The organism is Enterobacter sp. ECC_219_Taxon_10, from assembly GCF_058354905.1.
Genome location: NZ_CM178005.1, coordinates 1,652,075 through 1,881,452, shown reverse-complemented (window position 1 = coordinate 1,881,452; position 229,378 = coordinate 1,652,075). Strand labels below are relative to the sequence as shown.

The window sequence follows — 229,378 nt, the reverse complement described above, 5'->3', positions numbered from 1 at the left end:
TAAATAAAATAAAAATCAATAGTCAATTATTTTAGTTGCAATATCGCGCCTTCCCGTTCATTTTTATCTTTCGGTTAATTTGAAAATGGACATTCTGATGCAATTGCGTAACTCCTCCCGGCGCTACGGAATAATATCCATAAGCTTGCACTGGATATTTGCCATTGCCGTCTATGGTATGTTCGGACTTGGACTCTGGATGGTCACGCTCAGCTATTACGATGGCTGGTATCATCAGGCACCCGAGCTGCATAAAAGCATTGGCGTCCTCCTGATGCTGGGGCTGGTATTTCGCGTAATCTGGCGACATGTTTCTCCACCGCCCGCGCCACTAAAGACATACGGTAAAATAACCCGCGTTAGCGCTGTCGCCGCGCATATTGTGCTGTATGCACTGCTCTTCGCCATTCTGATCAGCGGCTATCTCATTTCAACGGCAGACGGTAAGCCGATTAGCGTTTTTGGCCTGTTCGAGGTTCCGGCAACGCTCAGCGATGCCGGGGCTCAGGCCGACACGGCGGGCGTCGTTCACCTCTGGCTTGCCTGGAGCGTGGTGATCCTGTCCGTACTGCACGGGCTCGCCGCCCTTAAACACCATTTTATTGATAAAGACGATACGCTTAAGCGCATGCTTGGCCGCTCGTCAGTTGACTCTGGAGCATAAAATGAAAAAACACCTGCTGGGTATCGCCCTGGGCTCTCTGTTATTCACCGCCGGTTCTGCCGTGGCGGCTGACTATAAAATTGATAAAGAGGGCCAGCACGCTTTCGTCAATTTCCGCATTCAGCATCTGGGATACAGCTGGCTGTACGGTACCTTTAAAGATTTCGACGGCACATTCACTTTTGATGAGAAAAACCCTGCGGCAGATAAAGTCAATGTGACCATTAATACGAACAGCGTCGACACAAACCATGCTGAGCGCGATAAACACCTGCGCAGCGCAGAGTTCCTGAACGTCACAAAATTCCCGCAGGCCACCTTCACCTCAACGGAAGTGAAGAAAGAGGGTGATAAATTGGCTATTACCGGTAATCTGACGCTGAATGGCGTAACCAAACCCGTCACTCTGGACGCAAAATTGATCGGTCAGGGTGACGATCCGTGGGGCGGTAAACGCGCAGGTTTTGAAGCGGCGGGTAAAATTCACCTGAAAGATTTTAATATCACAACGGATTTAGGCCCGGCGTCTCAGGACGTTGAGCTGGTTATTTCCGTTGAAGGTGTGCAACAGAAGTCGTAATAGATTCGCCCGGCAGGCTCTCGCCGCGCCGGGCGTTATTATTATTCCGGGTCAGGAATGCCCAGTTTAGTATTCAGACGGCCGCGTGATTTATTAAAAATCTTATTGCCGTTTTCACGTCCTGCGCGACGACGACGCTGCTCTTCTTCCGGCAGGATACTCTCCTCGCTGCAAAGCTCGCTACAGCAGCCGTTAAACTTCTCGGCACAGGCCGGACACTGGATAAACAGCAGGTGGCAACCGTCGTTTTTGCAGTTGGTGTGGGTATCGCACGGCGCGCCGCACTGGTGGCACTGGGCAATCACGTCTTCAGAAATACGCTCGCCCATGCGCTCGTCAAAGACGAAGTTTTTACCGATAAAGCGTACCGGTAAGCCCTGCTCGCGGGCGCGGCGGGCGTACTCGATAATACCGCCTTCAATGTGCCAGACCTTGTTGAACCCATTGTGCTTCATCCACGCGCTGGCCTTCTCGCAGCGGATACCGCCGGTGCAGTACATAACGATTTTTTTATCCTTATGCTCCTGCATCATCTCCACCGCTTTCGGCAGCTGCTCGCGGAAGGTATCGGCCGGAATTTCCATCGCGTTTTCAAAATGCCCCACTTCGTACTCATAGTGGTTACGCATATCAATGAACACCGCATCCGGATCGTCCAGCATCGCATTCACTTCCGCGGCCTTCAGATATTCACCGACATCCGCCGGATTAAACTCAGGATCGTCGATACCGTCCGCCACGATGCGTTCACGCACCTTCATGCGCAGCACCCAGAACGATTTCCCGTCGTCATCCAGGGCAATGTTCAGGCGCAGGCCGTCGAGGGCCGGATCGAAGCTGTAAAGTACGTCGCGGAATGCGTTCACCTTGCTTTCCGGTACGCTAATCTGTGCGTTAATGCCTTCGCGGGCAAGATAGACGCGCCCGAAGACGTTCAGCGCCGTGAAGGCCTGATAAAGCGCATCGCGGGTCGCCTGCGGATCGTCGATCGTGAAATATTTGTAGAAAGAGATGGTTGTGCGCGGTTCGGTTTCAGCCAACATACGCGCCTTTAACATCTCATTCGAAACGCGGTTGTGTAACACTGGCATGGTGTACAAGTCCTGCAATCGTCAGAGAGAATGAAAAATCGGTCGGCATCATATAGCAAACAAAACCAATTTACATCCACACAATTTACGCTACATTTCACACACCCTGATGAATCAGGCTTAACAATTGCCGTCGTCGCGCAGGTTTCGGCGGCAGATATTTTGGCTACGTCTCAAAAAATGCGACAATAGCGAAACAGGACGTTTGAACACAGGAAAGACATGACCCAGTTACCAAAATTTACCGTCGCCCTTTTGCACCCCCGCTATTGGATGACCTGGCTTGGCATTGGCTTTTTATGGCTACTGGTACAGCTTCCCTACCCTGTTATCTTCCGGTTAGGTAAATCATTAGGCCGACTCGCGCAAATCTTTATGAAGCGCCGCGCCCGCATCGCGTATCGTAACCTTGAGCTGTGCTTTCCGCAGATGAGCGAGGCAGAACGTCATGATTTGGTCTCGAAGAATTTCGAATCCGTCGGCATGGGGCTCATGGAAACTGGCATGGCGTGGTTCTGGCCGGACAAACGCATGGCGCGCTGGAGCAAGGTGACCGGAACCGGCATGGAGCCGGTGCATACCCTTCAGGCCAATCAGACCGGCGTGCTGCTGATCGGCGTCCATTTCCTGACGCTGGAAATCGGGGCGCGCATGTTCGGCATGCAGGCGCCCGGCATCGGGGTTTATCGTCCTAACGACAACCCGGTTATCGATCTCATTCAGACCAACGGCCGCATGCGCTCCAACAAAAGCATGATCGACCGTAAGGATCTGAAGGGCATGATCCGCGCGCTAAAGTCCGGTGAAGTAGTCTGGTATGCCCCCGATCACGACTATGGCCCACAGGCCAGCGTCTTTGTTCCCTTCTTCGCTGTCGACGAGGCCGCCACCACGACCGGCACCTGGATGCTGGCGCGGATGTCCAAAGCCGCTATTGTTCCCTTTGTTCCCCGCCGTATGCCGGATGGCTCAGGCTACGAGCTGATGATGCTTGAGCCGGAACTCGCGCCGCCGCTGGAAGATGCGGAAACCACCGCGCGCTGGATGAACGGCGTTGTGGAGAAGTGCATTATGCTGGCGCCAGAGCAATACATGTGGCTGCACCGCCGTTTTAAAACGCGGCCAGAAGGCATGCCGTCCCGCTATTAATCCTCATGCGGCCTCCAGGGCCGCATGCTGTTTTAGCTTTAAAAGCTCCCCCTCATTGCGGCAATCATAACCCAGGCGCATAATTAGCAGGCTTATTACTTCATGCTTCAGGTGCTCTGCACCTCACTATGCGGATTGTTATGTCACCCTCAGATGCCCCCATAAACTGGAAGCGTAACCTCACGGTTGCGTGGCTTGGCTGTTTTCTTACCGGCGCGGCGTTTAGCCTGGTCATGCCTTTCCTGCCGCTCTACGTCGAGCAGTTGGGCGTGACGGGCCACGGCGCGCTCAACATGTGGTCTGGCCTGGTATTCAGCATCACGTTTCTCTTTTCCGCCATTGCCTCGCCCTTCTGGGGCGGCCTTGCTGACCGCAAGGGACGTAAAATCATGCTGCTGCGTTCGGCACTGGGGATGGCCATTATCATGGCGCTGATGGGCGTGGCGCAGAACGTCTGGCAGTTTCTGATATTGCGCGCATTGCTGGGCTTATTGGGCGGATTTATTCCCAACGCGAACGCCCTGATCGCCACGCAAATGCCTCGCCATAAGAGCGGCTGGGCGCTTGGAACGCTCTCAACCGGTGGCGTGAGCGGTGCCCTGCTGGGGCCGCTGGCGGGGGGGTTACTGGCGGATAACTACGGCCTGCGCCCGGTTTTTTTCATCACCGCGAGCGTTTTGTTTCTGTGCTTTATTGTCACCCTGCTCTGCATCCGTGAAAAATTTACGCCCGTCGCCAAAAAAGAGCTGCTTCACGCCAGAGACGTGCTGACCTCGCTTAAAAATCCCAGGCTGGTGCTGAGCCTGTTCGTAACGACAATGATCATTCAGGTAGCAACCGGATCGATTGCCCCTATTCTGACCCTGTACGTTCGCGACCTGGCGGGTAACGTTAGCAATATTGCCTTTATCAGCGGGCTAATTGCCTCCGTGCCCGGCGTGGCGGCACTGCTTAGTGCGCCGCGGCTGGGGAAGCTGGGGGACCGCGTGGGTCCTGAGAAGATCCTGATTTGTGCGCTGGTTATCTCCGTCCTGCTGCTCATCCCCATGTCGATGGTGCACTCTCCGTGGCAGCTGGGCGTGCTTCGCTTTTTGCTGGGCGCCGCCGACGGGGCGTTGCTGCCCGCCGTACAGACCCTGCTGGTCTACAACTCCACGAACCAGATTGCCGGGCGAATCTTTAGCTATAACCAGTCATTTCGCGATATCGGTAACGTCACCGGGCCGCTTCTCGGCGCGGGTATTTCCGCCAGCTTCGGTTTTCGCGCCGTCTTTATCGTGACGGCTGGCGTGGTGCTGTTCAACGCGATTTATTCGTGGTTCAGTTTATCCCGCGCGTTACGGCCGGTGACGGAATAAGACGAACGCCTGACGGCTTATTTTCGCATTCATACTTGCAGAATCTGATATTCAGCTATTCTTTCCCTGAAACCTTCTGGAAAACAGGGAGACACCAATGACCATGTACGCCACGCTGGAAGAAGCTATTGATGCCGCTCGTGAAGAGTTCCTTGCCGATAATCCCGGTGTTGAGGAAGAAGATGCTGACGTGCAACAACTTAATATCCAAAAATACGTTCTGCAGGATGGGGATATTATGTGGCAGGCCGAATTCTTTGCCGATGAAGGCGAAGAAGGGGAATGTTTGCCGGTCCTGAGCGGTGCAGGTGCGCAGGCCGTCTTTGATGGCGACTATGACGAAATCGAGTTACGCCAGGAATGGCTGGAGGAGAATACGCTGCACGAGTGGGATGAAGGCGAATTTCAGCTCGAGCCACCTTTGGATACGGAAGAAGGTCAAACCGCAGCCGATGAGTGGGACGAGCGTTAATTTACGCTACTCGTACGGGCCGTGGCTGGCATCAATCGGCAGCAACAGCGTGTCGAAAATCAGCGAAAACGGCAGATCGAGCACCGTCAGATAGCGCCATGCGGAATCGCGTACATCCCATTTCACGCCCGGATAGTACTGGTTGCCATGGCCCTGCCCTGGAATGGTGCGGCTGATGATGCTGCCGCAGCCGCTTAGCAGGCATGTCATCATAACGACGATGATTATTTTCATCAGTAACCTCTAAAAAAATACCGGCCTCGCAGCCGGTATTTTATCTGGAGGGTGGCGCTATGCTTACCCACCCTGCTTAACCACTTACTTAGCCTTCAGCGCCAGTGGGTTCAGCTTCAGCTCTTTGTAGTAGTTCACCCACGAAGAATACTTCTCCGGAGCAGACCATACGCGATAGTGAAGCCTTGCCATCGTGACCGGATCGCTCAGCAGCACCAGACGACGGTCGCGATTGAGTTTTTCCGGGGTCTCGTTAAGCGCCTGCTCAACGTGACGATCGCGGGCAATCTCCAGGACCTGGCTTGCGCGGTGGCGCGCAGTGGCCATCGCCGTCGCCAGGGCGTTGAATGACGGGTTAAACACAGCGTGCATAAAGCCATCATCCAGCGTGCGGCTGCGGTTCTGCTCCAGGTAGGTATCGGTATCCACCAGCACCTGCGGCGGGGAATACTCTTCCGGGATCAGGAACAATTTCCAGCGCTTGGTACGCAGCCCCACCGTTGACCGGCTGGAGATCACGGACACAAACGGCGACAGGATCAGCGAGAAGACAATCGGCGCCAGCCAGAACAGGAAGCGCAGATCCAGCCAGGCCATTCCGGCCGCCCACACCAGCCCCAGCAGCAGCTGAGAACCGTGGCGCATAAAGGCTTCACTCCATGGCGTGGAGTCGTCATCACGCTGCGGTGAGTTCCAGACCACTTCCCAGCCCAGGAACGCACTGACCACAAAAACGGTGTGGAACAGCATACGCACCGGCGCCAGCAGCACGGAGAACAGCACTTCCAGCAGCAGAGAAAGGGTCACGCGGAAGAAACCGCCATACTCTTTCGAGCCTTTGCACCAGATCAGGATGATACTGAGCAGTTTAGGCAGGAACAGCAGCACCATGGTAGAAGCAAACAGCGCAATCGCCAGCTCAGGACGCCACTGCGGCCACACCGGGAACAGCTGGCGCGGTTGCAGGAAGTATTGCGGCTCCGTCAGGGCATGGACGACCTGCAGCGCAGTGGAGAGCGCGAGGAACATAAACCACAGCGGTGCGGAGAGATAAGACATCACGCCCGTCAGGAACACCGCACGGTGAACCGGGTGCATCCCTTTCACGAGGAACAGGCGGAAGTTCATCAGGTTACCGTGACACCAGCGGCGGTCTCGCTTGAGCTCGTCCAGCAGGTTCGGCGGCAGCTCTTCGTACGATCCCGGCAGGTCGTAGGCAATCCAGACTCCCCAGCCAGCACGACGCATCAGCGCCGCTTCCACGAAGTCATGCGACAGAATCGAACCGGCAAACGAACCCTCGCCCGGCAGCGGCGCCAGCGCACAGTGCTCAATGAACGGCTTCACACGGATAATAGCGTTGTGGCCCCAGTAGTGCGATTCACCCAACTGCCAGAAGTGCAGACCGGCGGTAAATAGCGGCCCGTAAACACGGGTGGCGAACTGCTGGCAGCGCGCGTACAGGGTGTCCATACCGGACGCTTTTGGCGAAGACTGAATGATGCCCGCGTTCGGGTTGGCTTCCATCAGGCGTACCAGACCGCTCAGGCAGTCACCGCTCATGACGGAGTCAGCATCCAGCACGACCATGTAGCTATACTGGTTACCCCAGCGACGGCAGAAGTCATCGATGTTGCCGCTTTTACGCTTCACGCGACGGCGGCGGCGGCGATAGAAGATCTGCCCTTCGCCCTGCACTTCCGCAATCAGCTCCATCCAGGCTTTTTGCTCTGCCACGCAGATATCCGGGTTGTAGCTGTCGCTCAGGATGTAAACGTCGAAATGCTCCGCGTTACCGGTCGCCTTTACCGACTCCCAGGTCGCACGCAGGCCCGCAAATACGCGGTCAACGTCTTCGTTACAGATAGGCATAATTAGCGCGGTACGGTGCTCAGGATTGAGGGGTTCATCCCCGACCGTTGACGCCGAAATGCTGTATTTGTCCCGTCCCATCAGCAGCTGCAGGAAGCCCATCAGCGCGGTCCAGAAACCGGCCGATACCCAGCAGAAGAGAACCGCGAACAGCAGGAGAATGCCGCTTTGCAGAATGTACGGCAGCAGCTGCATGAAGGAGACCCAGAGATCCTGGCCCATCATGTCAGTCGGGTTGATAAACGCCCAGCCCTGGTAAGGCAGAATGGTTTTCATGTACCAGGTCGCGACAACCGTCTGCGCCAGCGTCAGAAGCAGCAGGATATAACGGCGGATTGTGCCCACGGTACGCCATTTCTGTTCAGAGGCCTGCTCTTCTTTCGTCAGGCGCGACAGATAGCGCGGCGTGACGTCACGCCCGCGCAGGCGATCCCAGAAGCGACCAACCGGGTTGGTGCGCCATGGATCGGGGAACATTGAGGAACGCGTCGCCTTCGGCATGGCCTGAAGCTGATCGCGTCCTTCGTCGTCTTTAATCAACTGCCCTTCTGCCAGCGAGTCCGGCCAGGCCTGCTCCAGACGAGCCTTGACTGACCCCAGCGGCGTATCATCATCACGGGAAAACTGACGATGTTCGCCATCCAGCGCGGTATGAACCGCGCGGATGTCGCTCTTAGGCAGCGCCGCTTTTTCGATATCCGTCAGCGGCATGGCATCAATATATTCAGATGTATTATTCATTGGCAGGTAGCTGGTAGCTCCAGGTTTCACTCAGCGGCTGATCTTCACTGACCAGCGCAGCACGCATTTCAGTGGTCTGTTTCGGATCTTTCACTTTCACGCGCAGGGTCAGACGCCAGCCTTTGGTTACCGGGTTGTAACGCACGGTATTCTCTACGATTTCACCGTTGTCACCGATGCTGGCCTGGGCCGACACCGCAGTATCCGGAGCCAGTTTCTTCATATCCTGGCCGGTGAAGTCCACGACAAACGCCACCGTACCGTCAGGCTGACGGATAAGGTTAGACTGCTTCACGTCCCCCGTAGAGCGGCGAGTCTGCGTCACATACGCGTTATCCGGCGCATGCAGCTTATCTTCGTCGCGGCTGAAGGTAATGGTGTACTTGAAGTTCATCTCTTTACCGGCTTCCGGCAGTTGATCCGGCGTCCAGTATGCAACGATGTTGTCGTTGGTTTCGTCGTTGGTTGGAATTTCAACCAGCTCTACCTTGCCTTTACCCCAGTCACCTTTCGGCGTAACCCAGGCGCTTGGACGCAGGTCATAGCGGTCGTCAAGATCTTCAAAGCGAGAGAACTGACGGCCACGTTGCAGCAGGCCAAAGCCCTGCGGGTTTTCCATCGCAAAGCTGCTGACCGCCAGATGTTTCGGGTTATTCAGCGGACGCCAGATCCACTCACCGTTGCCGGCATGAATAGACAGACCGTTGGAGTCATGCAGTTCCGGGCGGAAGTTGGTGGCTGGTGACGGCTGGTTCGGCCCAAACAGGAACATACTGGTCAGCGGTGCAACGCCAAGTTTGCCCACTTTGTCACGCAGGTAAACCTTAGACTGCACGTCAACGACCGTGTCACGACCCGGCATAATCACAAAGCGATAGGCACCGGTTGCACGCGGAGAGTCGAGCAGCGCATAAATAGTCAGACGTTTGTCCGTTGGTTTTGGACGTTCAATCCAGAACTCACGGAAACGCGGGAACTCTTCACCTGATGGCAGCGCGGTATCAATAGCCAGACCGCGCGCAGAAAGCCCGTACACCTGACCCGCGCCAATCACGCGGAAGTAGCTGGCGCCAAGCATGCTGACGATTTCGTCGTTTTTATCTTTGCTGTTGATCGGGTAAAGGACTTTGAAGCCTGCGAAGCCCAGGTCTTTCACCGTATCTTTGTCGTGTTGCACATTGCCAAAATTGAAGTAATCCGGGCTGTACTTGATCTTGCGTACCGCGGTTGCCGTCACTTCATTGATGGCAACAGGCGTGTCGAAGTACATACCCTGATGATAAAATTCAAGCTTGAACGGGGTTTTAATGTTGTTCCAGTACGCTTTATCGTGGTTGAACTGGATCTGCTGATAGTCCGCATACTTCATGTCGCGGAAAACGGAGGGCAAGTTACTTTTCGGCGCTTCGTAGCTCTTGCCTGCCATCGATTTTGCCTGTTTTGCGACATCGTCGATGTTAAAGGCCAGTGCCGATGAGGTATACAGTGATAACACCACTGCAGCACCCAACCAACGCATTTTCATCATCTGTGGTTTATGTTTCATAATAAGTAAGCACTTCCCCCTTTGTGTGCTTATATCGATCCGATCCATTTTAATGGAAACTCAGGCAATCCGACAACATAATCACTGCTTTGTTCAGCTGCTGGCTCATGGATTAAGCAAATGAAAGAACCCGCTATTCACTTTGCGTGCTTATCCTGGAGACAGTGTGTCGGTCTTGGTGTAGGGTTGGCTTCGAATGTAACCATTATGAGTCTTAGGGATAAGGCGAAAAGTCTGAGAATGCACAACGTTATATGAGCACAACACCGATACAACGGGAATATTTCCTCGACTCGATCCGGGCATGGCTGATGCTATTGGGGATCCCCTTTCATATTTCACTGATTTACTCCAGCCACACGTGGCATGTTAATAGCCAGATGCCCTCCTGGTGGCTGACGCTGTTTAATGACTTTATTCACGCTTTCCGCATGCAGGTGTTTTTTGTCATATCCGGCTATTTTTCGTACATGCTTTTTTTACGCTACCCGCTTAAGCGCTGGTGGAAAGTGCGCGTGGAGCGCGTCGGTATTCCCATGTTAACCGCCATCCCGCTGCTAACGCTGCCGCAGTTCATTATGCTGCAGTACGTTAAAGGCAAGGCGGAAAACTGGCCGAATCTCTCGCTGTACGAAAAGTACAACACGCTGGTCTGGGAACTGGTGTCTCACCTCTGGTTCCTGCTGGTTCTGGTGGTGCTGACCACGGTCAGTCTGGTGATTTTCAGCCGCCTGCGCCGCCATCTCAGCACGACGGCCGACTCTTTCTTCACCAACATCACGCTGGGCAGACTGTCGGTGCTCTTCTTACTGCTGGGGATCGCTTATGCCGCGGTGAGACGCACGCTGTTTATCGTCTATCCACCGATACTAAGCGACGGCCTGTTCAATTTTGTGGTGATGCAGTCGCTGTTCTACATTCCGTTCTTTTTAATCGGCGCACTGGCCTTTATTCATCCGAAGCTTAAAGCGCTGTTTACTACCCCGTCACCGTGGTGCGCGGTAGGTGCTGCCATCGCCTTCGTGGCCTATCTGCTGAACCAGCGATACGGGAGCGGCGATGCCTGGATGTATGAAACGGAAAGCGTGATCACTATGCTGTTGGGCCTGTGGATGGTGAATGTGGTGTTCGCCCTCGGCCACCGTTTGCTGAACTTCAAGTCCAGCCGCGTGACCTACTTCGTCAACGCTTCACTGTTTATCTATCTGGTGCATCATCCTCTGACGCTGTTCTTCGGGGCATATATCACGCCGCATATCGCATCCAACACGCTGGGCTTCTTTACCGGGCTGGTGTTTGTGGTGGGGATTGCCGTCGTACTCTATGAGATCCATCTGCGGATCCCTCTCCTGCGCTTCCTGTTTTCAGGAAAACCACAGCCGAAAGCCGCCTGAGCAGCGCGGCGCACTCCATGCGCCGCCCTTGCTTCAGCTTTCCAGCTCTTGCCTGCGCTGAGTCAAAAGACGCTGATAAAGATGCGTGGTGTCTTCATCGAAGCAGACAAAAATCACCTTCTCTGGCAGCGGCTTGAGTGAAAGATAACGGTAGACGGTATCTACGGCGATGGCCGCCGCAGCCGCCTTTGGATAACCATACACGCCGGTGCTGATGGCCGGAAACGCCATCGTTTTGAAGCCGTTGTCGGCGGCAAGCCGCAGACAGTTCCGGTATGCCTCTTCCAGAAGACTCGCTTCATGCCGATCGCCGCCATGCCACACGGGCCCGACAGCATGAATCACCGCGTTGGCGGGAAGGTTGCCCGCAAGCGTAATCACCGCATGTCCCGGAGGGCATTCACCCTGTTGCTGACGCACGATTTTACAGGCTTCCAGTAACTGCGGTCCGGCAGCCCGATGAATAGCGCCGTCTACTCCTCCTCCCCCCATCAGGGAAGGATTGGCCGCATTGACGATGACGTCGACATGGACGGTCGTAATATCGCCATGAATAATTTCAATTTGCGGTTTCATAAAGCCCCTCTGCTGTCCGCTTTTTTATAAGTGTATCGCAGAGGGGTTATTGAGAAAAATGACAGGCATAAAACCGCGCCCACCGACGGGCGCGCACGGGTATTAACGGTACTGGATCTGAACAACCGCGAGCGTTTTTTCAGGATTCAGGTACGTCATATTGACCGTCGCCAGGCTGGAAGCCGTCGACTTGCCGTTCAGCGCATCGTCAAAACTGATCGTACGCGTTTGCATACGGTTTTTTTCCGGGCATGACAGCGCAAGCTGCCGCTGTTGTGGTGTGACTTCACAAGGGTCAGCAACGATTGCACCGCGAAAGTGAATAACACCACCTTCCGCAATAGTGGCTGAATAAGCTGGAGCGATTAAAGCAGAAACGAGCAGGCCCAGACCTGAAATAAGACGAGCAAAATAGTGGGTCACGATATGTACTCCTCAATGAAAATCGTCCATGAGGGGCAAACGCGCTTCATTATGCAAACGAAGGCTGACGTTACGGAACCAAACAACGCAGTTCCTGATAACAGCTTAGTTCAACGGCAAATATTCGCAATGCATTGATTTCATGAATATTTACAGCGCACCCCCGGCTGGCGACCACTGTTGTGATAAATGAAGCGCTTTTCCATCCGTGACGGTGACTACGATTTTTACCGTGTCTCCCGCAGAAATAGTTAAACTCAACCGCGTTAAATCAATCGCCTGATTAGCGGGGATAAAAAGGGTATTTTGCTGCCGTGAAGCACTTTGCCCACTCTGCCCTTCTTTCAGTGAGAGGATCTGAACCTGACAATCACACGGTTCCGACAAAATGACCTGCGGAATAATGGTTGTCATATTTCCCTGCTGTGACGTTTTAAAAGCGATCTGCCCGGAAAGCGCGGCAAGGAGAATGAAGGTATTCATGAGGAACTCCCGAAAAAAAACAGGGCATCGGCCCTGTTTTTTTGTAGTCCAGATTTCAGTATCAGTACTGATGCGCTGTCGCGTGGTTACCAAAGCCAATCTGGGTCACGTTGACGGTGGAGTTAGACGCCGTCTGGTCTACAAGCGCACCGTTAAGGCCGCCGTACTGGCTAACATTCATAACGGATTTTTTGCTGTTCCACTGATCGAGTGTCGCACTGTTGCCGAAACCGTTCTGGGTCAGGTTGATTTTACTGTCGTCAGAACCCTGACCGACATCAGCCCCGTTACCACCACCGGTCTGGCTAATATTCAGAACGGAATTTCTGGCATCCGTCTGCAGGGCCAACGCTGAGTTACCGCCACCGTTCTGGTAAATATTCAGAGTTGAATTTGGACCACTGTATCCGCCCTGACCATGACCGTGTCCATGACCCCATCCGCCCTGATTAATCATACCAGCCATAGCACTACCAGAAACTACGATTGCTGCAAGTGCTGCCACTTTGATAAATTTCATGGTAAACCCCCATCGGATTGATTAATGTCGTCGCGAAATAACTAGCGCTGAATAACGCGAATTGCCATCTGCGACTGTTTCTGCACTACAACTGCGGTTTTCTGCGTACCGTACTGCGTAATATTTGCTCTATTACCCGACCCTTTCTGGATAATTTTCGCACTATTACCATATCCATCCTGCGTAATGCCTGCATCGTTCCCGTTACCGCTCTGATCGATCCAGGCAATATTATAAGTCCCTGATTGATCAACTCTCGCTCTGTTGCCTGCCCCATCCTGGGAAATGACGGACAAGAGTTTCGATCCTTCCTGGCGAAGCTGAGCGTCATTAAACACGCCCTGTTGACCAATAATGGCTGCCTGATTTAATGATGAATGACTTAATTCATTAACCGCAAAATTATATTCAGCGTTTGCCAAATCTGAATTCGATGCGGTTACAAATCCAGGCGCACCCAGTAATGTAAACATCAAAAATAACGCTGTGTTTTTCATGTTGTCACCCTGGACCCGGCTACCTGAAAACACCTTGATCGTATTTCGTATTAAACGACTCGTTTTTTTTGTTAACGCGTCGTTACGGTGAAGAGTATGTCCGCTGAAACATTTTAAATATCTCACCCGCGCGGCTTATTTTTATTTTTCAGGTCACCACAAAGTTGTAATTTGCACCATAAAAGGCATTACTCAGGCCGGTTTTATTTTTTATGAAATATTTATGCATGGCATGCTGTACAACGGCGAGAAAGCCGCCCATGCCCCTTCCCGCGTTGTTTAAGCGTAACGCCAGGATGACATTTTCTTCAGTGCGTGACACAAGGCGAGTTTTCTTAAGCCAGAAAAACCAGAACGGTATGACTTAGAAAGTATCAGTTACTCATACCTTGACACATACCAAAGAAAATAATAAATACTTTTAAATATCAATTGATTGATAATATTTGTATGATTTTTAAAATCTATGCACAACTATTTACATGTACAACTTTCATATCAAATAACAACATTAAAAATCTGTAGTTTACACAAATTAATATTGATTTTTACATCTTGTTACATGATTAACACTTGCTTTAAAACTCGTAAAAGCTAGATTGAAATTAGATGTACGAAATTGGTTTTATATTTACCTCCCTGTGGAGGTTATGTTCTGTTTCTACACACAGCAGTGCAACATCTGTCAGTACTTCTGGTGCCCTCTTCTTTACAGAGAGGGCTGCTGTCAGGTGCCAAAAATAAGTGGGGTTTCATCATGTATAATGAAGTCCATAGTTTACATGGTCATACATTACTGTTGATCACAAAACCTTCTCTGCAAGCGACAGCTTTATTACAACATTTAAAGCAATCTTTATCACTGAACGGGAAATTGCATAATATTCAACGTTCTTTCGATGATATTGCGCCTGGCAGCATCATTCTGTTTGATATGATGGAAGCCGATAAAAAGCTTATCCATTACTGGCAAGATAACTTAAGCAGGAAAAACAATAATATCCGCGTGTTATTATTGAATACGCCTGATGAATATCCTTTCAGAGATATTGAAAACTGGCCGCATATCAATGGCGTGTTCTACGTCACTGAAGAAGAGGTTCGGGTGGTAGATGGTCTGCAAGGCATATTGCGAGGCGAATGCTATTTCTCGCAAAAGCTGGCCAGCTACCTCATCACGCACTCCGGAAATTACCGCTATAACAGTTCGGAATCAGCGCTGCTCACCCACCGTGAGAAAGAGATCCTGAACAAATTACGCATTGGTGCTTCAAATATTGAAATCGCCCGTTCGTTATTTATCAGCGAAAATACGGTGAAGACGCACCTTTATAATCTTTTCAAGAAGATAGCTGTTAAAAACCGAACTCAGGCTGTTTCATGGGCAAACGATAACCTCAGGCGTTAATGACATGAAGCGCACGTTGAGTTGGATCGCCGCAGCGAGTCTCCTGCTCGCTGCTGGGAACCTGCAGGCCGTTGAGGTCGAAGTTCCCGGATTGTTAACTGACCACACGGTCTCATCGATCGGGCACAGTTTTTACCGGGCCTTCAGCGATAAATGGGACAGTCCCTACACGGGTAATTTAACAATCAACGAGCGGCCCAGTGCACGTTGGGGAAGCTGGATAACCATAACGGCCAATCAGGACGTTATTTATCAAACGTTTTTATTCCCCTCGAAAACAGACTTCGATAAAAACGTAGCCTTAGCACTGGCTCAAACTGAAGACGCTATTAATCGCCTGCAAATAGATAAAGCCCTATTAAGCACCAGCGATTTAGCAAAAGATGAGTTCTAGCGAACCGATATGCGGAGGCTGTCATGCGTATTGCATATGCAGTTGTTTCGATCATGCTTATTGCTCCCCTGAGCTGGGCCGGAAATATGACCTTCCAGTTCCGTAACCCTAACTTTGGCGGCAACCCCAACAACGGTGCCTTTCTGCTGAATCAAGCCCAGGCACAAAACTCTTATAAAGATCCGAGCTATCAGGATTTTACCGTTGATACCCCTTCCGCACTGGATAACTTCACCCAGGCTATCCAGTCGCAGATTTTAGGGGGATTGCTGACCAACATTAATACCGGCAAACCCGGCCGAATGATGACCAACGACTTTATTGTCGACATCGCCAACAGGGACGGACAGCTCCAGTTGAATGTGACCGATCGTAAAACCGGAAAAACCTCCACCATAGAGGTTTCCGGCCTGCAAAATAATTCAACTGACTTTTAAACAATAGCTAAATAAGGACAACGATCATGCAGCGCTTCCTGATATTTGTTGCAGTGTGCTTATTGAGCGGTTGTTTAACTGCTCCACCTAAAGAAGCTGCAAAACCAACATTAATGCCCCGGGCCCAGAGTTATCGTGATTTAACCCATTTGCCTTCACCTACGGGCAAGATATTTGTCTCGGTATACAACATTCAGGATGAAACCGGGCAATTTAAGCCTTACCCGGCAAGTAACTTCTCCACCGCGGTGCCGCAAAGCGCCACCGCCATGCTGGTGACCGCACTGAAGGATTCGCACTGGTTTATACCGCTGGAACGCCAGGGGCTTCAGAACCTGTTAAATGAACGCAAAATCATTCGCGCCGCGCAGGAGAATGGCACCGTCGCGGACAATAACCGGATGCCTCTGCAGTCTCTGGCCGCCGCAAACGTGATGATTGAGGGTTCGATTATCGGTTACGAGAGTAACGTAAAATCGGGCGGCGTTGGGGCGCGCTACTTCGGTATCGGCGCGGATACCCAGTACCAGCTCGACCAAATTGCGGTTAACCTGCGCGTCGTTAACGTCAGTACCGGTGAAGTGCTCTCCTCGGTCAACACCAGCAAAACGATACTGTCTTATGAAGTTCAGGCTGGGGTATTCCGCTTCATCGACTACCAGCGTCTGCTGGAGGGTGAAATTGGCTACACCTCTAACGAACCGGTCATGATGTGTCTGATGTCAGCCATTGAAACCGGCGTGATCTTCTTAATTAACGATGGTATCGATCGCGGGCTGTGGGACCTGCAAAACAAAGCGGACGTGCAGAACCCGATCCTGGTGAAATACCGTGATATGTCGGTGCCTCCGGAATCCTGACAGGCAGCGCATAAAAAAGGCGAGATGATTATCTCGCCTTTTTTTATTCACTCACCGCGGTGATGTTTTGCGTTTTTTCCCGTCGCGCCGCCAGCCAAAGGCCGCTGTTCTTCATGGCGTAGCCAAACAGCAGTCCCAGCGCCAGGGAAGGAACCACCAGCTTCCAGTCCCCCTGCCCGGCAAAGGTCGCGCAGGCCCCCATAAAGGTGCCCGGCACGAACGACAGCAGCAGATGCTTCGCCTGAATGCACATCAGGAAGGCGACAACCCCCGTCATGACGTACCCCAGCATCTCCAGATGCGGCGCCAGCGCGCTGCCCTTCATGATGACCAGCGCCCAGATCACGCCGCTCATCAGCGTGCAGCCTGAGATAAAGAGCCCTTTCAGCCCGCCCTGAGGACAGGCGAAATAGGCCGTGCAGCCCAGGAAGCCAGCCCAGCTTAATAAACCGAGAGACACCGCTACCCATCCCCAAACACCGGAGAGAATGCCTGTCGTGATCGCAATACAAAGTAATATGTTCATGGCGCGCATCTTAGCAGATGCGCGCCATAGAAATGAGATCGAAAGCACAGTACGTGCATGCGGAAATGTATCGTTGCAGAATTTTTGTGATGAAAATCACTCTTCAGCTTCTTCTTCCAGCTCGTCCCACATTGCTGCGATGGCGTCACGCGTCAGCGGGGCCAGCGTTCTCCAGAACGGAGAGGTGGCATGGGCCTCCACTTTACCCAGAAAGGTTCCGACCCACGGCAGCAGATACGTCTCGAAGAGGATCCCGATGGCTTCATTTTCATCGTCGCCTGCGTTGTCTTCGATCCAGGAGGCTGCCAGCAGCAGCGTACCGATATGATCGGCTGGCGTATCGCTCAGTGGCATCCCGCGTTCGGAGAGAAATGCCCGCACTTCAGCTTCGGTCGCCCCTTCCTGCCAGGCAGAACGATACGGCGACACGCGGCACTCTTCGCCTACGAACAGCGCGTTGTAGTCCGTTGAGATCTGCTGCATATCACAGCTTTTCTGCAGGCGTTCCAGTAACTCATCCTGTTCCAGCGGCCAGTTCTGCGCCAGCTTACCTTCGCGAATCAGCGTAAACAGCGGAACCAGCAGCGGATCCTGCGGCTGGCGATAATAGAGGGAGCCCAGCACGCGGCAAAGGATGGAGAATTCATTCATTATTTTATTCCGTTATTCAATTAAAGATCGGCAAATTCATCAATCGGCGCCATGCCGCGCGACTCAAGGAAATCGAGCATACGACGCGGCGTGACGTTCAGGATGCGTTCTTCCGGGAAATCCACATCCTGCAATATTTTCAGGCACTCGCTGAAATCCCCCAGCGTGAAGGCCGTGTGCGAATCAGAGCCCAGCGCCACCATGCCACCCGCATCACGCACGGCGGCAGCCACTTCGCGACAGTTGGCTTCACTGCCCTTACGCGAGTGCACGAACGAGGAGTTATTAATCTCCAGCGCCACGCGGTGTTTCGCCGCGGCCTGCGCCACGGCCTGAATATCAATCGGGTACTTCGGGTTGCCCGGGTGGCTAATGATATGCACATTGCCGCTGGCAATGGTGGCAATCATCGCCGCGGTATTAGTCTCTTTATCCTGCGGCGGGAAAACCGGCTCATGGAAACCGGCGAGGATCAAATCTAAGGAGGTCAGCATCGGGCCGGTGCAGTCAATTTCACCGTCGGTGTTTTTGATGTTCGCCTCAATGCCGCGCAGTATCCCGATGCCGTCCACCAGACGCGGCCAGATACGCATATTCACAAAATGCCAGTAGTGCGGCGCATCCGCCATATCCGGGCCGTGATCGGTTATCGCAAATAGCTTGATGCCTTTAAGCTTCGCCTGAGCGATATAATCATGGAGGTTGCTATACGCGTGGGTACTGGCGACGGTGTGCATATGCAGGTCAACGGGATACATCTTTCTCTCCTCTGCGTTTTTTCCAAAGGATAGCAGTTATCAGCGGCGAATATTAGCAAAAACCCGGCGAACGCCGGGTTTCTCTCAGTAGCCGCGCTGTCTGTCGACCTGTCCGGTAACCGGATTACCCTTCTCTATTTCACCGATCGTGTGCGAGATATAGGCCACCGCCTCGGCCGGTCGCGTGACGGCGGCCACGTGCGGCGTCATGGCCACGCGCGGATGTCGCCACAGCGGGCTTTCCTCCGGCAGCGGTTCACGGCTGTAAACATCCAGCATGGCGCCTTTAAGCTTCCCGCTGTCCAGCGCCTTCAGCAGATCCGGCTCGACCAGATGCACCCCGCGCGCCAGGTTCATCAGGTAGCTCTGATCGACCAGCTGATTGAGCAAGGCTTCATTGATGATCCCTACCGTTTCCGCCGTATTGGGCAGCAGGTTGATCAGCACGCGCGTGCCGCTCAGGAAGGCCGGAAGCTCATCCGTTCCGGCAAAACTCTCAACGCCCGGATAATCTTTACGGCTGCGGCTCCAGCAGCGCAGCGGGAAGCCCCACGGGGCAAGCGCTTCAGCCACTTTTGAGCCCAGCACGCCGGCGCCGAGGATGCCGATTGTAAAATCTTCGCGACGGTAATCCGGCAGCGGCTCCCAGTGGGCCTGCTGTTTAAAGGCTTGATAATCGTCGAAGCGGCGGAACCAGTGCAGCACCTGGCTCACGGCATATTCCTGCATTTGCTGCCCCATTCCGGTATCTTCCAGGCGGAACAGAGGGATCTCTTCCGGCAGCATTTCAGGGTGTGCCTTTAGTTTGCTCAGAATGGAATCCACGCCGGCCCCGAGTGCAAACACGGCTTTCAGCTTACGGCCCTGAAGCATTTCCACCGGAGGATGCCAGACCAGCGCGTAGTCGGCATGTTCGTTATCGCCCCGCTTCCATTCACGAACGCGAGCGCCCGGCAGCGCCGCAGAAAGCGCTTCAATCCAGTAAGCCGTATCAAAAGTGGGGTGATAGAAGAGTATATCCATAGTCATTCCTGCCTTTTATTGCGCTGATTTAGTTTGCTTTTTAACTGGACGGTCAGCATAGCAAATTTATTGCGCGACTGTGTTGTTGATAAAAAAGACGCTTTCAGCACATTTAAGAATCATGTTGCCTGAAGTTTGTCTAAACGCGCTAAATTACTGAAAAAGTGAGTTGACGGCAGTTCGGCTTTTCCTTACATTAGCGCCCGTCCCGACAACAACGGGATGACAATATGGTGAGGTGTCCGAGTGGCTGAAGGAGCACGCCTGGAAAGTGTGTATACGGCAACGTATCGGGGGTTCGAATCCCCCCCTCACCGCCATATTTAAAGAAGAGCTCGCATGAAAATGCGGGCTTTTTTTTCGCATGTTGCATGCCTGTGGGGGGGATGAGAATCCCCGACCGGGGTTCGACAACTGGCGCAGCCAGTTGGACAGACTGAGAGCGTAGCGAACAGGCTGCCCGAAGGGCGAGCGAAGCGAGTCAATCCCCCCGGAGCTATAAGCAGCTCGGTGCGGTCTGAGCCCCTCACCCTAACCCTCTCCCCAAAGGGGCGAGGGAATTGTTTACTGCTCGCATTAGTTTCGGGGGATTCCTCAGCCCGCAGGGCGAGGGGATTGTTACTCCTCCACCATCCGCGCATACTCTTCGGTAAGAAAATCCACCAGCGTTCTGACCGACGGCAGTAAACCACGCCGGGAAGGATAAACCGCGTGAATAACTTCCCGTCTGGGTTCCCATGCGTCCAGCACCCGCACCAATTCCCCTGATACCAGCTGATCCTTGACCATCAAAATCGGCAGCTGCACGACCCCTACCCCCGCCATTGCCGCTTCACGCAGCGCCAGCATGTCGGTGGTAATCAAGCGCGGCGTAAAGTGAATCTCCGCTTTTGCCCCGTCCGGCCCGCCCAGTTCCCATTTATGCAGCTGCTTTCCCGCCCCCATGCTCAAGCCCGGCCATTCGCTCAGCTCAGAGGGCACGGCAGGGTTGCCCATCTGCTCAATCAGCGCAGGGCTCGCCACCAGGCAGTGCCCCCTGTCTGCCAGCACTCTTAACACCAGATCGCTGTCGTCAAAGGGACGTGGACGAACGCGGATCGCCACGTCAATGCCCTCGCCCACCAAATCGACTCGCCGGTTGGTGGCCTCAAGCTGAAGATTGATCCCCGGATAGCGCGCCATAAAGCGCGCCAGCATCGGCCCCACGTGAACGTGCAACAGGGTTACCGGGCAGGTGATCCTGACCACACCGCGCGGCTCGGCCTGTAACGCCGCCACCGCCTCTTGCGCAGCTTCGGCCTCCACCATCATCGCTTTACAGTGCTGATAGAAGGTCTGCCCGACTTCGGTCACCGTAAACTGCCGCGTAGTGCGCTGGATCAACCGCACGCCAAGGCGCTCTTCCAGCTGAGCAATCCGGCGGCTCAGTTTCGACTTGGGCTGATCGAGCGCCCGACCCGCCGCCGCAAACCCACCATGGTCCACCACCTTCACAAACCACGCGAAATCATTGAGATCCTGCATACGCCCTCATCGTTCCATTTTCAGAACAGTGAATGTCAATTTCACTATCTACCGGGATATTAACCCTGAATATAAGCTAATTACATCAACAGAACATCAGGAGCTCATCATGAAAAACGTAACAGGCGTTTATACCGCACCTCGTCCGGACTGGGTCGGTGACGGTTTCCCGGTTCGTTCAATGTTTTCTTACCAGACGCACGGCGAGCCGCTGAGCCCGTTCCTGCTGCTGGACTACGCCGGACCGTACACCTTCCCGGCGGACGGCGCGAAACGCGGCGTGGGCGAGCATCCTCATCGCGGCTTTGAAACGGTCACTATCGTCTACTCCGGGGAAGTGGAGCACCGCGACTCAACCGGCAGAGGTGGCGTTATTGGCCCGGGCGACGTGCAGTGGATGACGGCAGGCGCAGGCATCCTGCACGAGGAGTTCCACTCCAGCGCGTTCTCGCAGAAAGGTGGCGAGCTGAAAATGATGCAGCTGTGGGTCAACCTGCCTGCCAAAGACAAAATGGCGACGCCTGGCTACCAGAGCATCACCAAAGCGGAGATCCCGGTGGTTACGCTGCCGGATAACAGCGGCACGCTGCGGGTCATCGCCGGTCGCTTTGAGGACGTGACGGGCCCGGCACATACTTTCTCACCGCTGAACGTGTGGGATCTGACGCTACGCCAGGGCAGCCATCTGACGCTCAATCAGCCCGAAGGCTGGAGCACGGCGCTGGTGGTGCTTGAGGGCAGCGTGACGGTGAACGGCACTACGACCGCGGGTGAAGCGCAGCTGGTCGTGCTGAGCCAGAGCGGCGACAGGCTGCATCTGGAAGCGAACAGCGACGCGAAAGTGCTGCTGATGGCCGGCGAGCCGCTGAATGAACCGATTGTGGGCTACGGCCCGTTTGTGATGAACAGTAAAACCGAGATCGCGGAAGCCATTCGTGATTTCAATTCCGGCCGCTTCGGCCAGATCTGAACGTAATCGTAATAAAGGAGAAGAACATGTCTACACCTGCGAATTTTAATGGTACCCGTCCGGTTATTGATGTGAACGATGCGGTGATGTTGCTTATCGATCACCAGAGCGGGCTGTTCCAGACCGTCGGCGACATGCCCATGCCGGAGCTGCGCGCCCGTGCGGCGGCGCTGGCAAAAATTGCTACGCTGGCGAAGATCCCGGTGATCACCACGGCCTCCGTTCCACAGGGACCGAACGGCCCGCTTATCCCGGAGATCCACGCCAACGCGCCGCATGCGCAGTATGTGGCACGCAAAGGTGAGATCAACGCCTGGGATAATCCGGAGTTCGTGGCGGCGGTAAAAGCCACCGGTCGCAAGACGTTAATTATTGCCGGCACAATCACCAGCGTCTGCATGGCCTTCCCGTCCATCAGCGCGGTGGCGGACGGCTATAAAGTGTTTGCGGTGATTGATGCTTCCGGCACCTACAGCAAAATGGCGCAGGAGATCACCCTGGCACGCGTGGTCCAGGCCGGTGTGGTACCAATGGATACCGCCGCGGTGGCCTCTGAGATCCAGCGCACCTGGAACCGTGAGGACGCGGCTGAATGGGCTGAGGTGTATACCCACATCTTCCCGGCTTACCAGCTGTTGATCGAAAGCTACGGCAAAGCACAGGAAGTGGTTAAAAACAGCGAAGTACTCGATTCACAGCGTTAATCCCCTGCTCCACGGCGTAAAAACCGTGGAGCTGATTAATGCTTAACCGAACAGGCACTAAAGCTGAAAATCTGCTTGACCGTGTTAGCGCAACTCCCTATAGTAGCGCCCCGTTGCCCCCCAAGCGGTCAGGCAGCAAAACAATATGGTGAGGTGTCCGAGTGGCTGAAGGAGCACGCCTGGAAAGTGTGTATACGGCAACGTATCGGGGGTTCGAATCCCCCCCTCACCGCCATATTTAAGATGAGAGCTCGTACGAAAGTACGGGCTTTTTCTTTTATATTCTCCGAAAAGGGGGGGATGAGAACCCCCGACCGGGGTTCGACAACTGGCGGCAGCCAGTTGGACAGACTGAGAGCATAGCGAACAGGCTGCCCGCAGGGCGAGCGAAGCGAGTCAATCCCCCCCGGTGCGACACGAGCTGCCTCACCTACAAAAAAAAGCCCGTACAAAACCACGGGCCTGTCTCAACTATTCCTCAGCTATTCAGCTTTCCAGCCGGTTGCTTTCCCTCGGGAGCAGTTCTCTGGCCGATATTCAAACCCTCTTCATCCTTGCGCTCCTCCAGCCAGTAATCCGCATTTTTAATCCCCAGTCGAATCGGGTCAAACTGTGGATCCAGCCCCTGCGCATTCTGAATTTCATAATCCTTCAGGCTGGCAAACGCTTTTTTATGCAGCAGAACAATGGCAATAATGTTCAGCCATGCCATCAGCCCTACCCCAATATCCCCCAGCCCCCATGCCAGATCCGCGGTGCGAACCGTGCCATATACCGTCGAAGCCATCAGACATAACTTAAGCAGGAACGTCAGCCATGGACGGTGAATTTTACGGTTGATGTAGGCGATATTGGTTTCGGCAATATAGTAGTAGGCAATAATCGTGGTGAAGGCAAAGAAGAACAGCGCAATAGCAACAAAGTAATTACCAAAGCCCGGCATCATACTTTCCATTGCCGTCTGCACGTAGCCAGGACCTGCGGCCACGCCTGCAATTCCCGTATAAAGCGCGGCGCCGTCGACGCCCTGGACGTTATACAGCCCGGTAATCAGCAGCATAAACCCGGTCGCGGAGCAGACAAACAGCGTGTCGATATAGACCGAGAATGCCTGAACCAGCCCCTGCTTCACCGGGTGGCTCACCGCCGCCGCGGATGACGCATGCGGCCCGGTCCCCTGCGCCGCTTCGTTAGAATAGACGCCGCGCTTAACGCCCCACATAATCGCCTGACCGAGGATGGCGCCAAAGCCTGCTTCCAGGCCGAACGCGCTTTTCCAGATCAGCAGAATAACCGAAGGGAGCTGGTTAATATTAATGGCGATAATCACGCAGGCGACAATAATATAGCCCAGCGCCATAAATGGAACGACCATACTGCTAAAGCTGGCGATCCTTTTCACACCGCCGAAAATTATAAAGCTTAACAGCACAGCAAGTAATGCCGCCGTCACGTTCGGACTCAGACCAAAGGCAATATCCAGGCTCGCACCAATTGAGTTTGCCTGCACGCCCGGAAGTAATAACCCGCAGGAGAAAATAGTCACAATGGCAAATAACCATGCGTACCACTTAACGCCTAAACCTTTTTCAATATAAAAGGCAGGACCACCGCGATATTCGCCGTTAATTTTTTCTTTATAAACCTGACCCAGAGTGGATTCGACAAAAGCTGAACTGGCACCTAAAAAAGCGACTATCCACATCCAGAAAAGCGCGCCCGGACCGCCAAAAGTAATTGCCGTGGCCACACCAGCGATATTCCCTGTCCCCACACGGCCTGCCAGCGTCATCGTCAGCGCCTGAAACGACGACACGCCTGCATCCGTAGGACGCCCCTGGAACATCAGGGTAATCATATGTTTGATATGACGTAACTGCAGAAAGCGGCTACGAAGAGAGAAATAGAGGCCAACACCCAGACATAAAAATATTAACGCAGGGCTCCAGATTACACCATTAATAGCACCAACCAGTTCGTTCATGTATGACCCTCAGCGTGATGTTTCGGGGGAACGGATCCCCTGTTGTGTTTCTTCTTAGAATTTTGTTCGAACAAGTACGAAACATAGATAACTCCCCTGAAGACACAACTTAATTTTTACTTCGTAGTAATGTTCTGTGACAACATTCACGTTTGATTTTCAATTAACGATTAGCGCGATCATTATCTGCATAGATATTTTGTGGGTATTATAAACATATGTCACACTTCTACCGCTCAAATAAAAAGCAGCCGTAAAAAAATTAATAATCGAAATGGTTAATTATCAATAACAGGTGAATTCTGCAAAGAATAAAAGACGCTTCCCGGCATGACGCCGGGAAGAAATTACAGGAAAGCGGCAAAACGATAATGCTTTACCTTTAGTCGGAATAGACCTGCAGCGTGCGCTGACACAGCGCTGAACGCACGCAGTCCTCTTTGGTGAAGCGTACCACCCCAATCATCTCATCTTCCTCAAAACGTGACATGGCGTCGCTCAGCCCGGATTTTACGCCGGACGGCAGGTCACACTGGGTAATATCGCCGTTAACGATAACCGTCACGTTCTCCCCGAGGCGCGTTAAGAACATCTTCATTTGCGCAGCGGTCACGTTCTGAGCCTCGTCAAGAATGACGACCGCATTTTCAAATGTACGTCCGCGCATATAGGCGAACGGCGCGATTTCCACCTTGCCAATCTCTGGCCGCAGGCAGTACTGCATAAAAGATGCACCCAGTCGCTTCACCAGCACGTCATAGACGGGCCTGAAGTAAGGGGCAAACTTCTCCGAAATGTCTCCGGGCAGGAAGCCGAGATCTTCATCCGCCTGCAGTACCGGACGGGTAACAATAATGCGCTCCACGTCCTTATGAATCAGCGCTTCCGCCGCTTTGGCCGCACTGATCCACGTTTTCCCGCATCCGGCTTCACCGGTTGCAAAGATGAGCTGTTTACTCTCGATAGCATTCAGGTAGTGCGCCTGAGCCTCATTGCGCGCCACAATTGGAGAATTATCACGGCTGTCTCGGGCCATGCCAATTGCTTCTACGCCACTCATCTGCACAAGCGAGGTGACCGATTCTTCTTCACGCTGTTTATGGCTACGTGAGTCCCGTCTCAGCACACGTTTTGCTTCGCGACGAGCTTTGATCACTGCTTTTTGTCTTCCCATGGATAGCACCTTGAGTTGTTGGTATTCATCACACGCGCCAGCTTCGGCACGATTATGCGCACGAACATCAGAGGGTTGGCTTCCTTGTAAGCCATTGCTTGCTTTATCAGATGACGATACAGAACGGCTACGCGCACCGGTCTGCACGTCGGTCGAATCAGATTCTTGAGGTGTGGGGGAGAATTTAGTGGTGAGGAAATCGCTGCCGGAGTCTGAGCCTCCGCGCCGGGTGCTGCGGTTGTTATGTTTACCTTGTCCAGTACAGGACGCAACCATTCGCGATCTCCATAGTGATTCAGCATCACTGCCGGGAACTACCGCTGTCTTATCTTAAGTACATCAGGAGTTATCATAAATGCAACATTTATTTTACCTGAATGCAACTTTTCAGACTGCTCCTGCAGCGGATTCAGTCTTATATAGAAATATTACAGAAATATAACAATATGTTAGTCATATGAAAAAATAATGTCCCTGCGAACTATCGCAGGGACAATTATCAGGCTTCGAGCAGCCCTTGAGCGAGATACGCACCAGCATCGCGCGCGCCGGGCAGGGCAAAGAAATAGCCGCCGCCGATGGGCTTAATGTACTCTTCCAGCGCTTCACCGTTTAACCGCTTCTGCACCGTCAGGAAACCTTTCTCCAGATCGTGCTGATAGCAGACGAACAACAGCCCCATATCAAGCTGCCCGGAGTTGGTCACGCCCAGTGAATAGCTGTAACCACGGCGCATCATCAGGCTGGACTGCGTCTCTTTGGTGCGCGGGTTAGCAAGGCGAATATGGCTGTCGAGCGCGATAACGTCGCCATCCGGATCGCTCGCATAGTCAGGCACATCATGCTCGTGCTTCATACCCAGCGGCGCCCCGCTCTGCTTGTCGCGGCCGAAAATCGTCTGCTGCTCTTTCAGCGGCGTGCGGTCCCAGAACTCCACGTGGAACTGGATAATCCGCACCGCCTGGTAGCTGCCGCCCACCGCCCACGCCGGTTCGCCCTGATCGGCAGTGACCCACACCACCTCCTTCATAAGCGCACCATCGTGACTGTCCGGGTTGGCCGTACCGTCCTTAAAGCCCAGCAGGTTCACCGGGGTCTCTTTCCCCTTGCTGCGCGCGGCGTGATCGGAGATAAACCCTTCCCGCTTCCAGCGCACGCTCAGCAGATCCGGCGTGTGCTTGATGATATCGCGCAGGGCGTGGATCACCGTGTCCTGGGTATTGGCACAAATCTGCAGGAGCAGGTCGCCGTGGCACAGCGCCGCGTCGAGGGAGTCATTCGGGAAGCGCGTCATTTTTTGCAGCGCTTTTGGCTTCTGCTTTGCCAGGCCATAGCGGCCATCAAACAGCGACTCCCCCACCGACACGGTGATGGTCAGGTTATCCGGCGCGATAAACGCCCCGAGGATACCGGAATCCATCGGCGGCAGGCGCGGGTTTGGCGTCTCCGGTGCCGGACCGCCCGCGGTAAGAAACGCGATGCGCGCCGCCAGCAGGCGGAACAGCCGCTCCAGATCCGCCTTATCGCTGGCCAGCGAATCAAAGGCCACCAGCATCATGGAAGCTTGCTGCGGCGTCAGAATGCCCGCCTGGTGCTCACCGTAAAACGGCTGCGTCTCCATCCGGGCATCCGGAGACAGCGTGCCGGGAGCGCTTTGCGGTTTCGCCGCATGCGCAACCGGGCAGCCACCTGCCAGGGCAAGCGCGCCGCCCAGCGCCCCGACCCCTTTTAACAAACGACGTCGGGAAGGTTCCGCCACGTCGTGCTCGTCATGCTTGTTCATCGTGCTTAGTCCAGACCCAGTACGCCGCGCAGCAGGGAGAGATCTTCCGCCAGGGTCGTAATCGGGCCTTTCAGCGCATTACGGTCAGCGTCGGTCAACTTGTCGTAGGTTTCGAACCCGTCTTTGGTGCGGTATTTCGCCAGAATGGTGTCCACTTTTTTGAAGTTGGCATCCACTTTCGCCAGCAGTTCGCCGTTCTCTTTCTGCAGTTGAGGACGCAGCAGGTCGACAATTTTCTGCGCGCCGTCGACGTTGGCCTGGAAGTCCCACAGGTCAGTATGGCTGTAGCGATCTTCTTCCCCGCTGATTTTGCTCGCGGCCACTTCTTCAATCAGCCCCGCCGCGCCGCCCACCACTTTCGACGGCGGGAAGGCCAGCTCGCTGATGCGCTTTTGCAGCTCCAGCACGTCGGCGTTCAGCTGCCCGGCATATTTCTCCATTCCTTTGGTGGTGTTATCGCCAAACAGGGCTTTTTCCAGACGGTGGAAGCCGGTGAATTTCGGATCGGCGGCCTTCTGCTCGTAGTCGTCTTCACGGGCATCAATGCTGCCGTCAAGGTCAGAGAACAGTTCGGCAATCGGCTCGATGCGCTCGTAGTGCTGGCGGGTTGGCGCATACAGGGATTTCGCTTTTTCGATATCGCCCGCTTTCACCGCTTCGGTGAAGGCTTTGGTGCCCGTAACCAGGTCCGTCGTCTCTTTGGTGACGTAGGCTTTATAGGCGGTGATGGCGTCGCCCAGGCTCAGCAGGGCCGTGCCTTTGGCGGCGTCCGCCGTCGCTGCACCTTTGACGATCAGCTTGCCTTTCGGATTGGTCAGCAGGCCGCAGGTCATGTCGTATTCACCCGGCTGCAGGTTGGCGGTCATCTTCTGGCTGAAGCCCGGGGCGATATTCTCGCGCTCTTCCACCACCATCACGCCTTTGAGGATCTCCCACTCCAGTGCCTTCTGGCTATGGTTCTGAATAATAAACTGGGTTTTCCCGCTGTTAACCGTGATGGTCATCGGATCGCACTGCTTATCGTTGACGGTGACTTTCACCTGCGGAATATCCGCAGCCTGCGCGGTGAAGGCAGAAGCGAACAGCGCGGCAATGCCTGCGCACAATGCACTACGACGAAACTGAATTGCCATGACTCTTCCCTTAAAAAGTATGTTGTAACTAAAACGATAATTACGGCGCTACGCGCGACGTCTGCGAACCGGTACGCGGCGGCATTGCAAACAGCACCAGCGCCGGAACCAGATAGATAAAGTACATCGCCACTTCGCTGACGCTCGGCGTTTCCTGGTAGCCGAAAATGCCTTCAAGCAGGGTGCCGGTCAGTGAATGGGTGGAGAGGACGTTGCTGAGATCGAACGCCACGCCCTGGAAGTGGTTCCACAGGCCCGCCTCGTGGAAGGCGCGGATCGCCCCTGCCGCCAGCCCCGCGGCCACCAGCAGAATGAACAGGCTGGTCCATTTAAAAAAGGCGCCCAGGTTGAGGCGAATGCCGCCCCAGTAGAGCAGGAAGCCCAGCACCACCGCCGTTGCCAGACCAAGCATGGCACCCAGCGGCGGCCAGATGCCCACGTCCTGCTGGAATGCCGCCAGCAGGAAGAAGACCGATTCCAGCCCCTCGCGCGCAACGGCGAAAAAGACCATCATAATCAGCGCCCAGCCGTGGTGATTCCCCTTCTGCAGGGCGTTATCCACCGCCTGCTCCAGCTGCACCTTCACGTTGCGGGATACTTTGCGCATCCAGAAGACCATCCACGTCAGGATGAACACCGCAATCACGGCGACGATACCTTCAAACAGTTCTTGCTCTTTCTGCGGGAATTCGCCGGTGGTTTCATTGATGAGGATACCTAAACCCAGGCAGAGCGCCGCGGCAAGGAAAACGCCAACCCACATCACGCCAATCCAGCGCCCTCGCTGGGTGCGCTTCAGATAACTGGCGATAAGGCTGACAATCAGGGCCGCTTCAAGGCCTTCACGTAACATAATGAGAAATGGAACAAACATGCCGACACCTTAAATGTTTATCGCGGTCAACTGATGCAAAGAAAGGTAAATTCTTGTGATAGTGATTATCATTACGGCGAAAAGAAACACAAGCGAAATGTGTGGTGATTTGATGACGAGTTGTAAACGCAAAGCCTGTTAATAGTTACCACCGTTACCGTTAAGTTTATAAGTTATAATAAAAATGCCCATTTACGGTTAACCAGCGCTGTGGCTAAATATCCGCCTCAAAAACCAACTGAAAATAACCCATGTTTAAGATTGTTCATTTCCTGCTGGCGCTGGTGATTATTCTTGCGCTCGCCTGGCTGGTGAGTTTCGACCGCCGAAAAATTCGCATTCGTTATGTTTTACAGCTGATAGTTATTGAAATTGCGCTGGCGTTCTTTTTCCTGCACGCCGAAAGCGGGCTTTTCCTGATTAAATATGTTTCCGGCTTCTTTGAGTCACTGCTGAAATTTGCCTCGGAAGGGACGAATTTCGTCTTTGGCGGAATGGGTGAAAAAGGGCTGGCGTTTATTTTCCTCGGCGTGCTTTGCCCGATTATTTTCATTTCAGCGCTGATTGGTATTCTCCAGCACTGGCGGATCCTGCCGATTTTTATTCGAATCATCGGCACGCTGCTGTCAAAACTGAACGGCATGGGCAAGCTGGAATCCTTCAATGCGGTGAGCTCGCTGATCCTCGGCCAGTCGGAAAACTTTATTGCCTACAAAGGCGTGCTGGGGGATCTCTCCTCACGTCGCCTGTTCACCATGGCGGCCACGGCCATGTCGACGGTCTCTCTGTCGATTGTCGGCGCCTATATGACCATGCTCGACGCCAAATTTGTCGTTGCCGCGCTGATCCTGAACATGTTCAGCACCTTTATTATTCTCTCGGTTATTAACCCGGTGCGTCCGGAAGCCGAGCCGGATATCAAGCTGGAGAAGCTGCACGAATCCCAGAGCTTTTTTGAAATGCTCGGCGAGTATATTCTGGCCGGTTTTAAGGTGGCGATGATTATTCTGGCAATGCTGATTGGCTTTATCGCCCTCATCAGCGCGGTTAACGCCCTCTTCTCCAGCGTATTCGGCATGAGCTTCCAGCAGATCCTGGGCTATGTGTTTTATCCGCTGGCGTGGCTTATCGGTATTCCGCTGAGCGATGCGCTCAATGCGGGCAGCATTATGGCAACCAAGCTGGTGGCGAATGAATTCGTGGCGATGATTGAGCTGCAAAAAATTGCCCATGAAATGTCACCGCGCGGGCTGGGCATTTTGTCCGTCTTCCTGGTGTCGTTCGCGAACTTCGCCTCCATCGGCATCGTCGCCGGGGCGATTAAGGGGCTGAATGAGCAGCAGGGCAACGTGGTGTCGCGGTTTGGTCTGCGCCTGGTGTACGGTGCGACGCTGGTGAGCCTGCTGTCGGCGAGCTTTGCGGGATTAGTGCTGTAAATTGCTTTGCTACAAAACAACAACGGCGGGATTTCCCGCCGTTTTTTATTAAAACTGCACGCACACCGGCTGGTCGACGCGCATCACCGACTCCTGCGCGAAGCGTGACTTATAAATCCCGCGCAACGCTTCGATGTTCTTCTCGCTCTGGGCATCTTTCCCGTGGATCAGCATCAGCGCCTTGCTCGGCTCGCGCGCCACTTTCCCGTCATTCCCCAGCCACTGCCCGCGCGCATCAAACACCGTTAAGCCATCGCGAAAGCGCGGCGTCACGTCCAGGTCGACAAACTGCTGCCACTCGTTGCCGGTAATCTGCGCCCCGGCAGGCCGATTTAAGCCAAAATAGAGCGTGGTCTGCTGCATCTGGTTATCCGCTTTGCAGATCTCTACCGCCGCGTGCTGCGTGGGAGCGTTACAACCCGCCAGCATCACTAATGCTGCCACCATTAACCCTGTTTTAATCATCATTTATCATCTCGAACTGGTGAACGGTCTGTCCCCTCTCCCCTTTGGGGAGAGGGTTAGGGTGAGGGGAAAATTACTCTGCCTGAAGCTTAGTCGGCGGCGCAGTGTGGTAATGCGCGTCCGCTTCCGCAAAGCGCTTCTGCATGGAGGCTGACGGCGCTTTACCCAGCAGGCTGAACACCACAATACCGATGCTGCCGAAGAGGAAGCCCGGAATGATTTCGTACAGGCCCAGCCATGCGAACTGTTTCCAGACGATAACAGTGACCGCACCGATAATCATCCCGGCCAGCGCGCCGTTGCGGGTCATGCGTGACCACAGCACGGAGAACAGCACGACCGGACCAAACGCGGCGCCAAAGCCCGCCCACGCGTAGCTCACGAGTCCCAGCACGCGGTTTTCCGGGTTGGCCGCCAGCGCAATCGCCACCAGCGCCACCACCAGCACCATAAAGCGCCCTACCCACACCAGCTCTTTCTGGCTCGCGTTTTTACGCAGGAAGGCCTTGTAGAGGTCTTCGGTGATTGCGCTGGAGCAGACCAGCAGCTGGCAGCTCAGGGTGGACATCACCGCCGCCAGGATCGCGGAGAGCAAAATGCCGGCAATCCACGGGTTGAACAGAATTTGCGCCAGCTCGATGAACACGCGTTCGGCGTTCTGGTTCACCGCGCCCGCCTGCGCCGGGTTGTTGTTGAAGTACGCGATACCGAAGAAGCCGACCGCGCACGCCCCCGCCAGACACAGGATCATCCACGTCATGCTGATGCGACGGGCATGCACGATGGTGTGGTGAGAATCCGCCGCCATAAAGCGCGCCAGAATGTGCGGCTGACCGAAGTAGCCCAGCCCCCAGCCCATCAGGGAGACGATGGCCACGAAGTTCAGCCCTTTCAGCATGTCGACGTTTTCGATGCTCTTCTGCTTGATCACTTCCAGCGACTCGCCAAAGCCGCCGACGGTGAAAATCACAATCACCGGGGTCAGGATCAGGGCGAAGATCATCAGGCTCGCCTGCACGGTATCGGTCCAGCTTACCGCCAGGAAACCGCCCACGAAGGTATAGAGGATGGTCGCCGCGGCACCGGCCCACAGGGCGGTTTCGTAACTCATGCCGAAGGTGCTTTCGAACAGACGCGCGCCGGCCACAATGCCGGAGGCACAGTAGATGGTGAAGAACAGCAGGATGACTACCGCAGAGATAATGCGCAGGATGCGGCTGTTGTCTTCAAAACGTCCGGTGAAGTAGTCCGGCAGCGTCAGGGCGTTGTTGTTGGCCTCGGTATGCACGCGCAGACGGCCTGCCACCAGCTTCCAGTTGATCCACGCGCCGACGGTCAGGCCGATGGCGATCCAGCTTTCGGAAATACCAGAGATGAAAATCGCGCCCGGCAGCCCCATCAGCAGCCAGCCGCTCATGTCGGAGGCGCCCGCAGAGAGTGCGGTCACCATCGGGCCTAAACTGCGGCCGCCCAGGATGTAGTCGTCAAAGTTCTTCGTCGAACGCCATGCCAAAAACCCTATCAGGATCATGCCAAAAATATAAACGAGAAATGTCACCAGCATCGGTGTGCTAATAGCCATTCAAATTCTCCAAAATGTCGAGCGACAGCCGTCCGGGCTGCCTTGTTATGTCATCACCGGAACGTAGTGATGTGTGTATGTGTTTCCGTTGGGCGCGCTATCCTGCCGTATGCGCATCCCGCTGACAAACGATTTAACACTGCATTTACATCAAATTCATCCCCGGTTTGATACGAGTTTCCTATAGGTTGCACTCGCTCACGCTTTTACGGGTTGCACCTTTGAAAAGTGTTAACTCCCGCATAAAAACAGGCTTCCCGCACAAAAGCCAGCGCGTTTTTCCAGCTAACCATTCGTTAACAATCCATTCATTTTCCGGGTTGCAAACCAGGTCACATTTAACACGGTTGCACAAAGTTGCAACATGGTGGATATTTCACGCTATCTACAGAACGCTATTACAGAACAACAGGAGTTTTGGCATGGGGATGACCACCATGGGGGTTAAGCTGGATGACGCGACCCGCGAACGGATTAAGACCGCAGCAACCCGCATTGACCGCACACCGCACTGGTTAATCAAGCAGGCGATTTTCAACTATCTGGAAAGGCTGGAGAGCGAAGAAGGCCTGCCGGAGCTGCCTGCACTGCTGGCGGGCGCAGCGAACGAAAGCGACGACGCCGCGACGGCGGTGGAAGAGAATCACCAGCCGTTCCTCGAATTTGCCGAGCAGATCCTGCCGCAGTCCGTCAGCCGCGCCGCCATTACCGGCGCCTACCGCCGTGCAGAAACCGATGCCGTGCCGATGCTGCTGGAGCAGGCCCGCCTGCCGGAAGCCATTGCCGCCCAGGCGCACAGCCTGGCGTATCAGTTAGCCGACAAGCTGCGTAACCAGAAAACCGCCACCGGCCGCGCCGGGATGGTTCAGGGCCTGCTGCAGGAGTTTTCCCTCTCGTCTCAGGAAGGCGTAGCGCTGATGTGCCTGGCGGAAGCGCTGCTGCGTATTCCGGATAAAGCCACCCGCGACGCGCTGATCCGCGACAAGATCAGCAACGGCAACTGGCATTCGCACATTGGCCGCAGCCCGTCGCTGTTCGTCAACGCGGCAACGTGGGGCTTGCTGTTTACCGGCAAACTGGTCTCCACCCACAACGAAGCCAACCTCTCCCGCTCCCTGAACCGCATCATCGGCAAGAGCGGCGAGCCGCTGATCCGCAAGGGCGTGGACATGGCGATGCGCCTGATGGGCGAGCAGTTCGTCACCGGGGAAACCATTGCCGAAGCGCTGGCAAACGCCCGCAAGCTGGAAGATAAAGGTTTCCGCTACTCTTACGACATGCTGGGCGAAGCGGCGCTGACCGCCGCCGACGCGCAGGCCTATATGGTCTCTTACCAGCAGGCGATCCACGCCATCGGTAAAGCGTCCAACGGTCGCGGTATTTATGAAGGTCCTGGCATCTCCATTAAGCTCTCCGCCCTGCACCCGCGCTACAGCCGCGCGCAGTACGACCGGGTGATGGAAGAGCTCTACCCCCGCCTGAAGTCTTTAACACTACTGGCTCGCCAGTATGACATCGGCATTAACATCGACGCCGAAGAGGCCGACCGTCTGGAGATCTCTCTCGATCTGCTGGAAAAACTGTGCTTCGAGCCGGAGCTGGCAGGCTGGAACGGGATTGGTTTCGTTATCCAGGCCTACCAGAAGCGCTGCCCGTTCGTCATTGATTACCTGATTGACCTGGCCAGCCGCAGCCGCCGTCGCCTGATGATCCGTCTGGTGAAAGGCGCCTACTGGGACAGCGAAATCAAACGCGCCCAGATGGAAGGTCTGGAAGGCTATCCGGTCTATACCCGCAAGGTTTACACCGACGTCTCTTACCTCGCCTGTGCGAAAAAGCTGCTCGGCGTGCCGAACCTGATCTATCCGCAGTTCGCCACCCACAACGCCCACACCCTGGCCGCCATTTACAGCCTCGCGGGTCAAAACTACTATCCTGGCCAGTACGAGTTCCAGTGCCTGCACGGCATGGGTGAACCGCTGTACGAGCAGGTGACCGGAAAAGTGGCGGACGGCAAGCTGAACCGCCCGTGCCGCATCTATGCTCCGGTGGGAACCCACGAAACCCTGCTGGCGTACCTGGTGCGTCGTCTGCTGGAAAACGGCGCGAACACCTCCTTCGTTAACCGCATCGCCGACACCACCCTGCCGCTGGACGAGCTGGTGGCCGATCCAGTGCAGGCCGTTGAGAAGATGGCGGCGCAGGAAGGCCAGATTGGCCTGCCGCATCCGAAGATTGCCCTGCCGCGCGAGCTGTATGGCGCCGGTCGCGTTAACTCGGCGGGTCTGGATCTCGCCAACGAACACCGTCTGGCGTCCCTCTCCTCTGCCCTCCTCAACAGCGCGCTGCAGAAGTGGCAGGCCAAACCGATGCTGGAGCAGCCCGTTGCAGACGGCGAAATGCAGCCGGTGATCAACCCGGCAGAGCCAAAAGACATCGTCGGCTACGTGCGTGAAGCGACCGAAGCGGAGGTTGACCAGGCGCTGGACAGTGCGGTGAACAACGCACCAATCTGGTTCGCCACCCCGCCGCAGGAGCGTGCCGCGATTCTGGAACGCGCCGCGGTGCTGATGGAAGATCAGATGCAGTCGCTCATCGGCATTCTGGTGCGCGAAGCGGGTAAAACCTTCAGCAACGCCATCGCCGAAGTGCGCGAGGCCGTTGACTTCCTGCACTATTACGCCGGTCAGGTGCGCGATGATTTCGATAACGAAACCCACCGTCCGCTGGGTCCGGTGGTCTGTATCAGCCCGTGGAACTTCCCGCTGGCGATCTTCACCGGCCAGATTGCCGCCGCTCTGGCCGCAGGCAACAGCGTGCTGGCAAAACCGGCAGAGCAAACCCCGCTGATAGCCGCGCAGGGCATCAACATTCTTCTGGAAGCCGGCGTGCCGGCGGGCGTGGTCCAGTTGCTGCCGGGCCGCGGTGAAACCGTCGGCGCTAAGCTGACCTCCGATAACCGCGTGCGTGGCGTGATGTTTACCGGTTCGACCGAAGTGGCGTCTCTGCTGCAGCGCAATATTGCCACCCGTCTGGATGCGCAGGGCCGTCCTACCCCGCTCATCGCGGAAACCGGCGGCATGAACGCCATGATCGTTGACTCCTCTGCCCTCACCGAGCAGGTAGTGGTCGACGTGCTGGCCTCCGCCTTCGACAGCGCTGGTCAGCGCTGCTCCGCCCTGCGCGTGCTGTGCCTGCAGGACGACGTGGCGGACCACACGCTGAAGATGCTGCGCGGCGCGATGGCCGAATGCCGCATGGGCAACCCGGGCCGTCTCACCACCGACATTGGGCCGGTGATCGACGCGGAAGCCAAAGCCAACATTGAAAACCACATTCAGGCCATGCGCGCGAAAGGCCGTCCTGTGTTCCAGGCGGTGCGCGAGAACAGCGAAGATGCCCGCGAATGGCGGACCGGCACCTTTGTGCCACCAACGCTGATTGAGCTGGCAAGCTTCGACGAGCTGAAAAAAGAGGTCTTCGGCCCGGTGCTGCACGTGGTGCGCTACAACCGTAACAACCTGAACGAGCTGGTTGAGCAGATCAACGCCTCCGGCTATGGCCTGACGCTCGGCGTTCATACCCGTATCGACGAAACCATTGCGCAGGTCACCGGCAATGCTAAAGTCGGGAACCTGTACGTCAACCGCAACATGGTAGGTGCAGTCGTGGGCGTGCAGCCGTTCGGCGGTGAAGGTCTCTCCGGCACCGGTCCGAAAGCGGGCGGCCCGCTCTACCTGTACCGCCTGCTGGCGAACCGTCCAGAGAACGCCCTGGGCGTGACGTTGGCACGTCAGGATGCACACTATCCGGTGGATACGCAGGTGAAAGCCGTGCTGACCCAGCCGCTGGAGGCGCTGATCGCCTGGGCGGAAAAACGTCCTGAACTGCGTGCCGTTGCCCAGCAGTACGGCGAGCTGGCGCAGGCGGGCACCCAGCGTCTGCTGCCGGGTCCAACCGGCGAGCGCAACACCTGGACGCTGATGCCGCGCGAGCGCGTGCTGTGCGTGGCCGATAACGAGCAGGACGCGCTGGTGCAGCTGGCCGCCGCGATGGCAACCGGCTGTGAGGTGCTGTGGCCGGAAGACGCGCTGCATCGCGATCTCGCCAAACAGCTGCCGAAAGCGGTCTCGGCCCGTATTCGCTTTGCGAAGGCCGATGCGCTGCTGACGCAGCCGTTTGATGCCGTGATTTACCACGGCGATTCCGACCAGCTGCGCGAACTGTGCGAGCAGGTTGCGGCTCGCAGCGGGGCCATCGTTTCCGTGCAGGGCTTTGCGCGCGGGGAAACCAACCTGCTGCTGGAGCGCCTGTACGTGGAGCGCTCGCTCAGCGTCAACACCGCGGCGGCGGGGGGTAACGCCAGCCTGATGACAATCGGCTAACGCTGTGCTAATAAGGCTCCGGAGACGGAGCCTTATTTTATTGGGGAGTATATGAAACGATATCTTATCGCCGGTGCCGCACTGCTGCTGAGCGCCAGCGCGCTGGCCAACGAGTGCGACAAAGCCACCACCCAGCTTGAAATGAATACCTGTAGCGCGCAGCAGTACCAGGCTGCCGATAAAAAGCTCAACCAGACCTATCAGGCCGCCATTAAACGTGCAGCGGCTCCCCAGCGCGACCTGCTGAAAAAGGCGCAGCAGGCCTGGATTGCCCTGCGCGACGCGGACTGCGCGTTTATCGGTTCGGGGACGGAAGGCGGGAGCGTCCAGCCAATGATTGTTAACCAGTGCCTGGCGGAGAAAACCGTGGAGCGTGAAGCGTTTCTGGCCTCTCTGATGCAGTGTGAAGAGGGCGACTTAAGCTGCCCCCTCACCCCGGCCCTCTCCCCATAGGGGCGAGGGAGAAAAGACAGCTCAGAGCAGTTCCCTCTCTCCATAGGGGCGAGGGCTAAAAGACAGCACAGAACAGTCCCCTCTCCCCATAGGGGCGAGGGAGAAAAGACAGCTCAGAGCAGTCCCCCTCTCTCCATAGGGGCGAGGGCTAAAAGACAGCACAGAACAGTCCCCTCTCCCCTTTGGGGAGAGGGTTAGGGTGAGGGGAGAACTAGCGCGCGCGGATCCCTTCAATAATCATCCGCTGCACGTTTTCCAGCGTACTCTGGAAAAACGCCTCGTCCTGGAGCGTTTTGCCGGTCACCGCCTCAACCTGGGCCGCAAAGTCAGCGTAATGCTGGGTGGCGGCCCAAATCATAAAGATCAGGTGCTGCGGGTCGACCGGGGCCAGCTTACCGCTGGCTACCCATCCGGCAATAATCGCCGACTTATCGTCAACCAGCTGCTTTAAATCTCCGGTTAATTCCGCCTGCAGCAGCGGCGCGCCCTGTAGCATCTCAAGACAGAACAGCCTTGATGCCTGCGGGTAATCGCGCGACACCTCCAGCTTCAGGCGAATATACTCTTCGATCGCCACCAGCGGGGCCAGCTCTTCACGGAAGGCCTTCAGCGGTGCCAGCCAGATATCGAGGATCTGCTGCATCACCGCCACGTACAGCGCCTCTTTCGACGGGTAATAGTAGAGCAGATTGGTTTTGGATACCCCGGACTGCTCCGCCACCTGCTCCAGGCGCGTGCCGTGAATGCCAAACTGCGAAAAGGTCTCCAGCGCCGCGCTGAGGATCGCCTGCTTCTTGGCGCTCACCGCCTGCGAACGTTTACCTGGTGTTTTCACTGCGCCTTGTGCCATTCCCGCTCTCCTTATTCTGCGTTGCCCTCAGCATAGCAAAACCCCCGTCTCGCCACGACATTCTGCACTCCCATCGCGCATGAATGCCTGTTTTCTGTGCAACGTTTTTGACCAGTTAGTCCACATTTGCCGACATCAATTCCCCAACCTCTGATTAACACATTAATAACACAGCCATTTTCAAAACTGGCACCGCCTTTGCAAAACCACCGTTACACCTGCGACGTAATGAAGAGAGGTTCGTGATGAAAATTGGCGTATTTGTACCCATCGGCAACAACGGCTGGCTTATCTCGACCACTGCACCGCAATACATGCCGACCTTCGAGCTCAATAAAGCCATCGTGCAGAAAGCGGAGCACTACCATTTCGACTTTGCGCTTTCGATGATCAAGCTGCGCGGCTTTGGCGGCAAAACCGAATTCTGGGATCACAACCTGGAGTCCTTTACCCTGATGGCCGGGCTGGCCGCGGTCACCTCGCGGATCCAAATCTACGCCACCGCCGCCACCCTCACCCTACCGCCCGCGATCGTGGCGCGCATGGCGTCCACCATCGACTCCATCTCCGGCGGGCGCTTTGGCGTTAACCTGGTCACCGGCTGGCAAAAACCGGAGTACGAGCAGATGGGGCTCTGGCCGGGTGATGATTACTTCTCCCGGCGCTACGACTACCTGACCGAATACGTGCAGGTGCTGCGCGATCTGTGGGGCACCGGCAAAAGCGATTTCAAGGGCGACTTCTTCACCATGAACGACTGCCGCGTCAGCCCGCAGCCGTCGGTGCCAATGAAGGTGATTTGCGCCGGTCAAAGCGACGCGGGGATGGAATTCTCCGCCAAATACGCCGACTTTAACTTCTGCTTCGGTAAAGGGGTCAACACCCCTGCCGCCTTCGCCCCGACCGCCGCGCGGATGAAAGAGGCCGCCGACAGGACCGGGCGCGACGTGGGCTCCTACGTGCTGTTTATGGTCATTGCCGACGAAACCGACGAGGCCGCGCGCGCCAAATGGCAGCGCTATAAGGATGGTGCCGACGAGGAGGCCCTGAGCTGGCTTACCGAGCAGAGCCAGAAAGATACCCGCTCCGGCGCGGATACCAACGTGCGCCAGATGGCCGACCCGACCTCTGCCGTCAATATCAACATGGGCACCCTGGTTGGCTCGTATGCCAGCGTCGCCAGAATGCTTGACGAAGTGGCGGCCGTGCCCGGTGCCGAGGGCGTCCTGCTTACCTTCGATGATTTTCTCACCGGCGTGGAGACCTTCGGCGAGCGCGTCCAGCCGCTGATGCAGTGCCGCGCCCACATCCCTGCCGTCACGAAGGAGGTGGCGTAATGACGACCCTTAACGCACGCCCCGAAGCCATCACCTTTGCGCCTGAGCAGAGCGCGCTGATCGTGGTGGATATGCAAAACGCCTACGCCAGTAAAGGCGGCTATCTGGACCTGGCGGGGTTCGACGTCTCCGCCACAAGGCCTGTGATCGAGAACATCAAAACCGCCGTCGCCGCCGCGCGCGAAGCGGGGATGCTCATCATCTGGTTTCAGAACGGCTGGGATGACCAGTACGTCGAGGCCGGCGGCCCCGGCTCGCCCAACTTCCACAAGTCGAACGCCCTGAAAACCATGCGCAGGCGGCCCGAACTGCAGGGCAAGCTGTTGGCAAAAGGCGGCTGGGACTATCAGCTGGTGGACGAGCTGGTACCGCAGGCGGGTGATATCGTCCTGCCGAAACCGCGCTATAGCGGCTTTTTTAACACCCCGCTCGACAGCCTGCTGCGCAGCCGGGGCATTCGCCATCTGGTCTTCACCGGGATCGCCACCAACGTCTGCGTGGAGTCGACCCTGCGCGACGGCTTTTTCCTCGAATATTTTGGCGTGGTGCTGGAAGACGCGACCCATCAGGCCGGGCCGGAATTCGTCCAGAAAGCGGCCCTGTTCAATATCGAAACCTTTTTTGGCTGGGTCAGTAACGTCAGTGATTTTTGCGACGCCCTGACTCCCCCGCTCGCCCGTATCGCCTGAGGAGACACCTGATGCCAAAATCCGTGATTATTCCGCCGGGGACCAGCACCCCGATTGCCCCGTTTGTTCCCGGCACCCTCGCCGACGGCGTGGTGTATGTCTCCGGCACGCTGCCGTTTGATAAAGACAACAACGTGGTGTTTATCAACGACCCAAAGGCGCAAACCCGCCACGTGCTGGAGACGATCAAAACCGTGATCGAAACGGCGGGTGGCACCATGGAGGACGTGACCTTCAACAGCATCTTTATCACCGACTGGAAAAACTACGCCGCGATTAACGAGATTTACGCCGAGTTCTTCCCCGGCGATAAACCGGCCCGGTTCTGCATTCAGTGCGGGCTGGTGAAGCCGGACGCGCTGGTTGAAATCGCCACCGTTGCGCACATCGCGAAGTGAGGCAGCCATGAAACTCTCCGTCTCGCCGCCCCCGTATGAGGGCGCGCCAGTAGTGGTCTTTATTTCCGGTCTCGGCGGCAGCGGCAGCTACTGGCTGCCCCAGCTGGTCGCGCTGGAGCCGGAGTATCAGGTGGTGTGCTATGACCAACGGGGAACGGGCAATAACCCCGACACCCTGCCGGAAGGGTACAGCCTTGCGCAGATGGCGGACGAGCTGGCCCAGGCGCTGGCTGATGCCGGGATTGCCCGCTACAGCGTCGTGGGTCACGCGCTGGGGGCGCTGGTCGGCCTGCAGCTGGCCATCGACAGGCCCGAAGCACTCACCGCGCTGGTGTGCGTCAACGGCTGGCTGACCCTCAACGCCCACACCCGCCGCTGCTTTCAGATCCGCGAGCGCCTGCTGCATTATGGCGGCGCCCAGGCGTGGGTCGAGGCGCAGCCGCTGTTTCTCTACCCGGCGGACTGGATGGCGGCCCGCGCGCCACGCCTGGAGGCAGAAGAAGCGCTGGCTCTGGCCCATTTCCAGGGCAAAACCAACCTGCTGCACAGGCTCAGCGCCCTGAAAAAGGCCGACTTCAGCCGACATGCCGCGCGCATTCGCTGCCCGGTACAGATCATCTGTTCCGCCGACGACATGCTGGTGCCCTCTGTCTGCTCGTCCGAGCTGCAGGCGGCGATCCCGCACAGCCACAGCGCGGTAATGCGCCAGGGCGGGCATGCCTGCAACGTTACCGAGCCGGACACCTTTAACACCCTGCTGCTGAACGGGCTTGCCAGCCTGCTGCACAGCCCTGAACCCGCTTTATAAGGAGCCTTGATGAGCGAAGCCATTACGCCCGCTGCGCTGGAAACCCTGTTTACCAGCGCCCGCACCCACAACGGCTGGCTGGATATTCCGGTCAGCGACGAGACGCTGCGCGAGATCTACCATCTGATGAAATGGGGGCCAACCTCCGCCAACTGCTCCCCGGCACGGATTGTGTTTGTGCGAAGCGCAGAGGGAAAAGAGAAGCTGCGCCCGGCGCTCTCCAGCGGCAACCTGGAGAAAACGCTCACCGCCCCGGTTACGGCAATTGTCGCCTGGGACGGTGAATTCTACGAGCGCCTGCCTGAACTGTTCCCGCACGGCGATGCCAGAAGCTGGTTTACCGCAAGCCACGCGCTGGCGGAAGAGACCGCCTTTCGCAACAGCTCAATGCAGGCCGCCTACCTGATTTTCGCCTGTCGCGCCCTGGGGCTGGACACCGGCCCGATGTCGGGCTTTGACCGCCAAAAGGTTGACGAGGCCTTTTTCACCGGCACAACGCTTAAAAGCAATCTGCTGATCAACATTGGCTACGGCGATACCCGCAAACTCTACGGGCGCCTGCCGCGCCTGGCCTTCGACGATGCCTGCGGACTGGCGTAAGGAGCGATCGTGATGACACCGGATAAACAAACCTTTCGCGACGCCATGGCCTGCGTTGGCGCGGCGGTCAACATCATCACCACCGACGGCCCGGCGGGGATGGCAGGCTTCACCGCCAGCGCGGTGTGCAGCGTCACGGATTCACCGCCTACCCTGCTGGTGTGCCTGAACCGCGGCGCGTCCGTCTGGCCAACGTTTAGCGAAAACCGCACCCTTTGCGTGAATACCCTGAGCGCCGGGCAGGAGCCTTTATCTAATTTGTTTGGCGGGAAAACGCCGATGGAGGAACGCTTTTCCGCCGCCCGCTGGCAGACGGGCGACACGGGCTGCCCGCGCCTGGAGGATGCGCTGGCCTCGTTTGACTGCCGCATCAGCCAGGTGGTGAGCGTCGGTACCCACGATATTCTGTTTTGCGACATTGTTTCGATTGTTCGCCACCCCGCGCCGCAAGGGCTGGTGTGGTTTGACCGCGGCTACCACGCGCTTATGCGACCCGCCTGTTAACCCGCTCTAAGGAGACAGACCATGTTCGGATTTCCCCACTGGCAGTTGAAATCGACCTCCACAGAAGCAGGCGTGGTCGCGCCGGATGAACGCCTCCCGCTCGGGCAGACGATGGTGATGGGCGTTCAGCATGCGGTCGCCATGTTTGGCGCCACGGTACTGATGCCAATGCTGATGGGGCTGGACCCCAACCTCTCTATTCTGATGTCGGGTATCGGCACGCTGCTGTTCTTTTTCGTCACCGGCGGGCGCGTGCCCAGCTATCTCGGATCCAGCGCCGCCTTTGTCGGCGTTGTCATCGCCACTACCGGGTTTAACGGCCAGGGGATCAACCCCAACCTGAGCGTGGCCCTCGGCGGCATCATCGCCTGCGGTCTGGTGTACACCCTGATTGGTCTGGTGGTGATGAAGATCGGCACGCGTTGGATCGAACGGATGATGCCCCCCGTCGTGACGGGCGCCGTGGTGATGGCGATTGGCCTGAACCTTGCGCCAATTGCGGTAAAAAGCGTCTCCGCCTCGCCGTTTGAAAGCTGGATGGCGGTGATCACGGTGCTGTGCATTGGCCTGGTGGCGGTATTTACGCGGGGGATGATCCAGCGGCTGCTGATTCTGGTCGGGCTGATTGTTGCCTGTCTGGTTTATGCGCTGCTGGCCAACGTTTTTGGCCTCGGCAAGCCGGTTGATTTTACTCTGCTTCACCAGGCCGCCTGGTTCGGCCTGCCGAAGGTGACCTCACCCACCTTTAACACCCAGGCGATGATGCTTATCGCCCCGGTGGCGGTGATCCTGGTGGCGGAAAACCTGGGGCACCTGAAAGCCGTCGCGGGAATGACCGGGCGCAGCATGGACCCGTACATGGGCCGCGCGTTCGTCGGCGACGGGCTGGCGACTATGCTCTCCGGTTCCGTGGGCGGCAGCGGCGTCACCACCTATGCCGAAAACATCGGCGTGATGGCGGTAACCAAAGTTTACTCCACGCTGGTCTTCGTGGCGGCGGCGGTGATGGCGATGCTGCTCGGCTTCTCACCGAAGTTCGGCGCGCTGATCCACACCATTCCGTCACCGGTCATCGGCGGCGCGTCGATTGTGGTGTTCGGGCTGATCGCCGTGGCCGGCGCGCGTATCTGGGTGCAGCATCGGGTCGACCTCAGCCAGAACAGCAACCTGATCATGGTGGCCGTCACGCTGGTGCTGGGCGCGGGCGATTTTGCCCTGACGCTGGGCGGGTTTACGATTGGCGGAATTGGTACGGCGACCTTCGGCGCGATCCTGCTTAACGCCCTGCTGAGCCGCCGGATGGCCGCTGCGCCGCAGGGCGAGGTGGTACATCAGGATTCGTGAAATCGATATGTCGGGTGACGGCTACGCCTTACCCGACCTGCATGCTCCTTAAGAGCGATCACGCCTGCTCAAACAGCCGTTCGATAGATTTTGTCGGGAAGAACAAAGAATGGCTGTTTTCACCTGTCAGCGGGATAAACCCCTGCTTCAGATAAAATCGTTTTGCCTGCTCGTTAAGGGCATCAACAAATATTCCGTGTACTCCCACAGCCTGTGATGCCCGGTAGACAACGCGCATAGCATGCGCAACGAGCGTTGCTCCCCACTCGTTTCCCTGTAGTGTTTTATCTATAGCCAGACGTCCCAGCGTCACGCTGGGTACGTTGATATAAGGGATCCGGCGCTGCTGCGTCTTAGAAGGAAGCATCGCTCTTTCAAAGCAGCTCCCCGATAACGTGTAATAACCCAGGACGCGCGGACGATCGCGCTCTTTAAGCAGGTAGGCTCGTAAAATACGCCCATTGTGCTGACGCACCAGGTGTTCTGCAAGGAAGGCATTTAGCGAGGGTTCACCACAATCAAAATCCTCAAAGTCGTAATCGGTTCCCTCAGATAACATTTCGATCGTGAGATTTGCCACGACGCTTCACTCCATGTTTCGAAGACGTTTTGCTGCTCGTTTCAGGCGTTCATTTGGCTCAGGCGGATTGTCGATGGCATCCATCACCGCATTCCATGAGGCTTCGTTTAATACGAGACGACGGTGCTGCTCGATGACCTCAGCAGCACGCTCTGACGCGCTGTTCACCATAAACTGGGTGATGGTCTGGTTCGTCATCGCCGCCGCTTCTTCAATCATTATTTTGTCTTCGTCCGTTAAGCGAAGATCGATACGCTGTTTTTTAAGTGCTGGCATGGTTTACTTCACCGTGTACGGTATTTATCCGTACATATCCTAAGTAACGTTGCGCTTTTTTTCAATCTAAACCTTTTTCAGCAGTCAAATGACTCGCTTCACGCCGACGCTTTCTGATCTTTATCTCGCTCACCAGCACCCCGGCGACAATAAATGCCGCGCCCACCAGCGCGAGCAGCGGTAAACGCTCACCGGCAATACGTCCGAAAATCCCCGCCCAGACCGGTTCTCCGGTATAAATCACCGTCGCGCGGGTTGGCGATACGCTGCGCTGCGCCCAGTTCATGGTGACCTGAATAATGGCGCTAAAAATACCCAGCCCCAGCGCGACCACCACCAGCCCGGTGGAGATCGGCGGTACGGACTCCCCTGCCGGCACCATCGTCGCAAACGCCACCAGCGACGCGGTGGCGAGCTGCACCACCGTCACCCGTTTGACGTCGACCTTGCCCGCCCAGGCGCTAATCAGAATAATTTCCGCCGCAATGGCAATCGCCCCAATCAGGGTGATGATTTCGCCCGGCCCCAGCGCCAGCAGATTATTTTCCGGCCCGGCCAGCAGGATCAGGCCGATAAACGCCAGCACGATGCCAATACAGGACATCAAACCCGGAATTCTGCCGAGACAGAGCCACTGCAAAAGCGGCACCAGCGGAACATACATCGCTGTGATAAACGCGGATTTGCTGCTGGAGATGGTCTGCAACCCCCACGTCTGCAGGCTGTAGCCCATCGCTATTGCCACCCCAATCGCCACGCCCGCCTTGAGCTCTTTCAGCGTCAGGCCCCGCAGCGTTTTAAGGGATATCAGCCCCACGGCTATCGCCGCCGTCGCGAAGCGCAGGCCAACGAAAAAGAAGGGATCGCTGAGGGTCACCGCGTACTGGACGGCCAGAAAGGTCCCGCCCCAGAACATGGTGATGAGAATGAGGATAGCTTCCTGCGGTTTTACGGAAAATTTAAAGCGTGAGACGGACATGCGGCACCAGCAAGTGAGATCAATTCTCTAGTGTGCGTCGCCTTTGGTTACAGTTCAATGTTGCAGAAATAAAAAAACCGCCGGGGGAAACCCGGCGGCAGGGAGTCAACCCGGCGTGTTACTTACTGCTGCCGTGGCTGTTTTTCCCCCCTTTTTTACCAGCCTCTGATGCGCGCTGAGGGTCATTTTTGAAGTTCCCCCCGCTGTGCTGGCCACCTTTACGACCTGCTTCTGATGCTCTTTCACGGTCTTCAGCGAAATTACCTGAACCACCACGATGGTTTGCCATCTCTAACCTCCAGAGTGTGAAACATTAGACATCATATTGCATTCAGTAAAAGAGGATTCTTTCACCTCGCGGCTCAAGGACAGCGCCTTTATCTGTGCCGCGTGAAACTAAGCTTAGTGGACTGAGGCTATCCGGCAAGTCACAGGTAATATCCTGCAACATGATCTCAGTCTTTCGGGTGAGTTGACGCGACGGAGACTCATAAACCTTTCTTATCATTTCAAAAAACGGCGGCGAGAAAGTTGTTTCATTTTGCTACAAACCTGTTTACCCACCATATTGTTATAAATCAAAGAAATGCCGTTCATTTTTGCAGTCTGGCTGTGATGACATATCTTTAAAAGAACGCAGCGATCCGCTGTCAGAAAAACCAACGAGGAGTGATGCAAAATGGCAAAAGTTCTGGTGCTCTATTATTCCATGTATGGACACATTGAAACCATGGCTCACGCGGTAGCAGAAGGCGCAAACAGGGTGGACGGCGTTGAGGTTGTGGTGAAGCGCGTACCGGAAACCATGCAGGCGGAAGCCTTCGCCAAAGCCGGGGGAAAAACACAAAACGCCCCGGTCGCCACTCCGCAGGAGCTGGCGGAGTATGATGCGATTATCTTCGGCACCCCGACCCGCTTCGGCAATATGTCAGGCCAGATGCGAACCTTCCTCGATCAAACCGGCGGGCTTTGGGCGTCCGGGGCGCTCTACGGCAAACTCGCCAGCGTATTCAGCTCTACCGGCACTGGCGGCGGCCAGGAGCAGACGATTACCTCAACCTGGACTACCCTTGCCCATCACGGGATGGTAATCGTGCCGATTGGCTACGGCGCGCAGGAGCTGTTTGACGTTTCCCAGGTGCGCGGCGGTACGCCGTACGGCGCAACCACCATTGCCGGTGGGGATGGCTCACGTCAGCCAAGCAATGAAGAACTCTCTATCGCCCGCTATCAGGGTGAATACGTCGCGGGTCTCGCCAAAAAACTCAACGGCTAATACCCAACAGGAGGACAAGCATGCCAACTCAAGAATCCAAAGCCCACCGCGTGGGCGAATGGGCAAGTTTACGCAATACCTCTCCGGAGATTGCCGAAGCTATCTTTGAAGTCGCGAAGTACGATGAAAAGCTGGCGGAGCAGATTTGGGAAGAAGGCAGCGATGAAGTGCTGGTGCGCGCCTTCGAAAAAACGGACAAAGATTCGCTCTTCTGGGGCGAGCAAACCATCGAACGTAAAAACGTCTAAGCGTTTCCCCCCGCCGCAGCGGGGGGTTCTCTTTTACTTCGCCGCGTTATTCATCACCGCATTGAATTTATCGACAGGACAGAAGCCGTTCGCATCCACCGGGCAGCCCTTCAGCTCCAGCGTCACGCGCTGCGCGGGCGACTGCAGCGACAGCACGCTGGCGTTTCGCAGCTGCTCCGAGCTCTGATAGACATACTCAATTTTCATCAGCTCCTGATTGCTGTTTTTGTCATGCCAGCGCTGGAAGACAATTTTGCCGCCAATCGGGGTACGCTCCTGCTGGTCGTGCAGCTGATACGGCTTGAAATCCAGCGCGGTGAGCAGGGAAGCGATGTTCGAATCGTGCCCCACCAGCAGGGTGATTTTCGGCGCTTTTGCCTGTTCGGTGACCAGGGTTTTATCGATATATTTCACCAGCGGCTTCGCCACGTTTTGCGCCACCTCGGTCGAGGTAAACAGCGAGTCCTGATAACCGTTCTTCAGCTTCGACAGCACGCGCCACTGCTGGTCGGTTTTGATTTCGCCCCAGGCCACCTGGTCGGCCGGGAAGCCTTCGTAATACTGCAGCGTGAACGCGTCCACCAGCGAGTTACCCACCTTCAGCGGCCCGGACACGCCAGGCTCTTTTTCATAGTCGGCGCTGAAGGCATCTTTCGCGTCTGCCAGCGAGCAGACCTTTTTCTCCTTGCAGGACGGGGAATCCGCGTAGTTCGTCATCTGCTCCAGCAGCTTATAGCTTTCACCAAGCTGCATTTTCTGCCGTTCCGTCTCCATCGCCTTGAGCGCTTTTTCGCGGAATTCCGGCGAGTTGTCGGTAATCACCGGATTAAAGGTCGGGTCCATGGTGCCCATTTTTTCCTGATGATGCACGGGAACGTCGCAGCCCGGGAACGCACCGGTAATGAAGAACTGCGCGGTCGCGACGGTACGCTGCAGGCTGTTGGCGTAAGCATACACGCTATCTGCTGGCGGGCACTCTCCCGTCTTCACCATCCCCTGCTGCGCCAGCCACTCGCGCATGTAATGGCCCATATAGACTTCCAGCACGCCACCCTTGGTAGTGAGCTGACCGCCCGGCACTTCCCACTCCGGCCACTGCTTCGGCGTGGACTGCTCCAGCACACTGCCGTTATTGGCGAGCGGCGCACGCAGGTTGTGACGGCTCATGATTAACACCTGCTCCAGTTGATAGCCTTCCGGCGCGGTTTGCGCCTGTACCCCGGAGCTGAGCGCGACGCTGCTTGCCACGGCGATCGCCAGTAGTGCTTTTTTCATCCCTCATTCCTCGCTTTTTTAATCATCGTAATGAGTGTGACAGGTTTGTGACAGATTGCGCGGATGGGGGTCGCAAAGTGCGGAGTTGGGTGCGCCAGTGCAACGAAAACGGTATGAAGGATATAAAACATCAGCAGACAGGAATAATAAGAATAAAACGCTTCATTAATAAATTTCCTTTCACCAACTTACCGCGCGTGAAATGCAAGGCTATTCAGACCTTAACATGCATAAACTTCATTCTTTCAGAGCGTAGTACTGCCTCACCCTACTCTGCTGGTCAATTGTTTTTATGAAACAGGTTTTTTGAAATTTAATTCAGCATAAAAGTAATATACAAGGGCCTTCAGGCTTACCATGAAAATAATACTCAGGAAGCCACAGGATTTTATTTCACATGATCGCCCACAAACAGGGAATAAAGATGATAAATAAATCATACTCTTTTTACGCAACAACTATGGTACTACTGCTCTCTCTTTTTTCTGGCTGCGGCAAGAGCCAGGCGGAGCAGAACGTTGCTTATTTTGATCTGGCGAAGGTTATGAGTTTGCCAGAACTTAGGCAGCAGGAGAGGGCGTGGCTAGATTCAGTTATAGAAGTCGTAAAGCAAGAAGAGATAAATGCCTTGAAACGGTACGAAAATCTGGAAGAAGAAGCACGTATAGCGGCTCTGGAATCTAATGCGATAAGGCTTCATAAGCTGTTGACGACGGCCAAACGGACGGCGAAAACCAGGATTATCAACCAGGCCATTGAGACAGCCGAGGCGATCGGTAATATAAATGGATTACGCCTTGTCAGATATGGTTCTCTGATTTTGTCAGGTTCTGATGATATTGATATTACCGACCTGGTCATTAATGAATTAAAAGAGAGTAAAATTGAATTTGGTCCTCTCCCCTATTTCTCGGGTGAAACTGATTTCATCAACTATAAGGCTTCGCACTCAATGTGGTAAAAATATGCTGGAGCCTTAAGCCCTTTCGACTCCAGCAGCACCAGTATGAGGTTGGTCATGTGCCCCGTCCCGGATAACCCCGCTTCCTACGGGGGTACAAACGGTCGACTCAGAAATCCTTTGAAAGCGGGTAGGTTGACGTGCCTTGTAGGTCAGCGCCGGCGGTAATGATTGCTTACTCATCAGGCTTTAAACGGATGCGATCTTCATCTCAATCTCCTGCAGGTCGCTGTGGAAATATCCTTCCACGTCAGTCGGTTTGAAAATATTTTCCCAAATCTGGTTAATGACCTCTGGCGTGGAAACGGCAACCTCAATAAACAGTGCAAAGATAAGTGAAATCCCTTCAGGCAGATGGGTGTAAGCTCTTCGACTACATACCTGGTTAGCCCTGAACTCGATAAGAGAGATATTCTTTTTGAAGAGGAGATCAACATCTCTCTCGGTCTTCAAATCTAAAATTTCCTTGTAAAATCGGTCAGAGATAATCGCATGTTCATTTACGGTATCGGCACTCATTAACGTACAGCCAAACCTTTCACACAGATCCTTGTCCATAGCCTTTACGAGCAAACTGTTTTTTGCGTAGGTGGTAATCGGATTGAGAAACTCCTTGTTTATCAATCCCAGAATAACTTCATTCTTGGTCTTGCCTAAGGTTCTGGATATAGCACTTAGGGCGTAAAGCACATCCCTGTCTATTCCAGAAACCGTTAACTCAATGTTTTTATCTTCATCGTACATCGGATCGATCTCCCTGTTAGAGAAAATATTTACAGCTTACTGTCAGTATTTAATATCGTGTTCTTAACAATGAAAACATCAGCCAGGGTCTTGATTCCACACTTGGTGAAGACTCTATATTTGTAGGTATAGACGGTTTTCACACACATATTCAGACTTCGTGCAATATCATGAATACTCCTTCCCGCGATGATCGCATTCATGATGTATCGCTCTGTAAATGTTAAGTACAAACTTGCAAACGAAGTAATGTGATCTGAAGCTATTACCTTATTGGTTAATACATTATAGATTGCCTTCAGAAAACAATTTAAGGTATTTTTGATTAGGTAGACATTGCCTCTAACCTGAATCCTGACAATATCACGAATGATTGCGAATATAAATGACTCCCTGGTGACACTGCGGGGTGTAATAAATTCATTTACCCCATTGTAACGCACATCAATAAGGTTGATAATTCGCGAGGCCCCATGGTGCTTCGTTAACAATGCAGGGTTCTCGGCCACGGCAATCTTCAGGCCATCGCGGCTTAATTTCGGTGCGATGCGCTCCTCAATTAAGCATTTCAACCCATGCGTAAAATAGGGATTTTTGCAATGTATGGCTATGAGTATTGAACGGTTCATAAAACTTCCTGTATGGAATGAAACATAATCATTCAGCGGGTATCGTAGTCACTTTTGCGTCAGCAGCCAGATTAACGGTTATGTAATAATCTTTACCCATGATTTTCCCGTTCCCAAGCCATGGGATTTGCTGATAAGCCAGAAGAAAACCGTCACCTTCTTTTGAAAGGGAAGTCCCTTGATTATCAGTTATTTTGTACCCTGCGCTTGAGAGTTCACTCACTTCAATACCAGCAGACCGAAGTGTTTCAGCATTAATTTTAATCGCATTTAAATATTGGGCGGCGTAGCTAGCAATTGACGTATCAAGATCTTTTTTAAGCTCAGAAAAAGAATATTCAGATTTCTGTTGCAAATCATTGGCTATTAACGAATAAAACTGGGCCGTGGATTTCGCTACGGCCATTTGATCGATGGCCAGTTCGTTGAAACGTGCTTTATCCCATTCGATAGTCACGGATGGTTCCTGTTTATTGCTTTGATTCATCAGTGGCCAGAATGACCACGTTTTGCTCTTATTATTATCTGCGTCTTTCGTCTTTTTGATCTTATATGCATCCAGATTCATTTTATTGTGCAGGGAGATCGCAAGCCACGATGCACAAGCTTTTTGCTGATATTTACTGTCCCTATTCACCAGCAGCGAAAGCGGGTTCCCCGAAGCGGGAATGGAAGAGATATTGACATTATTTTTCGTCAGGATGAAATTGATCTCATCCTGACGTTTTACACCGCGGGCAAGATCGCATATGAGGCGCATCAGTGGCTTATTCTCTTTTCCATTAACAAGCGGAAAGGCGCTCTTGAGTGCATCATTGATTACCGTATAGGCCGGCATGCTGATCGTATTGAACGGTCTGTAATCCTGCTCAGCAACGGCATTCGCAGGATTTAACAGTAATTGTGATGAAATCAAGGCCACTTTTGCGCTCATATGCTATTCCTTATTTTACTTCTATTGTAATTCGACGGTTTTCAGCCAGGCAGGCGATCACGGTTGGTGATACAGGCCCTGGACACATCACGCGTGGCATCATCGATCCCATACCTTCAATCGCGATCACAGAAGGAGAAATGCCTTGTTCGATAAGAATTTCTTTTACTGCCTGCGCACGGGCCATTGAAAGCAGGTAATTTTTCTCCTGCGAACCAATTCTGTCCGTATGGCCAGTGACCTTGATACTCTGAGGCTTGTTACTCGTCTGTTGAATCTCCTCCGCAACCTGGCGAATTGTACGCACACCCTGCGGGCTTAATCTGCTCTCTGCGAAGGCGAACAAGGCTTCCGCCGAGATATCTTTATTATACGTATTGCCTTTTGTTTTTTGGCCCGCTAACGTCAGGCAATTTTCTGGTTTAAACCAGGTGCTGCCAATTTTCATACGGGAATCAAATAGAACCTTATATTGGCATGTAATTTCTTCGCCTTCAGCATTGGGAATATGGACAATGTAATCCCATTCTTTTACGCCTAATACACCCTCATTGAAATGTGGAACGCCAATCATTTCATATAAATTATGCTTGGTCATGCCGGGTTTTATTCTGGAAATATTCTCCAGCGTAACGTAACTCCCCTCTCCGACTACCGCCTGGTTTAAATCCGGGAAAATAGGTGAAGCCGTTTTTCCTGCTTTATCCACGTCGCTGATAGAGTGAGTACAGCCGACCAGCGTCATTGAAAAGGCAATGGCCAGTTTATTAATGTGCAGTTTCATTTTGTGTCCTTTAATTTTTATATTCCCCGCCCGGAGGCGGGGAAATATAATTACCACTGATAGCCTACGCCGATAGCCGCGCCAAAATCACCCTGACTGTTTGTCGAGCCAGACAATTTTGTTACCCATTTGCCGTTATCAGAAATCGTGGAAACACCTAAGGCAATGGCAGACTGCCCCTGATAGGTCCCCCCCGCCATACCGACCATGCTGGCGCCAGGAGAATAAGGCTGAGGCAGACCAGACATCGCCATCGCGCCTGCAATACCCGCGCTTAATTTATCCTTCTGGTCGTTCACCATATTTTTTAAGGCTTTGAACTGGTTGTTCGTATACTGGTTAGCATTCGCTTCCGTCTGCTTAAGCTGGCCTACGTTTACGGCATCCGTTAGTTCCGTACCGGCGGCAACGTTCGTGATTTGACGTTCCCCCCCGGCAACCCCTACGGATACTGTATTCATGCGATCGGCAACCGAGTTTGCGCCCAGGGCCACTGAGTTGGTGGCCGTAGCGGAAGAACCGTTACCCAGCGCAACGCTATTTTCCGCCGTCGAAGATGCGAGCGTGCCGATTGCCATGCTATTGCTTCCCGACGCTTTCGAGCCCGCCCCCCCTGCGACGGCGTTATTCCCTTTAACCACTGGCTTGGCGTAGTTATCGGTATTATTCACCTGGAACATCCCTTCCGTTCCGTTGGCAATATTATTCACCGTGTTGCCGATGTTGGAGACATCGCCACTGACTTCTTTCAGCTGCGCAACGTTTACCGCGTCGGTATCTTCGGTACCGGCGGCAACATTGGTAATCTGACGTTCATTATCTTTAGCGCCTACAGAAACGGTATTGTCGCGATCGGCAACGGATCCCGCACCGAGGGCGACGGAGTTGTTGGCCATCACGCTGGCGTTTTCACCTATCGCCACGCTTCCTTCGCCTGCGGCATTCGCGTTGTGGCCATTCGCAATCGCCCCACTTCCCGTTGCCTGGGCACCATTACCCGTCGCCACCGAATTATCACCCGATGCCAGGGTTCCTTGACCCAGCGCCACGGCATCGGCGCCGATCGCCATCGCTTCTGTTCCCGTCGAGTTCACCTTCAGATAGCGCATTGTCGGTACGATGCTGCCGTAGACAACGTCTTCGACGCCAATCAGACGGTTATCAATATTTTCTACCTTGACGTTGGTCGCATAAAGCTGTGAACCATTGACGGCATCGGTACTGGTTGCAGACAGTTCGCCTTCAGCCACGTTAGTGATCTTGTTGATCACCTTGCTGCCGTGGCTGGCACTGAAGGCATTCAGGGCGGGATCCCACAGTAAGGCATCATTTTGCAGGCCCTGTACATCGCCATAAATGTTCTCAATAGCGCTGTTCGTTGCGAACAGCTGCGAACCGTTGACGGCATCGGTGCTGGTCTCCGTCAGCCGCCCGGCAGCCACGTTGGTGATGGTACGCTCGCTGCCGACGTCGCCAATGCTGAGCGTGCTTTGCGGGTCTATTCCAGCAAAATAGTACTCGGTTCCTGCCAGGGTCGTTTTTTCCGTTTTAACCGCCTTCGCCGTCTTTGAGCCTGCTCCCAACGCAATATCATTATCGTTGTTAGCAACGGCGCCCATACCGATGGCAACTGAATCATCACCTAAGGCGCTGGAATCTTGCCCGGTCGATTTAGCATGGAAGTACTTCGTACCCGTGTCGTAGATATTCGTCACCCGGTTATCGACATCGCCGATAGCCTTCGTGTTTTGCGTGATATTTTGCGTATTGGTCTCAACCTGATCGTTGGTGGCCTTAAGCTGCGAACCGTTCACCGCATCGGTACTGTTATCATCAAGCTCACCATCCATGACGTTGGTGATCTTGTTGACCGCAGTGGTGCCGTGGCTGGCGCTGAACGCATTCAGAGTCGGGTCCCACAACAGCGCATCGTTCTGCAATCCGCTCACGTTGTTGTTGAGCGTATTCAGCGCTGAATTAGTGGCATACAGCTGTGAACCGTTGACGGCATCGGTGCTGGTTTCCGTCAGCCGCCCGGCAGCCACGTTAGTGATGGTACGCTCGCTGCCGACGTCGCCAATGCTGAGCGTGCTTTGCGGGTCTATTCCAGCAAAATAGTACTCGGTTCCTGCCAGGGTCGTTTTTTCCGTTTTAACCGCCTTCGCCGTCTTTGAGCCTGCTCCCAACGCAATATCATTATCGTTGTTAGCAACGGCGCCCATACCGATGGCAACTGAATCATCACCTAAGGCGCTGGAATCTTGCCCGGTCGATTTAGCATGGAAGTACTTCGTACCCGTGTCGTAGATATTCGTCACCCGGTTATCGACATCGCCGATAGCCTTCGTGTTTTGCGTGATATTTTGCGTATTGGTCTCAACCTGATCGTTGGTGGCCTTAAGCTGCGAACCGTTCACCGCATCGGTACTGTTATCATCAAGCTCACCATCCATGACGTTGGTGATCTTGTTGACCGCAGTGGTGCCGTGGCTGGCGCTGAACGCATTCAGAGTCGGGTCCCACAACAGCGCATCGTTCTGCAATCCGCTCACGTTGTTGTTGAGCGTATTCAGCGCTGAATTAGTGGCATACAGCTGTGAACCGTTGACGGCATCGGTGCTGGTTTCCGTCAGCCGCCCGGCAGCCACGTTGGTGATGGTACGCTCGCTGCCGACGTCGCCAATGCTGAGCGTGCTTTGCGGGTCTATTCCAGCAAAATAGTACTCGGTTCCTGCCAGGGTCGTTTTTTCCGTTTTAACCGCCTTCGCCGTCTTTGAGTCTGCTCCCAACGCAATATCATTATCGTTGTTAGCAACGGCGCCCATACCGATGGCAACTGAATCATCACCTATGGCGCTGGAATCTTGCCCGGTCGATTTAGCATGGAAGTACTTCGTACCCGTGTCGTAGATATTCGTCACCCGGTTATCGACATCGCCGATAGCCTTCGTGTTTTGCGTGATATTTTGCGTATTGGTCTCAACCTGATCGTTGGTGGCCTTAAGCTGCGAACCGTTCACCGCATCGGTACTGTTATCATCAAGCTCACCATCCATGACGTTGGTGATCTTGTTGACCGCAGTGGTGCCGTGGCTGGCGCTGAACGCATTCAGAGTCGGGTCCCACAACAGCGCATCGTTCTGCAATCCGCTCACGTTGTTGTTGAGCGTATTCAGCGCTGAATTAGTGGCATACAGCTGTGAACCGTTGACGGCATCGGTGCTGGTTTCCGTCAGCCGCCCGGCAGCCACGTTGGTGATGGTACGCTCGCTGCCGACGTCGCCAATGCTGAGCGTGCTTTGCGGGTCTATTCCAGCAAAATAGTACTCGGTTCCTGCCAGGGTCGTTTTTTCCGTTTTAACCGCCTTCGCCGTCTTTGAGCCTGCTCCCAACGCAATATCATTATCGTTGTTAGCAACGGCGCCCATACCGATGGCAACTGAATCATCACCTAAGGCGCTGGAATCTTGCCCGGTCGATTTAGCATGGAAGTACTTGGTTCCCTTATTGTTGATATTGTTAATCGTGTCGCCAAGGGAAGTGATATTTTGCGTGTTGGTTAATACTTTTTGGTTGGTCGCATAAAGCTGGGAACCGTTCACCCCTTCAGTACTGGTACTGTCCAGTAAAGCGTCTGCCACGTTAGTAATCTTCTTACTGCCTGCGCTAATTCCAGACGTTGTGACAGTCGGTCCGTTGGTAATAGTCAGACCCGTATTATCCAGTTTGGTATTACCTGCAGTTCCGCCGATCGTTGCGGAGGTAAATACCGGATTATCTGCCATCTGTATAATCAGGTTACCCGTCTGGTTATCAACGGTCGTACTGATATTTGCGGAAGAGAAAGACCCCGCCGTTGACGCACCGCCAACAATGTTCACCGTATCGCCCAGTGTTTTTGCCACCGTACCGGTATTACCTTTAAATGTTAACGGCGTATCTGCAAGCGTGGTAATTGCTTTAGTATTATTTTCTATATTCCTGGTATTGTTATTCACGATTTCATTAGTCGCGAACAGCTGGGAGCCATTCACTGCGTCGGTACTGGAACTATTAAGATCCCCGATAGCTACATTGGTGATCTTATTCGTTGTCGCAGTACCATGCGTAGCGCTGTAGGCATTTTTACTGGCATCCCAGAGCAGGGCGTCGTCGGCCAGAGCGTTGACGTCACCATACAGGGTGTTGAGCGCCGTGTTAGTGGCGTAAAGCTGCGAGCCGTTTACACCGTCAGTACTCGCTGCAGTCAATTGACCCGCCGCGAGATTTGTCAGCGTTCTTTCCATCCCGGATGTGCCAATACTCACTGTACTGCCGGGGGCCGCCCCCGCAAAAGAATAGCTCTTACCGCCCAGCGTGACGCTGGCAGTTTTAATTGCAGCACTCGTTACAGACCCGGATCCTAAAGCCACGGAATTGGCATTAGCTACACTGGTATTGTTGCCCAGCGCCAGACCGTTGGCAGCGGTTACTTTACCGTTATTCCCCAGCAGTACTCCACTGGCAGCTGAGACGCTACCGCTGTTTCCGAGGATCAATCCGTTAGATGCCGTAACCGCACCATTATTACCGAGGATAATACCGCCGCTGGCATTCGTAAGCTCACTCAGTTCGCCAACAGCAATACCTTTCGCGGAGTTGGATACCTTACTGGAGATCGCTTTTTGCGTTGCTACATCGAAAGTCCCGCCGCCGATAACAATTGCGCTGTCTGAATTTTCAACCGTTGCGTGTTGACCTATCACAACACTCTTGGCGGAATTATTCACTAACCCCTGACCAGAAAAAACGTAGGCGTTATGCGAATTTGTAACAGTATTCTGGAACCCCATCACAAGGCTACCGCCGTCTGTAGGCCCACCATGTAAAGAAGAGTCACTAATTTTATTCCATGAGCCAAACGTCATGCTCCTGCCCGGGGCATCAATGGTATTTTCATTACCTACTGCGAGCATATTAGAATTGTAATCATCTGCCGTTGAGGATACGGTATTTAAAAGTTGGTTATGGTAGCCAATAGAAACACCCGCATCCGTTAATACGCTTGAAGCACCCGCTCCAATTACAACGCTCTTGGTACCTCTGGCTGTAGAATTATATCCGATGGCAACAGACTCTTGTCCCAGAGCTTGCGCATTATCACCAAATGCAATTGTACGCGTGTTACCGGCCAGAGCATTTAATCCAAGTGCTACAGATAAATTTGAAGAGCGTGCACCGGTACCAATAGCGATGCTCGCATTTGCATCGGCTGTATTTGAGAGTACACAATTTCCAGCAGTTACTGTAGTCCCCCCCTTATCTTGAGTACCATTTGTGCAATATGCCCCTCCGGATTGCACAAACGCCTGAGTCTGAGGCACAAACAGCAGCCCCTGCAATGCAGCCAGTACAATATATAATTTCTTCAGACGGAATACTGCGTGCCCTTTTTCCTTAACGGCACCCACAACGCTGCTTTTACCATGAGAGGGAGAAAGTTCACTAACCGGTATTAACATTTGACGAGAACTATCCCAGACGAGTCTATATATTTTATTCATAGCTTATTCTCGATTAAAAAATCCCTGAGGGCAGAGAAATATCCCTGCCATGCGTTAGTACAGATAAATACAAACTCACAACACATGCGTGCAGATGCGTAATGCCAGGCATTGCATCGCTCATACAAAAGTGCTGTCAGACCGGATACCGCTAATATTGGTGGCTAAATAATTAACTTTATTACGTTCGTTATACTCCGCGTTAAATACCCTGAAACGCGCCAACAACGGATTGGCGCGGCCCTGTTCATCAGTTGCAGGAATTACTCCTCCTCAGAGCGAGTGACTTTAATTTCAGGCAATGGTCCAAAATTGACTTCGGTAACAGATAACGCCGCAATAACCTGATCGGTAATATCCAGGCTTTGATCGTTGGTTAGCACCAGCGAACTGTCTACCGCCAACGGATAACCCCTGGCAGTGATAACGTTTTTAACGGCCTTGTTAATTTCAAGCATCGTCGCCTGCCGGGCCAGCTGACGGTTTTTTTCAATGACCTGACGCAAAATCTGCTGATCGACCATTTTTGTCTCTCTGGCTACGTCAGCCGACAGCGTGGAGTAGAGGCTTTCAGCCTCCTGCTCAGAATTACGCACCGAATCGAGTACCGCATTCATTCGCGCCTGTTCCTGTTCACTCAGTGAGGAGGACGCAAGCACCCTGTCGGTATCAACAATCACGAACGTCGGTTTTTTGAAGTTTACAAAACACCAGCCTGTAATCAGGCCGATGATAACCAGGGTCAAAATATAGATCTTAATAAATCCAGAATTGTATTTTTTCATCATTCACACTCTTGAAATATTCGCCTTCGCATCAGCCAGGCATGCTAACCCCTCACCTTGTACGATTAACCGTAACGGTGATAACTTCATGCAGAAGACGCTAATTTATTGAAGATTTCAGTAATAACGATTCTTTATTATCACTCACCATACTGCTTTGCCAGATAAAGGATGCCCTGATGTAAACAGGTTCCATAATTGCACGGTTTGCAATATAGCCTTTACCTTCTACGCGGGTGATAAAATTTGGTTCAACCCCCAGATTCGTCAGTTTTTTCTTTAATTCGTTCATGACTTGCCATAAACGTGGAGTGGATGCTTTAAGGCCATACCCCTCCCAGACATTGCGCATGATCTCGTCATCAGGTATGAGACCCGTATTTGCTTTCTCCAGGATAAAATCCAGCAAATGAAACATCGTCCTTCTCAAACGAACGGGTTTTGATACAATGTTTAAAGGTATCAACAGGGACTGCTCTTTCATGAAGAACACCCCTTCAGAATCGCTCCCCAGTAAATAACCTAATCGTTTCATTGTGCTGCACCTCCACTAAACCGCTGGAAAATTACAGTGTTCATTCCGTTTTAATAAAACCTTTAGATGCTATGCGGCTAATATAGATCTGGGAGAATCAAAACATCAATTTATGTAAACCATAAGTCTAAATGTTAACACCCAACGCCAAAAACAGCACATAACACCATTTAAAAACAAAAAACCAGTACATTATTCCAATAAGTAGCATTAACGTAAATTCATTGCAGTTAAACCTCCAGTTATAATCATGAAGTTCTATCTCCTTTATTCATCTCAAAAAAAGAAGAATGTTTTATAATAACGTCGGCTATTAACATGCATAACAGCTCCACATCCCACAGTTTATTAACACGGTTTTTATCCCCTCCTGTTTAGATCGGTTACCACGGTTTTGGTCAATAAGTCCGAAGCCACAGTGATAAGTCGATATTCCGTTGCTGGCAGGGGCTAATGCATCCCACCAGTTCCGCTAGTGCCTCGCGTTCAATCACTTCTGCGACCTAGCCTAGCAACGTCAGATGTCATAAAGCTACATGTATCGCCAATTGATTAATTTACAAATAAATAATCCAGTAAAACGGATTTTTACAAAAATTAACTCTGGTATAAGGGGGGGGTATTCAGATTGTGCTAAACTGCCGCAATCTTGAATTTGGCGCTTTAATAATCAGATAAAGCATTTTTTTTAACCCCCCTTAACGGGCAAACAGGACGCTGGAATGGTTTTCTGGATTGATTCGACGGTACGATTTCGCCCGGAGGATGGGTGTTTGTGGTCTTACGAAGACGAGAGTTCAGCTATCGTTCTGACCCTGACCATGAAGCGCCTCCTCACGCTGCTGCTGGAAATGCGAGGTCACACGCTGACCCGGGACAAACTGCTGGAGTGCGTCTGGGATGCAAACGGCCTTCGCTCTTCAGGCCATACGCTGAATAAATATATTTCTGAGTTAAGAAAGTACTTAACGCAGTTAGGAATGAGGCGCGAATGCATTGTAACCATACCCCGCGTAGGGTTTATGTTTAATGCAGATATTGATGTACAGTTTCAACTGAGTGAGACGAGCAAGGCAGACGCACAAATACCCGTGCTCTCTTCGGAAAAGCAAGACAACGCCGGGAAGAGTGAATCCGGATTTGCAGACAAGGTAAGCAACTTCGCGCGTTATTCCTCCCTAAACTATTTGATCTTCATCTTGTCGATCGCCGCTATGGGCGTTTTATTAACCGCTTGTGGCTATCTGCTCTCGCAGTCCGTTGTGATCAACAGAGAGGATATTCCGCGCTTTTTCTTATTTAACTATCAAAGCTGCCCTGTCTATACCGTGCAAAAAAACTCAGTGGCCCTTTCTGAAAAGAAAAAGAAGCTTTTCCTCGAACTTGCTGCGAAAGAAAATATATTATGCCTGAGCGGCACCTCTTTTCTTTATCAGGCTTCAGAGTCTTATATTTTTGGAAAAAAAGGACGAGCGTTCATCAGTAGCTGCACTTCTGATGAAAATAACTATCTCTCGTGCCTCAACTTCTACTGGTCCGGGCATGAAAGTAATGATGAGATTTAAATACGCTTTTATAGCCGCCCTGACAGCCATATTGTTAGCTGGCTGCGGTGCGGTTCTTTATCACCACCATACCTCTCCTGGCATAAGGGTTAACTGCTCTGCCTTAATCCAGTATGACCACCGGGAACCGGACTTTACGTCTGTCGTTGAAGTTAATTTTCGCCTATTTAAAAATAATACGGGCAGAGCAACGCTATCTGGCACGATCAACACTCCAGGAGAGAGGCAGACAATTTCCCGCAGCATTGCGTTTGCCTGGGACGCACTCTCTCCCGATGAAATTACCTTGCACAGTTTTGCCTATATAAAGAACATCAAAGACAGTGCAAGGGATGAAATATTCAAAAAAAGCTTTTTATATGCTCCGAAAGGGGCCAGCAGACAGCTGCGGCTCAGCCCGTTGAAAAACGCGTGGCTAATCGGCAACGTGCAGTCGCCTTTTGCTCTATGCATTAATAAAATGCGGTAACGATACCAGCCCCCAAGGGGGCCGGTTCTTACGCTACATCACCACCCCCACTCCAGAAACGCTGGCTAACGCTCCAGCTGGTCGCCGTACTCGCTCATCCAGGCGGCCAGCGGGGAGAGTGCGTCCTGAAGGGTTAACCCCAGCCCGGTTATCTGATACTCCACGCGCGGCGGGATCTCCGGGTAGACCGTCCGCGTCACCAGCCCGCGCTGTTCAAACAGGCGCAGCTGCTTCGTCAGCTCTTTCTGGGTGATGGGGGCAGCCGCCCGCAGCAGATCGCCGAAGCGGACGGGCGCGTTGATCACAATCAGGCGATAGAGGATCGGGATTGCCCACTTGCCGGAAATCAGGTTGACAAACTGCGTCATCGGGCAGGTATAAACCTCAGATTTTTTTTCACAGCACTCAGTCAGCATTTCCGCCATAGCACACCTCTTGCCTCTTTAGTATCCATTTGGTACCTGGTTTCCTTTCGATACTAACGTTTCTGTAGTGCTTTCTCCAGTGACTTTTCAGGAGAAGAACATGGGTCGTTTAACAGATAAATATACGCTGATTACCGGCGGCACCAGCGGTATTGGTCTTGCCACCGCGCAGGCGTTTATCGCCGAAGGGGCGCACGTCGCCGTGACCGGACGCAACCCGGCCACCCTTGCCGAAGCAGAACGTATTCTGGGCGATAAGGCCTGGGTGATCCCGACCGATGCGGGAGATATCACAGCGCAACGCGCGCTGGCGGAAACCCTCGCCGCCCGCTGGCCGCGCCTGGACGCGGTGTTTCTCAACGCAGGCGACGTGACGCACGCGCCGCTGGAAGCGTGGCAGGAAGAAGCCTGGGACCGCCTGATGGGCATCAACCTGAAGGGACCGTTCTTTTTAATTCAGGCGCTGCTGCCGCTGCTGAATAACCCGTCGTCGGTGATCCTCTGCGGCTCCGTGAGCGCGCGCATCGGCCTGCCCACCAGCAGCGTGTATGCCGCGAGCAAGGCCGCCCTGCTGTCGCTGGCGCGCACCCTGTCGGCGGAGCTGCTGCCGCGCGGGATCCGCGTCAACGGCCTGAGCCCCGGCCCGGTGGAAACCCCGGCGTTTACGAAGACAGGCTTAAGCGAAGAGACGCTTAGCGCGATGATGGCGGACATCATCAAGCTGGTGCCGCTCGGCAGAATGGGCTCGACGACGGAGCTGGCAAAAGCCGCGCTCTATCTGGCGTCAGACGAGTCGAGCTACACGGTAGGGACGGAGCTGCTGGTGGACGGCGGAATGGGAAGTCTGTAACTCAAAATGCGCTGATGCCGGTGACCGCGCCGACATACAGCGCCGCCCACGCGCAGGCGGAAAGCAGGCTGACGGCGTAGACCTTGACGGCGTTCAGCCTGAGCATCCCCGCCGCCAGCGGCACGATATAACGCAACACCGCCAGAAAGCGCGACGTAAACAGCACAACGACGCCGTTCTTTTGCAGCTGATGCTGTACCCGCAAGAACTTATCGGCATGCTTTGAGGTGAAACGCGTGACCAGCCGGGTGTGCCCCATCAGCTGGCCGATATGGTAATTCAGCACCGACCCCGCCGTTGCCCCCAGCACCACGGCGAGCCACGCCAGCGCAGGATGCATGCTCCCGTGGCTGACGGTTATGCCCGCCAGCAGCATCACCGAGGCGGGCGGCAGCACGGAGGAGACCAGCACCGTCGACTTGCTCAGCGCCATCACGAATAACAGCGCGAACAGATGTGCCGGATACAGCGCAAAATGATTCAGCAGATTATCAACCCACGCCATTTTTCGTCCCCCGTTAATTAATCCTCCATTTAAAAGGAATAACCTTAAATAAACCCTCAACATTTTACTAATAAGATTTATCTAAACCATCCTTAAACATTATTTAATTTCCCGAGCGGTAATATCAAATAAGCGTATTATTTCTCTCGTTTTACAACGATCTCGTTATGGCGAGGCTCCTGTACAAATACACGTTATCGCTCTGGTGGGTTCGAGAGAACCGGCACAGGGTAAAACAGGCACTGTCGAATCAAGGCTTTGTCAGTATAACTTCCCTTGCGGGATACGGTGTACAGTGCTGAACCCAGGACGTGGGGATCTCCTCTTCGACATGCCCTGTCTTGCTCGCCCCTGAGAGATGTTATTATTCAAAGGGAATTCACTATGTCTTACGCTATTCACAACCAGAACCTGGCATTCAATGACAGCGCGGTCGCGCAATATATGAATACCGATTTTATCGTCCTCGACATTTCATTATGCGTCGCGCTGGCGCGCGAGCAATTCTTCGAAAAATTAAAAGACGATGATATTCCGTCGCATATTTTTATTGAAGACCATGGACGCCTGGCGGGCATGATTGCCGTGCGCAAATTATTGCAGGTCACGGATACCGTGCAGCCAATTAAAAGCCTGATGATTTCGCAGTTTTTGCAGGTTAAACCGGAGGATGAACGTGCCGATGTTGCCGGGCTGCTGGCCCACGGCGAGGCGGACGTCGTGCCCGTGGTCACCCACGGCAAGCTCGTCGGCTGCCTGACCGAGCGCGAAATCGCCCACCTGCTGGAAGACGACGTCACCGAAGATGCTCAGCTTCAGGGGGCGACGCTGCCGCTGGAGAAGCCCTATCTGGAAACCAGCGCCTTCAGCTTGTGGAAGAAACGCTCCGTCTGGCTGCTGCTGCTGTTTGTCGCGGAAGCCTACACCAGCTCGGTGATCCAGCACTTTGAAGAGGCGCTGGAGTCCGCCATCGCGTTGGCGTTCTTTATTCCGCTGCTGATCGGCACGGGCGGCAACAGCGGAACGCAGATCACCTCCACGCTGGTGCGCGCCATGGCGCTGGGTGAAGTGCGTCTGCGCGACGTGGGCCGCGTGCTGCGCAAAGAGATGACCACCTCGCTAATGATTGCCGTGACGCTCGGTATCGCCGGGTGTATCCGCGCCTGGATGATGGGGATTGGGCTGGAAATTACGCTTATCGTCAGCCTGACGCTGGTGTGCATTACGCTCTGGAGCGCGATCGTGTCGTCCGTCATTCCAATGGTGCTCAAGCGCTGCGGCATTGACCCGGCGGTCGTCTCCGCGCCGTTTATCGCGACGCTTATCGACGGTACCGGGCTGATTATCTACTTCAAGATCGCGCAATATACGCTGGGGCTGGAGTAACGCGGTCCGCCAGCTGAATCACCGCGCGCGAAAACGCCTCAATCGCCAGCGCAACATCCTCAGCCATCACCGATTCCGCCGGATGGTGGCTGACGCCTCCCCTGCAGCGTACGAAGAGCATGCCTACCGGCCAGCGTTCCGCGATGGCAATCGCATCGTGGCCCGCACCGCTTGGCAGCGAGAGCGACCGCTCCTGTACCGATTTAACGGCCTCCCCCAGCACGCTCTGCAGGTGGCGATCGCACGGCGTGGCGGCAATGCGGTAAAACTCCTCGGCGCTAAACGCCAGCCCGCGGCGCGATGCGATCGCCTGGGCATGTTCCAGCAGGTCGTTAAGCAACCGATCCAGCGGCACATCCTGCGGGCCGCGAATATCCAGCGAGAGCTCAACCTCGCCGGGGATCACGTTCACCGCCCCCGGCAGGCAGCGCAATTCCCCGACCGTCGCCACCAGGTTGCCGCCCTGCTGTCGGGTAGCGTTTTCAATGATAACCATCCACTCGGCGGCGGCGGCCAGCGCGTCCCTGCGGTGGTGCATCGGCACGGTTCCCGCGTGCCCGGCCTCGCCGGTGAAGCGGCAGTTCAGACGACGCGCGCCGTTAATGGCTTCCACCACGCCAAGCGCGAGCGCCTCCTGCTCAAGACACGGCCCCTGCTCAATATGCAGCTCCAGATAGGCGCTGAAATCCTCCTGACGGCGTGCGGCATTCGACACGCGGGCGGGATCGAGCCCCACCTGGGTCATCGCCTGCGCCACGCTGATGCCGCTGGCGTCGGTTTTTTCCAGCCAGCCCTGCGGCCAGGTGCCCGTCAGTCCCCGGCTGCCTAACAGCGTAATGCCGAAGCGGGTGCCCTCTTCGTCGCAAAAGCCGACAATTTCGATGGCCTGTGCCAGATGCACACCCTGCTGGTGCAGGCTGTCCACCACTTCGATGGCGGTGAGCACCCCGAGCATGCCGTCGTAGCGCCCGGCGTTGCGCACGGTATCCAGATGCGAGCCGAGCAGTACCGCCTGCGCTCCTTCCTGCGCGCCCTCGTAGCGGCCGCAGATATTGCCCACGCTGTCCTGCCAGACGGTCATTCCCGCCTGGCTCATCCACTGCCCCACCAGCTGGTTGGCCTGCAGATGCTGCGTGGAGAGATAGACCCTTGTCAGCGCATCCGGGGTTTCGCTGATGGCGGCCAGCGCGTCAGCGCGGGCCATCACCCGTTCTGCCGCCGGGCTCATTGCGGCGTCTCGCGGCGATAGTGGTCCCACGCGGCCTGCATGGCTGCCCCCTGCGTAGTGGTGAATTTCAGGTAATTGAGCACCGATTCCAGCGCGCTCAGGGTGGTCATCACGCAGTCCTTGCGCGCGTTATAGCCCATAGTGCCGATGCGCCACACTTTGCCGTGCAGCGGGCCAAACGAGGTGCCGATTTCAATCCCGAAATCCTCCAGCATCAGCTTACGCACCTGGTCGCCATTGACGCCCTGCGGGATTACCACGCCCAACACGTTGTTCATCTTGTGCTTCAGATCGCCGAAGGTCTCCAGCCCCATCGCCTGGATCCCCTTCAGCAGCGCATCGCCGTGCAGCTTGTGGCGGGCGATGCCGTTATCCAGCCCTTCCTGGAGGATCAGACGCGCACATTCGCGGGCGCCAAACAGCGCGGTCGTGGCTTCGGTGTGGTGGTTCAGCCGCTCCGGCCCCCAGTAGTCCATCACCATGCCGAGATCGAAGTAGTTGGAGTAGATCATCTCCTCGTCCCCGTCGCGGTGGGCGTCGGTGCGAATGCCCTCCTCAACGCATTTGCGGCGGCGGATCGCCTCCTCCATGCGCGCGCTCAGGGTGATCGGCGACGTGCCCGACGGGCCGCCGAGGCACTTCTGCATCCCGGCTGACACAGCATCCAGCCCCCAGGCGTCGGTCTCCAGCGCGTTGCCGCCGAGCGACGCGGTGGCGTCGGTGTAAAACAGCACGTCGTAGCGGCGGCAGATGGCGCCAAGCTCGGCGAGCGGCTGCAGCATGGTGGTGGAGGTGTCGCCCTGCACGGTCAGCAGCAGGCGCGGACGAATGCGCTTAATCGCATCCTCGACCTTGTCCGGGGTGAACACCTCGCCCCACGGCACCTCAATGGTATGCACCTCCGCGCGGCAGCGGCGGGCAATTTCGCACAGCAGATGACCAAAGCGGCCAAAGACCGGCACCAGCACCTTATCTCCCGGGCGGATGGCGGAGACCAGAATGGCTTCAATCCCCGCGCGGGAGGTGCCGTCCACCAGCATCGTCCAGCGGTTCTCGGTGCGGAACACCCCCCGGTAGAGCGCCATCACCTCGTTCATGTAGTGGGTCATAGCCGGATCGTACTGGCCGATCAGCTGGCTCGACATGGCGCGCAGCACGCGCGGGTCGGCGTTGATCGGGCCCGGCCCCATCAGCAGACGCTGGGGCGGGTTGATTTGCGGAAATTGTGCGATATCCATTTATCAGTCCTTATCAGTTGAGGCCGCGCACGGAGGAGATGAACTGCTTCAGTTCCGTGGTCTGCGGGTTGGCGAACAGCGTTTTGCTGTCTCCCTGCTCCCAGACTTTCCCCTGGTGCATAAACACCACGCGGTCGCCCACTTCGCGGGCAAAATTCATTTCATGGGTCACGAGGATCAGGGTCATCCCCTCGGCCGCCAGCTGCTCCAGCACCTTGAGCACTTCGCCCACCAGCTCCGGGTCGAGCGCGGAGGTGATCTCGTCACAGAGTAAAACTTTAGGCGACATCGCCAGCGCGCGGGCAATCGCCACGCGCTGCTGCTGGCCGCCGGAGAGGCTCGACGGGTAGTAATCCAGACGATCGCCTAAGCCCACTTTCTCCAGCATGCGCTGCGCCAGCTCGCGGCATTCAGCGGCGCTTTTCTTCAGCACCCGACGCGGGGCGAGCATCACGTTTTCCAGCGCCGTCATGTGCGGGAACAGGTTGAAGCTCTGGAACACCATCCCGACCGAGCGGCTGATTTCACGCGCCTGGGAATCCCGGTCGGTAATGGTCATACCGCCCAGCTTGATGCTGCCGTCCTGATAGCCTTCCAGCCCGTTGATGCAGCGCAGCAGCGTGCTTTTGCCCGACCCGCTGCGCCCGATAATGGAGATCACCTGGCCCATGTCGATATCCAGATCGACGCCCTTGAGCACGTGGTTATCGCCGTAGTATTTCTGCACCTGATTAATGGTGATGAGAGGCATTGAATTTCGTCTCCAGATAGCGGCTGTAGCGCGACAGCGGATAACACAGAATAAAGTAGCCGAGCGCCACCAGCGCAAAGACCTTAAACGGCTGATACGTCACGTTGGTCAGCATGGTCCCGGCCTTGGTCAGCTCGATAAAGCCGATAATCGACGCCAGCGCGGTCCCCTTGATCACCTGTACGGCAAAGCCGACCGTCGGCGCAATGCCGATGCGCAGCGCCTGCGGGGCGACCACGCGAAACAGGGTCTGGCCAAAGGTCAGCCCCAGACAGCGCGAGGCTTCCCACTGCCCCTTCGGCAGCGCGCGAATGCTGCCGTACCAGATATCGAGCAGAAACGCGCTGGTGTAAAACGTCAGCGCCAGCGAGGCGGCGGTCCACGGCGAGACGTCGATGCCGAACAGCGCCACGCCGAAGAAGGCCAGGAACAACTGCATCAGCAGCGGCGTGCCCTGAAACAGCTCAATATAGCCGCGGATGATGCGCTTCACCGTGCGTCCGCCCGTCAGGCGCAGCAGCAGGAGCGGCAGCGTTACCACCGCCCCGCCGACAAACGCCACCAGCGACAGCAGCACCGTCCAGCGTCCGGCCAGCAGCAGGTTGCGAATAATGTCCCAGTCGGTAAAGGTGGTCATCATGCCTGCACCCCCAGCCATTTGCGTCCCGCCGCCATCATCAGCTGGCGCAGGGTAATCGACAGCGCTAAGTAAATCCCGGTTGTCACCAGATAAACCTCAAAGCTCAGAAACGTTCTGGACTGGATCAGGTTGGCGGCGAAGGTCAGCTCTTCATACGAGACCTGCGACACCACCGACGAGCCGAGCATCACGATGATGCACTGGCTCACCAGCGCCGGATAAATGCGCTGCAGCGCGGGCGGCAGCACCACGCGAATAAAGGTCTGCAGACGGGTCAGCCCCAGCACGCGCCCGGCCTCCCACTGCCCTTTCGGCGTGACCTGAATGCCCGCGCGGATGATTTCGGTGCTGTACGCGCCCAGGTTCACCACCATTGCCAATAGCGCCGCTTCCCCCGCCGTCATCTTCAGGCCAAGATTCGGCAGACCGAAGACGATGAAAAACAGCTGCACTACAAACGGCGTGTTGCGGATGATTTCCACGTACGCGCCCCAGATCCGGCTGTACCAGGTGGTGCGTCCGCTGCGGATCGCCGCGCCGAAAATCCCGATTGCCAGCCCGCCGATGGTTGCCATTACCGTCAGCTGAATGGTGACCCACAATCCCGCCAGCAGCTCCGGCCAGTGTGGCCAGAGGGCTGAAAAATCAAGTTGCTCCGTCATCGGCTCAGGCGCCAAGGTTTGCCGGCAGCGGGGCCTTCAGCCATTGCTCAGACAGGCCGTTCAGCGTGCCGTCCTTGATGCCCTGCTCAATCAGCGCATCCACTTTTGCCTTCAGGGCCGGTTCGTTTTTCTTCAGGCCGATAAAGCACGGCGAGTCTTTCAGCATAAAGCTCGGCACCGGGGCTTTATCCGCGTTCTGGCGCGAAATGGCCGCCACCACGAGGTTGCCGGTTGCCACGTACTGCACCTGGCCGGAGAGGTAGGCGGAGAGCGTGGTGTTGTTGTCTTCGTAGCGTTTCACGTTGGCATCTTTCGGCGCCAGGCCGGTCAGCACCATGTCCTCCACCGCCCCGCGCGTCACGCCGATGGTTTTTCCGCTCAGCGCGGCGGCGTCCTTCAGTTCAGCCCCTTTCGGGCCAAACACGCCGAGGAAGAACGGCGCGTAGGCGCGGCTGAAGTCGATCACCTTCTCGCGCTCCGGGTTTTTACCGAGGCTTGAAATAACCAGATCCACCTTATCGGTTTGCAGGTACGGCACGCGGTTGGCGCTGGTCACCGGCACCAGCTGCAGCTTGAGCTTCATCTGTTTGGCCAGATAGCGCGCCATGTCGATGTCATAGCCCTGCGGCTGCAGATCGGTCCCCACCGAGCCAAACGGCGGGAAGTCCTGCGGAACGGCAATGCGGATAGTGCCGCGCTTCTCGATATCCTGAAGCTGGTCAGCCTTTGCCGGCAGCTGTGTGAAGAGACATGCGGCCCCGGCCAGTGCAATTAACAGTTTTTTCATGGTGCTTCCCCGTAACGTTAACATGAAACAAAAGATTCTTTGAATGTGTTTTTGCAACTAATGTGCCAGATAAGGCGAAGCGGGGAATATTCTTGCGAAGCCTGATAAAACACGGACGGGTCGAAAAAACGTGCGTTTCTCCGACCCGTCACCTGCACCATTTCAATGCAAAAGCACCAGTCTGATGCCCCATTATCGTTGTTCGAGTTCGTCCAGCTGCTGATAGAGGGAGGCAATCTCGTGAATGCGCGGGCGCCCTTTATCGAGGATCTCATGCAGGAAGGCGTTCGCCAGCAGATTGATCAGGCTGTTGACCGAGGAGTAGCTGTCATAGGCCGAGACGCTGTCCAGCGGGGCGCAGAGCTGCCAGCTCGCCAGCGGAAACAGGCTGTGCGCCTGCGGCTCGCACATCAGCAGCACCTGAATACCGCTGCTCTGAAGCTGCTGCATCAGCGGACGGATAATGCGCGGGCGGCGGCGAAAGGCCATCATCACCACCAGATCGTCCGGCGTTAAGTCCACCATCTCCTCGCTCAGGCTCTGCCCCGGCTGCGGCAGGACCAGCACCTGACCGCGCGCCTGCAGCAGCTGCTGGCGCAGGTGGAGCGCCGCAGGATAGGCGTTACGCATGCCGATAATGACGATGCGCCGCGCCTTGACCATGCAGGCCATGGCGTCGGCAAACTGCTGCGCGTCGAGGGCATTGACCCACTGGGTCAGGTTCGCCATCTCCTGCTTATAGTGGCGCGCAAGCAGCGTGTTGCCCTGCACCGCGTCGCGGTTATCGGTGAGCGGCATCCCGCTCTGGCGCAGGGTGCGCAGCTCGTCGCGCATGTCCTTATATTTCTCGTAGCCCAGACGCTTAAACAGACGGCTGACCGTGGCTTTCGACACCCCGCTCAGCTGCGCCAGCTCGGCGCTGTTGTAGCTGATCAGGTCGTCAAAATGGTCGAATATAAAGTCCGCCACCCGCTGCTCCTGCGGCGACAGCGACGGGTACTGTGCTTTCAGACGTTCATCCAGTTGTTCCATAGCGCCTCTGTAACTTTTGTTTCATCACATTTTGCCTTTCATTCTACCTTTCATTATACGTGCCAGTTTACTGAAACTTTTCTTTCAGAACTGGAACAGCTTTTGCAGCACCTTGTGACTTTCAGGGTTACGAGGACTCCTCATGCAAAGTAATGTCTCCACGCACGGCATGGCCGTAGCGCCCCACCATCTTGCCAGCCAGAGCGCGCTGGCGGTGCTGCGCGAAGGCGGCAGCGCGATAGAAGCGATGGTCGCCGCGGCGGCCACCATCGCCGTGGTTTACCCGCATATGAACGGGCTGGGCGGCGATGGCTTCTGGCTTATCGTGCCGCCGGAAGGCGACCCTATCGCCATTGATGCCAGCGGCGCGGCGGGTTCGCGGGCAACGCTCGCCGCCTACGAGGGGCTCACGCACATTCCCCATCGCGGGCCGCAGGCGGCGCTGACCGTCGCCGGCACGGTGAGCGGCTGGGACGAGGCGCTGAAGGTCTCCCGCGAGATGACCGGCAAGTCGCTGCCGCTGGCTCGCCTGCTGGCCGACGCCATTGAGTATGCACAGAACGGCACGCCGGTCACGGCCTCACAGGCCCATGCCACGGCCAGCAAATTTGACGAGCTGAAGGATGTGCCAGGCTTCGCGGAAACCTGGCTGGTGGACGGTAGGCCGCCGCAGGTCGGGAGCCGCTTTTATCAGCCCGCCATGGCCTCAACCCTGACGCGCCTGGCGGAAGACGGCCTGGACAGCTTTTACCGCGGCCCGCTGGCGGACGTGCTGGCGCACGGCATGGAGACGCTGGGCCTGCCCGTGACGCTGGCCGATCTTAACGCGCACGCAGCCCGGCGCACCGCGCCGCTGAAGCTACTACATCAGCAGGGCGAGATCTTTAACCACGCCCCGCCGACGCAGGGGCTGGTCTCGCTGGCAATACTCGGCATCACCGACCGCCTGAACATGGCGGAGGCAGACGACGCCGACACCATTCACCGCATCGTTGAAGCCACCAAGCTGGCCTTTGGCCTGCGCGATGCCCACATCACCGACCCGCGCGAGCTGAAAACCGATATTCAGAGTCTGCTGGATCCCGCCTCTCTGCAGGCGCTTGCCGACAGGGTTGACGACGGCCGCGCCGCGCCGTGGGGCACCGGAAAAGGCCCCGGCGATACGGTGTGGATGGGGGTAATGGATAACAGCGGGCTCGCCGTGTCGTTTATCCAGAGTATCTATCACGAGTTCGGCAGCGGCGTGGTGCTGCCCGACACCGGCATCGTATGGCAGAACCGGGGGGCATCGTTCAGCCTCGATCCCAATCATCTTCTGGCACTCGCGCCGGGCAAGCAGCCTTTCCATACCCTGAACCCGGCGGCGGCACGTCTTAAGGACGGGCGCGTGATGGTCTACGGATCGATGGGCGGTGACGGACAGCCGCAAACCCAGGCCGCGCTTTTTACCCGCTACGTGGTTCAGGGCGTGCCTTTACAGGAAAGTATTTCCCGCCCGCGCTGGCTGCTGGGGCGCACCTGGGGACAAACTTCTGACACGTTAAAACTTGAAGGGCGTTTCAGCGCTGAGGCGGTCTCTCGGCTTCGCGGGCGGGGACACGAGGTGGAAATGTTCCCTGATTTCAGTGAAGCGATGGGCCACGCGGGCGCGATTGTCCGCCATCCCAACGGGCTATTCGAAGGGGCATTTGACCCGCGCAGCAACGGCGCAGCCGCCGGATTCTGAGGAGAAAAAAATGACGACACCACAACCCGACTGGCAGGCCTATCTTGCGCAAATGGAGTCTGTGCTAGGCGTAGAGCTGGACGATGCCCGCCGCGCCGAGCTGCATGTGCAGTTCAGCCGCATTGCCAGCATGGCCACCCCGCTGATGGCGCTGCCGCTCGACGACCGTCTGGAGATCGCAGGAGTGTATAAAGCATGACGCTACATGAGATGAGTATCAGCGACATTCAGCAGGCACTGAGCGCGGGCGAGCTGAGCGCCCATGAGATTGCCCGCCAGACGCTGGAGGCCATTGCGCGCGTTAACCCGCAGATCAACGCCTGGACCGCCGTGACGGAAGCACGCATGCTCGCCGAGGCTGAGAACATCGACACCCTGCGGCGCGAAAAGCGCCCCCTGCCGCCGCTGGCGGGCGTGCCCTACGCGGTGAAAAACCTGTTCGACGTTGCCGGACACACCACCCTCGCGGGGGCAGAGCTGTTCAGCCAGCGCCCCGCCGCGGCCGCCGACAGCTTCGCCGTGCGCCAGCTGCGCAGCGCGGGCGGGCTGCTGTCCGGGATGGTGAATATGGACGCCTACGCCTACGGCTTTACCACCGAGAACAGCCGCTACGGCGCGACGCGTAACCCACACGACCTGACGCGCATTGCGGGCGGGTCCTCCGGCGGTTCAGCTGCCGCCGTGGCCGCCGGGCTGGTGAACTTTTCGCTCGGCACCGATACCAACGGGTCGATTCGCGTTCCGGCCTCCCTGTGCGGCATCTACGGCCTGAAGCCCACCTTTGGCCGCCTGTCGCGCTCCGGCAGCCATCCATTTGTCGCGAGCCTGGATCATATCGGCCCCTTTGCCCGCCGCGTGTGCGACCTGGCGTCCGTGTACGACGCGCTGCAGGGTCGGGACAGCAGCGACGGTTTTCAGGCAGAGAGCTCGCGCGAGCAGACGCGCCCCCTGCTCGATCGCGGGCTTGACGGCCTGCGCTGCGCGGTGCTCGGCGGCTACTTCACCACCTGGTGCGACACGGATGCCAGAGACGCCGTGGCGCGGGTGGCGAAGGCGCTGGACGTGCAGGATGAGCTGCAGTTCCCGGACGCCGAACTGGCGCGCTCGGCGGCGTTTATCATCAGCGCCTCCGAGGGCGGAAATCAGTATCTGCCCGCGCTTCGCCGCGAGCCCGAGCGTTTTGAGCCGCACTCCCGCGAACGACTGCTGGCCGGGGCGATGATCCCCTCCGCCTGGTATATTCAGGCCCAGCGGTTCCGCGCGCAGGCCCGGCAGGCGTTTCACGCGCTGTTAGCCCAGGCCGACGTGCTGATCGCCCCCGCGACGCCGCGCAGCGCCACGCGGATTGGCGAACAAACCATGGAGATTAACGGTCAGCCGCTTCCCATTCGCGCCAGCATGGGCATGCTGACCCAGCCGATATCATTTTTGGGTCTGCCCGTGACCACCGTTCCGCTGCGTACCGCGCAGGGTGCGCCTATTGGCCTGCAACTGATTGCCGCGCCGTTTAACGAGCAGGCCTGCCTGCGCGTCGCGCACGTGCTGGAAGAGAGCGGCATCGCCGACGCGCGTCCGGCGGAGGTGGCCGCATGATGAATCACGATGACATTAACCTGCCGTGGGTAGTCGCCGAGGTGACCGCCGCGTTTTACCGCTATGAAGACGCGCTGGTGAGCAACAACATTGCGGTGCTGGACGAGCTGTTCTGGCACGACAAAAACACGGTGCGTCTGGGGGCGGGTGAAAACCTGTACGGGATTGATGAAATTCGCGCCTTCCGGGCGGCGCGCCCCGCCGCCGGGTTGCAGCGGACGTTGCGCCACACCGTCATCACCACCTTCGGGGAGGATTACGCGGTGTGCAGCACCGAGTTTACCCGGGAGGGCACGGAGCGGATTGGCCGCCAGCAGCAGACGTGGGTGCGGTTTGCCTACGGGTGGCGGATCGTGGCGGCGCAGGTGAGTTTGATGGTGTAACCCCACCGGGAATACATGGTTCCGTAGGCCGGGCAAGGCGCAGCCGCCTCCCGGCTAAACACGGCACACTTACTTCTGAAACGGATGCACCTCCCGCCAGTGGTCGGCAATCTGCTGGCGGGTACAGACCCACACCTGCTCATGCTGCTGCACGTAATCCAGGAAGCGCTGCAGCGCGCGAAAACGCCCCGGCCGCCCCAGCAGGCGGCAGTGCATGCCGATGGACATCATCTTCGGCGCGCTTTCCCCCTCTTCGTACAGCACGTCAAAACTGTCCTTCAGATAAGTGTAAAACTGCTCGGCGGTGTTAAACCCCTGCGCGGTCGCGAAGCGCATGTCGTTAGCATCCAGCGTATACGGCACGATCAGGTGAGGTTTTTGGGTGCCGTCACCGCAGGCCACTTCCGTCCAGAAGGGCAGGTCGTCGCCATAGTAGTCGCTGTCGTAGTCGAAGCCGCCGTGCTCCACCACCAGCTGGCGCGTGTTGGGGCTGTCGCGTCCGGTGTACCAGCCCGTCGGCGGCTTGCCGAACAGGTCGGTCAGCACGTGCACCGCCTTGTGCAGATGTTCGCGCTCCTGTTGGATATCCATGTGCTGATAGTGGATCCAGCGCCAGCCGTGGCTCACCACGTCGTAATCCGCTGCCCTGATTGCCTCGACGATCTCCGGGTGACGCGCCAGCGCCATCGCCACGCCGAAGACCGTCAGCGGCAGGCCACGCTTTTGAAATTCACTGTGGATCCGCCAGAATCCGGCGCGGCTGCCGTATTCGTAGAGGGAGTCCATCGACATGTGTTTGTCCGGGTAGCTGGCCGCGCCGATGATGTCCGACAGGAACTGCTCGGATCCGGCATCGCCGTGCAGAACATGGTTTTCCGCCCCCTCTTCATAATTGAGCACAAACTGCACGGCGATGCGCGCCTGATTTGGCCACCGCGCGTGCGGCGGGTTGCCCGCGTAGCCGCGCAGATCCCGCGGGTAATCCTGTTCAAAAAGTCCCATTGCCACCCCCAAAAATTAAAATGGATTCAATGCCTGAAAATGTCCGCTTAACGCTTTTTTCTCCGGAAATGCCAGATCCCCGTGCTTGCTGGTCGAGAGCCCCAGCGCCACCAGCGACTCCACCATCTTCACCGCCGCGCTGACGCCGTCGATCACCGGCACGCGCAGCTCGCGGGTCAGCTCCTGTGCCAGCGTCGCCATGCCGCCGCAGCCGAGCACGATGGCGCCGCAGCCATCCTCTTTCAGCGCCTGAATACAGCGCGCGCGCACCTTCTCCTGCGCCAGACCGCTGCCGTCTTCCAGCGCCAGCACCGGGAGATCGATAGCGTGCAGCGCCGCGCAGCGATCGTGAAAGCCATACTGGTGCAGCAGATGACGGGCAATAATCAGCGTGCGCGGCAGCGTGGTCACCACCGAAAAGCGCGTCGCCACCAGCGTCGCCATATGCATGGCGGCTTCCGCAATGCCCACCACCGGCCCGTGCGCCAGCTCACGCGCCGCCAGCAGGCCCGGATCGCCAAAGCAGGCGATGACGTGACCGTCCACGCCCTGCTCTCTGCCGAGCCTGACCTGCTCAAGAACCCCCACGGCGGCGATGGCTTCATCAAAGTGGCCCTCGATAGACGGCACGCCCGCGCCCGGACAGACCGCGAGGATCTCCGTACCTGGCGCCGCCACCGCGCGGGCCGCCGCGCCGATGGTTTCCGTCATCGCGAGGCTGGTATTGGGGTTGATCACTTGTATACAGACAGAGGACATTACGACTCCTTGTGGCCGGCAAACAGCCTGGCAAAATCAGGCAGGCACTCGCCCGCCCGCTCGAAGCAGAGGCTGGCGACGATATGTTCAAAATGGTGCATTAAGGCATCGCTTAGCGGCTCAAGCGCCTTCTGGCGCAGCAGATCCACCAGCTTTTCGTGGTCGTTGCAGCGGCAGCCCTGGCGCCACGGCGCGCCCCAGGCGGCAATCACCAGCGAGGATCGCTGGCTCAGGCTTGTCACCATCTCCGTCAGAACCTGGTTGCCGGAGATGGCCTGCAGCTGAATGTGGAAACTGGCGGAGTGGCGGATCGCCGCCGGGCCGTCGTACGCCTCGTGCGCCTGCTGCTCCTGGCGAATAATGGCCTCCAGCGCGGCGAGATGCGGCGGCTGACAGTGGGCCAGCACGTCCGGCAGGTTGGCAACCTCCAGCAGGGCGCGGGTGCGAAAGATGTGCTGCGCCTCTTCCACCGTCGGGCTGGCGACGTGTGCACCACGCTTGGGCGTTAAGGTGACCATTTGCACAGCGGCGAGTCGCTGCAGCACCTTACGGATGCCCGTGCGGCTTACGCCAAACACCTCGGCCAGCGCCTCTTCCGGCAGTTTGCTCCCCGGCAGCAGCTGATGTTCGACAATCGCGGTCATCAGCGCCTGAAAGATCGATTCGTCTTTGTCATGCAGGTCTGGCGCGGTCTGCAGGGCATTTACGTTATTCATTCACCACTCCGTCTTTTACGCTTCTTTATCGAATCGTATACATAAAATTAAAAAATTGCATACAAGATTTAATATTTTGGCCTGGATCCTGCAACACCGACTCCACTCCCACTTAACGGGTTTTCAAACACAGGAGCAGGTTTCATGCCAAACAGTCAAAACGCGCAGCAAGGTACGGCCGCTGATTCCGGTGCGGTTTACAGCCCACGTCTTTGCAATGAGGATCTGGCACCGACGCGTGACCAGAACTGGAGCTGGTACAACATCTTTTCGTTCTGGATGTCGGACGTCCACAGCATGGGGGGTTACGTTGTCGCCGCGAGCTTCTTCACGCTCGGGCTGGCAAGCTGGCAGGTGCTGCTCTGCCTGCTGGTGGGGATCTGCATCGTGCAGCTGTGCGCCAACCTGGTAGCCAAACCAAGCCAGATGGCGGGCGTGCCCTACGCGGTGATCAGCCGTCAGGCCTTTGGCGTCTTCGGGGCCAATATTCCGGCGGTGATCCGCGGGCTGATTGCCTTTGCGTGGTACGGCATCCAGACCTGGCTGGCCGCCAATGCGCTGATGCTGGTGGTGCTGAAGTTTTGGCCTTCTCTGGCGAGCCTTACCATCGGTGCCTTCCTGGGCCTGTCGCCGCTGGGCTGGATCTGCTTTGCCATCATGTGGGTACTCCAGGCGATGGTCTTCTGGCACGGCATGAGCGCCATCAAGCGCTTTATTGATATCGCCGGTCCGGCGGTTTATGTGGTGATGCTGGCCCTCGCAGGCTGGATTGTATACAAGACCGGCTTTGACGGCATTTCCTTCACCCTCGCCAGCAAATCCCTTAGCGCGGGCGAGCAGACCTGGCAGATGATCACCGCGACCGCGCTGGTGGTTTCTTACTTCTCCGGCCCGCTGCTCAACTTTGGCGACTTCTCCCGCTACGGCAAAAGCATGGGCGAGATCCGCCGCGGCAACCGCTGGGGCCTGCCGTTTAACTTCCTGCTGTTCTCCATCGTCACCGTGGTCATTGTCTCCGGCACCCAGTCGCTGTTTGGCCGCATGATCACCGACCCAATTGAAACCGTCAGCCGCGTGGGTAACGATCTGGCCGTGGCGATTGGCCTGCTGACGATGATCACCGCCACCATCGGGATTAACATCGTTGCGAACTTCGTCTCGCCGGCGTTTGATTTCTCTAACTGTTCGCCGCAGAAAATCAGCTTCCGCACCGGGGGGATGATTGCCGCCGTCGGCTCGATCCTGCTCACCCCGTGGAACCTGTTCAACTCGCCGGAGCTTATCCACTACACCCTGGACGTGCTCGGGGCGTTTATCGGCCCGCTGTTCGGCATTCTGATTGCCGATTTCTACCTGATTAAGCGCGGCAAGGTGTCGGTGGACGATCTGTTCGACGACACGCCAAAGGGCAAATACTGGTACCGCAACGGTTTCAACCCGAAAGCCATTGGCGCGCTAATCCCGTCCGTTGCCGTGGGGCTGGTGATTGGCTTTATCCCGGCCCTGCATGAGGTGGCAAACTTCAGCTGGTTTATCGGCGTCTTCCTGGGCGGCGTGACCTACCGCTGGCTGGCGCGGGAAGAGCGCGAGACGGCAGGCGCGACCTCGTTCAGCTCCCGCGTGGCGACGCAAAAAGAGTAACCCCTTCCTCCGGCCGTAGTTTATCTGCGGCCCGTTCATTCTGGCACCGTTCTTGCTGAGCCTTCTTACCCCGCTACGCAAACACTAAGGCAGGAACCATGATGGAATACCAGACTGCGATACGCGGTGCATTTTTCGATATTGCCCGGGTCTGCGACAGCGCAGACGCCATCGCCCAACACGCGCGCTACCTTGAGGACGGCCTGCTGTTTATCCAGCACGGAAAAATTCTGGCGCACGTGCCGTGGCAGGAGGGCGAGCAGTATCTTGACCCCCGCAAGGGCTACACCGACCTGCGCGGCAGGCTGCTGCTGCCCGGTTTTGTCGACACCCACGTTCATTACCCGCAAACGGAGATGATCGGTGCCTTTGGCGAACAGCTGCTGGAGTGGCTGACTACCTACACCTTCCCGGTGGAGAGCCAGTTTGCCGATGAAGCCTACGCGAAAGAGATCGCCGAATTTTTCATTCAGCAGCTGGTGAGCAACGGCACCACTACCGCGCTGGTGTTTTGCACGCTGCATCCGGAATCGGTCGAGGCGCTGTTTACCGAGGCCCTGCGCCTGAACATGCGCCTTATCGCCGGAAAGGTGATGATGGACAGACACACGCCGGACTACCTGAGCGAAGACGCGAAGCAGAGCTACCGGCAGACGCGGGCGCTGATCCAGCGCTGGCATCACCGGGGGCGGCTGGGGTATGCCATCACGCCGCGCTTTGCCCCGACCTCATCCCCCGAGCTGCTTGCCGCGGTCAGCCTGCTCAGAGAGGAGTTCCCGGATACCTGGCTGCAGACCCATCTGAGCGAAAACCCCAACGAAGTGGCCTGGGTAAGCGATCTCTGGCCGGAGCATGAGCGCTATCTGGACGTGTATCACCACTACGGCCTGACCGGCGAGCGCAGCGTGTTTGCCCACGCGATTCACCTTCACCGCAGCGAGTGGCAGTGCCTGCATGACACCGGTTCGGCGGTGGCGTTTTGCCCCACCTCAAACCTGTTTCTCGGCAGCGGGCTGTTTCGCCTGCCCGCCTGCTGGCAGCACAGGGTGCGGATGGGCATCGGTACCGACGTCGGCGCGGGCACCACCTTCAGCATGCTGCGCACCCTGGGGGAAGCCTACAAGGTGGGCCAGCTGCAGAGCTACCGCCTGCGCGCCAGCGAGGCCTTTTACCACGCCACGCTGGGCGGCGCGCATGCGCTCAGGCTGGACGATAAGATTGGCAACTTCGCGCCCGGCAAAGAGGCGGATTTTGTGGTTATCGACCCTGACGTAACGCCGCTGCAGCGCCTGCGCAATTCCCGCTGCAAGGATATTTACGAGCAGCTTTTCGTGCTGATGACCCTGGGCGACGAGCGCAACATCAGCGAGACCTGGGTCAACGGCGAGCGGGTGTGGTCAGCTACCCCGGTAGGTTGACCACCCGCCAGGGGCAATCACAAAAGGCAGATGGTAGTGTTCGTCTGCCGCCTCTCCCGTCACAAAATCAATTTGCGCGCAGGGATAGAGCGTATCGCGACCGGTTTCGCTAAACCACGCGCCGATCTCCGCCACCAGCCGATAGCGGCCCGCGGGCAGAGAGGGAACGAACGCAGTGATGCGACCCTGCGCGTTGGTCACGCCCGTGGCCAGCGTGCCCCCCTCCTGTTGCAGATGGACTGTCACACCCGCTGCGGGTTTGCCGGTTGAGATATCGAGAATATGGGTGCTGAGCGTGCTCATTCGCTAATAGCTCCTTCCAGCCGTAGCAGCGTAATTTCCCGCAGCTGTTCCAGCGCGGCACGAACTTCCTGCGCGTCGCTGTTCTCCAGCCGCGCGTGCAGCGCCTGTAAAATCTCTTCGCCGCTGCGGCCCTTCGCGCGGATCAGAAAGACGCGTCCGAAGCGGGCCTCGTAGCGGGCATTCCCCTCGCGCAGCGCCCGGGCAAGGTCAGCATCGCGGTCATTCACCGCGCCCTGCTCCTGGCGCGACAGAGCCGCCTCCGCCTGTGAGCCCGCGGGCTTTTCCCCGATGCGCGGATGGGCGCTCAGAGCTTGCGCCAGCGCCGCTTCGTCCCAGTTTTGCATCAGCGATTTTGCCGTACTGAACAATTCGTCCCGGCTGGCGTAAGGCCGCCCGTGAACCAGCGCATCGGCCCAGTCGGGGAGCGCCACGCAGGGGTGAATCAGCGCTAACGCCTTTTTGTGGGGAAGATGATTGAAGTCGTGCAGTGCGATCATAGTGTCTCCTTTATTGTCCTTCTCCAGGCTATTGCACAAACCACGCCACCTTGAGCGCAGGCGTGAAACAGTCGATTCCCTGTAGCGCAACTGGAAATTTTTGATTCATAAAAAGGCACGCTCACCGCGTTTGCGCACCTTAGCAGTGCAAACGTCTCCCTCACAACGCCGTTTTCGCCACTCTGCAGCCTGGTACGCAAATTGCTGAATGCCTTTACACCCTGCAAAAGGAGAGAAGCATGAAAGCAATCGTGATTGGCGCGGGTATTGGCGGCCTGAGCGCCGCCGTCGCGCTGAAGAGAGCGGGCATCGACTGTACCGTGTTTGAAGCCGTTAAAGAGATCAGGCCCGTCGGGGCGGCCATCTCCATCTGGCCGAACGGCGTGAAATGCATGCAGCACCTCGGCATGGGCGACATCATCGAGACGTACGGCGGGCCGATGCGTTTTATGGCCTACAAGGATTACCGGCGCGGCGACACCCTGACCCGCTTCAGTCTCGCCCCGCTGGTTGAGCGTACCGGCGGGCGCCCCTGCCCCGTCTCGCGCGCTGAACTCCAGCGCGAAATGCTGGACTTCTGGGGACGCGACAAGGTGCAGTTCGGCAAGCGCGTGGAACACGTGCATGAAGACGACGCGGGCGTGAGCGTCACCTTCACCGATGGCACCACGGCAGCCGGGGATTTCCTGATTGCCGCCGACGGCAGCCACTCGGCGGTTCGCCCGTATGTGCTGGGCTATACGCCGGAGCGCCGCTACGCCGGGTACGTAAACTGGAACGGGCTGGTAAAGATTGATGAAGAGATTGCCCCGGCGCACCAGTGGACCACCTTCGTTGGCGAGGGTAAGCGCGTGTCGCTGATGCCCGTTTCCGGCGGCCGCTTCTACTTCTTTTTTGACGTGCCGCTGCCCGCGGGTCTGGCGGAGGATCGTACCACCCTGCGCGCCGACCTCACTGGCTACTTCCGCGGCTGGGCGCCGCCGGTGCAAAGGCTTATCGCGGCGCTGGATCCTGAAACCACCAACCGCATTGAAATCCACGACATTGAGCCGTTCGACAGCCTGGTGCGCGGCAACGTCGCGCTGCTCGGCGATGCCGGGCACAGCACCACGCCTGATATCGGCCAGGGCGGCTGTGCGGCGATGGAAGATGCCGTGGTGCTGGGGGAATGCCTGCGTGAAAACCACAACATTACGCTGGCGCTGCGGCAGTACGAAGCGCTGCGCTGCGACCGGGTGCGTGACCTGGTGCTGAAGGCGCGTAAACGCTGCGACGTCACCCACGGGAAAGACATGGCGTTGACGCAGGCCTGGTATCAGGAGCTCAAAGAGGAGACCGGGGAGCGCATTATCAACGGTCTGTGCGAGACCATTCAGGGCGGCCCGTTAGGCTGAACGCAAGAGGGACAACGATGAAAAGAGAACCGACACCACCCGCCCACTGCACGTTTGAGCCAGAGGACTGGCTGCGCCTGGCGAAATGCTGGCACCCGGTTGCGCGCGCCTGCGACGTCGGCCCGGCGCCGGTCAAAGCGACCCTGCTGGATGAACAGCTGGTGATTTACCGGATCCACGACCAGGTCGTGGTCGCCCGTGACGTGTGCCCGCACCGCGGCGTGCCGCTGACGCTCGGCTTTCACGACGAGCACGGGATTATATGCCCCTACCACGGCCTCCGCTTTGGGGAAGACGGACGCTGCAACCGTATTCCGTCCAGCCCCGACCAGCCCGTTCCGGCGAAGCTGAACCTGATTAACTATGCCGTGGAGGAGCGCTTCGGCCTGATCTGGACCTGCCTGGCGTTTGACCCGGACAATCCTGCGCCGCTGCCCGCCATGCCGCACTGGGATGACGATGGATTTCAGCAGATTAACTGCCCGGCGTTTGAGGTGAACGGCTTCGCCGGGCGTCAGGTGGAGGGGTTTCTGGACGTGGCGCACTTTGCGTGGATCCACACCGATACCTTTGCGGATCCCAATAATCAGCTGGTTCCCACCTATCAGCCGCAGGAGACGCCGTTCGGCTTCGTGGCCGATTACTGGAGCTCCGTGAGCAATTACCCTGCCAGCTCTGACGTGCAGGCTCCGGACGGCTTCCAGTGGCTGCGCCATTTTGAGTTGCATCTGCCGTTTACCGCCACGCTGACGATTCATTTTCCGGGTGAATCGCGGCTGGTGATTATGAACGCCGCCTCGCCCGTGTCATCGCGCGTGACCCGCATGTTCGCCCCCATTGCGCGCAACTTTGACCTGCATATTCCGGTGGAGGACGTGCATGCCTTTAACCTGCGCATCTTCGAGGAAGATCGACTGATGGTGGAAACCCAGCGCCCGGAAAGTTTGCCGCTGGATCTGACGCTGGAAGCCCATATTCCCGCCGATAAAAGCTCAATTGCCTACCGCCGGGGACTGAAAAAAATGGGCTTTGGCGAATTTTTCCTGGTATGACGGAGGCCGATATGCTGAACGTGATTGTCGACGGGCTGTGGCGTGAGGGGGATAAAAGCCTTGCCGTCAGGCTGGTGGCCGCAAACGGCGAAACGCTGCCGTCCTGGCAGCCCGGCGCGCATATTGATGTCCACCTGCCCAGCGGCGTGGTACGCCAGTACTCCCTGACCGGGGCATGTCAGGACGAGAGCTATCTTATCTGCGTGGGGCGTGAAGCCGCCTCGCGCGGCGGGTCGCGCTACGTTCACGAGACGCTGCGTCCCGGACAGACGCTTTCGATCTCTGCCCCGCGCAACCTGTTTCCGCTACATCAGGCTGAGCGGGTGTTGCTGCTGGCGGCGGGGATTGGCATTACGCCGCTGTATGCGATGGCCCTGCAGCTGAAGGCGTCCGGTACGCCGTTTACGCTGCACTATTACGTCAAATACCGTCAAAGCGCGGCGTTTGCGCGCGAACTCTCGCAGCATGGTGAGTGCATTATTCATACCGCCAGCCCGCGATCCACCCTGGCAGAGCACCTTCCCGCGCCCGAGGCAGGTTTGCGCGCCTGGGTGTGCGGACCGGCGGGCTTTATGGAAAAAGTGCGTGAGGTGGCGACGGCGAAGGGATGGGAGGACGACCATATCCACAGCGAGGCGTTTCAGCCCGCTGCGCCTGTCACGGGCGGTATCGCGGGCGAGATCTTTACGGTCAAACTCGCCTCCACCGGGGAGCGCTGGCCGGTTCCTGCGGATAAAACCATCGCCCGGGTACTGCAGGAAAACGGCGTGGACGTGCCGCTGTCCTGCGAGATGGGGATCTGCGGTGCCTGCCTGACGCCAGTGATTGACGGCGTGGTGGATCACCGGGATAGCGTGCAGTCGGAGGCGGAAAAAAGCTCGCCGGACCAGCAGGTGGCGCTGTGCTGTTCTCGGAGCCATTCCAGGGAGCTGGTGATTGGGCTGTAAAACGAAATAAATATCCTCCGGCACAGCCGGAGGTTTTTCAGATGTGCCGGTAAGGCTTTGTTATCAGACGCGTCCCGGCTGCCACGCGTAATCAATATGGTTGGCCTGCTCGCGCGCCAACGCTTCATCGCCCTGCAATCGCGCCGCCAGGGTAAAAGCGAAATCAAATACTTTACCCAGCCCGCGGCCGCTCAGCAGATTGCCATCCTCCACCACGTCGGCGTTGACGTACATGCCATCGCTGACCGTTTTCCACAACTCGCCGGAGCAGACATAGCGACGCCCCTTCAGCAGTCCGTTGCCGCCCAGCACGCGAGCGGCGGCGGAGCAGATCGGGCAGATATATTTGCCCGCTTCATCGTGGCGGCGGACGAAGGCAATAACCTCCGCGCTTTTCGCCAGGTTAACGCTGCCTTGCGGGCCTCCCGGTAACACCACGGCGTCAAAGGTCTGGTCGAGGCTGACCTGCAGAGTGCTGTCCGCCATCACAGAGATGGCGTGATAGCTCACCACTTCGCGACTCTCGCCACAGGCAATCGTCTGCACCGTAATATTCAGGCGGCGCAAAATATCGACAGTGACGATCGCTTCCCCCTCTTCAAAACCGGGGGCTAATAGCACAGCTACGCTTTTCATCTTGCTCTCCATTGCTTAAGGGTTACCAGTACGGATGCCAAATCTGTCGCAGCCGCGCCAGCAGCTCAAGATAGAAATAGTCACCCCAGCTACAGCACTGATCGACGCCCTTACCGCTGCCCATGTGATAAACCGAGTGCTGCAGCAGCCCTTCGGTCGGATCGTCGTCATGGGCAAGGTAGTTATCGGTCAGCGACTGCGCAATACGCAGCGCCATCTCTTCATAATACGCGCGGTGTGCGTCGAGCGTCGGCAGCGCCTTGACCAGCTCAAGCAGGCCACAGGCGGCAATCGCCGCCGCTGAACTGTCGCGCACGGCGTCGGTACCGAGCAGGGCCAGATCCCAGTGGCAAATATCATCTTCCGGCAGACGGTTGAGGAAGTAATGCGCCAGGCTGCGTGACAGCTCAACCATCTGCTTATCGCCGGTGTGCTGATAGCTGAGCAGAAAGCCGTAAATGCCCCATGCCTGGCCGCGCGACCAGCACGAGGTATCGCTGTAACCCTGATGGGTATTGCCAAAGCGCGGCTCACCCGTCTGCACATCCATATAGTAAGTGTGATAAGTCGAGGCATCTTCACGCACGATATACTTCGCTGCCTGTCCGGCGTGCGCCGTCGCCGCTTGCGCATAGCGCGGATCCCCGGTCTGTTCGCTGGCCCAGTACAGCAGCGGCAGGTTCATATTGCAGTCGATGATCATTCGCCCCTGCTGCTCCGGGTCGTTTAAATCACCCCAGGCCTGAATAATGTTGGCCGTCGGATTAAAACGCTCCATCAGGCGCTCTGCCGCCAGCAGCGCCGACTTGCGAGCGGCTTCGTTGCCGGTGAGCCGCCAGGCGCTGATGCAGGAGAGCGAATAGAGGAACCCGAGATCGTGCGTTGCGGTGTCGATGCGCTGCTCAATACGCCGGGCGAACGACGGTAAATAGCGCTCGGCGGCTTCGCGATAATGCGCTTTGCCGGTCATCTCCCACGCCAGCCACAGCTGGCCGGGCCAAAAGCTGGTGGTCCACTCCACGTTATCGGTGCGCGGCCAGACACCCTTCTCACAGGCTTCGCCGGGGAACTTATCGCCGAAGGCGACAATATTCTTGTCGAGCTTGCGCGTGACGCGGGATAACGCCGCTTCCAGCTTCTGGCTCAGCGCCAGGCGATCGACCTGATGCAGCTCGATCGGCCGCAGCGCTTCGGTGATAACAGATTTGGTCATAACAACTCCTGAATTAATGTTTGGCCGGTTCAACCGGGGCGGTATCTAAAGCCGGAGCAAAGGGTCGTGAGTCATCGCGCGTCGACTGGCAGCGCGACAGCGTAAAGGCGGAAATCAGCGTAAATATCAGGGCGCAGCAGCCCATCAGCAGATAGGTATGCTCAAAGCCTATCCTGTCGTACAGGTAGCCGGCAGGCGGGGCGACCACAATCGAGCCAACGTAAATCATCGCCTGGTAGCCCAGCAGGTACATCGTGGCGTTAACCCGACGATGGAAATGTTCGGCGATGTATTTGAAGACCGAAATCAGCAGCAGCGCGATCTCGACGCCATAAAACGGTTTGATGATGGAGATAACAATCGGGTCGCTGGTCAGTCCGGAGGCGATCAGCCGTGCTCCGACCACACAGCCGCAGAACAGCAGGCCGCGCTTAGCGCCGTAGTGGTTCACCAGCCACGGGATAAACATCATCATCACGAACTCCATCCCCGACTGGACGGTGCTCAGGTAGCCGTACCAGGCATTCCCCTGCTCTTTGGTGGCGAAGAACGACACGAAGTAGCGCGGGAACTGCTGCTCGGCGATAAACATCATCCACGCCACCCCGGCGACGTAGAGGCTGAACATCCAGAATTTGCGGTTTTTCAGCAGCATCAGCACGTCGGCAAAAACGATCTTATTGGCGGAAATGACGCTGTTGTTGCGCAGCTGCTCGTCGCCGATTTTGAGGCTAATCAGCACCAGCAGCATCACTACCGAGGTACCGCTGCTGAGCAGAAAGTTGGCCAGCGGCGTGACGTTAAACAACAGCCCGGAGACCGAAGCCGCCATCGCCCAGCCCAGCGAGCCCCACATTCTGATGCGGCCAAACTCCAGCCCGTACAGGCGGCTAAAGCGGTCGGCGTAAGATTCAGACGCCGCCACGCCGGCGTACCAGCCCAGGCTCAGATACAGCGCGCCGATGATAATCCCCGCCATCGCATGGCTTTGCAGCAGCGGCTGGTATACCAGCGCAAAAAACGGCGCCATCAGCGCAGAAATGGCGCAGACAAAATAGAGCAGCCACTTGCTCATGCCGATTTTGTCCATGATGTAGCCGTACACCGGCTTCAGGACCACCGCGAAGACGCCATTAATAGCGAACACGCTGCCGATGGTGACGCTATCAAGGCCCACTTTCTGGCTCAGCCACAGGGCATACAGGCCAAAGCTGGATGACCACGTGAAGAAGTAAAGGAAAATAAAGGTACTCATTTTGTACTGCGCGGCGCGTACGGACGATGATGTGCTCATAGTGATGCCTCCGGAGCCAGAACGAGCGTCGTTTCTTGTCGTGCCGTCACGAAGCGTACCGCGTCATCGCTAATGATGGCCTGTGGGCAGCGTTGCGGATCGAAGTCGGCGGCATTTCCCGCCCACACCGCGCTGATTAACACATGCTTGCCGGGGTCGAGTTCACCGCGCAGCAGCGGCACCGCCGCGCGCTCGGCGAACAACAGATTGCTGTTTGGCGGCGTCAACACCGTCTCGCCGCGGCGGGCGTGCGGATGGAGACAGAAAATGGCTGATACATCCCGGACATTGCGTAACCAGCAGGCGCTGTCACTCTCGTGGACCTGCGGCTGCGGGCGGTTTGCCAGGCTAAAGCCACCTTCCGCGCAGTCCAGCGCGCGCCGGGTATCGATACGATGGACGCGCAGCTGCCAGTCATCCAGCGCCAGCAACCAGGTCTCAATCACCACATCGCGCCACGGCAGCCAGCGGCTGTAAATGGTGCCGTTTGCGGTGACCACGTGCTGGCATTCGCGGCGGCCACGCCAGTAGTTATCCTTTTCGGCCAGCAGCAGCATCGAATCAGGCGCAGCATGGTTCAGGCCGTAGCGCCCGCGTTCAATGGTGAAGCCAAAGCGGGTGGAATAGGCAAATTTGCAGTATTTCGCTTCGGTATTGACGAAGTTGTTCAGCTCCAGCTGGCCGGAAGTCAGCATCCACAGGTGGTCGGCCTGATGCACCACCACCTGATCCGCGTGGGCTATCGTGTGCTGCGCGGGCAACGGCGGCAGCGGCAGCTCAGCCGCCTGCCAGAAGGCATCGCACTTATCTAATGCCAGCACCAGCAGGGTCTTCAGGCCCCAGTACGGTGAACCCGGCGCGTTGTAGTCTTCCGCCATCGCCAGATTCGGATAGCTGTAGCCGACGCTGAGTACGCCGTCGCGGTCGAACATCGGCTGCTTCAGCCACCAGCGCAGATGGCGCAGAACGATGCCCTTAATCACGCCGGGCGAAAAGACCTCCAGCCCGGCGAAGGCCGCCGCACTCCAGAACGCCGCCTCAGCAAAGCGGTAGGTCAGGCTTCGGCCAAACGGGATCGCCGCGCCATCTTCGGCAAAGAAATGGATGAAGTCAGAGGAGAAACGCGCGGCCCGGTCACGCAGTGTTGCACAACGCTTTGGATCGACCCCGGCCATGAGCTTCGCGTAAATCAGGCCATAGAAATGGAAGCCCATCGAGATGTAATAGTCGCGCGGCCGTCCCGGACCATCGGAGTACCAGCCATCGCCGAGGTAGTAGTGCTCCATGGCAGCAAAATGAGCTTCCAGCGCCTGCGGGTTGGTTGGCATGCCGCAATAATGGAAGCCGACCTGCACCAGAATCGGAAAGTAGTGCCAGTTGTTATCGGGGATATCCTGAGTCTCACACTGCTTTAGCCAGCACCATAAATTCTCTTTCTCCGTCTCGGTGAAGTGTGCCAGTACGGTTTCACCCGCCAGCGCCAGCAGCAGCCCGTAGGCCGCCATCTCGACGATTCGCTGATCGTAAGACCCGACGTCGCCCCAGTAATCGGCATGGTGCGGATTGGTGCCGTTTTTTATTGCCTGTAAATAGAATGAGAAGTGCTGCGGCTCGCTGCCGCCAGCCAATAGCGGCGTCACGCCCCACAGCAGGCGGGAAAACGTTTCCATACTCGCGACACGCTGGCCGTAGTGAGCGGTAAAGTTCGCTAAATCAATGCGACTGGCGTCTTTTTTAAACCAGGGCGCCACCGCGTTCAGCATGTCGTTGACCAGCCGTAGCACCTCTTCCCGGCTTGTCAGTGGATTATCCAGATGAATATTTTCAGGTTGCACAGGGTCCTCCCGCATTACACGAGGGTAGAGATAACTTATTGTTATTAGGCTTTTTAAAGCCACGAGGGCGACGTCTGAATGAAGAGTATCTGCTTTTATTCCCGGCGCTGAGTGAGCAGACTCACAAAATTAAACCGCCATTTCATTTTTACTGGATTTTGTCGAACGCGAGGGGGATAAATTACAAATGATGGCCTAAAAATTTAAATCTGTTGTTCTGGAGGTAAAATGGGTGAAGCGCAGCTGCTGGAACGCATTACGCTCGATCGGCAGGCCATTTCTTTCAACCGCATGTACACCACCAGCGCGATTTACTACCACTGGCATCAATGCGTTGAATTGCTCTATATCTCCAGCGGCTACGGCATCGTGGTGGTGGATAATCAGCACTACACCGCCCGTCCGGGGCGATTATTTATCTTCCCACCCTTCCGCTTGCACAAAGTGCAGGTGGATCATAGCGATAAGAACCCCTATCACCGCACTACCATGCACATTGAGCAATCGGTCGTCGAAAGTGCGCTCAGCGCCTTCCCGCGCCATCAGGCCCGGTTCGCCGCGCTGGCCGCCAGCAATCTGCCAGCACAGATTTACGATCTCAGCAATCACGCGGCGTTTATCGAGAGGATCCTTGAACAGTTTCAGCGCCTGGAGGGCAACGAGCAGACCGAGGCCTGCGAGGTTGCATTTTTGGTGATGCAGCTCATGACGTTTCTGCCCGAGCAGCCGCAGCCCTACCCTCCGCGCCAGCAGACCGTCGCCTCGCGGATTATGAGCTGGGTCGAAGCCCACTATGCCAGCAAGTTTTCGCTCGACCAGCTAGCGCACGACCTGGGGCTTTCGCGCAGCTATACCTCACGCATTTTCCGCCAGCAGACCGGCGGTACCATCCACGAATATTTGCTGACCCGGCGAATAAAAAGCAGCTGCGAGCTGTTACGGTACAGCGATGAGCCTATTGACGCCATCGCCCTGGCAGTCGGGTTTAGCGAGGTGACCTATTTCATCACCTGCTTTAAAAAGATGATGCGTCAGACGCCACTGCAGTATCGACGCAGTATCCGCTGCACCAGAATTCCCTGTTAGGGCGGTTTTAACAAATCAAAGGGGATTTTGAACGCTGGATCAAAGCGGACGGGTTTGCTGAACCTCCAGCCTGGCCGGGGGTCTTCTGTGCACAAAAAAACCCAGGTCGCATAACGACCTGGGTTTCGAATTTGGCGGAAGCGTAGAGATTCGAACTCTAGAACCCTTTCGGGTCGCCGGTTTTCAAGACCGGTGCCTTCAACCGCTCGGCCACGCTTCCAAAGTGAGGCGCACTATAAACATCTATTAGCGCCTTGTAAAGCAGGAATTTTTCTATTTTTCCCCACAGGCGTTTGACTGCGCAAAAAGTCACCCGGACGCCGCCCTTCCATCGCTTCCTCCTACCTTGTACATACCGTTACACAGCAACGCTCATTCTTTTAAATCACCGTGGTATAGAATGCCCCAAAAATAGACGGTCAATTGTTGTTTAATTGTAATAAACCCGGGTAACGCGGGTTTTAACGCATTACCGCCATATAACCTTACTGGTTGATGATGAAAATCAAAAATACGTTTTGCTTACATATCCTGATGGCGGTTTTGGCCATTTTAGCCCTGAGCTTTCACCCGCTGGTGACAAGCTTTGATCCGCCGCTTACATTCCAGCCGTTGATCAAATCCATGGCGGGGACGGCTAAAGAACAGGCGGAAAAAATAGCCACCATTTCTCATGCCCTCGAAGGGAACGCTATTTTTTTCATCGGTGCGTCTGAGGTTGCCACCTCAGAAGATGAACATTACGCCGTATATAATTATTTTAATAAGCAATTACACCAGCCCGTCGTGGCCTATGGCGATGCGTTTGTCGATGACGAAACGCAATTTTTACTTCTCTCGCGTTTTAAAAATAGCCTTAATGCAAACAGCAAAGTGGTATTGCTTCTCGCACCCGATGCCTTTTACTCAAAAGGTCTGCCGCCCGCTATCTATGCGGATAATTTCCCGGGTTCTGTTTTTAATCCTCTGATGAAAGATCCGCAAGCGCGTCCGATACTGGTGAATGACGTAAAGCATATTGATCCTAAAGGGATAAGCCATTTAACCTTTGGCCAAATGCGTATCTACGGCTGGCACCCCGACCTGATTTGGGATGAACTCAGTTTTCAATTTGCAAATTTTTGCACCCTGATAAAAAACGACTGGCTGTCGCTGCTCAACATTACGCCAAAAACGGCGCAACCCTGGCCGCCGCAGCCAACCACCCACATTGCCCCTGACTGGGATAAAGAGCTGGCGAATGCCCGCGAGTTAAATAAAAAACGCCAGCAGAGCGCGGCCACCCTGTGGATGGACAAAACGATTTACGAGGAGGACGGTACACGGCAGCAGTGGGATGACACGCCGGTCGTACCTGCGCAAATCGCCGCATTCAGAAAAACCGTCCAGCTGCTGAAAGACCGTCACGTGCAGGTGATTGCGATCGTCGACCCGGTAAACCCCTGGGCGCTTTACAATACCGACACCTTCCGCCCGGTTGATAAGCAAATTCAAACCATTCTGAAAGAGAACCAGATCCCTTATTTAGATATGTACGCCATGCCTTATCAGAATGGCTGGAACTGGGATCGTTTGCACCCTTCCGAACTGGCCTGGGTTCCTATGATTCGCTTCATTGCACAGAGCTTTAAATAATGAAAATCGCGATCCGTCTTTTTTTCCTTTATCTCCTGCTGGCGATCACCATCGTCGCGTGGACCGCTGTCGATGACAGCATGAGTATGCAGCTGCATTTTGAATATCAAAAGTTCTGAGGCCGAATGATGTATAGCTCAGGAATGTTTTTTGTGTATTTGTTTTCATCCGCCCTGGTGTTTGCGCTGGTCAATCGCGTATTACGTCATCGTCTGACTTATTTATCGGCATTATCCGTCCTGGCTGCATTAGGCTGGGGCTATATTTTTCAGGGTGATTACCGTGTTCCCGCGGTCGTTTTTTTCAGTTTTTACCTTGTCGCCACGTTAAAAGAAAAAGGATGGTTAAAAACCTGGCAGGCTATTGTGTTAACGCTGCTTCCTTTATTTTTGGTGAAATTGCACGTTAATCATCATCTCGGCATGATCGGCCTCTCTTTTATGACGTTCCGCGCGGTCGACGTTCTGCTCTATCGCAGTAAAAAAGAAGGGCAGAATTTCCTGCATTATTTCTGCTATCTGTTTATGCCTTTTATTATTCTGGCTGGCCCAATGTACCGCTGGCGGACATGGATGAGCGACGTCAGCAAGCCCGTCTTTGCCCTTAACCGCGAGCAGTTTTTAGTCGCGTTAGAGCAAATTATTACCGGCATTATCCAGAAGTTCCTGTTTGCTATGTTGGTTGATTCACTTGTCGTGCAGCCCTGGAGCCATAAGCCGTTTACGCTGACCGTGGGCGTGGTGATGTCGATTGCCTATAGCGCCTACCTCTACTTTGATTTTGCGGGCTACAGCAATATGGCCATCGGCGCAGGCCGCCTGTTTGGGTTGAACATTCCGGCAAACTTCAATATGCCGCTTCTGGCGAAAAATCCGCAGGACTTCTGGCGCCGTTTCCACATCAGCCTGTCTGAATGGCTGCGCGACGTGGTCTTTATGCCCATTTATATGAACCTGATGAAGTTTAACTTTTTCCGCCAGAACAAAACGCTGGCGCAAAATATCGGTATTTTTTGCACCCTGTTCTGCATGGGGGCGTGGAACGGCCTGGAACGCCATTACGTCATCAGCGGCGCGCTGTTTGGCGCGATTTCCGTCGCGCACAACATGCTGCTGTGGTCAGCCAAACGCAGCCCGGCGTTACAGCGCGGCTTGCAGTATCCGGCCGTTGCATTTTTAGGGCGAATTCTGACGCTGGGAAGCGCCGCGGGCTCCCTTTACATCTTTAGTGGAATGTCACCTCTATGAAAAATCACACCGATCTGCAGGAACTGCAGAATTTCTTGCGTGCGTCATTATACGATCCCGCCTCCCCGCAGCAGCTGGCCATCAGCGGCAGCGACGAGACCTTAAGCTGGCTGCAGCTTTCCGCTGCCGTGACGGACTGGGCACAGCGCTATGAGCGTTGCCAGCCTGTTGCCGGTACGCCGGTCGTATTGTACGGACACCAGCAGGCCGAGTTCGCCGTGGCGATTTATAGCTGCCTGCTGCACAACATTCCGTACATTCCGGTGGACTGCATTTACCCGCAGGAGCGCCTGCGGGAGATCTGCCATCTGGCCAGCGCCCCTTACTATTACGACGTGGCGACGCGGCAGTTCCTCGCCACCGGCGAGGCGGGCAAGGTGCTGGAGGAGCAGGATCTGGCCTATATCATGTTTACCTCAGGCAGCACCGGCAAACCGAAAGGCGTGCAGATTGGTCGTGAAAGCGTATGGCACTTCATGAAGTGGGTCAGCCAGGACTTTTCGCTGCCGGAAAAACCGGTGCTGATGAACCACGCGGTGTTCAGCTTTGACCTCTCCCTGATCCCTTTACTGGCGAATCTGGCGATGGGGGGCCACATCGTGCTGAACGCTAAAGAGGATATCCAGAAAGAGAGCTGGCTGGCACGGCTGAAAAGCAACGCGGTCTCCGCCTGGGTTTCCACCCCCTCTTTTGCCTACCAGCAGCTGCTTTCCCCGCACTTTAACAGCGAGTATTTACCTGCACTCAGCGTCTTTATCTTTATTGGCGAAGTGCTCAATAAAGCGCTGGTTAAACAGCTGCGCCGCCGCTTCCCGCAGGCCAGAATCATCAACTCCTATGGCCCAACGGAAGCGACCATCGCAACGACCGTGGTTGAAATCACGGATGAGATCCTGAATAGCGACAGCGCCGTGCTGCCGGTGGGGGTCATGATGCCTGACAGCCGAATGGAAATTTCCGCCGAGGGCGAGCTGATTATCTGGGGCAAAAACGTCATGCGCGGCTACCTCGGTTTACCGCAGGAGAACGCGGAAAAATTACTCCATCGGGAAAATGACGCGTTCCGCGGCTACCGGACCGGCGATCTGGGCTATGAAGACGGGCTTATCTACTGCCAGGGCCGCAACGACAGCCAGGTCAAGCTGAATGGCTACCGCATTGAGATCAACGAGATCGAAAACCGCCTGCTGGCTATGTCCGGCATCAGCGAAGCGGTGGTGATGCCGCTGATGAAACCCTGCGGCAGCGTGCTGCGCATCGCCGCGTTCTGCGTGACGGATATGGCACCGGATGCGATCAAAACCTCGCTGGCAAAGGTGGTTCCCCACTATATGGTGCCTTCACAAATTATCGTAAAAGACGCTTTGCCGCTGAATCCTAACGGCAAAATTGACCGCAAGCTGCTGGACGCTTACGCCCGCACACATTAATTATCCCAGGAAAAATGATGGAACAAGATATTCTCGCCCTGTTTGAAAAAGTGTTATCCCGCAAGGTGGGCTTTCACGATGAACTGATTGAATCTGACATTCTCGACTCCATTCTGGCGGTCGACATGGTGCTGGAGGTGCAGGACGTTTACGGCTGTACGATCCCGCCGACCGACGTGGCGACGGTGCTGAAAACCCCGGCAGATCTTGCCCGCTATATTGAAGAGAACCGTTAACGCCCGCTCCTCTGATGGCTCCGGGGATCTCACCGGGGCCCATCATTCGCTCTCCCCTTCTGGATATCTTTCACAGGAATGAAACCCACCGCTTTTACTATTTCTCCTACACTTTAGGGGTACTGTCGGTACGGGAAAAAAACAAGCCAACATCATCAGGACAATAATGGTTCGCTATGCGTTCAGCCAGCGATCGTTGTGTCTTTCACAGAGGAGTCTGCGGTATGGCATTCGTAACAACGAAAGACGGCGTCAACATTTACTACAAAGACTGGGGTCCGAAAGAGGCTCAGCCCATTGTTTTCCATCACGGCTGGCCGCTGAGTGCCGATGACTGGGATAACCAGATGCTCTTCTTCCTTGCAGAAGGCTATCGCGTTATCGCTATCGATCGTCGTGGTCACGGCCGTTCTGATCAGGTCAGTGAAGGGCACGATATGGATCATTATGCGGCCGACGCGTCAGCCGTGGTTGAAAGCCTGGACCTGCACAATGCCGTGCACGTCGGCCACTCGACCGGCGGTGGTCAGGTTGCCCGCTATGTTGCGAAGTACGGCCAGCCGCAGGGGCGCGTCGCCAAAGCGGTGCTCGTCAGTTCCGTTCCTCCTCTGATGGTCAAAACGGACACTAACCCCGGCGGGACGCCCGTTGAGGTTTTCGACGGCTTCCGTAAAGCGCTGGCGGCTAATCGCGCCCAGTTTTACCTCGACGTCGCCAGCGGTCCTTTTTACGGTTTTAACCGGGAGGGAGCCGAGGTTTCACAGGGTACGATTCAGAACTGGTGGCGTCAGGGGATGATCGGAAGCGCCAAAGCCCACTATGAGGGGATCAAGGCGTTTTCAGAAACCGATCAGACAGAGGATTTGAAAACCATTACGGTTCCCGTTCTGGTGATGCAGGGCGACGACGATCAGGTTGTGCCTTATAAGAATGCCGCCCTTCTGCAGGATAAGCTGCTGGCGAACAGCGTGCTGAAAATCTATCCGGGTTTCCCGCATGGGATGCATACCACCCACGCGGATACCATTAACGCGGACATCCTGGCCTTTATTCGTTCCTAGACGTCAGGCTTTCAGATACGCGCAAAAAGAAAAAACCCCAGCTTAACGAGTAAGCTGGGGTTTATATCTGGCGGAAGCGCAGAGATTCGAACTCTGGAACCCTTTCGGGTCGCCGGTTTTCAAGACCGGTGCCTTCAACCGCTCGGCCACACTTCCTGAGTGAGGCGAACTATAAACACCTCACCGCATGCTGTAAAGAGCGGCTGCACTCGTTCGCTGTAAAAATAGCCAAAACGTGTTTAATCGGTTGAACTGACAACATATCGGCGATTTTACCAGCATAAAATCCAGCCCTCTCGCTTAGTGCTTTTTGATGTACATATCTTTTGTGAAGTAGTACCCCAGCTTATCCGGCGTAAAGCCACCGACCCACGGTTTGACCAGGTGCGTACGGACGTAGTGATAAACCGGAATGGCCGGCACATCACGGCCCAACAGGTCTTCCGCCTGCTGGTAGAACTTACCCCGATCTGCCGGCGTTTTGGCTTTTGCGGCGTTGATCAAGGCTTGATCGTAGTCCGGGTTGCTGTACTGGCTGGTGTTTTCACTGTCGCCGGTACGGAAGTTGTTCAGGAAGGTCGCCGCGTCGTCATAGTCAGCAATCCAGGCGTAGCGCACCGCGTCAAAGTTGTGGGTGTGCATGGTGTCCAGCATGGTTTTCCACTCCTGGTTTTGCAGCTTCGCGTCTACGCCGAGGTTTTTCTTCCACATAGAGCTGGCTGCAATCGCGATGCGCTGGTGCGATTCAGAGGTGTTATAGAGCAGGTTGAAGCGCAGAGGATGGCTTTCGTTATACCCGGCCTCGTTGAGCAGCTTTTTCGCCTCAGCAATGCGCTTGTCCAGCGGCCAGCTGGCATAATCCGGATTCTGCAGCTTGACCCCGCCAATGTCCGGCTGGCTAATCAGCCACGCCGGGCGCTGTCCCTGCCCTAACACTTTTCCGGCAATGATGTCTTTATCCAGCGCCATATTTAGCGCCTTACGCACCCGCGCGTCGTTGAACGGCGGCCGGGTGGTGTTGAATTCGTAGTAATAGGTCGCCAACTGCGGGGAAACATCCAGTTGGCTGCCCAGGTTTTTCTTGAGCTGGGCAAACTGGTTAATCGGCACCGTGTACACAATATCAATTTCGCCCGCTTTGTAGCGGTTCACATCGGAGGCCTCCGAGGTGATGGGCAGGTAGGTCACCTTGTTGATGACGGTATGCGCGTTATCCCAGTAGCGCGGGTTACGCTCCGCCACAATGCGTTCGTTGACCACCCACTGAGACAGTTTATACGCGCCGCTGCTGACGAAATGCTCCGGTTTAGTCCACTTTTCGCCGAAACGGCCAATCAGCACTTTATCCACTGGCACCAGCGACGGGTGCGCCAGCATCGCCAGAAACGCCGCGTTGGGCTGGGTGAGCGTCACTTCCAGCGTGGTGTCGTTAATTGCTTTTACGCCCAGCGTGTCGGGGGATTTTTTCCCCTGAGCGATATCGGCCGCGTTGGCGATATGCATGTTGCCCGGATAGCTGGCATAGGGAGAAGCCGTTTTAGGGTCGATCAGACGCTGCCAGCTCCAGACCACATCCTCTGCGGTAATCGCCGTGCCGTCGCTCCAGGTGATGCCCGGACGCAAGTGGAACGTCCAGACGGTGTTGTCCTTGTTCTCCCATTTTTCTGCCAGCCGTGGTTGAATTTCCCCTGACGGGGAAACGCTCACCAGCCCTTCGAATAAATCGCTGATAATATTAAATTCGACATCGCTTTCGACTTTATGCGGGTCGAGCGAGGCCGGTTCGCTACCGTTGTTTCTGACCAGTTCCTGTTTTTCGGCCAGCGCGGTTCCTGCCGGCACATTCGCCGCCCAGGTCGCCGTGCTGGCGCACAGGATCCCTGCGGTGAGTAAAGTGAGCGTAAAGCGCGTGCGTGTTTGTGGTTTCATTTCCTTCGCCTTATTGTCTGTTTTGTGACGATCCGGAAATAACTCTTAGCGGCCTTATGGTAATAAAGCAATATTTTTCAGTAACCTATAAGAGGTTGATCTGATTAATCTCGACAAACCGTTGTTCATACTGATGAAACGTATTTCTGCAGAAGAAATAACCAGCTCCGGCGCTAACCTGCTGAGTAAAGATGGGTAAAACCACTTTGAGACTGACGCGCCGTTTCCTATTCTTTCCGTTAATTACATCTGTCATAAGAGAGTGACTCATGGATCGTATAATTACTTCCTCACGCGACCGCACATCGCTACTCAGTACCCACAAGGTGCTGCGCAACACCTACTTCATGCTTAGCCTGACGCTGGCGTTTTCGGCGATCACCGCTACCGCCAGCACCGTGCTGATGCTGCCGTCTCCGGGGCTGATTCTGACCCTGGTGGGCATGTATGGTCTGATGTTCCTGACCTACAAAACCGCTGACAAACCGGTCGGTATTCTGTCCGCGTTCGCCTTCACCGGCTTCCTGGGGTATATCCTGGGGCCGATCCTGAACGCGTACCTGTCTGCCGGCATGGGCGACGTGATTGGCATGGCGCTGGGCGGCACCGCGCTGGTGTTCTTCTGCTGCTCGGCCTACGTGCTGACTACGCGCAAGGATATGTCCTTCATCGGCGGTATGCTGATGGCGGGTATCGTGGTAGTGCTGATTGGCATGGTGGCAAACATCTTCCTGCAGCTGCCTGCCCTGCACCTGGCAATCAGCGCGGTGTTTATCCTGCTGTCATCCGGCGCGATCCTGTACGAAACCAGCAACATCATTCACGGCGGTGAGACCAACTACATTCGCGCGACCGTGAGCCTCTATGTGTCGCTGTACAATATCTTCGTCAGCCTGCTGAGCATCCTGGGCTTCGCCAGCCGGGATTAAGCTGACCTGCTGAAACAAAAAGGAGAATGCCTCAGGCATTCTCCTTTTTTTATGCCCTAGTCACCGCGGCAAATATAGGTGGGATAGAGCCGGTCCTGTATCAGCCACACGGCGGGTTCGAGCTCGGAGATCGTGAGGTAATAGCGGGCTGTCGGCCTCGCAAAGCCTCCCCACTTTTCGTCCGGGGTATTGTCATTATGCCGACGCCAGGTTTTGGTGTAGCTCAACACGATAACGTTATCATCATCCCGTCGCGACCAGGTAAAATCCACATCCCTGTCAACGATCATGCCCCGGCCTTCAGCCATGGCAGCCCCTTTGTACGTTGTAAAGCCGGTACCGTCCCGATGAAAATAGAACTGAGCCACGGTATTGACCCGGACCTCATTCGCTTTTCCCTCGTTGCGCGTAAAGTTAAATTCCGTACTGCAGGCCAGCGCATCACGCTTATACAGGCCGCCCGAATAGATAAACAGCGCCAGCGCGCCGCCGACAAGCGCACCGCCCGCGGCGAACAGAAGTTTAGTTTTCATTTTTCTGCCCCACTTTTATAGCGAATGGTTTTGCACAGGCTGGTTTTATTGACCGGGCATGCACCAATAAAGACTTCATCCGCAGCTGCAAGGTTAAAGCTGGCGCTGAAATAATAGATATTGTACGCTTCGCGCGCGCACGCCACGTTATTCGCCTCCAGCAGCGCCGCCAGTTTCGAGAGCACCAGTAGCCGGCCATGATCGTTAATAAGCCAGATGCTGCAGCCCGCTATTTTTTGCGCGACGGGCTTTGGCGTCATCGGTAGAGCAATCTTCTGCTGCTGGTTAAACAGCAGGCCTAACCCCAGTGATGATGCTAACAATACCGCCGCCGCGGCGCCCCATTTCAGAGAAATACGCTGACGTTTTGCCTCTGGCGGCACCACAACAGAGTGCGGTTGCGGTTCAGCAGGGTGAACGGTTTGCGCAGGCTGGCAAATCACATCGGCAACAAAACGGAATCCATACCGGGGTATCGTCACAATAAAATTGTGATGTTCACCGAGGGACTGGAAGCCTTTCCGTAATTCACTGACCGCTTTGTTGAGGTTATTTCCAGACGGCGTAAAGCCATACTCCTCCCAGACGCGCGTAATTAATTCTTCCCGACTCAGATCGTGCCCTTTATGACGAATAAACTCCTGCAAAAGGCGAACGGCTGGCGCCGAGAGCGTTAATACAGACTCCGGTTGACCAACAAGACTAATTGCATGTGCTTCAGGATCAAATAACAACGAATTATTGCATATAAAAAACATATTTCACTCTCAGCTATTACCGCAGGCGTTTTTATCCCTGTGACATCGGCAAGAAAATCACTTCCTGAGCAGGTTGTTTTTTCATCAACAGGAATTTTCTCCCCATCCTGGGTAGCGGCATTTTCTTTTAACTATACAACTTTAAGCCCATCAAAGCAGGATAAATCACTGTATATCAGCGGTTAACTAATACAAATTTTCACAACCTGCTGTTCTGGTTAAAGTTTCCCTGCCCTGAAGCGATACGAAAGCAGACGGTGTCCTGGTGTTAAAAACCGTACAAGAACTCAGAGCAGGCAGGTTGAATGTGAAACAGAAACAAAAAGTGAATATGACAACCGCGTTTTATGTCGCCGCGCTGTCGCTGTCATTTTTCTCAGAAATGACAATGGCCAATATGAGCGTCTATCCAATGGAACTTAACGTGGATAGCACCGGCGCAGCGCAAATAAAAGTGGCATCGAAAACGGATGATATTCAGTTCATCCGGGTCAGGCAAAAGAAAATTCTTAACCCCGGAACGGCCCAGGAAAAAGAGATTGACGTTGCTTCGTGGAAGGAAGGCGGCGTCGTGGTGACGCCCGATAAATTTGCCCTGGCGGCAGGCGCAATGCGCGTGGTGCGCCTTGTTTCACTGACGCCGCCGGAAAAAGAGACCACCTGGCGAGTCTATTTTGAAGGGGTAAAACAGCCGGACAGCATTATTCCCGGCCAGCCCGAAAGCACGGCAGCGACGGCAAGGCTAGGGGTCAATGTTATCTGGGGGGCGCTGGTACATCTGGCCCCTGCCACGGAGCGCGTTTCGCTGCATATCAATCCCGCACGGGGGACCGTCACTAATGCCGGCACCCTGCGCGTGCCGCTCAGGGAGATAGGTATTTGTCAGTCAGACGACACCTGTAAATGGATTAAAGAAGACGCCACGATTTACCCGGATACCGAGCGGAAATTAAAAACGCTTAATCAGGTAAACGGCAAGAAATACAAATTCCGCTACTTCAACTGGGTGAAAAAAACCGCTGAAGAAGCTGACTTACCCGTCGTGCAATAACACGACGTCACTGTAAGAACCCTTGTGGTTTGTTTAAAGAGCCAGGGTGCTCATTTGTAAAATATGGAGATATCAATGCGTAAATTTATTAAACCTCTGATGATCGTTGCCGCGATGACCACATCTGCCAGCGCGCTGGCGATTCAGAAAGATATTACCGTCAACGCCAGCGTTGATTCACAGCTGGATATGACCCAGGCCGATAACACGCCGCTGCCAGCCAGCATCGACATGCAGTATCTGCCGGGTCGTGGCCTGGAAAGCTACCGCCTGAACACCAAGGTATGGTCCAACTCCGCTACCAGTAACGTCAAAGTACGCCTCGTTAGCGCAGCTAAGCTCACCAACACAGATGGGGATCAGATTGTACCGATGACGGTGCTTCTCGGTGATAAAACCCTCTCCACCACCGATGCCGAATTTACCGGAACCGAACTGTTCCCGGGCAGCGTCGAAAACGGTTCTGCGGTTCTGCCTCTGACCATTTCCCAGACTACCAAAGGCATTCTGAAAACCGGCCAGTACAGCGGCGTTGTGAGCCTGATGCTGACTCAGGCGACCACCACGGAAGGCGGTGCGTAACACCACAGCACCTAAGGAATAACGTCAGAGGGCGCCCGCCCTCTGACGTCAGGATGATGTCGAGGCTCGTTCATGGCGTTTCACAGAAATACTCTCCTTTTTGTTGCTTTATTACCCGCATCTGTCCACCTCGCCTGCGCTGAGATGGCCGTCCCGGCCGGATTCGAGGACCTGGCAAAAACGCAGCGCATGTGGACAGAAGTGAGCTTATACGGCGAGTCGCTTGACCTTTTTGAAACCGATATCAATCTTGAAACGGTCAGTTTTGTCGCGCCTGAAACCGTGGTCGCGGCCATCAAACGTCAGTTTAATGACGATCCTGCCCTTATCGGCTCCGTTTCCGCGGCGCTGGCCGTTCCGCTTGCCCGTAACGGCAACCTGGCCTGCAGCAGCAACGGCTCCGCGACGGGGTGTGATTATCTCGAAACCCGCCGTGCGGCCATCATCTATGACGAAAACAATGCCCGTATAAACCTGTTTTTTGATAAGCGCTTTTTGCCAAAGCCCTCGGTGGAAAACCAGTGGTATCAGCCCACGCAGGAGACCGAGAATGCGTTGATTCATCAGCAAAATATCAATTTTGTTGCCGACAGGGATTATCAGTCCGCCACCATTCAGGGCAACGGGGCACTGGCGCTGACCCGGGACGGCTATCTTAACCTCGACTGGACCTGGCTGGGACAACGCTCGCGTCACCAGCAGCAGCAGGAAATAACCGTTAACAATGTCTGGTTCCGCCAGGATTTATGGCGTGAATATTATGCACAGATAGGCGAGATGGATACGCGCGATCTGTTCAGCAACGCCGGGGGAAATATTAACCTCAGCCAACTGCCGCTGGGCAAAATTCGTGGCCTGCGCGCGGGCTCGACCCGGGCCTGGATCAACCCGGTTCAGCAATCGAAGGGCACGCCCGTTACGGTGCTGCTTTCGCACGATGCGCGCATCGACGCGCGCCGCGGCAAGGAGCTTCTGGCCAGCTTTTACCTCAATGCCGGGGCGCAAACCCTGGATACCCGCGCGTTTCCTGATGGAAGCTATACCGTGACGCTGTCAGTTTACGAAAATAACCGTCTGACGCGTACCGAGCAGGTTCCGTTTACCCGTACGGGCATTACGCCATTCGACCGCGTCGAGTGGTTTATGCAGACAGGAGAAACGGCCAATAACGATCCTAATGACGTACGCAGCCCGGTCGCGCAGGCGGGCGTACGCCTGCCCGTAACCCCGACGCTGGCGCTGACCAGCGGCGCAACCGTCCTGAAAAGACAACATTTTCTGGAAAATGCCCTCGACTGGAGCCGCGGCTTTAACGCGGGTCCGATCGACGGGGTGTTAAGCACGCGCTTTAGCCACCTCTACGGCAGCAGGGGTCAGCGCGGCAATATTCAGCAAATCAGCTATAACGACGGGTTTTCGCTGAGCTTCTACCGCAACGCGTTATCCGCTGAAAATTGTAATACCCGCAGCGCAGGTTTTGACGCCGTCAACGGCTGTTATCGTAGCCTCTCGGTCATGTTCTCCGTGCCTGTTGGCACGTGGTACGCCAACCTGGGGTATTCGGATAACCGCAACGAAGGGCGCTACGTTACGCGCCGGGAACTGCCTGACCATGACGATCGTCACGACGCTGGCCTGCCGTGGGAGCCGGTGTATGTGACCCACTCCCGCACGCAGGCCTGGCAGGGCGGGCTGAGTAATACCTTTAGCGCGCGCGGTCTGAACATCAACAGCAGCATTAACCTGTTTATGCGCAACGACCACTCTCGCGACGGGAAAGACAAAGGCGGCTATCTGAGCGTTAGCCTCTCACTTGCGCATAAGCGTCAGGGCGATGCGTCAGGCTATACCTCGCTTGGGGCAACCTGGCAGCACCAGCAGAATCAGAAAAACCAGCTGAGCTACAACGTGGCGCATAACTGGTATGCCGACGCGCGCGGCGAGAATGAATACGGCCTGAGCGCGTCGGGGATCAACAGCGATTCGCTCAACGCCTCGGCGTATACGCGCCAGGGCGGACGTTTTGGTAACGCCAGCCTGACGGTGAGCGACGCGTGGGATCGCCAGGATCGGCGCCATACGTTAAGCAGCAGCGGCAACTACAGCTCCACCCTCGCCCTGTCGCGCTCCGGGCTGTGGCTTGGCCGCTGGGGCGACGGACGCCCGGCTTCTGCCGTTGCGGTAAACGTGGCTACGCCTGAGGACTCCCGGGATTCACGCGTCGCCGTCTCGCTGGATAACGGCGGCAGCGCGGATATCCCGGCCAACAGCCGCGCCCTTTTTGCGGTGCCTGGTTATCAGCCAACAACGCTGACGGTTAATGAGTCGCTGAACGTCTCATCAGGTGCCAGCAGTGAAATCACGCAGGGTTCCGGGAGCCGAACGCTCTTTATGGTGCCGGGCAAAATGCTTCGCCGGGACGTGCAAACCACCACCCGCTACACCTGGCTCGGCCAGCTCACTGACGAACATCATTCACCGTTCGTTGGCGGCGTGCCGCTTAACGTGAACGGCTGGAACGATCTCGGCAATGGCGGTTTCAGCGCCCAGAGCGACGCCCTGCTCCGCAACCTTTATCTGGTGCGTCAGCAGCAGTTTTATCAGTGTGAGCTGAGCGTAAAAAGCATGCGCGACGTGGTGCGTTACGTCGGGTCGATCCCGTGTCGGGAACTCACCTTCTCCGCCCTGCCGGATTCGGTCCAGCACCAGGCGCAACTGATGCTCGCCGGACGTAACGTGCCGACGGGGCCTACGGCCATGAATGCAGAGCACCTCACCAAAGGGAAATGATGTGAACAACTACCTCTTTATTTTGCTTTTTTTGACCTTGTGGAGCTGCCAGACGCTGGCGGGAGTCCCTGCCGGAAGAAACTCCAGCGTAGGGATTAGCTACGATCGCGCGGTGCCGCCTGCGCGTTTTGATATCTGGGTCCATGAACCGAGCGGTTACGACACTATCGACCCGCAAAAGTGGGGACGCAACACCTTGACCTGCGAGTCCCGCACCGACCCGACGTACGGGGCGTGTATGACAGCACCGGTCTGGTTTCCCGCGAACCCGGCCGCCCCCTACGCCATTACGCTGCGTTTTACCAACGCGTCGACAAATAAAACTGCAGATGTGAAGGTCTATGGTGAAAAACATATGTTTTTCAATAATATAACTTTCACCTTTGCCAGCTTTGTCACCGGCGGAACCGACATTCTCTCGGCCTGGAAGCGGGAGCCCTATTTTGATTTTTACATCGTTAAAGGCGAACTGGACAAGCTCGCCCAGCCGGGTATCTGGACCGCAACGCTGAAGCAGAACCTGCGCGAATGGGGAAGCGCCGAGTGCGGGGGCAACTTTAACGATGCCAACGTCGGATGCCCAGGCTACCTCACCATTGCCCGCTGGCAGGCGACGATACGTATTGAGGTGGTCGATCCGGGTAACCAGCAGATTTATCTGCCGGCGTTCCCCCACTCAACCCCGATGGTTAACCTCAATCTGACCCATTTTCCGGGGCGGCCCGGCGGCAGCGAAATCCAGGGCGAGAGCGCGCTGGATATGTGCCTGTATGACGGCAAAAACAGTGCCAGCACGCGCGTCTATCTGCGCTTTGAGGATGACGGTTTAGCGGCAACGGGCCGTACTGAGGGGGCGTTTTCCGTCAGACGACGCGGTGGAAGCCAGACCGAAGCGCGGGATCGGCTCGATTATCAGGTTACGGTGATCAACCCGGTAACGGGCGCAGCAGAAACCGCGGCGAATGGCAAAACGCTGGTCTGGCAGGGCACTAATGACCCGCAATATCTGCGTCAGGTTGTACTGCCGGGTGGACGGGAGAGCGTACTTTGTGTCCCCGCCCCCATCGTTCTGAAAACGCCCGCGTTTGCTGCCAGCAGTAAAAATGCCGGGGATTACACCGGCACGCTGCGCGTTATCTATACGCCCAGTACCTTATAAAGAGGCCATCGTGAGTTACGCCATTCTCGACAATAATCGTTTTTATGCAGAAGGGTTGCGCTATGCCCTTCTGCGTCGTAACGCTCAGACGCAGGTTGAGAGCGGTACTGTAAAGTGGTGCCGTTCGCTGCTGGCCTGCGACACCCTCGTTGTTCGCTGCCGCTTTTCCGTCTCGGGGGCGCATCTGGCGCTGGTCGACATTCTGCTGCAGCTGGAGGCCAGGCGCTGGGAAGGAACGGTGTATCTGGTGTGCAATGAAAAAGGCTGGGCGCTGGCTACCCATCTGCGAAAGCGGTTTGCCGCGCTGACCTTATATATCATTGACGACCGGATTGCCGTTGCGGATGCGGCATATCTGCTTGCCAGAGAGCCCCGCCGGGTGCGGACCCTGAATTGTTGCCTGACGGGCATGGAGTTCAACGTTCTCGACAGGCTGGTGAACGGACAATCGGTAAGGCATGTCGCGCATATGACGCAGATGAGCGAAAAACAGGTATCAACGTATAAATGCAACGCACTGAAAAAGCTTAATGCCAATAATCTGCTCCAGCTTCTTCTGTAGGTCGAGGTTTCTCACTCCGCCCCTTATTTGCTAGACTAGGGGCGGTTTTTACTTTATCGACAGAGCACTATGTTCATTTTTGCAGGCCAGGAAATTGAGACCGATAGCGAAGGCTATCTGAAAGACACGACGCTATGGAGCGAGCCGCTGGCGGAGAAAATCGCCGAAAACGAAGGCATCGCCCTCTCTCCCGAACACTGGGAAGTAGTCCGTTTCGTGCGTGAATTCTATCTCGAATTCAACACCTCTCCGGCGATCCGCATGCTGGTCAAGGCGATGGCCAACAAATTCGGCGAAGAGAAAGGCAACAGCCGCTATCTGTATCGCCTGTTCCCGAAAGGCCCGGCAAAACAGGCCACTAAAATTGCCGGCCTGCCAAAACCGGTGAAGTGCATTTAGTAGCGTATACCGAAGTTAACGTACTCCCGGCCGGGTTGATGCGGTTCCGTTAAGACTTTATCAACCCGGGCGCTGCGCGGCCCGCCCGCCTTAAGCCACGCCACCAGCCTGTCGACCTGCTCCGCTTCGCCGCAGGCGACCACCTCAACGCTGCCGTCGTCCATATTTCGCGCGTATCCCGTAAGCCCAAGCTGAACGGCCTCGCGCTGAGTGCTGTAGCGGAACCCGACGCCCTGAACGACGCCGTGAACCCAGGCAATGGTGCAGACTTTTGACATTTTTCTTCTCCTTAACGTAGCGTTTTCGGCAAACAACCATAGTGCTGCCGGAAACGGGCGGTGAAACGAGAGCTGGAAAGATACCCACATTGTAATGCGATTTCGCCAATCGGTAATCGGGTTGACTGTAGCTGCGACAAAGCAACGGCCATCCTCACCTCCTCGACAATCTGGCGAAAACTCTGCGACTCCTCGCGTAACCGCCTGCGCAGCGTCGGTACGCTTAATGCGAGACGGCTGGCGACGTCCTGCGCGGTCCAGGCTCTGGCGGGCGACAGCATAATGAACTGCCGCACCTGCTCTGTCAGGTTACTGCTCCGCTCAACAAGCAGCGGACCTGCCACGCCGTCATGCAGCAAGGCCAGCAACAAACCGAAGGCCTGATGTTTTTGCAACGCCTCCGGTAGCTCCTGACGCACGGCGTGCAGCAGGTTATCCCACATAAACGCCAGCCCTTCGCTCAGCGGAGCACAAAGCGAATGCAGCGTCGTGCGCGGCCAGGATTTCAGGTAATGCGTCTTAAACTCGGCGACGATCTCCGGGGACAACATCAGCAAATCCGAGTGAAACAGACCGTTTACAGGCTGATTGATAATCTCCATCGCCGTATTGGCCGGGATAATAATCAGCTCATCCCGGGTTGCCACCAGTCGGTTGTCGTCCTGCACAATCACCTTGCTGCCATGCGTGATATGACAAATGGCCGGAAAAAAGAGCTTAACCTGGTGCAGGCGATGCATTTTGCTGGCGGTCACTTCACCCGCCGTCAGGTGTTTATGTCGAAAATGGAACTCCTGCACCGGTTCATCCTTATCTGCTGTAGGTTGCGGTTAACTGCGCCTTTGCCAGAACGTGACTATTAAGCATAAAGCCGACCAGCGCGCCGCTGGCATTTTTGTCGACAGGCAGTTTATCCACGTCAAGCGCCCAGACGGTAATCTGATAACGGTGAGGCTTATCTCCTGCGGGCGGACATGCGCCGCCGAATCCAGAATAACCGAAATCATTACGCCCCTGCACCGCACCGGCAGGTAATTTCTCGCCATTAGGGTTTCCGGCCCCAGCGGGCAGCGTCGTTGTCTTCGCGGGAATATTGGCTACGGTCCAGTGCCACCAGCCGCTGCCGGTGGGGGCATCCGGGTCATATACCGTAACGGCAAAACTTTGCGTACCGGCGGGCGGGCTTTTCCACGCCAGTTGCGGGGACTGGTTACCGCCGTGGCAGCCGAATCCCTCGAATACCTGCGGCTGCGCTAAATGGCGCTCGCCGGAAATATCCTGACTGGTGATGCTGAAAGGCGTTGCCGCTGAAACCTGAAAACTGATTGCCGCCAGAGCGGCTAATGCGATCACACTTCGCTTTTTCATAGGTGCTCCCTCTGCTGTACCGGAAGCCCCACTGTAATGCTGGCTGCAATATCGTAATGTGCTTAAGCGATTTGATTTTGTGCCGAAACGCTCAACGGCATCCGCAGATGATTGCGCCTGGCTGAATGTGCTACTCTACGCGCCATCTCCCTGAAATCGACAGAACAGCAAATAATGGATTTGCCAACAAGCTGGCAGATGGTTGAAATGTACGGTAACGACGTTACCAGCGGCATTCTTCGGGCCGTCAATGCTATGATGATCGATATCCTTGCGACAATGGCACGACAAGATTATGAAACCCGCCGTAAACGCCAGGCACAGGGGATCGAAAGAGCAAAACAGGCAGGCTTGTATACGGGAAAAGAAAAAGATATGGAAGCCCGTGATACAGTGCGTGAAATGCTGGCGCAGAATGTTAAACCAGCCCACATCATGAAAGCTGCAGGTATCAGCCGTGCAACGTTCTACCGCATTAAGAAGGAGTTAGTAAGCTAATTATATTTGAATTAGATCGGAAGAATGCTCTCGGATATGACCGCCCGCCCTGAGCAAGGTGCAGATATTGCATACTTTCTTTTGGTCATGCGAGTGTAAATATCCCGCTGAATATAGCATATTCCATAGTCAGGTCTCCTTAACCACATTATCATCATTGGCTTCATAAACTATATAATCGTTATTACCTGTGTACTGGCATTTTTGTTCTTCCAAATATCCATCTGCGAGATACAGAACCCGGTCGGCAGAGGCAATGGTTTCCGGGCGATGGGCAACCAGCAGGACAGGTAGCCCCAACTGGCGTAGTGTCTGGCTTATCTGTATTTCACTCTCAACATCAAGGTGGCTGGTCGCTTCGTCCAGTAACAAAAACCCCGGTTGTTTGTACAACGCTCTTGCCAGCAAAATACGTTGCTTTTGCCCTCCGGAGAGTACACCACCGGTTTCACCGATTAATGTCTGATATCCCATCGGCATTGCCATGATATCAGTGTCAATTAGCGCCAGACGGGCACACTGGATCATTCTTTCCTGATTGCGGTCTTCGCTGAAGAAAATGATGTTATCTGCAATGGATCCTCTGAAAAGGTGATCATCCTGCAATACGGTACCAATCCGCCGTCGTACCTGAAAATAATCGGGGTGCGTTTGCGGTATGCCAAATGTTCTGATTGTCCCTTCATCAGGAATATGAATTCCCAAGATAAGTTTTACCAGCGTCGATTTTCCGCACCCAGATTTACCCGTAATGGCCACTACTTCACCTGGCTGAAGCACCAGTGAAATTCCGCGAAGTATCGGTTTGTTCCCGCCCTTGTGGCTGAATACGATGTGCTCGATAGATAACGGGGGATGAGCTTTCGGAGTCCCACTGACTACGGAGGTAATGACAGAAGTACTGACATCTTCATGAACGGACCGTTGCTGATGCCCTTCTGTTTGGGTTAGCACAATGTCAGCCAGACGCTCATTATAAACATCAAGCATTCGCCAGGAAAAAAACTTGTCAGTAAGGCTGCTAATACTCGAAGAAAAACGCATCTGATAAGACAAATAGGCAACCAACATACCGACAGTAAAAGTGCCATTCATCACCTCGCCAGCACCCTTCCACAAAATAACCGCCGATACCACACTGCCGGTCAAGGTGTGCGCAATGTCATAGCACATCAGCAGACGACTCTGGCGCAACTGCGTATTTCTCCGGGTGACGTTGAGATTCAGCCAGGCGGCTTCCCGAAATGCAGTCACACCGTTTATTCTCAGGCTTAGGATCCCGTTAAGGGTTTCAAGAAAATATCCTGATTCCCTGGCACCAGCATCCCAAGCGTCTTCTGCAGACTGTCGAAGAGACGGATACCAGAGCACTCTCAGCACGCCGTAGATGACGGCTGCCAGTACCGCTATCAGCGTCATTTCAGGACTGTATAACAACATCATACAGAGTGCAGTCACCACAAGCAGCACATCCAGAATGCCTTCAAGTACCTGCGTGGTCAGCGCCTGCTGGATGGTATCTACCGCATCAAAACGCGCGTTAATACTCCCCTTACTGCGTGCATCGTACCAGGAGAGAGGGAGACGGACCAGATGATGGAACACCCGGGCAGTCCACTGCATATTAAAATTAACAGACAGGGTGAGACTGGCCCACTGACGGGCCAGCGACAGCAGCATCTGGGTAAGTGACAGCAACAACAGGGCGATGATAATAACGGTCAACAGGCTTCGATCGGCGGCAACCAGGACCTCATCAATCACCAACTGGTTGAGAAGAGGACTTCCTAATGTCAGTATCTCCAGTGCCAGGGCAAAAACGATGATGCGTGACATTGCCGGCAGCAGGCCGGGTGTTTTTCCTGTCAGCTGGCGCAGACGAATTTTCTTTCTTTCATCCCTGGCGGTGAAATCGCTGGCTGGCATCAGCTCCAGCGCGACGCCGGTGAAGTGCTTCCCTGCGTCCGTCAGGGAAATTGTCACCTTCCCCTTATCGGGATCATGTATAACCAGCCTGCTACCGCGAACCTTATGAAGTACAACGAAATGATTCATGTTCCAGTGGAGAATACAGGGTAAAGAAAGAGACTTCAGGTCTTCCGGCTCCAGCCTGACGGCGCGGGAAGACAAATGGATACCGGCTGCACATTCAATCAGTCTCTGCAGGGTCATTCCCTGAGTACTGATACTGAAGCGTTCACGGAGCGTGGGTAGATCCGTCTGCAGACCGTGCCAGCTGGCCATCATTGCCAGACACGCCAGGCCACACTCCGCTGACTCTGTCTGGCGGATGAGGGGAAGCCGTCTTTTCCCTGTCCAGTTCAGTGATCCCATTACAGTTTTCCTTTCAGGCTCCAGAGCGGTTCTGTAAGCCACTCCCACAAATGACGCGTATCCAAACTGACGTCCCCCTCAAGGGTCATACCGGGTCGAAGAGGTTCTTTTTTTCCATAAGCCAGAATAAAAGTATTCTCAGGTTCGACAATGACACGGTAGTGCCCTTCATTCTCCTTCCAGGTGACAGGGGATACGGAGATTAAATCTGACGGCGTCAGCGTTGTACGGCTTATCTCTCGAATAGTCCCGTACTGAACACCAAACTTCTGATAGGGGAAAGCGGCGAATCGGAGGGCAACACGTTGCCCCGGTTGGACGAAGCCAGCGTTCTGACTGGTGGCATAGAGTTCTATCTGCAGACGAGCATTGTCGGGGACAAGCGTCATGACAGGTTCAGATGCCCTGACCGACTGTCCCTGTCTGATCAGAACGGCGGCAACGGTTCCGGATACTGGAGCGTTCAGCGTAAAATGCTCCTGTCCGGCCAGTTCATCCTGCTGTTGTCTTATACCCTGCAACTGCCTGTCCAGTTCAGCTTTCCGGCTTTCGCCCTGTACGATGAGATGGGTAAGATCATCTTCAGCAGACTCCATTGCTGTGTGTAGTTGCAGAAGCCCCTGACGTTGATCCTCAACGTTTTGCTGTGCCGTGGAGACGTCAATCTGTTTCTGCTGGTATTCGATATCAGAAACGTAATGCGTGCCGGCAAGTTTTTTATAGCGTTCCATGACGGACACAGCCAGCGCAACCTGATGCTCGGCAAGCGACAAACGCTGCTCTGCACTGTTAATCTGAGGTTTCAGGGAGACAATTCGCTGTTGTATGGCTTGCTGCTGCTGACTGTTGTCACGCAATTCCAGAGCCTGTTGAGAAGACAGCATGGCATATTGAGTTCTCAAGGATATGCTCATGGCAGCCAGCGTACCTGTGCCCTGTTCGTTATAATGCTCGCCGCTGATATGGTAAACGGACTCACCTGCAATGACGTGCTGACCTTCTGAAACAGTCTGTCCCGTGACGTACCCTGCATATTGAGGTGTTATTTTCACCAGTCCGGATGAAGGCATAACGATGCCTGTAAGATGTGCCTTGCGAGTATAGCTACCAAAATAAACGAATAATGCGACGCTCAGAACCAAGAATATTGTAGTAACGGCGCATACTGACATGCCGAATGAAGCGGGTAAGACAATATCTCCGTACCCGGTATCATTATGATGATTTAATGCTTCCTCCCTGAATATACTCATAGTTATAAAACGTTCTGAATATTTAACAATATAACAAACCCATTCATGCCTGAGTGTATCAATATAGGATAGAAAAGAGATTTGCTTTTTATTTTAACCGCGAACAATAACATCGAAACAAAAAACAGAATGATCTGATCCAGCATATCATAATACTGTCCATGCATTAGACAAAAAAACAAAGATGTTATTACACACGGAATAACCAGATTCTTCCGGTAAATTGAGCATGCAACTTCGAAGGCACATCCTCTGTAGATAATTTCCTCATAATAGGGTACTACTATTGTCATCACTAAAACTGTGATCCAGTTTATCTGTGATGGTTCGTAATGGTATAAATAGTCTCTGTAGCAATAAACAGCAAGTTGTATAAAAATAATTATAAGAAATGACGCAGCTGAAAATTTTACTGAGGCTGGGCTTGCACTTACTTTTATTCGACACCCAGGGATATTTTTCAGGCAAAACAAATAAACGAAAGTAGAAATTAGAATCTCTGTAATGAAAACAATAGTAAAAGCTGTGTCCAGCCCGACATAACGCAGCGTAAAGGCTGGGGATAGAGTTACAATGGTTGATATAATAACCACTACAAGAAAAACGATAGTGCTTTGTTTACTATATATAAACTGGCTCGTACGCTCATTCATTACAAGGGCGTCACTTTATGAAAGTTTTTATTTTTGCTAAAATCATATCAGTAAATTTAGCAGTGGAAAACAAGGTGATCAATGTAATTATTATCTTTGAAAACTCCTCAGGAAAGGAAAACCAAGATAGGTCAATAATGGAGGAGCCACTTAATAGCGCAAAACCCAGTAATAAACTTAAGATAAAAGACATTATTTTAATAACCATTGTAGCATCCTCCGTTGATACTTACTTATCGGCTACAGGTACCACCAAAGTTACCTCCTGAACAATTACTGGAACCAGCTTTGTTTCCCCCTCCGTTACCATTTCCACCACCGGAGAGACACTGGCCAACAACTGCTCCACCAATAGTTCCTCTGGCCATTCCAACAAGGCCACCTTTGATTGCACCACCTACCATCCCACTGAAGACAGCATCACCACATTTAGCTGTGCTTGGGTCACTGTAAATATGTGTCGGTGCATTCCGTCCCAGAGTGTTACGTGCTCCAGTTTGAGATTGTTTGTTGTAGTTGTGTTCATGGTCGCCAGAGTTTCCACCACCACTGACCAGTTCTATTTCACTTAAAGTTAATTCTCTGATATTTGACATAAAAATCCCTCTTTTCCATTTTAACATAAAGTGCTATTTCACTATCACACGACAGAAATGTATGGATAAAGTGAATTTATGTAAATAAATGTAAATGCAGCTGACCTACTCCCCGTTGATTAATATACCCCGATGTTAGTTATTTCTTCATAAGCCACATGAGGACATCCCCATGAAGAAGCGTGTTTCCGACGATCAGATCATCAGTATTCTTCGCGAAGCGGAAGCCGGAGTTTCTGCCCGTGAGCTCTGCCGTAAGCACGCCCTTTCCGACGCCACTTTCTACACCTGGCGCAAAAAGTTTGGTGGCATGGAAGTTCCTGAGGTGAAGCGGCTCAAATCTCTTGAAGAGGAGAACGCCCGCCTCAGGAAGCTACTTGCCGAAGCCATGCTGGATAAGGAGGCACTTCAGGTGGCTCTGGGGCGAAAGTACTGACGACAGGCCAGAAGCGGGAAGTCGTTGAGTTTATGTGTGATGCGACCGGTCTGTCGCAACGTCGTGCCTGCAGGCTTACAGGTTTGTCCCTTTCGACCTGCCGCTATGAGGCTCAGCGTCCGGCAGCTGATGCGCATTTATCAGGGCGCATCACTGAGCTGGCACTGGAGCGCAGGCGTTTTGGCTACCGCCGAATCTGGCAGCGGTTGCGTCGGGAGGGCCTTCACGTCAATTACAAGCGGGTATACCGTATTTACCACCTTAATGGACTGAGCGTAAAAGGCAGACGACGCCGTAAAGGGCTGGCAACCAAACGGTTTTCGCTTCTGCGCCCGGATGCGCCGAACCTAACTTGGTCGATGGATTTCGTTATGGACGCACTGGCCAACGGTCAGAGGATCAAGTGCCTGACCTGTGTAGATGATTTCACGAAGGAGTGTCTGACGATCACCGCTGCTTTCGGTATTTCAGGCGTTCAGGTCACGCGTATTCTTGACAGCATCGCGCTGTTTAGGGGCTATCCGGCTACAATAAGAGAACCGATCAGGGCCCGGAATTTACCTGCCGCGCGCTCGATCAATAGGCCTTTGAGCATGGTGTGGAACTACGGCTTATCCAGCCAGGTAAGCCAACGCAGAACGGATTTATTGAGAGTTTTAACGGACGCTTTCGCGATGAGTGTCTGAATGAACACGGGTTCAGCGATGTTCTTCATGCCCGGAAAACGATTAATGACTGGCGGCAGGATTATAACGAGTGCCGTCCCCATTCATCGCTGGATTACCAGACACCAGCTGAATTCGCAACGGACTGGCGAAACAGGAAATATGAAGAAAAACCAACCGACATTACTAACTGAAGGTTGTATCTAAACCTGGGGGCAGATCAGTTGTGCTTTCAGAATTGTATTGCGACTTATCCGATCTAAACTTTCGACTGTAAGCCATGAATCGTTAGCGACTTCCCCCTCTTTAACTGCCTCGATAAATGCGCCTAAACTGCCCTTTTCAAGATGCTTAGATTTAAACGCAGACAATCCGGCATCGATGATTTCAATAAGCTCTAAACCGTTTTCATGTGCTACTCTACGCGCCGTTTCCAACTGTCGTTGCAATGATGAACCTTTTGCCTGTTTATCACTTGACCAACGTATATAACTATACAGTTTGCGTTTTTCCATGGGAGTACCTAATGAATACATCAGAAGAAAGCCAAAAAACAGATTTTACAAGGTTTTCCCGTTTAGTGTTAACCAAAGGGCGCGAGAAATCATTACTGCGCCGTCATCCCTGGGTCTTTTCCGGCGCGGTTGCCCGTATGGAAGGCAAAGCCAGCCTCGGTGAAACCATTGATATCGTTGACCACCAGGGGAAATGGTTAGCGCGAGGCGCCTACTCGCCAGCGTCCCAGATCCGTGCTCGCGTCTGGACCTTTGATAAAGATGAAACCATCGATATCGATTTCTTCGTCCGCCGTCTTCAGCAGGCGCAGCAGTGGCGCGACTGGCTGGCAAAGCGCGACGGTCTGGACAGCTACCGCCTGATTGCCGGTGAATCCGACGGCCTGCCGGGCGTCACCATTGACCGCTTCGGTAACTTCCTCGTGCTGCAGCTCCTGAGCGCAGGGGCGGAATACCAGCGTGCCGCGCTGATTAGCGCGCTGCAAACCCTGTTCCCTGAATGCGCTATCTACGACCGCAGCGATGTGGCGGTGCGCAAAAAAGAGGGTATGGAGCTGACTCAGGGGCCGGTCACGGGTGAACTGCCGCCTGCCCTGCTGCCAATTGAAGAGCACGGCATGAAGCTGCTGGTGGATATTCAGGGCGGGCACAAAACGGGTTACTACCTTGACCAGCGCGACAGCCGTCTGGCTACGCGTCAGTATGTTGCCGACAAACGCGTGCTGAACTGCTTCTCCTACACCGGCGGTTTTGCCGTTTCGGCGCTGATGGGAGGCTGTGCTCAGGTGGTCAGCGTGGACACCTCGCAGGAAGCGCTGGACGTGGCAAAACAGAACGTCGAGCTAAACAAGCTGGACTTGAGCAAAGCGGAGTTTGTCCGCGATGATGTGTTCAAGCTGCTGCGTAAATATCGCGATCAGGGCGAGAAGTTCGACGTCATCGTGATGGATCCGCCAAAGTTTGTGGAAAACAAAAGCCAGCTGATGGGCGCGTGCCGCGGGTATAAAGATATCAACATGCTGGCTATCCAGCTGCTGAATCCGGGCGGGGTTCTGCTCACCTTCTCCTGCTCCGGCCTGATGACCACCGATTTATTCCAAAAAATCATCGCCGATGCCGCAATAGATGCCGGGCGTGATGTACAATTTATAGAGCAGTTCCGTCAGGCAGCCGATCACCCCGTGATTGCTACCTACCCGGAAGGACTGTATCTGAAAGGGTTTGCCTGTCGCGTCATGTAACTTGAAAAGAGAAATATTGCCCACACGTAATGTGTAAGTAGTGTTTCCCGGGAGGTGACTATGATTGCCAGCAAATTCGGTATCGGCCAGCAGGTCCGCCACACTTTGCTAGGGTATTTGGGTGTGGTCGTGGATATCGACCCGGAGTATTCCCTTGATGAACCGTCAGCAGACGAGCTGGCGGTGAACGCAGAGCTTCGCGCTGCGCCCTGGTACCATGTGGTGATGGAAGGTGACGACGGACAACCCGTTCATACCTACCTTGCCGAAGCGCAGCTGAGTAGCGAGCTGCAGGAAGAGCATCCGGAACAACCCACGATGGATGAACTTGCTCAGACTATCCGCAAACAGTTACAGGCTCCGCGCCTGCGGAACTAAGCGTGTAAAAAAAGCCCGATGACGGGCTTTTTTTTATTATTTCGCCAGACCCAGTCTGGGAATATCGATCGCCGGACAGCGATCCATGACGACCTTCAATCCCGCATCACGCGCCAGCACGGCGGCCTGCTCGTTAATTACACCTAACTGCATCCACAGCGTTTTCGCCCCTACGGCGATAGCGTCCTGCGCCACTTCCCATGCAGCCTCGGAATTACGGAAGACATCGACCATATCGATTTTTTCCGGCACGTCAGCGAGCGTGGCGTAACCCTGCTGACCCAGCAATGTTTTCCCCGCCACTTTTGGCGACACCGGGATAACGTGATAGCCCTGATCGAGAAGGTATTTCATCACCCGATAGCTTGGACGGTCGGGTTTATCGCTCGCGCCCACCAGCGCAATGGTACGCGTGGATGTCAGAATCTCGGCAATATCGTTCTCTTTCATGGTTTTTCTCCTGGCTTTTTTAAAAGTGTACGCCAAAGCGCACATCTCAACCATCCATCCCATACAGTTGTATGAGGGCAAAACGGCGAAATATGTCTATATGTTAGTAAACGTGATTATCGAAAGATTTAGATACATTAATGCGGCGAAAGGATTTCTGACGGGAGCCTTCTATGAAAACCGGTATTGCCACTGCTCTGATTGCGTTAGTGATGCCGGTCTGCGTATTTGCCACCACGCTCCGGCTTTCTGGCGATATTGATCTCCTGGTACTGGACGGAAAAAAGGTCTCCAGCTCGTTATTGCGCGGTGCTGACAGCATTGAATTAGATAACGGGCCGCATCAGCTGGTGTTCCGGGTCGAAAAATCGATCGGCCTGAACAACCATGAGCAACGGATGTACATCTCTCCGCCGCTGATTGTCAGCTTTAACACCCGGCAAATCAGTCAGGTGAACATTACCCTGCCTCGCCTTGAAACGGAGAAGGAATCAGCGGCCTTTGACGCCTCGCCGCGCGTTGAGCTGCTGGACGGGAACGCGATGCCGATTCCGGTGAAGCTGGATATTCTGGCATTGACCCACTCCCCGAAAAGCCCGGACTACGAGGCCGCGACGCAGGTCTATAACAAAGCCGGCAAACGTGCCTCCCTTCCGCAGTTTGCCACCATGATGGCGGACGACAGTACGCTGTTATCCGGCGTCTCGGAACTGGACGTTATTCCGCCGCAGTCCCAGACGCTGACGGAACAGCGTCTTAAATTCTGGTTCCAGCAGGCCGATCCCGACACGCGGGCCCGCTTTTTACAGTGGGCAAAGCAGCAACCTTCATCATAAGCCACATTTTTTACGCCTTTCTCTTGCAGGGTCAGGCGGTTCCCGTCATCGTGTAGTCAGTTAACCTGATGGAAATGATTATGGAACTGACAACACGCACGCTGCCTGAACGTAAACACATTGCGCTGGTGGCGCACGATCACTGTAAACAAATGCTGCTTAACTGGGTTCGCCGCCATCAGCCGTTGCTGCAAAAGCACGCCCTCTCGGCGACCGGTACCACCGGTAACCTGATCCAGCGCGAAACGGGCCTGGAGGTGAATGCGATGCTGAGCGGCCCGATGGGCGGCGATCAGCAGGTCGGCGCGCAAATTTCCGAAGGGAAAATTGATGTGCTGATCTTCTTCTGGGATCCGCTGAACGCGGTTCCGCACGATCCGGACGTCAAAGCGCTGCTGCGCCTGGCGACGGTGTGGAATATTCCGGTGGCGACGAACCTGTCGACGGCGGATTTCATCATTGAATCGCCGCAGTTTAACTCGCCGGTTGAGATCCTTATTCCGGACTATCAGCGCTATCTGTCCGAAAGACTGAAGTAGCTTTTTTGCCGGGCGGCGGCTACGCCTTACCCGGCCTGGAAAATCTTGCCTGACATCGTTATGGTTTACGCGCTACCGGCACATCAATACTCTTCAGGATATCGACAAACACGGATGGCTCTTCTTTATTGAACAGCAGCCACACGCGATGACGTGCGCGGGTGATGGCCACGTACAGCAAACGCCGCTCTTCGGCGTCCGGAAAGTCTTCCGGCACCGGCAGCAGGGCCTCTTCCATGACCGACTCGCGAGCCGGGGCCGGGAAACCGTCGCTGCCCTCTTTCAGCCCCACCACAATCACATAATCGGCCTGCTGCCCTTTGCTGGCGTGAATGGTCATAAATTCAAGCTGCAGTTTCGGCCAACGGGTGGCGGCTTTTTCCAGCGCCGCGGGTTTAAGGTGATGGTAGCGCGCAAGCACAAGGATTCGCTCATTGGGCTTCGCATAGCCGCTGAGCTTGTCCAGCAGCGGCTCCAGCTGATCATCCGCCAGCAGGGTGACCGCTTTTTTATCCCCCGGGCGCAGGCTATTGAGCGGCTTTGCCAGCTGATGCGGGTTCTGCTGGATAAAGCGGTTGGCGATCTCACCAATTCGTGAATTGAAGCGGTATGTCGTGTCCAGATCGCTGCGGTCACCCTCGCCAAAATAGTGGTGGAACGCGGTCGTCAGTGAAAGCTGCGCCCCGCTGAAGCGGTAGATGGCCTGCCAGTCGTCCCCCACCGCAAACAGCGAGGTATGTTTATTTTGCGCCCGCAGCGCCGAGAGCAGTGCAGCACGCTGGGGTGAGATGTCCTGAAACTCATCCACCAGAATATGTTTCCATGGGCTGACAAAGCGCCCCTTCTCAAGAATGATGATAGCCTGATGGATCAAACCGGAGAAATCGACGGCATTTTCCTCTTTCAGCGCGGTTTTCCAGCCTTTCAGCAGCGGAGCCATCAGCTTGACCCGCTTCGAAAACAGATCGCGGATCGCCTCCGGCGCGCTTTCAATCATCTCTGCCTGTGAGCCGCCGTGCATTCGCATCAGGCTGACCCAGCGGTCAAGTCGCGAGCCGAGCCGACGCGCCAGTTTTTCATCCTGCCAGAAACTGCCCTCCGGCACCTCCCAGTTGAGTTCCTCCTCCAGCCACTGGCGCCACCCTTTCGCCTGCGCCTTTTTCTCACTGCACTGCTGACGCCACGTTTTAATAAACAACGCCTGCCGCGCCTGCGCGTCGTTTTCCAGTTTACTGATGGCAGGCACTTTTTTGCTGCCCTGCTGAATGATATGCAGCGCGAGGGCATGGAAGGTTCTGGCCGTGATATCCCGGGTGTGCAGGCGTTCCTGGATACGTTCATCCATCTCCTGTGCCGCCTTGCGGCCAAAGGCCAGAAGCAGGATCTGCTCGGCAACGGCCTCCCCGGTGGTGAGAAGCCAGCCCGCACGCGCCACCAGCACCGACGTTTTACCGCTTCCGGCCCCCGCCAGCACCAGCAGCGACTGCTCGCCGTTGACCACCGCGCGCGCCTGAGCAGGGTTGAGCGGTGAAGATTCCACCGTGCTGAAAAAGTCGGCGTATTGGGTGAGCATGGCGTCTGTCCAGGCCTGATTATGCGCCAGCCGGCTTTTATCCATATCGTTCAGCCAGGCCTGACACTGACGCCAGGCGTCGCGACAGTTGTCGAACTCATCAAGACGCGTCACGGAGAGCGGCAGCGCCGAGAGCGCCTGCCGGATCTTTTGCTGTAGCCCGGCGGTCTGCTGACGTGTCAGCCACGTTTGTTGCGCGTTGCTATGGGCAATATCGTCCAGCACCTGCTGCAGTACCTGAGCGGCAATGACGCTCATGTCGTGACTCCACTGCTGCCAGATCGCGTTCAGGTGATGATGGAAACGCTGGGTTTCCGCCCACTCGGTGCCGTGAAGACGCACGACTTTATCGTCAGGCAGAACAAACTCCAGCTCGCCCCACACCAGCCCGCGCTTGCAGTGAATAGCCAGAAGCTGATTAAACGGAATAAGGTATTCGTGGCGTTCTCCGGTGACTTTCACCCCGGCATTGAGCAGAACAACTCTGTCATAGGGGTGTTGCGCCAGGCGTTTGCCTAATGAAGTTGCTTTCAGTTCCATGTCCCGCCAAATCCACGAAGAGATAATTTACCTGACAGTTTAACTGCCAGTTTTAAGGTGCTCCAGCCTAAAAAAACGTTACAATCATTGGGCGTTAATTTTATCGAAAGGAAGTGAGGGTTTATGCGTACCGTTCTGAATGTGTTGAATTTTGTGCTGGGCGGTTTTGCCACCACCCTTTCCTGGCTTTTTGCCACGCTGGTGAGCATCGTCCTGATTTTCACGCTTCCCCTGACTCGTTCCTGCTGGGAAATCACGAAACTCTCGTTCATCCCCTACGGTAACGAAGCTATCCACGTAGACGAACTGAACCCGGAGAGCAAGAGCGCCCTGATGAATACGGGGGGAACTTTGCTGAACATTCTGTGGCTGATTTTCTTCGGCTGGTGGCTGTGCATCATGCATATTTTTGCCGGTATTGCGCAGTGCATCTCAATAATTGGTATTCCGGTCGGGCTCGCAAACTTTAAGATCGCCGCCATCGCCCTTTGGCCCGTCGGTCGCAGGGTGGTTCCGGTCGAAGTGGCCCAGGCGGCGCGTGAAGCGAACGCACGTCGTCGTTTTCAGTAAATAAGGACTGGCCGCGTTTATGCTAAGCCCACTGCTTCGCCGTTATACCTGGAACAGCGCCTGGCTCTACAACGTCAGGATTTTTATCGCGCTTTGCGGCACGGCTGCCCTGCCGTGGTGGCTGAATGATGTGAAACTCACCATCCCGCTCACGTTGGGGGTGGTGGCCGGAGCGCTGGCGGATCTGGACGATCGCCTGGCTGGCCGTTTGCGTAACCTGGTGATTACGCTCGTCTGTTTTTTTATCGCCTCCGCGTCCGTTGAGTTGCTCTTTCCCTGGCCCTGGCTGTTTGCCCTGGGCCTTACGCTTTCAACCAGCGGGTTTATTTTGCTGGGCGGTCTGGGGCAGCGCTATGCCACTATCGCCTTCGGTGCCTTGCTCATCGCCATCTATACCATGCTGGGAGTGTCACTTTACGACCAATGGTATCAGCAGCCGGTTCTGCTCTTGCTGGGGGCCATCTGGTATAACCTGCTGACGTTAACCGGGCATCTGATCTTCCCGGTTCGCCCTCTGCAGGATAATCTCGCCCGCAGCTTTGAGCAGTTAGCCCACTATCTGGAACTGAAATCCCGACTGTTCGACCCGGATATCGAGGAAGAAAGCCAGGCGCCGCTTTACGATCTGGCGCTGGCCAACGGCCAACTGGTCGCCACCCTAAACCAGACGAAAGCCTCGCTGCTTACCCGTCTGCGCGGGGATCGCGGCCAGCGCGGAACGCGAAGGACCTTACACTACTATTTTGCTGCTCAGGATATTCATGAACGCGCCAGCTCTTCGCACGTTCAGTACGCCGCTCTGCGCGAGAAGTTCCGCTACAGCGACGTGATGTTCCGCTTCCAGCGCCTGCTGTCCATGCAGTCTCAGGCATGCCAGCAGCTCGCACGATCCATTCTGCTGCGCACGCCCTATCAGCATGACTCACGCTTCGAACGGGTATTTAGCCATCTTGATGCGGCGCTCGACCGCGTGCAGGCCAGTGGAACGTCACCGGAACAGATCAAAGCGCTGGGTTTTCTGCTGAACAACCTGCGGGCGATTGATGCACAGCTGGCGACGATTGAGTCCGAGCAGGCGATGGCAATGCCGGGCAATGAGATAGACAACCAGCTCGCTGATGACAGCGTGCATGGCGTTAGCGATATGTGGCTGCGGCTGAGCCGCAATTTTACGCCGGAGTCGGCGCTGTTTCGCCACGCGGTGCGAATGTCCGTGGTCTTATGCGTGGGGTATGCTTTTATCCAGATAACCGGTTTGCACCACGGCTACTGGATCCTGCTGACCAGCCTGTTCGTCTGCCAGCCGAACTATAACGCCACCCGACACCGCCTGGCGCTGCGCATTATCGGCACGCTGGTCGGCGTCGCAATCGGCCTTCCGGTGCTCTATTTCGTGCCGTCTATTGAAGGACAGCTGATCCTGATCGTGATCACCGGCGTGTTGTTCTTCGCGTTTCGCAACGTACAGTACGCTCATGCCACCATGTTCATCACGCTGCTGGTTCTGCTCTGCTTTAACCTGCTGGGTGAAGGTTTCGAGGTCGCCCTGCCCCGTGTGATCGATACCCTTATTGGCTGCGCCATCGCCTGGGCCGCGGTCAGCTTTATCTGGCCGGACTGGCGTTTCCGTAACTTACCGCGCGTGTTAGACAGGGCCATGAACGCCAACTGTCGATATCTGGATGCCATCCTTGAGCAATACCATCAGGGTCGCGATAACCGTCTGGCTTACCGTATAGCCCGCCGCGATGCGCACAACAGCGATGCCGAGCTGGCCTCGGTCGTCTCCAACATGTCAACGGAGCCGCGCGCCACGGCGGAGATCCGTGAGACGGCTTTCCGGCTGCTCTGCCTGAACCATACCTTCACGAGCTATATTTCGACGCTGGGTGCCCACCGCGAGAAACTGACCAACCCGGGTATCCTCAGCCTGCTGGATGACGCGGTCTGTTATGTCGATGACGCTTTGCATCACCGGCCAGCCGATGAACCGCGCGTGAGACAAGCGCTGGATGAACTGACGCAACGTATAGCGCATCTGGAGCCCGGAAACGACAGCAAAGCGCCTCTGGTGTTACAGCAGATTGGCCTGCTCATCGCCTTGCTGCCTGAAATTTGCCGGCTGCAACAGCAAATCGCTACCTTGAGGAGTGATTTTCCTGTGGCGCAGGCAGCGCATTAAACCACTCCGTCAACTCCCGGCGAATGCCGGCCGGGAGTGCCGCCTCATGTAGCCCTTCAATAGCCCCTTCCAGCGCGAAAAGCACTTTGATACTAAGCGCTTTATTTTTCGCCCGCATTTTCAGCCAGCTCTCCCTGGCACCAAGCGCCCGCAGCGTTTCTTCGTTGGCAATGCCCGCTTCAAGGAGCAACACTTCCAGCTGAAAGGTCAGGTTTGGCAGATCTTTAAGTCGATTGCGCTGATGGCGCTGATAACGCTCTTTTCTCGCCGCATTGAGCGCGAACGAAGAGAGCTGAAGCAGACGCTCCCTGTCCTGCCATAACCCGTCATCCACCCGGTAATAGTTGAGAAGCACCGGGCGACCCCGCTTCATCAGGGTCAAAAAAGACGCAGCATTTTTTACACAGTATTTGGCGCTTTCTTCACAGGCTCGGAGGTAAAGCTCGCCATCTGACACCATGGCAAAAACCGCGTCATCCACCGCCAGGGTATAGCCGCCGAACAGCGCACGATGATGAATTTCACCCAGCGGTGAGAGGTATTCCTGGGATTTATAAATCCGTTCATAAGATATCTTTTTCATGATATTTCCCTTCAAAATCATAAAGTAACAACGAAGTTTCTTACTAGCGGATCCGTTAGCAGGAAAATAGGCAACTTAGCGTCGTTGAGCAAGATGATTTTTCGAAGGGCATCAATATTGAATGAATTTTGCGAGTCGCTTTCCGAAAATGAGGTTGATCTTTATGCATACAGGGGTTACTGTATATTCATACAGTAACTACAGGGCTGGAATGAAAATGTACACTTCAGGCTATGCAAATCGCTCAACTTCTCTCACCTCTACCGCGGGCAATGTCGCGCAAAACGCCGTTGGTGGTGCTTCGACGGGGCTTATTAGTGAAGTGGTTTATCGTGAAGACCAGCCCCTGTTGACCCAACTCCTGCTGCTGCCGCTATTACAGCAGCTTGGTCAGCAATCTCGCTGGCAACTCTGGCTGACGCCACAGCAGAAACTGAGCCGTGAATGGGTGCAGTCCGCAGGCCTGCCCCTGGCTAAGGTGATGCAGATCAACCAACTTTCACCGTGTGATACCGTCGAGTCGATGATTCGAGCGTTGCGCACCGGAAATTACAGCGTGGTGATCGGGTGGTTACCGGAAGAATTGACGGAAGAGGAACATTTTCGTCTGACCGAAGCGGCTGAAGAAGGGAATGCGATCGGGTTTATCATGCGCCCGGTTCGTCCAGATTCTTATCGCAGAGGACAACTTTCTGGGCTAAAAATTCACTCAAATTTGTATCATTGAGTGAAATTAAGATTTTTCCTGGAATTTTTTTTGACCGCAAGATGCGGTTTTAGTTCCCGGCCTCAAAATTCCGGCAAGGCTTGTCTGGTGCGGTTCTCCTTAATTTTATTGCACAAAATTCGTTCTAAAAATGTTAAATAATAGGTATACGGAACTTTTTTTTTCATATGCCTGACAGACTTCACACTTGTAAGTTTTCAGCTACGTTGTAGACTTTACATCGCCAGGGGTGCTCGGCCTAAGCCGAAGATATCGGTAGATTTATATTTGACCACGCCCCCCGGTGAAGGATTTAACCGTGATTCTCTCTTGAGACCTTCATGGCGAATTTTGGATGATAACGAGGCGCAAAAAATGAAAAAGACAGCTATCGCGATTGCAGTGGCACTGGCTGGCTTCGCTACCGTAGCGCAGGCCGCTCCGAAAGATAATACCTGGTATGCAGGTGGTAAACTGGGCTGGTCTCAGTTCCATGACACTGGCTGGTACAACAGCAGCCTGAACAACGATGGCCCTACTCACGAGAGCCAGCTTGGTGCAGGTGCGTTCGGTGGCTATCAGGTTAACCCGTATGTTGGCTTTGAAATGGGTTACGACTGGTTAGGTCGTATGCCATACAAAGGCGATACCATCAATGGCGCTTTCAAAGCTCAGGGCGTTCAGCTGACCGCTAAACTGGGTTACCCAGTAACTGACGATCTGGACGTGTACACCCGTCTGGGCGGCATGGTATGGCGTGCAGACTCCAGCAACAACATCGCTGGCGACGACCATGACACTGGCGTTTCCCCAGTATTCGCTGGTGGCGTTGAGTGGGCTATGACCCGTGACATCGCTACCCGTCTGGAATACCAGTGGGTTAACAACATCGGTGACGGTGCTACCGTTGGCGTTCGTCCAGACAACGGCATGCTGAGCGTAGGTGTTTCCTACCGTTTCGGCCAGCAGGAAGATGCAGCACCAGTTGTTGCTCCAGCGCCGGCTCCAGCTCCAGAAGTACAGACCAAGCACTTCACTCTGAAGTCTGACGTTCTGTTCAACTTCAACAAAGCGACCCTGAAACCAGAAGGTCAGCAGGCACTGGATCAGCTGTACACCCAGCTGAGCAACCTGGATCCTAAAGACGGTTCTGTAGTGGTTCTGGGCTTCACCGACCGCATCGGTTCTGACGCTTACAACCAGAAACTGTCTGAGAAACGTGCTCAGTCTGTTGTTGATTACCTGATCTCTAAAGGTATCCCAGCTAACAAGATCTCCCCACGTGGTATGGGCGAATCTAACCCAGTTACTGGCAACACCTGTGACAACGTTAAAGCTCGCGCTGCACTGATCGACTGCCTGGCACCAGATCGTCGCGTAGAGATCGAAGTTAAAGGCGTTAAAGACGTTGTAACTCAGCCAGCGGCATAAGTTATCGTCTTATAAAAAAAACCCCGCCATGCGGGGTTTTTTATTGTCTTAAGAAAACAAAAATCTACTTTTTGCCCAACAACGCCTGAAGGTCGTTTTTCAGCGACGACATCTGGTTAGCGTACTTCTCTTTATGTTCGGCATCCTCAATCAACTGCACGATGGTTTCCGACAGGGTCTTACCACGCCGTTGCGCCAGCCCAGCCAGACGCTGCCAGACCACGAATTCAAGATCGATGGACTTTTTCCGGGTATGCTGATGCTCAGCATTAAAATGCCGTTTACGTCGCGCGCGGATAGTTTGCTTCATCCGGTTTAGCAACGCAGGATTAATGTGCTTCTCAATCCAGCCATTAACCTGTACCGGTTCATTTTCGAGGGTCAGCAAAATATCCACGGCTTCTTGCGCAGCGCTGGCTTCGATGTAGCAGGTGATCAGCTCCCCTTCACGGTGCTTTTTGACCAGGTACTTCCATTTCCAGCCGCTTTCGAGATTTTCCAGTTGTTGATATTTCATTGCGATCTCAGTGTTACCACGTAACTCTGTTCAGAATATCAGTTTTTTAGCAATCTGCTGAAAAGAAATCATATCCTGTGAGTGAATGCGGCCAATCCGCCTGCTGAAATACCCGATCCTGCTTGGGTAGAGCCCCCCGCTTACGGTATACTCCACGCTTTTACATCTGACTAAAAAACATCAACTTTGACCATTACGAAACTAGCATGGCGTGACCTTGTTCCGGATGCCGAGAGCTATCAGGAACTGTTTGCACAGCCCGATCTCGCAAAAGAACACGAATTCATCCTTAGCGATACGCAACCACGCTTACATTATGCGCTGGAGCAGGCGTTAAGTCCGTGGGCGACATCGCCCTTCATGCTGCTGAAAGCCCCGGAAGAAGCGGAATATCTGACGCTGCTTGGGGATGCCATGCGCCAGCTGCAGCCGGACACCAACGCGGTCTTTGGCGGCCAGTATCGTATCGCGGGGAATAATATTACCTTCGAACCGGCGGGCCAGGCCGACGGTCGTTTTGCTGCTAAAGGCGAGGTGATAACCGCTAATTGGGTCGAGGCTGAACAGCTCTTTGGCTGTCTGCGCCAGTTTAACGGCGAGCTTTCCCTGCAGCCGGGGCTGGTGCATCGCGCAAACGGCGGCGTGCTCATCATCTCACTGCGCACCCTGCTCTCGCAGCCGCTGCTGTGGATGCGCCTGAAAACCATTGTGACCCAACAGCGCTTTGACTGGGTCGGTTACGATGAGTCTCGCCCTCTTCCTGTCTCCGTGCCGTCAATGCCGCTGTCGCTGACCGTCGTGCTGACGGGCGACCGCGAATCGCTGGCGGACTTCCAGGAAATGGAGCCGGAACTGGCCGAGCAGGCAGTTTACAGCGAATATGAAGACAACATCCAGATTGCCGATGCTGACGACATGGCGCAGTGGTGTCAGTGGGTGATGGCCGTGGCGGAACGTTTTGCATTGCCAACGCCTGCCGCCGACGCGTGGCCGGGTTTGATCCGTGAAGCCGTTCGCTATACCGGTGACCAGGAGACCTTGCCGCTCTGCCCGCTCTGGATCGGCAAGCAGCTGCGTGAGGTGGGTACCATCGGCGGTAACGGCGCCTTTACTGGCGAACAGCTCACCCAGATGCTGGCGCAGCGGGAGTGGCGCGAAGGCTATCTTGCTGACCGCATGCAGGATGAAATTCTGCTGGAACAAATTCTGGTCGAGACCGAAGGCGAACGCGTCGGTCAGATTAACGCCCTGTCGGTGATTGAATTTCCCGGCCATCCGCGCGCGTTCGGTGAACCGTCCCGTATCAGCTGCGTTGTGCATATTGGCGATGGCGAGTTTACCGATATTGAACGCAAAGCCGAGCTGGGCGGAAACATTCACGCCAAAGGCATGATGATCATGCAGGCGTTTTTGATGTCCGAGCTGCAGCTCGAGCAGCAAATCCCCTTCTCCGCCTCGCTGACGTTCGAACAGTCCTACAGCGAAGTGGATGGCGATAGCGCCTCTATGGCAGAGCTGTGCGTCTTAATCAGCGCCTTGGCGGACGTGCCGATCAACCAGAATATTGCCATCACCGGTTCGGTCGATCAGTTTGGTCGTGCTCAGCCCGTTGGCGGTCTGAACGAAAAAATTGAAGGCTTCTTCTCTATTTGTCAGCAGCGTGGTTTAAACGGCAAACAGGGGGTGATTATTCCCGCGCCCAACGTACGCCATCTCAGCCTGAGCCAGGATATTCTGGACGCGGTTGAACAGGAACAATTCGCCATCTGGGCAATCGAAGGGATTGAGGATGCACTACCCTTACTGACAAACCTGGTATGGGATGGCGAGGGGCAGACGACCCTGATGCAGACTATCCAGGAGCGCATTGCTCAGGCGACACAGCAGGATGCTCGTCATCGTTATCCATGGCCGTTACGCTGGCTGGGTTGGTTGAGTTCGAACTGATCGGACTTGTTCAGCGTACACGTGTTAGCTATCCTGCGTCCTTCACTAAAATAAGGCTTACTGAGAACATGGTAGATAAACGCGAATCCTATACAAAAGAAGACCTTCTTGCCTCTGGTCGCGGAGAACTGTTTGGCGCGAAAGGCCCACAGTTACCGGCCCCGAACATGCTGATGATGGACCGTGTCGTGAAAATGACCGAAACCGGCGGCAACTTCGATAAGGGTTACGTAGAAGCAGAACTCGATATCAACCCGGACCTGTGGTTCTTCGGTTGCCACTTTATTGGCGATCCGGTAATGCCTGGCTGCCTGGGCCTGGATGCCATGTGGCAGCTGGTTGGCTTCTATCTGGGCTGGCTGGGTGGTGAAGGTAAAGGCCGCGCGCTGGGCGTGGGCGAAGTGAAATTCACCGGTCAGGTTCTGCCTACGGCGAAGAAAGTGACTTATCGTATTCACTTCAAGCGCATCGTTAACCGTCGCCTGATTATGGGCCTGGCAGATGGCGAAGTGCTGGTAGACGGTCGTCTGATCTATACCGCTAACGACCTGAAAGTGGGTCTGTTCCAGGATACCTCTGCTTTCTGATAACGGCTTTTAGCCCCATCCAGAAAGGCGAAACCTCCGCAGTGCGGAGGTTTCTTTTTTTAAAGAGACGTTATCAGGCTATAAGTGCCCTGTCGCCGATGGCTTCTCGCCAGCCTCCCAGCCATTGTGACCTTTGGTTTATCGTCTGATAAGGACACATTTCTTTCGAACGTCCAGCGATGCCGGCCTGATAACCACGTTGATGAGCCCGTTCCAGGCGATCTCGTTTCTGTCTCTTCATGCCTCGTTTCCCTCATTCTTTTGTCTGGTGGAAAGAAAACAGTGTCTGCGCCAGATGCGCAGGCACAGATAACGAATACCCCGAATTAGTCCCAGCGTCAATGTTCAAAATTCATACGGGTGTCATATTTGTGAGCTAGCCAGAAGATCATTTGTACAAAAATTGTGACGCGGCACAAGTAACAACCTGACGCCAAAACGAAAAAAAAACCGCAATCAGCACCAGGCCGATTGCGGTTTTTGACGATGAATTTTACTTATGGCAGCCGGGAAATTTCCCTGGCGATATTGGCTGATTCCTGCGCCCAGCCCTGGGCCAGCACTTTCACCATTTCATCATAGCCATCCTTCTGCTGCTTCAGCTCCAGATGGAAAGGACGCTTAATCAGCTGTCCCTGATGATTCAACAGCCACTCGCCGCTGATGACAACGGCACCGTCATAACGACCATGGAAGCCCGTTACCGTGACGTTCAGCGTGTCCTGATCGCTTCCCAGAGGCTGGGAGGCAACAACCCAGCCCGGAAGCTGACTGCCAAGATTCGCCACCAGCGTATTGCGTAGCTGCTGATCCAGCGGACTGGCCCACAGGTTGTTGTTGGCGATAACGTACTGCACATCGCTGGTCTGATAGACCACTCCGTTGCCGGCCAGGTAATCTGGCACGGCGACCTGCTCAACCCACAGCAGACGGTTGCCCTGCGAGGCGCTACTTTGCGTAACCGCCTGCGTCCCCATCGGTAGCTGGTAGTAGCTTTTCGTTTCGCTCCCGGAGCTACAGGCCGTGAGTACCATCGCTCCTGCAATCGCTAGCCATTTTTTCATTGTTTCGCCCTCTTCGGCTCAGGATCCTTTTTATCTTTCGCTTCGAACACCAGCGCATTGCTCTTCTCGTTGAGCGTTTTCAGAACCGGCTGCAGTTCACGCAAGACCTGATCGAGACGCTGCATATCTGCGACCATCTTGTTGTATGCCGCCGAGCCGGGCTGGAAGCCCTGCATACTGCGGTTCAACTCACGCAGCGTTTTCTGCATATCCTGCGGCAGCTGCTGCATGCTCTGGCTGGCGGTGATCTTATTGATGTTATCCAGCGTGGCCTGCAGGCGTTGCATTGTCGCCTGGCTTTGATGCAATGAACCTGTCGCTGCTTCAATCATTGGGTTCAATGGCAAATTGTTGATCTTATCCAGCGTCTCCATCAGACGCTGCTGGATCTGCGCCAGACCGCTGCTCACCGTTGGGATGATCTTATAGCCACCGAATTCACGAATACCGGTAATCGGCGGTGCTTTCGGGTAGAAGTCCATATCCACATACAGCGCACCGGTCACCAGGTTACCCGTCTTCAACGATCCACGCAGACCGCGTTCCATCAGCTGGCTTATGTGGGTGGCAATATCCTGATTCTCGCCAATCTGATTGATCAGGCGTTCGGGTTCAATACGAATCAGCACCGGTATGCGGTAGTCATCATCCAGTACCTGCTGCAGGCCAGGCACAAAGAACGGAACTTGTCCAACCGTACCAAGGCGAATACCGCGGAACTCAACAGGCGCTCCCGGCTGCAGACCGCGGACGGAATCTTTGAAGAACATCAGGAAGTCAACGTGATCGGTGTAGAGCGCATCCTGAATGCTTTTTTGATCGTCGAACAGGCGGAAAGCGGTGTTCTCCGCAACCGGCTGCCCCAGGTCGAGCCCTTCCGGTACGTCAAAGCTCACGCCGCCGCCAAACAGCGTTGTCAGCGATCCCATTTCAACGCGCATGCCCGCCGAGGTCAGATCCACCGCGATGCCGCTGTCTTTCCAGAAACGGACGTTGCTGGTGACCAGACGATCGTTAGGCGCATTGATGAACAGCTGATAGCTGATAGCTCTTTTCTGAGGATCAAACGTGCTTTTCTCCACCGACCCCACGCGATAGCCGCGGAACAGCACCGGATCGCCCGCCGTGAGCTGGCCCGCTTTTTTACTGTCGAGGATCACGCGGATACCTTTTGCATCAGGCGGTGCCAGCGGCGGTGAATCCAGAAGCTGGTACTGCGCCGGCTGGTTGCCTTTTGCACCTGGCTGCAGCTCGATGTAGGCACCCGAAAGCAGCGTCCCTAAGCCGCTGATCCCTTCACGCCCCACCTGCGGTTTAACTACCCAGAAAACAGAGTCGCCGTGCAGCAGTTTTTCCATGCCGGCATTAAGGCGCGCCTTAATCTCCACATGGGTTAAATCGTCGGTCAGGGTTGCGCTTTCCACCACGCCCACATCCACGCTACGGCTTTTGATGGTCGTTTTACCGCCCTCAATCCCCTCGGCATTGGTGGTAATCAGCGTCACTTCCGGCCCCTGATGGCTGTAATGATAAAACAGGATCCAGGCACCGATCAGCGCAGTCACAATGGGAAAAATCCACACCGGCGACCAGTTTTTGACCTTCTGCACTTTCGCCTCTCCACTCTTATTTTCCATGCTCTTACTCTTCCTCATGGCTTGATTCAGGCTCACGATCCCACGATAAACGAGGGTCGAAGGTCATGGCCGCAAACATGGTCATAATCACGACCAGTGCAAACATTAAAGCCCCCATCGCGGGATAAATACTCATCAAACCGCCCATCCGCACCAGCGCAGAGAGAACGGCAATTACAAACACGTCGATCATTGACCAACGACCGACAAATTCGACCACTTCGTAAATCAGGTGCATGCGTTCGCTGTCGCGCTTTCCGTGGCCTTTTGCATCCCAGCAGAGCCAGGCAATCGCGATCATTTTCAAGGTGGGCACCATGATACTGGCGATGAAAATCACGCCGGCGACAGGATAGGATCCTTCGCCCCACAGCAGTATGACCCCGGCGAGGATCGTCGAGGGCATTTTGTCGCCGAGCAAATCGGTGATCATAATCGGCAGAATATTGGCGGGCAGATACAGCATGACGGAGGTCACCAGCAGCGCCATCGTCCACTGCAGGCTGTTTTTACGGCGAACATGGCCCTTCGTTTCGCAGCGCGGACAAACCTCGAGATCGGCAGGCAGCACGGCGGTACAGCACGGACAAGAACGGAGCCCCTGACGAATACCCGGCACGCCCACCTTCACCGTCTGCGCGAGCGTCGGTGCCGGGGCGATATCATCCCAGGCCCAGCGCCTGTCCACGCACTGGAAAGCGCGCAGCTGCAGAACGCAATACAGACACCAGGGAATAAAGCTGCTGCCAATCCCCACGTCGCCGTACGCCATTAGCTTCACGAAACTGACCAGTATCCCCGCCAGAAAAATCTCGGCCATCCCCCAGCTTTTGAGCTGAAAAAGGATACGCGCGAGCCGGATTTTCAGTGATGCCGGCATTCTGACACGGTTGACCAGCAACAGGATGACGACCAGGCAAAACGCCGGGACTATCTGGACAAACAGCAGAAAAAAGGTGCCGAGGCTGGCGTAATCTTCCGAGAACATCACGCCCGGGATTTCAAGCAGATTCACCTGGCTTGTCATCCCACCGACCTTCATATAGATGAAGGGGAAGAGATTGGAGAGCAGCAGCATGAACAGTGCTACCAGCGCGTAGGCAGTGGGACGCTGCCGCGGCGCGTCCCACTCGGTTGTCAACGTCGCGCCACAGCGTGGACACAGGGCTTTATGTCCGTGACCAAGCTCTGGCAACGCCACGAGCATATCGCATTGCGAGCATAATATATGCCTGTCGGCATGGTGCTGGTCACACATATTTAATCCCTGTTTATGCGCCGTTTTTCAGAGACTCAAGGTACTCCCAGCGCTCAAATGCTTCTTCCAGGGCTTTTTCAGCCGCGGACATTTCAGCCAGTACTTTCTGAGTATAGTCATGCGATTGGGTGAAGAATGACGCATCAGCCACCTGCGCTTGCAGCTCCTCAAGCGCGGCCTCCAGCTCTTCGAGACGCTGAGGTAGCCCCTCCAGTTCGCGCTGCAGGTTATAGCTTAGTTTAGCCGAGGTTTTCTTGACAGTTTCTGCTTTTGTTACAGCAGGTTCAGAACTTGTTCTGGACTTCGACTGTTTCTGCGCCAGAGACTGCGACTGCTGGCCTTTTGCATCGTGATAACCGCCGACATATTGGCCAATTCGCCCTTCACCTTCGAAGATCCAGCACTCGGTCACGGTGTTATCCACGAACTGACGATCGTGGCTAACCAGCATCACGGTTCCCTGATAACCGTCGATCAGCTCTTCCAGTAATTCCAGCGTTTCGACATCCAGATCGTTCGTCGGTTCATCGAGGATCAGCAGGTTGCTTGGCTTCAGGAACAGACGAGCCAGCAGAAGACGGTTACGCTCCCCGCCGGAGAGCGCGCGCACCGGCGTCATCGCACGTTTCGGGTGGAACAGGAAGTCCTGCAGGTAGCCCAGCACGTGGCGCGGCTTACCGTTTACCATCACTTCCTGCTTACCTTCAGCGAGGTTATCCATTACCGTGCGATCCGGATCCAGCTCCGCGCGGTGTTGGTCGAAGTAGGCCACTTCCAGCTTCGTGCCACAGTGAATGCGGCCGCTGTCAGCCTGCAGCTGGCCCAGCATTAGCTTAAGCAGCGTGGTTTTACCGCAGCCGTTCGGACCAATCAGCGCAATTTTATCGCCGCGCTGAACCTGCGCGGAAAAATCTTTCACCAGCACCTTGCCGTCAACCTGGTAGTTGACGTTTTCCATTTCGAAGACGATCTTGCCAGAGCGGGACGCCTCTTCCACCTGCATTTTGGCGCTGCCCATCACTTCACGGCGTTCGCTGCGCTCACGGCGCATGGCCTTCAGCGCGCGCACGCGGCCCTCGTTACGGGTGCGACGGGCCTTGATACCCTGGCGGATCCACACCTCTTCCTGCGCCAGCTTGCGGTCGAACTCGGCGTTCTGCAATTCTTCCACGCGCAGGTTTTCTTCTTTCTCCAGCAGATAGGTGTCGTAATCGCCGGGATAGGTGACCAGCTTGCCGCGGTCGAGGTCGACAATGCGCGTCGCCATATTGCGAATAAACGAACGGTCGTGCGAGATGAAGATGATGGTGCCACTGAAGGTTTTCAGGAACCCTTCCAGCCAGTCAATCGCTTCGATATCCAGGTGGTTGGTCGGTTCGTCCAGCAGCAGCACCTTCGGCCCGCTGACCAGCGCGCGGCCCAGAGCCGCTTTACGCAGCCAGCCGCCGGAGAGCGCCGAGAGCTCCATATCCGGTTCCAGACCGAGCTGGGCCAGCACTTCATTAATGCGGTTTTCCAGCTGCCACAGGCCGTGGTGATCGAGCATCTCCTGCACTTTCGCCAGTTCGTTGAGGTTCTTGTCGCTCGGGTCGGTCATCACCAGATGCGAAATCTCGTGATAGCGCTTCAGGTATTCGGCCTGCTCAGAGATGCCTTCCGCCACGAAATCGTACACGCTGCCGGTCACATGGCGCGGCGGGTCCTGCTGGAGGCGGGAGACAATCAGATCCTGCTCGTACACGATGCGGCCATCATCCAGCCCCTGCTCGCGGTTGAGAATTTTCATCAGCGTGGATTTACCCGCGCCGTTACGGCCCACCAGACAGACGCGCTCGTTATCTTCGATATGCAGCTCTGCATTATCGAGAAGCGGCGAGTCGCTGAAAGAGAGCCACGCGCCGTGCATACTAATTAATGACATTTATTTTTCCTTTCAGACCGCGGTAATCAACCAGCAGTTATGAATTTGACGGTTGCGGGCGAAGTCCTGAGACAGCGTTTTTTGGCTGATTTCTTGTGCTTTCAGGCCCAGGGCTGCTAAGCCGTCATGATCCATACGGAAGCCGCGTTTGTTGTTCGAGAACATAATGGTGCCGCCTTTGCGCAGCAGGCGCTTCAGGTCGGTCATCAGGCGCAGGTGATCGCGTTGAACGTCAAAGCTATCCTCCATGCGCTTGGAGTTGGAGAAGGTCGGCGGATCGATAAAGATCAGGTCGAACTGCTCGTCGGTATCGCGCAGCCAGCCCAGCACGTCGGCCTGCATCAGGCGATGCTGGCGTCCGGTCAGGCCATTGAGACGCAGGTTGCGCTCCGCCCACTCCAGATAGGTACGGGACATATCCACCGTAGTGGTGCTGCGCGCGCCGCCGAGACCGGCGTGCACGCTCGCGCTCCCGGTATAGGAGAACAGGTTGAGGAAATCTTTCCCTTTGCTCATCTGGCCGAGCATGCGGCGGGCGATACGGTGGTCGAGGAACAGGCCAGTATCAAGATAGTCGGTCAGGTTCACCCACAGGCGGGCGTTGTATTCGCCCACTTCGATAAAGTCACCCTTTTCGCCCATTTTCTGGTACTGGTTTTTACCCTTCTGACGCTCGCGGGTTTTCAGCACCAGCTTGTTCGGTGCAATGCCCAGCACGGCGATAGTTGCCGCAATAACGTCCAGCATACGCTGACGCGCTTTTTGCGCATCAATGGTTTTCGGCGGCGCATATTCCTGAATCACCACCCAGTCCGCGTAGCGGTCAACCGCCACGTTGTACTCCGGCAGGTCGGCATCGTACAGGCGGTAACACTCGATCCCTTCCTGTTTAGCCCACTTCTCAAACTTCTTCAGATTCTTGCGCAGACGGTTGGCGTAATCTTCCGCCACGCCGGTAGGCTTGCTGTCCGCCGCTTTCTCCGCCAGATGGTAGTTTTTCTGCACGCAGTCCAGCGGGCCGTTTTTCGCTTTAAACTGGCGATCGGCACGCAGCTGCAGGCAGCTCAGCAGCTCCGGCGAGGCGCTGAACAGAGACAGGTTCCAGCCGCCGAAGTAGTCCTTCATGTTGCGTCCCAGCAGGCTGTGCAGGGCAATCAACGCCGGCTCGCTGTCCAGACGCTCGCCGTATGGCGGGTTGCTGATCACGGTACCGTACGGGCCTTTCGGCAGCGGGTTGGTCAGGTTCGCCACGTCTTTCACCTCGAAGGTCACCAGCTCGCCGATACCGGCGCGACGGGCGTTGCTGCGGGCACGTTCAATCACGCGCGGATCGCTGTCCGAACCGTAGAAATGCGAGGTGTACTCCGCCAGGCCTTTACGCGCGCGAGTCTGCGCGTCGTCTTTAACCTCTTTCCAGAGCGCTTCGTCGTGCTGTGCCCAGCCTTTGAAGCCCCAGTGGCCGCGGTGCAGCCCCGGCGCACGGTCGGTGGCCAGCATGGCCGCTTCAATCAGCAGCGTACCGGAACCGCACATCGGATCGAGCAGCGGCGTGCCCGACTGCCAGCCGGAGCGCATTACGATGGCGGCGGCCAGGGTTTCTTTGATCGGCGCCATACCGGTGCGATCGCGGTAGCCGCGCAGGTGCAGGCCTGCGCCGCTTAGATCGAGAGAAATACTCGCCGTGTCGCCGTTCAGCCAGACGTTGATGCGCAGGTCCGGGTTTTCGCGATCGACGTTCGGACGTTCCTTATTTTTACGCGTGAAGCAGTCCACAATGGCGTCTTTGACGCGCAGGGCGCCGTACTGGCTGTTGCGGATCTCGTCGTTCACGCCATTGAAATGCACCGCGAAGGTGGCGTTCGGCGTGAAAATCTCTGTCCAGTCGATCATCTGTACGCCGGTGTAGAGATCCAGGTCGCTATAGACCTTGCACTCCTTCATCGGCAGCATGATGCGCGACGCCAGACGGCTCCACATCAGGCTCTGGTAAATAAGCCGCGTGTCGCCCTCAAAATGGACACCACCCTGAACCACCTGGCACTCTTGCGCGCCCAGGGCTTCCAGTTCAGTTTTTAACAGCTCTTCCAGCCCACGGGCCGTACTGGCAAACAGAGAATTCATATCGTCACTTTTACTCTTAGAAAATTGTCGCGCATTATAGCTAATATGGCGTGTATGTCATAAAGTTGAAGGCTTATTTTCATTTGCGGGAGTGTGCAGTGGCGACGTTATCCAGGCTTTTTATTCATCCGGTGAAATCCATGCGCGGCATTGGCGTCTCTCACGCGCTGGCCGACATGAGCGGATTCGCCTTCGATCGTATTTTTATGGTCACCGAGCCTGACGGCACGTTCATTACCGCACGCCAGTTCCCGCAGATGGTTCGCTTTACCCCTTCCCCGCTTCATGACGGTTTGCATCTGACCGCGCCGGACGGTTCCAGCACGGTGATTCGCTTTGCTGATTTTGCGGCTGTCGACGCGCCAACGGAAGTATGGGGCAACCATTTTACCGCGCGCATTGCCCCGGATGAGATTAACCGCTGGCTGAGCGGTTTCTTCTCCCGCGACGTGCAGCTGCGCTGGGTTGGTCCGGAACTGACGCGTCGCGTAAAGCGCCACGAGGCCGTACCGCTCTCCTTTGCCGATGGCTTCCCGTTCCTGCTGACCAACGAGGCGTCGCTGCGTGACTTACAAAACCGCTGCAAAGCCAGCGTGCAGATGGAGCAGTTCCGCCCAAACCTGGTGGTAACGGGGGCTAACGCATGGGAAGAAGACACCTGGAAAACGATCCGCATCGGCAGCGTTATTTTCGACGTGGTGAAGCCCTGCAGTCGCTGCATCTTCACGACGGTAAGTCCTGAAAAAGGCCAGAAGCACCCTTCCGGCGAGCCGCTGAAAACCCTGCAATCGTTCCGTACCGCGCAGGATAACGGTGATGTCGATTTCGGCCAGAACCTGATCCCCCGCTCCAGCGGCGTGATTCGCGTAGGCGATGAGGTTGAAATTCTCGCCCGCGGGCCGGCCAGAGTGTATGGCGCAGGCCAGGAAGAAGAAATGGTCGAGGCCGAGACGAACGTCGCCTCTGCGGTGGATATTCACTGGCAGGGCAAGATTATTCGCGGCAACAATCAGCAGGTGCTGCTGGAGCAACTGGAGCAAGCCGGTGTTCGCGTACCGTATTCCTGCCGCGCGGGAATCTGCGGATGCTGCCGCATCAAGCTGCTTGAGGGTGAAGTGAGTGCGCTGAAGAAATCTGCAATTGGAAATGACGGCACAATTCTGTGCTGTAGCTGCGTACCGAAAACGTCGGTACAGCTGGAAGCTTAAACCGCCTGTTCGAGGCTGAAGGAATCTACGCGCAGCTGTGGCTTCAGCCTGTCATTCATGACTTTGATAGCATCACCTAACTGCATAACCCGCCCGGCAATCGTCACGCCGGGCTGCGCCAGCAGACAGAGTGCGGCATTTTCGCCCGGCTCAACGACTAATAAACTCACCTCTTCGGCGGTATCGCTCAGGTTAACGCTGGCCGCATCGCCCGTTGCTGGCGTCCAGTCCATGCCGTGAGGCAGGAAATGCCAGCTTTTCGGCATTTGCGGTTTCAGGAAACGGATAGCCACCAGCGCATTTAATACCAGTTCGGCACGCTGCTCTTTAGAGAGCATCAAATCGCGGCATTTTTCTTCAAAGGAGAAATAAAGCGCTGCATCATCAACGCAAAAGCCCGACGGGGAAAACGCGTCCGGGGTTAACATTCGACGGGCAAAACGAGAACGAAACAGCATGCCATTGGCTAAATCGAGCATCATACGATCATGCTCGTCGCAAAAATACCAGCGCCAGTTATCGTCAGGTTTAATTCGCATGTGTCTCTCCCGTCCCCAAACGTCCTGTACTAAAAATGTCCTGTTCGCCGCTTCGTTTATAACATTAGTAATAAAAGACTATAATGTCTAAATAAGCAACAGTGACGGAATATAAAACAACCAGGGCTGGAAATAAAGCCCTGGTTGTCTGATTAAGAGAAAAGATTAGATATGAGTAACGATTTCTTTAATCAGCGGCGGTCCTTTAAAAATAAAGCCGGAATAGATTTGCACCAGTGATGCACCGGCCGCCATCTTCTCGCGCGCAGCAATCACCGAGTCGATACCGCCGACGCCGATAATCGGTAAACGGCCTTTTAATTCCGCAGACAAAGCGCGAATAATTTCGGTGCTTTTTAATTGTACCGGACGTCCGCTTAACCCACCCGCTTCGTCACAGTTTTTCATTCCCTGAACGAGCGAACGATCGAGCGTGGTATTCGTTGCAATCACACCGTCAATATTATGGCGAACCAAACTGTCGGCAACCTGGATCAATTCTTCGGCAGAAAGATCCGGGGCGATCTTAACCGCGACCGGAACATATTTATGATGGATCGTCTGGAGTTCATTTTGCTTATTTTTAATGGCACTCAGAAGATCGTCCAGCGCTTCGCCATATTGTAAGGAACGCAGCCCCGGGGTATTGGGTGAAGAAATATTCACCGCAATATAACCGGCATAGGCGTAGACTTTTTCCATACAAATCAGATAGTCATCTTTACCCTGCTCTACCGGCGTGTCTTTATTTTTGCCGATATTGATGCCTAATATCCCGTCAAAATGGGCTTTTTTTACGTTCTCAACAAGGTGATCAACACCGAGGTTATTAAAGCCCATGCGATTGATCAGCCCTTCGGCTTCAACCAGGCGGAACAGGCGCGGCTTGTCATTTCCCGGCTGTGGGCGCGGCGTGACGGTACCGATTTCGATAGAGCCAAAGCCCATCGCGCCCAGAGCATCAATGCACTCGCCATTTTTGTCCAGACCCGCCGCCAGACCCAGCGGGTTTTTAAAGGTCAGACCCATGCACTGCACAGGTTTTTCCGGCACATTCTGACGCACCAGAGCGGCCAAAGGCGTTCCGGTAATACGACGTAATTGCTGGAATGTAAATTCATGAGCGCGCTCGGGGTCGAGCTGGAAAAGGGCTTTACGAACGAAGGGGTAGTACATGAACTCTCCTGGATTCCCGGTGTGCAAACCGGGAGGGGATTATGGGCGATCCCGCTCAGAAAGGGAATTGACCTGCGGCAAAAAATCGGCGTAAAACGCAATCGTTTACCTCCCTGTCTATTTCTTATGCGCTTTTTCGCATTTTAATTGCGGATAAATCATTTAGTGGAATAACCGCGCGATGTCACACTCCTGAAAATTGTTATGAATGTTAGATAAAAGCAAACAATTAGTTATAAGGAGGAAGTATGCGCGTCATTACCCTGGCCGGAAGTCCACGATTCCCTTCGCGCTCCAGCGCCCTGCTGGAATATGCTCGTGAAAAGCTCAACGCCCTCGACGTGGAAGTGTGCCACTGGAATCTGCATAACTTCGAACCTGAAGATTTGCTGTATGCCCGCTTCGACAGCCCCGCGCTGAAAACCCTCATTGAGCAGCTCAAGGAAGCGGACGGCCTCATCGTTGCGACCCCGATTTATAAAGCCTCGTTTTCGGGCGCGCTGAAAACCCTGCTCGATCTTCTCCCCGAGCGCGCACTGGACGGCAAAGTGGTTCTGCCGCTGGCAACGGGCGGTACGGTTGCCCATTTACTGGCGGTGGATTATGCCCTGAAGCCGGTGCTGAACGCCCTGAAGGCTCAGGAGATCCTCCACGGGGTTTTCGCGGATGATTCACAGGTCATTGACTACCAGCATAAGCCGCACTTTACGCCGAATCTGCAAACCCGCCTTGATGCTGCGCTGGAAACCTTCTGGCACGCGCTGCATCGCCGGGATATCCAGGTTCCTTCTTTTAATCCGCCGCAGGGAGTCGCACATGTTTAAAACCTTAACCTACCTCGGACTGGCTGGCCTGATGGCGTTCACCGCGCTGGCGCAGGCTGCAGAAACCGCACCGGACAGCTTACGCATTGGCTATCAGAAAGGCAGCGTCAGCATGGTGCTGGCAAAAAGCCACCAGCTGCTGGAAAAACGCTTCCCGGACACCAAATTTTCCTGGGTAGAGTTCCCGGCAGGGCCACAGATGCTTGAAGCGCTGAACGTCGGCAGTATCGATCTGGGCAGCACGGGCGATATCCCGCCTATTTTTGCTCAGGCTGCCGGGGCAGACCTGGTATATGTCGGCGTAGAACCCGCTAAACCGAAAGCCGAAGTCATTCTGGTACCTGAAAACAGTGAGATTAAAAGCGTCGCAGACCTTAAAGGGCATAAGGTCGCTTTTCAGAAAGGTTCCAGCTCGCACAACCTGCTGCTGCGCGCCTTACAGGAAGCCGGGCTCAAGTTCACGGACATTCAGCCCGTTTACCTGACGCCTGCCGACGCGCGCGCCGCGTTCCAGCAGAAGAACGTTGATGCCTGGGCTATCTGGGATCCGTACTACTCCGCAGCCTTACTGCAAGGGGGCGTTCGGGTGCTGAAAGATGGCACTACGCTGAAACAGACCGGCTCGTTCTATCTCGCCGCGCGCCCTTACGCGGAAAAGAACGGCGCATTTATTCAGGGCGTACTGGATACCTTTACCCAGGCCGATGCGCTGACCCAGACCCAGCGTCAGGCGAGCATTGCCCTGCTGGCGAAGACCATGGGGTTGCCTGAACCGGTGATCGCGAGCTATCTCAACCACCGTCCGCCCACCACCATTGCGCCCGTGGATGCACACGTCGCCGCACTTCAGCAACAAACCGCTGACCTCTTCTATCAAAACCGTCTGGTGCCAAAACAGGTCGATATCCGCGAACGCATCTGGCAGCCCGCAGGCAAAGAAGGAGCTAAATCATGAGTCTGAATCTTTTCTGGTTTTTACCCACCCACGGCGATGGACACTATCTTGGCACAGAAGAGGGCTCGCGCCCGGTTGACCATGCCTACCTGCAGCAGATTGCGCAGGCGGCGGACCGAATCGGTTTTACCGGCGTGCTGATCCCGACCGGACGCTCGTGCGAGGATGCCTGGCTGGTGGCTGCGTCGATGATCCCGGTCACTCAGCGCCTTAAATTCCTGGTTGCATTGCGCCCGAGCGTTGTCTCCCCCACCGTGGCGGCGCGTCAGGCGGCAACGCTGGACAGACTCTCCAACGGCCGCGCCCTGTTTAACCTGGTGACGGGCAGCGATCCGCAGGAGCTGGCGGGCGACGGCGTGTTCCTCGACCATACCGAGCGCTATGAAGCCTCCGCCGAGTTTACCCATGTCTGGCGGCGCCTGCTGGAAGGAGAGACCGTCACCTTCGAAGGCAAGCATATCCACGTTCGCGACGCGAAGCTTTACTTCCCGCCGGTGCAGCAGCCGCGTCCTCCGCTCTATTTTGGCGGATCGTCGGATGTGGCTCAGGATCTGGCCGCCGAGCAGGTCGATCTCTATCTGACCTGGGGCGAGCCGCCGGAGCTGGTGAAAGAGAAAATTGCCCAGGTCCGGGCCAAAGCCGCCGCTCATGGCCGCAGGGTACGCTTTGGGATTCGCCTGCACGTGATTGTGCGTGAAACCAATGAAGAAGCCTGGCAGGCGGCAGACCGTCTGATCTCCCACCTGGACGATGAGACCATCGCAAAGGCGCAGGCTGCGTTTGCCAAAACCGATTCCGTCGGGCAGCACCGCATGGCCTCTCTGCACAACGGCAAGCGCGAGAATCTGGAAATCAGCCCGAACCTGTGGGCGGGCGTCGGTCTGGTACGCGGCGGCGCGGGCACGGCGCTGGTCGGCGACGGGCCAACCGTGGCCGCGCGGATTAATGAATACGCTGACCTGGGCATCGACAGCTTTATCCTCTCCGGCTATCCGCACCTGGAAGAGGCCTACAAGGTGGGCGAGCTGTTATTCCCACATCTGGACGTCGCCATTCCAGAAATTCCGCAGCCGCAGCGGCTCCAGCTGCAGGGCGAAGCGGTGGCAAACGAGTTTATTCCACGCAAAGCCGCACAGAGCTAAGGAGTGACCATGTCTGCCACTTCACAAAAATGGCTGCTGCGCGCCGCACCGTGGTTTTTGCCCGTCGGCATCGTGGCTCTCTGGCAGCTCGCGTCGTCCACCGGCTGGTTGTCGAGCCGCATTTTGCCCTCTCCCGAGGGCGTTATCGAAGCGTTCTGGTCGCTGAGCGTCAGCGGCGAGCTGTGGCAGCATCTGGCAATCAGCTCCTGGCGCGCGGTGATTGGGTTTTCCATCGGCGGCAGTATCGGGCTGGTTCTGGGCTTGGTGAGCGGCCTTTCACGCTGGGGCGAGCGGCTGCTGGATACCTCCATTCAGATGCTGCGCAACGTGCCGCATCTGGCGCTGATCCCGCTGGTGATTTTATGGTTTGGGATTGATGAAAGCGCCAAGATCTTCCTCGTGGCGCTGGGCACGCTGTTCCCGATTTACATCAACACCTGGCACGGCATCCGCAATATCGATCGTGGTCTGGTGGAGATGGCACGAAGCTACGGCTTGTCGGGTTTTTCTCTCTTTACTCACGTGATCCTGCCGGGCGCCCTGCCCTCCATCATGGTCGGGGTGCGCTTTGCGCTCGGCCTGATGTGGCTGACCCTGATTGTGGCGGAAACTATATCGGCCAACTCCGGCATCGGGTATCTGGCGATGAACGCCCGCGAATTCCTGCAAACGGACGTGGTGGTGGTTGCCATTATTCTTTATGCCCTGCTCGGCAAACTCGCTGACGTTAGCGCCCAGTGGTTGGAGCGCAGTTGGCTGCGCTGGAACCCGGCCTACACCCTTCAGGAGGCGAAAGCATGAATACTGCACGACTAAATCAGGGCACGCCGCTGCTGCTGAACGGCGTAACCAAACGCTACGGCGAAAACACCATTCTCAACGGGCTGGATCTGCATATTCCCGCCGGGCAATTTGTGGCCGTTGTCGGGCGAAGCGGCGGTGGGAAGAGTACGCTGCTACGTCTTCTGGCCGGACTGGAAGCCCCCAATGGCGGCGACATTCTGGCGGGAACAACGCCGCTGGCCAATATTCAGGATGATACCCGCATGATGTTTCAGGACGCGCGCCTGCTGCCGTGGAAAACGGTGATTGATAACGTCGGGCTGGGGCTCAAAGGAAACTGGCGGGAGGAAGCCCGTCGGGCGTTGGCCGCCGTCGGGCTGGAAAACCGCGCAGGTGAATGGCCTGCGGCCCTCTCGGGAGGACAAAAGCAGCGCGTGGCGCTGGCGCGGGCATTGATTCACCGTCCCGGCCTGCTGCTGCTTGACGAGCCGCTCGGTGCGCTGGACGCCCTGACGCGGATCGAAATGCAGGATTTGATTGAATCGCTCTGGCAGGCGCACGGATTTACGGTGCTGCTGGTGACGCATGACGTGAGCGAAGCCGTGGCGATGGCTGACCGGGTGCTGTTAATAGAGGATGGGAAAATAGGTCTTGATCTAACAGTGGATCTTCCGCGGCCTCGTCGCGTGGGCTCAGCAAGACTGGCTGAGCTGGAAGCGGAGGTGTTGGATCGGGTGATGAAGCGCGGGGGTACGGAGTTAGAACGAGCTAAGGCTAATGCCTGATGCCCTCACCCCGGCCCTCTCCCACGGGGAGAGGGAGAAAACCATATGTAGGCCCGGTAAGCGTAGCGCCACCGGGCACTTTTTCGTATTACGCTAAGGCCTTAGCAATCTTCTCGTACAAATCGCCAGACAGGTTCTCCAGCCCTTTCAGCTGCTCAAGCGCGGCACGCATCTTCGCCTGACGCTTCGCGTCGTAGCGTTTCAGACGGATCAGCGGCTCAATCAGGCGGGACGCCACCTGCGGGTTACGGCTGTTCAGCTCGGTCAGCATTTCTACCATAAACTGATAGCCGCTGCCGTCTTCGGCGTGGAACGCGGCCGGGTTGCTGCTGGCAAATGCGCCAATCAGCGAGCGCACGCGGTTCGGGTTGCTCATGGTGAACGAACGGTGCTTCAGCAGGCTGCGGACCTTGCTGAGGGCATCCGCCGCCGGGCTGGTCGCCTGCAGGATGAACCACTTGTCCATCACCAGGCCATCCTGGTGCCACCTGTCGTCGTACTCCTGCATCAGCGCATCGCGGCACGGCAATTCGGCGGCAACGCTTGCCGACAGCGCGGCCAGCGCATCCGTCATGTTATCCGCTTCGTGATACTGCTTGCTCACCAACGTGTTCGCCAGCTCTGCCTCGCCAAACGCAAGATAGCGCAGGCAGGTATTGCGCAGAGAACGTTTACCGATGTCCGCATGTTCCACGCGATACGCGTCAAGCTTGTTGGCGTTGTAGAGCGCCAGGAACTCATCCGCCAGTTCGGTCGCCAGCGTGCGGGTCAGTGCTTCACGCACGGCCACGATGGCAATCGGGTCAATGATGTCAAACAGCTCCGCAATTTCCGTCGCAGACGGCAGGGTCAGAATTTCAGCCGCCAGCGCCGGATCAATCTTCTCATCCAGCAGGATGGCGCGGAAAGCGTCTGCCACATGCACCGGCAGCGTCAGCGGCTGGCCCTGCTGGTAGCGGTTCACGTTGAGCTTGATGTAGGTTGCCAGCAGGCTTTGCGCGGCGTCCCAGCGGGAGAAATCGTTGCGCGCGTGACGCATCAGGAACGTCAGCTGCTGGTCGCTCCACTTGTACTCCAGCTTCACCGGCGCGGAGAATTCGCACAGCAGCGCAGGCACCGGCTGGAAGTAGACGTTGTCGAAGATAAAGGTCTGCTCTGCCTGAGTCACGTTCAGCACGTAGTGCACCGGGTGGCCGCCCTTCTGCAGCGGGATGACGTTGCCTTCATTGTCGTACAGCTCAATGCTGAACGGAATGTGCAGCGGATATTTCTCTTCCTGCTCGGCGGTTGGCGGCGTGCGCTGGCTGATGGTCAGAGTGTACTGCTCGGTTTCCGGATTGTAGTCGTCCTTAACGGTGACAATTGGGGTCCCGGCCTGGCTGTACCAGCGGCGGAAGTGAGAGAGATCAACATTGGACGCATCTTCCATCGCCTGCACAAAGTCATCGCAGGTAGCCGCGCTGCCGTCGTGGCGCTCGAAATAGAGCTGCATCCCTTTCTGGAAGTTCTCCTCACCCAGCAGGGTGTGGATCATGCGGATAATTTCAGCGCCCTTCTCGTACACCGTCAGGGTGTAGAAGTTGTTCATCTCGATGACTTTGTCCGGACGGATTGGGTGCGCCATTGGGCTGGCATCTTCCGCAAACTGCAGGCCGCGCATGGTACGCACGTTGTTGATGCGGTTGACCGCCCGCGAGCCGAGATCGGAGCTGAACTCCTGGTCACGGAAGACGGTCAGGCCCTCTTTCAGGCTCAGCTGGAACCAGTCGCGGCAGGTGACGCGGTTACCGGTCCAGTTGTGGAAATATTCGTGGCCGATCACGCGCTCGATATCGAGGTAGTCTTTATCGGTGGCGGTATCCGTACGTGCCAGCACGTACTTGGAGTTAAAGACGTTAAGGCCTTTGTTCTCCATTGCGCCCATGTTGAAGAAGTCGACGGCGACGATCATATAGATGTCGAGGTCATATTCGAGACCAAAGCGCTCTTCGTCCCACTTCATGGAGTTGATGAGCGAGGTCATCGCCCACGGCGCGCGGTCGAGGTTGCCGCGGTCAACGAACAGTTCCAGCGCCACTTCACGGCCAGAGCGGGTTTTAAAGGTATCACGCAGCACGTCGAAATCACCGGCCACCAGCGCAAACAGGTAGCATGGTTTCGGAAATGGATCCTGCCACTGCACCCAGTGACGGCCATTTTCCAGCTCACCCTCACCGACGCGGTTGCCGTTGGAGAGCAGGAACGGGTAGAGCGTTTTATCGGCAATGATTTTCGTCGTAAAACGCGCCAGCACATCCGGGCGGTCCAGATACCAGGTAATGTGGCGGAAACCTTCTGCTTCACACTGGGTACACAGGGCCACGCCTGACTGGTAAAGCCCTTCCAGCGCCGTGTTGGCGGCAGGGCTGATTTCATTCACGATGCGCAGCGTAAAGCGTTCCGGCAGGTTGTCGATGACCAGCTGGTTGCCTTCTTCTTTATAGTCTGACCAGGGTTCATCATTAATATGCAGGGAGACCAGCGTCAGATCTTCGCCATCCAGACGCAGCGGTACGGCTGTCGCGCTGTGGCGCGTCACCTGGCTTATCGCTGTCACAACGGTTTTTGCGGCATCCAGGTCAAAAGTCAGATCGATATCGCTAATCAGGTATTCCGGCGCGCGGTAGTCGTGGCGGTATTTGGCTTGTGGCTGTTGTGTCATAGAAAACCTTATGCATCGTTTGTCGAGTAACGTTTCAATATATTCCTGTTGCGCAAAACGCGCTATGCAGAATGTTCATCTTTTCAGGCAGAAACACCTTTTTCGCTACATTTGTATAACACGGGGCACGAAATGCGCTCGACCATAAAGTGTGCTTATGTTGTGATCGGGGTTCAATAAATCACTAAACAAGGTATACTCCGGAGTTGTTTATTGTACTAAACGCTCCCGTGAGAGGATGCTACAGCGCACCTATGACTCAATTCGCTTCTCCGGTTCTGCATACGTTGCTGGATACCGACGCGTATAAACTGCATATGCAGCAAGCCGTTTTCCACCATTACTATGACGTTCACGTCGCGGCGGAATTCCGCTGCCGTGGTGACGACTTGCTCGGTATCTACGCAGACTCCATTCGTGAACAGGTCGATGCGATGCAGCATCTGACGCTGCAGGACGATGAATACCAGTGGCTTTCTGGCCTGCCTTTCTTCAAAGCGGACTATCTGAACTGGCTGCGCGACTTCCGCTATAAGCCTGAACAGGTCACCGTGACCAACGAAAACGGCAAGCTGGATATTCGTCTTGAAGGTCCGTGGCGGGAAGTGATCATGTGGGAAGTGCCGCTTCTCGCCGTTATCAGCGAGCTGGCCCACCGCTACCGTTCGCCTGAAACCGGCGTCGAACAGGCGGTCGCCTCGCTGGAAAACAAACTTGCAGCATTCTCTACCCTGACCGAAGGGCTGGATATGTCCCGCTTCCGCCTGATGGATTTCGGCACCCGTCGCCGCTTCTCTCGCGAGGTTCAGCAGGCTATCGTTGAACGTCTGCAGCAGGAGCCGTGGTTCGTGGGCACCAGTAACTACGATCTGGCGCGTCGCCTCAACCTGACGCCAATGGGCACCCAGGCACACGAGTGGTTCCAGGCACATCAGCAAATTAGCCCTGACCTGGCTAACAGCCAGCGTGCGGCGCTGGCCGCCTGGCTTGAAGAGTACCCGGATCAACTCGGGATCGCCCTGACCGACTGCATTACGATGGATGCCTTCCTGCGCGACTTTGGTCCCGAGTTCGCTGAACGTTACCAGGGGTTACGCCACGACTCCGGGGATCCGGTTGAATGGGGCGAAAAGGCGATTGCCCATTATCAAAAACTCGGTATTGACCCGATGAGCAAGGTGCTGGTCTTCTCCGATAATCTCGACCTGGCGAAAGCCGTAGAACTGTATCGTCATTTCAATGCCAGAATTAATCTGGGCTTCGGGATCGGTACCCGGTTGACCTGCGACATTCCTCAGGTAAAACCTCTGAATATCGTTATAAAGCTGGTGGAATGTAACGGCAAGCCGGTGGCAAAGCTCTCCGACAGCCCGGGTAAAACCATCTGCCATGACAAAGCGTTTGTCCGCGCATTGCGCAAAGCGTTCGATCTCCCTCAGATCAAAAAAGCCAGTTAAGCGCTTACGGGAGCCTTCAGGGCTCCCTTCCCTTATTTATTTCTCAATTCTTCTCTTTTGACTGCGAAATTTACTTGTCTGATAGCGGATGGCAGGTAACATAGATATCCACCCATAAGGGTGGACAAGTGTTTATTTTTTCCGACTATTAACAGAGAGAATATTATGAGCGTTGTGCCTGTAGCCGACGTACTCCAGGGCCGTGTCGCCGTTGACCAGGAGGTCACCGTGCGCGGATGGGTGCGTACTCGCCGAGATTCTAAAGCTGGCATCTCCTTCCTTGCCGTCTATGACGGTTCCTGCTTTGATCCTGTACAGGCCGTCATTAATAATTCTCTGCCCAATTACAATGATGACGTTCTGCGCCTGACGACGGGCTGTTCCGTTATCGTCACCGGTGTGGTTGTGGCATCCCCGGGTCAGGGACAGAGCTTCGAGATCCAGGCCTCTGCCATTGAAGTGACCGGCTGGGTTGAAGATCCGGACACCTATCCGATGGCGGCAAAACGTCACAGCATTGAATACCTGCGTGAAGTGGCGCACCTGCGTCCGCGTACCAACCTGATTGGTGCGGTGGCCCGCGTGCGTCATACGCTGGCCCAGGCGCTGCATCGCTTCTTCGATGAGCAGGGTTATTTCTGGGTGTCTACCCCGCTGATCACCGCATCCGATACGGAAGGTGCAGGCGAAATGTTCCGCGTCTCGACGCTGGACATGGAAAACCTGCCGCGCACGCCGGAAGGTAAAGTGGACTATGACAAAGACTTCTTTGGTAAAGAAGCCTTCCTGACGGTATCCGGCCAGCTCAACGGCGAAACCTACGCCTGTGCGCTGTCTAAGATCTACACCTTCGGCCCAACCTTCCGCGCCGAAAACTCCAACACCAGCCGCCACCTGGCGGAGTTCTGGATGCTGGAGCCGGAAGTGGCGTTTGCCGATCTGAATGACGTTGCAGGTCTCGCAGAAGCGATGCTGAAGTACGTATTCAAAGCGGTTCTGGAAGAGCGTCCTGACGACATGAAATTCTTCGCAGAGCGCGTAGACAGCGATGCGGTGGCGCGTCTGGAGCGTTTCGTCTCCGCCGACTTTGCGCAGGTGGACTATACCGACGCGGTAGCGATCCTTGAAAAATGCGGTGAGAAGTTCGAGAACCCGGTTTACTGGGGCGTCGATCTGGCGTCTGAGCACGAACGCTATCTCGCCGAGAAACATTTCAAAGCGCCGGTTGTCGTTAAAAACTACCCGAAAGACATTAAGGCCTTCTATATGCGTCTTAACGAAGACGGGAAAACCGTGGCAGCGATGGACGTACTGGCGCCGGGCATCGGTGAAATCATCGGTGGTTCTCAGCGTGAAGAACGTCTGGACGTGCTTGACGCGCGCATGGAAGAGATGGGTCTCAACCCTGCGGACTACAGCTGGTATCGCGATCTGCGCCGTTATGGCACCGTTCCGCACGCAGGGTTCGGTCTGGGCTTCGAGCGTCTGATCGCCTACGTAACCGGTGTTCAGAACGTGCGTGACGTGATTCCGTTCCCGCGTACTCCGCGCAACGCCAGCTTCTAAGTAACACAACAGACAATGGCCAGCATTTGCTGGCCATTATTTTATTCTGCCTTGTCAGTTTTTGTCAGCGTAAAGTCAGCGTTTATAAACCACCACCCCGTCACAACCACTACCTGTTACGTTTTGTTTCCGCGAAATATCCAGCCACAAAAAATAAACCTCAGTCTTATTGCGATTATTACAGCCTGAAGTAATAGCACAAATTTCAACCAATTTTTCAGCCATCCAGAAGTCTTTCTATGGTCATAAGAAAAAACGAGTCGTTTAACATTCGTTTATAGGAATTGCCTTTATTCAAATTAAACATAAGGAATTCATATATATAGGAAAGGTGCTGTTGCTTAGTTCGCCAGGCCGCTCTGAAATTTGAGATGGTTCACAAAGTTCCTAAAAATACATATTTAGTTACACATATTTTCTTTCTGTAACTCAATCTTGAGAATTGTAGCACTTTCAGGCTAGCGAAACGCTTCGGTGAATGGAAAGATGCCTGTCAGATACATAAAGACACCTAACTCTCATCAATAGTTCCGGAAATATTTATTGACAGAATTTATTGACGGCAGTGGCGAGTGTCATAAAAAAACCAATGAGGGTAATAAATAATGATGAAGCGCAATATTCTGGCAGTGGTAATCCCTGCCCTGCTGGTAGCCGGTGCAGCTAACGCTGCAGAAATCTATAACAAGAACGGCAACAAACTGGATCTGTACGGAAAAATTAACGCTGAGCGTGATTTCGTTACCAACGGCGATAATACCAACAACGCAGACTCCACCTACGCGCAGATCGGTTTCAAAGGCGAAACTCAGATCAACGACCAACTGACCGGTTATGGCCAGTGGGAATACCGTGCACTGGCCAGCTCAGCTGAAAGTGAGCAGTCTTCAAACAACTCTACCCGTACTCGTCTGGCTTTCGCGGGTCTGAAAATGGCTGACGCTGGCAGCATCGACTATGGCCGTAACTACGGCATCGTATACGATGTTGAGTCTTACACCGACATGGCGCCAACCTGGTCCGGCGAAACCTGGGGCGGTGGTTATGTTGATAACTACATGACCAGCCGTTCTACTGGCCTGCTGACCTACCGTAACAGCGATTTCTTCGGTCTGGTTGATGGTCTGAGCTTCGGTATCCAGTACCAGGCTAAAAACGAGCGTGCTGATCTGCGTCGTGCCAACGGCGACGGTGTTGGTTACTCTGTGGGTTACGACTTCGGCGGTGGCTTTGGTCTGACCGGCGCATACAGTAATGCTAACCGTACTCTCGACCAGAAAGCTGATGGCAAAGGCGACAAAGCTGAAGCATGGGCAATCGGTGGTAAATACGATGCTAACAGCCTGTATCTGGCAGCTGTGTACGCAGAAACTCGCAACATGAGCATCCTGGGTAACAGCACCGGTTCCAATACTCCGGATGCTAATGGTGACGTGTTCAACGTAGCGAACAAAACCCAGAACTTCGAAGTTATCGCTCAGTACCAGTTCGATTTCGGCCTGCGTCCATCCCTGTCCTACGTGCAGAGTAAAGGTAAAAACCTGAACACCGTAGCCGGCGGCGATGCAGATCTGGCTAAATACGTTGAAGTAGGCGCAACTTACTACTTCAATAAAAACTTCAACGTGTCTGCTGACTACCGTATCAACCTGATCGACGAAGATCAGGCCAAGCGCACTGGCGGCGGCTGGGTTGGTACCGACGACCAACTGGGTCTGGCTGCAGTTTACCAGTTCTAATCAGAACACCACTTTGTTATATGCATAATGAACAGGGCTTCGGCCCTGTTTTTTTATGCCTGACAGAAAATAATGGCGACTTTTGAAAAGCCGCACGCTTTTCGTCGCAAACGGTTGGCATTTTGTAAATCTACCGTTAACCTGATAGCGGATTTCACTTCTGTAATCACAATGGAACTTCGTCATGTTTGAGAACATTACCGCCGCTCCTGCCGACCCTATTCTGGGCCTGGCCGATCTGTTTCGTGCCGACGACCGCCCTGGCAAAATCAACCTGGGAATTGGTGTATATAAAGATGAAACCGGCAAAACTCCGGTACTGACCAGCGTTAAGAAAGCTGAGCAGTATCTGCTGGAAAATGAAACCACCAAAAACTACCTCGGTATTGATGGTATCCCTGAATTTGGTCGCTGCACCCAGGAGCTGCTGTTCGGTAAAGGCAGCGCAATTGTGAGTGACAAACGTGCGCGCACGGCGCAGACCCCTGGCGGTACCGGCGCGCTGCGCGTTGCGGCGGATTTCCTTGCGAAAAACACCTCTGTTAAGCGCGTATGGGTGAGCAACCCAAGCTGGCCGAACCACAAGAGCGTCTTTAACTCTGCGGGCCTGGAAGTGCGGGAATATGCTTACTACGACGCGGCGAACCACGCTCTGGACTTTGACGGCCTGCTGGCAAGCCTGAGCGAAGCGCAGGCGGGTGACGTGGTGCTGTTCCACGGCTGCTGCCACAACCCGACCGGTATCGATCCAACGCTTGAGCAGTGGGAACACCTGGCGAAGCTCTCCGTTGAGAAAGGCTGGCTGCCGCTGTTTGACTTTGCTTACCAGGGCTTCGCCCGCGGTCTGGAAGAAGATGCCGAAGGCCTGCGCGCGTTCGCAGCCGTGCATCAGGAGCTGATCGTTGCAAGCTCCTACTCCAAGAACTTTGGTCTGTACAATGAGCGTGTAGGTGCCTGTACGCTGGTTGCGGCTAACGATGAAACCGCCGATCGCGCCTTCAGCCAGATGAAATCCGTTATTCGCGCTAACTACTCTAACCCACCGGCACACGGTGCGTCTGTTGTTGCGACCATTCTGAGCAACGATGCGCTGCGCGCGATCTGGGAACAAGAGCTGAACGATATGCGTCAGCGTATCCAGCGCATGCGCCTGCTGTTTGTGAACACCCTGGCTGAGAAAGGCGCTGACCGCGACTTCAGCTTCATCATCAAACAGAACGGCATGTTCTCGTTCAGCGGCCTGACCAAAGAGCAGGTTCTGCGTCTGCGCGAAGAGTTCGGCGTATACGCCGTAGCCTCTGGCCGCGTGAACGTTGCAGGCATGACCCCTGACAACATGGCGCCACTGTGCGAAGCGATTGTCGCCGTCCTGTAATAGCGCCCACAAAAAAGCCTGCGTTAAGCAGGCTTTTTTTTATGCTGGTTACCAGACAGGCATTTCATCCTGAAGGAACGGGTTATGGAGCCGTTCATAGCCCAGCGTCGACATCGGACCGTGTCCTGCGATAAACGTTACGTCATCACCAAGCGGCAATAACTTCTGTTTGATCGACTGAATCAGCTGCCCGTGGTCGCCACGCGGAAAATCGCTGCGTCCTACGCCACCTTTGAAAATCACATCGCCGGATATCAGCAGACGGGACTGGTCGTCAAAGAAGACGATATGGCCTGGCGTATGCCCAGGACAATGCAACACCTGTAAAGTCACATTCCCTACGTTGAAGCGCTCTCCTTCGTTCAGCCAACGATCGGGCGTCAAAGGCAGACACTCATCAAGGCCAAACATGCGGCTTTGGGCGGGTAACCCCTGCAGCCAGAACTCATCTTCTTTTTCCGGGCCGATAATCGGCACACCGTAGTATTTAGCCAGTTCAGCCGCTGCGCCTACATGGTCGAGGTGACCATGCGTCAGTAAAATCTGCATCAGCGTCACGCCGCTGTCGGCAACTTCCTGCTTGATTTTCTCAGCGTCACCGCCGGGATCGACAAGCGCGGCCAGTTTGGTTTGTTCGCACCAGATTAATGAACAGTTCTGGGAGAACGCGGTAACCGGAATAATACGATAGTTCATACTGCTCCTGTGTTTCGTTATTACCAGTGCCGAACCGGCCCGGTATCAATATGCACAAAGTTGCTACGTGGGTAATATCCTACACCACCAGCGCGCATAGATAACGCGGCTTTGCGAATATTGGCTAACGAAACGCCTTCAATGTGGAAATCCATTGCCTGTCCCTTCGTGTGGTAGCTTTTTTTGGCTACCCCACGGCTATGGGCGCGCAGTTCATTATTGGTATCAATCGAGCGATAACCAGAAATAAGCTGCACCGGCTTGCTGGTGCCCAGCAGGCCCTGAAGGCGGAAAAGCTGATCAAACAGTCCAGGGTCGATGGCTTTTACTTTATTCGCGCGGAAATCACGGAAAAAATGGTTGAGTCTTGCTAATTCATCCTGAATATAGCCTCTGCCATCGAAAAACTCCGCTTTTAGCGACTCACCGGTGTGAAGATTGCTGAGCGTTAAAACGCGCGGACGAGGTGTCGAGAGGGTGGCAAATGCTGGCGTCGGTAAGATGGCCGCTGCGCCAAGCGCAACACCACCTAACGCCAGCAGCTTGCGGCGATTAGCGTCAAATTTGTCCATGATAATCAGGTCTACAGGTCAAAGAAATCGTAATATGCTTAGCGCACGAAGGGCACCTTAACTGGCAAAACGGGGTACGTCAAGGCGCCCAACCCCAGTGAATACGCGGCTTGCAGCGATATTGGCCCCGATTCACCATAACTTACGACAATCATTTTTCCCGAACTGCTTCATTTACCTGATTAATTGTTCCGCTTTTGGCAAAATTTGTGCGCCGGATCGCGCGGTGAGATCATAATTGTAAATATCTGTACGGTACTGAGTGCGCCCGTCTTCGCCCACAAACGCCGTCAGATAGTAAAGATTGACCGGAATGTTGTGGCGAATATTCACGTAGCGCGTATCCCCTTGCTTCAGGGCGTCAGAAATACGCGTATCGTTCCAGCCCGCATCCTGCAACAGCATGTTGGCCAGCTCCGAAGCTTTATTCACGCGCACGCAGCCTGAACTCAGTGCCCGAGTATCTTTCTGGAACAGATTGTGGTTCGGCGTATCGTGCAGATAGATAGCATCTGAACTCGGCATGTTGAATTTATAGCGTCCAAGCGAGTTATGTGCGCCAGGTGCTTGCTGGAAGCGGAACGGCAGGTTAGATGGCGTGATCGTCGACCAGTCGACCATATAAGGATCGATCGCCTCTTTACTGTTCCAGCCACGCATTACCGTATAGCCATGACGTTCCAGATAACCCGGATCGTTCCAGACCTTAGGCAGAATGTCCTTACGCGCCAGCGTCGGCGGTACGTTCCACGGCGGGTTAACCACCACGTTATTTAACGCGCTACTCATCATCGGCGTTTTACGATCAGGACGCCCGACAATCACGCGCGAGGCCAGCTTCTCGCTACCATCCTGATAATAGACCAGGGAATAGGCCGGGATGTTAACCATAATGCCGGTTGACAGCGTGCCCGGCAGCAGGCGCAAACGCTGAATATTGAGCGCCAGCACCCCTGCCCGCTGCGCAGGCGATACGTTAAGCCAGTCACGCGTTGACGGGCCAATGACGCCATCGGCTCCTAGCCCCTGAGCGGCCTGGAACTGTTTAACCGCGGCGACCAGTTCGCGATCATAGGCCGCGGGCTTATTACTCTGGGTAGTGGCCTTGCTCTCTTTCACGGGCGCTGACGGGCTGACCACCGCGCTTTGCGGATCGTCGCCCGGCAAGGCAATCGTCGGCCCGCCATCAAGAATACCGGAGCGTTTGAGGATCTCGCGCAGGGCAGGCACATCGCTGCTCCACTGACCCGGCCGCAGCGTTGCGGTCCCCCGCATTTGCGGCCATGGCCGCGAGTCCCCCACCAGCGCGAGGAGCGACTGGTGCATGGTGGCATACTGCGGATGCGCCGGCGCGAGGCTGGCAATGAAGCGCGGCAGGTCGCCGTTATCCAGCGCTAATTGCCACTGGTTAATCACCGACAGGGCTGGCGTCGCCAGCTTATAGGGCTTATCGCTGTACAGCCAGCGGTTGCCGTTAACCGGAATACCCGCCACAAACTGCAGGTAGCCCATCATGGCATCGGAAAGGACCACATCCCGCGCCTGACCGGTGACGGCAGGATCGGTTAACAGTTCAACCCACTTCGTAAACTGCGGCTGAAAGCCCGCAATCGCCACTTCCGCCAACTGCTGCTGGAAGGCGCGCACGGCTTCACGGTTTTCCCACATGGGTTTCATATCGCGGGCAGCATAAAGCAGCGTGAGCTGATTGATATAGGCGGGCGTGTAGCCTGACGGCAGCCCCGTCTGGAGCTGCTGGCTGAGCGATTCGACGTCGATGCCTTCCGGCAACGGCTTAATCCCGGCCATGATGGCCGTTGCCGGAGACTGTTCCAGCGGCTGAGACAATGACGTCGGCTGCGCGCCTGTCGCTGCGGAGCTGTCAGTCGGCACAATTTCAGGCTCGTCGGCCTGGGCGGTTAACAGTGGAGCAAACATCACTGCCAGGCATAAACTCAGCGCTGACAGCTGACGACCACATTCTTTCTTTAGCAACATCCCTTGCCCCCTGTTTTCACGACATGCCCATCACGGTGGGGCTTTCTTTTATTATAGGTAGACGACAACTCTGCTGCCTTACCTTATGTAAAGAAGTTTAAAGATAACGCAGCCCTGAGCACAAGTTAAGTGAATAAAAAAAGCGGCGCTTCTGCGCCGCTCTTTGTAACAAAACGCCTCAGGACGCGTCTGCCGTGGTTTCCGGCAGTGACTCCGGCGGCTGCGGCGCAAAGCCACGCAGCCCGACAACGTGTACATGTTCGCTGTTCTGGAACACTTTACGCACCAGTTTATAGGTGGTGCCTTTTTCAGGGCTGATGTTTTCCGGTGCCGCAATGATGAGCTGCATATCGAGACGTTCGCAAAGCTCGAACAGCGTGGCAATAGAGCGGGCATCGAGACGCGCCGCTTCATCCAGGAACAGCAGTCGGCATGGGGAGATATCTTTCCCGCGCAGACGACGTGCTTCATCTTCCCAGCTCTGCACCACCATCACCAGAATCGACATCCCGGTACCGATCGCTTCACCGGTAGAGAGCGCCCCGGATTCCGCACGCAGCCAGCCGTCTGAACCACGGTTAACCTCAACTTCCATTTCCAGGTAGTTACGGTAGTCCAGAAGCTCTTCACCGATGGTTTGCGGCGTACGCTGGCCCATATCAATCTGCGGATTCAGGCGCTGATACAGCTTCGCCAGCGCTTCGGAGAAGGTCAGACGGTTGCTGTTGAACAGATCCTGATGCTGCTCGTGCTGCTCAGAGAGCACTTCCAGCAGCGTCGCGTGGGCTTCACGGACGTTGACGTTAAGACGCACGCTGTTGACCTGACCAAACGAGACGCTCTGCAGCCCCTGGTTCAGCTGGCGGATACGGTTCTGCTCGCGCTGAATGGTTTTGCGAATGATGTTCGCCACGCTGCGGGAGCTGATCGCCAGCTTCTGCTCGCGGGAGGTCAGCTCTTCCGTCAGACGCCCCAGCTCAATTTCCATCTGTTCGATGGCTTCGACCGGATCGTCGGTACGGATGATGTCCTGACGAATACGCTCGCGCAGGTGCTGATAAACGGCCACGAAGAACTGAATTTTACGTTCTGGACGTTTCGGATCCTCTGACATGCGCAATACATCGCGCAGATGTTCGTTATCCGCCACCGCCAGACGCAGCGCACCCAGCGCCTTATCCGACATCGAACGCAGCTCATCGGCAGAGAGGTATGCCAGCTCGCGACGGTGCAGGCGACGTTCAACGTTGTTATCTTTCACCATGCGCATCACGGCGCACCAGCCCGCTTTCGCCGTCACGACCTGCTCACGCATTTCGTGATAGTCGCGCTCCAGCTTGCGCAGGCGACGGGTCAGGTTATCCATTTCCGCTTCGCAGAAGGTGAGCGCTTTCTCCAGCTGATTACGACGCGCACGGTTATTGCTGAGCTGTCTATGCAGCTCGTCACGACGAATGCGCGCACGCTCTTCCGCCCCGCTGTCGGCACGGACGCCAATGTCCTGCAGCTCTTTCTGCAGGTCGTTTAACAGCTCTTTCTTGGTGTCGAAGGAGCTTTTCAGCGAGGCCAGCACCTGGTTGTACTGATTCAGCTGCGCCGAGTGGCTGCGCATCGCTTCGCGAGCGCGGGTACGTTCCGCTTCCGCCTGCTCAAGGCGTTGACGCAGTTTTTCATTCAGGTCGCTGTTACCGCTCAGCATTTCAGCCGAATCGGAGTAGCCGAAGTGGGCCCGACGCTGCACCACTTCCGTCAGGGCAAACGCCTGCTGGCGCGCCTCGCGCTGCACCTGCTGCGACCAGGCATAATCTTCTTTTAACTGCTCGAACTGTTCCGGGTCGCTCTGCAGTACAGACACCACGGGCTCCAGCTTCGCCAGCTGGTTGCCGTGCTGCTGCACGAAACGCGCGGCTTCCTGGGCTTCATCCAGACGCTCCTGGATCTCATCCACGCGGTCGGCCAGCGTATCATCCGCCAGCAGGTTGAGGCGCGGCAGGATGCGGTTAAGGGCAGCGACGCCCTCTTTCGCCTGTTCGAACTGGACGCGGCTCTGCTGGTTGTCACTTTCATGACTGGCAATCGCGCGCTCCAGCTCGCCACGGCGGGTATTGAGCTTGCGGATTTCCGCTTCCGGGTCGGCTTCAAACGCCACGGCGAGATGGTTTCCGATAAAGCGGCTGAACGCCTGGTGCAAACGCTGGGTTTTCTGCACGTCAAACGACAGGGTCGCAAAACGTTCAGACAGCGTTTCACGCTCGGCGTGCAGGCTCTCGATGCGGCTTTCACGCGCGGCGCGGCCAAACAGCGGCAGCTCGGGGAAGCGGGAGTAGCGCCACTGGCGATCGGCGATTTTCACCACCACCGCTTTTTCCAGCTCGTCAACGCTGAAGACGCTGTCATCGAACGACTGCGGATCCCCTTCGATCAGATAGAGATCTTCCGGGCAATCCTCAAGCCCTGCCAGCTGCTCAGAAATCAGCGACAGATCCGGCACCACAATTGCGTTGCGGGATGGACCGTACAGCGCGGAGAAATACGGCGCATCGTCCAGGCCAACGTCATCGTAAATCTCAGACAGCAGTACGCCGCCAAAACGCTCGGCCAGGGTATTCAGACGCGGATCTTCTGACCCGCCCGGCTGGCTTAAGCGCTCGATTTCTTCATCCACGTCACGCTTGCGCGCGCCCACTTCGTCACGCTCAACGATGGCTTCGCGCTCGCGCTCCAGCAGCTGCTGCAGGTATTCGGTCACCTGCTGGCTGGATTCAAACTCCTCGCCACACTGTTCGCTGAGCTGGTTCAGGCTGCTTTGCGCTGCCAGCCAGACCGGCGCACGCTCCAGAAGCGTCTTCGAACGAGACTGAAGCTGCTCCAGCTCCTGACGCAGCGTCATACGCTGTTCGCTGGCGTTTGATACGGTATCAGACAGGGCCGCAATACGTGCTTCCAGCTCCTGATGCAGTGCCTCAAGCTCGTCGAAATCGTATTGTTTGCCCTGGCGCTTGCAGAACTCAGCGAGCAAACGCTCGGCTTCCTGCTGCTCGCGCAGGCGCTGTTCCAGTTCGTTCAGGCGCATACGCAGCGGCTGCACCTGTTCGGCCAGATGGCGCTGGTTCACGCCGTCGCGCAGCAGTTCACGGGCTACGTCCCAGGCTTCATTACGCGCCAGCGGGCCGTTAATCGCGACCACCAGCTGATAAGCCTGCTCAAACTGGCTGTGCGCCGTTTGCGCGACGCTCATTTTCTGTTCAAGCGAGAGCAGTTTCTCGGTGGCTTCCTGCTCTTTGGCCTGGAAGGTATCCAGCCACTCGTCGGCGCTGTCCGGCGTCAGGTCTGGCAGATGGCACAGCTCTTTCGCACGCTGCAGCGCCTGCAAAGCCTGGTTGTACTGAATCGCACGCGTCTGCTGCACGTCCAGCGCCTGCTGGTAATCAGCAAGCTGGCTTTTCAGCTCGTCCACTTCCAGCTCGGCAGCTTCGGCGCGGGCTTCGTTCTCTTCCTGCATCTCGGCGGCTTCGGCCACCACTTCATTTTGCTCTTCGAGACGAATCTGCAGCTCATCGAGATCCGCTTCGTAGCGCTCGATCTTCTCCTGCTGGCGCAGCGCGGTCTGCACCAGGTTCAGGTGATCGCTGGCAGCCTGGTAATCGGCTTCCAGATCGCCTTCGGCACCGTTGTGCTCGCCCAGCTCGCGCGCCATCTCGACGTGCTTGTACTGCTCGGCCACCAGCTGTTTACGGGAGGTAAACAGTTCGCGGCGGTATTCTAACGCCTGGTCGAGATGGACGCGGCGCTCGTTGGCGTGACGCATATAGTCCGCCGCCACGTAGTTAGTGGCTTCGCTGATCAGGTGTTTAAACAGGTCGCGGTCAGACTGGGTAACGCGAATCGCTTCCAGCGTCATGCGGTTTTCACGCAGCGCCGCTTCCATATCCTGGAAGGCCTTACGCACGCCGCTATTTTCCGGCAGCAGGTAGTCGCGCAGGGAGCGGGTAATCGCGCTGGAGATACCGCCGTACAGGGAGGCTTCGATCAGACGGTAGTATTTGCTACGGTCTGATGCGGTGCGCAGACGGCGCGCCACCACGCCCAGATCGAACATCAGGGAGTGATAGTCGGTAATCGAGTTGAACTGCTTGAACTGCACGCCTTCAATAGCTTCGAGCTTGTCCTTCAGCTCCTGCAGCGTCAACACGCGCGCCTGGCGTTCGTTCAGGGTTTCCGTGAGCAGCGCGGTCGGCTGCACGGAGGTTGGCAGCCCCTGGATGGCAAACGGTTTGATATCCACTTTACGGTCGCGACCGGCGACCTGCTGCAGGCGCACGCCCACCACCACGCGCTGGTGACGCGAGTTAATGACGTCCAGTACGGAATAACAAACGCCCGCTTTCAGCTTACCGTGCAGACCTTTATCACGGGAGCCGCTTGTCGCGCCCGCTTCGGTGGTGTTACGGAAGTGAAGCAGCGTCAGATCGGGGATCAGCGCCGTAACAAACGCCGCCATGGTGGTGGATTTCCCCGCCCCGTTACCGCCGGAGAGCGTCGTGACCAGCTCATCCAGATCGAACGTTCGGGCAAAGAAGCCGTTCCAGTTAATCAGCGTCAGTGAGCGAAATTTACCGCGTTCAATCATTACTCTTCCTCCCCGCTATCCGGCAGATTCTCTTCATGCTCGTCGTTGAGCTGCAAATGGTTTTCCACCGGCATCGCTTCACCGTCGCGGATCATGCGAAGCTGCGCTTCACGCGCGTCATCGCCCGCACGCACGTCGGCGCCGAAGCGGAAGACCGATTCCGTAATGCGGAATTTGCTGCTGTCGTGGCCCATAAACCAGACCATCCCCAGACGGCGCAGACGGTTCAGGGAAGAGCGAACCTTTTCCTGTAATTTCTGACGATCGAGATCCGACCCCGTGGAGCGGTTGTTCACCAGCTTGAGCAGCTTGCTTTCATCCGCCAGCGTCAGCAGCTCGTCGTAAAGTTCCTGCTGGGTGAAGATCCCTTCATTCGCCAGACGTTCCGGGCTGAGATAGAGATAGCAAAGAATTTTGCCGACCATCATGTCCAGCTCGGAGAGAACAGAGCGCGGGATCAGGGTCGTGGAGCGCGGGCGCAGGTAGAAAAAGCCTTCCGGCGCGCGGATAAGCTCCACGTTATAGCGGGCGTAAAACTCTTCCAGGTACTCCTGGAAGTCCATCAAAAAGGCGTGATTATCCAGCTCGTCCAGGCCAATGTGACGACCGGCACGTAGCTGGCTGTCCAGCGCCGGAAATAACGGATTCGCCAGCGCCTGTGCCAGCTTAACTGGCATCACTTGTTCAATATTTGTCAATGACATGCGCCTGTACCTTGGCTCCGTAATCGTTAATTGGCTGCCACTTCGGCGGCAGTCCGGTGAAATCAGCTTGCGCGATACCCAGGCGCACCGCCTGGTCTACCACAATGCGGGCAACGTCGAAATGGCGCGCGCGAGGATATTGCGCCAGATAGTCGCGCACCACGAGTCCAAGATCCAGCGGCGCTTGTCTGGTTTTGTAGACAGCGAGCTGTTCTTCGATCATCGCCGCAAGCTGCTCGCGAATTTCGTTGAATTCTTCGTATTCCAGATCCGGCGGCAGTTCACCGGTCACCTCTTCATCGCGCAATGCCATCTCTTCGTCGCGCATATCCAGCAGACGATCGGCATTGGCATAGGTCAGCGCCCACGGCGCATCAAAGTAGGTCTGTACCGACTGACGCAGACGCTGGGCAAAGACGCGGTTTTTATCCATATCGATCGCGGTACGGATAAATTTATGCACGTGGCGGTCATAGCCGATCCACAGATCGATCGACTGCTGGCCCCAGCTGATAATGCGGTCGAGTTTACTCTGCAGATCGAACACCAGACGGTCAATAAAATGCAGATCGTCGTGCGCCAGGGTCGCGTCCTGGATGCGCAGCAGGTTGGCCTGTAGCTTGTCCCCTGCGGCCTCCAGCGTATCCTGCAGTTCACGCAGCGTACCGGAGGTTTCTGACAGCAAAAGTTCACAGCTGGAGATGGCCGCTCGCCAGTCTTTATTCAGCAGCTGCGCGATATCGTCTTTCACCTGCTGCTGCTGTTCGTCCATCAGGCGCTGGGTGAGATCGATACTGTCGAAAATCTCGGCCACCGAGTATTTCAGCGGCGCGTAAACGTTGCGATGCCAGTGGAATTCGTCACCGTTTTCATCCGCCGCATCGGCGGCGCGCTTAAGCTCACCGGCCACGATCGAGAGCTGCATGGAAAGACGCAGCGTGGAAAATTCGCGCTGGCGAATATAGTAATCGGTGATGCCGATGCCCAGCGGCGTCAGGCGATAGATGGCGTTTCCTTCCGCCTGCTCGCTGGTAAAGCGGTTCAGCAGACGTTGACGCACCATATCGTTGATCGCGTTGTTGGCACGCACGCTAATGGTTTCGCTGGTTTGCTCAAACGCATCACTGACGTGGCGGAACGCATCCACCAGTTCACCCTCGCTCATTTCACCGTCCAGCCGCTCGCCGTTCAACGTGGCAACCGCCAGCAGGAAAGAGAGTCTGTCTACCGGCAGCGAGATGGAGAAATCGTTTTTCCTGGCCCAGGCAACCAGTTCGGGGACTGTCTGGGAAAATTCACTCATAGGTTATCCTTGCATCTGCGGCTTGTGCGCGGTGACGTGAATATAGCGGCCAAGGCTGACAAAAGGCTCCTGGCGGCAATACCGCGTTTCTAATTCTGTTAAGGTGTCAAAACAGTCACGCTGTTTGTGTTTTTCACGCAGATAATCATGAAACACCCTGACGCCCGTCTTCCCGACGATCTGCCAGCCAATCTCTTCCAGCCAGCCGTAAACCTGCTGCGGATCGCGCGGATAGTCCGGGGAAAGCGTGCGTTTTTTCTTTTTAGGCATCCCGACCTGAACATAGTCGAAGTTTCCTGCCACCATGTTGTGCATCAGGAAGCCGTTAGCATTGTAGAACATCAGCGACAGCGTGCCGCCCGGGCGTAACATCGACCACAGGGTTTGTAACACGCTTAGCGGATCGGCTACCCACTCCAGCACCGCATGAAACAATATCAGATCAACCTGTGTTTCCAAATGCTGTGCGATGTCCTGAGCGGCGCATTGTATAAAATGCATGTTGTCGCTCACACCTTTCTCTTCTGCGGCACGCGTCGCGCGGGCGACCATTTCAGCAGAAAGATCGCAAAGCGTGACGTGATGACCGAGCCCGGCCATTTTTATCGCCGTCTGCCCTTCACCGCCTCCGGCATCCAGCACGCGCAACGTTTGGCCGCCAAAGGTAGCCAGAATGGTGTCCAGATCCTGCCAGAGGATCGTCTGACGGAGCTGCCCTTTCGTGGTGCCATAAATGTTGCGCGAAAACTTTTCCGCGATGTCATCAAAATTGCGATCCCGCATTGGGAGAGTTCCACTCGCTAACTGCAAAACCGCTATTTTGTCACACCCGCGCGGAGAATGAACCTCTCTGGTGTAATATCACGGGTAATCACCTGCTATATGGTCAAAAAAGGAACCAAAAAGGATGCTTTTTACCCTTAAGAAATACGTTGGAGGGATGATGCTTCCCCTTCCGCTGCTACTCATCATCATTGCGCTGGGGCTGGTGCTGGTGTGGTTTAGTCGCTTTCAGAAAAGTGGCAAAACGCTTATCACGTTCGGCTGGCTTGTCCTGCTGCTGCTGAGCCTGCAACCGGTGGCGGATGGCCTGTTACGTCCCATCGAAGCTAAGTACCCAACGTGGCAGGGAAACCAGAAAGTTGAATACATCGTGGTGCTGGGCGGCGGATATACCTGGGATCCTGACTGGGCCCCCAGCTCGAACCTGATTAACAACAGCCTGCCGCGGCTAAACGAGGGCATTCGCCTCTGGCTGGCGAATCCGGGATCAAAAATGATCTTCACCGGCGCGGCGGCAAAAACGAACCCGGTGAGTACGGCGGAAGCGGGCGCCAGAATCGCGGAATCGCTCGGCGTCCCGCGTTCCTCGATTATCACCCTGGACAGCCCAAAGGATACCGAGGAAGAGGCCGCTGCGGTGAAGCAGGCGATTGGCGATGTTCCGTTCTTACTGGTGACCTCCGCCTCGCACCTGCCAAGAGCGATGATTTTCTTCGAGAAGCAAGGTCTGCACCCGCTTCCCGCGCCGGCAAACCAGATGGCCATCAGCGCGCCGCTCAACCCATGGGAGCGGGTAATTCCATCTCCGATGTGGCTGATGCATAGCGATCGCGTCGGCTACGAGACGCTCGGACGCCTCTGGCAGTGGCTGAAAGGATCGTCAGGCGAGCCAGGGCAAGAGTGACCTCGCCGCAAGATCGAAGTTGGCGCGATTGAAACGTCCGGTGTTGACCAGCTGCGCCACTTCGTCCCAGAGCAGGTAGAGCCAGCGTCGCCAGAGAAACGCCTCTGCAACGGGCGCGCGTTGAAGGTAGTGCCACAGTAGCCCTTCCGCCGCCCCGCTGTCGCTGAGCCTGAACAGCTCATATTCGCGCGGAGCCCAGAGCATGATCCCCGGCCCCAACATCGCCAGAAGCTGATCGCTGCGGGAGTCTTTCAGCATGCTGCGCAGAGTAAAATTGCCGTGGATCAGCACGCAGTTGTCATTAAATCCTTCGAACAGTGCCGGCAAGCACTCGCGGGTGCGAAACAGGATACGTTTGTCCTGCATGGTTAAACCGGTATTGTTGAACTGGTTAAGCGTCCCCCACAGCACTTCCACCCGCTGGCGATACCACAGCGGCCACAGGTTTTCCTGAGTGCTGTCGACCGGCCCGACGAGCCCGCGGCTATCCTGGCGGTGCCAGGCCAGCAGCGCCTCGACAATCTGGTCTTTCAGCTGCTCCCAGCGTTCCGGCGTGCGCGCGGGCGCTTCAACGGGCACGCCGCGCAAACGCTCAATCAGCAGTACGTCCGGACCGGGGTGTTCCTCATGCGTCATCACGCCGTACACGGTCGGCATACGGACGGTCCCCTCCCGCGCCAGCATCGACATTTTCCACGCAAGCTGCCTGGCAACGCCCGGCGAGGTGAAACTTCTGGCCATCAGCGGCATCGGGTTGCCCTGGCTGTCATACAACGACCAAAGCGCGGTATCGGCCTTTTCACTCACGCATTCGACCCGGCTTAACTTCTCACCCAGCAGATGGCTAAGTTCGGCACGCAGCTGTTCCATATGAGATTACCCCCATTAAGACTACTGCTTTTATAATGAGCGCACAGCGTGAAGATGTCACCCGGAAGAGATCAATTAGGGTAAAGAAAGGGGAATTAGCGGGGAGAGAACATCCCCCCGAAAGGAGGGATGCAGGCGGGATTAGCGCAGCTCGGCGCGGACGCGCTCAAGATCTTCCGGCGTATCAACACCCGTTCCCGGTACTTCGCGGGCAACGGCAACGTGGATTTTTTCGCCATACCAGAGGACGCGAAGCTGCTCCAGCATTTCGATATGCTCCAGCGGGCTCGGCGCCCAGGCAACATAGCGACGAATAAAGCCGGCGCGATAGCCGTAGATCCCAATATGGCGCAGGAAGGAATCACCGATGGTCTCTTTTGATACCGCAAAGCGATCGCGATCCCAGGGGATCGTGGCGCGCGAGAAATAGAGCGCGTAGCCTTCGGCATCCATGACAACCTTCACCGCATTCGGATTGAATGCCTCTTCAGCGTGGTGAATGGGCACCGCGAGCGTCGCCATACCGACCTGGCGCTGCGCCAGATTCTCCGCCACCTGACGGATAATAACGGCCGGGATCATCGGCTCGTCGCCCTGCACGTTTACGATGACCGTATCGTCACTGAAACCACATTTCTCAACCACTTCAGCCAGACGCTCGGTGCCGGACTGGTGATCGGCTCGGGTCATGCACACCTCACCGCCTGCGGCTTCAACCGCGCGGGCGACATCAGGATGATCGGTGGCAACAATCACGCGAGCGGCACCGGACTCACGTGCCCGCTCGAGGACATGCACAATCATCGGCTTGCCGTTGATATCCACCAGCGGTTTACCCGGCAGACGCGTTGAGGCATAACGCGCAGGAATAATGACGACAAAACTCATGGTTTGCTCTCTTCTGCCACCAGGGAACGGGCTTCGTTTTCCAGCAATACCGGAATGCCGTCACGCAGCGGGAAGGCCAGACTGTCCAGCTTGCAAATCAGCTCCTGTTTGTCCTGGCTGTAGTAGAGTTTGCCGTTGCATACCGGGCAGGCAATAATTTCAAGTAAACGGTGATCCATAGTTCCTCCGTATGGGTAATCGCTAAAGCTTAACACATTCCCTTTTCAGGGAGTGCCTGTTTCCCAGCCACTTCGACAGGATGTGAATAACCCGTCAGGTACCCGGCCAAGCGTCACGTCGTGAGCTCCCTGCCAGCACGCGAACTCGCTAATGGCGGAGGTTAGCCCTTTTTCCAGGCTCGCAGTGACCCTGACGCCCTCTTCCAGATAAAGCGCAATGACTTCCAGCGTGCCGGTCTTGCGGTGCATTTTGGCATCCATGCGGCCGACCAGTTGCCCCTTGTGCAGCAGCGGTAAAACAAAATAGCCGTACTGCCGCTTTGGCGCCGGGGTATAGCACTCCAGCCGGTAGCTGAAATCGAATAGCTGCTCGGCGCGCTTTCTGTCCCAGACCACCGGATCGAAAGGTGACAACACCGCGCTGTGCGTTGCCCGGAGTTTCCCCTCCAGGGCCTCGGGCAGCAGAGGGAGGAGATCCGCATGCAGCCACATTTCTCCCAGCGTTTCCACCGTGACGGGAATGACTCGCTGTTCGCGCTGCCATATCTCCAGCAGCGGCTTCAGCGCGGGCTGGCGAAGGCGGTAATAATCTGCCAGCCATTGCGCACGGAAAATACCCAGGCTGCGGGCGCTGTTTTCCAGCATGATGGCTTCGGCGGCCTCCTGAGTAAGCATGTCGCGCTCGTCGTCCCAGTGGGGCATCACGCGATGCGTCAGGTCATAAACGCGCTGAAAATTACGCCGTTCAATGACCATGACTTTGCCTGACGTGAATAACCCTTCCAGATGACGCTTGTGCGGTTTCCACTCCCACCAGCCACTTGCACCTTTGCGGGGATGTTCAAAATCAGCGGAGCGAACGGGGCCTTTTTCCTGAATATGGCTGATAAGCTGCTCTATTTCGGCCGCGTGTTCCTGCATCCACGCCTGCCGGTATTTCCAGCCCATTTTTTCCGGGGCAAGCATACGGTGGCGCACCAGGGCAAAGTCGCTGCGGGGCAGGAAGCAGGCTTCGTGCGCCCAGTACTCCATCAGCTCCCCTTTGGAGAGCGCCTCATCCAGCCACTGCGAAGGATAACTTCCCAGACGGCTAAACAGCACCAGGTAAGGGCTACGGGCCACAATATTAATGGTGTCGATTTGGAGCAGCGACATGCGCTGGACGGTAGAGAGGATATCAGCAGGCTGCGCGCGGCGGCGGGGCTTTTTGAGCAGCCCCTGCGCGGCAAGGTGTAAATGACGTGCGGCTGAAAGCGAGAGTTGCGGTAAAGACATGCGTTTTCCTGTCAGTCAAAGCGCCACCAGAACCGCGTAAGTCTCTACTGCACCAACGCAATCAGTTCCTTGAGCAAGTGTTCCGGCTGTTCGCCGCTGAGTTCAGCGTCAACCGGCAGATACCACCAGTTTTCTTTCGCAAAGGCACGGCATTTCACCGCATCTTTTTCGGTCATGATCAGCGACTGTCCGGGCACGGTCAGGGCATCCACCTGCCCTTCCACCAGCGCCTGATGGTCGGCCAGCGGAACGCGTTTTTCAAGCCGAGCGCCACACTGCTCCAGCGTCGCGAAGAAGCGCGGCGGATGACCAATTCCCGCCATCGCCACCAGTGAAGGTAGCTCAGCAACCGACCGGCGTTCACCCGTCGCCAGGTTGACCGCCAGACCCGGCTGCAGGTTCATCGGGATTTCACCCGATTTTGCCTCTCCACCGTTCACAATCACTGCATCAACGGACTTCAGTCGCGAAGCGCGTTCGCGCATGGGGCCAGCAGGCAGCCACCAGCCGTTGCCGAAACGGCGAACCCCGTCAATAACCACAATCTCTTTATCACGCGCCAGAGCGTAATGCTGCAGGCCATCGTCAGTGATGATGATTTGTACCGCCTGTTCGGCAAGCAGTGCCTGAACGGCGTCGCTGCGCACCGGGGAGACCGCAACCGGCGCGCCGGTACGCTGGAAAATCAATACTGGCTCATCCCCCGCTTCTGCGGTCGTGGTTTCCGCCGACAGAAGCAATGGGTAATGCGCCGCTTTGCCACCATAGCCGCGCGACACCACGCCGGGGCGAATACCGCGCTTTTGCAACTGCTCTACCAGCCAGATCACCACCGGCGTTTTGCCGTTGCCGCCCGCCGTGAGGTTACCCACCACTACAACCGGCACCGGCGCGCGCCAGGCGCGCTTGATCCCCAGACGGTAAAACAGGCGAATAGTGCCGCTCACCAGGCCATACAGCCAGGAGAGCGGCAAAAGCAGCAGCCACAGCGGGGATTCACCGGACCAGATGCGTGCAATCATTCGCCAAACTGCATTTTATGAAGCTGGGCGTAAACGCCGCGGTGTTCCAGCAGATCAGCATGGCTTCCGCGTTCAACAATGATACCGTCCTCAACCACGACGATCTCATCCGCCTGCTCGATAGTGGACAGACGGTGCGCAATCACCAGCGAAGTACGGTTCTTCTGCAGTTCATCCAGCGCCGACTGAATCGCGCGTTCAGATTCCGTATCCAGAGCAGAGGTTGCTTCGTCCAGGATCAGAATCGGGCTATCGCGCAGCAGCGCGCGCGCAATGGCGATACGCTGGCGTTGACCGCCGGAGAGCAGTACGCCGTTTTCACCGATTATCGTATCCAGACCGTTATCCATCTTGTTGATAAAGTCCATTGCATAGGCCATACGCGCGGCGTTCTCAATCTGCTCGCGGCTGTACTCGTCAGTGCGCGCATAAGCAATGTTGTTGGCAACCGTATCGTTGAAGAGATGCACGTTCTGAGAAACCAGCGCAACCTGGTTACGCAGCGACTGCAGGGTGTACTCCCGCAGGTCGTGACCATCCAGCAGGATCTCACCTTCGTTAATGTCGTAGAAACGGGTGATGAGGCTGGCAATGGTGGATTTACCGGAGCCGGAGCGGCCTACCAGCGCAACGGTTTTACCTGCCGGAATCGTCAGGTTGATATTGCGCAGAGCCGGCGTTTCGCGGCCTGGATAGGTGAAGGTCACGTTGCGGAACTCAACGTCGCCACGTGCACGCTCTACCTCGCGTGTACCTTCGTCTTTTTCCTGTTCGGAATCCAGAATGCTAAACAGCGTCTGGCAGGCGGCCATCCCGCGCTGGAACTGGGCGTTCACGTTCGTCAGGGATTTCAGCGGGCGCATCAGGGCGATCATAGAGGAGAAGACCACGGTGATGGTACCCGCCGTCAGTGTCTCCATTACGCTCGGGAAGCTTGCCGCATAGAGAACGAACGCCAGCGCCAGTGAGGCAATCAGCTGAATGATCGGGTCAGAGATGGAAGAGGCCGAGACCATCTTCATCCCCTGCAGACGCATTTTGTTGCTGACTTTGTCAAAGCGTTTGGTTTCGACTTCCTGACCGCCGAAGATCAACACTTCTTTATGCCCTTTCAGCATCTGCTCTGCGCTGGTCGTCACCTGCCCCATGGTGTTCTGCATATTTTTACTGATATTGCGGAAGCGCTTCGAGACGACACGGATAGCAATAGAAACTATCGGCGCCAGAACGATAAGGATGATCGACAGCTGCCAGCTGTAATAGAACATCATCGCGAACAGGCCGATGATCGACGCCCCTTCACGCACGACGGTAATCAGTGCGCTTGAGGACGAGGAGGCTACCTGCTCTGAGTCGTAGGTGATGCGGGACAGCAGCGTCCCGGTAGACTGCTTGTCAAAGAATGAGACCGGCATGCCCATCATGTGGCTGAACAGACGACGGCGCATGGTCATAACCACTTTCCCGGAAACCCAGGAGATGCAGTAGCTGGAGATATAGCTGGTGATACCACGTAAGATCATCAGCCCGATAACCACCAGAGGCATCCATAGCAACACTGAGCGATCCGTTTTACCAAAACCGTCATCCAGTAACGGTTTGAGGAGCGATAACATAAAAGTATCGCTGGCTGCGTTGAGAATTAACGCTACACCCGCCACGATCAGGCCTGCTTTAAAAGGTGCAATCATCGGCCAGAGTCGGCGGAAGGTTTGCCACGTGGAGAGATCTTTGTCGTTATGCATTCAAAAAACCAGCATTTGTTGAAATAGCCGCATATTCTACCCGTTATCTACGGGCGCGCCAAACCACTGATGATACCAACGTGGTAAAAATTGATCCCGCAAGCGCCGGATTTGCCAGCGATGGTGCGAAAACGTCACCGATATTTGCCCGGAATGGGGGGTATCGTGCCAGATATACCCCTCTTTTCGATAACGCCGGACCACTTTAACCGACGGGAACCGCCATGCGTTGTAGCGGGCCGCTGAATCCAGCGCAATCTGTCCCTCTACCCGCTGTACCAGCGGCAATGATGACGAGGTATTGCTGCCGTGATGCGGTACCTGTATGAGTGTTGACGTAAGATGTTTCCAGTAATGGCTAAGCATAGCCTGTTCTGCCTGTGCTTCAATGTCTCCCGTCAGCAGAACGCTCTGCTCGCCGTCGTCAATTTTTACCACGCAGGAGTGATTGTTCCCCTGAGCCGGATAATTTTCAGGAGGCCAGTGGACGGAGAAGGTTAACCCTTGCCATCGCCATTTCTGCCCACGAAAACAGGGAAGATGCTCCGCCAGGCGCAGCGGACTTCTTACCCACGCCTCAGGCCATGCCTTTTGTAACGATGCAAGGCCTCCCGCATGGTCGAGGTGCTCATGGCTGAGAATAATCCCCTCTGGCTGCAGGTGATGCCAGCGCAGCCACGGTATAATTAACCGCTGCGCGCTATCCCCGCCCGGCCAGGCGAGCCCGGTGTCATAGAGAATGGCTTTACCCTGCCGTTCAATGACCATTGCCAGCCCCTGTCCTACATCCAGCATATGTAGCGTCCAGGCGTCGCTTTTCGCCGTTCGCCAGAGGGGAAATGCCAGTAAGACAGTTCCAGCCAGACAAACGGCAGGAACGGTTTTCCAGGCACGAAAACGCCAGCCGATGATGATAAGCCAGGGCAGTAACGTCATGTACTGCCAGCGTTGATCCACACTCTGCCAGCCGTCTGGCAGGCGCATCAGCAGCCAGAACAACCCGGCAAGCGTCTTATCGGCTGCATACCAGATGCCGCTTTCCAGCCCCGCCAGTGGCAGCAGATGGAGCAGCATGCCAAGTAAAATCAGCGGTACGCAGACAAACGTCACCAGCGGAACGGCAAAGAGATTGGCGATCAATGATGAAATGCTAAAGCCATGGAAAATCAGAACCTGTAACGGCATGAGAAGCAACAGCATGCCGACCTGAAGATAGAGAAGGTTCAGCAGCGGCCGAATACGTCGAGCCCGTTGCCAGTCAGGAAGCGGCAGCCACTGAAACCAGAAAATCAACGCGGCGACGGCAAATGCAGACAGAAGCAGACTCTGCGATAGCATGGCTAAGGGATCGCTTACCAGGATCGCCGCGACACAGCAGATCCACACCTGCCAGGGAGACCACTGCCGGGCACCGATGCGCAGTGCCGCCAGCACGGCAAGTGCGATGACCGTGCGTAGCGCGGGCGGTTGCAGGCCGGTCAGCCAGGCGTAGAAAGCGGCAAAGCATAACCCGGCCAGCAGAGGCATTTGCCAGTGGACCCGATGGCAAGGTAATAAAAACTGAAGCCCGCGCGTGAGCAACCAGACGATGGAGGCCGCCAGCGCGATATGCAGGCCCGAAATCGCCATCAGATGCAGCGTGCCGGTTTCACGCATCAGGTCTTTTATTTCTCCTGGAACATCCAGACGTTCCCCCATCCCCAGCCCGAGGATCACCGCGCCCCAGCGATAAGCAGAAAGTCGGTTTTGCAGCGACGTCAGGTATTGCGCTCGCAGACTGCAACGCCCATCGACGAGTTCTGCATGGGTAAAGCGCCCGCTCAGCGTTTGATGGCGGGCAATAGCGCTGCGCTGGGGATCATACCCTCCGTCGTTCAGTTCGCCGTGAGCCGGCCTGAGCCTGAGGGTCATTGCCCAGCGCTGACCGGCACACGCTTTCTGCGGCAGATAATGACCATAAAGCGTTACGCCCGTTGACGCCCACCAGCGCTGGCCATCAACGGTGAGTATTTTTCCCTGATGCACAGTGGCACCATCAGTGGCGGCGATTTCTACCTCGGCCTGTACGGCACCTGCGGTTAAATGCTGCATCGGCCAGACGCTCTCTTGCGCAGCCAGAATGCCCCACACGCAAAAGAGCAGCGTAAGCCCCACATACTTCAGCCGTACGTTTTGGCGTGCGGCCAGTGCAGCCCCGCCAGCCATCATTATCCACACGGTATAACGCGATGGCAGTTCGGGTAACCAGAGTAACGGGGCTATCGCCAGAATGGCGCAGATACCTAAAGCGGGAATTCCCATTGCTACCTCCCTGTTTCAGGGTGGCAGTATGCTAGCGGGTGGTGCGGGTCGTCAGGTAAGAAGAATGCGATTTACAGCAAGCGCAGCAATGTATTTTATGCGTTACAGAAAACGAAACGGAAAATGCGGGGCACCTTCAGAAAGAAAGCGACGGGTACAAAAAAAGCACCCGCAGGTGCTTTCTTTCGAACCCAGTTTAACCGGCTGGCTAAACTCAGTTGCCGTAAATATTGGCGCGATCGCGCAGCTCTTTACCCGGCTTAAAGTGTGGAACGTACTTACCTTCCAGCTCGACTTTATCACCAGTTTTCGGGTTACGCCCGGTACGTGGAGCACGATAGTGCAGAGAAAAACTACCGAAACCGCGGATTTCAATGCGCTCGCCCTGGGCAAGAGTGGAGGCCATATGCTCCAGCATCTCTTTTACGGCATCTTCCACTGCCTTGGCAGGGATATGCGGTTGCTGACTGGCAAGTCTTTCAATCAATTCTGACTTGGTCATGATTCCTCCGGTTCCTTTCAAACCAATTAGCTGAACAGCTTATTAAACAAGGGCGGCCGTAGCCGCCCTTTGTTATTGATTACAGGACGAATCCTGCAATCTGTCAAGTCTGCTCCTCATCCTTCGCGCTGTAAATGCGTTACAGCTCAAATGATGCCGAGAACCTGATATTACTCGCCTTTAGCTGCTTTGAAAGCTTCAGCCATTGCGTTGTTAGAGAAGTTTGCATCTTCCTGTTTGTTAACAGTTGCGATTGCATCTTTCTCATCAGCTTCGTCTTTAGCACGAACAGACAGGCTGATTGCACGGTTCTTACGGTCAACACCGGTGAACTTAGCTTCAACGTCGTCGCCAACGTTCAGAACCAGAGTGGCATCTTCAACGCGGTCACGTGAAGCTTCAGAAGCGCGCAGGTAACCTTCAACGCCGTCAGCCAGTTCTACGGTTGCGCCTTTAGCGTCAACTGCAGTCACTTTACCGTTTACGATTGCGCCTTTCTTGTTCAGTGCAACCCAGTTGTTGAACGGATCTTCTGCGAGCTGTTTAACGCCCAGGGAGATACGCTCACGCTCTGCGTCAACCTGCAGAACAACTGCAGCGATTTCGTCGCCTTTTTTGTATTCACGAACTGCTTCTTCGCCTGCAACGTTCCAGGAGATGTCAGACAGGTGAACCAGGCCATCGATGCCGCCGTCCAGGCCGATGAAGATACCGAAGTCAGTGATAGACTTGATTTTACCTTCAACACGGTCGCCCTTGTTGTGGGTTTCCGCGAACTGCTGCCATGGGTTGTTTTTGCACTGTTTCAGGCCCAGGGAGATACGACGACGTTCTTCGTCGATATCCAGAACCATCACTTCCACTACATCACCAACGTTAACAACTTTGGATGGGTGGATGTTTTTGTTGGTCCAGTCCATTTCGGAAACGTGCACCAGGCCTTCAACGCCTTCTTCGATTTCAACGAAGCAGCCGTAGTCGGTCAGGTTGGTTACGCGACCAGTCAGTTTAGTACCTTCTGGGTAACGCTTAGCGATAGCTACCCATGGATCTTCGCCCAGCTGTTTCAGGCCGAGGGATACACGAGTACGCTCGCGGTCGAATTTCAGCACTTTAACAGTGATTTCGTCGCCCACGTTCACGATTTCGCTTGGGTGCTTAACGCGTTTCCACGCCATGTCGGTGATGTGCAGCAGGCCATCAACGCCGCCCAGGTCAACGAATGCGCCGTAGTCAGTGAGGTTCTTAACGATACCTTTGACTTCCATGCCTTCCTGCAGGTTTTCCAGCAGCTGATCGCGTTCTGCGCTGTTTTCGGATTCGATAACGGCACGACGGGAAACAACAACGTTGTTACGCTTCTGGTCCAGCTTGATTACTTTGAACTCAAGCTCTTTGCCTTCGAGGTGCAGGGTGTCACGGACTGGACGAACGTCTACCAGTGAACCTGGCAGGAACGCACGAATACCATTCAGCTCAACAGTGAAGCCACCTTTAACTTTGCCGTTGATAACACCGACCACAGTTTCAGCTTCTTCGTAAGCTTTCTCCAGCGTGATCCATGCTTCGTGACGTTTAGCTTTCTCACGAGACAGCAGGGTTTCGCCGAAGCCGTCTTCTACTGCGTCCAGAGCAACGTCAACTTCGTCACCAACCTGGATTTCCAGCTCGCCCTGGGCGTTTTTGAACTGCTCAGCCGGAATGGCGGACTCAGATTTCAGACCGGCGTCAACCAGTACTACGTCTTTGTCGATAGCAACAACAACACCGCGAACGATGGAACCCGGACGGGTTTCGATTTCTTTTAAGGATTCTTCAAACAGTTGAGCAAAAGATTCAGTCATGTTTAATCTTCAGGTTAATATTAACGTCCACCTGGCTCCGTGCCGGATGGGGTTGTTTCACATACCCGCCGTCAGTCCATTGCAGCGGGGGTACTGCTAAATCGGTCGCAATTACGCGAGTGCCAGTTTTTGGCGCGCATATTGTAGCGCTTTTTCAATCACTTGCTCAATAGTTAAACTGGTTGAATCCAGTACTAAAGCATCTTCTGCAGGAACAAGTGGTGCGACGGCGCGGTTACGATCGCGGTCATCGCGCTCTTTTATCTCGGATAAAAGGCGATCAAAGTTAACACTAAACCCCTTTTCCTGCAACTGAAGCATGCGGCGTTGAGCACGCTCTTCCGAAGAGGCGTCAAGGAAAATTTTTACTGGTGCATCAGGAAATACTACGGTTCCCATGTCGCGTCCGTCAGCGATCAGACCCGGGGCTTCACGAAACGCACGCTGCCGACGTAGCAGCGCCTCGCGAACGCGTGGGAAAGCGGCCACCTGAGAGGCCGCATTAGCGACTTCCTGCGTACGGATTTCGCCGCTCACGTCTTCACCTTCCAGAATCACTTCCAGGTTGCCATCGGTGGAAACAAAACGCACATCCAGATGCGCAGCCAGCGGTACCAGCGCTTCTTCAGAGGCGACATCCACATGATGATGCAGCGCAGCCAGCGCCAGCACGCGATAGATTGCTCCCGAATCTAAAAGATGCCATTGCAATGCTTCCGCCATCGCTTTGCACAGAGTACCTTTCCCTGCGCCACTCGGCCCATCAATGGTGATTACCGGGGCAATTGCCGTCATCTTTTTCTCCTTAAATAAGGCATACCGTTAACATGAACGCCGCGCATTATACGCGCCAACGTGCGCAACTGTTACCTTTGCGTGCAAATTGCGGAATGATTGAAGCAGAGTGTAGAAGAAATGAGCGGGAAAGATCGTCAGGAAGCGTAAGGAAATGCCGCATCAGGTGATGCGGCAGGTATTCATTATGCCAGGGTGCTAATGCGCGCCAGCTGTTCGAAATAGTCCGGGAAGGTTTTTGCCGTACATTTCGGATCGAGAATGGTCACAGGGGTATCGGACAGCGCCACCAGCGAGAAACACATCGCCATACGGTGATCGTTATAGGTCCCGATTTCCGCAAACTGCAGTTTTGCCGGAGGGGTAACGCGAATGTAATCTTCGCCCTCTTCTACCTCAGCGCCGACTTTACGCAGCTCTGTCGCCATTGCGAACAGGCGGTCCGTCTCTTTTACGCGCCAGTTGTAGATGTTACGCAGCGTGGTGGTGCCTTTGGCAAACAGCGCCGCCGTGGCAATGGTCATCGCCGCATCCGGGATATGGTTCATGTCCATGTCGATGGCGTTCAGCTCGCCGCGGGTACAGGAGATGAAGTCATCGCCCCAGGTGACAATAGCGCCCATTTTTTCCAGCACGTCCGCAAAACGAATATCGCCCTGCACGCTGTTGCGGCCAATGCCGGTCACTTTTACCGTACCGCCTTTAATCGCCCCCGCGGCCAGGAAGTAGGACGCGGATGACGCATCCCCTTCCACCAGGTAGTTACCCGGAGACTGATACCGCTGTGCCCCGCGCACCACGAAGCGCTGGTAAGACTGGTTTTCCACCTCAACGCCGAAGGTTTTCATCAGGTGCAGCGTGATATCAATATACGGTTTGGAGACCAGCTCACCTTTAATCGTGATAACCGTATCCTGTGGGGCCAGCGGCGCGGTCATCAGCAGTGCCGTCAGGAACTGGCTGGAGACGCTGCCGTCAACCTCGACGTGACCGCCGGTAAAGCCCCCGCGCAGACGCAGTGGCGGATAATTTTCCTGCTCCAGATAGTCAATCTGCGCGCCGCCCTGACGCAGGGCATCTACCAGATGACCTATCGGACGCTCTTTCATACGCGGCTCGCCGGTCAGCACGATGTTGTTGCTCCCCAGGCACAGGGCCGCCGCCAGCGGACGCATCGCGGTACCCGCGTTGCCCAGAAACAGCTCAAGCTCTTCACTCGCCTGCAGTGCGCCGCCGTTGCCGGTCACTTCGCAGCGGGTACGATCGTCAGAGAGTGTGTAATGAACGCCCAACGCTTTCAGCGCATTGAGCATATGGCGCACGTCATCGCTGTCCAGCAGGTTAGTGAGGACGGTGGTGCCGTTTGCCAGAGCTGCCAGCAGCAGAGCGCGGTTCGAGACACTTTTTGAACCAGGCAGATTGATGGTGCCATCTACCCGCGCGATAGGTTGTAACGTCAGGGATTCCATGAAAACTAAACTCTCAACTCAACATAATAAAAACCCCGCAGGGACGCTGCGGGGGTGAAAAACAGCAAATTAACCGTGACGACGTTCAAAGTCGATCATGAAATCCGTCAGGGCCTTAACGCCTTCCAGCGGCATCGCGTTATAGATAGAGGCACGCATGCCGCCCACCACACGGTGGCCCTTGAGCGCGTGCAGGCCTGCCGCGAAGGACTCTTCCAGGAACACTTTGTCCAGGCTGCTGTCCGCCAGCTGGAATGGCACGTTCATGCGGGAACGGTTAGCTTTCGCTACATCGTTGCGGTAGAAATCGCTCTTGTCGATCACGCCATACAGCAGTTCGGCTTTCTGCTGATTCACCTTGTCCATCTGCGCCACGCCGCCGTTTTGCTTCAGCCATTTGAAGACCAGGCCGGAGAGGTACCAGGCAAACGTTGGTGGGGTGTTGAACATGGAGTCGTTATCGTTCAGCACGGTGTAGTCGAGAATCGACGGGCAGGATTTATGCGCTTTACCCAGCAAGTCTTCACGCACGATGACGATAGTCAGACCCGCAGGACCGATATTTTTCTGCGCGCCCGCATAGATAACGCCGTAGCGGCTGACGTCAAGTGGCGCAGACAGAATGGTGGAGGAGAAGTCGGCGGCAACCACAACATCTTTGCCAAAGTTTGGCGTCTCGTCGATGGCAATCCCGTCAATGGTTTCGTTCGGGCAGTAGTGAAGATAGGCGGCGTTATCAGAAAGCTGCCACTCGCTCATAGGCTTCACGGCGCGCAGGCCGTCAACGGTCACTTTGGCATCGATAACATTCGGCGTGCAGTATTTATGCGCTTCTTTAACGGCGCTTGCCGCCCAGTAACCCGCGTCAACGTAGTCAGCCGTCGTTTTGTCACCGAGGATATTCAGCGGTACGCCTGCAAACTGACCGCGGCCGCCGCCGTGGCAGAACAATACTTTGTAGTTCGAGGGAATATTCAGCAGATCGCGAAAATCCTTTTCTGCCTCTTCGGCCACCTGAATAAACTCTTTACCACGGTGGCTGATTTCCATCACCGACGTACCCAGACCGTTCCAGTCACACAGCTCCTGTTGAGCTTGTTTAAGCACGTCTGCCGGTAACATTGCCGGACCTGAACTGAAATTAAAGACTTGAGCCATTTCCCCTCACCACGCTAAAAGCCATAAGTTATAACTGTGGATATCGGTTTTATCATTCAGTGACACGCGCCGCAATGTCTAAAACTTATGACCGGGGAAATGTGCCCCGCGTCACACAAAACATTCTGCCGCCTCGATACGACAAAACCGACAAAATGGCTGTCAGGTAATACGTTTGGCCCGGCTAACCTTCGTCCATTCCGGATTTGCACAGCGGGGGCATAATTGACGCTCCCCTGGCTGCATCGCGACAACATGGCTACATCTTACGCAAGCATACTCGCCTGATTCAGGTACCGTTCTGAAACGCTCTATGAGCATATCCGGCAGGATACACAGTCCCGGCTTCACCTCGTCGTCAGAATAGTAATAGACGCTGATTTGGCCGTTGGTTTCCATAATCGCCAGACGCACCTGCCCCAGTTGCTCAACGCTGTTCAGGCGAAGCTCCATAAAGAACTCAAACTCGGTCATATTGGCGCTTTGCACATTTTGCCAGGCCAGTTGGCCGTCCTCGACGATAACCACCGGCTTCCCTTCGAACAGATCTTCCAGCTTTTCGCTTTTCGACATCAGCCACATGACAAGACGGTAAAGTAGCGCCAGCGAGACAAAAACGATAAACACCGGCACCATCGGCACATCGTCATAAAAGGCGACGTCTCCCGCCGCCGAGCCCAGCGTCAGAATGATCAGCACTTCAAACAGCGACATCTGCCGAACGCCGCGACGGCCGGTGATTTTAAGAAACAGGAAGACGAGTACGAAGGTATACAGGCTGCGCAGCGCCACTTCGCCCAGAAATTCAGGAGGAACTTTATCAAACGCCATCCGCTGGAGATCAAATGCTTTCATTTTTCTATGCCTTAACAGTCAGTTACTGTCACTAAGCATAGCCCAGCCATTTATTTTCGCCGGAGATAGCACCCGTCACGCAAAACCCGTATCATTGCGCGCTTTACGTACGATAAAAGTGAACGCCATGACTCAAACGTTTATCCCCGGCAAAGACGCCGCTCTGGAAGATTCCATCGCTCGCTTCCAGCAGAAACTGACCGACCTGGGCTTTAACATCGAAGAAGCCTCCTGGCTCAACCCGGTGCCTCACGTCTGGTCCGTGCACATTCGCGACAAAGACTGCGCGCTCTGCTTTACCAACGGTAAAGGCGCGACGAAAAAAGCGGCACTGGCCTCTGCGCTGGGTGAGTATTTTGAGCGTCTGTCCACCAACTATTTCTTTGCTGACTTCTGGCTGGGTGAAACCATCGCCAACGGTCCTTTCGTTCACTATCCGAACGAAAAATGGTTCCCGCTGACCGAAGACGACGAACTGCCGGAAGGGATCCTCGATCAACGCCTGCGCGCTTTCTACGATCCAGAAAACGAACTGACTGCCAGCATGCTGATCGATCTGCAGTCGGGTAACGAAGATCGCGGTATCTGCGCCCTGCCGTTCACCCGTCAGTCTGACGAGCAGACCGTTTATATTCCGATGAACATCGTCGGCAACCTGTATGTGTCCAACGGCATGTCCGCCGGTAACACCCGCAACGAAGCGCGCGTTCAGGGCCTGTCTGAGGTGTTCGAGCGTCACATTAAAAACCGCATCATCGCTGAATCCATCAGCCTGCCGGAGATCCCGGCGGACGTGCTGGCGCGCTACCCGGGCGTGGTGGAATCCATCGCGAAGCTGGAAGCGGAAGGTTTCCCAATCTTTGCCTACGACGGCTCGCTGGGCGGTAAATATCCGGTTATCTGCGTCGTGCTGTTTAACCCGACTAACGGCACCTGCTTTGCCTCCTTCGGCGCGCATCCTGACTTCGGTGTGGCGCTGGAGCGTACCGTGACCGAGCTGCTGCAGGGCCGTAGCCTGAAAGATCTCGACGTGTTTACCCCGCCAACGTTTGACGATGAAGAAGTGGCCGAGCATACCAACCTCGAAACCCACTTCATCGACTCCAGCGGTTTGATCTCCTGGGATATGTTCAAGCAGGACGCGGACTATCCGTTCGTGGACTGGAGCTTTGCCGGTACCACGGAAGAAGAGTTCGCCACGCTGATGGCAATCTTCAACGCCGAAGATCAGGAAGTCTACATTGCCGACTACGAACACCTGGGCGTTTACGCGTGCCGCATCATCGTGCCCGGCATGTCCGACATCTATCCGGCGGAAGATTTGTGGCTGGCTAACAACAGCATGGGCGCGCACCTGCGTGAGACCCTGCTGTCCCTGCCGGGCAGCGAGTGGGAGAAAGAAGATTATCTCAACCTGATCGCCCAGCTGGACGATGAGGGCCACGATGATTTTACCCGCGTGCGCGAACTGCTGGGTCTGGCGACCGGGAAAGACAACGGCTGGTACACCCTGCGCATCGGCGAACTGAAAGCGATGCTGGCGCTGGCGGGCGGCGATCTGGATCAGGCCCTGGCCTGGACCGAATGGACCATGGAGTTTAACCAGTCGGTCTTCTCCGCCGAGCGCACCAACTATTACCGCTGCCTGCAAACCCTGTTGCTGCTTGCACAGGAAGACGATCGCGAGCCACTGCAGTACCTGAACGCTTTCGTACGTATGTACGGTGCTGAAGCGGTTGAAGCCGCCAGCGCGGCGCTGAGCGGTGAAGAGCCGTTCTACGGTCTGCAGGCAGTTGACAGCGATTTGAAAGCCTTCCCGGCGCATCAGTCTCTGCTGAAGGCCTATGAAAAGCTGCAGAAAGCAAAAGCCGCTTACTGGTCAAAATAAGCGCACATAACATTAACAGCAGTAGGCGTATTCAATCGTCTGGGCTATATTACGGGGCAATTTCATTGCCCCGTTTTTTATTCTCTTCGGCAATGATTATTGATTGTAATAATAAAGTTAAACATGGGTAAATATAATAATATTTGCCTGGGCTTTATTGTTACTTTTTATGGTAAATACCCCATATTAATTAACTGTTTCGAAGGGGGCCGAACGAAAAAATTCAACTCTTTTCATAACTTTTAAAATTTATTTTTATACGGATAATCAAATACTTACTCCGCATTTGTTGTAAAACCATACACACTGCGGGCCTATAAGCCAGGCGAGATATGATCTATATCAATTTCTCTTCTATAATGCTTTGTTAGTATCTCGTCGCCGACTTAATAAAGAGAGAGTTAGTGTGAAAGCTGACAACCCTTTTGATCTTTTACTCCCCGCCGCGATGGCAAAAGTTGCCGAAGAAGCGGGTGTCTATAAAGCAACGAAACACCCGATGAAGACGTTCTATCTGGCGATCACCGCAGGTGTGTTCATCTCAATCGCTTTCGTCTTCTACATCACCGCCACCACCGGTACTGCCGGAATGCCTTTCGGCATAGCTAAACTGATTGGCGGCATTTGCTTCTCACTGGGCCTGATTCTCTGCGTCATCTGCGGCGCCGACCTCTTCACCTCAACGGTGCTGATTGTCGTGGCAAAGGCCAGCGGAAGAATTACCTGGGGTCAACTGGCGCGCAACTGGCTTAACGTCTACGTTGGTAACCTGATTGGCTGTCTGCTCTTTGTTCTGTTGATGTGGCTCTCTGGCGAGTATATGACCGCCAACGGCGGCTGGGGCCTTAACGTCCTGCAGACCGCCGACCACAAAATGCATCACACATTTATCGAAGCCGTTGCTCTCGGCATCCTCGCAAACCTGATGGTCTGCCTGGCGGTCTGGATGAGCTACTCGGGTCGTAGCCTGATGGATAAAGCCATGATTATGGTTCTGCCGGTTGCGATGTTTGTTGCCAGCGGCTTTGAGCACAGTATTGCGAATATGTTCATGATCCCGATGGGGATTGTTATCCGCAACTTTGCAAGCCCGGAGTTCTGGACCGCAGTTGGTTCATCCCCGGAAAGTTTCTCTCACCTGACTATTATGAATTTCATTACTGATAACCTGATCCCCGTCACTATCGGGAACATTATCGGTGGGGGTCTGTTAGTTGGGTTGACATACTGGGTCATTTACCTGCGTGGCGACGATCATCATTGATGGTTTTCTCAGGCAGTAAATAAAAAATCCACTTAAGAAGGTAGGTGTTACATGTCCGAGCTTAATGAAAAGTTAGCCACAGCCTGGGAAGGTTTTGCGAAAGGTGACTGGCAGAATGAAGTAAACGTCCGTGACTTCATTCAGAAAAACTATACCCCGTATGAAGGTGACGAATCCTTCCTGGCTGGCGCAACTGATGCGACCACCAAGCTGTGGGACAGCGTAATGGAAGGCGTTAAACTGGAAAACCGCACTCACGCGCCAGTTGATTTTGACACCTCCGTTGCTTCCACCATCACTTCTCACGATGCTGGCTACATCAACAAAGCCCTTGAGAAAATCGTTGGTCTGCAGACTGAAGCACCACTGAAACGCGCAATCATCCCGTTCGGTGGTATCAAAATGGTTGAAGGTTCCTGCAAAGCGTATAACCGCGAGCTGGACCCAATGCTGAAAAAAATCTTCACCGAATACCGCAAAACCCACAACCAGGGCGTATTCGATGTTTACACCAAAGACATTCTGAACTGCCGTAAATCTGGCGTTCTGACGGGTCTGCCAGATGCATATGGTCGTGGTCGTATCATCGGTGACTACCGTCGCGTTGCGCTGTACGGCATCGACTTCCTGATGAAAGACAAGTACGCGCAGTTTGTTTCCCTGCAGTCCGATCTGGAAAACGGCGTAAACCTGGAAGCGACTATCCGTCTGCGTGAAGAAATTGCTGAACAGCACCGCGCGCTGGGTCAGATCAAAGAGATGGCTGCGAAATACGGCTGCGATATCTCTGGTCCTGCAACCAACGCTCAGGAAGCTATCCAGTGGACCTACTTCGGCTACCTGGCTGCGGTTAAGTCTCAGAACGGTGCAGCAATGTCCTTCGGTCGCGTGTCTACCTTCCTGGATGCGTACATCGAACGTGACCTGAAAGCAGGCAAAATCACCGAGCAAGACGCTCAGGAAATGATTGACCACCTGGTCATGAAACTGCGTATGGTTCGCTTCCTGCGTACCCCTGAATACGATGAACTGTTCTCTGGTGACCCAATCTGGGCAACAGAATCAATCGGTGGTATGGGCGTTGACGGCCGTACGCTGGTTACCAAAAACAGCTTCCGCTTCCTGAACACCCTGTACACCATGGGTCCTTCTCCGGAGCCGAACATCACCGTTCTGTGGTCTGAAAAACTGCCTCTGAACTTCAAGAAATTCGCCGCTAAAGTGTCCATCGACACCTCTTCTCTGCAGTACGAGAACGATGACCTGATGCGTCCGGACTTCAACAACGACGATTACGCTATCGCTTGCTGCGTAAGCCCAATGGTTGTTGGTAAACAAATGCAGTTCTTCGGTGCGCGTGCAAACCTGGCGAAAACCATGCTGTACGCTATCAACGGCGGCGTTGATGAAAAACTGAAAATGCAGGTTGGTCCTAAGTCTGAGCCAATCAAAGGTGACGTGCTGAACTATGACGAAGTCATGGAGCGCATGGACCACTTCATGGACTGGCTGGCTAAACAGTACGTCACTGCACTGAACGTTATCCACTACATGCACGACAAGTACAGCTACGAAGCCTCTCTGATGGCGCTGCACGACCGTGACGTTATCCGCACCATGGCGTGTGGTATCGCTGGTCTGTCCGTTGCTGCTGACTCCCTGTCTGCAATCAAATACGCGAAAGTTAAACCAATTCGTGACGAAGACGGCCTGGCCGTAGACTTCGAAATCGAAGGCGAATATCCGCAGTTTGGTAACAACGACGCTCGCGTTGATGACATGGCGGTTGACCTGGTAGAACGTTTCATGAAGAAAATTCAGAAACTGACTACCTACCGTAACGCTATCCCGACTCAGTCTGTTCTGACCATCACCTCTAACGTTGTGTATGGTAAGAAAACCGGTAACACCCCAGACGGTCGTCGTGCTGGCGCGCCATTCGGCCCAGGTGCTAACCCAATGCACGGTCGTGACCAGAAAGGTGCGGTTGCCTCTCTGACCTCCGTTGCTAAACTGCCGTTTGCTTACGCGAAAGATGGTATCTCTTACACCTTCTCTATCGTGCCAAACGCGCTGGGTAAAGACGACGAAGTGCGTAAAACTAACCTCGCGGGTCTGATGGATGGTTACTTCCACCACGAAGCGTCCATCGAAGGTGGTCAGCACCTGAACGTGAACGTAATGAACCGTGAAATGCTGCTCGACGCGATGGAACACCCTGAGAAGTATCCTCAGCTGACCATCCGCGTATCTGGCTACGCAGTACGTTTTAACTCCCTTACTAAAGAACAGCAGCAGGACGTTATCACCCGTACTTTCACTCAGTCCATGTAAGTGGAATTGACTGAAATCACGCGTTAAAAAGCGTACAATAAAGGCTCCACGCAAGTGGGGCCTTTTTAACACCCTCGCTTCATCAGTCTCTTTTGTCCGCTATCTATACTCTATGGATAACAGCCAAAACAGACTCGACATAGCCTTTGAGCTGTGCAACTACACAGGCCCCCGGATGGGCCAAATTCGGAGATATCACCGCAATGTCAACTATTGGTCGCATTCACTCCTTTGAATCCTGTGGTACCGTCGATGGCCCGGGGATCCGCTTTATTACCTTTTTCCAGGGCTGCCTGATGCGCTGCCTGTACTGCCATAACCGTGATACCTGGGACACGCACGGCGGTAAAGAAGTCACCGTGGAAGATTTGATGAAAGAGGTGGTGACCTACCGCCACTTTATGAATGCGTCCGGCGGTGGCGTGACCGCGTCCGGCGGTGAAGCTATTCTGCAGGCTGAGTTTGTCCGCGACTGGTTCCGCGCCTGCCGTAAAGAAGGTATTCATACCTGTCTCGACACCAACGGCTTTGTGCGCCGCTACGATCCGGTTATTGATGAACTGCTCGAAGTGACCGATCTGGTGATGCTCGATCTCAAACAGATGAACGATGAGATCCACCAGAATTTGGTTGGCGTTTCTAACCACCGTACGCTGGAGTTTGCCAAATACATTGCCGACAAAGGCATCAAAACCTGGATCCGCTACGTTGTAGTTCCCGGTTGGTCAGATGACGATGATTCCGCGCACCGCCTGGGGGAATTTACCCGCGACATGGGCAACGTCGAGAAAATTGAGCTTCTGCCCTATCACGAACTGGGTAAACACAAATGGGTGGCGATGGGCGAAGAGTACAAACTCGATGGCGTGAAGCCGCCGAAGAAAGAGACGATGGAGCGCGTGAAAGGTATTCTTGAGCAGTACGGTCACAAGGTCATGTATTAAAGAGAAGGCCCGGTGAGAACCGGGCCTTTTTATATTCTATTTAAAGACGCCGTTAATAACGGAAGTCACAATCGCCGTACTCAGCGCAATTAAGACCAGATCGTCACCCACGACGCGCCATTCATAGCCAGGGTAGGAAGGAAGCTGGCCGAGCATAGACGCTGGCACAGTTTTCTTCGCAATGCCCGGAGGCAGTGGTTTACCGCGAGCGAGGTTTTTTGCAATACCCGGAGGCAGAGACTCATAGCCCGTTAAGCCGTAATTCAGTGCCAGGTGGCGGGCATGATCGAAGCTCACGCGAGCATCAACGTCATTACCGACATCTTTGCTGTTTTTGAAGCTCTTATCCGATTTTCCAGGGTTATCCTGTCCGCTATTTTGCTTATTACCATGGTTACCGGAGTTACCAGAATTCCCGTTACCATGATTGCCGCCATTACCTTGTCCGCCACCGTTTCCGTGACCACCGCCGTTCCCGTTACCAGGATTAGCCATGACCGGAGCCGTTGCAAACGTTAAAGACAACACTACGGCAAGTGCGGTAGTGGAAAAACGACGTATAGACATGATTGTTGCCTTTTAGTGGTAGAACTCATTTGAATTATCGCCAGGCGGGAAAAACAAACAATACGTAAAAGTCTTATATGTGACAGGGATAAAAAAGCCTGTCATAGACAGGCTTTTATTTAATCAGGCGTGAGCCACAGGCGTTGGATGCTCGCCCGCTTTACGCAGCAGCATTAAGAGATAAATAAACGACACGCTGGCGATCATGATAAACAATAAATTATCGGAATAATTCTGCATCAGCATCGCGGTAAACGTCGGCCCTAATAAACTGCCGATGGTATAGCTCAGTAACAGCGCCTGATTCATTGCCACCAGTTGGTGATGTTCAACTTTCTCACAGGCCCAGGCCATCGCGACCGGATAGAGCGTAAAGCCGGCAGCCCCCAGAATAAACAGCGCGGGCGCCATCGCGGCGTTGCTGAGCATGGCGAGGCATCCCATGATCACCACGAAGACCTGAACGCGCAGCACCAGCAGACGACCAAAGCGGTCCGCCAGGCGGCCAATCGGCCACTGACCCACAATACCCGCGCTCACCATCACCGCCATCCAGAAGCCGATTCCGGAATCACTGACCCCCTGATGGTTCAGGTAGAGCGGCATCAGGCCGTAGAGCGAGCCCAGTACAATCCCTGAGATAATGCAGCCGTTAACGCCCAGACGCGCCTGACGGAGTCTCAGCATTGGCCAGACGTGGGTCGCTTCCTGATGTTCGCTGTTTTGGTTCACAATGCGCGTAAAGAGCAGCGGCAGGATCGCCGCCAGCACCATGCCAGTCACCCACGGCAGCACGCTCATCAGGTCGGTTGGCAGCTTGCTGACCATCAGTTGACCCAGCACGGTGCCGACGTAGTAAACCATCATGTAGGCCGCCAGCAGACGTCCGCGGTTGCGGGAGGTGCCGCTGCACATCAGCGCACTTTCAACCACCACCCAAATCATCGCGCAGCCGATACCGGCGATAAAGCGCCACGCCATCCAGCTCCAGAAGCCGACCATCAGGCCCAACCCGGCGCACCCGGCAGCAAAAATCAGCGAGGCCAGATAATAGCTGCAATTAAAGCCGAAGCGCTTAATCAGGCTCCCGGTTAATAACGTGCCCAGCAGGTTCCCGGTGAAAAAGGACGAGCTGACCATACCCACCTGCCAGGTCGGTAAGTTTTCATGGGCGAGCCACAACGGGACGAGCGTGTTTAACACTGCGATCGCCAGGGTCAACAGAAGCAGGCCACAGAGCAACAGGAGCACTGGCCGGGTATAGGTGGTCATGGATTAAAAACCGTGAGGAAGTTCAGATTTCGTGCGCATCATGCCACTGGCAAAAACAAAGTCAATCCACTGATTTAGCTGGCTCGCACAATATGTTCCCTGTCGATTTAAAAAACTTATCCTGCTAATGCAGCGCCTGCTATAGATATTAAATATGTGTCTGTTTTTATTTATTAATGACCGAAATTAAAACAAAACGACAGTCGAAAAATTTCATGATCGAAAAAGAAAAAGCCGGGCACTCAGGCCCGGCTTGATATAACTAAATGCAACGTTAACTGGCGATAGCCATACCAACGGTCATATGCAACTCGTAGAAAATGCCGCGACCAATCAACTCCCCTGCCAGTACCAGCACAAAGGCCAGTGACAGCAGCGGCAGCGCGGGCTGATAACCTTTAAGCTGAGGAGCGATCCAGAATACCAACGCCGCGACCAGCAGAACGATGCGCCAGGCCATCAGAGAACCGTAATCAGGAACCAGGGCGGACGCCTGCTGAATGGAGCTGTGAATAGTTGCCAGCTCAGCCCCCTGCATCAGAGCAACCATCGCACTCACCACCAGCGCCAGCAGCGAAACGGCGGGCAGAAGACGCATTGCCCACCCGTCGATACCCGCCACGCGCAGCAGCAGGTAGCCCAGCAACGGCCCGCCGATAAACATCGTCAGGAAGAAGCTCATCGGCGTCCAGACGCTGTACCAGGTTGGGACGGTATCGATGGTGTTATAGACGCGCACCATCATCCACACGAACACTACTCCCAGCACCATGGTGACGATCAGCCACAGGCTTCGCAGACCCGCAGGCAATTTCTTCATCGCGGCCAGCAGCCAGCCCAGCCCGCCGACGGCAAAGAAAATTGCCCCGCTCGCAATCTCGTTACTGAGGGACGACGCTCCTACGCGGTTCAGAGAGTTAAACGCGCGCATCGGCGAACCCAGGTGCAGCGTGGAGGCGATAAAGCCAATTCCCATCAGCACCCACAGGCCAAACATGCTCAACACCAGACGCTGCTGCTGTTCAGCGTTGAGATCGCCTTTCAACAGCGCCAGCGCGAGTACGATGAAGCCGCCCGCCACGCACTGACCAAAGACAGTGAAGATCATCAGCGGCCATTCATGCCATCCACTTCCCATCTTACACCTCCTTCGGATTTGCCAGGTAGCCGGTGGTGTCACCCGTCGGACGGCTGTTGGCGTTAGGTTTAATGACAATACTCGGCTTCGTGAAGTGCGCTGACGGCAGCGGTGCCACTGCGGCAAGCTGACCGTGTTTTTGTCGCAGCTCTTCAACAGGACCAAAGTCCAGCGCGCGGAGTGGACAGGACTCGACGCAGATGGGTTTCTTACCATCCGCTACGCGGCTGTGGCAGCCGTCGCACTTGGTCATATGCCCTTTGGCGGCGTTGTACTGCGGCGCGCCGTACGGGCACGCCATATGGCAGTAGCGGCAGCCGATGCAGACATCTTCATCCACCACCACAAAACCGTCTTCCCGCTTGTGCATCGCCCCGCTCGGGCAGACCTTGGTGCAGGCCGGATCTTCACAGTGGTTACAGGCAATCGACAGGTAATATGCAAAGACGTTCTGATGCCAGACGCCGTTATCTTCCTGCCAGTCGCCCCCGGCGTATTCGTAGATGCGGCGGAAGCTCACATCCGGAGTAAGATCTTTGTAATCTTTACAGGCCAGCTCGCAGGTTTTGCACCCGGTGCAACGGCTGGAATCAATGAAAAATCCATACTGGGTTGTCATCGGTTACTCCTTAAACCTTTTCAACCTGGACAAGGTTTGTGTGGGATGGGTTGCCCTTCGCCAGCGGCGACGGACGTTGCGTGGTCAGCACGTTAATACTGCCCGCCTGGTCGATGCGGTTGGCATCGGGGCTGTACCAGGCCCCTTCCCCCAGCGCCACCACGCCTGGCATCATGCGCGGCGTCACTTTGGCCTCAATGTGTACCTCGCCGCGACCGTTGAAGATACGCACGCGATCGCCATTGCCGATGCCGCGAGCTTTGGCATCCATCGGGTTGATCCACATCTCCTGACGGCAGGCGGCTTTCAGTACGTCGACGTTGCCGTAGGTGGAGTGCACTCGCGCTTTGTAGTGGAAACCGGTCAGCTGCAGCGGGAATTTCGCCGTCAGCGGATCGTTATAGTTTTCAAAACCAGGCGTGTAGATCGGCAGCGGATCGATAACGTCCCCTTCCGGCAGTTCCCAGGTCGACGCGATTTTTGCCAGCTCTTCGGAGTAGATCTCGATTTTGCCCGATGGCGTGGTCAGCGGATTCGCCTGCGGATCTTCACGGAACGCTTTGTACGCCACGTGGTGCCCTTCCGGATCGCGCTTTTTGTACATACCCTGCTTGCGGAAGGTATCGAAATCCGGCAGGTCAGGGATCGCTTTACGGGAAAGTTCATGTAGATGGCGCATCCACCCTTCCTGAGTACGTCCCTCGGTAAACTGCGGCTCAACGCCAAGACGTTTCGCCAGCTCAGAGGTCATCTCATAGATGGTTTTACACTCGAAGCGCGGTTTAATCGCCTGGTCGGTAAAGATCACGTAGGACATGTTGCCGCAGGAGGCGTCCAGCGCGAAATCCATCTGCTCAGAGGCGGTGCAGTCCGGCAGCAGGATATCGGCATATTTCGCCGAGGAGGTCATGTGGCAGTCAATCACCACAATCATCTCGCACTTCTTGTCATCCTGCAGGATTTCATGGGTGCGGTTGATTTCAGAGTGCTGGTTGATGAGACAGTTACCGGCATAGTTCCAGATCATCTTGATCGGCACGTCCAGCTTGTCCTTGCCGCGCACGCCATCGCGCAGGGCGGTCATTTCCGGGCCGCGTTCGATCGCATCGGTCCACATAAACATGGAGATGCTGGTCTGAACAGGGTTATCCAGCGTCGGCATACGTTCAAACGGCACTTCATAAGAGCCTTCACGCGCGCCGGTGTTTCCGCCGTGAACGCCCACGTTACCCGTCAGAATAGAAAGCATTGAGATGGCACGGGTCGCGATTTCGCCGTTCGCATGACGCTGCGGTCCCCAGCCCTGGCTGATATAGGCCGGTTTGGCTGAGCCAATCTCACGCGCCAGCTGAACGATACGCTCCACCGGAATACCGGTGATGGTGGAGGCCCACTCGGGCGTTTTCGCCACGCCATCGCTGCCCTGACCGAGAATATACGCCTTGTAGTGACCGTTAGCCGGCGCGCTGGCGGGCAGGGTTTTCTCGTCATAGCCGACGCAGTATTTATCCAGGAAAGGCTGATCGACGAGGTTTTCGGTGATCATCACCCACGCCAGCGCGGAAACCAGCGCCGCATCGGTACCCGGACGGATTGGGACCCACTCGTCTTCACGTCCGGCACCGGTGTCGGTATAGCGCGGATCGATGATGATCATGCGAGCATTGGATTTTGCGCGGGCCTGTTCCAGGTAGTAGGTTACCCCGCCGCCGCTCATGCGGGTTTCGCCCGGGTTATTGCCAAACAGCACGACCAGCTTACTGTTTTCGATATCAGACGGGCTGTTGCCGTCCGCCCAGCCGCCGTAGGTATAGTTGAGACCCGCTGCAATCTGCGCGGAAGAGTAGTCGCCGTAGTGGTTGAGATAACCGCCGCAGCAGTTCATCAGGCGCGCCACCAGCGTTTTACCCGGCGGCCAGGAGCGGGTCAGCGTGCCGCCGAGCGTCCCGGTGCCGTAGTTCAGGTAGATGGATTCGTTGCCGTACTCTTTGATAAGGCGCTGCATATTGGTGGCGATGATGTCGTAGGCTTCATCCCAGCTAATACGCTCGAACTTCCCTTCCCCACGCTTACCGACGCGCTTCATCGGATACTTCAGGCGGTCCGGATTATACACGCGACGACGCATGGAGCGACCGCGCAGACAGGCGCGAACCTGATGTAACCCTTCGTAGTTATCGTCCCCGGTATTGTCGGTTTCGACATATTTAATTTCACCATCCACTACATGCATACGCAGCGGACAACGGCTACCGCAGTTTACGGTACAGGCACTCCACACCACTTTTTCCGGAGCTGAGGCTGGGGACAGTGCATCTGCCGCCGACGCCAGTCGGGTGAAAGGGAGCGTGAAGGCACTACTGGCTACGGCCAGGCCGCCAATTGCCGTGGTTTTCATCAACCCACGGCGAGTGACCTCGGCAGCCATTAACGCTTCAGGCGCGTTGATTTTCATAAAGACTCACTTTGGTTGCTCACAAAGAAATGAGAGGCGGCATAGACCGCTATATAGTTTTATTTATAACGAATTTCTTCGTTATCAGCTTTTTATGCTGACTTTCATTCGGAGGAGTATTACTACTTTAGAGGGAGAGGTTATTGCTTCGTATCAAATCAAAGGCATAAAAAAAGCGCCCTGAGGCGCTTTTTTGTTTTAAGACAAATTATCAGCCGATGTACTGCTGGCCTTTCATGTATGGACGCAGCACTTCAGGGATCTCGATGCGGCCATCTGCCTGCTGGTAGTTTTCCAGTACGGCAACCAGCGTACGGCCAACGGCCAGACCAGAGCCGTTCAGGGTATGCACCAGACGGGTTTTCTTGTCAGACTTGCTGCGGCAGCGTGCCTGCATGCGGCGCGCCTGGAAATCCCAGACGTTAGAGCAGGAGGAGATCTCACGGTAGGTATTCTGCGCAGGTACCCAGACTTCCAGGTCGAAGGTTTTGCAGGCACCAAAGCCCATGTCACCAGTGCATAGCGCCATACGACGGTACGGCAGACCCAGCAGCTCCAGCACTTTCTCAGCGTGGCCGGTCATCTCTTCCAGCGCGTCCATGGACTCTTCCGGACGAACGATCTGCACCATCTCAACTTTGTCGAACTGGTGCATACGGATCAGACCGCGCGTGTCACGACCGTAAGAGCCCGCTTCAGAACGGAAGCACGGAGAATGTGCTGTCAGCTTAATTGGCAGGTCATCTTCGTCGATGATCTCATCACGTACGAGGTTGGTCAGCGGTACTTCCGCGGTTGGGATCAGCGCGTAGTTGCTGCTGTCTGCCTCTTCGTCCAGCGGGCGGGTATGGAACAGATCGCCGGCAAATTTCGGCAGCTGGCCCGTGCCGTACAGCGTATCGTGGTTAACCAGATACGGAACGTAGGTTTCGCTGTAGCCATGCTGTTCGGTGTGCAGATCCAGCATGAACTGCGCCAGCGCGCGGTGCAGATGGGCAATCTGGCCTTTCATCACCACGAAGCGAGAACCGGTCAGCTTAACCGCTGCCGCAAAGTCCAGGCCCGCGTGCATTTCGCCCAGCGTCACGTGATCGCGCACCTCGAAGTCGAACTCGCGAGGCGTGCCCCAGCGTTTCACTTCAACGTTGTCGTTCTCGTCTTTGCCGACAGGCACGCTGTCGTCAGGAATGTTCGGGATCGCCAGGGCGATATCACGAATTTCGGCCTGAAGAACGTCCAGCTCCGCTTTCGCCTGATCCAGCTCTTCACCCAGTTTGTTCACTTCCAGGCGTAATGGCTCAATATCTTCCCCGCGCGCTTTCGCCTGGCCAATGGATTTCGATCGAGAGTTACGCTCTGCCTGCAGATTTTCAGTTTGTACCTGCAGAACTTTACGACGCTCTTCAAGAGCGCGCAGCTTATCTACATCCAGCTTAAAGCCCCGGCGTGCCAGTTTTTCAGCGACTGCGTCTGGCTCATTACGCAGCAGATTGGGATCGAGCATGCTTATCCTGTGCTTATCGAATTAAAATAGGAAAATGTGACCACAGCCTGCGGCCACAGGGATACTACGCCAACATTACCGCAACGATAGCGCTAACGGTAGCGTTTTATAGGGCTATTTTGATCCTGTCCGGCAAGCCAGGCGAGCTTTTCGCCAATCTTGCCCTCAAGACCTCTGTTTGTGGGGTGATAATAGCGGGTTTGTGCCATTTCCTGCGGGAAATATTCCTCGCCAGCGGCGTAGGCGTTGGGTTCATCATGGGCGTAGCGATACTCCTGCCCGTAACCCATCTCTTTCATCAATTTGGTTGGCGCATTGCGCAGGTGGACCGGCACATCGTAGTCAGGACGTTCGCGCGCATCCGACATCGCGGCTTTAAATGCGGTATAGACGGCGTTGCTTTTCGGTGCACAGGCCAGATAGACAATCGCCTGGGCAATGGCACGCTCGCCTTCCGCCGGGCCTACGCGGGTAAAGCAGTCCCAGGCCGAGATCGCAACCTGCATGGCGCGCGGGTCGGCATTGCCAACATCTTCTGACGCAATTGCCAGGCAGCGGCGCGCAACATATAGCGGATCGCCACCCGCGGTGATGATACGCGCGTACCAGTACAGCGCTGCATCCGGAGCGCTGCCGCGCACGGACTTATGCAGCGCCGAAATCAGGTCGTAGAAACGGTCGCCTTTATTATCGAAACGCGCGCTGCGCTCCCCGGCAATTTCGGTCAGCAGCTCCTGCTTCAGCACCCGCTTCCCGGCATCATCCACTTCGGCCATATCGGCCATCATTTCCAGCGTGTTTAGCGCCCGACGCGCATCGCCGTTGACCAGCTCCGCAATCGCACGTCGCGTGTCGTCAGGCAGCACGATATCCTGCCCGCCGTAGCCCCGCGCCTTATCCTCCATCGCCTGCGTGAGGACCTTTTCGATATCCTCGGTGGTCAGGGATTTAAGCAAATAAACGCGCGCGCGGGACAGCAGCGCCGAGTTCAGTTCAAACGATGGATTTTCGGTGGTCGCCCCGATGAAGAAGATTGTGCCGTCTTCAATATGCGGCAGGAAGGCATCCTGCTGGCTCTTGTTGAAGCGGTGGACTTCGTCGACAAAGAGAATAGTGCGGCGTCCGGCATTGCGGTTCTGCCGCGCTCGCTCGATCGCCTCGCGGATCTCCTTCACCCCCGACGTCACCGCAGAGATACGCTCAACGTCCGCGTTAGCATACCGGGCGATCACTTCTGCAAGCGTGGTTTTGCCGGTGCCCGGAGGTCCCCAGAGGATCATCGAGTGTAAATGCCCGGCCTCAATGGCGCGCGGCAAGGGTTTCCCCGCAGCCAGCAGATGCTGCTGACCGATGTACTGCGCTAAATTTTCTGGCCGCATACGGGCGGCCAGAGGTTGAAACGCGTTATCTGAAAAATCGAGCGACAGATTGCCCACTCATGCCTCTTACTTATTGCGTTGGTCGTCCACCGTTACGCCCTGCGGCGGGGTAAAGGTGAATTTCGATGCGTCAACGGCGCCGTTCTGCTGAGATTTAAGCTGGTAGCTGCTGCGCTGATCGTCCTGCTCAACCGCGCCGAACTGGTTAATGGTACCGTTGGTGCTTACGTTGATGGTGAACTGCTTCAGGTTGCCGTTGCTGCCTTTCGGCGTCAGGACAAATTCGTCACCCTTCTGTTTAATATTGTACTGCTGCCAGTCGCTGGCCTGGTTGCGGGCAATCAGCATAAACGGCGTGTTGCTGGTCGCGTCCTTCAGCCAGGTCGCCGTAGCCTGCTCAACGAACGGGTTGAAGAACCACAGGGTTTTACCATCTGACACCAGAATACTTTCATCAGGCTGGGTCATATGCCAGTTAAACAGATTAGGGCGTTTCACCCACAAATCCCCCTGTCCTTCCTGCACCGCGTTGCCGCTACCGTCTGTCACTTTTTGCGTGAAGCTGGCGTGGAAGCTGCTGACTTTGTCCAGTCGGCTTTTAAGGTCGCTGGCTGCATCAGCCCAGACGCTGCTGGCAACAAAACTGGTGAGTAATGCACAGGCGATGGCGATTTTTTTCATTGTTATTCCTTAAAATACGTCTTCCCGAAATGGGGGTTCCGTCATCTATTCTGGACCTGCCCGCAGGCAGGCGACAGAAGAAAATGCTTAATTTTTGCTGTTTTACCCTTCTTTGCAAATGTTGAGGGTTAATCAAACGGCGGCGGAGCCAGCACCTCACGGTTACCGTTGTGCCCCTGCTCGCTCACGATGCCCTGCGCTTCCATCTGCTCGATGATACGTGCCGCGCGGTTATAGCCGATGCGGAACTGACGCTGCACGCCAGAGATGGAGGCTTTACGTTTTTCAGTGACGAAGTTAACCGCCTGATCGAATAACGGATCCAGCTCTTCACCGCCGTCAAAACCACCGCCGCCGCCTTCGCTTTCGCTGTCGGAGGTAATACCGTCAACGTACTGCGGACGTCCGCGCGCTTTCCAGTCCTGCACCACCGCGTGTACTTCCTGGTCGCGAACGAACGCACCGTGTACGCGCACCGGTGAGGTGGAGTTCGGGCCGGAGTACAGCATGTCCCCCATTCCCAGCAGAGACTCAGCGCCGCCCTGGTCGAGAATGGTACGGGAGTCAATTTTGCTCGAAACGGTAAACGCGATACGAGTCGGTATGTTCGCCTTAATCAGGCCGGTGATAACATCCACGGACGGACGCTGGGTCGCCAGCACCAGGTGAATACCTGCCGCACGCGCTTTCTGTGCCAGACGCGCGATCAGCTCTTCCACTTTCTTACCGACGGTCATCATCAGGTCGGCGAATTCATCCACCAGCACGACGATATAAGGCAGTTTCTCCAGCACCGGATGCTGTGCATCCATACTGTCACCCGGTTTCCAGTAAGGATCCGGGATTGGACGGCCCATGCGCGCCGCCTCGGCGATTTTCTCGTTATAGCCGGCCAGGTTACGCACGCCCAGCGCAGACATCAGCTTGTAGCGGCGCTCCATCTCGTTGACGCTCCAGCGCAGGGCGTTGGCGGCGTCTTTCATGTCGGTGACCACTTCCGTCAGCAGATGCGGAATGCCTTCGTAGACCGACAGTTCGAGCATTTTCGGGTCGATCATGATGAAACGCACATCTTCCGGCTGCGCTTTGTAGAGCATGCTGAGGATCATGGCGTTCACGCCGACGGACTTACCGGAACCGGTGGTACCCGCTACCAGCAGGTGAGGCATTTTCGCGAGGTCAGCCACCACCGGGTCGCCGGCGATATCTTTACCCAACACTACGGTCAGCGGGGATGGGTTATCGCGGAACTTGGTGTTATCCAGCACTTCGCGCAGGTAAACGGTCTGACGTTTCTTGTTCGGCAGCTCAAGGCCAACGTACGGTTTACCCGGAATCACTTCCACCACACGTACCGCAACGGTCGACAGAGAACGTGCCAGATCGCGGGACAGGTTAGAAATGCGCGCGGCTTTGACGCCCGGCGCCAGGTTAAGTTCGAAACGGGTAATAACCGGGCCCGGTGAGTAATTCACCACGTCCGCCTTGATGCGAAAGTCTGCCAGACGGGCTTCCACCAGACGGGCCATCTGCTCCAAAGCAAACGTATCAACCGGCTCGACTTCAGCCGGCGGCGGCGTCAGCAGATCCAGCGACGGTAGCGGCGTGCTCGGACGCTGCAGCGGACGGCTGTCACCGTTACGCATCAGCAGCGGGTGAATCAGGCTCTCCTGAGGCTGTGGCGCTGGCTGCTGGAACTGCGGCGGCTGTTGTTGCGGCTGCTGCGGTTGCGCATACGGCTGCTGAACAGGTTGCTGCGGCTGCGCGTATGTCTGTGCCTGCGGCGCCGGCTGCTGGCGCACAGGCTCTGCTTCAGGCATAACGCTCGGGGTGAACAGAGGCTCGCTCGGGCCATCATCCACCAGATCTTTCATTGGTGAGAACTCGAAATCCGATAATGAGAACGGGTTCGCGCCAGCAGGCTGTTCACCGGAGTAACGTTGCTGCTGGGTTGCCGCAAACTGACGCGCTAATTCGGCTTCAGCCGCGTCATCTTCGTCTTCCAGCATCGGTTCATCGTGCTGATAGGCTTCACCGTAGCGCTGATTCTGCTGCGCGGCGAACTGGCGGGCCAGTTCGTCCTGCTGCATTTCATCGGCATCATCTTCATAGTCCGTCTCACGCGCTTTTTCTTCGGCCATCCGCTGGGAAGGCAGCTTGATACCATAGGAGGCAAGCTCACGTCGGGTTGGAACGCGGACGCGGTTAGGGCGAGGCAGTTGGGGACCAATTCCCTCTTTCACCTGCGGACGCGGCGCACCGCCCGTTGCCAGGCTAAATACCGGTGCTGCCGCCGCTGAGGCCGCAGTAGCCTGCTTCACGCTTTCCGCTACGGGGGCAACAGCAGGCGTCGGGTCGACCGGCGGAACCGAAACTGAAGGTGCCTTTGTAACCGGCTCCTGCACCGGTTCAGGCACAGGCTGATACCATGCCGCCAGCTGTTCGCGTTCACGAGCCCGGCGTTCTTCAACTTCTTCAAAATAGTACATTGGCGGACGAGACGGTTTCACCTCTTCCACCACCTCAGGTTCAGGCTGAGGCTCCACATAAGGCTGCGCGGGTTCAACCGGTTCAGGCGCATGCGCCTGATAAGGCTGGGCCGCAGGCTGCTCATAGTTCTGCGGTTCATACTCAGGTTGCGGCGGCTGATAAGGCTGCTGCCACTGCTCCTGATGCACAGGGACATAGCTCTCTGGTTCAGGCGCGATAACGGGCTCCGGCGTGTGGACACCCGGTGCGGTCTGCCAGGCAACCTGAGGCTGCTGGATAGCGGATTCCGGTGGTGGAACCGGCGCGGATGGCATCACGGCTTCGACAGGGGCGGCATACGCCTGTGCTGCGGTCGTTGCTGCTGCGGCTGCGGCAACCGGCGCGGTAACGGTATGCCCGTTAAGCAGCGGATCGTATTCATCGAAATCACCCGGCATCGCACGGTTGCCGGAGAAAAGCACATCATCAGGATCTACTGAGCTACCCGCTGCGCGGTACTCAACCTGCTCATCTTCATCCATACGCTTACCGGAGAAGAGCGCCGCATCGGTTTTGCGTCCAAGCGGGTTAGCAAATTTTTCAGCAACGCGCTGGCGACGCGCCAGGGCACCGCGCAGAATACGAGCACGACGAGATTCACGACGCTGCACCGGAGCATCGTCTTCCTCTTCGTACTCATCTTCATATTCTTCTTCATCGACCCACGTGTCGTCGCGGCGGGTACGGTTGCTCGCGAAGGTCAGGATCGTAAGAATAAAGCTGCCGATCTTCTCGGCAATGCTCACCCATGACCAGCCGGTAAACAGCGTCAGCCCTGCCGCCCAGATGCAGAGCAGCGCCAGCGTGCCGCCGCTGCTGTGAAGCATCGGCTGTAGCGCAGAGCTCAGCAGGCTGCCAATTACCCCGCCGGAGGCGAAGTACCAGATATCATCGGCGTTAATCGCCGCCAGCCCGCAGGAGGTGAGGATCAGCGCCAGCGCGCCAATCAGGCGCAGGGAAACCGCGAAATAATCGATGTAATCATCGTTCTGACGATGACGCCATGCAAACCAGCATCCGCCAATAATAATGACGGGAATGGTGTAGGCCATTACACCGAAAATGAAAAAGAGCGTGTCCGCAAGCCAGGCTCCGGGTACGCCGCCTAAATTATGGATAGGCTCATGCCACGCGGTTTGCGACCAGCTGGGATCGGAAGGGTTGAAACTGAGTAAGGCTGCCATCAGCCAGACGGCAAAAAGGGCAATAACGATCAGCAAAGCCTCGAGGAGACGACGTCCGCTGCTTAGCTTCGATAGTGTGACTTCTTTGTCTTCAGTGTATTCCTGGCTCAAGAAAGGCTCTCCAGGTATCAGGCATATCCTGCCTGTTTGCTAAAACGGACAACAGCGCCGGGGCTCCCCGGCACTGTTGCTGTATGGATTAACAGGAGTGTAATCAAACTACGCTGATTTTGCACCTGTTCCGTGTTAGCGCGTCTTAATAACCAGACGATTGCTCTGTTTGACCTCTTCCATCACCACATAGGTACGGGTGTCGTTCACGCCTGGCAGACGCAGCAGGGTTTCCCCCAGCAGCTTACGGTAGGCGGACATATCAGGCACACGGGTTTTCAACAGGTAGTCGAAATCACCGGACACCAGATGACACTCTTGAATTTCTTCAAGTTTTTGTACAGCGGCGTTGAATTGCTCAAACACATCCGGCGCACCACGATTCAGAGTAATCTCAACAAATACCAGAAGTGAGGCATCCAGATAATGCGGGTTCAGCAGAGCCGTATAGCCCTGAATAAAACCCTGTCTTTCCAGTCGGCGCACACGCTCAAGGCACGGCGTCGGGGAAAGTCCCACACGTTTTGAAAGCTCGACGTTGGAAATACGCCCATCCTTTTGCAATTCATTAAGAATGTTACGATCGATACGGTCGAGATCTTTGCCAGGGCGCTTCTTGCTATCTACCATTATTATTGTCTCTCTGTATTCCTTCCCTACTCCTGCCTGGACCCTGTGCACATCACTGTTCAGAGCCTGTACCCGTTAGTCATCACATCGCCTGGTTATGTATTAGACGCGATGCGGATTCGGGTTCTGTTGGTAAGAAGACCGCTGCCCGAAGGCTGTCACCGACATCACGTATGGCGTCTGTCCACGCCATGCGTAGATTTCACTGACACGGTAAAAATGGCATTTACGTGCATGCCTATGCGGCATACGGTTAACGCGGTTTTTTTTCTTCCTTGAATGTTTTCGCAAATGCGCAGGGGATTGTCAAAGCAAAACATCGTTTTTTAGTACAAGATGCCGGATATTCATTACGGGGGGGTATTAATCCTCATTTTACTGCCTTATAAACGAGCGGTTTTCAGTAGATAACGTGATGTAACGGGGCAAGATTCATCGGGCGCAGCTATTGCATGTATCGAAAGCAAAATCCCAGCGCTCTTTTTTTACGGCAACAAATTCCCTACAATCCAGCCCATTGCCTGCCAACAACAATGGGGATCTCATGGGCACGACCAAACACAGTAAGTTGCTAATCCTTGGTTCTGGACCTGCGGGATATACCGCGGCGGTCTATGCTGCACGCGCAAACCTGCAGCCAGTACTGATCACTGGCATGGAAAAAGGCGGTCAGTTGACCACCACCACGGAAGTGGAAAACTGGCCGGGCGACCCGAACGACCTGACCGGGCCGCTGCTGATGGAACGCATGCACGAGCATGCTGCTAAGTTCGAAACCGAAATCCTGTTCGACCACATCAACAAGGTTGACCTGCAGAACCGTCCGTTCCGCCTGACGGGCGACAGCGGCGAATACACCTGCGACGCGCTGATCGTCGCTACCGGGGCCTCTGCCCGCTATCTCGGCCTGCCGTCTGAAGAAGCGTTTAAAGGCCGCGGCGTCTCTGCCTGCGCCACCTGCGACGGTTTCTTCTATCGTAACCAGAAAGTCGCGGTTATCGGCGGCGGCAACACCGCGGTGGAAGAAGCGCTTTACCTGGCGAACATTGCCTCTGAAGTGCATCTGATCCACCGTCGTGACACCTTCCGCGCCGAGAAGATCCTGATTAAGCGCCTGATGGATAAAGTGGCGAGCGGCAACATCGTGCTGCACACCAACCGTACCCTGGAAGAAGTCACGGGCGATCAGATGGGCGTTGCGGGTCTGCGCATTCGTGATACCCAGAACACCGATAACGTCGAAACGCTGGAGGTGGCGGGTCTGTTTGTGGCTATCGGCCACAGCCCGAACACCGCGATCTTCGAAGGCCAGCTGGAGCTGGAAAACGGGTACATCAAAGTGCAGTCCGGCAGCCACGGTAACGCGACCCAGACAAGCATCCCGGGCGTGTTCGCTGCCGGTGACGTAATGGACCATATTTACCGTCAGGCGATCACCTCTGCGGGCACCGGCTGTATGGCCGCGCTGGACGCTGAACGCTATCTCGATGGACTGGCTGAACAAGGTAAATAATCTTTACAAGTCAGTAACAAACGTAAATAAAGGCGGCCACAGGTCGCCTTTATTTTTGCTCGCGTGTAACATGCAGATGTCTAATTTCTTATAACGTCACCTGCAAAATACGCAATGGAAAAAACCCGTCAACAAGAGTTAACACGCTGGCTGAAACAGCAAAGCGTTATTTCCCGCCGCTGGCTTACGATCTCCCGTCTTTTGGGGTTCGTTAGCGGTCTGTTGATTGTTGCCCAGGCATGGCTGCTGGCCCGCATTCTTAATCACATGATCATGGAGAACATTCCCCGCGAAGCGCTCCTGCTGTCCTTTATTGTTCTGATCCTGGTTTTTGTCCTGCGCGCCTGGGTGGTGTGGCTGCGTGAGCGCGTCGGCTTCCACGCCGGACAGCATATCCGCTACGAGATCCGCCGTCAGGTGCTGGATCGCCTTCAGGAAGCCGGGCCCGCGTGGATCCAGGGTAAACCGGCCGGAAGCTGGGCGACGCTGATCCTTGAGCAGATTGACGATATGCACGATTACTACGCGCGCTATCTTCCGCAGATGGCGCTGGCGGTTTTTGTTCCGCTGCTGATTGTTATCGCCATTTTCCCCGTCAACTGGGTGGCGGCAGTGATCCTGCTGGGCACCGCCCCGCTGATCCCGCTGTTTATGGCGATGGTCGGCATGGGGGCCGCTGATGCCAACCGCCGCAACTTCCTGGCATTGGGCAGGCTGAGCGGACATTTCCTCGACCGTCTGCGCGGGATGGAAACCCTGCGTATTTTTGGTCGCGGTGAAGCGGAAACCGAGAATATTCGCCTGGCATCACAGGACTTCCGCCAGCGCACGATGGAAGTGTTACGCCTGGCGTTTCTCTCGTCCGGCGTGCTGGAATTCTTTACCTCGCTGTCGATTGCCCTCGTGGCGGTTTATTTCGGTTTCTCCTATCTCGGCGCGCTGGATTTCGGCCACTACGGCACGGCAGTCACCCTCTCTGCCGGTTTCCTGGCGCTCATCCTGGCCCCGGAGTTTTTCCAGCCGCTTCGCGACCTGGGGACCTTCTATCATGCCAAAGCGCAGGCCGTTGGCGCGGCCGACAGCCTGAAAACCTTCCTGGAGACGCCGCTGGCGCACCCGGAGCGCGGTGACGTGACGCTGAATGCTAAAGACCCCGTGACCATTGAAGCGCAGGACTTTTCCATTCTGTCACCTGAAGGCAAAGTGCTCGCGGGTCCGCTGAACTTTACCCTGCCAGCCGGAAAACGTGTGGTGCTGGTCGGCACCAGCGGTTCCGGGAAAAGCTCTCTGCTGAATGCGTTATCCGGTTTTATGGCCTACACCGGTTCGCTGCGGATAAACAAAGCTGAACTGCGTAATCTCAATCCCGACGCCTGGCGTAAGCAGCTCAGCTGGGTCGGACAAAACCCGCAGCTTCCTGCCTCCACGCTGCGCGAAAACGTGCTCCTGGCGCGCCCGGATGCCCGTGAAGATGAACTACAGTCCGTTCTCGACCGCGCCTGGGTCAGCGAGTTTCTGCCGCTGCTCCCGCAAGGAGTTGATACCGTGGTCGGCGACCAGTCCGCCGGGCTGTCAGTAGGACAGGCGCAGCGTGTGGCCGTTGCCCGCGCGCTGCTTAACCCGTGCCAACTGATGCTGCTGGATGAGCCCGCCGCCAGCCTGGATGCCCACAGCGAACAGCGCGTCATGGCGGCCCTGAACGCCGCATCCCGGCAGCAAACCACTCTGATGGTCACCCATCAGCTGGAAGGCATTGCCGACTGGGACCAGATCTGGGTCATGGAGAACGGCCGAATTGTTGAGCAAGGCGATTACGCCGCTCTCGTTGCCGCGCAGGGGCCGTTCGCCGCCCTGCTGGCGAACCGTCAGGAGGACATCTGATGCGTGCTCTGCTGCCTTATCTTGCGCTCTATAAACGCCACAAATGGATGCTGACGCTGGGGATCGTGCTGGCGATTGTGACGCTGCTCGCCAGCATCGGCCTGCTCACGCTTTCAGGCTGGTTCCTGTCGGCCTCCGCCGTCGCAGGGTTCGCCGGATTATACAGCTTCAACTATATGCTGCCGGCGGCAGGCGTGCGGGGTACCGCCATTACCCGTACTGCCGGACGCTATTTCGAGCGGCTGGTCAGCCACGACGCGACGTTCCGCGTTCTGCAGCACCTGCGCATTTACACCTTCAGCAAACTGCTGCCCCTCTCCCCTGCCGGGCTGGCGCGTTTTCGTCAGGGTGAGTTACTTAACCGTGTCGTTGCGGATGTCGACACGCTGGACCACCTTTACCTGCGGGTGATCTCCCCGATAGTGGGCGCGTTTGTGGTGATTGTAGTGGTCACGCTGGGGCTGTCCGTTCTGGATGTTCCCGTTGCGCTGACGCTGGGTGGAATTATGCTGCTGACGCTCCTTATTTTGCCGCCGCTATTTTATCGCGCCGGGAAATCCACCGGGGAAAACCTGACGCGTCTGCGCGGGGATTATCGCCAGCAGCTGACCTCCTGGCTTCAGGGGCAGGCAGAGCTGACCATTTTTGGTGCCAGCAAGCGCTACCGCGCCCGACTGGAAAATACGGAGCTGAACTGGCATGACGCCCAGCGCCGTCAGTCTGAACTGACGGCCTTCTCGCAGGCACTGATGGTGTTAATCGGCGGCGTGGCGGTGATCGCCATGCTGTGGCTGGCTTCCGGCGGGATTGGCGGTAATACCCAGCCAGGCCCTCTAATTGCGCTCTTCGTTTTCTGCGCGCTGGCCGCTTTTGAGGCGCTGGCCCCGGTGACGGGCGCCTTCCAGCATCTTGGGCAGGTGATCGCCTCAGCCCTGCGCATCACCCAGATTGCCGAGCAGGAGCCTGAAGTCAGGTTCAGTACAGCGCAAACCGCCGTGCCTGAGCAGGTGGCGCTGACGCTTGATAACGTGGCCTTCGCCTATGACAAGCAGGCCCAAAACGCGCTGGACGGTATCAACCTTTCTGTTAATGCAGGGCAGCGGATGGCGATCCTCGGTCGTACCGGCTGCGGTAAGTCGACGCTGCTGCAGTTGCTGACGCGCGCCTGGGATCCGCAGCGCGGTCAGATTCGTTTTAATACTACGTTGCTGACCGATTTCAGCGAGCAGGCCCTGCGCAAGACCGTGAGCGTCGTTCCACAGCGCGTGCATCTGTTTAGCGCCACCCTGCGCGATAACCTGCTGTTGGCCGCGCCAGAGGCTTCGGACGATGATCTTCGCGCCGTACTGGAGCAGGTCGGACTGCAAAAGCTGCTTGAGGACGAAGGTCTCAACAGTTGGCTGGGCGAAGGCGGTCGTCAGCTTTCCGGCGGAGAGCTACGCCGTCTGGCCATTGCGCGCGCGCTGCTGCATGATGCGCCGCTGATGCTGCTCGACGAACCGACAGAAGGGCTTGATGCGACAACCGAGAGTCAAATCCTTGATTTGCTGGCGAACGTGATGGCAGGAAAAACCGTCCTGATGGTGACGCACCGCCTGCGCGGGCTGGCAAGTTTTGATCGGATAATTGTGATGGACAACGGGCACATTATTGAGCAAGGTAGTCACGCAGAGCTGTTGGCGAAACAGGGTCGCTACTATCAGTTCAAACAGCGTCTGTAGACTATATTTGTAGCGTCCTCACTCGCGTACTGGAGTTTTGCTGTCATGCGCCTGGTCCAGCTTTCTCGTCATAACATCGCGTTCCCTTCGCCGGAGGGAGCGCTGCGTGAGCCCAACGGGCTGCTGGCCCTTGGCGGTGACCTTAGCCCTGCGCGGCTATTAATGGCGTACCAGCGCGGCATTTTCCCGTGGTTTTCTCCGGGCGACCCGATTTTATGGTGGTCTCCCGACCCGCGCGCCGTGCTGTGGCCAGAGCAGTTCCATCTGAGCCGCAGCATGAAGCGATTCCATGCAAAATCCCCGTACCGCGTAACGCTGAATCACGCCTTTGGACAGGTGATCGAAGGCTGTGCCGAAGATCGCCATGAAGGGACGTGGATCACCCGCGATATCGTCAACGCCTATCATCAACTCCATGAGCTTGGCTACGCCCACTCCATTGAGGTTTGGGAAAACGGAGAACTGGTTGGCGGCATGTACGGCGTGGCGCAAGGGACGCTATTTTGCGGCGAGTCGATGTTCTCCCGTGCGGTCAACGCCTCGAAAACCGCGCTGCTGGTCTTCTGCCAGGCCTTTGCCCAACGCGGCGGGCGTCTGATCGATTGTCAGGTGCTCAATGAGCACACCGCCTCCCTCGGTGCCGTTGACATCCCGCGACGACAGTATATCGAGCATCTGGACGCCTGCCGTCAGGAGAAGCTCCCGCGCGACTTCTGGATCCCCAGAACGCTCTTTATGCCCAATGCCTAAATGTTTTCCGCATATTTTTTGTGAGGGTGTTATAATTATGCCGCAGAGTAGCTTCTGCCTGTTGCCCCGCCGCCGTTTGGGACCTTCGCTTCAGATAACGTCCTGACGTTTATCCTGTTGTATCCCCTTTACGAATGCGCTTTCCGTTCGGTTGTACCGTGACGCTTGGGCAATGCGCCGAAACTGTTTTGCTGCGTTTTAAACGCGCAATTCTTTACTTAATTGATGAATTTCGGCATTATCTTGCCGGTTCAAAACTTGGTAGTGATACCCCAGAGGATTAGATGGCCAAAGAAGACAATATTGAAATGCAGGGTACCGTACTTGATACGTTGCCTAATACCATGTTTCGCGTAGAGCTGGAAAACGGTCACGTGGTAACTGCGCACATCTCCGGTAAAATGCGCAAAAACTACATCCGCATTTTGACGGGCGACAAAGTGACTGTTGAACTGACCCCGTACGACCTGAGCAAAGGCCGCATTGTCTTCCGTAGTCGCTAATTGTTTTCGCCTGTAATGGCAGATGAATATTAAATAAGGCCGGGATATTCCCGGCCTTATTTTTTTGTGGCGCAGTCGATAATTTGAACAATTATTTGACGGTCCGTTTGAGCATCGTGGCTGTCTGTTCGACAGTGTAGGAAGTAAGGGGTGTGAGGCCTTATTTTCTATTTTGCTGAGCTGCGTGTGCGGCAGTGCACTTCATCCTGTGGTGATGGTTGTCCATTTCCCTTTTCTAAGCTGCCTGTACGGCAGTGCACAGTGCGTCAATGAAGCTTCTCACGCCAACACATTTCTAAGCTGCCTGTACGGCAGTGCACTGGAATAATATCCACACATCATCATGGTTTTCATACAAAAAAAGCTAAAAACTTTTCTCTCTCCCTCTTTTTCATCCACTCAATGTTTTCATTCAAAATCAAGCAATTACAAGAATGATAAAAATTAGGTCAAAACACCTTTCTTTTCATAAATCACCCAGTACAAAAAACACCCATTCCACACATCCTGACAAATGACTATACTTAACCACGACAAATGACATTAATAGGGAGATAACATGAGAACCTGGATCCCCGCGCAGAAACCTGCTGATAACGCACTTTGGCGCTACGCCGGTTTACCTGCAAACAGAGGTATGCGGCTGATTGAATTTCTCAATCAGGGATTGCCCGTCAGCGTCCTCGACAATATCCATGAGTGGACGGCCATGTCGAAAGCGGACATTTTGCGCGTCACCGGGATTAATGAGCGTAACGTGGCTCGCCGTAAAAGCGCGGGACGGACGCTGACACCGGATGAGAGCGAACGCGTGGCCCGTTTCGTTCGGGTGCTGGATGCTGCCGTCGATTATTTCGGCAGTAAAGAAGAGGCATGGAACTGGCTGCAGGCGCCGGTACGCGGGCTTGGCAATGTTGCGCCTGTCGACCTGATCGCTACGGAAACCGGTGCGCTGGAAGTCACCGACCTGATTGGTCGACTCGAACACGGAGTGTTTGCATGATTTTTTATCGGCTGGTAACGGGGCGCTATGCCAGCGAAGCGTGGAGTGGAAGCGGCGCAAATCAGTACGGCGGTCGCTGGAACCATAAAGGACATCCCGCCGTATATGTGTCCACGTCCATCTCGCTGGCATCACTTGAGATTTTGGTGCACGTCAGAAAAGATACCGTATTGAATCAGTACCAGCTTTTCAGCATTGATATCCCGGACGACCAGATTGATTACCTGGATAAAGCATGGCTCCCCGAGGACTGGCAGGAAAATCCGGCACCGGTATCGACGATGGATCTGGGAACCGGGTGGTTGCAGGCTAACAGCGCCCTCGCCCTCATCCTGCCTTCCTGCATCATTCCTTATGAAAACAATGCCATCCTTAACCCCTTACATCCGGCATTCCATTCGGCGCTCAGTTCTGTTCAGCAACTGCCCTTTATTTTTGATACCCGCCTTGCAGAAAAAACCGCACCCTGAACGCTGATGCGGCCGTGTTTTCTCAGAACCAGGGAACTGTCGCTGTCGCGCTCAGCCCGTAGGTTGAAAAGCATCCATCCACGGGAGCGGGAAGCAACTCACCATGACGAATAAAAAGTTTGAAAGACTGAGCTGTAGAGAGGCTACGTAAATTAAGCCAGGGCAAATCAGTCCGCGCTTCTTCCATTTTTAACAGGCGCTGCTGCGCCTCTGCCTCAGTGATCCATCCTTTTTTTACCGAACGGCGCATAAGCCGCTGCGCGCTGCTTTTCACCTGCACACGGGACACGCATCGCCATTGCTTTACCTCTGGCACGGGTTGTATCGCCGTGCACAGACAGTAATCGCTTAGTCCCCTTCGCCATGCCAGCGAGTCGAGCTCGCTTAACGCCGGGTGAGTACCGTGCAGGCGTAACACCGCGCCGGGCTTTATGCCGTGCGCAGGGAAACTAACACCAATATCCCCCTTCCCCCGCTGGCCCAGCGCACGATGCAATTTAGCCACCAGCGCGGCCATCAGCATCTCCTCGCTGAACTCCGGGTCGGGCAGGACGCGGATCTCAAGATAGTGATCCATAACCACTCCTTACTCGCCCTTCTCACCGAAGACGCCGCCACGGATCAGTACGGCCATCACATAATGCTGCTGCTCAACCTCGGGTTTCTGCCCTTTCGTCACCCAGTTATCGAGAAGCGTGTAGAAGTCCATTTTCTCTTTCGGCTGACGACAAGCCACACCGCGGCTGGTGACAGAGCCATACGGTTCAACGGCTATCGCGCCCAGCTCATCCACTTTTGGATGCCAGGTATCGATAGTCCGAATCGCATTACCAATTTTCTGCGAGTGCATACCGGCAACATCATCCACTTGATACAACAGACGACTCTTGCTGCTGTTGCTGTCCAGGACCAGCTCCTGGGACGGGAAAATTTCCTGTCCGGCACCAAGAAGCACCTGCGCTTCGACGTTCAGGAGAACAAATCCTTCGCCGCTAAGCCCTTTTTCGATTTCCCGCGCAAGCGTATCGAGCTGCTCATCGCTCGCGGAAAAATCACGCAGCGCATAACGATACGCATCAAACGTCCATGTTTTACTGCCCGTCACGTTCACGACAATTTTTTCAGCGCCGACGCGGTTACGCCATAAGAAGCGGCCGTTCGCCAGATTGGTTGCGTAGCGGCGCGCCAGTTCGGCAAAACCGTGTTCGCTGATATAACCTTCGATAACCTGCTGAAGTTCATCCTGATACGCGCGATCATTACATACGGAAGGTGTAGACAAATTGCCCAGCACGCGCAGGGTAAATTTCACCTGCAGGGTGTCTGAGTCTGCGGGCAGAGCGGCCACGTCCACCCGCTGGAGGTTGGCTTTCTGGATCTCAGCATCCAGTTTCGCCGGATCGTTAGTGAGCGCGTTTTTAAGGCGGTTGGAAATGGTTCCGCGCACCGCTTTTTCCTGGATGCGGATCGGTTGCCAGTTTTCTCCCTCCCAGCTTCCTGAATACATCACCGCATCCGAGGTCGCCAGTTTACGTTCAAATGCCAGTACAGATGCCGTTTTAACGGCGGTTGGAGCCTTTGCCATAGATAAGTCCTTTTTAAATGAGATGTTCAGATGTCGCCGGCGCGCCCGCGCCCTGACAGTAGTAGCCTGTTTCTGTCGTGTGATAACGCCAGAAAATATCGTCTAATGACCGAATCCGGTGCAGACCGCACCATTCGCCCACACCATACGCCGCTTCGGTAAACGCGAAGGGCGTTTCTGCATCGCGCGCGTTTGCTACGACGCCGGGCGCGTAGAGTTCAGAGATACGCTGGTAGCCGATCATCAACGGCACCAGATAACCGGGGTTAGGTTTGGGGACGTAATGCCAGTCTGCCGGATCGCCTTCACGGATATTGCCGTCTTCCGGTGTTTCGGCCTGCATTTTCAATGCAGCGAAATCGAGCCAGGCATCAAGCAGCGTGGCATCAGGCTTGTTTTCAAGAAGCGCTTGATGATGTTCGCCCAGCCAACTGCTGCGGTCGCGCAGGGCAAAGCCGGGCATCAGTTGCCACTGCAACCGACACATATCCCGACTGCTGGACGGCATCGCCATGACGGTAACAGCCTCAATATCAACAATGATACCGCCCGCTAGCCTAAGCGTTGGGCACAGCTGCATGAGGTGCTCCGCCAGATTGCGCTGCCCGTATTCGCCGTTAGGGATTTCCCCGCGACACTCCAGCAGCAATGAAACGGTCATATGCATGCGCCCCTCTTCATTAAAGGAGGCCGTTTTCGCTTCACGGGTAAGATGATTGCGGGTCAGCGCAAACTGATAGTCACGACCAGAAGAATGGGCATGGATCTGCTGCTCGTGGCTGACAACGGCACAGCCATCAATGCACAACCCATGCGTTTCGGTCAGACGGCGAGACAGCGCATGAGAGAATCCCAGAAAATGAGTAATCGCGGGAAAACCATACGTCAGCCCGGCTATCGCGTTGGCGTTTTCGACGCTGATACGGCGAAGCAGGATCAGTGAGCTCATTTAAGTGCCTCCTGGATAATTTTTTCCATCTCGCGGAGGTTAGTACGTAAACGTTCGCGGGTTTCCCATTCATGTTTTTCCACCGCACCTAAATCCGGCATCGACTTGCGCAGACGGGCGTTCAGCCACAGGGCAAAATCTTCGGCCACAGCGTCCTGCCAGTCATCTTTTTCTCGTTCAAGACGGAAGGCTTCGTCCGTTTTTGTGCGCCAGGGATCGAGCCAGAGCTGTTGATGGCGTTTCAGATCGGGGCTGTTAAGTGTCCAGTTCTGCGTAGGTTCACGCTGAAGTTCAGATGCGATCTCGAACAGCAGATCGATAATCATATTGATGTAGCCATCGCGGGCTTCACGGATACGAAAATTGGTGTAATCTCCCGTTTTTGTTAGTAACGAGACAAGTAGCTGAATGTGACTCCTCGCACGGCGGTCAAATTGCCCACCCGAAGCGAAAACGGAACGTAAACCCGCAGGCGGCTTGTCTGCCCTTTTCCACTGCGGTGGCTGGCAGGATAGTAGCCAGCTACGCCCGCCCCGCACGCTGTTCAGATAGGAAATATTTTGCGGTTTGGTGCCACCGAAGTGTATTTCCGCTGAATCCGGGAATAACGTCAGCGCAGAAGGATGCCAGGTTTTCTCACGACGCGCTTTCCAGATGGCTTTAACCTCATCACCAAAACGAAAGGCGATCATTTTCTGGTGCATGTCGTGAACAAGCGAGGTGGCAAATAACGGGCTTAAGAGATGGTAACCTTCTCCTGCCGGAAAATACCCCTGTTTCGCCAGCCTGTGGGAAGCGGGTTCGCCGGGCGTAAACGCGCGGGAAAAACCCGTAATCCATTCACTCAGTTGACTTGCGTCATCGGTAAAAGCGGCCAGCGCAGCGTGCTCGCCACGTTTCAGACTGGCGAGTAGAGAATCGCCATCTTCTACCCGCGTTTGCAGCAGTTTCGCGACGTCCAGCGCAGCTGCGTTACCCACCGCATCCGGTTCCAGACCTGACAAGGCAGCGGTGCTGAGATACCCTTCCTGCGCCACTGCCTCGCTGTACATACTGCTACTTTTTGAATCCCCATGGGTGAATTTCGCCGCGTGGGTCACAAGGTTAATTTGTCCGGCTCGCTTCGCTGCATCCGTCAGCCATGCTTTCGGCTCATAGCGAAGCTCCAGTTCCCGGCGTTCTGCCGCGAGCGTTGCGCTAACTGTATCGCTGCGCTTTGCGGCCTCTTTATCAAATGCTTCCAGCTTTGTTTGTCGTCGTCCGGCGATGTACTCAGCGATGAAAGCGCTTAGTGCTTCAACTGACATACTGTCTCCTGGTTTTTTATAGAAATTCCCTGAACACACCCAACACCGGGTGATACAGCCATTGCTCTGCTTCCTCCTCCCTGGTCACTCTCAATGTAATTTCGCCATACCGTCGCGACACCGCGTTCAGCTCCATTTGCTTCGTTTCGGCCAGCGCCTGTAATACCTCGGCATAATCAATTGCAATCCACGGCTCTACGCCGTCGGCCATGGACAACGCCTGTTCGCAAAATCCTCCCGCAGGTTTTAACACCCCGTTTTCCTGCATCAGGCAAAACTCAGGTTCATCGCCTTCCTCTTCCATACTCAAAAAGAACGTTTCCTGCGGTGAAGCGCGGCGAAACGGCGTCCGCCGCTGCAATTCACCGTTCCACGTCAGCGGCAGTCGCCACCACGACGCGGCTACCGCATCGGACTTGTCGTCTCCGTCCAGCAGAGCAGCGCGCAACCGTGCATGCTCCAGCGCCGCCAGCGCATTGCCGGGCAGATTTTCAACGATGCGCGGAATCGCATTCAGCGTGCGATAGCCTTCTTCATCGATCAGTTCATGAAGTTCGTGATGAGGCAGCGTATGGCGCTCAGTTTCAAAACCAGGTCGGCAGTAGGCCACCGTCTCCCCGCGAAGCGCGCGAACGTTGCGTTCCAGAATCACCAGATTTTCGCGCTCAGGAACGATCTGACGGTGGCGCTGAATACGGCCCGCAAACTGGATCAGCGAGCGCATAGAGCTGGGCTCGATAATTCCCCAGTCGGCATCAAAATCGCGCCCAACCTCGAGAACGGATGTTCCGAGCACGACAAAAAGATGGTGCTGTTCCGGTGACGTCAGCGCCTGCTTAACGTCAGGCAACTGCCAGACCCGCTCCGGCTCGTGCCGCGTGAACGCGGCATCAAGTCGTTTTTCAATCGCCGCACGCACCGCCAGCGGGTGCTGGCTGTGGTACACGCAATAATGAATGCGGTAATTGTCCGGAGAAGGTAAGGCCATCAGCGCCCGCGCGACGGCAACCAGCGGATTGATATTCGCCATCCGCACCAGACCAAAGGATACGGTTTTGCCACTTTTATGCGTGCTGTGATGATCGCCATGCAGCGCGATTGTTTGCTGGTACAGCGTCTGCGCTAACGCAGAGACAACATCCGCATTGCGGGAAGCGTGCGGCTCCACGGCGGCAAGTTTACCCAGACGAAGCCGGGGCTGGTCAGGCAGACGTTTAATCCGCTGCCTGACAAAATCGCCATGCGCCTGACAAAAATTCGCGTCGTCAGCCACGTCCTGCGACTGCGCGCCATACTCATCAAACCAGGCGCAACAAATACTCGTCGGCCTGTCCGACTGACCGCTCGCGTCCTGCCAGGCTTTGCGCCCTTCCCGATAGGCTTCAAACAGCGCTTCTGTTAATGCAGGGGGCAGCGTTGCAGAGGAGAGCAGCACGCGAGAGCCGAGCATGCCCGCCCAGTTAACCAGCCGACAAAGGGCGTGCAAATCATCAACGTCAAAATCATCAGGCTCATCAAGCACCAGATCGCTGGTCATCAGGCGCAGCATGGCGGGGATCTGCCTGCCGCCGCGCACGCCTTCCGTGGCAGGCATCAGATGATCGATAGTTGTCACCAGGACCGGGGCACTGACCAGACGGTTGAGCGCCGGTTCTTTCGCCAGCCACTGCTGGGCGATCCCGCTGCTGGTCGCCCCTTCGTAATGCACATAATGATGGCTGGCGAAGAACGCTTCATCGCTGGCGCTGCTGGTATCTTCAGCATCATTACCGTGATACAGCTCCTTTACTGCTGCAGCACCGGTCACGACGGCCAGCGCGTCGTCATCAAGCCCCAGGCGCGACTGCAGAGCCTGACCCGTTTGCAGCGTCAGCGTGCGCAACCCCAGCGCCACGCTGAAACGACATCCCGCCTGCTCATCTGCCAGCGCGTACATAATTCGGGCATTGGCGAAGGTTTTACCACATCCGGTCGAGGCCATATTGATGCCGAAGAAGCCCTGCTCGGCACTCTTCTCGCGCAGGGACGACGCCACGTTCCACGCGTCGTTTTGCCAGCAAAAGCGCTTTTCTTTCGCCCTTTCCCGAAACGTTTTATGCCGGGCGATGGCGGGTAACGAACGGCGCAACGCGGGAAGAGAACGCCCCATCAATAGCGCCTGATGCGCCACGCCAACATTGTGCTCATCCAGCTTTTGCTTGAGCTGCCCGGACTGGCGGTCGCTATTAGCCCACGCCTGAAAGGCATCATCCTGCCATCCGGCATACGCGGGTTGAGAGGAGTAAACGTGATCGGCCAGCATCAGCGCCAGGCGGGCGAGATGTACAGTGAAGAGATTATCCAGCGATCCCGCATGAAGCAGCGCGGGAAGATTTCGGATGCGTTTGCCAATCTGCCGGGCCTTCTCGCGCCAGGTTTGGCTTTTTAGCGGCGTACCGTGGGGGAATTTCCAGACATTTTTAAAATCACGCTCTTTCCATGGATGTTTTTCGGTGGATTTATGATTAAGCGAGTTCCAGTCCGCGTTCAGCTGTTTCTCAATCCAGCCTTCACTGTACAGTAATGAGGTTTTTGCCGGGTGCGGTTGAGGTAAACGGTGGTGCGATAGCATTAGCCACGCCACTACCCTCGCCACAGGAGGTAATTTTTCAAGTGGGCTATTGCTCCACTCTGCCCTGTCCATCTTCAGCGCTTTCAGCATGGCCTTTTCGTCAGCGGCTTTTAGCTGAGTGAGGGATGTCAGCCACTGCTCATCGGTTTGCTCACCTACAAACGCCTCGAACAGACGAACCGAGATCCACTCATGGCGATACGGCTGACAAAGGTGCTGACTTTCCCCCTTAAGCGTCTGCTGAAAGCACATCCCTGCTTTACCAAAATCATGAAACAGCCCGGCAATCGCCGCCAGCAGGGCGATATTTTCCGCACTTTGCCAGCGATGTTCGCTGTCATTGCGGATAATTTGCAGCGTTGTGCGATTTGTTGGCACGCGCCCCTGCGCGTTAAAACGACGCAAGTTGCCCACTATCCACAGCAGTTCGGTTTGACCGTTTTTTTTCAGCCAGTGGCAGGCCACGGCGGTGTTACGACGCGCCGTTTTACGCAGCAGCTTGCGCAGCGTGATGGCACCTTCCATCGTAATTGTCGTCTGCCATGCCGCGTCACCCGTACGCTCTGCGAACTGATCGATAATCTGACAGCTTTGCTCACGCGCACGTTTGGTACACCGAGAGATAATCAGCACATTCATTTTGTGTTCCCCGCCAGCGAGTGCGAGGTTTCCTGCAAGGTAGTAATCATCACGTCCAGCGCATCAGCCTGTTGAAACGCGTTGATGCAGCGCTGACGAAACTGTTGATTATCCTCACCCTCCATCGCCGCAATAAATGCCTGCGGCATAACGAGGGCGTCTTTGATTAAATCGGCAATATCAAAAACCAGCCCTCCGCGTCGGGTTTTGCCGTGCATGACAGCCAGACCATGAGGAATGCCCGTCACCCAGGCCGCGACAGCCGCCAGCCCGTAGGCGAGATAGTTGCCCTGATCGAGAAAACGGTTCGCTATATCCGCCCCGCCGCCCCGTTTGGCGCGCGTAAAGCTGCCGTAGCCCACCGTCTGGCTGGCAAGTTTGTAGAGCGATTTTGTGAGCTGTGCTTCCTGGAGCATCAGCGACGTGTGGTCCTGTGCGTTTTCCATGCCCTCTTTCGCACGCGCCAGAATAGTATTCAGCGCATCCCGTTCGGGCTGAAAAGACGTTTCCCGCTGCATCCGCAGCCCTGCCCACTGTTTTTCGATTTGCTGTAAACGGATAAACTGAAACTGCTTTGCCGCCTGCAGACGTTTTTCTTCATCAAACCAGAATGAGACCCAGTTTTGTAAATATGCGGTCGGGCGGTATTCGCTTTGCGGGCTGAGCCATGAGACATCGATATCCACCTCGTTCGCGGAATAAAGCGGCGTGCCGTCCGTTCCGCAAAAGCCGACCATTACCCCTGCTCGGGCAAACTCCCGCATTGCCATTTGCGTAACGGATGTTCCCATTCCCAGCATCACCGCGGTGGTATTGGCGATGGGAATATTCCAATAAAATGACTCCTTGCCTTCCTGAGTGGCGTATTCAACGCGTCCCCCATTTACCTGGATGCGACATTTCTCCAGGTAATAAATGTTGGAGCGCTTTGAATGCAGAATGGTTTTTAAGTCGGTAGGGGTGATGCTGTTTGTAGGCATAGCAAGGGCTTTTATTTCAAAGTGTTGTATGCATTGCATGTTATCGGAGACAAGATGAAAAAAAATGTGACGGGTATCAAATGAATACTAATTACAGTTATAATTGAGATAAAAAATAACTCTACCTACTTCAATCATTATTTTCACCAATGATATATACGTAATAATATAATTCACCCGTGAATATTTACGTGTATACGTTTGAAAAAAAGCGAGAGCTTGAATACTTCCACTTATAAAATTGACATAACGAATATTTACTATAAAGAGGGGGGCTGCCTGTACGGCAGTAAACGTTTTATTGCGGAAAAATTCGCAGTCGAGTTTTTCTAAACTGCCTGTACAGCAGTTAAGCAGGAAGAACGTCGCTCATCTTAATGTCAGGAAATAAATTACGCAACTTCTCTTCCCAGCCAGGTTCAGAAAGGTGTCATTGATACAGACGCTTAAAAAAGCGCCTGTAAGCATAACAAGAGTCAGGGGGTCTCACCATAAATTTCATTGGCTTTTTCACTTGGCCACTTCTGGAGCGGGCTACACGAATACGTCTGAGGACCAAGGGCAAGGCTATAAGAAACCTCATCTTTATCATTTTTTGAGCTCCCCCAGACTATATCAATTTCGTTATCTTCGCGGGCAACAAAACTCTTTGACAGGTTATCATATTTGGCGGGAATGAATTTCGCATAATTCATCTCCTCGGAAGATTGCTCGGATGAGAGAAATAAATCCAGATTATGTGTTTGTTTATTCTGCAGGCCGATCAAAGTAGAGTGATTTGCAAGCATAATAACTTCCACATCGATATTTTTCCCACAAACCTGATGACTTTCGGCTTTAAGTTCCCCCATGAGAGGTATTACAACCGCATTACTGGCTAATGGAAGAAAAAGAATTGTTGTCATAATAACCCATTGGAATTTCATATACTTCTCCTTGTTTTTGACGGGGAAAGAATAACTCAAAGGTATTTTATTTCCAGGTTAAAAATGCCAAGTCCCCATACAGGGTCAACATAATGAAGAGGTGACGTTTAGCTCAGCATTAAAACGGGCATTCGCCTGGTAGACTCGGTTATGATTGCCGATGGTTTTTATTCTGCCTGTGCGGCAGTGAACATAACGGTTCTACTCGTTTAGCAATTGAAGATTTTCTAAGCTGCCTGTACGGCAGTGAACTTGTCATGTAGCTCAGTAGCGAGCCGCTTGTCTTTCTAAGCTGCCTGTACGGCAGTGAACAAAAACACGGTTAAGTACCATCCCAGCTGCCTGTACGGCAGTGAACGGGGGTTCTAGCGGGGGTGAACCGCGCGTTGTTTTCTAAGCTGCCTGTACGGCAGTGAACCTGCGGTCGGTCCGGTTGCCGCCGCCCAGCGTTTTCTAAGCTGCCTGTACGGCAGTGAACGCTAATTCAACCCCATCCCCCTTTTGAGGCCACTTTCTAAGCTGCCTGTACGGCAGTGAACATTCAAGTGCTCGCGCCAGCGCGAACGTCAGCTTTTCTAAGCTGCCTGTACGGCAGTGAACCACATTGACGACTATTTCAAAGTTAAAATTTGTTTCTAAGCTGCCTGTACGGCAGTGAACTCATGCGGCGCGCAAAAGAGATGGAGAGCAGCTTTCTAAGCTGCCTGTACGGCAGTGAACAGGTGCTCGGGGTTGAACCTCCCGCTTCTCCCTTTTCTAAGCTGCCTGTACGGCAGTGAACGGTCTTCCGGTTACAAGACCACTTTCGATGCTTTTCTAAGCTGCCTGTACGGCAGTGAACCATGCACACCCGCACGGGGCGACGGCTGCACATTTCTAAGCTGCCTGTACGGCAGTGAACTACGACCAGCCCTCCGCGTGAGGACGCACGGGTTTCTAAGCTGCCTGTACGGCAGTGAACGATAACAGGCCGACATGGTATCGCATCGAGTGTTTCTAAGCTGCCTGTACGGCAGTGAACTGAAAGGAAACAACGCCATCTTATTGTTAGCAAACAAAATAATCAACTTTTACGCATAAAACCCTTTTTTCTGGAACAGAAATTCTCACCATATAAATCAATATGTTACGTAAGCATCAGAAAAAAGGGTTTAAACCAATAGCGTCAGAGGAACTCCCCCGACGCCTCAGATTGCACTCAGGAAATAATGTGAATTACCTTTCTGCACGTTGAGGTGCAACGACATCAGCAGCCATCGAATGCGTAATGTCATGAAGGAGCCCCGTCAGGTGCGGCAACATATCGCGGTCAAAATGCGACACCAGCAGTACGTGGTTTAACGCCCGGCAGTAGTCGCATTTCGTTTCTGTATCTTCCAGCAACCACTCTTTTTGTCGCGGTTGTTCCGCTTCGTCCTCAAATTCCACCACCTGAAAATCACGCATTGATTCAGTGAGGCCGGATTTCACCTCTTCCAGGTAAGCTCCGAGACAACGGCAAACGGGCTGCGTTTGCGGGAGTGATTTGCAGTCGAGGAGGATTTCGGTGAGCAGTTTGCAGCGCTCGGCAAGGGTTGGGAGATCGGGGTCGAGGGAGAGTTCGCTGTAGAGTTGAGAGATAGACTGGTTTTCCATATTCATAATTTCCATATTAGATGCTGAAAACTACCACCAGAAACGCCAACTTCGGGTGGCAGACTGAACCGGTTTGGCGTACCGACCATATGGAAAATCGGCGCTTCAAAAGAAGCCCCGGTTCAGCCCACCATATTTGAAGGTACGGATTATACCGCAGCTAAAAAAAGAGTGAACGAAACCAGTGACGTTGCTGCGAGCAACATCTTTCCATATGTGTGCAATCAGGACGCCAATCCCGGCACCTGATTTTGCAGGTGCGCCGCCATTTTATTACTGTGGTTTTATCCAGCAACTGACTTCGAAGGAAACTGGAAAGCGCCTCGCAAAATTCCTCGGCGGCCTGTTCCCCTCACCCTAACCCTCTCCCCAAAGGGGCGAGGGGATTGTTCACTGCTCGCATTAATTTGTGGACATTCCTCAGCCCACAGGGAGAGGAGGAAAAGCGGGCACAAAAAAGCCGGGTTAAAAACCCGGCTTTTGAACTAAAACAACTCAGTGAGCCGCTTCCGGCTTGTGCTTCGCCGCGCTCTGGAAATCGTACGTCAGCTCGTTCTTCGCCTGGTCCAGCGCCACGGTCACCTGGCCGCCATCCACCAGCGAGCCAAACAGTAGCTCGTTCGCCAGCGGTTTCTTCAGGTTGTCCTGAATCACACGCGCCATCGGACGGGCCCCCATCGCGCGGTCGTAGCCTTTCTCGGCCAGCCAGTTGCGGGCCTCCTGGCTCACTTCCAGCGACACGCCTTTCTGATCCAGCTGAACCTGCAGTTCGACGATGAACTTATCCACCACCTGATGGATCACCTCGGTAGACAGATGATCGAACCAGATAATGTTGTCCAGACGGTTACGGAACTCCGGCGTGAAGATCTTCTTGATCTCCTCCATCGCATCGGTGCTGTTATCCTGGTGGATCAGGCCGATGGATTTACGCTCGGTTTCACGCACCCCGGCGTTGGTGGTCATCACCAGCACCACGTTGCGGAAGTCCGCCTTGCGCCCGTTGTTGTCGGTCAGCGTCCCGTTGTCCATTACCTGCAGCAGGATGTTGAACACGTCCGGGTGCGCTTTCTCGATTTCATCAAGCAGCAGTACCGCGTGCGGATGCTTGATCACCGCGTCAGTGAGCAAGCCGCCCTGGTCAAAGCCCACGTAGCCCGGAGGCGCACCAATCAAACGGCTGACGGTGTGGCGCTCCATGTACTCGGACATATCAAAACGCAGCAGCTCAATGCCCAGCGCTTTGGAGAGCTGAACCGTCACCTCGGTTTTACCCACGCCGGTCGGACCGGCGAACAGGAAGGAACCGACAGGCTTGTGGTCATGCCCCAGTCCGGCACGGGCCATCTTGATCGCTTCGGTTAAGGCCTCAATGGCTTTATCCTGACCAAAGACCAACATTTTCAGGCGATTGCCGAGGGTGCGCAGCGTGTCGCGGTCGCTCTGAGAAACGCTCTTCTCAGGGATACGCGCGATGCGGGCCACCACGGACTCAATATCCGCCACGTTAACGGTTTTCTTACGCTTGCTGGCCGGCATCAGACGCGCACGCGCCCCTGCCTCATCAATCACGTCAATCGCCTTATCCGGCAGATGACGGTCGTTGATGTATTTCACCGCCAGCTCCACCGCCGCACGGACCGCTTTCGCGGTGTAACGCACGTCGTGGTGCGCTTCGTACTTCGGCTTCAGGCCGTTGATGATCTGCACCGTTTCCTCGACGGACGGTTCGGTCACGTCGATTTTCTGGAAGCGGCGCGCCAGCGCACGGTCTTTCTCAAAGATGTTGCTGAACTCCTGGTAGGTGGTGGAGCCAATCACGCGGATCTTGCCACTGGAGAGCAGCGGTTTGATCAGGTTCGCGGCATCCACCTGGCCACCGGAGGCCGCACCTGCGCCGATGATGGTGTGGATCTCATCGATAAACAGGATGCTGTTGGTATCCTGCTCCAGCTGTTTCAACAGCGCCTTGAAGCGTTTTTCAAAATCACCGCGGTATTTGGTGCCCGCCAGCAGCGAGCCGATATCCAGCGAGTAGATGGTGCAGTCGGCAATCACTTCCGGCACGTCTCCCTGCACAATGCGCCAGGCAAGACCTTCGGCAATCGCGGTTTTACCCACGCCTGACTCACCCACCAGCAGCGGGTTGTTCTTGCGGCGACGGCACAGCACCTGGATCGCGCGCTCCAGCTCTTTATCGCGACCAATCAGCGGGTCGATGCCGCCAACGCGAGCAAGCTGATTAAGATTGGTGGTGAAGTTTTCCATACGATCCTCCCCGCCTGCTTGCTCTTCATTGTTATTGACCTGATTGCTGGAGTCCGATGCCTGGTTAGGCTCGTCTTTGCGCGTTCCGTGAGAGATAAAGTTAACCACGTCGAGGCGGCTGACTTCGTGTTTGCGCAGCAGGTAGGCAGCCTGTGACTCCTGCTCGCTGAAGATGGCGACTAAGACGTTTGCGCCAGTCACTTCGCTACGTCCGGAAGACTGGACGTGGAATACCGCGCGCTGCAGCACGCGCTGGAAGCTGAGCGTCGGCTGCGTGTCGCGCTCCTCTTCACTGGCTGGCAGCACCGGTGTGGTTTGTTCGATGAAGGCTTCGAGTTCCTGACGTAGCGCCACCAGATCCACGGAGCAGGCTTCCAGCGCTTCGCGGGCAGATGGGTTGCTAAGCAGTGCGAGCAGTAAATGCTCGACGGTCATAAACTCATGTCGGTGCTCACGCGCTCTGGCGAAAGCCATGTTTAAACTGAGTTCCAGTTCTTGATTGAGCATAGGCACCTCCCCCAATTTTATGCCTTATCAGGCCTTTTCCAGCGTACACAGCAACGGATGCTCGTTCTCCCTCGCATAGTCGTTCACCATCGCCACTTTGGTTTCCGCCACCTCGGCGGTAAAGATGCCGCAGATAGCTTTGCCACGATAATGAACGGTAAGCATCAGTTGCGTTGCACGTTCTACATCATAAGAAAAGAACTTTTGTAGCACGTCAATAACAAATTCCATCGGCGTGTAATCATCGTTCATTAACATAACTTTATACATAGATGGCGGTTTTAGCGCGTCACGCACTTTGTCTTCCGCCAGCTGGTCAAAATCCAGCCAGTCGTTGGTCTTACCCATTTTGCATAACCACTTTGAATCTACCTCAGATGTTAGATAACAATCATCTATTACTGTCATCCGCGATGTCTGTCACAAACTGTTGCAATAGCGTTAACTGCTTCAAACTTTGGTTGATTATTGTCCCAACTCCAGCGCCAAACGCTTGACGACGTCTTTCGTTTATCTAAATTGTACAAGCGTGAGATGGCGAGGTTTTGAACAGCCCCCACTCCACCACCGGTTCATTCCATCTTAATTTATAAGATTTACGAAGGATGTCGAAGCATGGAAATGGGTACTGTTAAGTGGTTCAACAACGCCAAGGGGTTTGGCTTCATCTGCCCCGAAGGCGGCGGCGAAGATATCTTCGCTCACTATTCCACCATTCAGATGGATGGTTACAGGACGCTCAAAGCCGGGCAATCCGTCCGGTTCGATGTACACCAGGGGCCAAAAGGCAATCATGCAAGCCTTATCGTACCCGTTGAAGCAGAAACGGTTGCATAGCTCTCTGTTTTATTGTGTACATCCCGCAGTCAAAATGCCAGCCCGATCGGCTGGCATTTTTATTTTCGGGTTATTCCCGAGCCAGCGCGTCCACCGGATCCAGCCGCGCCGCGTTGCGCGCAGGCAGCCAGCCAAACAAAATGCCGGTAAAGGTGGAACACAAAAATGCGGTGAGTATCGCCATCGGCGAGAAGCCAATCTCCCAGCCGGGTAAAAAGAGCTGGAGCGCAAAGGCAATCATCATCGAGAGCGCAATGCCCATCGCACCGCCCACCAGGCACACCAGCACCGCCTCAATCAGAAACTGCTGGAGCACGTCGCTGGCTCTGGCCCCGACCGCCATGCGGATGCCAATCTCCCGGGTGCGTTCGGTCACCGACACCAGCATGATATTCATCACCCCGATACCGCCAACGACCAGCGAGATCACTGCCACCAGCGTCAGGAACAGCTGAAGAGTACGTGTGGTCTTTTCCGCCGTTTTCAAGAGGCCGTCCATATTCCAGGTGAAGAAATCCTTCTTCCCGTGGCGCAATTTCAACAGCCGCTCCAGCTGCTGTTCCGCCAGCGCGCTGTCATAGCCCTCCTTCACGCGCACGGTGATGGAATTGAGCCAGGACTGGCCCATAATCCGCCCGGAGATGGTGGTATACGGCAGCCAGACGCGCAGGATCTTGCTGCTGCCGAACATCGACTGTTTCTCTTCCGCCACGCCAATGACCGTGGCAGGCATATTGCCGACCAGGATCACTTCGCCCACCACGTTCGCTTTATTGGGGAAGAGCTGCCTGCGCGAGTTCGCGTCCAGCACCACCACCTGCGCCCTGCCCGCCAGCTGTTCGGCGTTGAAGGTGGCGCCTTCGCTGAAGGTCATGCCGTAGACGTTAAAGTAATCGCCGCTCACGCCGTTAGCGCTGGCCGCCACGTCGATATTGCCGTAGCGCAGACGCAGGTTTTGCGAGACCGCAGGCGTGGCGGAGTTAACCCACGGCTGCTTCTGAATCGCCGCCAGATCGTCATACTTCAGCGCCTGCTGATACTGCGGCTCGTCGTCGCCAAAGTCTTTGCCGGGATAAACGTCGATGGTGTTGGTGCCGATAGCGCGAATATCCGCCAGCACCAGCTGCTTGGCCGCGTCGCCCACCACCACTATCGACACCACCGAGGCAATACCGATGATGATGCCGAGCATGGTCAGCAGGGTGCGCATTTTATTGGCCGCCATCGCCAGCCAGGCCATGGTCAGCGCTTCACGAAAGCCGCTGGAGAACTGTCCCCAACCGGTCGAAGCAGGCAGCGCTTCCTTCGGTGCCGCCGTTCTGGCCTCGCGCGGCGGCGGGTTGCTCACCAGCTCACCGTCGCGGATCTCGATAATGCGTTCGGCCTGGGCCGCCACCTGCGGATCGTGGGTAACGATAATCACCGTGTGGCCCTGATCGCGCAACTGATGCAGGATCGCCATCACCTCTTCGCCAGAATGGCTGTCGAGCGCTCCGGTCGGTTCATCCGCGAGGATCACCTGCCCGCCGTTCATCAGCGCACGTGCAATACTCACGCGCTGCTGCTGGCCGCCGGACAGCTGCGACGGCTGGTAATCCACCCGCTCCGCCAACCCCAGACGCGTTAACAGCCCCTTCGCGCGCTCAAGGCGTTTCTTCCGCTCAACGCCCGCATACACCGCGGGCACCTCTACGTTTTGCGCCGCGCTAAGGTGAGAGAGCAGATGGTAACGCTGGAAGATAAAGCCAAAGTGTTCCCGGCGCAGCTTCGCCAGGGCGTCGCCGTCCAGCGTTGAGACGTCCGTCCCGGCCACGCGGTAGGTACCGCTGGTGGGCTTATCCAGGCAGCCGAGAATGTTCATCAGCGTCGATTTACCAGAACCCGAGGCGCCTACTATCGCCACCATCTCGCCCGCCTCCACCCGCAGGGAGATGCCCTTCAGCACCTCCACCGGGCCGTCGCCCGACGGATAGCTGCGACGAATGTCATTCAGCTCAAGCAGCGCGGTCATTTAGCGGCTCCGGGCAGGCTTTCGCTGACAACAACCTCCTCGCCCTCTTCCAGCCCTTTTACCACCACCACGTCGGTGTCGTTGCGCGCGCCAATCACCACCTCGCGCTCGCGCGTCTCGCCGTTGCGCAGCACTTTCACCTTATAGCGATTGTCCCCGGCGGATTCACCCAGCGCGGAGAGCGGAACGGTCAGCACGTTCTTCACGCCGGTCAGCTGGATATGCACCTGGGCGGTCATGTCCAGACGCAGCACGCCCTTCGGGTTCGGGACTTCGAAACGCGCATAGTAGAATATGGCGTCGTTAACCTTTTCCGGCGTCGGCAGGATATCTTTCAGCACGCCTTCGTAGCGGGTTTGCGGGTCGCCGAGTACGGTAAACCAGGCGTTCTGCCCCGGCTTAAGATGGATCACATCCGCCTCGGAGACCTGGGCCTTCACCAGCATGGTGCTCATGTCCGCCAGCGTCAGAATGTTTGGCGCCTGCTGGGCGGCAATTACCGTCTGGCCCTGCAGCGTGGTAATTTGCGTCACTTCCCCGGCCATCGGCGCGACGATCTTTGTGTAATCAAGGTTGGTTTTCGCCGTATCCAGCGAGGCCTGATTACGCTTGATTTGCGCGTCAATCGTACCAATCTGCGCCTGTTTCACCGCCAGTTCAGTCGCGGCGGTGTCTAAATCCTGCTTTGAAATAGCCTGGGTTTTCGCCAGGGCCTGCTGGCGGGTCAGCGTTACCTGCGCCAGGTTACGCTCTGCCTGCGCCTGCGCACGCTGCGCGCGCAGCTCCATCAGCGTAGCTTCCACTTCGCGGATCTGGTTCTCAGCCTGCTCGGGATCGATAACGCCAAGCAGCTGGCCTTTTTTCACCTTGTCGCCAATCTCTACCGACAGCGTTTTCAGCTGGCCGCTGACCTGCGCGCCGACGTCAACTTTGCGCAGCGCATCAAGTTTGCCCGTCGCAAGGACGTTTTGCTGCAGTTCACCGGGACGAACGATTAGCGTCTGGTACTGCGGCACAGGCGCGTTGAGCACCTGCCATAACCAGAATCCACCGGCTACAATCACCAGCGCCAGCAGCAGAAACAGCGTTCTGCGTTTTCCCTTGAGGTTCATAAATATTCCAACTAAATGTTCTGGCAATAATAAACGTTGATTCTATCTAAACGACTCCTTAACGAAACCCCCGTTCTCCGAAATCACCTTAATTTGTTTACAAGACGTTGATATTTCCCCTGCTGAAATAGCGGTATTCCAAAAGACTCAGGATTTATCATGTCTTCTATCGTCGATACACCTCTTTCAGACCTGACGCAGCCGACATCCGGCTGGCAGCTCTTCAAAAACCTGGCCTTCGGTAAGATCGCGCCCGGCCTTGCATGGCAGAACCCCGCCTATCGCCGTAAGTTCATGCTGCGTTCGCTGGCAACGCCCGTGAGCACGTCTCGCCTGTTAACGAACCTCGCTAAGCAGCCTCGTCTGATGCAGATGTTGCAGGTGCAGCCCGGTCTGCCGTGTCGGCTTCACCGTCCCTGGCTGACGGTGAAAATGGACCGCCAGCATGCGCTGGAATCCCTGAACTGGCACTATGAGGCCATGAGCCGCCAGCTTCCGGCCACGCTCCTGAAGGGCTATCTTTCGACGCAGGGGACTACGCTGCTGACCTTAACCGGGAAAGATGACCAGCCATTTACCGTCCGCCTGTGTGCCGATGCGTTCCTGGATAAAGAGGGCGAGGCCACCCTCACCTTCTGCGACGGTCAGAATACGGTGCTGGCGGAGCTAACCTTTACGCTCTGCCAGTTTGAAGGAAAATCGACGCTGTTCATCGGCGGTTTGCAGGGCGCGAAAGCGCATGTTCCCCATGAGCAGATCCAGAAAGCGACGAAGGCCTGCCACGGCCTGTTCCCGAAACGCCTGCTGGTTGAAGCCGCCATGACGTTCGGCGCCGCATTCCCGGTCGCGCAGATCGTTGCCGTCAGTAACGCCACCCATATTTATCGCAGCTGGCGCTACCGCAAGAAAAAAGAGGGGAAACTGCTGGCCGATTACGACAGCTTCTGGAGTTCCCTCGGTGGGGAAAAACAGGATAGCGGCCACTTTATGCTGCCGCTTGCCATGCCGCGTAAACCGATGGACGAGATTGCGAGCAAAAAACGTTCTGAATATCGCCGCCGCTACGCGCTGCTGGATAGCCTCATTCAGCAGGTAGAACAGGCAACCCGGCGTTAATCCGCCCTTCCGCGTGCCAGCCACAGCACGCGGGAGAACATTTTACGCAGCAGCGTCGGAACGGCCTCCACGCCCCGCCTTCCCGCTTCCGTCGCCACTTCAATGGCTAAATCCGGTTTTGACGAACGGTGAATAGCTTTGGCGATCACGCGCCGCATGTTCATTGGTACGTCGATCGGCACCATCGCAATGCGGTGGAATACGTCGTCAAAGCCCTGACGGTACATAAAATGCTCCATGTCCATCGCGGGCAGCATCGTTAGGTGGTCGCGCTCTTCTTCGCGCTCGTTGTTCAGCAGGCTGCGCACGGTTGAGGCATATTTTTTCCCCGCCTCGTCACCGTCCACCAGCACATGCCATTCAATTCCCATTCGGCGGGCAAATTTTATCAGCGGTTTTAATCCCGACTGGGCAAATTCGATGACCTTAATGCCCTCTGCATCAAAATGATGGCCGCACTGGCGCGCCAGTTCGTTGATGACCCAGGTTTCCGTTTCCCCCTCAACCAGCAGCCAGCAGCGGGCAAAGAGCGACGAAGCGCGATTAAAGCGGATGTGAAACGCGATACGCCGCCCGTCTTCGGCATTCATCCCGCCGGGTCCGAGGCGGTACGCGGATACGCGGGAGGACTCGCGCACCAGACGGCAGATGTGCTCCACCGGCGTCAGCGATAGCAGTTCACCGGAATTGGTGGTGGTAATCCGCTGGAGCGGCAGCAGATTGAGCAGGTGCCATGCCACGGAGAGCATGATGGGGTGCAGGCGCGTTTCCGGGTCTTCCACCAGCAGCAGCGGCCGGGCGTCCCGGTCAAGACGCACGGTGCCCTTCGCCTGCAGAAGCGTTGAAAACAGCCCCAGTAAAATCACCCGATGGGTACGCCCGCCGGGCCGGTCAATCATCCGGTTGATGATGTCGAGATAGCGCCAGCTGCGCTGTTCATCATGAGAGCGGCGGCGCATCAAACGATGGCGGGACTCCGACGTGCCCTGCTCGGAAAAGTAGTGCTCCAGCAGCTGCACCATCGCGGACAGCCCCTGACGAATTTGACCATCGGTAAGATTCTGCGGACGCGACACCAGCTCTCGCGCCAGAAAATCCAGCTCGCGGGCGGTGACTTCCACTTCCGGCATGTTCGGTACGGTGCCGTTACGAATACGGCGCATAAAGCGCGCATCGCGCAGGCGTAACACCGGCGTCAGGCGGATCAGATGACGCGCAAGATCGTCGATATTCTCCAGCGGGATCGGGTTGGCTTTCTCGTCGAGGAATTCACGCAGGGTCAGCACCCCCTCGTTTTCCGCCATCTCCCCTTCCAGACGGTAGAAAATCCGGTGGAAACCATCGTCGCAGGGCACCCAGCAGGGCGACAGCGGACGGAAGCGACGCACGCGGTGACGGCCGGGCTCGGATTCGCGGAACGTCAGGATGATATGCAGATGCTTCTCGCGGCCCGTCACGTCGCCGGGCGGGAACCAGAAATCATCGTGAACAAAGTGGTACAAATCATCTTCGGGTGAAAGCAGCAGCGTCAGCGCATCCAGCAGGCTGGACTTACCCCACGCGTTCTCGCCGATCAGGACGTTGTTCTGCTCCAGCTG

At 55.6% G+C, this 229,378-nt stretch carries 205 protein-coding genes, 4 tRNA genes, 1 other RNA gene, 4 pseudogenes, 1 CRISPR repeat array and 1 riboswitch (1 of these 216 only partly in view); of the genes and pseudogenes, 90 read left to right on the top strand and 124 right to left on the bottom strand.

What is annotated here, in order from left to right:
• Positions 1-97 precede the first annotated feature (97 nt).
• Entirely contained in the window at positions 98-664 is a 567-nt protein-coding gene (locus AC4ICF_RS08935) for a cytochrome b (protein WP_316378901.1), read from the top strand.
• A 1-nt stretch (position 665) separates the two neighbouring features.
• Positions 666-1,244: a YceI family protein gene (locus AC4ICF_RS08930; RefSeq protein WP_163328728.1), complete on the top strand. Its 579-nt coding sequence runs from the start codon at positions 666-668 to the stop codon at positions 1,242-1,244.
• Positions 1,245-1,285: 41 nt separating this feature from the next.
• On the opposite strand, the gene trhO is transcribed toward AC4ICF_RS08930, so the two are convergent.
• Positions 1,286-2,335 (bottom strand): oxygen-dependent tRNA uridine(34) hydroxylase TrhO, encoded by a 1,050-nt coding sequence (gene trhO / locus AC4ICF_RS08925; RefSeq protein ID WP_116340707.1) that lies wholly within the window; start codon positions 2,333-2,335, stop codon positions 1,286-1,288.
• Between the two features lie 222 nt (positions 2,336-2,557).
• Here trhO and AC4ICF_RS08920 point away from each other — a divergent pair, with 222 nt between their 5' ends.
• From AC4ICF_RS08920 to AC4ICF_RS08910, 3 genes are all read left to right on the top strand, one after another.
• Positions 2,558-3,484, top strand: coding sequence for a Kdo(2)-lipid IV(A) acyltransferase (locus tag AC4ICF_RS08920; protein WP_316378900.1), 927 nt, complete (start codon positions 2,558-2,560; stop codon positions 3,482-3,484).
• Between the two features lie 140 nt (positions 3,485-3,624).
• Positions 3,625-4,842 carry a multidrug efflux MFS transporter MdtG gene (gene mdtG / locus AC4ICF_RS08915; RefSeq protein ID WP_116340710.1) on the top strand — a complete coding sequence of 406 codons (1,218 nt, stop codon included), beginning with the start codon at positions 3,625-3,627 and terminating at the stop codon, positions 4,840-4,842.
• A 97-nt stretch (positions 4,843-4,939) separates the two neighbouring features.
• Positions 4,940-5,314 carry a MysB family protein gene (locus AC4ICF_RS08910; RefSeq protein WP_028012687.1) on the top strand — a complete coding sequence of 125 codons (375 nt, stop codon included), beginning with the start codon at positions 4,940-4,942 and terminating at the stop codon, positions 5,312-5,314.
• A gap of 6 nt (positions 5,315-5,320) precedes the next feature.
• Here AC4ICF_RS08910 and AC4ICF_RS08905 read toward each other — a convergent pair whose 3' ends face one another.
• The 3 genes from AC4ICF_RS08905 to mdoG form a co-directional block, all read right to left on the bottom strand.
• Positions 5,321-5,548, bottom strand: a complete 228-nt coding sequence (locus AC4ICF_RS08905; protein ID WP_116340712.1) for a YceK/YidQ family lipoprotein — start codon at positions 5,546-5,548, stop codon at positions 5,321-5,323.
• A gap of 84 nt (positions 5,549-5,632) precedes the next feature.
• A complete protein-coding gene (gene mdoH, locus AC4ICF_RS08900; RefSeq protein ID WP_116340714.1) occupies positions 5,633-8,161 on the bottom strand; it encodes a glucans biosynthesis glucosyltransferase MdoH in 2,529 nt (842 codons plus the stop codon).
• The gene (mdoG, locus tag AC4ICF_RS08895) at positions 8,154-9,707 is read right to left on the bottom strand and encodes a glucans biosynthesis protein MdoG (RefSeq protein ID WP_116340716.1); all 1,554 of its coding nucleotides are present in this window, start codon (positions 9,705-9,707) and stop codon (positions 8,154-8,156) included. The genes mdoH and mdoG overlap by 8 nt, the downstream gene beginning before the upstream one ends.
• Positions 9,708-9,961: 254 nt before the next feature.
• On the opposite strand from mdoG, the gene mdoC reads away from it, so the two are divergent.
• Positions 9,962-11,101, top strand: a complete 1,140-nt coding sequence (mdoC, locus tag AC4ICF_RS08890; protein WP_163328724.1) for a glucans biosynthesis protein MdoC — start codon at positions 9,962-9,964, stop codon at positions 11,099-11,101.
• Positions 11,102-11,134: 33 nt separating this feature from the next.
• On the opposite strand, the gene ymdB is transcribed toward mdoC, so the two are convergent.
• The 6 genes from ymdB to AC4ICF_RS08860 form a co-directional block, all read right to left on the bottom strand.
• Entirely contained in the window at positions 11,135-11,677 is a 543-nt protein-coding gene (ymdB, locus tag AC4ICF_RS08885) for an O-acetyl-ADP-ribose deacetylase (protein ID WP_116340720.1), read from the bottom strand.
• Positions 11,678-11,779: 102 nt separating this feature from the next.
• The gene (locus tag AC4ICF_RS08880; protein WP_302219968.1) at positions 11,780-12,100 is read right to left on the bottom strand and encodes a YmdA family protein; all 321 of its coding nucleotides are present in this window, start codon (positions 12,098-12,100) and stop codon (positions 11,780-11,782) included.
• A gap of 150 nt (positions 12,101-12,250) precedes the next feature.
• Complete coding sequence (gene csgC / locus AC4ICF_RS08875) at positions 12,251-12,583, bottom strand: curli assembly chaperone CsgC (RefSeq protein WP_163328718.1); 333 nt, start codon at positions 12,581-12,583, stop codon at positions 12,251-12,253.
• A gap of 61 nt (positions 12,584-12,644) precedes the next feature.
• A complete protein-coding gene (gene csgA, locus AC4ICF_RS08870) occupies positions 12,645-13,103 on the bottom strand; it encodes a curli major subunit CsgA (RefSeq protein ID WP_080327570.1) in 459 nt (152 codons plus the stop codon).
• 41 nt (positions 13,104-13,144) lie between these two features.
• Positions 13,145-13,600, bottom strand: a complete 456-nt coding sequence (gene csgB, locus AC4ICF_RS08865) for a curli minor subunit CsgB (protein ID WP_116340726.1) — start codon at positions 13,598-13,600, stop codon at positions 13,145-13,147.
• Between the two features lie 148 nt (positions 13,601-13,748).
• Positions 13,749-13,922 carry a hypothetical protein gene (locus tag AC4ICF_RS08860; protein ID WP_316378896.1) on the bottom strand — a complete coding sequence of 58 codons (174 nt, stop codon included), beginning with the start codon at positions 13,920-13,922 and terminating at the stop codon, positions 13,749-13,751.
• Positions 13,923-14,357: 435 nt separating this feature from the next.
• Between AC4ICF_RS08860 and csgD the strand changes: the two genes are divergently transcribed.
• Genes csgD through csgG form a run of 4 tightly spaced genes read left to right on the top strand, consistent with a single transcriptional unit; the run spans position 14,358 to position 16,699 of the window.
• On the top strand, positions 14,358-15,008 hold the full coding sequence (csgD, locus tag AC4ICF_RS08855; RefSeq protein WP_233002345.1) for a biofilm master transcriptional regulator CsgD: 651 nt from the start codon (positions 14,358-14,360) through the stop codon (positions 15,006-15,008).
• Between the two features lie 4 nt (positions 15,009-15,012).
• Entirely contained in the window at positions 15,013-15,402 is a 390-nt protein-coding gene (csgE, locus tag AC4ICF_RS08850; protein WP_048998812.1) for a curli production assembly/transport protein CsgE, read from the top strand.
• Between the two features lie 23 nt (positions 15,403-15,425).
• The gene (gene csgF, locus AC4ICF_RS08845) at positions 15,426-15,839 is read left to right on the top strand and encodes a curli production assembly/transport protein CsgF (protein WP_116340728.1); all 414 of its coding nucleotides are present in this window, start codon (positions 15,426-15,428) and stop codon (positions 15,837-15,839) included.
• A 26-nt stretch (positions 15,840-15,865) separates the two neighbouring features.
• Entirely contained in the window at positions 15,866-16,699 is an 834-nt protein-coding gene (csgG, locus tag AC4ICF_RS08840; RefSeq protein WP_028012674.1) for a curli production assembly/transport protein CsgG, read from the top strand.
• A gap of 43 nt (positions 16,700-16,742) precedes the next feature.
• On the opposite strand, the gene AC4ICF_RS08835 is transcribed toward csgG, so the two are convergent.
• From AC4ICF_RS08835 to ghrA, 4 genes are all read right to left on the bottom strand, one after another.
• Positions 16,743-17,225 (bottom strand): DUF1097 domain-containing protein, encoded by a 483-nt coding sequence (locus tag AC4ICF_RS08835; protein WP_162874951.1) that lies wholly within the window; start codon positions 17,223-17,225, stop codon positions 16,743-16,745.
• A gap of 96 nt (positions 17,226-17,321) precedes the next feature.
• A complete protein-coding gene (locus AC4ICF_RS08830) occupies positions 17,322-17,876 on the bottom strand; it encodes a TorD/DmsD family molecular chaperone (RefSeq protein ID WP_116340732.1) in 555 nt (184 codons plus the stop codon).
• Positions 17,877-17,896: 20 nt separating this feature from the next.
• On the bottom strand, positions 17,897-18,634 hold the full coding sequence (locus tag AC4ICF_RS08825) for a phosphatase (protein ID WP_028012671.1): 738 nt from the start codon (positions 18,632-18,634) through the stop codon (positions 17,897-17,899).
• Positions 18,635-18,718: 84 nt separating this feature from the next.
• The gene (ghrA, locus tag AC4ICF_RS08820; RefSeq protein ID WP_116340734.1) at positions 18,719-19,657 is read right to left on the bottom strand and encodes a glyoxylate/hydroxypyruvate reductase GhrA; all 939 of its coding nucleotides are present in this window, start codon (positions 19,655-19,657) and stop codon (positions 18,719-18,721) included.
• 232 nt (positions 19,658-19,889) lie between these two features.
• Here ghrA and AC4ICF_RS08815 point away from each other — a divergent pair.
• Positions 19,890-19,977 (top strand) — tRNA-Ser (locus AC4ICF_RS08815).
• 298 nt (positions 19,978-20,275) lie between these two features.
• Here the strand turns inward: AC4ICF_RS08815 and AC4ICF_RS08810 are convergent.
• Positions 20,276-21,181 carry a LysR family transcriptional regulator gene (locus tag AC4ICF_RS08810; RefSeq protein WP_316378895.1) on the bottom strand — a complete coding sequence of 302 codons (906 nt, stop codon included), beginning with the start codon at positions 21,179-21,181 and terminating at the stop codon, positions 20,276-20,278.
• Between the two features lie 109 nt (positions 21,182-21,290).
• Between AC4ICF_RS08810 and AC4ICF_RS08805 the strand changes: the two genes are divergently transcribed.
• From AC4ICF_RS08805 to AC4ICF_RS08790, 4 genes are all read left to right on the top strand, one after another.
• Positions 21,291-22,151 (top strand): pirin family protein, encoded by an 861-nt coding sequence (locus AC4ICF_RS08805; RefSeq protein ID WP_491466207.1) that lies wholly within the window; start codon positions 21,291-21,293, stop codon positions 22,149-22,151.
• A gap of 26 nt (positions 22,152-22,177) precedes the next feature.
• On the top strand, positions 22,178-22,855 hold the full coding sequence (locus tag AC4ICF_RS08800) for an isochorismatase family protein (protein ID WP_032638688.1): 678 nt from the start codon (positions 22,178-22,180) through the stop codon (positions 22,853-22,855).
• A 147-nt stretch (positions 22,856-23,002) separates the two neighbouring features.
• Positions 23,003-23,090: transfer RNA gene (locus tag AC4ICF_RS08795), tRNA-Ser, on the top strand.
• A gap of 44 nt (positions 23,091-23,134) precedes the next feature.
• Positions 23,135-23,272: non-coding RNA, RtT sRNA (locus AC4ICF_RS08790), on the top strand.
• Positions 23,273-23,333: 61 nt separating this feature from the next.
• On the opposite strand, the gene AC4ICF_RS08785 is transcribed toward AC4ICF_RS08790, so the two are convergent.
• From AC4ICF_RS08785 to efeU, 5 genes are all read right to left on the bottom strand, one after another.
• A complete protein-coding gene (locus AC4ICF_RS08785) occupies positions 23,334-24,839 on the bottom strand; it encodes an alanine/glycine:cation symporter family protein (protein WP_316378893.1) in 1,506 nt (501 codons plus the stop codon).
• A 382-nt stretch (positions 24,840-25,221) separates the two neighbouring features.
• Complete coding sequence (gene phoH / locus AC4ICF_RS08780) at positions 25,222-26,013, bottom strand: phosphate starvation-inducible protein PhoH (RefSeq protein WP_029740192.1); 792 nt, start codon at positions 26,011-26,013, stop codon at positions 25,222-25,224.
• Between the two features lie 499 nt (positions 26,014-26,512).
• Complete coding sequence (efeB, locus tag AC4ICF_RS08775; RefSeq protein WP_491466206.1) at positions 26,513-27,796, bottom strand: iron uptake transporter deferrochelatase/peroxidase subunit; 1,284 nt, start codon at positions 27,794-27,796, stop codon at positions 26,513-26,515.
• Positions 27,797-27,801: 5 nt separating this feature from the next.
• Complete coding sequence (gene efeO / locus AC4ICF_RS08770) at positions 27,802-28,929, bottom strand: iron uptake system protein EfeO (protein WP_316378891.1); 1,128 nt, start codon at positions 28,927-28,929, stop codon at positions 27,802-27,804.
• 40 nt (positions 28,930-28,969) lie between these two features.
• Entirely contained in the window at positions 28,970-29,803 is an 834-nt protein-coding gene (gene efeU / locus AC4ICF_RS08765; protein WP_192983067.1) for an iron uptake transporter permease EfeU, read from the bottom strand.
• A 251-nt stretch (positions 29,804-30,054) separates the two neighbouring features.
• Here efeU and AC4ICF_RS08760 point away from each other — a divergent pair, with 251 nt between their 5' ends.
• Entirely contained in the window at positions 30,055-31,239 is a 1,185-nt protein-coding gene (locus AC4ICF_RS08760; RefSeq protein ID WP_047368266.1) for a NupC/NupG family nucleoside CNT transporter, read from the top strand.
• A gap of 48 nt (positions 31,240-31,287) precedes the next feature.
• Here the strand turns inward: AC4ICF_RS08760 and AC4ICF_RS08755 are convergent, their stop codons facing one another.
• The gene (locus AC4ICF_RS08755) at positions 31,288-31,707 is read right to left on the bottom strand and encodes a DUF3574 domain-containing protein (RefSeq protein ID WP_316378890.1); all 420 of its coding nucleotides are present in this window, start codon (positions 31,705-31,707) and stop codon (positions 31,288-31,290) included.
• Between the two features lie 70 nt (positions 31,708-31,777).
• Positions 31,778-33,286: a sodium/proline symporter PutP gene (putP, locus tag AC4ICF_RS08750; protein ID WP_316378889.1), complete on the bottom strand. Its 1,509-nt coding sequence runs from the start codon at positions 33,284-33,286 to the stop codon at positions 31,778-31,780.
• A 422-nt stretch (positions 33,287-33,708) separates the two neighbouring features.
• On the opposite strand from putP, the gene putA reads away from it, so the two are divergent.
• Positions 33,709-37,671 carry a trifunctional transcriptional regulator/proline dehydrogenase/L-glutamate gamma-semialdehyde dehydrogenase gene (putA, locus tag AC4ICF_RS08745; protein ID WP_316378888.1) on the top strand — a complete coding sequence of 1,321 codons (3,963 nt, stop codon included), beginning with the start codon at positions 33,709-33,711 and terminating at the stop codon, positions 37,669-37,671.
• 51 nt (positions 37,672-37,722) lie between these two features.
• The gene (locus tag AC4ICF_RS08740) at positions 37,723-38,124 is read left to right on the top strand and encodes a lysozyme inhibitor LprI family protein (protein WP_163328702.1); all 402 of its coding nucleotides are present in this window, start codon (positions 37,723-37,725) and stop codon (positions 38,122-38,124) included.
• A 211-nt stretch (positions 38,125-38,335) separates the two neighbouring features.
• Here AC4ICF_RS08740 and rutR read toward each other — a convergent pair whose 3' ends face one another.
• A complete protein-coding gene (gene rutR, locus AC4ICF_RS08735) occupies positions 38,336-38,974 on the bottom strand; it encodes an HTH-type transcriptional regulator RutR (RefSeq protein WP_116340759.1) in 639 nt (212 codons plus the stop codon).
• A 245-nt stretch (positions 38,975-39,219) separates the two neighbouring features.
• Between rutR and rutA the strand changes: the two genes are divergently transcribed.
• The 7 genes from rutA to rutG are packed head-to-tail and all read left to right on the top strand — an operon-like array spanning position 39,220 to position 44,654.
• Positions 39,220-40,311 (top strand): pyrimidine utilization protein A, encoded by a 1,092-nt coding sequence (rutA, locus tag AC4ICF_RS08730; protein ID WP_116340761.1) that lies wholly within the window; start codon positions 39,220-39,222, stop codon positions 40,309-40,311.
• Positions 40,311-41,000: a pyrimidine utilization protein B gene (gene rutB, locus AC4ICF_RS08725; RefSeq protein WP_116340763.1), complete on the top strand. Its 690-nt coding sequence runs from the start codon at positions 40,311-40,313 to the stop codon at positions 40,998-41,000. Before rutA ends, rutB begins: the two co-directional genes overlap by 1 nt.
• Before the next feature lie 11 nt (positions 41,001-41,011).
• The gene (gene rutC, locus AC4ICF_RS08720; RefSeq protein ID WP_008499822.1) at positions 41,012-41,398 is read left to right on the top strand and encodes a pyrimidine utilization protein C; all 387 of its coding nucleotides are present in this window, start codon (positions 41,012-41,014) and stop codon (positions 41,396-41,398) included.
• A gap of 7 nt (positions 41,399-41,405) precedes the next feature.
• Positions 41,406-42,206: a pyrimidine utilization protein D gene (gene rutD / locus AC4ICF_RS08715; RefSeq protein ID WP_316378887.1), complete on the top strand. Its 801-nt coding sequence runs from the start codon at positions 41,406-41,408 to the stop codon at positions 42,204-42,206.
• A gap of 9 nt (positions 42,207-42,215) precedes the next feature.
• A complete protein-coding gene (locus AC4ICF_RS08710; RefSeq protein WP_163328696.1) occupies positions 42,216-42,806 on the top strand; it encodes a malonic semialdehyde reductase in 591 nt (196 codons plus the stop codon).
• Between the two features lie 12 nt (positions 42,807-42,818).
• Positions 42,819-43,310 (top strand): NADH-dependent FMN reductase RutF, encoded by a 492-nt coding sequence (gene rutF / locus AC4ICF_RS08705; RefSeq protein WP_439209893.1) that lies wholly within the window; start codon positions 42,819-42,821, stop codon positions 43,308-43,310.
• A 21-nt stretch (positions 43,311-43,331) separates the two neighbouring features.
• Positions 43,332-44,654 (top strand): pyrimidine utilization transport protein G, encoded by a 1,323-nt coding sequence (gene rutG, locus AC4ICF_RS08700; protein WP_192983046.1) that lies wholly within the window; start codon positions 43,332-43,334, stop codon positions 44,652-44,654.
• Between the two features lie 58 nt (positions 44,655-44,712).
• On the opposite strand, the gene AC4ICF_RS08695 is transcribed toward rutG, so the two are convergent.
• From AC4ICF_RS08695 to AC4ICF_RS08680, 4 genes are all read right to left on the bottom strand, one after another.
• The gene (locus AC4ICF_RS08695) at positions 44,713-45,213 is read right to left on the bottom strand and encodes a GNAT family N-acetyltransferase (protein ID WP_316379294.1); all 501 of its coding nucleotides are present in this window, start codon (positions 45,211-45,213) and stop codon (positions 44,713-44,715) included.
• 27 nt (positions 45,214-45,240) lie between these two features.
• Complete coding sequence (locus AC4ICF_RS08690; RefSeq protein WP_316378885.1) at positions 45,241-45,510, bottom strand: type II toxin-antitoxin system TacA family antitoxin; 270 nt, start codon at positions 45,508-45,510, stop codon at positions 45,241-45,243.
• A 61-nt stretch (positions 45,511-45,571) separates the two neighbouring features.
• The gene (locus AC4ICF_RS08685) at positions 45,572-46,489 is read right to left on the bottom strand and encodes a DMT family transporter (RefSeq protein WP_439209870.1); all 918 of its coding nucleotides are present in this window, start codon (positions 46,487-46,489) and stop codon (positions 45,572-45,574) included.
• 118 nt (positions 46,490-46,607) lie between these two features.
• A complete protein-coding gene (locus AC4ICF_RS08680) occupies positions 46,608-46,778 on the bottom strand; it encodes a con-10 family general stress protein (RefSeq protein ID WP_023311077.1) in 171 nt (56 codons plus the stop codon).
• Positions 46,779-47,168: 390 nt separating this feature from the next.
• Between AC4ICF_RS08680 and wrbA the strand changes: the two genes are divergently transcribed.
• Both wrbA and AC4ICF_RS08670 read left to right on the top strand, forming a co-directional pair.
• Positions 47,169-47,765, top strand: coding sequence for an NAD(P)H:quinone oxidoreductase (gene wrbA, locus AC4ICF_RS08675; RefSeq protein WP_041910554.1), 597 nt, complete (start codon positions 47,169-47,171; stop codon positions 47,763-47,765).
• Positions 47,766-47,785: 20 nt separating this feature from the next.
• Positions 47,786-48,013: a YccJ family protein gene (locus AC4ICF_RS08670; RefSeq protein ID WP_014883300.1), complete on the top strand. Its 228-nt coding sequence runs from the start codon at positions 47,786-47,788 to the stop codon at positions 48,011-48,013.
• Positions 48,014-48,046: 33 nt separating this feature from the next.
• Here the strand turns inward: AC4ICF_RS08670 and agp are convergent, their stop codons facing one another.
• Positions 48,047-49,288, bottom strand: coding sequence for a bifunctional glucose-1-phosphatase/inositol phosphatase (agp, locus tag AC4ICF_RS08665; protein ID WP_116340774.1), 1,242 nt, complete (start codon positions 49,286-49,288; stop codon positions 48,047-48,049).
• A gap of 397 nt (positions 49,289-49,685) precedes the next feature.
• Here agp and AC4ICF_RS08660 point away from each other — a divergent pair, with 397 nt between their 5' ends.
• Positions 49,686-50,249: an OmpH/Skp family outer membrane protein gene (locus AC4ICF_RS08660; protein WP_316378883.1), complete on the top strand. Its 564-nt coding sequence runs from the start codon at positions 49,686-49,688 to the stop codon at positions 50,247-50,249.
• 189 nt (positions 50,250-50,438) lie between these two features.
• On the opposite strand, the gene AC4ICF_RS08655 is transcribed toward AC4ICF_RS08660, so the two are convergent.
• From AC4ICF_RS08655 to AC4ICF_RS08620, 8 genes and pseudogenes are all read right to left on the bottom strand, one after another.
• Positions 50,439-50,993, bottom strand: coding sequence for a hypothetical protein (locus tag AC4ICF_RS08655; RefSeq protein ID WP_116340778.1), 555 nt, complete (start codon positions 50,991-50,993; stop codon positions 50,439-50,441).
• Between the two features lie 29 nt (positions 50,994-51,022).
• A complete protein-coding gene (locus AC4ICF_RS08650) occupies positions 51,023-51,622 on the bottom strand; it encodes a LuxR C-terminal-related transcriptional regulator (RefSeq protein ID WP_116340780.1) in 600 nt (199 codons plus the stop codon).
• A gap of 28 nt (positions 51,623-51,650) precedes the next feature.
• On the bottom strand, positions 51,651-52,556 hold the full coding sequence (locus tag AC4ICF_RS08645) for a hypothetical protein (protein WP_439209869.1): 906 nt from the start codon (positions 52,554-52,556) through the stop codon (positions 51,651-51,653).
• 10 nt (positions 52,557-52,566) lie between these two features.
• Positions 52,567-53,340, bottom strand: coding sequence for an OmpA family protein (locus AC4ICF_RS08640; protein WP_316378881.1), 774 nt, complete (start codon positions 53,338-53,340; stop codon positions 52,567-52,569).
• Between the two features lie 50 nt (positions 53,341-53,390).
• Positions 53,391-58,085, bottom strand: coding sequence for a YadA-like family protein (locus AC4ICF_RS08635; protein WP_491466215.1), 4,695 nt, complete (start codon positions 58,083-58,085; stop codon positions 53,391-53,393).
• A 315-nt stretch (positions 58,086-58,400) separates the two neighbouring features.
• Positions 58,401-58,883, bottom strand: a pseudogene (locus AC4ICF_RS08630) (ESPR-type extended signal peptide-containing protein); the annotation flags it as partial.
• A gap of 263 nt (positions 58,884-59,146) precedes the next feature.
• On the bottom strand, positions 59,147-59,671 hold the full coding sequence (locus AC4ICF_RS08625) for an OmpH/Skp family outer membrane protein (RefSeq protein WP_302220777.1): 525 nt from the start codon (positions 59,669-59,671) through the stop codon (positions 59,147-59,149).
• A 97-nt stretch (positions 59,672-59,768) separates the two neighbouring features.
• Positions 59,769-60,203: a winged helix-turn-helix domain-containing protein gene (locus AC4ICF_RS08620; RefSeq protein ID WP_116340790.1), complete on the bottom strand. Its 435-nt coding sequence runs from the start codon at positions 60,201-60,203 to the stop codon at positions 59,769-59,771.
• Between the two features lie 722 nt (positions 60,204-60,925).
• Between AC4ICF_RS08620 and AC4ICF_RS08615 the strand changes: the two genes are divergently transcribed.
• Complete coding sequence (locus tag AC4ICF_RS08615) at positions 60,926-61,768, top strand: winged helix-turn-helix domain-containing protein (RefSeq protein WP_302220780.1); 843 nt, start codon at positions 60,926-60,928, stop codon at positions 61,766-61,768.
• The gene (locus AC4ICF_RS08610) at positions 61,746-62,237 is read left to right on the top strand and encodes a hypothetical protein (protein ID WP_162874952.1); all 492 of its coding nucleotides are present in this window, start codon (positions 61,746-61,748) and stop codon (positions 62,235-62,237) included. The genes AC4ICF_RS08615 and AC4ICF_RS08610 overlap by 23 nt, the downstream gene beginning before the upstream one ends.
• A gap of 65 nt (positions 62,238-62,302) precedes the next feature.
• Here the strand turns inward: AC4ICF_RS08610 and AC4ICF_RS08605 are convergent, their stop codons facing one another.
• Positions 62,303-62,662, bottom strand: coding sequence for a winged helix-turn-helix transcriptional regulator (locus AC4ICF_RS08605; protein WP_116340796.1), 360 nt, complete (start codon positions 62,660-62,662; stop codon positions 62,303-62,305).
• Between the two features lie 100 nt (positions 62,663-62,762).
• Between AC4ICF_RS08605 and AC4ICF_RS08600 the strand changes: the two genes are divergently transcribed.
• The gene (locus tag AC4ICF_RS08600) at positions 62,763-63,512 is read left to right on the top strand and encodes an SDR family oxidoreductase (RefSeq protein ID WP_163328684.1); all 750 of its coding nucleotides are present in this window, start codon (positions 62,763-62,765) and stop codon (positions 63,510-63,512) included.
• Position 63,513: 1 nt separating this feature from the next.
• On the opposite strand, the gene AC4ICF_RS08595 is transcribed toward AC4ICF_RS08600, so the two are convergent.
• Positions 63,514-64,017, bottom strand: a complete 504-nt coding sequence (locus AC4ICF_RS08595) for a DedA family protein (protein WP_316380089.1) — start codon at positions 64,015-64,017, stop codon at positions 63,514-63,516.
• Positions 64,018-64,171: 154 nt separating this feature from the next.
• Positions 64,172-64,341: riboswitch (M-box (ykoK) riboswitch) on the top strand.
• A 60-nt stretch (positions 64,342-64,401) separates the two neighbouring features.
• On the opposite strand from AC4ICF_RS08595, the gene AC4ICF_RS08590 reads away from it, so the two are divergent.
• A complete protein-coding gene (locus AC4ICF_RS08590; RefSeq protein ID WP_166710703.1) occupies positions 64,402-65,403 on the top strand; it encodes a magnesium transporter in 1,002 nt (333 codons plus the stop codon).
• Here the strand turns inward: AC4ICF_RS08590 and hpxK are convergent.
• The 7 genes from hpxK to hpxU form a co-directional block, all read right to left on the bottom strand.
• Positions 65,369-66,631 carry an allantoate amidohydrolase gene (hpxK, locus tag AC4ICF_RS08585; protein WP_316380094.1) on the bottom strand — a complete coding sequence of 421 codons (1,263 nt, stop codon included), beginning with the start codon at positions 66,629-66,631 and terminating at the stop codon, positions 65,369-65,371. The genes AC4ICF_RS08590 and hpxK overlap by 35 nt on opposite strands.
• Positions 66,628-67,869, bottom strand: coding sequence for a pyridoxal-phosphate-dependent aminotransferase family protein (locus AC4ICF_RS08580; protein ID WP_316380088.1), 1,242 nt, complete (start codon positions 67,867-67,869; stop codon positions 66,628-66,630). Before AC4ICF_RS08580 ends, hpxK begins: the two co-directional genes overlap by 4 nt.
• A 13-nt stretch (positions 67,870-67,882) precedes the next feature.
• On the bottom strand, positions 67,883-68,620 hold the full coding sequence (locus tag AC4ICF_RS08575; protein WP_008499843.1) for an amino acid ABC transporter ATP-binding protein: 738 nt from the start codon (positions 68,618-68,620) through the stop codon (positions 67,883-67,885).
• Positions 68,601-69,257 (bottom strand): amino acid ABC transporter permease, encoded by a 657-nt coding sequence (locus AC4ICF_RS08570; RefSeq protein ID WP_014883296.1) that lies wholly within the window; start codon positions 69,255-69,257, stop codon positions 68,601-68,603. Before AC4ICF_RS08570 ends, AC4ICF_RS08575 begins: the two co-directional genes overlap by 20 nt.
• Positions 69,257-69,922 carry an amino acid ABC transporter permease gene (locus AC4ICF_RS08565; protein WP_166710697.1) on the bottom strand — a complete coding sequence of 222 codons (666 nt, stop codon included), beginning with the start codon at positions 69,920-69,922 and terminating at the stop codon, positions 69,257-69,259. Before AC4ICF_RS08565 ends, AC4ICF_RS08570 begins: the two co-directional genes overlap by 1 nt.
• Before the next feature lie 4 nt (positions 69,923-69,926).
• Positions 69,927-70,709, bottom strand: a complete 783-nt coding sequence (locus AC4ICF_RS08560) for a transporter substrate-binding domain-containing protein (protein WP_041910577.1) — start codon at positions 70,707-70,709, stop codon at positions 69,927-69,929.
• A gap of 192 nt (positions 70,710-70,901) precedes the next feature.
• A complete protein-coding gene (hpxU, locus tag AC4ICF_RS08555; protein WP_316380087.1) occupies positions 70,902-71,741 on the bottom strand; it encodes a MurR/RpiR family transcriptional regulator HpxU in 840 nt (279 codons plus the stop codon).
• 142 nt (positions 71,742-71,883) lie between these two features.
• Between hpxU and hpxW the strand changes: the two genes are divergently transcribed.
• The 4 genes from hpxW to hpxZ are packed head-to-tail and all read left to right on the top strand — an operon-like array spanning position 71,884 to position 75,443.
• Entirely contained in the window at positions 71,884-73,467 is a 1,584-nt protein-coding gene (hpxW, locus tag AC4ICF_RS08550; RefSeq protein WP_316380086.1) for an oxamate amidohydrolase, read from the top strand.
• A 10-nt stretch (positions 73,468-73,477) separates the two neighbouring features.
• On the top strand, positions 73,478-73,666 hold the full coding sequence (gene hpxX, locus AC4ICF_RS08545; protein WP_316380085.1) for an oxalurate catabolism protein HpxX: 189 nt from the start codon (positions 73,478-73,480) through the stop codon (positions 73,664-73,666).
• Positions 73,663-75,060: an AtzE family amidohydrolase gene (locus AC4ICF_RS08540; RefSeq protein ID WP_302220803.1), complete on the top strand. Its 1,398-nt coding sequence runs from the start codon at positions 73,663-73,665 to the stop codon at positions 75,058-75,060. Before hpxX ends, AC4ICF_RS08540 begins: the two co-directional genes overlap by 4 nt.
• Positions 75,057-75,443, top strand: a complete 387-nt coding sequence (hpxZ, locus tag AC4ICF_RS08535) for an oxalurate catabolism protein HpxZ (protein ID WP_116340818.1) — start codon at positions 75,057-75,059, stop codon at positions 75,441-75,443. The genes AC4ICF_RS08540 and hpxZ overlap by 4 nt, the downstream gene beginning before the upstream one ends.
• Positions 75,444-75,512: 69 nt before the next feature.
• On the opposite strand, the gene puuE is transcribed toward hpxZ, so the two are convergent.
• From puuE to AC4ICF_RS08520, 3 genes and pseudogenes are all read right to left on the bottom strand, one after another.
• Positions 75,513-76,412 (bottom strand): allantoinase PuuE, encoded by a 900-nt coding sequence (puuE, locus tag AC4ICF_RS08530; RefSeq protein WP_226857586.1) that lies wholly within the window; start codon positions 76,410-76,412, stop codon positions 75,513-75,515.
• Positions 76,330-77,204, bottom strand: a pseudogene (gene hpxA, locus AC4ICF_RS08525) (allantoin racemase). Before hpxA ends, puuE begins: the two are co-directional and overlap by 83 nt.
• Positions 77,204-77,920 (bottom strand): GntR family transcriptional regulator, encoded by a 717-nt coding sequence (locus AC4ICF_RS08520; RefSeq protein WP_316380084.1) that lies wholly within the window; start codon positions 77,918-77,920, stop codon positions 77,204-77,206. Before AC4ICF_RS08520 ends, hpxA begins: the two are co-directional and overlap by 1 nt.
• Before the next feature lie 144 nt (positions 77,921-78,064).
• Between AC4ICF_RS08520 and AC4ICF_RS08515 the strand changes: the two genes are divergently transcribed.
• Positions 78,065-79,561 carry an NCS1 family nucleobase:cation symporter-1 gene (locus AC4ICF_RS08515; RefSeq protein WP_166710685.1) on the top strand — a complete coding sequence of 499 codons (1,497 nt, stop codon included), beginning with the start codon at positions 78,065-78,067 and terminating at the stop codon, positions 79,559-79,561.
• A 98-nt stretch (positions 79,562-79,659) separates the two neighbouring features.
• On the top strand, positions 79,660-80,979 hold the full coding sequence (guaD, locus tag AC4ICF_RS08510; protein WP_163328665.1) for a guanine deaminase: 1,320 nt from the start codon (positions 79,660-79,662) through the stop codon (positions 80,977-80,979).
• Here guaD and uraH read toward each other — a convergent pair.
• Together uraH and uraD are read right to left on the bottom strand one after the other, a co-directional pair.
• Entirely contained in the window at positions 80,959-81,282 is a 324-nt protein-coding gene (uraH, locus tag AC4ICF_RS08505) for a hydroxyisourate hydrolase (RefSeq protein WP_116340830.1), read from the bottom strand. The two genes, guaD and uraH, sit on opposite strands and share 21 nt — an antisense overlap.
• The gene (gene uraD / locus AC4ICF_RS08500) at positions 81,279-81,779 is read right to left on the bottom strand and encodes a 2-oxo-4-hydroxy-4-carboxy-5-ureidoimidazoline decarboxylase (RefSeq protein ID WP_316380083.1); all 501 of its coding nucleotides are present in this window, start codon (positions 81,777-81,779) and stop codon (positions 81,279-81,281) included. Before uraD ends, uraH begins: the two co-directional genes overlap by 4 nt.
• A gap of 239 nt (positions 81,780-82,018) precedes the next feature.
• Here uraD and hpxO point away from each other — a divergent pair, with 239 nt between their 5' ends.
• The 3 genes from hpxO to AC4ICF_RS08485 are packed head-to-tail and all read left to right on the top strand — an operon-like array spanning position 82,019 to position 85,172.
• Positions 82,019-83,173: an FAD-dependent urate hydroxylase HpxO gene (gene hpxO / locus AC4ICF_RS08495; RefSeq protein ID WP_316380082.1), complete on the top strand. Its 1,155-nt coding sequence runs from the start codon at positions 82,019-82,021 to the stop codon at positions 83,171-83,173.
• Between the two features lie 17 nt (positions 83,174-83,190).
• Positions 83,191-84,225: a molybdenum cofactor-independent xanthine hydroxylase subunit HpxD gene (hpxD, locus tag AC4ICF_RS08490; protein ID WP_316380081.1), complete on the top strand. Its 1,035-nt coding sequence runs from the start codon at positions 83,191-83,193 to the stop codon at positions 84,223-84,225.
• A gap of 11 nt (positions 84,226-84,236) precedes the next feature.
• Positions 84,237-85,172: a PDR/VanB family oxidoreductase gene (locus AC4ICF_RS08485; RefSeq protein WP_316380080.1), complete on the top strand. Its 936-nt coding sequence runs from the start codon at positions 84,237-84,239 to the stop codon at positions 85,170-85,172.
• Between the two features lie 63 nt (positions 85,173-85,235).
• Here the strand turns inward: AC4ICF_RS08485 and AC4ICF_RS08480 are convergent, their stop codons facing one another.
• Genes AC4ICF_RS08480 through AC4ICF_RS08465 form a run of 4 tightly spaced genes read right to left on the bottom strand, consistent with a single transcriptional unit; the run spans position 85,236 to position 90,150 of the window.
• Positions 85,236-85,808 carry a DJ-1/PfpI family protein gene (locus tag AC4ICF_RS08480; RefSeq protein ID WP_316380079.1) on the bottom strand — a complete coding sequence of 191 codons (573 nt, stop codon included), beginning with the start codon at positions 85,806-85,808 and terminating at the stop codon, positions 85,236-85,238.
• Between the two features lie 22 nt (positions 85,809-85,830).
• Positions 85,831-87,021 carry a glycoside hydrolase family 88 protein gene (locus AC4ICF_RS08475; RefSeq protein WP_316380078.1) on the bottom strand — a complete coding sequence of 397 codons (1,191 nt, stop codon included), beginning with the start codon at positions 87,019-87,021 and terminating at the stop codon, positions 85,831-85,833.
• Positions 87,022-87,034: 13 nt separating this feature from the next.
• Entirely contained in the window at positions 87,035-88,315 is a 1,281-nt protein-coding gene (locus AC4ICF_RS08470) for an oligosaccharide MFS transporter (RefSeq protein WP_192983003.1), read from the bottom strand.
• A complete protein-coding gene (locus tag AC4ICF_RS08465; RefSeq protein WP_316380077.1) occupies positions 88,312-90,150 on the bottom strand; it encodes a DUF2264 domain-containing protein in 1,839 nt (612 codons plus the stop codon). Before AC4ICF_RS08465 ends, AC4ICF_RS08470 begins: the two co-directional genes overlap by 4 nt.
• Positions 90,151-90,378: 228 nt before the next feature.
• Here AC4ICF_RS08465 and AC4ICF_RS08460 point away from each other — a divergent pair, with 228 nt between their 5' ends.
• Positions 90,379-91,236, top strand: coding sequence for an AraC family transcriptional regulator (locus tag AC4ICF_RS08460; protein WP_116340848.1), 858 nt, complete (start codon positions 90,379-90,381; stop codon positions 91,234-91,236).
• A gap of 132 nt (positions 91,237-91,368) precedes the next feature.
• On the opposite strand, the gene AC4ICF_RS08455 is transcribed toward AC4ICF_RS08460, so the two are convergent.
• Positions 91,369-91,456 (bottom strand) — tRNA-Ser (locus AC4ICF_RS08455).
• A 278-nt stretch (positions 91,457-91,734) separates the two neighbouring features.
• Here AC4ICF_RS08455 and AC4ICF_RS08450 point away from each other — a divergent pair.
• From AC4ICF_RS08450 to AC4ICF_RS08430, 5 genes are all read left to right on the top strand, one after another.
• Positions 91,735-92,871 carry a D-alanyl-lipoteichoic acid biosynthesis protein DltD gene (locus AC4ICF_RS08450; protein ID WP_116340850.1) on the top strand — a complete coding sequence of 379 codons (1,137 nt, stop codon included), beginning with the start codon at positions 91,735-91,737 and terminating at the stop codon, positions 92,869-92,871.
• Between the two features lie 128 nt (positions 92,872-92,999).
• The gene (locus AC4ICF_RS08445; protein WP_316380093.1) at positions 93,000-94,118 is read left to right on the top strand and encodes an MBOAT family O-acyltransferase; all 1,119 of its coding nucleotides are present in this window, start codon (positions 93,000-93,002) and stop codon (positions 94,116-94,118) included.
• Entirely contained in the window at positions 94,115-95,548 is a 1,434-nt protein-coding gene (locus AC4ICF_RS08440) for an AMP-binding protein (protein WP_316380075.1), read from the top strand. The genes AC4ICF_RS08445 and AC4ICF_RS08440 overlap by 4 nt, the downstream gene beginning before the upstream one ends.
• 17 nt (positions 95,549-95,565) lie before the next feature.
• Positions 95,566-95,784, top strand: a complete 219-nt coding sequence (locus tag AC4ICF_RS08435) for an acyl carrier protein (protein WP_116340856.1) — start codon at positions 95,566-95,568, stop codon at positions 95,782-95,784.
• A 224-nt stretch (positions 95,785-96,008) separates the two neighbouring features.
• Positions 96,009-96,845, top strand: coding sequence for an alpha/beta fold hydrolase (locus AC4ICF_RS08430; RefSeq protein WP_116340858.1), 837 nt, complete (start codon positions 96,009-96,011; stop codon positions 96,843-96,845).
• A 68-nt stretch (positions 96,846-96,913) separates the two neighbouring features.
• Here the strand turns inward: AC4ICF_RS08430 and AC4ICF_RS08425 are convergent.
• A tRNA-Ser gene (locus AC4ICF_RS08425) sits at positions 96,914-97,001 on the bottom strand.
• A gap of 144 nt (positions 97,002-97,145) precedes the next feature.
• Positions 97,146-98,774, bottom strand: a complete 1,629-nt coding sequence (locus AC4ICF_RS08420) for an ABC transporter substrate-binding protein (RefSeq protein ID WP_316380074.1) — start codon at positions 98,772-98,774, stop codon at positions 97,146-97,148.
• Positions 98,775-99,043: 269 nt separating this feature from the next.
• Between AC4ICF_RS08420 and yccA the strand changes: the two genes are divergently transcribed.
• Positions 99,044-99,703, top strand: coding sequence for an FtsH protease modulator YccA (gene yccA, locus AC4ICF_RS08415; protein WP_316380073.1), 660 nt, complete (start codon positions 99,044-99,046; stop codon positions 99,701-99,703).
• Positions 99,704-99,759: 56 nt separating this feature from the next.
• Here yccA and AC4ICF_RS08410 read toward each other — a convergent pair whose 3' ends face one another.
• Both AC4ICF_RS08410 and AC4ICF_RS08405 read right to left on the bottom strand, forming a co-directional pair.
• Positions 99,760-100,236 carry a hypothetical protein gene (locus tag AC4ICF_RS08410; protein WP_316380072.1) on the bottom strand — a complete coding sequence of 159 codons (477 nt, stop codon included), beginning with the start codon at positions 100,234-100,236 and terminating at the stop codon, positions 99,760-99,762.
• Positions 100,233-100,994 (bottom strand): winged helix-turn-helix domain-containing protein, encoded by a 762-nt coding sequence (locus AC4ICF_RS08405; protein WP_439209902.1) that lies wholly within the window; start codon positions 100,992-100,994, stop codon positions 100,233-100,235. The genes AC4ICF_RS08410 and AC4ICF_RS08405 overlap by 4 nt, the downstream gene beginning before the upstream one ends.
• A 307-nt stretch (positions 100,995-101,301) precedes the next feature.
• On the opposite strand from AC4ICF_RS08405, the gene AC4ICF_RS08400 reads away from it, so the two are divergent.
• The 6 genes from AC4ICF_RS08400 to tusE all read left to right on the top strand — a co-directional run bounded on the left by AC4ICF_RS08400 (position 101,302) and on the right by tusE (position 107,537).
• Positions 101,302-102,045 (top strand): fimbria/pilus periplasmic chaperone, encoded by a 744-nt coding sequence (locus AC4ICF_RS08400; protein WP_491466205.1) that lies wholly within the window; start codon positions 101,302-101,304, stop codon positions 102,043-102,045.
• 75 nt (positions 102,046-102,120) lie between these two features.
• Positions 102,121-102,627, top strand: a complete 507-nt coding sequence (locus AC4ICF_RS08395; RefSeq protein WP_116340867.1) for a CS1 type fimbrial major subunit — start codon at positions 102,121-102,123, stop codon at positions 102,625-102,627.
• A 72-nt stretch (positions 102,628-102,699) separates the two neighbouring features.
• Entirely contained in the window at positions 102,700-105,417 is a 2,718-nt protein-coding gene (locus AC4ICF_RS08390) for a TcfC E-set like domain-containing protein (RefSeq protein WP_491466204.1), read from the top strand.
• Position 105,418: 1 nt separating this feature from the next.
• The gene (locus AC4ICF_RS08385) at positions 105,419-106,576 is read left to right on the top strand and encodes a CblD like pilus biogenesis initiator family protein (protein WP_316380068.1); all 1,158 of its coding nucleotides are present in this window, start codon (positions 105,419-105,421) and stop codon (positions 106,574-106,576) included.
• A 10-nt stretch (positions 106,577-106,586) separates the two neighbouring features.
• Complete coding sequence (locus AC4ICF_RS08380) at positions 106,587-107,138, top strand: LuxR C-terminal-related transcriptional regulator (RefSeq protein ID WP_151412842.1); 552 nt, start codon at positions 106,587-106,589, stop codon at positions 107,136-107,138.
• A 69-nt stretch (positions 107,139-107,207) separates the two neighbouring features.
• Positions 107,208-107,537, top strand: coding sequence for a sulfurtransferase TusE (gene tusE, locus AC4ICF_RS08375; protein WP_028012611.1), 330 nt, complete (start codon positions 107,208-107,210; stop codon positions 107,535-107,537).
• Here tusE and yccX read toward each other — a convergent pair.
• The 3 genes from yccX to AC4ICF_RS08360 are packed head-to-tail and all read right to left on the bottom strand — an operon-like array spanning position 107,534 to position 109,183.
• The gene (yccX, locus tag AC4ICF_RS08370; RefSeq protein ID WP_116340875.1) at positions 107,534-107,815 is read right to left on the bottom strand and encodes an acylphosphatase; all 282 of its coding nucleotides are present in this window, start codon (positions 107,813-107,815) and stop codon (positions 107,534-107,536) included. The two genes, tusE and yccX, sit on opposite strands and share 4 nt — an antisense overlap.
• Positions 107,816-107,826: 11 nt before the next feature.
• On the bottom strand, positions 107,827-108,615 hold the full coding sequence (locus AC4ICF_RS08365; protein WP_302220843.1) for a helix-turn-helix transcriptional regulator: 789 nt from the start codon (positions 108,613-108,615) through the stop codon (positions 107,827-107,829).
• 10 nt (positions 108,616-108,625) lie between these two features.
• Complete coding sequence (locus tag AC4ICF_RS08360) at positions 108,626-109,183, bottom strand: kinase inhibitor (RefSeq protein ID WP_316380067.1); 558 nt, start codon at positions 109,181-109,183, stop codon at positions 108,626-108,628.
• A gap of 174 nt (positions 109,184-109,357) precedes the next feature.
• Between AC4ICF_RS08360 and AC4ICF_RS08355 the strand changes: the two are divergent.
• A pseudogene (locus tag AC4ICF_RS08355) lies at positions 109,358-109,681 on the top strand (recombinase family protein); the annotation flags it as partial.
• A 129-nt stretch (positions 109,682-109,810) separates the two neighbouring features.
• On the opposite strand, the gene AC4ICF_RS08350 reads toward AC4ICF_RS08355, so the two are convergent.
• The 4 genes from AC4ICF_RS08350 to AC4ICF_RS08335 all read right to left on the bottom strand — a co-directional run bounded on the left by AC4ICF_RS08350 (position 109,811) and on the right by AC4ICF_RS08335 (position 114,544).
• Positions 109,811-112,015: a peptidase domain-containing ABC transporter gene (locus AC4ICF_RS08350; RefSeq protein WP_316380066.1), complete on the bottom strand. Its 2,205-nt coding sequence runs from the start codon at positions 112,013-112,015 to the stop codon at positions 109,811-109,813.
• On the bottom strand, positions 112,015-113,268 hold the full coding sequence (locus tag AC4ICF_RS08345; RefSeq protein WP_439209905.1) for an HlyD family secretion protein: 1,254 nt from the start codon (positions 113,266-113,268) through the stop codon (positions 112,015-112,017). The genes AC4ICF_RS08350 and AC4ICF_RS08345 overlap by 1 nt, the downstream gene beginning before the upstream one ends.
• A 2-nt stretch (positions 113,269-113,270) precedes the next feature.
• Positions 113,271-113,921 carry a CPBP family intramembrane glutamic endopeptidase gene (locus AC4ICF_RS08340; RefSeq protein WP_316380064.1) on the bottom strand — a complete coding sequence of 217 codons (651 nt, stop codon included), beginning with the start codon at positions 113,919-113,921 and terminating at the stop codon, positions 113,271-113,273.
• Positions 113,922-114,154: 233 nt separating this feature from the next.
• On the bottom strand, positions 114,155-114,544 hold the full coding sequence (locus tag AC4ICF_RS08335) for a hypothetical protein (protein WP_240326285.1): 390 nt from the start codon (positions 114,542-114,544) through the stop codon (positions 114,155-114,157).
• A 145-nt stretch (positions 114,545-114,689) separates the two neighbouring features.
• Here AC4ICF_RS08335 and AC4ICF_RS08330 point away from each other — a divergent pair.
• Positions 114,690-115,812: pseudogene (locus tag AC4ICF_RS08330) on the top strand (IS3 family transposase).
• Between the two features lie 9 nt (positions 115,813-115,821).
• On the opposite strand, the gene AC4ICF_RS08325 reads toward AC4ICF_RS08330, so the two are convergent.
• Positions 115,822-116,133 (bottom strand): recombinase family protein, encoded by a 312-nt coding sequence (locus AC4ICF_RS08325; RefSeq protein ID WP_316380063.1) that lies wholly within the window; start codon positions 116,131-116,133, stop codon positions 115,822-115,824.
• Between the two features lie 11 nt (positions 116,134-116,144).
• Here AC4ICF_RS08325 and rlmI point away from each other — a divergent pair, with 11 nt between their 5' ends.
• Both rlmI and hspQ read left to right on the top strand, forming a co-directional pair.
• Positions 116,145-117,374 (top strand): 23S rRNA (cytosine(1962)-C(5))-methyltransferase RlmI, encoded by a 1,230-nt coding sequence (rlmI, locus tag AC4ICF_RS08320; RefSeq protein ID WP_116340890.1) that lies wholly within the window; start codon positions 116,145-116,147, stop codon positions 117,372-117,374.
• Between the two features lie 60 nt (positions 117,375-117,434).
• Positions 117,435-117,752 (top strand): heat shock protein HspQ, encoded by a 318-nt coding sequence (gene hspQ, locus AC4ICF_RS08315; RefSeq protein ID WP_008499919.1) that lies wholly within the window; start codon positions 117,435-117,437, stop codon positions 117,750-117,752.
• A 36-nt stretch (positions 117,753-117,788) separates the two neighbouring features.
• On the opposite strand, the gene AC4ICF_RS08310 is transcribed toward hspQ, so the two are convergent.
• Entirely contained in the window at positions 117,789-118,202 is a 414-nt protein-coding gene (locus AC4ICF_RS08310; protein WP_028012609.1) for a CoA-binding protein, read from the bottom strand.
• A 173-nt stretch (positions 118,203-118,375) separates the two neighbouring features.
• On the opposite strand from AC4ICF_RS08310, the gene csgI reads away from it, so the two are divergent.
• Both csgI and mgsA read left to right on the top strand, forming a co-directional pair.
• Complete coding sequence (csgI, locus tag AC4ICF_RS08305; RefSeq protein WP_116340894.1) at positions 118,376-119,038, top strand: curli synthesis inhibitor; 663 nt, start codon at positions 118,376-118,378, stop codon at positions 119,036-119,038.
• Between the two features lie 80 nt (positions 119,039-119,118).
• Entirely contained in the window at positions 119,119-119,577 is a 459-nt protein-coding gene (gene mgsA, locus AC4ICF_RS08300) for a methylglyoxal synthase (RefSeq protein WP_116340896.1), read from the top strand.
• A gap of 58 nt (positions 119,578-119,635) precedes the next feature.
• Here the strand turns inward: mgsA and helD are convergent, their stop codons facing one another.
• Positions 119,636-121,690: a DNA helicase IV gene (gene helD / locus AC4ICF_RS08295; protein WP_316380062.1), complete on the bottom strand. Its 2,055-nt coding sequence runs from the start codon at positions 121,688-121,690 to the stop codon at positions 119,636-119,638.
• 123 nt (positions 121,691-121,813) lie between these two features.
• Between helD and AC4ICF_RS08290 the strand changes: the two genes are divergently transcribed.
• Together AC4ICF_RS08290 and yccS are read left to right on the top strand one after the other, a co-directional pair.
• Complete coding sequence (locus AC4ICF_RS08290) at positions 121,814-122,260, top strand: YccF domain-containing protein (protein ID WP_302220859.1); 447 nt, start codon at positions 121,814-121,816, stop codon at positions 122,258-122,260.
• A 19-nt stretch (positions 122,261-122,279) separates the two neighbouring features.
• Positions 122,280-124,442, top strand: coding sequence for a YccS family putative transporter (yccS, locus tag AC4ICF_RS08285; RefSeq protein ID WP_233002307.1), 2,163 nt, complete (start codon positions 122,280-122,282; stop codon positions 124,440-124,442).
• Here the strand turns inward: yccS and AC4ICF_RS08280 are convergent.
• Positions 124,399-125,025, bottom strand: coding sequence for a TfoX/Sxy family DNA transformation protein (locus AC4ICF_RS08280; RefSeq protein WP_316380061.1), 627 nt, complete (start codon positions 125,023-125,025; stop codon positions 124,399-124,401). The two genes, yccS and AC4ICF_RS08280, sit on opposite strands and share 44 nt — an antisense overlap.
• 217 nt (positions 125,026-125,242) lie before the next feature.
• Here AC4ICF_RS08280 and sulA point away from each other — a divergent pair, with 217 nt between their 5' ends.
• Both sulA and ompA read left to right on the top strand, forming a co-directional pair.
• Positions 125,243-125,752, top strand: coding sequence for an SOS-induced cell division inhibitor SulA (gene sulA / locus AC4ICF_RS08275; protein ID WP_116340904.1), 510 nt, complete (start codon positions 125,243-125,245; stop codon positions 125,750-125,752).
• A 354-nt stretch (positions 125,753-126,106) separates the two neighbouring features.
• Complete coding sequence (gene ompA, locus AC4ICF_RS08270; RefSeq protein ID WP_108780329.1) at positions 126,107-127,162, top strand: porin OmpA; 1,056 nt, start codon at positions 126,107-126,109, stop codon at positions 127,160-127,162.
• 64 nt (positions 127,163-127,226) lie between these two features.
• Here the strand turns inward: ompA and matP are convergent, their stop codons facing one another.
• Positions 127,227-127,679 (bottom strand): macrodomain Ter protein MatP, encoded by a 453-nt coding sequence (gene matP / locus AC4ICF_RS08265; RefSeq protein ID WP_023332611.1) that lies wholly within the window; start codon positions 127,677-127,679, stop codon positions 127,227-127,229.
• Between the two features lie 186 nt (positions 127,680-127,865).
• Here matP and AC4ICF_RS08260 point away from each other — a divergent pair, with 186 nt between their 5' ends.
• Together AC4ICF_RS08260 and fabA are read left to right on the top strand one after the other, a co-directional pair.
• Positions 127,866-129,626: a Lon protease family protein gene (locus tag AC4ICF_RS08260; RefSeq protein WP_316380060.1), complete on the top strand. Its 1,761-nt coding sequence runs from the start codon at positions 127,866-127,868 to the stop codon at positions 129,624-129,626.
• Positions 129,627-129,694: 68 nt separating this feature from the next.
• Complete coding sequence (gene fabA / locus AC4ICF_RS08255; RefSeq protein ID WP_000227926.1) at positions 129,695-130,213, top strand: bifunctional 3-hydroxydecanoyl-ACP dehydratase/trans-2-decenoyl-ACP isomerase; 519 nt, start codon at positions 129,695-129,697, stop codon at positions 130,211-130,213.
• A 73-nt stretch (positions 130,214-130,286) separates the two neighbouring features.
• On the opposite strand, the gene rmf is transcribed toward fabA, so the two are convergent.
• The 6 genes from rmf to rlmKL all read right to left on the bottom strand — a co-directional run bounded on the left by rmf (position 130,287) and on the right by rlmKL (position 138,214).
• Entirely contained in the window at positions 130,287-130,454 is a 168-nt protein-coding gene (gene rmf, locus AC4ICF_RS08250; RefSeq protein WP_013097261.1) for a ribosome modulation factor, read from the bottom strand.
• A gap of 256 nt (positions 130,455-130,710) precedes the next feature.
• Complete coding sequence (pqiC, locus tag AC4ICF_RS08245; protein ID WP_316380059.1) at positions 130,711-131,277, bottom strand: membrane integrity-associated transporter subunit PqiC; 567 nt, start codon at positions 131,275-131,277, stop codon at positions 130,711-130,713.
• Positions 131,274-132,914, bottom strand: a complete 1,641-nt coding sequence (gene pqiB, locus AC4ICF_RS08240; protein WP_116340907.1) for an intermembrane transport protein PqiB — start codon at positions 132,912-132,914, stop codon at positions 131,274-131,276. Before pqiB ends, pqiC begins: the two co-directional genes overlap by 4 nt.
• A gap of 4 nt (positions 132,915-132,918) precedes the next feature.
• The gene (gene pqiA / locus AC4ICF_RS08235) at positions 132,919-134,172 is read right to left on the bottom strand and encodes a membrane integrity-associated transporter subunit PqiA (RefSeq protein ID WP_316380058.1); all 1,254 of its coding nucleotides are present in this window, start codon (positions 134,170-134,172) and stop codon (positions 132,919-132,921) included.
• Between the two features lie 13 nt (positions 134,173-134,185).
• The gene (locus tag AC4ICF_RS08230) at positions 134,186-136,093 is read right to left on the bottom strand and encodes an ABC transporter ATP-binding protein (protein WP_028012596.1); all 1,908 of its coding nucleotides are present in this window, start codon (positions 136,091-136,093) and stop codon (positions 134,186-134,188) included.
• Between the two features lie 12 nt (positions 136,094-136,105).
• Positions 136,106-138,214, bottom strand: a complete 2,109-nt coding sequence (rlmKL, locus tag AC4ICF_RS08225; RefSeq protein WP_316380057.1) for a bifunctional 23S rRNA (guanine(2069)-N(7))-methyltransferase RlmK/23S rRNA (guanine(2445)-N(2))-methyltransferase RlmL — start codon at positions 138,212-138,214, stop codon at positions 136,106-136,108.
• Between the two features lie 98 nt (positions 138,215-138,312).
• Between rlmKL and AC4ICF_RS08220 the strand changes: the two genes are divergently transcribed.
• Positions 138,313-139,422, top strand: a complete 1,110-nt coding sequence (locus AC4ICF_RS08220) for a YcbX family protein (protein WP_316380056.1) — start codon at positions 138,313-138,315, stop codon at positions 139,420-139,422.
• Here AC4ICF_RS08220 and zapC read toward each other — a convergent pair.
• Both zapC and pyrD read right to left on the bottom strand, forming a co-directional pair.
• Positions 139,419-139,961: a cell division protein ZapC gene (gene zapC / locus AC4ICF_RS08215; protein ID WP_163328621.1), complete on the bottom strand. Its 543-nt coding sequence runs from the start codon at positions 139,959-139,961 to the stop codon at positions 139,419-139,421. The two genes, AC4ICF_RS08220 and zapC, sit on opposite strands and share 4 nt — an antisense overlap.
• A 165-nt stretch (positions 139,962-140,126) precedes the next feature.
• Positions 140,127-141,137 (bottom strand): quinone-dependent dihydroorotate dehydrogenase, encoded by a 1,011-nt coding sequence (gene pyrD, locus AC4ICF_RS08210; RefSeq protein ID WP_032638810.1) that lies wholly within the window; start codon positions 141,135-141,137, stop codon positions 140,127-140,129.
• Positions 141,138-141,385: 248 nt separating this feature from the next.
• Between pyrD and ssuE the strand changes: the two genes are divergently transcribed.
• Genes ssuE through ssuB form a run of 5 tightly spaced genes read left to right on the top strand, consistent with a single transcriptional unit; the run spans position 141,386 to position 145,626 of the window.
• Complete coding sequence (gene ssuE / locus AC4ICF_RS08205) at positions 141,386-141,961, top strand: NADPH-dependent FMN reductase (RefSeq protein ID WP_116340916.1); 576 nt, start codon at positions 141,386-141,388, stop codon at positions 141,959-141,961.
• Positions 141,954-142,916, top strand: a complete 963-nt coding sequence (locus AC4ICF_RS08200) for a sulfonate ABC transporter substrate-binding protein (RefSeq protein WP_163328619.1) — start codon at positions 141,954-141,956, stop codon at positions 142,914-142,916. Before ssuE ends, AC4ICF_RS08200 begins: the two co-directional genes overlap by 8 nt.
• Entirely contained in the window at positions 142,913-144,058 is a 1,146-nt protein-coding gene (ssuD, locus tag AC4ICF_RS08195; RefSeq protein ID WP_116340920.1) for an FMNH2-dependent alkanesulfonate monooxygenase, read from the top strand. The genes AC4ICF_RS08200 and ssuD overlap by 4 nt, the downstream gene beginning before the upstream one ends.
• A gap of 9 nt (positions 144,059-144,067) precedes the next feature.
• A complete protein-coding gene (gene ssuC, locus AC4ICF_RS08190) occupies positions 144,068-144,859 on the top strand; it encodes an aliphatic sulfonate ABC transporter permease SsuC (RefSeq protein ID WP_023343694.1) in 792 nt (263 codons plus the stop codon).
• The gene (gene ssuB / locus AC4ICF_RS08185) at positions 144,856-145,626 is read left to right on the top strand and encodes an aliphatic sulfonates ABC transporter ATP-binding protein (protein ID WP_116340924.1); all 771 of its coding nucleotides are present in this window, start codon (positions 144,856-144,858) and stop codon (positions 145,624-145,626) included. The genes ssuC and ssuB overlap by 4 nt, the downstream gene beginning before the upstream one ends.
• Positions 145,627-145,714: 88 nt before the next feature.
• Here the strand turns inward: ssuB and pepN are convergent, their stop codons facing one another.
• Positions 145,715-148,327, bottom strand: a complete 2,613-nt coding sequence (gene pepN, locus AC4ICF_RS08180; RefSeq protein WP_316380055.1) for an aminopeptidase N — start codon at positions 148,325-148,327, stop codon at positions 145,715-145,717.
• A gap of 254 nt (positions 148,328-148,581) precedes the next feature.
• Here pepN and pncB point away from each other — a divergent pair, with 254 nt between their 5' ends.
• A complete protein-coding gene (gene pncB / locus AC4ICF_RS08175) occupies positions 148,582-149,784 on the top strand; it encodes a nicotinate phosphoribosyltransferase (RefSeq protein WP_302218974.1) in 1,203 nt (400 codons plus the stop codon).
• A gap of 165 nt (positions 149,785-149,949) precedes the next feature.
• Entirely contained in the window at positions 149,950-151,350 is a 1,401-nt protein-coding gene (gene asnS, locus AC4ICF_RS08170; RefSeq protein ID WP_048960458.1) for an asparagine--tRNA ligase, read from the top strand.
• A 75-nt stretch (positions 151,351-151,425) separates the two neighbouring features.
• Here asnS and AC4ICF_RS08165 read toward each other — a convergent pair whose 3' ends face one another.
• Positions 151,426-151,575 (bottom strand): hypothetical protein, encoded by a 150-nt coding sequence (locus AC4ICF_RS08165; RefSeq protein WP_163328609.1) that lies wholly within the window; start codon positions 151,573-151,575, stop codon positions 151,426-151,428.
• A gap of 380 nt (positions 151,576-151,955) precedes the next feature.
• Here AC4ICF_RS08165 and AC4ICF_RS08160 point away from each other — a divergent pair, with 380 nt between their 5' ends.
• Together AC4ICF_RS08160 and AC4ICF_RS08155 are read left to right on the top strand one after the other, a co-directional pair.
• Complete coding sequence (locus tag AC4ICF_RS08160) at positions 151,956-153,089, top strand: porin (protein WP_302218973.1); 1,134 nt, start codon at positions 151,956-151,958, stop codon at positions 153,087-153,089.
• Between the two features lie 184 nt (positions 153,090-153,273).
• Positions 153,274-154,464, top strand: a complete 1,191-nt coding sequence (locus AC4ICF_RS08155; protein ID WP_061098686.1) for an amino acid aminotransferase — start codon at positions 153,274-153,276, stop codon at positions 154,462-154,464.
• A gap of 48 nt (positions 154,465-154,512) precedes the next feature.
• On the opposite strand, the gene AC4ICF_RS08150 is transcribed toward AC4ICF_RS08155, so the two are convergent.
• From AC4ICF_RS08150 to cmoM, 7 genes are all read right to left on the bottom strand, one after another.
• Complete coding sequence (locus tag AC4ICF_RS08150) at positions 154,513-155,160, bottom strand: MBL fold metallo-hydrolase (RefSeq protein WP_316380054.1); 648 nt, start codon at positions 155,158-155,160, stop codon at positions 154,513-154,515.
• 20 nt (positions 155,161-155,180) lie between these two features.
• A complete protein-coding gene (mepK, locus tag AC4ICF_RS08145; RefSeq protein WP_028012580.1) occupies positions 155,181-155,732 on the bottom strand; it encodes a peptidoglycan L,D-endopeptidase MepK in 552 nt (183 codons plus the stop codon).
• Between the two features lie 174 nt (positions 155,733-155,906).
• Positions 155,907-157,730: a L,D-transpeptidase gene (gene ldtD / locus AC4ICF_RS08140; protein ID WP_316380053.1), complete on the bottom strand. Its 1,824-nt coding sequence runs from the start codon at positions 157,728-157,730 to the stop codon at positions 155,907-155,909.
• 178 nt (positions 157,731-157,908) lie between these two features.
• A complete protein-coding gene (gene mukB, locus AC4ICF_RS08135) occupies positions 157,909-162,360 on the bottom strand; it encodes a chromosome partition protein MukB (RefSeq protein WP_316380052.1) in 4,452 nt (1,483 codons plus the stop codon).
• Entirely contained in the window at positions 162,360-163,064 is a 705-nt protein-coding gene (gene mukE, locus AC4ICF_RS08130; RefSeq protein WP_008499954.1) for a chromosome partition protein MukE, read from the bottom strand. Before mukE ends, mukB begins: the two co-directional genes overlap by 1 nt.
• Positions 163,045-164,367 carry a chromosome partition protein MukF gene (mukF, locus tag AC4ICF_RS08125; protein ID WP_041910621.1) on the bottom strand — a complete coding sequence of 441 codons (1,323 nt, stop codon included), beginning with the start codon at positions 164,365-164,367 and terminating at the stop codon, positions 163,045-163,047. The genes mukE and mukF overlap by 20 nt, the downstream gene beginning before the upstream one ends.
• Positions 164,368-164,370: 3 nt before the next feature.
• Entirely contained in the window at positions 164,371-165,150 is a 780-nt protein-coding gene (gene cmoM, locus AC4ICF_RS08120) for a tRNA uridine 5-oxyacetic acid(34) methyltransferase CmoM (RefSeq protein ID WP_116340942.1), read from the bottom strand.
• 124 nt (positions 165,151-165,274) lie between these two features.
• On the opposite strand from cmoM, the gene elyC reads away from it, so the two are divergent.
• The gene (elyC, locus tag AC4ICF_RS08115; RefSeq protein WP_316380051.1) at positions 165,275-166,054 is read left to right on the top strand and encodes an envelope biogenesis factor ElyC; all 780 of its coding nucleotides are present in this window, start codon (positions 165,275-165,277) and stop codon (positions 166,052-166,054) included.
• On the opposite strand, the gene AC4ICF_RS08110 is transcribed toward elyC, so the two are convergent.
• From AC4ICF_RS08110 to AC4ICF_RS08050, 13 genes are all read right to left on the bottom strand, one after another.
• On the bottom strand, positions 166,031-166,924 hold the full coding sequence (locus AC4ICF_RS08110; protein WP_116340946.1) for a YcbJ family phosphotransferase: 894 nt from the start codon (positions 166,922-166,924) through the stop codon (positions 166,031-166,033). The genes elyC and AC4ICF_RS08110 overlap by 24 nt on opposite strands.
• Positions 166,925-167,065: 141 nt before the next feature.
• Positions 167,066-167,812, bottom strand: coding sequence for a 3-deoxy-manno-octulosonate cytidylyltransferase (gene kdsB / locus AC4ICF_RS08105; RefSeq protein ID WP_316380050.1), 747 nt, complete (start codon positions 167,810-167,812; stop codon positions 167,066-167,068).
• On the bottom strand, positions 167,809-167,991 hold the full coding sequence (gene ycaR / locus AC4ICF_RS08100; RefSeq protein WP_006174474.1) for a protein YcaR: 183 nt from the start codon (positions 167,989-167,991) through the stop codon (positions 167,809-167,811). Before ycaR ends, kdsB begins: the two co-directional genes overlap by 4 nt.
• Before the next feature lie 45 nt (positions 167,992-168,036).
• Positions 168,037-169,266: a winged helix-turn-helix domain-containing protein gene (locus AC4ICF_RS08095; RefSeq protein WP_316380049.1), complete on the bottom strand. Its 1,230-nt coding sequence runs from the start codon at positions 169,264-169,266 to the stop codon at positions 168,037-168,039.
• A gap of 44 nt (positions 169,267-169,310) precedes the next feature.
• Entirely contained in the window at positions 169,311-170,288 is a 978-nt protein-coding gene (gene lpxK / locus AC4ICF_RS08090) for a tetraacyldisaccharide 4'-kinase (protein ID WP_316380048.1), read from the bottom strand.
• The gene (gene msbA / locus AC4ICF_RS08085; protein ID WP_116340954.1) at positions 170,285-172,033 is read right to left on the bottom strand and encodes a lipid A ABC transporter ATP-binding protein/permease MsbA; all 1,749 of its coding nucleotides are present in this window, start codon (positions 172,031-172,033) and stop codon (positions 170,285-170,287) included. Before msbA ends, lpxK begins: the two co-directional genes overlap by 4 nt.
• 36 nt (positions 172,034-172,069) lie before the next feature.
• A complete protein-coding gene (locus AC4ICF_RS08080) occupies positions 172,070-174,334 on the bottom strand; it encodes a ComEC family protein (protein WP_316380047.1) in 2,265 nt (754 codons plus the stop codon).
• Positions 174,335-174,548: 214 nt separating this feature from the next.
• On the bottom strand, positions 174,549-174,836 hold the full coding sequence (gene ihfB, locus AC4ICF_RS08075; protein WP_008499965.1) for an integration host factor subunit beta: 288 nt from the start codon (positions 174,834-174,836) through the stop codon (positions 174,549-174,551).
• A gap of 170 nt (positions 174,837-175,006) precedes the next feature.
• Positions 175,007-176,680, bottom strand: coding sequence for a 30S ribosomal protein S1 (rpsA, locus tag AC4ICF_RS08070; RefSeq protein WP_008499966.1), 1,674 nt, complete (start codon positions 176,678-176,680; stop codon positions 175,007-175,009).
• 111 nt (positions 176,681-176,791) lie between these two features.
• On the bottom strand, positions 176,792-177,475 hold the full coding sequence (gene cmk, locus AC4ICF_RS08065; RefSeq protein ID WP_024907794.1) for a (d)CMP kinase: 684 nt from the start codon (positions 177,473-177,475) through the stop codon (positions 176,792-176,794).
• Positions 177,476-177,660: 185 nt separating this feature from the next.
• The gene (gene aroA / locus AC4ICF_RS08060) at positions 177,661-178,944 is read right to left on the bottom strand and encodes a 3-phosphoshikimate 1-carboxyvinyltransferase (RefSeq protein WP_233002288.1); all 1,284 of its coding nucleotides are present in this window, start codon (positions 178,942-178,944) and stop codon (positions 177,661-177,663) included.
• Between the two features lie 69 nt (positions 178,945-179,013).
• Entirely contained in the window at positions 179,014-180,102 is a 1,089-nt protein-coding gene (gene serC / locus AC4ICF_RS08055; RefSeq protein ID WP_163328591.1) for a 3-phosphoserine/phosphohydroxythreonine transaminase, read from the bottom strand.
• A 162-nt stretch (positions 180,103-180,264) separates the two neighbouring features.
• Positions 180,265-180,957 carry a DUF421 domain-containing protein gene (locus tag AC4ICF_RS08050; protein ID WP_116340962.1) on the bottom strand — a complete coding sequence of 231 codons (693 nt, stop codon included), beginning with the start codon at positions 180,955-180,957 and terminating at the stop codon, positions 180,265-180,267.
• Positions 180,958-181,084: 127 nt separating this feature from the next.
• Here AC4ICF_RS08050 and ycaO point away from each other — a divergent pair, with 127 nt between their 5' ends.
• The 4 genes from ycaO (at position 181,085) to pflA (ending at position 187,387) form a co-directional block, all read left to right on the top strand.
• Complete coding sequence (ycaO, locus tag AC4ICF_RS08045) at positions 181,085-182,845, top strand: 30S ribosomal protein S12 methylthiotransferase accessory factor YcaO (RefSeq protein WP_162874956.1); 1,761 nt, start codon at positions 181,085-181,087, stop codon at positions 182,843-182,845.
• 406 nt (positions 182,846-183,251) lie between these two features.
• Entirely contained in the window at positions 183,252-184,109 is an 858-nt protein-coding gene (gene focA, locus AC4ICF_RS08040; protein ID WP_162874957.1) for a formate transporter FocA, read from the top strand.
• 51 nt (positions 184,110-184,160) lie between these two features.
• Complete coding sequence (gene pflB, locus AC4ICF_RS08035) at positions 184,161-186,443, top strand: formate C-acetyltransferase (RefSeq protein ID WP_023338210.1); 2,283 nt, start codon at positions 184,161-184,163, stop codon at positions 186,441-186,443.
• Positions 186,444-186,646: 203 nt separating this feature from the next.
• Positions 186,647-187,387 carry a pyruvate formate lyase 1-activating protein gene (gene pflA, locus AC4ICF_RS08030; protein ID WP_014883212.1) on the top strand — a complete coding sequence of 247 codons (741 nt, stop codon included), beginning with the start codon at positions 186,647-186,649 and terminating at the stop codon, positions 187,385-187,387.
• 36 nt (positions 187,388-187,423) lie between these two features.
• Here pflA and AC4ICF_RS08025 read toward each other — a convergent pair whose 3' ends face one another.
• From AC4ICF_RS08025 to lrp, 10 genes are all read right to left on the bottom strand, one after another.
• Positions 187,424-187,954: an anti-virulence regulator CigR family protein gene (locus AC4ICF_RS08025; protein ID WP_316380046.1), complete on the bottom strand. Its 531-nt coding sequence runs from the start codon at positions 187,952-187,954 to the stop codon at positions 187,424-187,426.
• A gap of 123 nt (positions 187,955-188,077) precedes the next feature.
• Positions 188,078-189,226 (bottom strand): MFS transporter, encoded by a 1,149-nt coding sequence (locus AC4ICF_RS08020; protein ID WP_316380045.1) that lies wholly within the window; start codon positions 189,224-189,226, stop codon positions 188,078-188,080.
• A gap of 274 nt (positions 189,227-189,500) precedes the next feature.
• Positions 189,501-190,364 carry a dimethyl sulfoxide reductase anchor subunit family protein gene (locus tag AC4ICF_RS08015; protein WP_316380044.1) on the bottom strand — a complete coding sequence of 288 codons (864 nt, stop codon included), beginning with the start codon at positions 190,362-190,364 and terminating at the stop codon, positions 189,501-189,503.
• Position 190,365: 1 nt separating this feature from the next.
• Complete coding sequence (locus tag AC4ICF_RS08010) at positions 190,366-190,983, bottom strand: DMSO/selenate family reductase complex B subunit (RefSeq protein WP_116340970.1); 618 nt, start codon at positions 190,981-190,983, stop codon at positions 190,366-190,368.
• Positions 190,984-190,993: 10 nt separating this feature from the next.
• Positions 190,994-193,438 (bottom strand): dimethylsulfoxide reductase subunit A, encoded by a 2,445-nt coding sequence (dmsA, locus tag AC4ICF_RS08005; protein WP_316380043.1) that lies wholly within the window; start codon positions 193,436-193,438, stop codon positions 190,994-190,996.
• A 211-nt stretch (positions 193,439-193,649) separates the two neighbouring features.
• Positions 193,650-194,942, bottom strand: a complete 1,293-nt coding sequence (gene serS, locus AC4ICF_RS08000; RefSeq protein WP_008499983.1) for a serine--tRNA ligase — start codon at positions 194,940-194,942, stop codon at positions 193,650-193,652.
• A gap of 92 nt (positions 194,943-195,034) precedes the next feature.
• Complete coding sequence (gene rarA / locus AC4ICF_RS07995; RefSeq protein WP_163328579.1) at positions 195,035-196,378, bottom strand: replication-associated recombination protein RarA; 1,344 nt, start codon at positions 196,376-196,378, stop codon at positions 195,035-195,037.
• A gap of 9 nt (positions 196,379-196,387) precedes the next feature.
• Positions 196,388-197,002, bottom strand: coding sequence for an outer membrane lipoprotein periplasmic chaperone LolA (gene lolA, locus AC4ICF_RS07990; protein ID WP_116340976.1), 615 nt, complete (start codon positions 197,000-197,002; stop codon positions 196,388-196,390).
• 128 nt (positions 197,003-197,130) lie between these two features.
• Positions 197,131-200,826 (bottom strand): DNA translocase FtsK 4TM domain-containing protein, encoded by a 3,696-nt coding sequence (locus AC4ICF_RS07985; RefSeq protein WP_316380041.1) that lies wholly within the window; start codon positions 200,824-200,826, stop codon positions 197,131-197,133.
• Positions 200,827-200,961: 135 nt separating this feature from the next.
• On the bottom strand, positions 200,962-201,456 hold the full coding sequence (gene lrp / locus AC4ICF_RS07980; protein ID WP_000228469.1) for a leucine-responsive transcriptional regulator Lrp: 495 nt from the start codon (positions 201,454-201,456) through the stop codon (positions 200,962-200,964).
• A 544-nt stretch (positions 201,457-202,000) separates the two neighbouring features.
• On the opposite strand from lrp, the gene trxB reads away from it, so the two are divergent.
• The 7 genes from trxB (at position 202,001) to AC4ICF_RS07945 (ending at position 209,297) form a co-directional block, all read left to right on the top strand.
• A complete protein-coding gene (gene trxB / locus AC4ICF_RS07975) occupies positions 202,001-202,969 on the top strand; it encodes a thioredoxin-disulfide reductase (RefSeq protein ID WP_116340982.1) in 969 nt (322 codons plus the stop codon).
• A 114-nt stretch (positions 202,970-203,083) separates the two neighbouring features.
• Complete coding sequence (gene cydD, locus AC4ICF_RS07970) at positions 203,084-204,850, top strand: heme ABC transporter permease/ATP-binding protein CydD (RefSeq protein ID WP_316380040.1); 1,767 nt, start codon at positions 203,084-203,086, stop codon at positions 204,848-204,850.
• On the top strand, positions 204,850-206,571 hold the full coding sequence (cydC, locus tag AC4ICF_RS07965; RefSeq protein ID WP_316380039.1) for a heme ABC transporter ATP-binding protein/permease CydC: 1,722 nt from the start codon (positions 204,850-204,852) through the stop codon (positions 206,569-206,571). Before cydD ends, cydC begins: the two co-directional genes overlap by 1 nt.
• 45 nt (positions 206,572-206,616) lie before the next feature.
• A complete protein-coding gene (aat, locus tag AC4ICF_RS07960) occupies positions 206,617-207,321 on the top strand; it encodes a leucyl/phenylalanyl-tRNA--protein transferase (protein WP_061098712.1) in 705 nt (234 codons plus the stop codon).
• A 284-nt stretch (positions 207,322-207,605) separates the two neighbouring features.
• A complete protein-coding gene (infA, locus tag AC4ICF_RS07955) occupies positions 207,606-207,824 on the top strand; it encodes a translation initiation factor IF-1 (protein ID WP_002211347.1) in 219 nt (72 codons plus the stop codon).
• 559 nt (positions 207,825-208,383) lie between these two features.
• On the top strand, positions 208,384-208,827 hold the full coding sequence (locus tag AC4ICF_RS07950) for an Xre family toxin-antitoxin system antitoxin (protein ID WP_023337017.1): 444 nt from the start codon (positions 208,384-208,386) through the stop codon (positions 208,825-208,827).
• Positions 208,824-209,297 (top strand): RES family NAD+ phosphorylase, encoded by a 474-nt coding sequence (locus tag AC4ICF_RS07945; protein ID WP_233002279.1) that lies wholly within the window; start codon positions 208,824-208,826, stop codon positions 209,295-209,297. The genes AC4ICF_RS07950 and AC4ICF_RS07945 overlap by 4 nt, the downstream gene beginning before the upstream one ends.
• A 22-nt stretch (positions 209,298-209,319) precedes the next feature.
• Here the strand turns inward: AC4ICF_RS07945 and cas6f are convergent, their stop codons facing one another.
• The 10 genes from cas6f to clpS form a co-directional block, all read right to left on the bottom strand.
• A complete protein-coding gene (gene cas6f, locus AC4ICF_RS07940; RefSeq protein WP_316380038.1) occupies positions 209,320-209,874 on the bottom strand; it encodes a type I-F CRISPR-associated endoribonuclease Cas6/Csy4 in 555 nt (184 codons plus the stop codon).
• Between the two features lie 9 nt (positions 209,875-209,883).
• Entirely contained in the window at positions 209,884-210,882 is a 999-nt protein-coding gene (gene csy3, locus AC4ICF_RS07935) for a type I-F CRISPR-associated protein Csy3 (protein ID WP_233002277.1), read from the bottom strand.
• A 13-nt stretch (positions 210,883-210,895) separates the two neighbouring features.
• Complete coding sequence (gene csy2 / locus AC4ICF_RS07930; protein WP_491466203.1) at positions 210,896-211,831, bottom strand: type I-F CRISPR-associated protein Csy2; 936 nt, start codon at positions 211,829-211,831, stop codon at positions 210,896-210,898.
• On the bottom strand, positions 211,828-213,138 hold the full coding sequence (gene csy1 / locus AC4ICF_RS07925; protein ID WP_316380036.1) for a type I-F CRISPR-associated protein Csy1: 1,311 nt from the start codon (positions 213,136-213,138) through the stop codon (positions 211,828-211,830). The genes csy2 and csy1 overlap by 4 nt, the downstream gene beginning before the upstream one ends.
• A 16-nt stretch (positions 213,139-213,154) precedes the next feature.
• Complete coding sequence (gene cas3f / locus AC4ICF_RS07920; protein WP_316380035.1) at positions 213,155-216,388, bottom strand: type I-F CRISPR-associated helicase Cas3f; 3,234 nt, start codon at positions 216,386-216,388, stop codon at positions 213,155-213,157.
• On the bottom strand, positions 216,385-217,368 hold the full coding sequence (gene cas1f, locus AC4ICF_RS07915) for a type I-F CRISPR-associated endonuclease Cas1f (RefSeq protein ID WP_316380034.1): 984 nt from the start codon (positions 217,366-217,368) through the stop codon (positions 216,385-216,387). Before cas1f ends, cas3f begins: the two co-directional genes overlap by 4 nt.
• A gap of 476 nt (positions 217,369-217,844) precedes the next feature.
• Positions 217,845-218,294, bottom strand: coding sequence for a hypothetical protein (locus AC4ICF_RS07910; protein ID WP_316380033.1), 450 nt, complete (start codon positions 218,292-218,294; stop codon positions 217,845-217,847).
• A gap of 164 nt (positions 218,295-218,458) precedes the next feature.
• Positions 218,459-219,315: a CRISPR direct-repeat array (repeat unit 28 nt; unit sequence TTTCTAAGCTGCCTGTACGGCAGTGAAC).
• Between the two features lie 194 nt (positions 219,316-219,509).
• Positions 219,510-219,944, bottom strand: a complete 435-nt coding sequence (locus tag AC4ICF_RS07905) for a hypothetical protein (protein ID WP_407065509.1) — start codon at positions 219,942-219,944, stop codon at positions 219,510-219,512.
• Between the two features lie 480 nt (positions 219,945-220,424).
• Positions 220,425-222,704 carry an ATP-dependent Clp protease ATP-binding subunit ClpA gene (gene clpA, locus AC4ICF_RS07900; RefSeq protein ID WP_008499992.1) on the bottom strand — a complete coding sequence of 760 codons (2,280 nt, stop codon included), beginning with the start codon at positions 222,702-222,704 and terminating at the stop codon, positions 220,425-220,427.
• Positions 222,705-222,731: 27 nt separating this feature from the next.
• Positions 222,732-223,052: an ATP-dependent Clp protease adapter ClpS gene (gene clpS, locus AC4ICF_RS07895; protein ID WP_006174393.1), complete on the bottom strand. Its 321-nt coding sequence runs from the start codon at positions 223,050-223,052 to the stop codon at positions 222,732-222,734.
• A gap of 267 nt (positions 223,053-223,319) precedes the next feature.
• Here clpS and cspD point away from each other — a divergent pair, with 267 nt between their 5' ends.
• Positions 223,320-223,541 (top strand): cold shock-like protein CspD, encoded by a 222-nt coding sequence (cspD, locus tag AC4ICF_RS07890; protein ID WP_006809408.1) that lies wholly within the window; start codon positions 223,320-223,322, stop codon positions 223,539-223,541.
• 70 nt (positions 223,542-223,611) lie between these two features.
• Here the strand turns inward: cspD and macB are convergent, their stop codons facing one another.
• Positions 223,612-225,552: a macrolide ABC transporter ATP-binding protein/permease MacB gene (macB, locus tag AC4ICF_RS07885; protein WP_316380032.1), complete on the bottom strand. Its 1,941-nt coding sequence runs from the start codon at positions 225,550-225,552 to the stop codon at positions 223,612-223,614.
• Entirely contained in the window at positions 225,549-226,664 is a 1,116-nt protein-coding gene (gene macA / locus AC4ICF_RS07880; protein WP_061098716.1) for a macrolide transporter subunit MacA, read from the bottom strand. Before macA ends, macB begins: the two co-directional genes overlap by 4 nt.
• A gap of 159 nt (positions 226,665-226,823) precedes the next feature.
• On the opposite strand from macA, the gene AC4ICF_RS07875 reads away from it, so the two are divergent.
• Complete coding sequence (locus AC4ICF_RS07875) at positions 226,824-227,780, top strand: VirK/YbjX family protein (protein ID WP_316380031.1); 957 nt, start codon at positions 226,824-226,826, stop codon at positions 227,778-227,780.
• Here AC4ICF_RS07875 and AC4ICF_RS07870 read toward each other — a convergent pair.
• Positions 227,777-229,378, bottom strand: the 3' portion of a protein-coding gene (locus AC4ICF_RS07870; RefSeq protein ID WP_192982963.1) for an ATP-dependent endonuclease. It continues 57 nt past the right edge of the window; the window shows 1,602 of its 1,659 coding nt (coding positions 58-1,659); its start codon lies off the right edge, out of view — the gene reads right to left on this strand; the stop codon is at positions 227,777-227,779. The two genes, AC4ICF_RS07875 and AC4ICF_RS07870, sit on opposite strands and share 4 nt — an antisense overlap.

What these genes read in the sequence shown, in the direction of transcription:
- rutD (WP_316378887.1), top strand. Translation starts at nt 41,406, where the DNA reads ATGAAACTCTCCGTCTCGCCGCCCCCGTATGAGGGCGCGCCAGTAGTG.
- AC4ICF_RS08610 (WP_162874952.1), top strand. Translation starts at nt 61,746, where the DNA reads ATGAAAGTAATGATGAGATTTAAATACGCTTTTATAGCCGCCCTGACA.
- cas6f (WP_316380038.1), bottom strand. Translation starts at nt 209,874, where the DNA reads ATGGATCACTATCTTGAGATCCGCGTCCTGCCCGACCCGGAGTTCAGC.
- pepN (WP_316380055.1), bottom strand. Translation starts at nt 148,327, where the DNA reads ATGACACAACAGCCACAAGCCAAATACCGCCACGACTACCGCGCGCCG.
- putA (WP_316378888.1), top strand. Translation starts at nt 33,709, where the DNA reads ATGGGGATGACCACCATGGGGGTTAAGCTGGATGACGCGACCCGCGAA.
- csgC (WP_163328718.1), bottom strand. Translation starts at nt 12,583, where the DNA reads ATGAATACCTTCATTCTCCTTGCCGCGCTTTCCGGGCAGATCGCTTTT.
- csgE (WP_048998812.1), top strand. Translation starts at nt 15,013, where the DNA reads ATGAAGCGCACGTTGAGTTGGATCGCCGCAGCGAGTCTCCTGCTCGCT.
- ycaR (WP_006174474.1), bottom strand. Translation starts at nt 167,991, where the DNA reads ATGGATCACCGTTTACTTGAAATTATTGCCTGCCCGGTATGCAACGGC.
- cas3f (WP_316380035.1), bottom strand. Translation starts at nt 216,388, where the DNA reads ATGAATGTGCTGATTATCTCTCGGTGTACCAAACGTGCGCGTGAGCAA.
- AC4ICF_RS08165 (WP_163328609.1), bottom strand. Translation starts at nt 151,575, where the DNA reads ATGGCTGAAAAATTGGTTGAAATTTGTGCTATTACTTCAGGCTGTAAT.
- rutG (WP_192983046.1), top strand. Translation starts at nt 43,332, where the DNA reads ATGTTCGGATTTCCCCACTGGCAGTTGAAATCGACCTCCACAGAAGCA.
- clpS (WP_006174393.1), bottom strand. Translation starts at nt 223,052, where the DNA reads ATGGGTAAGACCAACGACTGGCTGGATTTTGACCAGCTGGCGGAAGAC.
- AC4ICF_RS08150 (WP_316380054.1), bottom strand. Translation starts at nt 155,160, where the DNA reads ATGAACTATCGTATTATTCCGGTTACCGCGTTCTCCCAGAACTGTTCA.
- fabA (WP_000227926.1), top strand. Translation starts at nt 129,695, where the DNA reads ATGGTAGATAAACGCGAATCCTATACAAAAGAAGACCTTCTTGCCTCT.
- mukE (WP_008499954.1), bottom strand. Translation starts at nt 163,064, where the DNA reads ATGTCATTGACAAATATTGAACAAGTGATGCCAGTTAAGCTGGCACAG.
- mdoH (WP_116340714.1), bottom strand. Translation starts at nt 8,161, where the DNA reads ATGAATAATACATCTGAATATATTGATGCCATGCCGCTGACGGATATC.
- AC4ICF_RS08710 (WP_163328696.1), top strand. Translation starts at nt 42,216, where the DNA reads ATGAGCGAAGCCATTACGCCCGCTGCGCTGGAAACCCTGTTTACCAGC.
- AC4ICF_RS08460 (WP_116340848.1), top strand. Translation starts at nt 90,379, where the DNA reads ATGGGTGAAGCGCAGCTGCTGGAACGCATTACGCTCGATCGGCAGGCC.
- csgF (WP_116340728.1), top strand. Translation starts at nt 15,426, where the DNA reads ATGCGTATTGCATATGCAGTTGTTTCGATCATGCTTATTGCTCCCCTG.
- rpsA (WP_008499966.1), bottom strand. Translation starts at nt 176,680, where the DNA reads ATGACTGAATCTTTTGCTCAACTGTTTGAAGAATCCTTAAAAGAAATC.
- AC4ICF_RS08430 (WP_116340858.1), top strand. Translation starts at nt 96,009, where the DNA reads ATGGCATTCGTAACAACGAAAGACGGCGTCAACATTTACTACAAAGAC.
- AC4ICF_RS08740 (WP_163328702.1), top strand. Translation starts at nt 37,723, where the DNA reads ATGAAACGATATCTTATCGCCGGTGCCGCACTGCTGCTGAGCGCCAGC.
- AC4ICF_RS08685 (WP_439209870.1), bottom strand. Translation starts at nt 46,489, where the DNA reads ATGTCCGTCTCACGCTTTAAATTTTCCGTAAAACCGCAGGAAGCTATC.
- AC4ICF_RS08485 (WP_316380080.1), top strand. Translation starts at nt 84,237, where the DNA reads ATGCTGAACGTGATTGTCGACGGGCTGTGGCGTGAGGGGGATAAAAGC.
- lolA (WP_116340976.1), bottom strand. Translation starts at nt 197,002, where the DNA reads ATGAAAAAAATCGCCATCGCCTGTGCATTACTCACCAGTTTTGTTGCC.
- AC4ICF_RS08920 (WP_316378900.1), top strand. Translation starts at nt 2,558, where the DNA reads ATGACCCAGTTACCAAAATTTACCGTCGCCCTTTTGCACCCCCGCTAT.
- AC4ICF_RS08565 (WP_166710697.1), bottom strand. Translation starts at nt 69,922, where the DNA reads ATGACGGAGCAACTTGATTTTTCAGCCCTCTGGCCACACTGGCCGGAG.
- AC4ICF_RS08570 (WP_014883296.1), bottom strand. Translation starts at nt 69,257, where the DNA reads ATGACCACCTTTACCGACTGGGACATTATTCGCAACCTGCTGCTGGCC.
- yccA (WP_316380073.1), top strand. Translation starts at nt 99,044, where the DNA reads ATGGATCGTATAATTACTTCCTCACGCGACCGCACATCGCTACTCAGT.
- AC4ICF_RS08830 (WP_116340732.1), bottom strand. Translation starts at nt 17,876, where the DNA reads ATGAATGAATTCTCCATCCTTTGCCGCGTGCTGGGCTCCCTCTATTAT.
- AC4ICF_RS08440 (WP_316380075.1), top strand. Translation starts at nt 94,115, where the DNA reads ATGAAAAATCACACCGATCTGCAGGAACTGCAGAATTTCTTGCGTGCG.
- helD (WP_316380062.1), bottom strand. Translation starts at nt 121,690, where the DNA reads ATGGAACTGAAAGCAACTTCATTAGGCAAACGCCTGGCGCAACACCCC.
- AC4ICF_RS08280 (WP_316380061.1), bottom strand. Translation starts at nt 125,025, where the DNA reads ATGAAAAAGATATCTTATGAACGGATTTATAAATCCCAGGAATACCTC.
- lpxK (WP_316380048.1), bottom strand. Translation starts at nt 170,288, where the DNA reads ATGATTGCACGCATCTGGTCCGGTGAATCCCCGCTGTGGCTGCTGCTT.
- AC4ICF_RS08825 (WP_028012671.1), bottom strand. Translation starts at nt 18,634, where the DNA reads ATGTATCCCGTTGACCTGCATATGCACACCGTCGCCAGTACCCACGCG.
- clpA (WP_008499992.1), bottom strand. Translation starts at nt 222,704, where the DNA reads ATGCTCAATCAAGAACTGGAACTCAGTTTAAACATGGCTTTCGCCAGA.
- guaD (WP_163328665.1), top strand. Translation starts at nt 79,660, where the DNA reads ATGATGGAATACCAGACTGCGATACGCGGTGCATTTTTCGATATTGCC.
- AC4ICF_RS07910 (WP_316380033.1), bottom strand. Translation starts at nt 218,294, where the DNA reads ATGAAATTCCAATGGGTTATTATGACAACAATTCTTTTTCTTCCATTA.
- AC4ICF_RS08050 (WP_116340962.1), bottom strand. Translation starts at nt 180,957, where the DNA reads ATGAAAGCATTTGATCTCCAGCGGATGGCGTTTGATAAAGTTCCTCCT.
- AC4ICF_RS08410 (WP_316380072.1), bottom strand. Translation starts at nt 100,236, where the DNA reads ATGAAAACTAAACTTCTGTTCGCCGCGGGCGGTGCGCTTGTCGGCGGC.
- csgA (WP_080327570.1), bottom strand. Translation starts at nt 13,103, where the DNA reads ATGAAATTTATCAAAGTGGCAGCACTTGCAGCAATCGTAGTTTCTGGT.
- pyrD (WP_032638810.1), bottom strand. Translation starts at nt 141,137, where the DNA reads ATGTACTACCCCTTCGTTCGTAAAGCCCTTTTCCAGCTCGACCCCGAG.
- elyC (WP_316380051.1), top strand. Translation starts at nt 165,275, where the DNA reads ATGCTTTTTACCCTTAAGAAATACGTTGGAGGGATGATGCTTCCCCTT.
- ycaO (WP_162874956.1), top strand. Translation starts at nt 181,085, where the DNA reads ATGACTCAAACGTTTATCCCCGGCAAAGACGCCGCTCTGGAAGATTCC.
- rutC (WP_008499822.1), top strand. Translation starts at nt 41,012, where the DNA reads ATGCCAAAATCCGTGATTATTCCGCCGGGGACCAGCACCCCGATTGCC.
- sulA (WP_116340904.1), top strand. Translation starts at nt 125,243, where the DNA reads ATGTACACTTCAGGCTATGCAAATCGCTCAACTTCTCTCACCTCTACC.
- csy3 (WP_233002277.1), bottom strand. Translation starts at nt 210,882, where the DNA reads ATGGCAAAGGCTCCAACCGCCGTTAAAACGGCATCTGTACTGGCATTT.
- efeU (WP_192983067.1), bottom strand. Translation starts at nt 29,803, where the DNA reads ATGTTTGTTCCATTTCTCATTATGTTACGTGAAGGCCTTGAAGCGGCC.
- AC4ICF_RS08905 (WP_116340712.1), bottom strand. Translation starts at nt 5,548, where the DNA reads ATGAAAATAATCATCGTCGTTATGATGACATGCCTGCTAAGCGGCTGC.
- AC4ICF_RS08600 (WP_163328684.1), top strand. Translation starts at nt 62,763, where the DNA reads ATGGGTCGTTTAACAGATAAATATACGCTGATTACCGGCGGCACCAGC.
- AC4ICF_RS08645 (WP_439209869.1), bottom strand. Translation starts at nt 52,556, where the DNA reads ATGAGCGCAAAAGTGGCCTTGATTTCATCACAATTACTGTTAAATCCT.
- AC4ICF_RS08200 (WP_163328619.1), top strand. Translation starts at nt 141,954, where the DNA reads ATGTTTAAAACCTTAACCTACCTCGGACTGGCTGGCCTGATGGCGTTC.
- cydD (WP_316380040.1), top strand. Translation starts at nt 203,084, where the DNA reads ATGGAAAAAACCCGTCAACAAGAGTTAACACGCTGGCTGAAACAGCAA.
- pqiA (WP_316380058.1), bottom strand. Translation starts at nt 134,172, where the DNA reads ATGTGTGACCAGCACCATGCCGACAGGCATATATTATGCTCGCAATGC.
- AC4ICF_RS08835 (WP_162874951.1), bottom strand. Translation starts at nt 17,225, where the DNA reads ATGAACATATTACTTTGTATTGCGATCACGACAGGCATTCTCTCCGGT.
- AC4ICF_RS08395 (WP_116340867.1), top strand. Translation starts at nt 102,121, where the DNA reads ATGCGTAAATTTATTAAACCTCTGATGATCGTTGCCGCGATGACCACA.
- uraD (WP_316380083.1), bottom strand. Translation starts at nt 81,779, where the DNA reads ATGATCGCACTGCACGACTTCAATCATCTTCCCCACAAAAAGGCGTTA.
- AC4ICF_RS08760 (WP_047368266.1), top strand. Translation starts at nt 30,055, where the DNA reads ATGTTTAAGATTGTTCATTTCCTGCTGGCGCTGGTGATTATTCTTGCG.
- uraH (WP_116340830.1), bottom strand. Translation starts at nt 81,282, where the DNA reads ATGAGCACGCTCAGCACCCATATTCTCGATATCTCAACCGGCAAACCC.
- cmk (WP_024907794.1), bottom strand. Translation starts at nt 177,475, where the DNA reads ATGACGGCAATTGCCCCGGTAATCACCATTGATGGGCCGAGTGGCGCA.
- AC4ICF_RS08580 (WP_316380088.1), bottom strand. Translation starts at nt 67,869, where the DNA reads ATGGATATCGCACAATTTCCGCAAATCAACCCGCCCCAGCGTCTGCTG.
- AC4ICF_RS07945 (WP_233002279.1), top strand. Translation starts at nt 208,824, where the DNA reads ATGATTTTTTATCGGCTGGTAACGGGGCGCTATGCCAGCGAAGCGTGG.
- ghrA (WP_116340734.1), bottom strand. Translation starts at nt 19,657, where the DNA reads ATGGATATACTCTTCTATCACCCCACTTTTGATACGGCTTACTGGATT.
- ldtD (WP_316380053.1), bottom strand. Translation starts at nt 157,730, where the DNA reads ATGTTGCTAAAGAAAGAATGTGGTCGTCAGCTGTCAGCGCTGAGTTTA.
- AC4ICF_RS08290 (WP_302220859.1), top strand. Translation starts at nt 121,814, where the DNA reads ATGCGTACCGTTCTGAATGTGTTGAATTTTGTGCTGGGCGGTTTTGCC.
- efeO (WP_316378891.1), bottom strand. Translation starts at nt 28,929, where the DNA reads ATGGCAATTCAGTTTCGTCGTAGTGCATTGTGCGCAGGCATTGCCGCG.
- hpxD (WP_316380081.1), top strand. Translation starts at nt 83,191, where the DNA reads ATGAAAAGAGAACCGACACCACCCGCCCACTGCACGTTTGAGCCAGAG.
- mdoG (WP_116340716.1), bottom strand. Translation starts at nt 9,707, where the DNA reads ATGAAACATAAACCACAGATGATGAAAATGCGTTGGTTGGGTGCTGCA.
- mukB (WP_316380052.1), bottom strand. Translation starts at nt 162,360, where the DNA reads ATGATTGAACGCGGTAAATTTCGCTCACTGACGCTGATTAACTGGAAC.
- AC4ICF_RS08160 (WP_302218973.1), top strand. Translation starts at nt 151,956, where the DNA reads ATGATGAAGCGCAATATTCTGGCAGTGGTAATCCCTGCCCTGCTGGTA.
- rutR (WP_116340759.1), bottom strand. Translation starts at nt 38,974, where the DNA reads ATGGCACAAGGCGCAGTGAAAACACCAGGTAAACGTTCGCAGGCGGTG.
- mgsA (WP_116340896.1), top strand. Translation starts at nt 119,119, where the DNA reads ATGGAACTGACAACACGCACGCTGCCTGAACGTAAACACATTGCGCTG.
- AC4ICF_RS08785 (WP_316378893.1), bottom strand. Translation starts at nt 24,839, where the DNA reads ATGAACGAACTGGTTGGTGCTATTAATGGTGTAATCTGGAGCCCTGCG.
- rmf (WP_013097261.1), bottom strand. Translation starts at nt 130,454, where the DNA reads ATGAAGAGACAGAAACGAGATCGCCTGGAACGGGCTCATCAACGTGGT.
- AC4ICF_RS08650 (WP_116340780.1), bottom strand. Translation starts at nt 51,622, where the DNA reads ATGAACCGTTCAATACTCATAGCCATACATTGCAAAAATCCCTATTTT.
- AC4ICF_RS08690 (WP_316378885.1), bottom strand. Translation starts at nt 45,510, where the DNA reads ATGCCAGCACTTAAAAAACAGCGTATCGATCTTCGCTTAACGGACGAA.
- AC4ICF_RS08540 (WP_302220803.1), top strand. Translation starts at nt 73,663, where the DNA reads ATGACGCTACATGAGATGAGTATCAGCGACATTCAGCAGGCACTGAGC.
- AC4ICF_RS08640 (WP_316378881.1), bottom strand. Translation starts at nt 53,340, where the DNA reads ATGAAACTGCACATTAATAAACTGGCCATTGCCTTTTCAATGACGCTG.
- cydC (WP_316380039.1), top strand. Translation starts at nt 204,850, where the DNA reads ATGCGTGCTCTGCTGCCTTATCTTGCGCTCTATAAACGCCACAAATGG.
- phoH (WP_029740192.1), bottom strand. Translation starts at nt 26,013, where the DNA reads ATGGGAAGACAAAAAGCAGTGATCAAAGCTCGTCGCGAAGCAAAACGT.
- csgB (WP_116340726.1), bottom strand. Translation starts at nt 13,600, where the DNA reads ATGAAAAACACAGCGTTATTTTTGATGTTTACATTACTGGGTGCGCCT.
- ymdB (WP_116340720.1), bottom strand. Translation starts at nt 11,677, where the DNA reads ATGAAACCGCAAATTGAAATTATTCATGGCGATATTACGACCGTCCAT.
- AC4ICF_RS08390 (WP_491466204.1), top strand. Translation starts at nt 102,700, where the DNA reads ATGGCGTTTCACAGAAATACTCTCCTTTTTGTTGCTTTATTACCCGCA.
- msbA (WP_116340954.1), bottom strand. Translation starts at nt 172,033, where the DNA reads ATGCATAACGACAAAGATCTCTCCACGTGGCAAACCTTCCGCCGACTC.
- putP (WP_316378889.1), bottom strand. Translation starts at nt 33,286, where the DNA reads ATGGCTATTAGCACACCGATGCTGGTGACATTTCTCGTTTATATTTTT.
- trhO (WP_116340707.1), bottom strand. Translation starts at nt 2,335, where the DNA reads ATGCCAGTGTTACACAACCGCGTTTCGAATGAGATGTTAAAGGCGCGT.
- lrp (WP_000228469.1), bottom strand. Translation starts at nt 201,456, where the DNA reads ATGGTAGATAGCAAGAAGCGCCCTGGCAAAGATCTCGACCGTATCGAT.
- yccX (WP_116340875.1), bottom strand. Translation starts at nt 107,815, where the DNA reads ATGTCAAAAGTCTGCACCATTGCCTGGGTTCACGGCGTCGTTCAGGGC.
- AC4ICF_RS08680 (WP_023311077.1), bottom strand. Translation starts at nt 46,778, where the DNA reads ATGGCAAACCATCGTGGTGGTTCAGGTAATTTCGCTGAAGACCGTGAA.
- AC4ICF_RS08405 (WP_439209902.1), bottom strand. Translation starts at nt 100,994, where the DNA reads ATGTTTTTTATATGCAATAATTCGTTGTTATTTGATCCTGAAGCACAT.
- AC4ICF_RS07950 (WP_023337017.1), top strand. Translation starts at nt 208,384, where the DNA reads ATGAGAACCTGGATCCCCGCGCAGAAACCTGCTGATAACGCACTTTGG.
- AC4ICF_RS08095 (WP_316380049.1), bottom strand. Translation starts at nt 169,266, where the DNA reads ATGTCTTTACCGCAACTCTCGCTTTCAGCCGCACGTCATTTACACCTT.
- csgG (WP_028012674.1), top strand. Translation starts at nt 15,866, where the DNA reads ATGCAGCGCTTCCTGATATTTGTTGCAGTGTGCTTATTGAGCGGTTGT.
- macB (WP_316380032.1), bottom strand. Translation starts at nt 225,552, where the DNA reads ATGACCGCGCTGCTTGAGCTGAATGACATTCGTCGCAGCTATCCGTCG.
- AC4ICF_RS08590 (WP_166710703.1), top strand. Translation starts at nt 64,402, where the DNA reads ATGTCTTACGCTATTCACAACCAGAACCTGGCATTCAATGACAGCGCG.
- zapC (WP_163328621.1), bottom strand. Translation starts at nt 139,961, where the DNA reads ATGCGAATTAAACCTGACGATAACTGGCGCTGGTATTTTTGCGACGAG.
- csy1 (WP_316380036.1), bottom strand. Translation starts at nt 213,138, where the DNA reads ATGTCAGTTGAAGCACTAAGCGCTTTCATCGCTGAGTACATCGCCGGA.
- ssuD (WP_116340920.1), top strand. Translation starts at nt 142,913, where the DNA reads ATGAGTCTGAATCTTTTCTGGTTTTTACCCACCCACGGCGATGGACAC.
- AC4ICF_RS08435 (WP_116340856.1), top strand. Translation starts at nt 95,566, where the DNA reads ATGGAACAAGATATTCTCGCCCTGTTTGAAAAAGTGTTATCCCGCAAG.
- AC4ICF_RS08515 (WP_166710685.1), top strand. Translation starts at nt 78,065, where the DNA reads ATGCCAAACAGTCAAAACGCGCAGCAAGGTACGGCCGCTGATTCCGGT.
- mukF (WP_041910621.1), bottom strand. Translation starts at nt 164,367, where the DNA reads ATGAGTGAATTTTCCCAGACAGTCCCCGAACTGGTTGCCTGGGCCAGG.
- macA (WP_061098716.1), bottom strand. Translation starts at nt 226,664, where the DNA reads ATGAACCTCAAGGGAAAACGCAGAACGCTGTTTCTGCTGCTGGCGCTG.
- AC4ICF_RS08520 (WP_316380084.1), bottom strand. Translation starts at nt 77,920, where the DNA reads ATGAATAACGTAAATGCCCTGCAGACCGCGCCAGACCTGCATGACAAA.
- AC4ICF_RS08660 (WP_316378883.1), top strand. Translation starts at nt 49,686, where the DNA reads ATGATCGCCCACAAACAGGGAATAAAGATGATAAATAAATCATACTCT.
- aroA (WP_233002288.1), bottom strand. Translation starts at nt 178,944, where the DNA reads ATGGAATCCCTGACGTTACAACCTATCGCGCGGGTAGATGGCACCATC.
- AC4ICF_RS08310 (WP_028012609.1), bottom strand. Translation starts at nt 118,202, where the DNA reads ATGAAAGAGAACGATATTGCCGAGATTCTGACATCCACGCGTACCATT.
- AC4ICF_RS08910 (WP_028012687.1), top strand. Translation starts at nt 4,940, where the DNA reads ATGACCATGTACGCCACGCTGGAAGAAGCTATTGATGCCGCTCGTGAA.
- efeB (WP_491466206.1), bottom strand. Translation starts at nt 27,796, where the DNA reads ATGAACAAGCATGACGAGCACGACGTGGCGGAACCTTCCCGACGTCGT.
- matP (WP_023332611.1), bottom strand. Translation starts at nt 127,679, where the DNA reads ATGAAATATCAACAACTGGAAAATCTCGAAAGCGGCTGGAAATGGAAG.
- hpxZ (WP_116340818.1), top strand. Translation starts at nt 75,057, where the DNA reads ATGATGAATCACGATGACATTAACCTGCCGTGGGTAGTCGCCGAGGTG.
- AC4ICF_RS08620 (WP_116340790.1), bottom strand. Translation starts at nt 60,203, where the DNA reads ATGAAACGATTAGGTTATTTACTGGGGAGCGATTCTGAAGGGGTGTTC.
- ssuC (WP_023343694.1), top strand. Translation starts at nt 144,068, where the DNA reads ATGTCTGCCACTTCACAAAAATGGCTGCTGCGCGCCGCACCGTGGTTT.
- AC4ICF_RS08335 (WP_240326285.1), bottom strand. Translation starts at nt 114,544, where the DNA reads ATGTTAAAATGGAAAAGAGGGATTTTTATGTCAAATATCAGAGAATTA.
- hpxW (WP_316380086.1), top strand. Translation starts at nt 71,884, where the DNA reads ATGCAAAGTAATGTCTCCACGCACGGCATGGCCGTAGCGCCCCACCAT.
- AC4ICF_RS08930 (WP_163328728.1), top strand. Translation starts at nt 666, where the DNA reads ATGAAAAAACACCTGCTGGGTATCGCCCTGGGCTCTCTGTTATTCACC.
- AC4ICF_RS07875 (WP_316380031.1), top strand. Translation starts at nt 226,824, where the DNA reads ATGTCTTCTATCGTCGATACACCTCTTTCAGACCTGACGCAGCCGACA.
- mdoC (WP_163328724.1), top strand. Translation starts at nt 9,962, where the DNA reads ATGAGCACAACACCGATACAACGGGAATATTTCCTCGACTCGATCCGG.
- AC4ICF_RS08345 (WP_439209905.1), bottom strand. Translation starts at nt 113,268, where the DNA reads ATGAGTATATTCAGGGAGGAAGCATTAAATCATCATAATGATACCGGG.
- pflA (WP_014883212.1), top strand. Translation starts at nt 186,647, where the DNA reads ATGTCAACTATTGGTCGCATTCACTCCTTTGAATCCTGTGGTACCGTC.
- serC (WP_163328591.1), bottom strand. Translation starts at nt 180,102, where the DNA reads ATGGCTCAAGTCTTTAATTTCAGTTCAGGTCCGGCAATGTTACCGGCA.
- AC4ICF_RS08480 (WP_316380079.1), bottom strand. Translation starts at nt 85,808, where the DNA reads ATGAAAAGCGTAGCTGTGCTATTAGCCCCCGGTTTTGAAGAGGGGGAA.
- AC4ICF_RS08360 (WP_316380067.1), bottom strand. Translation starts at nt 109,183, where the DNA reads ATGAAAAAGCGAAGTGTGATCGCATTAGCCGCTCTGGCGGCAATCAGT.
- csy2 (WP_491466203.1), bottom strand. Translation starts at nt 211,831, where the DNA reads ATGAGCTCACTGATCCTGCTTCGCCGTATCAGCGTCGAAAACGCCAAC.
- trxB (WP_116340982.1), top strand. Translation starts at nt 202,001, where the DNA reads ATGGGCACGACCAAACACAGTAAGTTGCTAATCCTTGGTTCTGGACCT.
- hspQ (WP_008499919.1), top strand. Translation starts at nt 117,435, where the DNA reads ATGATTGCCAGCAAATTCGGTATCGGCCAGCAGGTCCGCCACACTTTG.
- AC4ICF_RS08450 (WP_116340850.1), top strand. Translation starts at nt 91,735, where the DNA reads ATGAAAATCAAAAATACGTTTTGCTTACATATCCTGATGGCGGTTTTG.
- ihfB (WP_008499965.1), bottom strand. Translation starts at nt 174,836, where the DNA reads ATGACCAAGTCAGAATTGATTGAAAGACTTGCCAGTCAGCAACCGCAT.
- AC4ICF_RS08155 (WP_061098686.1), top strand. Translation starts at nt 153,274, where the DNA reads ATGTTTGAGAACATTACCGCCGCTCCTGCCGACCCTATTCTGGGCCTG.
- AC4ICF_RS08350 (WP_316380066.1), bottom strand. Translation starts at nt 112,015, where the DNA reads ATGGGATCACTGAACTGGACAGGGAAAAGACGGCTTCCCCTCATCCGC.
- tusE (WP_028012611.1), top strand. Translation starts at nt 107,208, where the DNA reads ATGTTCATTTTTGCAGGCCAGGAAATTGAGACCGATAGCGAAGGCTAT.
- AC4ICF_RS08025 (WP_316380046.1), bottom strand. Translation starts at nt 187,954, where the DNA reads ATGTCTATACGTCGTTTTTCCACTACCGCACTTGCCGTAGTGTTGTCT.
- AC4ICF_RS08420 (WP_316380074.1), bottom strand. Translation starts at nt 98,774, where the DNA reads ATGAAACCACAAACACGCACGCGCTTTACGCTCACTTTACTCACCGCA.
- agp (WP_116340774.1), bottom strand. Translation starts at nt 49,288, where the DNA reads ATGAAAAAAGCACTACTGGCGATCGCCGTGGCAAGCAGCGTCGCGCTC.
- AC4ICF_RS08560 (WP_041910577.1), bottom strand. Translation starts at nt 70,709, where the DNA reads ATGAAAAAACTGTTAATTGCACTGGCCGGGGCCGCATGTCTCTTCACA.
- ssuB (WP_116340924.1), top strand. Translation starts at nt 144,856, where the DNA reads ATGAATACTGCACGACTAAATCAGGGCACGCCGCTGCTGCTGAACGGC.
- mdtG (WP_116340710.1), top strand. Translation starts at nt 3,625, where the DNA reads ATGTCACCCTCAGATGCCCCCATAAACTGGAAGCGTAACCTCACGGTT.
- cas1f (WP_316380034.1), bottom strand. Translation starts at nt 217,368, where the DNA reads ATGCCTACAAACAGCATCACCCCTACCGACTTAAAAACCATTCTGCAT.
- AC4ICF_RS08805 (WP_491466207.1), top strand. Translation starts at nt 21,291, where the DNA reads ATGAAAAACGTAACAGGCGTTTATACCGCACCTCGTCCGGACTGGGTC.
- cmoM (WP_116340942.1), bottom strand. Translation starts at nt 165,150, where the DNA reads ATGCGGGATCGCAATTTTGATGACATCGCGGAAAAGTTTTCGCGCAAC.
- hpxK (WP_316380094.1), bottom strand. Translation starts at nt 66,631, where the DNA reads ATGAGCCCGGCGGCAGAACGGGTGATGGCCCGCGCTGACGCGCTGGCC.
- AC4ICF_RS08340 (WP_316380064.1), bottom strand. Translation starts at nt 113,921, where the DNA reads ATGAATGAGCGTACGAGCCAGTTTATATATAGTAAACAAAGCACTATC.
- rutF (WP_439209893.1), top strand. Translation starts at nt 42,819, where the DNA reads ATGACACCGGATAAACAAACCTTTCGCGACGCCATGGCCTGCGTTGGC.
- yccS (WP_233002307.1), top strand. Translation starts at nt 122,280, where the DNA reads ATGCTAAGCCCACTGCTTCGCCGTTATACCTGGAACAGCGCCTGGCTC.
- rlmKL (WP_316380057.1), bottom strand. Translation starts at nt 138,214, where the DNA reads ATGAATTCTCTGTTTGCCAGTACGGCCCGTGGGCTGGAAGAGCTGTTA.
- hpxU (WP_316380087.1), bottom strand. Translation starts at nt 71,741, where the DNA reads ATGGAACAACTGGATGAACGTCTGAAAGCACAGTACCCGTCGCTGTCG.
- pncB (WP_302218974.1), top strand. Translation starts at nt 148,582, where the DNA reads ATGACTCAATTCGCTTCTCCGGTTCTGCATACGTTGCTGGATACCGAC.
- serS (WP_008499983.1), bottom strand. Translation starts at nt 194,942, where the DNA reads ATGCTCGATCCCAATCTGCTGCGTAATGAGCCAGACGCAGTCGCTGAA.
- pqiC (WP_316380059.1), bottom strand. Translation starts at nt 131,277, where the DNA reads ATGAAAAAATGGCTAGCGATTGCAGGAGCGATGGTACTCACGGCCTGT.
- AC4ICF_RS08935 (WP_316378901.1), top strand. Translation starts at nt 98, where the DNA reads ATGCAATTGCGTAACTCCTCCCGGCGCTACGGAATAATATCCATAAGC.
- AC4ICF_RS08695 (WP_316379294.1), bottom strand. Translation starts at nt 45,213, where the DNA reads ATGTTATCTGAGGGAACCGATTACGACTTTGAGGATTTTGATTGTGGT.
- hpxX (WP_316380085.1), top strand. Translation starts at nt 73,478, where the DNA reads ATGACGACACCACAACCCGACTGGCAGGCCTATCTTGCGCAAATGGAG.
- AC4ICF_RS08810 (WP_316378895.1), bottom strand. Translation starts at nt 21,181, where the DNA reads ATGCAGGATCTCAATGATTTCGCGTGGTTTGTGAAGGTGGTGGACCAT.
- AC4ICF_RS08475 (WP_316380078.1), bottom strand. Translation starts at nt 87,021, where the DNA reads ATGACCAAATCTGTTATCACCGAAGCGCTGCGGCCGATCGAGCTGCAT.
- AC4ICF_RS08615 (WP_302220780.1), top strand. Translation starts at nt 60,926, where the DNA reads ATGGTTTTCTGGATTGATTCGACGGTACGATTTCGCCCGGAGGATGGG.
- AC4ICF_RS08020 (WP_316380045.1), bottom strand. Translation starts at nt 189,226, where the DNA reads ATGACCACCTATACCCGGCCAGTGCTCCTGTTGCTCTGTGGCCTGCTT.
- AC4ICF_RS08800 (WP_032638688.1), top strand. Translation starts at nt 22,178, where the DNA reads ATGTCTACACCTGCGAATTTTAATGGTACCCGTCCGGTTATTGATGTG.
- dmsA (WP_316380043.1), bottom strand. Translation starts at nt 193,438, where the DNA reads ATGAAAATCAACGCGCCTGAAGCGTTAATGGCTGCCGAGGTCACTCGC.
- csgD (WP_233002345.1), top strand. Translation starts at nt 14,358, where the DNA reads ATGTATAATGAAGTCCATAGTTTACATGGTCATACATTACTGTTGATC.
- AC4ICF_RS08755 (WP_316378890.1), bottom strand. Translation starts at nt 31,707, where the DNA reads ATGATGATTAAAACAGGGTTAATGGTGGCAGCATTAGTGATGCTGGCG.
- infA (WP_002211347.1), top strand. Translation starts at nt 207,606, where the DNA reads ATGGCCAAAGAAGACAATATTGAAATGCAGGGTACCGTACTTGATACG.
- AC4ICF_RS08230 (WP_028012596.1), bottom strand. Translation starts at nt 136,093, where the DNA reads ATGTCATTAATTAGTATGCACGGCGCGTGGCTCTCTTTCAGCGACTCG.
- kdsB (WP_316380050.1), bottom strand. Translation starts at nt 167,812, where the DNA reads ATGAGTTTTGTCGTCATTATTCCTGCGCGTTATGCCTCAACGCGTCTG.
- AC4ICF_RS08595 (WP_316380089.1), bottom strand. Translation starts at nt 64,017, where the DNA reads ATGGCGTGGGTTGATAATCTGCTGAATCATTTTGCGCTGTATCCGGCA.
- AC4ICF_RS08670 (WP_014883300.1), top strand. Translation starts at nt 47,786, where the DNA reads ATGCCAACTCAAGAATCCAAAGCCCACCGCGTGGGCGAATGGGCAAGT.
- AC4ICF_RS08445 (WP_316380093.1), top strand. Translation starts at nt 93,000, where the DNA reads ATGTATAGCTCAGGAATGTTTTTTGTGTATTTGTTTTCATCCGCCCTG.
- pflB (WP_023338210.1), top strand. Translation starts at nt 184,161, where the DNA reads ATGTCCGAGCTTAATGAAAAGTTAGCCACAGCCTGGGAAGGTTTTGCG.
- AC4ICF_RS08625 (WP_302220777.1), bottom strand. Translation starts at nt 59,671, where the DNA reads ATGATGAAAAAATACAATTCTGGATTTATTAAGATCTATATTTTGACC.
- wrbA (WP_041910554.1), top strand. Translation starts at nt 47,169, where the DNA reads ATGGCAAAAGTTCTGGTGCTCTATTATTCCATGTATGGACACATTGAA.
- hpxO (WP_316380082.1), top strand. Translation starts at nt 82,019, where the DNA reads ATGAAAGCAATCGTGATTGGCGCGGGTATTGGCGGCCTGAGCGCCGCC.
- mepK (WP_028012580.1), bottom strand. Translation starts at nt 155,732, where the DNA reads ATGGACAAATTTGACGCTAATCGCCGCAAGCTGCTGGCGTTAGGTGGT.
- AC4ICF_RS08010 (WP_116340970.1), bottom strand. Translation starts at nt 190,983, where the DNA reads ATGACAACCCAGTATGGATTTTTCATTGATTCCAGCCGTTGCACCGGG.
- AC4ICF_RS08575 (WP_008499843.1), bottom strand. Translation starts at nt 68,620, where the DNA reads ATGCCTCTCATCACCATTAATCAGGTGCAGAAATACTACGGCGATAAC.
- pqiB (WP_116340907.1), bottom strand. Translation starts at nt 132,914, where the DNA reads ATGGAAAATAAGAGTGGAGAGGCGAAAGTGCAGAAGGTCAAAAACTGG.
- AC4ICF_RS07905 (WP_407065509.1), bottom strand. Translation starts at nt 219,944, where the DNA reads ATGGAAATTATGAATATGGAAAACCAGTCTATCTCTCAACTCTACAGC.
- AC4ICF_RS08655 (WP_116340778.1), bottom strand. Translation starts at nt 50,993, where the DNA reads ATGTACGATGAAGATAAAAACATTGAGTTAACGGTTTCTGGAATAGAC.
- AC4ICF_RS08015 (WP_316380044.1), bottom strand. Translation starts at nt 190,364, where the DNA reads ATGGGAAGTGGATGGCATGAATGGCCGCTGATGATCTTCACTGTCTTT.
- AC4ICF_RS08080 (WP_316380047.1), bottom strand. Translation starts at nt 174,334, where the DNA reads ATGGGAATTCCCGCTTTAGGTATCTGCGCCATTCTGGCGATAGCCCCG.
- cspD (WP_006809408.1), top strand. Translation starts at nt 223,320, where the DNA reads ATGGAAATGGGTACTGTTAAGTGGTTCAACAACGCCAAGGGGTTTGGC.
- ssuE (WP_116340916.1), top strand. Translation starts at nt 141,386, where the DNA reads ATGCGCGTCATTACCCTGGCCGGAAGTCCACGATTCCCTTCGCGCTCC.
- ompA (WP_108780329.1), top strand. Translation starts at nt 126,107, where the DNA reads ATGAAAAAGACAGCTATCGCGATTGCAGTGGCACTGGCTGGCTTCGCT.
- AC4ICF_RS08605 (WP_116340796.1), bottom strand. Translation starts at nt 62,662, where the DNA reads ATGGCGGAAATGCTGACTGAGTGCTGTGAAAAAAAATCTGAGGTTTAT.
- rlmI (WP_116340890.1), top strand. Translation starts at nt 116,145, where the DNA reads ATGAATACATCAGAAGAAAGCCAAAAAACAGATTTTACAAGGTTTTCC.
- AC4ICF_RS08470 (WP_192983003.1), bottom strand. Translation starts at nt 88,315, where the DNA reads ATGAGCACATCATCGTCCGTACGCGCCGCGCAGTACAAAATGAGTACC.
- csgI (WP_116340894.1), top strand. Translation starts at nt 118,376, where the DNA reads ATGAAAACCGGTATTGCCACTGCTCTGATTGCGTTAGTGATGCCGGTC.
- AC4ICF_RS08325 (WP_316380063.1), bottom strand. Translation starts at nt 116,133, where the DNA reads ATGGAAAAACGCAAACTGTATAGTTATATACGTTGGTCAAGTGATAAA.
- asnS (WP_048960458.1), top strand. Translation starts at nt 149,950, where the DNA reads ATGAGCGTTGTGCCTGTAGCCGACGTACTCCAGGGCCGTGTCGCCGTT.
- rutA (WP_116340761.1), top strand. Translation starts at nt 39,220, where the DNA reads ATGAAAATTGGCGTATTTGTACCCATCGGCAACAACGGCTGGCTTATC.
- aat (WP_061098712.1), top strand. Translation starts at nt 206,617, where the DNA reads ATGCGCCTGGTCCAGCTTTCTCGTCATAACATCGCGTTCCCTTCGCCG.
- AC4ICF_RS08110 (WP_116340946.1), bottom strand. Translation starts at nt 166,924, where the DNA reads ATGGAACAGCTGCGTGCCGAACTTAGCCATCTGCTGGGTGAGAAGTTA.
- rutB (WP_116340763.1), top strand. Translation starts at nt 40,311, where the DNA reads ATGACGACCCTTAACGCACGCCCCGAAGCCATCACCTTTGCGCCTGAG.